At 64.3% G+C, this 230,686-nt stretch carries 189 protein-coding genes, 2 pseudogenes and 3 riboswitches (2 of these 194 only partly in view); of the genes and pseudogenes, 78 read left to right on the top strand and 113 right to left on the bottom strand.

Annotation, left to right across the window (positions count from 1 at the left end; translation table 11 throughout):
* Window positions 1-1,519, top strand: partial view of an ATP-binding protein gene (locus FB481_RS10200; protein WP_147176254.1) — the 3' portion only. 383 nt of this gene lie to the left of the window's left edge; the window shows 1,519 of its 1,902 coding nt (coding positions 384-1,902); the start codon falls outside the window, past its left edge; it ends in the stop codon at window positions 1,517-1,519.
* Window positions 1,512-2,834 carry a sigma-54 dependent transcriptional regulator gene (locus tag FB481_RS10195; protein ID WP_093500871.1) on the top strand — a complete coding sequence of 441 codons (1,323 nt, stop codon included), beginning with the start codon at window positions 1,512-1,514 and terminating at the stop codon, window positions 2,832-2,834. The genes FB481_RS10200 and FB481_RS10195 overlap by 8 nt, the downstream gene beginning before the upstream one ends.
* A gap of 52 nt (window positions 2,835-2,886) precedes the next feature.
* On the opposite strand, the gene FB481_RS10190 is transcribed toward FB481_RS10195, so the two are convergent.
* The gene (locus FB481_RS10190) at window positions 2,887-3,798 is read right to left on the bottom strand and encodes a LysR substrate-binding domain-containing protein (protein ID WP_093500873.1); all 912 of its coding nucleotides are present in this window, start codon (window positions 3,796-3,798) and stop codon (window positions 2,887-2,889) included.
* A 177-nt stretch (window positions 3,799-3,975) separates the two neighbouring features.
* Here FB481_RS10190 and aspA point away from each other — a divergent pair, with 177 nt between their 5' ends.
* The 3 genes from aspA to FB481_RS10175 all read left to right on the top strand — a co-directional run bounded on the left by aspA (window position 3,976) and on the right by FB481_RS10175 (window position 7,292).
* Window positions 3,976-5,433 carry an aspartate ammonia-lyase gene (gene aspA / locus FB481_RS10185; RefSeq protein WP_093500875.1) on the top strand — a complete coding sequence of 486 codons (1,458 nt, stop codon included), beginning with the start codon at window positions 3,976-3,978 and terminating at the stop codon, window positions 5,431-5,433.
* A gap of 166 nt (window positions 5,434-5,599) precedes the next feature.
* Window positions 5,600-6,367: an ABC transporter substrate-binding protein gene (locus tag FB481_RS10180; RefSeq protein ID WP_093500877.1), complete on the top strand. Its 768-nt coding sequence runs from the start codon at window positions 5,600-5,602 to the stop codon at window positions 6,365-6,367.
* A gap of 157 nt (window positions 6,368-6,524) precedes the next feature.
* Window positions 6,525-7,292, top strand: a complete 768-nt coding sequence (locus FB481_RS10175; protein ID WP_093500879.1) for an ABC transporter substrate-binding protein — start codon at window positions 6,525-6,527, stop codon at window positions 7,290-7,292.
* 400 nt (window positions 7,293-7,692) lie between these two features.
* Here FB481_RS10175 and FB481_RS10170 read toward each other — a convergent pair whose 3' ends face one another.
* Window positions 7,693-8,505, bottom strand: coding sequence for a helix-turn-helix transcriptional regulator (locus tag FB481_RS10170; protein ID WP_093500881.1), 813 nt, complete (start codon window positions 8,503-8,505; stop codon window positions 7,693-7,695).
* 165 nt (window positions 8,506-8,670) lie between these two features.
* Between FB481_RS10170 and FB481_RS10165 the strand changes: the two genes are divergently transcribed.
* The 3 genes from FB481_RS10165 to FB481_RS10155 all read left to right on the top strand — a co-directional run bounded on the left by FB481_RS10165 (window position 8,671) and on the right by FB481_RS10155 (window position 11,802).
* The gene (locus FB481_RS10165; protein ID WP_147176253.1) at window positions 8,671-10,119 is read left to right on the top strand and encodes a sodium:alanine symporter family protein; all 1,449 of its coding nucleotides are present in this window, start codon (window positions 8,671-8,673) and stop codon (window positions 10,117-10,119) included.
* Between the two features lie 206 nt (window positions 10,120-10,325).
* Entirely contained in the window at window positions 10,326-11,315 is a 990-nt protein-coding gene (locus FB481_RS10160; RefSeq protein ID WP_147176252.1) for an asparaginase, read from the top strand.
* A gap of 88 nt (window positions 11,316-11,403) precedes the next feature.
* Window positions 11,404-11,802 (top strand): hypothetical protein, encoded by a 399-nt coding sequence (locus FB481_RS10155; RefSeq protein WP_093500887.1) that lies wholly within the window; start codon window positions 11,404-11,406, stop codon window positions 11,800-11,802.
* Between the two features lie 66 nt (window positions 11,803-11,868).
* Here FB481_RS10155 and glsB read toward each other — a convergent pair whose 3' ends face one another.
* Window positions 11,869-12,777 carry a glutaminase B gene (glsB, locus tag FB481_RS10150; RefSeq protein ID WP_093500889.1) on the bottom strand — a complete coding sequence of 303 codons (909 nt, stop codon included), beginning with the start codon at window positions 12,775-12,777 and terminating at the stop codon, window positions 11,869-11,871.
* Window positions 12,778-12,860: 83 nt separating this feature from the next.
* Window positions 12,861-13,757 (bottom strand): homocysteine S-methyltransferase family protein, encoded by an 897-nt coding sequence (locus FB481_RS10145; RefSeq protein WP_147176251.1) that lies wholly within the window; start codon window positions 13,755-13,757, stop codon window positions 12,861-12,863.
* A gap of 111 nt (window positions 13,758-13,868) precedes the next feature.
* Here FB481_RS10145 and FB481_RS10140 point away from each other — a divergent pair, with 111 nt between their 5' ends.
* The 5 genes from FB481_RS10140 (at window position 13,869) to FB481_RS10120 (ending at window position 18,174) form a co-directional block, all read left to right on the top strand.
* Window positions 13,869-14,690: an ABC transporter substrate-binding protein gene (locus tag FB481_RS10140; protein WP_147176250.1), complete on the top strand. Its 822-nt coding sequence runs from the start codon at window positions 13,869-13,871 to the stop codon at window positions 14,688-14,690.
* Window positions 14,687-15,523, top strand: a complete 837-nt coding sequence (locus FB481_RS10135; protein ID WP_147176249.1) for an amino acid ABC transporter permease — start codon at window positions 14,687-14,689, stop codon at window positions 15,521-15,523. Before FB481_RS10140 ends, FB481_RS10135 begins: the two co-directional genes overlap by 4 nt.
* Window positions 15,524-15,525: 2 nt before the next feature.
* Window positions 15,526-15,990: a hypothetical protein gene (locus FB481_RS10130; RefSeq protein WP_093501232.1), complete on the top strand. Its 465-nt coding sequence runs from the start codon at window positions 15,526-15,528 to the stop codon at window positions 15,988-15,990.
* A 70-nt stretch (window positions 15,991-16,060) separates the two neighbouring features.
* Window positions 16,061-16,516, top strand: coding sequence for a GNAT family N-acetyltransferase (locus tag FB481_RS10125; RefSeq protein WP_177323593.1), 456 nt, complete (start codon window positions 16,061-16,063; stop codon window positions 16,514-16,516).
* A 74-nt stretch (window positions 16,517-16,590) separates the two neighbouring features.
* Entirely contained in the window at window positions 16,591-18,174 is a 1,584-nt protein-coding gene (locus FB481_RS10120) for a gamma-glutamyltransferase family protein (RefSeq protein WP_147176248.1), read from the top strand.
* Between the two features lie 139 nt (window positions 18,175-18,313).
* Here FB481_RS10120 and FB481_RS10115 read toward each other — a convergent pair whose 3' ends face one another.
* The 5 genes from FB481_RS10115 to FB481_RS10095 all read right to left on the bottom strand — a co-directional run bounded on the left by FB481_RS10115 (window position 18,314) and on the right by FB481_RS10095 (window position 25,610).
* On the bottom strand, window positions 18,314-19,687 hold the full coding sequence (locus tag FB481_RS10115; RefSeq protein ID WP_178109862.1) for a sodium:alanine symporter family protein: 1,374 nt from the start codon (window positions 19,685-19,687) through the stop codon (window positions 18,314-18,316).
* 307 nt (window positions 19,688-19,994) lie between these two features.
* Window positions 19,995-20,828 carry an alpha/beta hydrolase gene (locus tag FB481_RS10110; protein WP_147176247.1) on the bottom strand — a complete coding sequence of 278 codons (834 nt, stop codon included), beginning with the start codon at window positions 20,826-20,828 and terminating at the stop codon, window positions 19,995-19,997.
* Window positions 20,822-22,036 (bottom strand): YeeE/YedE family protein, encoded by a 1,215-nt coding sequence (locus tag FB481_RS10105; RefSeq protein WP_147176246.1) that lies wholly within the window; start codon window positions 22,034-22,036, stop codon window positions 20,822-20,824. Before FB481_RS10105 ends, FB481_RS10110 begins: the two co-directional genes overlap by 7 nt.
* A gap of 336 nt (window positions 22,037-22,372) precedes the next feature.
* A complete protein-coding gene (oadA, locus tag FB481_RS10100) occupies window positions 22,373-24,184 on the bottom strand; it encodes a sodium-extruding oxaloacetate decarboxylase subunit alpha (RefSeq protein ID WP_147176245.1) in 1,812 nt (603 codons plus the stop codon).
* Window positions 24,185-24,194: 10 nt separating this feature from the next.
* Window positions 24,195-25,610, bottom strand: a complete 1,416-nt coding sequence (locus FB481_RS10095) for an acetyl-CoA carboxylase biotin carboxylase subunit (RefSeq protein ID WP_075959423.1) — start codon at window positions 25,608-25,610, stop codon at window positions 24,195-24,197.
* Window positions 25,611-25,798: 188 nt separating this feature from the next.
* Here FB481_RS10095 and FB481_RS10090 point away from each other — a divergent pair, with 188 nt between their 5' ends.
* On the top strand, window positions 25,799-26,749 hold the full coding sequence (locus FB481_RS10090) for a LysR family transcriptional regulator (RefSeq protein ID WP_147176330.1): 951 nt from the start codon (window positions 25,799-25,801) through the stop codon (window positions 26,747-26,749).
* 62 nt (window positions 26,750-26,811) lie between these two features.
* Complete coding sequence (locus FB481_RS10085) at window positions 26,812-27,468, top strand: GntR family transcriptional regulator (protein WP_372239564.1); 657 nt, start codon at window positions 26,812-26,814, stop codon at window positions 27,466-27,468.
* A 111-nt stretch (window positions 27,469-27,579) separates the two neighbouring features.
* Here the strand turns inward: FB481_RS10085 and FB481_RS10080 are convergent, their stop codons facing one another.
* A complete protein-coding gene (locus FB481_RS10080) occupies window positions 27,580-29,193 on the bottom strand; it encodes a murein L,D-transpeptidase (protein WP_147176244.1) in 1,614 nt (537 codons plus the stop codon).
* Between the two features lie 152 nt (window positions 29,194-29,345).
* Here FB481_RS10080 and FB481_RS10075 point away from each other — a divergent pair, with 152 nt between their 5' ends.
* The 15 genes from FB481_RS10075 to FB481_RS10005 all read left to right on the top strand — a co-directional run bounded on the left by FB481_RS10075 (window position 29,346) and on the right by FB481_RS10005 (window position 45,925).
* Window positions 29,346-30,059: a murein L,D-transpeptidase catalytic domain family protein gene (locus FB481_RS10075; RefSeq protein WP_147176243.1), complete on the top strand. Its 714-nt coding sequence runs from the start codon at window positions 29,346-29,348 to the stop codon at window positions 30,057-30,059.
* Window positions 30,060-30,241: 182 nt separating this feature from the next.
* Window positions 30,242-31,174, top strand: a complete 933-nt coding sequence (locus FB481_RS10070) for a 4-hydroxyproline epimerase (RefSeq protein WP_147176242.1) — start codon at window positions 30,242-30,244, stop codon at window positions 31,172-31,174.
* The gene (locus FB481_RS10065; protein WP_147176241.1) at window positions 31,171-32,286 is read left to right on the top strand and encodes an FAD-binding oxidoreductase; all 1,116 of its coding nucleotides are present in this window, start codon (window positions 31,171-31,173) and stop codon (window positions 32,284-32,286) included. Before FB481_RS10070 ends, FB481_RS10065 begins: the two co-directional genes overlap by 4 nt.
* Complete coding sequence (locus tag FB481_RS10060) at window positions 32,279-32,515, top strand: (2Fe-2S)-binding protein (RefSeq protein ID WP_147176240.1); 237 nt, start codon at window positions 32,279-32,281, stop codon at window positions 32,513-32,515. Before FB481_RS10065 ends, FB481_RS10060 begins: the two co-directional genes overlap by 8 nt.
* Window positions 32,512-33,777 (top strand): FAD/NAD(P)-binding oxidoreductase, encoded by a 1,266-nt coding sequence (locus tag FB481_RS10055; RefSeq protein ID WP_147176239.1) that lies wholly within the window; start codon window positions 32,512-32,514, stop codon window positions 33,775-33,777. The genes FB481_RS10060 and FB481_RS10055 overlap by 4 nt, the downstream gene beginning before the upstream one ends.
* Before the next feature lie 635 nt (window positions 33,778-34,412).
* Window positions 34,413-35,162, top strand: a complete 750-nt coding sequence (locus FB481_RS10050) for an AraC family transcriptional regulator (RefSeq protein WP_147176238.1) — start codon at window positions 34,413-34,415, stop codon at window positions 35,160-35,162.
* 220 nt (window positions 35,163-35,382) lie between these two features.
* On the top strand, window positions 35,383-36,201 hold the full coding sequence (locus FB481_RS10045) for a transporter substrate-binding domain-containing protein (RefSeq protein WP_147176237.1): 819 nt from the start codon (window positions 35,383-35,385) through the stop codon (window positions 36,199-36,201).
* 97 nt (window positions 36,202-36,298) lie between these two features.
* Window positions 36,299-38,110: an aconitase X gene (locus tag FB481_RS10040; protein WP_147176236.1), complete on the top strand. Its 1,812-nt coding sequence runs from the start codon at window positions 36,299-36,301 to the stop codon at window positions 38,108-38,110.
* Window positions 38,103-38,768 carry an amino acid ABC transporter permease gene (locus FB481_RS10035; protein ID WP_093506515.1) on the top strand — a complete coding sequence of 222 codons (666 nt, stop codon included), beginning with the start codon at window positions 38,103-38,105 and terminating at the stop codon, window positions 38,766-38,768. Before FB481_RS10040 ends, FB481_RS10035 begins: the two co-directional genes overlap by 8 nt.
* Before the next feature lie 9 nt (window positions 38,769-38,777).
* Entirely contained in the window at window positions 38,778-39,428 is a 651-nt protein-coding gene (locus tag FB481_RS10030) for an amino acid ABC transporter permease (RefSeq protein ID WP_147176235.1), read from the top strand.
* Window positions 39,421-40,143 carry an amino acid ABC transporter ATP-binding protein gene (locus FB481_RS10025; protein ID WP_147176234.1) on the top strand — a complete coding sequence of 241 codons (723 nt, stop codon included), beginning with the start codon at window positions 39,421-39,423 and terminating at the stop codon, window positions 40,141-40,143. Before FB481_RS10030 ends, FB481_RS10025 begins: the two co-directional genes overlap by 8 nt.
* Window positions 40,144-40,156: 13 nt before the next feature.
* Entirely contained in the window at window positions 40,157-41,212 is a 1,056-nt protein-coding gene (locus FB481_RS10020) for a proline racemase family protein (protein WP_147176233.1), read from the top strand.
* Between the two features lie 102 nt (window positions 41,213-41,314).
* On the top strand, window positions 41,315-42,262 hold the full coding sequence (locus FB481_RS10015; RefSeq protein WP_093506508.1) for a dihydrodipicolinate synthase family protein: 948 nt from the start codon (window positions 41,315-41,317) through the stop codon (window positions 42,260-42,262).
* A gap of 318 nt (window positions 42,263-42,580) precedes the next feature.
* On the top strand, window positions 42,581-44,161 hold the full coding sequence (locus FB481_RS10010; RefSeq protein WP_147176232.1) for an aldehyde dehydrogenase (NADP(+)): 1,581 nt from the start codon (window positions 42,581-42,583) through the stop codon (window positions 44,159-44,161).
* Between the two features lie 450 nt (window positions 44,162-44,611).
* A complete protein-coding gene (locus FB481_RS10005) occupies window positions 44,612-45,925 on the top strand; it encodes an MFS transporter (protein WP_147176231.1) in 1,314 nt (437 codons plus the stop codon).
* Window positions 45,926-45,929: 4 nt separating this feature from the next.
* Here FB481_RS10005 and FB481_RS10000 read toward each other — a convergent pair whose 3' ends face one another.
* Genes FB481_RS10000 through FB481_RS09990 form a run of 3 tightly spaced genes read right to left on the bottom strand, consistent with a single transcriptional unit; the run spans window position 45,930 to window position 49,811 of the window.
* Entirely contained in the window at window positions 45,930-48,200 is a 2,271-nt protein-coding gene (locus FB481_RS10000) for a TonB-dependent receptor (RefSeq protein ID WP_178109861.1), read from the bottom strand.
* Window positions 48,201-48,220: 20 nt separating this feature from the next.
* Window positions 48,221-49,438: an MFS transporter gene (locus tag FB481_RS09995; protein WP_147176230.1), complete on the bottom strand. Its 1,218-nt coding sequence runs from the start codon at window positions 49,436-49,438 to the stop codon at window positions 48,221-48,223.
* Window positions 49,422-49,811, bottom strand: coding sequence for a hypothetical protein (locus FB481_RS09990; protein ID WP_093501157.1), 390 nt, complete (start codon window positions 49,809-49,811; stop codon window positions 49,422-49,424). Before FB481_RS09990 ends, FB481_RS09995 begins: the two co-directional genes overlap by 17 nt.
* 143 nt (window positions 49,812-49,954) lie before the next feature.
* On the opposite strand from FB481_RS09990, the gene FB481_RS09985 reads away from it, so the two are divergent.
* Together FB481_RS09985 and FB481_RS09980 are read left to right on the top strand one after the other, a co-directional pair.
* Window positions 49,955-50,908: an AraC family transcriptional regulator gene (locus FB481_RS09985; protein ID WP_147176229.1), complete on the top strand. Its 954-nt coding sequence runs from the start codon at window positions 49,955-49,957 to the stop codon at window positions 50,906-50,908.
* Between the two features lie 62 nt (window positions 50,909-50,970).
* Window positions 50,971-51,729, top strand: a complete 759-nt coding sequence (locus FB481_RS09980; protein WP_147176228.1) for a hypothetical protein — start codon at window positions 50,971-50,973, stop codon at window positions 51,727-51,729.
* Between the two features lie 10 nt (window positions 51,730-51,739).
* Here the strand turns inward: FB481_RS09980 and FB481_RS09975 are convergent, their stop codons facing one another.
* The 3 genes from FB481_RS09975 to FB481_RS09965 all read right to left on the bottom strand — a co-directional run bounded on the left by FB481_RS09975 (window position 51,740) and on the right by FB481_RS09965 (window position 54,856).
* Entirely contained in the window at window positions 51,740-53,107 is a 1,368-nt protein-coding gene (locus FB481_RS09975; protein ID WP_256662727.1) for a leucine-rich repeat-containing protein kinase family protein, read from the bottom strand.
* 67 nt (window positions 53,108-53,174) lie between these two features.
* Window positions 53,175-53,867, bottom strand: a complete 693-nt coding sequence (locus tag FB481_RS09970; protein ID WP_178109866.1) for a VWA domain-containing protein — start codon at window positions 53,865-53,867, stop codon at window positions 53,175-53,177.
* The gene (locus tag FB481_RS09965) at window positions 53,849-54,856 is read right to left on the bottom strand and encodes an ATP-binding protein (RefSeq protein ID WP_147176226.1); all 1,008 of its coding nucleotides are present in this window, start codon (window positions 54,854-54,856) and stop codon (window positions 53,849-53,851) included. Before FB481_RS09965 ends, FB481_RS09970 begins: the two co-directional genes overlap by 19 nt.
* 112 nt (window positions 54,857-54,968) lie before the next feature.
* Between FB481_RS09965 and FB481_RS09960 the strand changes: the two genes are divergently transcribed.
* The 3 genes from FB481_RS09960 (at window position 54,969) to FB481_RS09950 (ending at window position 57,493) form a co-directional block, all read left to right on the top strand.
* A complete protein-coding gene (locus tag FB481_RS09960) occupies window positions 54,969-55,547 on the top strand; it encodes a TIGR00730 family Rossman fold protein (RefSeq protein ID WP_147176225.1) in 579 nt (192 codons plus the stop codon).
* Entirely contained in the window at window positions 55,547-55,975 is a 429-nt protein-coding gene (locus FB481_RS09955; RefSeq protein WP_147176224.1) for an NUDIX domain-containing protein, read from the top strand. Before FB481_RS09960 ends, FB481_RS09955 begins: the two co-directional genes overlap by 1 nt.
* Window positions 55,976-56,404: 429 nt before the next feature.
* Entirely contained in the window at window positions 56,405-57,493 is a 1,089-nt protein-coding gene (locus tag FB481_RS09950) for a 3-deoxy-7-phosphoheptulonate synthase (RefSeq protein WP_256662726.1), read from the top strand.
* A gap of 88 nt (window positions 57,494-57,581) precedes the next feature.
* On the opposite strand, the gene FB481_RS09945 is transcribed toward FB481_RS09950, so the two are convergent.
* From FB481_RS09945 to cobW, 3 genes are all read right to left on the bottom strand, one after another.
* A complete protein-coding gene (locus FB481_RS09945; protein ID WP_147176223.1) occupies window positions 57,582-59,192 on the bottom strand; it encodes an ATP-binding cassette domain-containing protein in 1,611 nt (536 codons plus the stop codon).
* Between the two features lie 319 nt (window positions 59,193-59,511).
* Window positions 59,512-63,240: a cobaltochelatase subunit CobN gene (cobN, locus tag FB481_RS09940; protein WP_147176222.1), complete on the bottom strand. Its 3,729-nt coding sequence runs from the start codon at window positions 63,238-63,240 to the stop codon at window positions 59,512-59,514.
* A 12-nt stretch (window positions 63,241-63,252) separates the two neighbouring features.
* Complete coding sequence (cobW, locus tag FB481_RS09935; protein ID WP_093501141.1) at window positions 63,253-64,302, bottom strand: cobalamin biosynthesis protein CobW; 1,050 nt, start codon at window positions 64,300-64,302, stop codon at window positions 63,253-63,255.
* A 96-nt stretch (window positions 64,303-64,398) separates the two neighbouring features.
* A riboswitch (cobalamin riboswitch) is annotated at window positions 64,399-64,581 on the bottom strand.
* 71 nt (window positions 64,582-64,652) lie between these two features.
* A riboswitch (cobalamin riboswitch) is annotated at window positions 64,653-64,855 on the top strand.
* A gap of 94 nt (window positions 64,856-64,949) precedes the next feature.
* Here cobW and FB481_RS09930 point away from each other — a divergent pair.
* The 4 genes from FB481_RS09930 (at window position 64,950) to cobM (ending at window position 67,161) form a co-directional block, all read left to right on the top strand.
* Complete coding sequence (locus tag FB481_RS09930) at window positions 64,950-65,135, top strand: CbtB domain-containing protein (protein ID WP_013793513.1); 186 nt, start codon at window positions 64,950-64,952, stop codon at window positions 65,133-65,135.
* A 10-nt stretch (window positions 65,136-65,145) separates the two neighbouring features.
* On the top strand, window positions 65,146-65,856 hold the full coding sequence (locus FB481_RS09925; RefSeq protein WP_093501139.1) for a CbtA family protein: 711 nt from the start codon (window positions 65,146-65,148) through the stop codon (window positions 65,854-65,856).
* A complete protein-coding gene (locus FB481_RS09920; protein WP_147176221.1) occupies window positions 65,853-66,260 on the top strand; it encodes a cobalamin biosynthesis protein in 408 nt (135 codons plus the stop codon). Before FB481_RS09925 ends, FB481_RS09920 begins: the two co-directional genes overlap by 4 nt.
* A gap of 127 nt (window positions 66,261-66,387) precedes the next feature.
* On the top strand, window positions 66,388-67,161 hold the full coding sequence (cobM, locus tag FB481_RS09915; protein ID WP_093501135.1) for a precorrin-4 C(11)-methyltransferase: 774 nt from the start codon (window positions 66,388-66,390) through the stop codon (window positions 67,159-67,161).
* Here the strand turns inward: cobM and FB481_RS09910 are convergent.
* The 4 genes from FB481_RS09910 to FB481_RS09895 form a co-directional block, all read right to left on the bottom strand.
* Window positions 67,124-67,438 (bottom strand): hypothetical protein, encoded by a 315-nt coding sequence (locus FB481_RS09910; RefSeq protein ID WP_093501132.1) that lies wholly within the window; start codon window positions 67,436-67,438, stop codon window positions 67,124-67,126. The two genes, cobM and FB481_RS09910, sit on opposite strands and share 38 nt — an antisense overlap.
* A 949-nt stretch (window positions 67,439-68,387) precedes the next feature.
* Window positions 68,388-69,734: a TolC family protein gene (locus tag FB481_RS09905; RefSeq protein WP_147176220.1), complete on the bottom strand. Its 1,347-nt coding sequence runs from the start codon at window positions 69,732-69,734 to the stop codon at window positions 68,388-68,390.
* Window positions 69,731-72,817 (bottom strand): efflux RND transporter permease subunit, encoded by a 3,087-nt coding sequence (locus FB481_RS09900; RefSeq protein ID WP_256662725.1) that lies wholly within the window; start codon window positions 72,815-72,817, stop codon window positions 69,731-69,733. Before FB481_RS09900 ends, FB481_RS09905 begins: the two co-directional genes overlap by 4 nt.
* A complete protein-coding gene (locus tag FB481_RS09895) occupies window positions 72,814-73,947 on the bottom strand; it encodes an efflux RND transporter periplasmic adaptor subunit (protein ID WP_244154106.1) in 1,134 nt (377 codons plus the stop codon). The genes FB481_RS09900 and FB481_RS09895 overlap by 4 nt, the downstream gene beginning before the upstream one ends.
* Window positions 73,948-74,150: 203 nt before the next feature.
* On the opposite strand from FB481_RS09895, the gene FB481_RS09890 reads away from it, so the two are divergent.
* Complete coding sequence (locus FB481_RS09890) at window positions 74,151-76,862, top strand: DEAD/DEAH box helicase (protein ID WP_147176219.1); 2,712 nt, start codon at window positions 74,151-74,153, stop codon at window positions 76,860-76,862.
* Window positions 76,863-76,871: 9 nt separating this feature from the next.
* Here FB481_RS09890 and FB481_RS09885 read toward each other — a convergent pair whose 3' ends face one another.
* The 3 genes from FB481_RS09885 to hexR all read right to left on the bottom strand — a co-directional run bounded on the left by FB481_RS09885 (window position 76,872) and on the right by hexR (window position 80,514).
* A complete protein-coding gene (locus FB481_RS09885; protein WP_147176218.1) occupies window positions 76,872-79,055 on the bottom strand; it encodes a patatin-like phospholipase family protein in 2,184 nt (727 codons plus the stop codon).
* A gap of 86 nt (window positions 79,056-79,141) precedes the next feature.
* Window positions 79,142-79,330 carry a PA3496 family putative envelope integrity protein gene (locus tag FB481_RS09880; protein ID WP_093501123.1) on the bottom strand — a complete coding sequence of 63 codons (189 nt, stop codon included), beginning with the start codon at window positions 79,328-79,330 and terminating at the stop codon, window positions 79,142-79,144.
* Between the two features lie 311 nt (window positions 79,331-79,641).
* Complete coding sequence (hexR, locus tag FB481_RS09875; protein ID WP_093501121.1) at window positions 79,642-80,514, bottom strand: transcriptional regulator HexR; 873 nt, start codon at window positions 80,512-80,514, stop codon at window positions 79,642-79,644.
* 155 nt (window positions 80,515-80,669) lie between these two features.
* Between hexR and zwf the strand changes: the two genes are divergently transcribed.
* The 5 genes from zwf (at window position 80,670) to FB481_RS09850 (ending at window position 97,525) form a co-directional block, all read left to right on the top strand.
* Window positions 80,670-82,127: a glucose-6-phosphate dehydrogenase gene (zwf, locus tag FB481_RS09870; RefSeq protein WP_147176217.1), complete on the top strand. Its 1,458-nt coding sequence runs from the start codon at window positions 80,670-80,672 to the stop codon at window positions 82,125-82,127.
* A gap of 481 nt (window positions 82,128-82,608) precedes the next feature.
* The gene (locus FB481_RS09865; protein ID WP_147176216.1) at window positions 82,609-92,952 is read left to right on the top strand and encodes an Ig-like domain-containing protein; all 10,344 of its coding nucleotides are present in this window, start codon (window positions 82,609-82,611) and stop codon (window positions 92,950-92,952) included.
* A 20-nt stretch (window positions 92,953-92,972) separates the two neighbouring features.
* Window positions 92,973-94,223 carry a TolC family protein gene (locus tag FB481_RS09860; RefSeq protein ID WP_147176215.1) on the top strand — a complete coding sequence of 417 codons (1,251 nt, stop codon included), beginning with the start codon at window positions 92,973-92,975 and terminating at the stop codon, window positions 94,221-94,223.
* Window positions 94,213-96,369 (top strand): type I secretion system permease/ATPase, encoded by a 2,157-nt coding sequence (locus FB481_RS09855; protein ID WP_147176214.1) that lies wholly within the window; start codon window positions 94,213-94,215, stop codon window positions 96,367-96,369. The genes FB481_RS09860 and FB481_RS09855 overlap by 11 nt, the downstream gene beginning before the upstream one ends.
* Window positions 96,356-97,525 carry an HlyD family efflux transporter periplasmic adaptor subunit gene (locus tag FB481_RS09850; RefSeq protein WP_147176213.1) on the top strand — a complete coding sequence of 390 codons (1,170 nt, stop codon included), beginning with the start codon at window positions 96,356-96,358 and terminating at the stop codon, window positions 97,523-97,525. Before FB481_RS09855 ends, FB481_RS09850 begins: the two co-directional genes overlap by 14 nt.
* A gap of 402 nt (window positions 97,526-97,927) precedes the next feature.
* Here FB481_RS09850 and FB481_RS09845 read toward each other — a convergent pair whose 3' ends face one another.
* On the bottom strand, window positions 97,928-99,820 hold the full coding sequence (locus tag FB481_RS09845; protein WP_147176212.1) for a PhoX family phosphatase: 1,893 nt from the start codon (window positions 99,818-99,820) through the stop codon (window positions 97,928-97,930).
* Window positions 99,821-100,235: 415 nt separating this feature from the next.
* Here FB481_RS09845 and FB481_RS09840 point away from each other — a divergent pair, with 415 nt between their 5' ends.
* Both FB481_RS09840 and map read left to right on the top strand, forming a co-directional pair.
* A complete protein-coding gene (locus FB481_RS09840; RefSeq protein WP_147176211.1) occupies window positions 100,236-100,445 on the top strand; it encodes a ParD-like family protein in 210 nt (69 codons plus the stop codon).
* The gene (gene map, locus FB481_RS09835) at window positions 100,442-101,209 is read left to right on the top strand and encodes a type I methionyl aminopeptidase (protein ID WP_147176210.1); all 768 of its coding nucleotides are present in this window, start codon (window positions 100,442-100,444) and stop codon (window positions 101,207-101,209) included. The genes FB481_RS09840 and map overlap by 4 nt, the downstream gene beginning before the upstream one ends.
* Here map and FB481_RS09830 read toward each other — a convergent pair.
* From FB481_RS09830 to rpmH, 24 genes are all read right to left on the bottom strand, one after another.
* Window positions 101,206-101,892: a YitT family protein gene (locus FB481_RS09830; protein ID WP_147176209.1), complete on the bottom strand. Its 687-nt coding sequence runs from the start codon at window positions 101,890-101,892 to the stop codon at window positions 101,206-101,208. The two genes, map and FB481_RS09830, sit on opposite strands and share 4 nt — an antisense overlap.
* Entirely contained in the window at window positions 101,892-103,730 is a 1,839-nt protein-coding gene (gene glmS / locus FB481_RS09825; RefSeq protein ID WP_147176208.1) for a glutamine--fructose-6-phosphate transaminase (isomerizing), read from the bottom strand. The genes FB481_RS09830 and glmS overlap by 1 nt, the downstream gene beginning before the upstream one ends.
* Before the next feature lie 10 nt (window positions 103,731-103,740).
* Window positions 103,741-104,514, bottom strand: coding sequence for a DeoR/GlpR family DNA-binding transcription regulator (locus FB481_RS09820; RefSeq protein WP_013793549.1), 774 nt, complete (start codon window positions 104,512-104,514; stop codon window positions 103,741-103,743).
* Window positions 104,515-104,648: 134 nt separating this feature from the next.
* Window positions 104,649-106,013 (bottom strand): bifunctional UDP-N-acetylglucosamine diphosphorylase/glucosamine-1-phosphate N-acetyltransferase GlmU, encoded by a 1,365-nt coding sequence (gene glmU, locus FB481_RS09815; RefSeq protein ID WP_147176207.1) that lies wholly within the window; start codon window positions 106,011-106,013, stop codon window positions 104,649-104,651.
* Window positions 106,014-106,211: 198 nt separating this feature from the next.
* A complete protein-coding gene (locus tag FB481_RS09810) occupies window positions 106,212-106,640 on the bottom strand; it encodes a F0F1 ATP synthase subunit epsilon (RefSeq protein ID WP_013793551.1) in 429 nt (142 codons plus the stop codon).
* Window positions 106,641-106,682: 42 nt separating this feature from the next.
* On the bottom strand, window positions 106,683-108,059 hold the full coding sequence (gene atpD / locus FB481_RS09805; protein WP_013793552.1) for a F0F1 ATP synthase subunit beta: 1,377 nt from the start codon (window positions 108,057-108,059) through the stop codon (window positions 106,683-106,685).
* 27 nt (window positions 108,060-108,086) lie between these two features.
* Window positions 108,087-108,947, bottom strand: coding sequence for a F0F1 ATP synthase subunit gamma (gene atpG / locus FB481_RS09800; RefSeq protein ID WP_027904139.1), 861 nt, complete (start codon window positions 108,945-108,947; stop codon window positions 108,087-108,089).
* A gap of 50 nt (window positions 108,948-108,997) precedes the next feature.
* On the bottom strand, window positions 108,998-110,542 hold the full coding sequence (gene atpA, locus FB481_RS09795; RefSeq protein WP_013793554.1) for a F0F1 ATP synthase subunit alpha: 1,545 nt from the start codon (window positions 110,540-110,542) through the stop codon (window positions 108,998-109,000).
* A gap of 21 nt (window positions 110,543-110,563) precedes the next feature.
* Window positions 110,564-111,100, bottom strand: coding sequence for a F0F1 ATP synthase subunit delta (locus FB481_RS09790; protein ID WP_013793555.1), 537 nt, complete (start codon window positions 111,098-111,100; stop codon window positions 110,564-110,566).
* A 14-nt stretch (window positions 111,101-111,114) separates the two neighbouring features.
* Entirely contained in the window at window positions 111,115-111,585 is a 471-nt protein-coding gene (locus FB481_RS09785) for a F0F1 ATP synthase subunit B (protein WP_013793556.1), read from the bottom strand.
* Window positions 111,586-111,643: 58 nt separating this feature from the next.
* Window positions 111,644-111,901 (bottom strand): F0F1 ATP synthase subunit C, encoded by a 258-nt coding sequence (atpE, locus tag FB481_RS09780; RefSeq protein WP_003097235.1) that lies wholly within the window; start codon window positions 111,899-111,901, stop codon window positions 111,644-111,646.
* Between the two features lie 152 nt (window positions 111,902-112,053).
* On the bottom strand, window positions 112,054-112,923 hold the full coding sequence (atpB, locus tag FB481_RS09775; protein ID WP_013793557.1) for a F0F1 ATP synthase subunit A: 870 nt from the start codon (window positions 112,921-112,923) through the stop codon (window positions 112,054-112,056).
* A 32-nt stretch (window positions 112,924-112,955) separates the two neighbouring features.
* Complete coding sequence (locus tag FB481_RS09770) at window positions 112,956-113,348, bottom strand: F0F1 ATP synthase subunit I (RefSeq protein ID WP_013793558.1); 393 nt, start codon at window positions 113,346-113,348, stop codon at window positions 112,956-112,958.
* Between the two features lie 159 nt (window positions 113,349-113,507).
* Window positions 113,508-114,380 (bottom strand): ParB/RepB/Spo0J family partition protein, encoded by an 873-nt coding sequence (locus FB481_RS09765; RefSeq protein WP_093501097.1) that lies wholly within the window; start codon window positions 114,378-114,380, stop codon window positions 113,508-113,510.
* 11 nt (window positions 114,381-114,391) lie between these two features.
* Window positions 114,392-115,180 (bottom strand): ParA family protein, encoded by a 789-nt coding sequence (locus FB481_RS09760; protein ID WP_013793560.1) that lies wholly within the window; start codon window positions 115,178-115,180, stop codon window positions 114,392-114,394.
* A gap of 13 nt (window positions 115,181-115,193) precedes the next feature.
* Window positions 115,194-115,838 (bottom strand): 16S rRNA (guanine(527)-N(7))-methyltransferase RsmG, encoded by a 645-nt coding sequence (gene rsmG, locus FB481_RS09755; RefSeq protein ID WP_147176206.1) that lies wholly within the window; start codon window positions 115,836-115,838, stop codon window positions 115,194-115,196.
* Entirely contained in the window at window positions 115,838-117,730 is a 1,893-nt protein-coding gene (gene mnmG, locus FB481_RS09750; RefSeq protein ID WP_147176205.1) for a tRNA uridine-5-carboxymethylaminomethyl(34) synthesis enzyme MnmG, read from the bottom strand. The genes rsmG and mnmG overlap by 1 nt, the downstream gene beginning before the upstream one ends.
* 539 nt (window positions 117,731-118,269) lie before the next feature.
* Window positions 118,270-118,725, bottom strand: a complete 456-nt coding sequence (locus FB481_RS09745) for a DUF4019 domain-containing protein (RefSeq protein ID WP_167363087.1) — start codon at window positions 118,723-118,725, stop codon at window positions 118,270-118,272.
* A 2-nt stretch (window positions 118,726-118,727) separates the two neighbouring features.
* Entirely contained in the window at window positions 118,728-122,651 is a 3,924-nt protein-coding gene (locus FB481_RS09740) for an RHS repeat-associated core domain-containing protein (protein WP_147176204.1), read from the bottom strand.
* Between the two features lie 130 nt (window positions 122,652-122,781).
* Window positions 122,782-124,149 carry a tRNA uridine-5-carboxymethylaminomethyl(34) synthesis GTPase MnmE gene (mnmE, locus tag FB481_RS09735; RefSeq protein WP_147176203.1) on the bottom strand — a complete coding sequence of 456 codons (1,368 nt, stop codon included), beginning with the start codon at window positions 124,147-124,149 and terminating at the stop codon, window positions 122,782-122,784.
* 75 nt (window positions 124,150-124,224) lie between these two features.
* Entirely contained in the window at window positions 124,225-125,967 is a 1,743-nt protein-coding gene (yidC, locus tag FB481_RS09730; protein ID WP_093501085.1) for a membrane protein insertase YidC, read from the bottom strand.
* Window positions 125,968-125,969: 2 nt separating this feature from the next.
* A complete protein-coding gene (yidD, locus tag FB481_RS09725) occupies window positions 125,970-126,215 on the bottom strand; it encodes a membrane protein insertion efficiency factor YidD (RefSeq protein WP_147176202.1) in 246 nt (81 codons plus the stop codon).
* Window positions 126,208-126,609, bottom strand: coding sequence for a ribonuclease P protein component (rnpA, locus tag FB481_RS09720; protein ID WP_178109860.1), 402 nt, complete (start codon window positions 126,607-126,609; stop codon window positions 126,208-126,210). Before rnpA ends, yidD begins: the two co-directional genes overlap by 8 nt.
* Window positions 126,610-126,625: 16 nt before the next feature.
* Entirely contained in the window at window positions 126,626-126,760 is a 135-nt protein-coding gene (rpmH, locus tag FB481_RS09715; protein WP_013793569.1) for a 50S ribosomal protein L34, read from the bottom strand.
* Between the two features lie 522 nt (window positions 126,761-127,282).
* Here rpmH and dnaA point away from each other — a divergent pair.
* The 4 genes from dnaA to gyrB all read left to right on the top strand — a co-directional run bounded on the left by dnaA (window position 127,283) and on the right by gyrB (window position 133,585).
* A complete protein-coding gene (dnaA, locus tag FB481_RS09710) occupies window positions 127,283-128,785 on the top strand; it encodes a chromosomal replication initiator protein DnaA (RefSeq protein WP_093501250.1) in 1,503 nt (500 codons plus the stop codon).
* Window positions 128,786-128,820: 35 nt separating this feature from the next.
* Window positions 128,821-129,924, top strand: a complete 1,104-nt coding sequence (gene dnaN, locus FB481_RS09705) for a DNA polymerase III subunit beta (RefSeq protein ID WP_093501079.1) — start codon at window positions 128,821-128,823, stop codon at window positions 129,922-129,924.
* A 136-nt stretch (window positions 129,925-130,060) separates the two neighbouring features.
* Window positions 130,061-131,164 (top strand): DNA replication/repair protein RecF, encoded by a 1,104-nt coding sequence (gene recF, locus FB481_RS09700; protein WP_093501077.1) that lies wholly within the window; start codon window positions 130,061-130,063, stop codon window positions 131,162-131,164.
* A gap of 3 nt (window positions 131,165-131,167) precedes the next feature.
* Entirely contained in the window at window positions 131,168-133,585 is a 2,418-nt protein-coding gene (gene gyrB, locus FB481_RS09695; protein ID WP_147176201.1) for a DNA topoisomerase (ATP-hydrolyzing) subunit B, read from the top strand.
* Window positions 133,586-133,652: 67 nt separating this feature from the next.
* On the opposite strand, the gene FB481_RS09690 is transcribed toward gyrB, so the two are convergent.
* The 10 genes from FB481_RS09690 to glyQ all read right to left on the bottom strand — a co-directional run bounded on the left by FB481_RS09690 (window position 133,653) and on the right by glyQ (window position 144,056).
* Window positions 133,653-134,585 (bottom strand): phosphatidate cytidylyltransferase, encoded by a 933-nt coding sequence (locus FB481_RS09690; RefSeq protein WP_075929005.1) that lies wholly within the window; start codon window positions 134,583-134,585, stop codon window positions 133,653-133,655.
* A gap of 1 nt (window position 134,586) precedes the next feature.
* Window positions 134,587-135,207 (bottom strand): lysophospholipid acyltransferase family protein, encoded by a 621-nt coding sequence (locus FB481_RS09685; RefSeq protein WP_093501073.1) that lies wholly within the window; start codon window positions 135,205-135,207, stop codon window positions 134,587-134,589.
* Window positions 135,208-135,217: 10 nt separating this feature from the next.
* The gene (locus tag FB481_RS09680; RefSeq protein ID WP_178109859.1) at window positions 135,218-135,673 is read right to left on the bottom strand and encodes a hypothetical protein; all 456 of its coding nucleotides are present in this window, start codon (window positions 135,671-135,673) and stop codon (window positions 135,218-135,220) included.
* Window positions 135,663-137,012, bottom strand: a complete 1,350-nt coding sequence (locus tag FB481_RS09675) for a phosphatase PAP2/dual specificity phosphatase family protein (protein ID WP_147176200.1) — start codon at window positions 137,010-137,012, stop codon at window positions 135,663-135,665. Before FB481_RS09675 ends, FB481_RS09680 begins: the two co-directional genes overlap by 11 nt.
* Window positions 137,012-138,769, bottom strand: coding sequence for a bifunctional alpha/beta hydrolase/class I SAM-dependent methyltransferase (locus FB481_RS09670; RefSeq protein ID WP_147176199.1), 1,758 nt, complete (start codon window positions 138,767-138,769; stop codon window positions 137,012-137,014). The genes FB481_RS09675 and FB481_RS09670 overlap by 1 nt, the downstream gene beginning before the upstream one ends.
* Before the next feature lie 10 nt (window positions 138,770-138,779).
* Window positions 138,780-139,397, bottom strand: coding sequence for a CDP-alcohol phosphatidyltransferase family protein (locus FB481_RS09665; RefSeq protein WP_093501067.1), 618 nt, complete (start codon window positions 139,395-139,397; stop codon window positions 138,780-138,782).
* A 228-nt stretch (window positions 139,398-139,625) separates the two neighbouring features.
* Window positions 139,626-140,402: a 1-acyl-sn-glycerol-3-phosphate acyltransferase gene (locus FB481_RS09660; RefSeq protein WP_093501064.1), complete on the bottom strand. Its 777-nt coding sequence runs from the start codon at window positions 140,400-140,402 to the stop codon at window positions 139,626-139,628.
* A gap of 35 nt (window positions 140,403-140,437) precedes the next feature.
* A complete protein-coding gene (gene gmhB, locus FB481_RS09655) occupies window positions 140,438-140,971 on the bottom strand; it encodes a D-glycero-beta-D-manno-heptose 1,7-bisphosphate 7-phosphatase (RefSeq protein WP_093501061.1) in 534 nt (177 codons plus the stop codon).
* A gap of 86 nt (window positions 140,972-141,057) precedes the next feature.
* Window positions 141,058-143,112 (bottom strand): glycine--tRNA ligase subunit beta, encoded by a 2,055-nt coding sequence (glyS, locus tag FB481_RS09650; RefSeq protein WP_093501059.1) that lies wholly within the window; start codon window positions 143,110-143,112, stop codon window positions 141,058-141,060.
* Entirely contained in the window at window positions 143,109-144,056 is a 948-nt protein-coding gene (glyQ, locus tag FB481_RS09645) for a glycine--tRNA ligase subunit alpha (protein ID WP_013789144.1), read from the bottom strand. The genes glyS and glyQ overlap by 4 nt, the downstream gene beginning before the upstream one ends.
* 348 nt (window positions 144,057-144,404) lie before the next feature.
* On the opposite strand from glyQ, the gene FB481_RS09640 reads away from it, so the two are divergent.
* The 4 genes from FB481_RS09640 to FB481_RS09625 all read left to right on the top strand — a co-directional run bounded on the left by FB481_RS09640 (window position 144,405) and on the right by FB481_RS09625 (window position 146,918).
* Window positions 144,405-144,968 (top strand): DNA-3-methyladenine glycosylase I, encoded by a 564-nt coding sequence (locus FB481_RS09640; protein ID WP_093501056.1) that lies wholly within the window; start codon window positions 144,405-144,407, stop codon window positions 144,966-144,968.
* Entirely contained in the window at window positions 144,965-145,579 is a 615-nt protein-coding gene (locus tag FB481_RS09635) for a pyridoxamine 5'-phosphate oxidase family protein (RefSeq protein WP_093501055.1), read from the top strand. Before FB481_RS09640 ends, FB481_RS09635 begins: the two co-directional genes overlap by 4 nt.
* An 89-nt stretch (window positions 145,580-145,668) precedes the next feature.
* Complete coding sequence (locus tag FB481_RS09630) at window positions 145,669-146,556, top strand: lysophospholipid acyltransferase (protein WP_093501246.1); 888 nt, start codon at window positions 145,669-145,671, stop codon at window positions 146,554-146,556.
* A 95-nt stretch (window positions 146,557-146,651) separates the two neighbouring features.
* Entirely contained in the window at window positions 146,652-146,918 is a 267-nt protein-coding gene (locus FB481_RS09625; RefSeq protein ID WP_093501053.1) for a PilZ domain-containing protein, read from the top strand.
* 33 nt (window positions 146,919-146,951) lie between these two features.
* On the opposite strand, the gene choX is transcribed toward FB481_RS09625, so the two are convergent.
* Window positions 146,952-147,878 carry a choline ABC transporter substrate-binding protein gene (gene choX, locus FB481_RS09620; RefSeq protein ID WP_147176198.1) on the bottom strand — a complete coding sequence of 309 codons (927 nt, stop codon included), beginning with the start codon at window positions 147,876-147,878 and terminating at the stop codon, window positions 146,952-146,954.
* 252 nt (window positions 147,879-148,130) lie between these two features.
* Here choX and FB481_RS09615 point away from each other — a divergent pair, with 252 nt between their 5' ends.
* Together FB481_RS09615 and FB481_RS09610 are read left to right on the top strand one after the other, a co-directional pair.
* Window positions 148,131-148,673, top strand: coding sequence for a C40 family peptidase (locus FB481_RS09615; RefSeq protein WP_093501048.1), 543 nt, complete (start codon window positions 148,131-148,133; stop codon window positions 148,671-148,673).
* A gap of 308 nt (window positions 148,674-148,981) precedes the next feature.
* Window positions 148,982-149,632 carry a 7-cyano-7-deazaguanine/7-aminomethyl-7-deazaguanine transporter gene (locus FB481_RS09610; RefSeq protein ID WP_093501045.1) on the top strand — a complete coding sequence of 217 codons (651 nt, stop codon included), beginning with the start codon at window positions 148,982-148,984 and terminating at the stop codon, window positions 149,630-149,632.
* 70 nt (window positions 149,633-149,702) lie between these two features.
* Here the strand turns inward: FB481_RS09610 and FB481_RS09605 are convergent, their stop codons facing one another.
* Entirely contained in the window at window positions 149,703-150,986 is a 1,284-nt protein-coding gene (locus FB481_RS09605; protein ID WP_093501043.1) for an MFS transporter, read from the bottom strand.
* 172 nt (window positions 150,987-151,158) lie between these two features.
* On the opposite strand from FB481_RS09605, the gene FB481_RS09600 reads away from it, so the two are divergent.
* Window positions 151,159-152,058, top strand: a complete 900-nt coding sequence (locus tag FB481_RS09600) for a LysR family transcriptional regulator (RefSeq protein WP_147176197.1) — start codon at window positions 151,159-151,161, stop codon at window positions 152,056-152,058.
* Window positions 152,059-152,100: 42 nt separating this feature from the next.
* Here FB481_RS09600 and FB481_RS23560 read toward each other — a convergent pair.
* The 8 genes and pseudogenes from FB481_RS23560 to def form a co-directional block, all read right to left on the bottom strand.
* A pseudogene (locus FB481_RS23560) lies at window positions 152,101-152,597 on the bottom strand (methyl-accepting chemotaxis protein); the annotation flags it as partial.
* Between the two features lie 411 nt (window positions 152,598-153,008).
* A pseudogene (locus FB481_RS23555) lies at window positions 153,009-153,635 on the bottom strand (cache domain-containing protein); the annotation flags it as partial.
* Between the two features lie 12 nt (window positions 153,636-153,647).
* Entirely contained in the window at window positions 153,648-154,094 is a 447-nt protein-coding gene (locus tag FB481_RS23550; RefSeq protein ID WP_372239562.1) for a hypothetical protein, read from the bottom strand.
* Window positions 154,095-154,240: 146 nt separating this feature from the next.
* Window positions 154,241-154,561 carry a lipopolysaccharide assembly protein LapB gene (locus FB481_RS09590; protein WP_093501037.1) on the bottom strand — a complete coding sequence of 107 codons (321 nt, stop codon included), beginning with the start codon at window positions 154,559-154,561 and terminating at the stop codon, window positions 154,241-154,243.
* 11 nt (window positions 154,562-154,572) lie between these two features.
* Window positions 154,573-155,946 (bottom strand): Trk system potassium transporter TrkA, encoded by a 1,374-nt coding sequence (gene trkA / locus FB481_RS09585; RefSeq protein WP_147176196.1) that lies wholly within the window; start codon window positions 155,944-155,946, stop codon window positions 154,573-154,575.
* Window positions 155,943-157,259, bottom strand: coding sequence for a 16S rRNA (cytosine(967)-C(5))-methyltransferase RsmB (gene rsmB, locus FB481_RS09580; protein ID WP_147176195.1), 1,317 nt, complete (start codon window positions 157,257-157,259; stop codon window positions 155,943-155,945). Before rsmB ends, trkA begins: the two co-directional genes overlap by 4 nt.
* A complete protein-coding gene (gene fmt / locus FB481_RS09575; protein ID WP_147176194.1) occupies window positions 157,256-158,197 on the bottom strand; it encodes a methionyl-tRNA formyltransferase in 942 nt (313 codons plus the stop codon). Before fmt ends, rsmB begins: the two co-directional genes overlap by 4 nt.
* A 70-nt stretch (window positions 158,198-158,267) precedes the next feature.
* A complete protein-coding gene (gene def, locus FB481_RS09570) occupies window positions 158,268-158,774 on the bottom strand; it encodes a peptide deformylase (protein WP_013789174.1) in 507 nt (168 codons plus the stop codon).
* Between the two features lie 153 nt (window positions 158,775-158,927).
* Here def and FB481_RS09565 point away from each other — a divergent pair, with 153 nt between their 5' ends.
* The 3 genes from FB481_RS09565 (at window position 158,928) to FB481_RS09555 (ending at window position 161,731) form a co-directional block, all read left to right on the top strand.
* Window positions 158,928-159,968 (top strand): LysM peptidoglycan-binding domain-containing protein, encoded by a 1,041-nt coding sequence (locus tag FB481_RS09565; protein WP_093501028.1) that lies wholly within the window; start codon window positions 158,928-158,930, stop codon window positions 159,966-159,968.
* A 68-nt stretch (window positions 159,969-160,036) separates the two neighbouring features.
* Complete coding sequence (gene dprA / locus FB481_RS09560) at window positions 160,037-161,137, top strand: DNA-processing protein DprA (protein WP_093501026.1); 1,101 nt, start codon at window positions 160,037-160,039, stop codon at window positions 161,135-161,137.
* A gap of 36 nt (window positions 161,138-161,173) precedes the next feature.
* Window positions 161,174-161,731: an L-threonylcarbamoyladenylate synthase gene (locus tag FB481_RS09555; RefSeq protein ID WP_093501024.1), complete on the top strand. Its 558-nt coding sequence runs from the start codon at window positions 161,174-161,176 to the stop codon at window positions 161,729-161,731.
* A gap of 257 nt (window positions 161,732-161,988) precedes the next feature.
* On the opposite strand, the gene FB481_RS09550 is transcribed toward FB481_RS09555, so the two are convergent.
* Window positions 161,989-162,966, bottom strand: coding sequence for an NADPH:quinone reductase (locus FB481_RS09550; RefSeq protein ID WP_093501022.1), 978 nt, complete (start codon window positions 162,964-162,966; stop codon window positions 161,989-161,991).
* 181 nt (window positions 162,967-163,147) lie between these two features.
* Here FB481_RS09550 and hemF point away from each other — a divergent pair, with 181 nt between their 5' ends.
* From hemF to FB481_RS09535, 3 genes are all read left to right on the top strand, one after another.
* A complete protein-coding gene (gene hemF / locus FB481_RS09545; RefSeq protein ID WP_147176193.1) occupies window positions 163,148-164,068 on the top strand; it encodes an oxygen-dependent coproporphyrinogen oxidase in 921 nt (306 codons plus the stop codon).
* 58 nt (window positions 164,069-164,126) lie between these two features.
* A complete protein-coding gene (gene aroE / locus FB481_RS09540; RefSeq protein ID WP_147176192.1) occupies window positions 164,127-164,951 on the top strand; it encodes a shikimate dehydrogenase in 825 nt (274 codons plus the stop codon).
* A 130-nt stretch (window positions 164,952-165,081) separates the two neighbouring features.
* Window positions 165,082-166,086 (top strand): Ldh family oxidoreductase, encoded by a 1,005-nt coding sequence (locus FB481_RS09535; RefSeq protein WP_147176191.1) that lies wholly within the window; start codon window positions 165,082-165,084, stop codon window positions 166,084-166,086.
* Here the strand turns inward: FB481_RS09535 and FB481_RS09530 are convergent.
* The 5 genes from FB481_RS09530 to cobG all read right to left on the bottom strand — a co-directional run bounded on the left by FB481_RS09530 (window position 166,079) and on the right by cobG (window position 171,157).
* The gene (locus FB481_RS09530) at window positions 166,079-166,588 is read right to left on the bottom strand and encodes a hypothetical protein (RefSeq protein WP_093501014.1); all 510 of its coding nucleotides are present in this window, start codon (window positions 166,586-166,588) and stop codon (window positions 166,079-166,081) included. The two genes, FB481_RS09535 and FB481_RS09530, sit on opposite strands and share 8 nt — an antisense overlap.
* Window positions 166,589-166,700: 112 nt before the next feature.
* Window positions 166,701-168,359 (bottom strand): precorrin-3B C(17)-methyltransferase, encoded by a 1,659-nt coding sequence (gene cobJ, locus FB481_RS09525; protein ID WP_147176190.1) that lies wholly within the window; start codon window positions 168,357-168,359, stop codon window positions 166,701-166,703.
* A gap of 37 nt (window positions 168,360-168,396) precedes the next feature.
* A complete protein-coding gene (locus tag FB481_RS09520; protein WP_147176325.1) occupies window positions 168,397-169,149 on the bottom strand; it encodes a precorrin-2 C(20)-methyltransferase in 753 nt (250 codons plus the stop codon).
* Window positions 169,150-169,172: 23 nt separating this feature from the next.
* A complete protein-coding gene (locus FB481_RS09515; RefSeq protein ID WP_147176189.1) occupies window positions 169,173-169,805 on the bottom strand; it encodes a precorrin-8X methylmutase in 633 nt (210 codons plus the stop codon).
* Window positions 169,802-171,157, bottom strand: a complete 1,356-nt coding sequence (gene cobG, locus FB481_RS09510) for a precorrin-3B synthase (protein ID WP_147176188.1) — start codon at window positions 171,155-171,157, stop codon at window positions 169,802-169,804. Before cobG ends, FB481_RS09515 begins: the two co-directional genes overlap by 4 nt.
* Before the next feature lie 95 nt (window positions 171,158-171,252).
* A riboswitch (cobalamin riboswitch) is annotated at window positions 171,253-171,456 on the bottom strand.
* A 341-nt stretch (window positions 171,457-171,797) separates the two neighbouring features.
* On the opposite strand from cobG, the gene cbiE reads away from it, so the two are divergent.
* From cbiE to FB481_RS09470, 8 genes are all read left to right on the top strand, one after another.
* Window positions 171,798-173,003 (top strand): precorrin-6y C5,15-methyltransferase (decarboxylating) subunit CbiE, encoded by a 1,206-nt coding sequence (gene cbiE, locus FB481_RS09505; protein WP_147176187.1) that lies wholly within the window; start codon window positions 171,798-171,800, stop codon window positions 173,001-173,003.
* Window positions 173,000-173,743, top strand: a complete 744-nt coding sequence (locus tag FB481_RS09500) for a cobalt-precorrin-6A reductase (protein WP_147176186.1) — start codon at window positions 173,000-173,002, stop codon at window positions 173,741-173,743. Before cbiE ends, FB481_RS09500 begins: the two co-directional genes overlap by 4 nt.
* A gap of 109 nt (window positions 173,744-173,852) precedes the next feature.
* Window positions 173,853-174,563: a ferredoxin gene (locus tag FB481_RS09495; RefSeq protein WP_147176185.1), complete on the top strand. Its 711-nt coding sequence runs from the start codon at window positions 173,853-173,855 to the stop codon at window positions 174,561-174,563.
* A gap of 82 nt (window positions 174,564-174,645) precedes the next feature.
* Window positions 174,646-176,394, top strand: a complete 1,749-nt coding sequence (locus tag FB481_RS09490; RefSeq protein WP_147176184.1) for an ATP-binding protein — start codon at window positions 174,646-174,648, stop codon at window positions 176,392-176,394.
* An 86-nt stretch (window positions 176,395-176,480) separates the two neighbouring features.
* Window positions 176,481-177,824: a sigma-54 dependent transcriptional regulator gene (locus FB481_RS09485; protein ID WP_147176183.1), complete on the top strand. Its 1,344-nt coding sequence runs from the start codon at window positions 176,481-176,483 to the stop codon at window positions 177,822-177,824.
* A gap of 410 nt (window positions 177,825-178,234) precedes the next feature.
* Window positions 178,235-179,191, top strand: a complete 957-nt coding sequence (locus FB481_RS09480) for a TAXI family TRAP transporter solute-binding subunit (RefSeq protein WP_093500995.1) — start codon at window positions 178,235-178,237, stop codon at window positions 179,189-179,191.
* Window positions 179,192-179,306: 115 nt separating this feature from the next.
* The gene (locus FB481_RS09475) at window positions 179,307-181,370 is read left to right on the top strand and encodes a TRAP transporter permease (RefSeq protein ID WP_147176182.1); all 2,064 of its coding nucleotides are present in this window, start codon (window positions 179,307-179,309) and stop codon (window positions 181,368-181,370) included.
* On the top strand, window positions 181,367-181,759 hold the full coding sequence (locus FB481_RS09470) for a DUF1850 domain-containing protein (RefSeq protein ID WP_093500991.1): 393 nt from the start codon (window positions 181,367-181,369) through the stop codon (window positions 181,757-181,759). The genes FB481_RS09475 and FB481_RS09470 overlap by 4 nt, the downstream gene beginning before the upstream one ends.
* Window positions 181,760-181,846: 87 nt before the next feature.
* Here FB481_RS09470 and FB481_RS09465 read toward each other — a convergent pair whose 3' ends face one another.
* On the bottom strand, window positions 181,847-182,665 hold the full coding sequence (locus FB481_RS09465; RefSeq protein ID WP_093501242.1) for an ion transporter: 819 nt from the start codon (window positions 182,663-182,665) through the stop codon (window positions 181,847-181,849).
* A 236-nt stretch (window positions 182,666-182,901) separates the two neighbouring features.
* On the opposite strand from FB481_RS09465, the gene FB481_RS09460 reads away from it, so the two are divergent.
* Together FB481_RS09460 and FB481_RS09455 are read left to right on the top strand one after the other, a co-directional pair.
* A complete protein-coding gene (locus FB481_RS09460) occupies window positions 182,902-183,405 on the top strand; it encodes a GNAT family N-acetyltransferase (RefSeq protein WP_147176181.1) in 504 nt (167 codons plus the stop codon).
* Window positions 183,406-183,499: 94 nt separating this feature from the next.
* Complete coding sequence (locus tag FB481_RS09455; RefSeq protein WP_147176180.1) at window positions 183,500-184,027, top strand: DUF3617 domain-containing protein; 528 nt, start codon at window positions 183,500-183,502, stop codon at window positions 184,025-184,027.
* Window positions 184,028-184,048: 21 nt separating this feature from the next.
* On the opposite strand, the gene FB481_RS09450 is transcribed toward FB481_RS09455, so the two are convergent.
* The 21 genes from FB481_RS09450 to ribBA all read right to left on the bottom strand — a co-directional run bounded on the left by FB481_RS09450 (window position 184,049) and on the right by ribBA (window position 215,083).
* Entirely contained in the window at window positions 184,049-184,810 is a 762-nt protein-coding gene (locus FB481_RS09450) for a DeoR/GlpR family DNA-binding transcription regulator (RefSeq protein WP_093500985.1), read from the bottom strand.
* 53 nt (window positions 184,811-184,863) lie between these two features.
* Window positions 184,864-185,550, bottom strand: coding sequence for an SDR family NAD(P)-dependent oxidoreductase (locus FB481_RS09445; RefSeq protein WP_147176179.1), 687 nt, complete (start codon window positions 185,548-185,550; stop codon window positions 184,864-184,866).
* A 46-nt stretch (window positions 185,551-185,596) separates the two neighbouring features.
* A complete protein-coding gene (locus FB481_RS09440) occupies window positions 185,597-186,721 on the bottom strand; it encodes an exo-alpha-sialidase (protein WP_147176178.1) in 1,125 nt (374 codons plus the stop codon).
* On the bottom strand, window positions 186,708-188,120 hold the full coding sequence (locus FB481_RS09435) for a sodium:solute symporter family protein (protein WP_147176177.1): 1,413 nt from the start codon (window positions 188,118-188,120) through the stop codon (window positions 186,708-186,710). Before FB481_RS09435 ends, FB481_RS09440 begins: the two co-directional genes overlap by 14 nt.
* 53 nt (window positions 188,121-188,173) lie before the next feature.
* A complete protein-coding gene (pdxA, locus tag FB481_RS09430) occupies window positions 188,174-189,196 on the bottom strand; it encodes a 4-hydroxythreonine-4-phosphate dehydrogenase PdxA (RefSeq protein WP_147176176.1) in 1,023 nt (340 codons plus the stop codon).
* Window positions 189,189-190,436, bottom strand: a complete 1,248-nt coding sequence (locus FB481_RS09425; RefSeq protein ID WP_147176175.1) for a four-carbon acid sugar kinase family protein — start codon at window positions 190,434-190,436, stop codon at window positions 189,189-189,191. Before FB481_RS09425 ends, pdxA begins: the two co-directional genes overlap by 8 nt.
* The gene (locus FB481_RS09420) at window positions 190,433-191,593 is read right to left on the bottom strand and encodes an iron-containing alcohol dehydrogenase (protein WP_147176174.1); all 1,161 of its coding nucleotides are present in this window, start codon (window positions 191,591-191,593) and stop codon (window positions 190,433-190,435) included. The genes FB481_RS09425 and FB481_RS09420 overlap by 4 nt, the downstream gene beginning before the upstream one ends.
* 14 nt (window positions 191,594-191,607) lie before the next feature.
* Window positions 191,608-192,483, bottom strand: coding sequence for a 4-hydroxy-tetrahydrodipicolinate synthase (gene dapA, locus FB481_RS09415; RefSeq protein ID WP_147176173.1), 876 nt, complete (start codon window positions 192,481-192,483; stop codon window positions 191,608-191,610).
* A gap of 681 nt (window positions 192,484-193,164) precedes the next feature.
* Window positions 193,165-193,623 (bottom strand): hypothetical protein, encoded by a 459-nt coding sequence (locus tag FB481_RS09410; RefSeq protein ID WP_147176172.1) that lies wholly within the window; start codon window positions 193,621-193,623, stop codon window positions 193,165-193,167.
* Window positions 193,624-194,456: 833 nt separating this feature from the next.
* A complete protein-coding gene (locus FB481_RS09405; protein ID WP_147176171.1) occupies window positions 194,457-201,515 on the bottom strand; it encodes a hemagglutinin repeat-containing protein in 7,059 nt (2,352 codons plus the stop codon).
* Window positions 201,516-201,561: 46 nt separating this feature from the next.
* Entirely contained in the window at window positions 201,562-202,080 is a 519-nt protein-coding gene (locus tag FB481_RS09400) for a toxin-activating lysine-acyltransferase (protein WP_147176170.1), read from the bottom strand.
* A 9-nt stretch (window positions 202,081-202,089) separates the two neighbouring features.
* Window positions 202,090-203,802: a ShlB/FhaC/HecB family hemolysin secretion/activation protein gene (locus FB481_RS09395; RefSeq protein WP_147176169.1), complete on the bottom strand. Its 1,713-nt coding sequence runs from the start codon at window positions 203,800-203,802 to the stop codon at window positions 202,090-202,092.
* A 216-nt stretch (window positions 203,803-204,018) separates the two neighbouring features.
* Window positions 204,019-205,458, bottom strand: a complete 1,440-nt coding sequence (gene cls, locus FB481_RS09390) for a cardiolipin synthase (RefSeq protein ID WP_147176168.1) — start codon at window positions 205,456-205,458, stop codon at window positions 204,019-204,021.
* Between the two features lie 169 nt (window positions 205,459-205,627).
* Window positions 205,628-207,034, bottom strand: coding sequence for a cytosine permease (locus tag FB481_RS09385; protein ID WP_147176167.1), 1,407 nt, complete (start codon window positions 207,032-207,034; stop codon window positions 205,628-205,630).
* Between the two features lie 258 nt (window positions 207,035-207,292).
* Window positions 207,293-208,333: an LLM class flavin-dependent oxidoreductase gene (locus FB481_RS09380; protein WP_013789208.1), complete on the bottom strand. Its 1,041-nt coding sequence runs from the start codon at window positions 208,331-208,333 to the stop codon at window positions 207,293-207,295.
* 151 nt (window positions 208,334-208,484) lie between these two features.
* Window positions 208,485-209,495: an ABC transporter substrate-binding protein gene (locus FB481_RS09375; protein WP_093500958.1), complete on the bottom strand. Its 1,011-nt coding sequence runs from the start codon at window positions 209,493-209,495 to the stop codon at window positions 208,485-208,487.
* A 342-nt stretch (window positions 209,496-209,837) separates the two neighbouring features.
* Window positions 209,838-210,986: an ABC transporter ATP-binding protein gene (locus FB481_RS09370; protein ID WP_093500956.1), complete on the bottom strand. Its 1,149-nt coding sequence runs from the start codon at window positions 210,984-210,986 to the stop codon at window positions 209,838-209,840.
* Window positions 210,987-211,003: 17 nt separating this feature from the next.
* Entirely contained in the window at window positions 211,004-211,813 is an 810-nt protein-coding gene (locus FB481_RS09365) for an ABC transporter permease (protein ID WP_093500954.1), read from the bottom strand.
* 6 nt (window positions 211,814-211,819) lie between these two features.
* Entirely contained in the window at window positions 211,820-212,728 is a 909-nt protein-coding gene (locus tag FB481_RS09360) for an ABC transporter permease (protein ID WP_147176166.1), read from the bottom strand.
* A 1-nt stretch (window position 212,729) separates the two neighbouring features.
* A complete protein-coding gene (locus tag FB481_RS09355) occupies window positions 212,730-213,755 on the bottom strand; it encodes an ABC transporter substrate-binding protein (RefSeq protein WP_093500950.1) in 1,026 nt (341 codons plus the stop codon).
* A 221-nt stretch (window positions 213,756-213,976) separates the two neighbouring features.
* Window positions 213,977-215,083: a bifunctional 3,4-dihydroxy-2-butanone-4-phosphate synthase/GTP cyclohydrolase II gene (ribBA, locus tag FB481_RS09350; RefSeq protein ID WP_093500949.1), complete on the bottom strand. Its 1,107-nt coding sequence runs from the start codon at window positions 215,081-215,083 to the stop codon at window positions 213,977-213,979.
* 73 nt (window positions 215,084-215,156) lie between these two features.
* Between ribBA and FB481_RS09345 the strand changes: the two genes are divergently transcribed.
* A complete protein-coding gene (locus FB481_RS09345; RefSeq protein ID WP_027908448.1) occupies window positions 215,157-215,450 on the top strand; it encodes a DUF1330 domain-containing protein in 294 nt (97 codons plus the stop codon).
* A 66-nt stretch (window positions 215,451-215,516) separates the two neighbouring features.
* Here FB481_RS09345 and FB481_RS09340 read toward each other — a convergent pair whose 3' ends face one another.
* The 5 genes from FB481_RS09340 to FB481_RS09320 all read right to left on the bottom strand — a co-directional run bounded on the left by FB481_RS09340 (window position 215,517) and on the right by FB481_RS09320 (window position 220,697).
* The gene (locus FB481_RS09340; protein ID WP_093500947.1) at window positions 215,517-216,449 is read right to left on the bottom strand and encodes a PfkB family carbohydrate kinase; all 933 of its coding nucleotides are present in this window, start codon (window positions 216,447-216,449) and stop codon (window positions 215,517-215,519) included.
* Window positions 216,439-217,902: a cytosine permease gene (locus tag FB481_RS09335; RefSeq protein WP_147176165.1), complete on the bottom strand. Its 1,464-nt coding sequence runs from the start codon at window positions 217,900-217,902 to the stop codon at window positions 216,439-216,441. The genes FB481_RS09340 and FB481_RS09335 overlap by 11 nt, the downstream gene beginning before the upstream one ends.
* Window positions 217,903-217,970: 68 nt before the next feature.
* The gene (locus FB481_RS09330) at window positions 217,971-218,987 is read right to left on the bottom strand and encodes an ADP-ribosylglycohydrolase family protein (protein WP_147176164.1); all 1,017 of its coding nucleotides are present in this window, start codon (window positions 218,985-218,987) and stop codon (window positions 217,971-217,973) included.
* Window positions 218,984-219,697, bottom strand: a complete 714-nt coding sequence (locus tag FB481_RS09325) for a GntR family transcriptional regulator (protein ID WP_178109858.1) — start codon at window positions 219,695-219,697, stop codon at window positions 218,984-218,986. Before FB481_RS09325 ends, FB481_RS09330 begins: the two co-directional genes overlap by 4 nt.
* Before the next feature lie 103 nt (window positions 219,698-219,800).
* The gene (locus FB481_RS09320) at window positions 219,801-220,697 is read right to left on the bottom strand and encodes a LysR substrate-binding domain-containing protein (RefSeq protein ID WP_147176162.1); all 897 of its coding nucleotides are present in this window, start codon (window positions 220,695-220,697) and stop codon (window positions 219,801-219,803) included.
* A 102-nt stretch (window positions 220,698-220,799) separates the two neighbouring features.
* On the opposite strand from FB481_RS09320, the gene FB481_RS09315 reads away from it, so the two are divergent.
* Window positions 220,800-221,771: a DMT family transporter gene (locus FB481_RS09315; RefSeq protein WP_147176161.1), complete on the top strand. Its 972-nt coding sequence runs from the start codon at window positions 220,800-220,802 to the stop codon at window positions 221,769-221,771.
* A 106-nt stretch (window positions 221,772-221,877) separates the two neighbouring features.
* Here the strand turns inward: FB481_RS09315 and FB481_RS09310 are convergent, their stop codons facing one another.
* The 9 genes from FB481_RS09310 to folE2 form a co-directional block, all read right to left on the bottom strand.
* The gene (locus FB481_RS09310; protein ID WP_093500936.1) at window positions 221,878-222,441 is read right to left on the bottom strand and encodes an NUDIX hydrolase; all 564 of its coding nucleotides are present in this window, start codon (window positions 222,439-222,441) and stop codon (window positions 221,878-221,880) included.
* A gap of 5 nt (window positions 222,442-222,446) precedes the next feature.
* Window positions 222,447-223,196 (bottom strand): GntR family transcriptional regulator, encoded by a 750-nt coding sequence (locus FB481_RS09305; protein ID WP_093500932.1) that lies wholly within the window; start codon window positions 223,194-223,196, stop codon window positions 222,447-222,449.
* A gap of 53 nt (window positions 223,197-223,249) precedes the next feature.
* A complete protein-coding gene (locus tag FB481_RS09300) occupies window positions 223,250-223,648 on the bottom strand; it encodes a carboxymuconolactone decarboxylase family protein (protein WP_013789224.1) in 399 nt (132 codons plus the stop codon).
* 214 nt (window positions 223,649-223,862) lie between these two features.
* The gene (locus tag FB481_RS09295) at window positions 223,863-225,314 is read right to left on the bottom strand and encodes an NAD-dependent succinate-semialdehyde dehydrogenase (protein ID WP_147176160.1); all 1,452 of its coding nucleotides are present in this window, start codon (window positions 225,312-225,314) and stop codon (window positions 223,863-223,865) included.
* A 109-nt stretch (window positions 225,315-225,423) separates the two neighbouring features.
* Window positions 225,424-225,909, bottom strand: coding sequence for a flavin reductase family protein (locus FB481_RS09290; RefSeq protein WP_093500928.1), 486 nt, complete (start codon window positions 225,907-225,909; stop codon window positions 225,424-225,426).
* Window positions 225,910-225,929: 20 nt separating this feature from the next.
* Window positions 225,930-227,411, bottom strand: a complete 1,482-nt coding sequence (locus FB481_RS09285; protein WP_093500926.1) for an aldehyde dehydrogenase — start codon at window positions 227,409-227,411, stop codon at window positions 225,930-225,932.
* Entirely contained in the window at window positions 227,408-228,241 is an 834-nt protein-coding gene (locus FB481_RS09280; protein ID WP_093500924.1) for an alpha/beta fold hydrolase, read from the bottom strand. The genes FB481_RS09285 and FB481_RS09280 overlap by 4 nt, the downstream gene beginning before the upstream one ends.
* A 13-nt stretch (window positions 228,242-228,254) precedes the next feature.
* Window positions 228,255-228,845 carry an amino acid synthesis family protein gene (locus FB481_RS09275; protein ID WP_013789229.1) on the bottom strand — a complete coding sequence of 197 codons (591 nt, stop codon included), beginning with the start codon at window positions 228,843-228,845 and terminating at the stop codon, window positions 228,255-228,257.
* A gap of 232 nt (window positions 228,846-229,077) precedes the next feature.
* Window positions 229,078-229,971 carry a GTP cyclohydrolase FolE2 gene (folE2, locus tag FB481_RS09270; protein ID WP_147176159.1) on the bottom strand — a complete coding sequence of 298 codons (894 nt, stop codon included), beginning with the start codon at window positions 229,969-229,971 and terminating at the stop codon, window positions 229,078-229,080.
* Between the two features lie 79 nt (window positions 229,972-230,050).
* Here folE2 and dksA point away from each other — a divergent pair, with 79 nt between their 5' ends.
* Complete coding sequence (gene dksA / locus FB481_RS09265; protein ID WP_093506533.1) at window positions 230,051-230,455, top strand: RNA polymerase-binding protein DksA; 405 nt, start codon at window positions 230,051-230,053, stop codon at window positions 230,453-230,455.
* Between the two features lie 27 nt (window positions 230,456-230,482).
* Window positions 230,483-230,686: the 5' end (the start) of a zinc metallochaperone GTPase ZigA gene (gene zigA / locus FB481_RS09260; protein ID WP_147176158.1), read on the top strand. Its footprint extends 999 nt past the window's final position; 204 of the gene's 1,203 nt are visible here — the first part of the coding sequence; it begins with the start codon at window positions 230,483-230,485; its stop codon lies beyond the right edge, outside the window.

Raw genomic sequence — 230,686 nt, 5'->3', positions numbered from 1 at the left:
GGTGCTGGCCACCAGCAACTGGCGCCAGGCCGACAGCTACCTGGGCGAGGACCTGTCGTTTCGCGCCTATTTCCAGGATGCGCTGAAAGGCGAACAAGGCCGCTTCTACGGCATCGGCAGCACCACCGGCGAGCCAGGCTACTACCTGTCCCATGGCCTGCGTGCCAACGGCCGGATCATCGGCGTGGCTGTGGTCAAGGTGCGCCTCGACCCACTGGAGCAGCGCTGGCAGCGGGCGCGACTGGAAGCCTACGTCAGCGACGAGAACGGCATCATCATCCTTTCCAGTGATCCGGCGCGACGGCTCAAGGCCGTGCGCCCACTCAATGCCGACACCAAGGAACGCCTGGCGCGCAGCCTGCAATATCACTGGTCGTCACTCGACGAGCTGATGCCTCTGGCACGCGAGGCGCTGGCCAATGGCGTCGAGCAGGTCAGCTTCGCGGGCCATAACGCGCAGGATGCCAGCGAGGTTACCAACTATCTGGCCCAGAGCCGCCCGCTGGAAGACACACCCTGGCACCTGACCCTGCTCAGCCCGCTGCAGGACCTGCGCCGCGAAGCGGTCAGCCACGGCATGCTGGCCGCCGCCGCCTTCGCCCTGCTGGCCTTTCTGCTGATCGCCTGGAACGAGCGCCGCAAGGTGATCGCCACCCGTCTGGCCGCCCGCGAAGCCCTGCAGCGCGCCAATAGCGAGCTGGAGCGCAAGATCACCGAGCGTACCGCCGACCTGCGTGCCAGCAACGAGCGCCTCAAGGCGCAGATTCGCGAACGCCGCCAGGCCGAGCAAACCCTGCGCCTGGCCCAGGACGAGTTGGTGCAGGCCGGCAAGCTGGCGGTCATCGGGCAAATGTCCACCAGCATCGCCCACGAGCTCAACCAGCCGCTGGCGGCGCTGCGCACGTTGTCCGGCAACACTGTGCGTTTCCTGTCCCGCGGCGCCTATGACGTGGCAACCACCAACCTGCAGACCATCAACGAGCTGGTCGACCGCATGGGCAAGATCACCGGCAGCCTGCGCGCCTTCGCCCGCCGCGCCAACGATGGCGGCGAAGCCAGCCTGAGCAAGGCCGTGGACGCCGCGCTGCAGGTCGTGCAGCCGCGCCTGGAGCGCACGCCACTGACCATTCACCGCGAGTTCGCCGACGCACGCCTGGCGATCAACCAGACCCGCCTGGAGCAGATTCTGGTCAACCTGATCGCCAACGCCGCCGATGCCATGAGCGCCCAGGCAGATCGCCAGCTGTGGTTGCGGGGCAGCGCAGAGGGCGAGCGCTATCGCCTGCGCGTGATCGACAACGGTCCCGGCATCGCCCCCGAAGACCGCACCCACCTGTTCGAACCCTTCTTCACCACCAAGCCCGGCGAGCAGGGCCTGGGGCTTGGTCTCACGCTGTCCGCCAGCCTCGCCGCGGCTGCTGGCGGCAGCCTCAGCGCCGACCATCCGCCCGAGGGCGGCACCGCTTTCGAACTCAACCTGCCGCAGGTTGCCGCTGCTTTGGAGACACCCGATGAATGACGACCTCACCGTGCTGATCGTCGAAGACGACCCCCACGTGCTGCTCGGTTGCCAGCAGGCCCTGGCCCTGGAAGACATTCCCTGCGAAGGCGTGGGCAGCGCCGAAGACGCCTTGCAGCGCATCGGCGCGGACTTTCCAGGCATCGTCATCAGCGATATCCGCCTGCCCGGCATGGATGGTCTGCAGCTGCTCGGCGAGCTCAAACGCCGCGACCCGAGCCTGCCGGTGGTGCTGATCACCGGCCACGGCGACATCGGCATGGCGGTCGGCGCCATGCGCGACGGCGCCTACGATTTCATGGAAAAGCCCTTCTCGCCCGAGCGCCTGGTCGACGTCGCCCGTCGCGCCCTGGAGCAGCGCAGCCTGGCCCGCGAGGTGTCGTCGTTGCGCCGCCAGCTGGCCGGCAAGCAGGCCCTGGAGCAGCGCCTGATCGGCCGCTCGCCGGCCATGCAGCAACTGCGCGAACTGATCGCCAACGTCGCCGATACCTCGGCAAACGTGCTGATCGAAGGCGAAACCGGCACCGGCAAGGAGCTGGTCGCCCGCTGCCTGCACGATTTCAGCCGCCGGCAGAGCAAGGCCTTCGTGGCACTCAATTGCGGCGGCCTGCCGGAAAACCTGTTCGAGAGCGAAATCTTCGGCCACGAAGCCCACGCCTTCACCGGCGCCGGCAAGCGCCGTATCGGCAAGATCGAGCACGCCAACGGCGGCAGCCTGTTTCTCGACGAAATCGAAAGCATGCCGCTCAACCTGCAGATCAAACTGCTGCGCGTGCTGCAGGAACACAGCCTGGAGCGCCTGGGCTCGAACCAGCCCATCGACGTCGATTGCCGGGTGATCGCCGCCACCAAGGCCGACCTTGACGAAGCCGGCAAGGCCGGACTGTTTCGCAGTGACCTCTACTACCGCCTCAACGTGGTGACCCTGGAACTGCCGCCGCTGCGCGAACGCCGCGAAGACATCGCCGTGCTGTTTGAGCACTTCCTGCAGCTCTCGGCCCTGCGTTTCGACCGCGCCGCGCCGGAGCTGGACCGCCACACCCTGGCCGCGCTGATGGCCCACGACTGGCCCGGCAACGTGCGCGAGCTGCGCAATGTCGCCGAGCGCTTCGCCCTCGGCCTGCCGGCCTTCAAGAAAAGCGGCGCCCAGGAAGGCAACGCCGCCACCTTCGCCGAAGCCGTGGAAGCCTTCGAACGCAACCTGCTGGTCGACGCCCTCGAACAGCACGCCGGCAACCTCAGCCAGGCCGCCCAGGCCCTCGGGATGGCCAAGACCACGCTGTTCGACAAGGTGAAGAAGTACGGACTGGGGTAAAAGCCGAGCAACTATCTAAAGATCACTGTGGGAATCGCTGGTCGCGCCACTTCTAGCCCTCCTCCCGCCCCACACCCCCTTCCAGCTTGCGCCACAAAAGCCGCACCGCCGCCTTGCGCGACATGCTCCAGCGGTACAGTCGGATCTCCAGCGGGATGTGCCAATGCTCCTTGCCGCACACCACCAGTTCGCCCCGCGCCAGCTCGGCGTTCATCGACAGGCGCGGTACCCAGGCCACGCCCAGGCCTTGCAGGGCCATAGCCTTGAGGCTGTCGGCCATGGCCGTTTCGTGCACGGTGGTCGAGCGCAGGGCGCGCTGGCGCAACAGCAGGTTCACCGAACGGCCCAGGTAGGTGCCGGCGCTATAGGCCAGCAGCGGTACGCTCTGCCCGGCGTCCAGATCGAACAATGGCGTGCCCTGCTCGTCCACGGCGCATACCGGCAGCATCTCGCTGACGCCCAGGGGTAGCGACGGAAACAGATCGGGGGCCAATTGCACGGCGGCGTCCTGGTCGTGATAAGCGAGGATCAGGTCGCAGGTGCCTTCGCGCAGCGAGTGCACCGCCTCGCCGACGTTGGTCGCCACCAGTCGGGTGGTCAGCGGCAGGCCGTCCCGGCGCAGGCGGGCGATCCATTCCGGGAAAAAGCCGAACACCAGTGAGTGTGCCGCGGCGATTTGCAGCGCCTCGCCCTGCTGCCCTTCCAGGTGATGCAGGTGACGCACCACTTCGCCGAGCTGCTCGACCATGCTGCGCGCGGTGAGCAGGAACAGCTGGCCGGACTCGGTCAGCTCGATCGGCGTGCGCGAGCGGTTGACCAGGGTCAGGCCGAGCGCCGCCTCCAGGCTCTGGATGCGCCGGCTGAAGGCCGGCTGGGTCACAAAGCGCTTTTGCGCCGCGGCGGAAAAGCTGCGCGTGGCGGCCAGGGTGACGAAATCTTCCAGCCATTTGGTTTCCAGGTTCATGGGCGTCCTCGCCTCGCGCAGCGCAATGCACACGTTTGGTGCAAAGAATTGGTCACAGCTACATTATGCCGATTGCGCATAGCCCAGCAAACAACAGCATTGGCCGCCAACGCTCCACAACCCTTATTCTTTGGCCCATCGCGGTATCTTCCGCCCAATCAAGAGAATTGAGACATCATGTCCGCTGCTGCATCGTTCCGCGTCGAAAAAGACCTGCTTGGCACCCTCGAAGTCCCGGCAGAAGCCTACTACGGCATCCAGACCCTGCGTGCGCTGAACAACTTCCGCCTCTCCGGCGTGCCCCTGGCCCACTACCCGAAACTGGTCGTGGCCCTGGCGATGGTCAAGCAGGCCGCCGCCGACGCCAACCGTGAGCTGGGCCACCTGCCCGCCGAAAAACACGCGGCGATCAGCGAAGCCTGCGCACGCATCATCCGCGGCGATTTCCACGAGCAGTTCGTGGTGGACATGATTCAAGGCGGTGCCGGCACCTCGACCAACATGAACGCCAACGAGGTGATCGCCAACATCGCCCTGGAAGCCATGGGTCATGCCAAGGGTGAATACAAGCACCTGCACCCGAACAACGACGTGAACATGGCGCAGTCGACCAACGACGCCTACCCGACCGCCATTCGCCTGGGCCTGCTGCTCGGCCACGACACCCTGCTGGCCAGCCTGGACAGCCTGATCCAGTCGTTCGCCGCCAAGGGTGAGGAATTCGCCCATGTACTGAAGATGGGCCGCACCCAGCTGCAGGACGCCGTACCGATGACCCTCGGCCAGGAATTCCGCGCCTTCGCCACCACCCTGGGTGAAGACCTGGCGCGCCTGCGCAGCCTGGCACCGGAGCTGCTGACCGAAGTGAACCTGGGCGGCACCGCCATCGGTACCGGCATCAACGCCGACCCGGGCTACCAGCACCTGGCCGTGCAGCGCCTGGCGCTGATCAGCGGCCAGCCACTGGTGCCGGCCGCTGACCTGATCGAAGCCACCTCCGATATGGGCGCCTTCGTGCTGTTCTCCGGCATGCTCAAGCGCACCGCGGTCAAGCTGTCGAAGATCTGTAACGACCTGCGCCTGCTGTCCAGCGGCCCGCGCACCGGCATCAACGAGATCAACCTGCCGGCGCGTCAGCCGGGCAGTTCGATCATGCCGGGCAAGGTCAACCCGGTGATCCCGGAAGCGGTCAACCAGGTCGCCTTCGAAATCATCGGCAACGACCTGGCGCTGACCATGGCAGCCGAAGGCGGCCAACTGCAGCTCAACGTCATGGAGCCGCTGATCGCCTACAAGATCTTCGACTCGATCCGCCTGCTGCAACGCGCCATGGACATGCTGCGCGAGCACTGCATCAACGGCATCACCGCCAACGAAGCCCACTGCCGCGCCCTGATGGAGAACTCCATCGGCCTGATCACCGCGCTCAACCCCTACATCGGCTACGAGAACTCCACCCGTATCGCCAAGGAAGCGTTGATCAGCGGCCGCGGCGTGCTGGAGCTGGTGCGTGAAGAGCAACTGCTGGACGACAGCACCCTGGCCGAGATCCTGCGCCCGGAAAACATGATCGCTCCGCACCAGCTCAAGCCCCTGACCCCGCCAGCCAAGGACGCGGTCGAGCAGCAGCGCTAAGGTCTGTTGAGGTTGCAGCACAAGCCGCGCTGCAACCTTGACTGCACCACTAGACCCGAAGCCCCGTACCGTTCAGCGGTACGGGGCTTCGCTTTGTTAGGGATTGATTGCCGTTTGCCCGCGCGCAGGCTAAAAGAGCGGCAGTCCTAACAAAGAGAAGTCGCCAATGACCAGCAAATCCGCATGGCTGCTGTGCCTGCTGTCCATCTGCGGGGCATTCGCCCTGCCTGCCCATGCCGAGTTGCCGCCGGGTTATCAGGTGGTGCTGCAGACGGAAAACTTTCCGCCATTCAACATGGCGGACAACGAAAAGAACTTCGCCCGCGACGCCAATATCCAGGGTGTCAGTACCACCATCGTGCGCGAGATGTTCAAGCGCGCCGGCATCGACTACAGCCTGACCCTGCGCTTCCCCTGGAGCCGCATCTACGACGCCACCCTGGCCAACGCCAACCACGGCCTGTTCTCCACGTCGATGAACGAGGCGCGGCGCCCGCTGTTCAAGTGGGTCGGGCCTATTGCCAAGGTCGAGCGCGTATTGCTCGCTGCGCCCGGCTCCAACATTCCCAACCTGACAGGCCTGGAACAGGCACGCCAGTACCGCATCGGCAGCTACAAGGACAGCGCCGCCGCCCAGGCGCTGGAGAAGGCCGGCCTGCAGCCGAACAACACGCTGCGTGACCAGGAGAACATCAGCAAGCTCACGGGCGGCAAGATCGACCTGTGGGGCACCACCGATCCGGTGTGGCGCTACCAGGCCCGCCAGGAGGGCGTGACCGGCCTGCGCAACGTGCTGACCTTCGACCGCGCCGACCTCTATCTGGCCCTCAATCTGGATACACCGGACGAAGTGGTCACCCGCCTGCAACAGGCGCTCGATCAGATGAAGACCGAAGGCTACGGCACCTGCAACAAGCACCCGGAACTGTGCTGAGCATCGCGCCGCGGCCTCCTCACACCGCACTCTAGAACGCACACAGCACGCAAAAGCTCCAGACCGGTTCACAGTCTGGGGCTTTGCTCGTGACGACTCATTGCCGTTTGTGCAGCGGCGCGCTAAAAGGGCGGCGGCCTAACAAGGAGTCGTTCCGATGAGAGTCAACACCGCATGGTTTGCCGGCCTGCTGACCATTTCCAGCCTGTTCGCCCTGCCCGCCTACGCCGAGCTGCCAGCGGACTACAAGGTTGTGCTGCAGACCGAGAATTTCCCACCGTTCAACATGGCCGAAGGCGACAAGAACTTCGCCCGCGACGCTAAAATCCAGGGCGTCAGCACCACCATCGTGCGCGAGATGTTCAAGCGTGCCGGCATCGACTACACCATGACCCTGCGCTTCCCGTGGAGCCGCGTATACGACGATACCCTGGCGAATGCCAACTACGGGCTGTTCTCTACCGCGATGAGCGAGGCGCGCCGCCCGCTGTTCAAGTGGGTCGGGCCGATCGCCAAGGTCGAAGGCGTACTGCTCGCTGCGCCGGCTTCGAAGATCGAAAACCTGAGCAGCCTCGAGGAGGCCGCCAAGTACCGCATCGGTGCCTACAAAGACGGCGCGGTCAGCCAGAGCCTGGAGCGCGCCGGCCTGCAAGCGACCAACGCCCTGCGCGATCAGGAGAACATCGCCAAGCTCACCGGCGGCAAGATCGACCTGTGGGCCACCACTGACCCAGTATGGCGCTACCACGCCCGCCAGGCCGGCGTGACCGGCCTGCGCACCGTGCTGGTCATCGACCGCTCGGACATGTACCTGGCGCTCAACCTGGAGACGCCAGACGAAGTGGTCACCCGCCTGCAACAGGCCCTCGACCAGATGAAGAACGAAGGCTACGGCACCTGCAACAAGCATCCGGAGTTGTGCTGATAGCCACTGCAAGGGCATGCCTTCACAGATAAAGCCAATAGCGGTCGGTGAGCAGAGTTCATTTTGTAGGAGGGGCTTTAGCCCCGAGCGTTATTAGGGTGCAAAGAGCTCGCGGCTAAAGCCACTCCTATGCATTGCGCACACGGCGGCTCTCGTCTTGAAATAGATCGTAGGGTGGGTGAGCGGCGCCAAACACAAGCTGCCGATGGCAACGCTCTCGGCACGCCGCGTAACCCACCGAGCGATATATAGCGTTGTGCCCGTGGTGGGTTACGGCGCGCCAAAAACCTCAATCATGCTCAGAACGTAACAAGCGCCTCCACCCACCCTACGACGCGTGCGCAGCCGCTCGGGCTGTAGGATGGGCGCCAGCCCATCAAGGTGTACTCCCCATACCGCCTCACTCCACCTCGAACAACCCTTCACGCACCGGCGCATGGGCCAGGCGCTGGCGGATGTCTTCGTCGATACGCGGGTCGTCCGGCTGGTAGAGCATCACCTGGCGGTAGGTGCTGATGCGATTGATCTCGGTGCCGAGAAATTCCCAGACCACCCGGGTACACGCCGGCGTACGTCGGTCGCCGCTGGATACCCCGGTCTTCAGGCCGTTAAGACGGGTGATGCGGCTCTTGAAGCTGGGGATCAGGATGGTCTGGCTCATCTCGTTGACGGTCAGCGACTCGTAGTCGATGAGAAACAGCCGGTCTTGCAGCTGAAAGGCAGCGCCCAGGTAGCGGCAGCGCGCCGAGTCGTCGGCCAGCCCGCCTGTGGATAACACCTGACGCTCCTGGCGCTCGAACATGAAGTTGCCGCCCTCCTCACGCATGTGCACCAGCGACAGCAAGATGGTGCCCGGCACCGACATGCAGTTGGCGTATTCGAAGTAATAGCCGCAATAACGCGACAGGTCACCGGAGCTATCACGTAACGGCTGTAACAACGCGTGTAACGGATCCTGCTGCGCCGGTGCGCCGATCTGGGTGCCACGGGCGCCGATCAGGCGCGCGAACTGCTCACCCGGCAGGCCCAGTTCGTAGCCCTCGACACCGAAGAAATCCCCAATCCTTTTGAGGTTATAGGCCGTGGGCTGGCTCTCTCCGGAGAGGTACTTGTTGAACTGGGCGCGGTTGATGCCGACCTTGCGGCACACCTCCGCAATGGACCGGTAGTGGCTGCAGAGCAGCCGCAGATTCTCACCGAGGTGACTGGACATGATGGGCTCAGATGATGCGAGTGACGTGATTCTAGCATCAGGTCGCATCACTTAGTATCGACCCGCGAAATTGTTCGAGGGGTCACCTTGCTCAAACATTAGCCACCGCATCTCGCGTCAGCGTTCGCCTGCGAACAATCACAATAAGAATCGAGGATTCTCATCATGCTCGAAGTACTGAACGACTTCCTTTCCGGGAAAGTGTTGATCGTGCTTATCGTCGGCCTGGGTAGCTACTTCACCCTGCGTTCGCGTTTCGTCCAGTTCCGCCATTTCGCCCACATGTTCAGCGTGTTCAAGGACTCGATCCGCAGCAGCGGTGGCCAGCTCAGCTCCTTCCAGGCCCTGATGCTCAGCCTCGCCGGCCGTGTTGGCGCCGGTAACATCGCCGGTGTCGGCATCGCCGTGACCCTCGGCGGCCCAGGCGCGGTGTTCTGGATGTGGGTGACCGCGCTGGTCGGCATGTCCAGCAGCTTCTTCGAATGTACCCTGGCTCAGGTCTACAAGCGCAGCGACGGCGATGGCCTGTACCGCGGCGGCCCGGCCTACTATATCCAGCACGGCCTGAAGCTGCGCTGGATGGCGATGGTCTTCGCCGTGCTGCTGCTGGTCACCTACGGCTTCGCCTTCAATGGCCTGCAGTCGTTCACCGTGACCCACTCGCTGGAAAACGCCTTCAACATCCCGGTTCAATACAGCGGCATCGCTCTGGCCGTGCTGCTGGGCCTGGTGTTCATCGGCGGTATCAAGCGCATCGCCTCGGTGTCCGACCTGCTGGTTCCGGTCAAGACTCTGGCCTACATCGCCGTCACCGTGTACGTGATCATCAGCCAGATCGAGCTGGTGCCGGGCATGCTGGCCACCATCGTCAAGAGCGCCTTCGGCCTCGAGCCGGCCTTCGCCGGCCTGCTGGGCAGCGCCATCGTCATGGGTGTCAAGCGCGGCGTGTTCGCCAACGAAGCCGGCCTGGGCAGCGCCCCGAACGTGGCTGCCGTGGCCTCGGTCAAGCACCCGGCCGCACAGGGCGTGGTTCAGGCGTTCAGCGTGTTCCTCGACACCTTCGTGATCTGCACCTGCACCGCGCTGCTGATCCTGCTGTCGGGCTTCTACACCCCGGGTTTCGAAGGTGACGGCATCGTCCTGACCCAGAACTCCCTGGCTGCAGTGGTCGGTGACTGGGGCCGCACGTTCATCAGCGTCGCGCTGAGCCTGTTCGTGTTCACCTGCATCCTCTACAACTACTACCTCGGCGAAAACGCCCTGCAGTTCCTGGTTGGCCGCAGCAAGGTTGCCCTGCTGGCCTACCGTGGCCTGGTCCTGGCACTGATCTGCTGGGGTTCGATGCAGAACCTGGGCACCGTATTCGCCTTCGCCGACATCACCATGACCTGCCTGGCGTTCGTCAACCTGACCGCCCTGGCCATGCTGATCAAAGTGGGCCTGCGCGTCATGAAGGACTACGACGAGCAACGCAAGGCCGGTATCGACCAGCCGGTGTTCGACGGTTCCAAGTTCGCTGACCTGGACCTGGATCGCGCCTCCTGGCCGACCGCCAAGCCAGCCGTTGACGCTCAACCGCAGAGCGCACCGGAACTGCTGTCGACTCAGCGCTGAGTAGCACCGCCTGATCGGATGGCGCGCCACGCGCCATCCGGTCCTGCCGCCCGCAGGCGGCTTTCCCTTTCCTGCCGATGCCCTTGCTCGATAACGAGCGAGCCGGGATCGGCTTGGCCTGGAGATTGCCTCCCGGGTCTTTAACGAGTGGCGATCGGATGTATCCTGCCCCTTTCCATACCCATTCTTTCAATAAGGAAAAAGGCATGCCTGCCGTACAAAAACTCCTCGTGCTGTATACCGGCGGCACCATCGGCATGCAGGCCAGCGCCGGCGGCCTGGCCCCTGCCTCCGGCTTCGAGGCACGCCTGCGCGCACAGCAAGCCGAGCAGCACGAACAGGTACCGACGTGGGTATTTCGCGAGCTGCTGCCGCTGATCGACAGCGCCAACATGACCCAGGCCAACTGGCTGGCGATGGTCGCGGCGATCCGTCAGGGCGTCGAGCAGGACGGCTGCGACGGCGTGCTGGTACTGCACGGCACCGACACCCTGGCCTACAGCGCCGCGGCCCTGAGCTTTCTGCTGCTGGGCCTGCCGGTGCCGGTGGTGATGACCGGCTCGATGCTGCCGGCCGGCGCCGACAACAGCGACGCCTGGCCCAACCTGTTCGGCGCCATGCAGGCCCTGCACGATGGCGTGGCACCTGGCGTGCACCTGTACTTCAACGGTGCCCTGATGCACGGCGCGCGGGTCAGCAAGCTGAGCAGCGATGCCTTCGATGCCTTCCACGTGGTGCCGCGCCTGCGCCAGGGCGAGCGCCTGGCCGAACTGCCTGCGCATATCGACTTCCGCCAGAGCCGCCAGGCGGTCAACCTGCTCGCCCTGCCGCTGGTGCCGGGCCTGCGCGCCAGCCACCTGGGCGCCCTGCTGGACAGCGGCGTGCAGGGTTTGCTGCTGGAGTGCTATGGCAGCGGCACTGGCCCGTCGGACAACGCCGAACTGCTCGACGTACTGCGCGAGGCCCACGGCCGCGGCGTGGTGCTGGCAGCGATCAGCCAGTGCGCGCGCGGCCATGTGGAATTCGGCGTCTACGCCGCCGGCAGCCAGCTGGCCTCGGTGGGCCTGATTTCGGCGGGTGGCATGACCCGCGAAGCGGCCCTGGGCAAACTGTTCGCCCTGCTCGGTGCCGGCCTGGCACAGGACGAAGTGGAGCGACTGTTCAGCCTCGACCTGTGTGGCGAGCGTGTGGAGTAAGGCATGGATTAGGGTGCGACGAGCCGGTATAGTCGCGCCCCGCTGACAGTAAGCCAGCGTCTATTCCCCTTATTCACAAGGACGTTCCATGCCTTTGTTCCGCTCCGCCGTATTCCTCCTGCTCGCCCTGGCCATCACGGGCTGCTCGACCAAAGCCTTCTTCAAACTGCCGGAAAACAGCACCGTTGCCATCAACGAGCGCGCCGAGCAGCACCCGCAAGGCCTGGTCAAGATTCGTCCGTTCTTCTGGAACCGCGCCGGTGGCGTGCCGTACAAGCTGACCAGCACCACCACTGGCCAGCCGATCTCCGAGGGCAAACTGAGCACGCGCTTTCGCGTCGTGTCGATCTTCTGGCCGCCGTACAGCATCATCTACTGGCCGATGGGCTTCCGTCACCCATGCTATGACCTGACCGCTCCGGTGGCCGGCACCTGCAGCGACCAGGACCTGAAGATGCTGCGCAAAGCGCAACGCGACGCCGAGTAAACCGCGCGGCTGCCGCTCAGGCAGCCCACACCTGCCGGGATCGAAGTGCGCTTCGATCCGGCTTCCTCAGAATACCGACCAGCCGATCCGCTCGCTGAGCACTTCCAACGCGGCCATACCCGCCAGGGAATTGCCCGCCTTGTTGAGCCCCGGCGACCATACGCAGATGGTGTACTGCCCCGGCACGATGGCGACGATGCCGCCGCCCACGCCGCTCTTGCCCGGCAGGCCGACGCGGTAGGCGAAGTTGCCGGCTTCGTCGTAAAGCCCGCTGGTGGCCATGATCGAATTGACCTGCTGGGTCTGCCGCGCGCTGAGAATCTGCTCGCCGCTGTGTTTGCAGAAGCCGTCGCGTGCCAGGAAGCAGAACGCCTTGACCAGGTCCACACAGCTCATGCTCAGGGCGCAGTAGCTGAAGTAATTGCGCAGCACCATCTCGACGTCGTTGTGGAAATTGCCGAAGGACTGCATCAGGTAGGCCATCGCCGCATTGCGCGCGCGGTGCTGGTATTCGGATTCGGCGATATGGCGGTCGATCACCACATGGGGGTTGCCCGACAGGCGCCGTACGAAATCGCGCATCGACAGCGCCGGGGCGGCGAAGCGCGACTGGTTGATGTCGCTGATCACCAGGGCACCAGCGTTGATGAACGGGTTACGCGGCCGGCCGTTTTCCAGCTCCAGCTGCACAAGGGAGTTGAACGGCTGGCCCGAAGGCTCGTGGCCCAGACGTTCCCAGATGCTCTCGCCGGAATGCTGGATGGCCTGCACCAGGCTGAACACCTTGGAAATGCTCTGGATCGAGAACGGCGTGTGCGCATCACCGGCGGTGAACAGCTCGCCATCGTTGCCGTAGACGGCGATACCGAGCTGATCCACCGCCACATCGGCCAGGGCAGGAATGTAGGTGGCGACCTTGCCCTGGGCGATCAGAGGGCGGACCTGGTCGAGGATTTCATTCAACAACGCTTGCATGGACACGCTCGCAATCCGGCCCGGCGGCTGCCGGGCTCAATCAGCCATAGACGCCACGACTGACCCGCAAAGCACAGCGACGTTCAGAGGCGCTGCGCCAATTCGGCGATGTGCTCCGGGCCGATGCCGCAGCAACCGCCCAGGTGGCTGGCACCGCGTGCGCGCCAGTCGGCGACCCAGCGCAGGTAGCCCGGCGGGTCGAGGTCTTCGCGCAGCGGGTCGAGGCCGTCGTTGGCGGTGGCTTCCTCGGGTTGCGGTGGGAAAGCGTTGGCGTAGGCGCCGATAGCGACGTTCGCACCGAGGCTGGCGAAGACTTCGCGCGCCGCGTCGATGGCGTCACCGATCACTTCCGGTTGGCTGCAGTTGAACAGCAGCACCTCGACGCCCAGTTCGGCCGCCGCCCGCGCCGCTTCGGCCACCGGCTCGCCGGAACGCAGGCGCGGTACCTCATCCACGTCTTCATCGCGCAGGGTGAACGACAGCCAGAACGGCTTGCCGTCTTTGGGCAAGTGGGCGTGAATGGCTAGCGCCTCGGCGATGGCGCTCTGGGTTTCCGCCAGCCACAGATCGACGTGGGGGGCGAGGCCATCGAGCAGCGGGGTCAGCAACTCGGTGACGCGCTCAGGCTGGAACAGGTCCGGGCGGTACGAGCCGAACAACGGCGGCAGCGAGCCGGCGACGCGCACGCCCTTGCCAGCCTTGTCCGCTGCGCTGCGCGCCAGTTGGCCGGCACGCGCGGCCAGGGCACGGCCTTCGGCGGCGAAGCGCTGCTCACCGATATGAAAGGGCACCACGGCGTAGCTGTTGCTGGTGATTACCTGGCTGCCGCTGGCGATATAGGCGGCGTGCACCGCTTCCACCTGCTCCGGCGCCTCGGTCAGGGCCAGGGCGGACCACTCCGGCTGGCGAAACGGCGCGCCGCGGCGCTGCAGCTCGCGGCCCATGCCGCCATCCAGCAGAATCAGAGATCGCTCGCTCATATAAGCTCCAGTCATATCGATATGCATTCAATTCATTTGGATGCTTCTATTTATAACTATTTAATACGCCGAAATTGCCGCTCACAACCTTTTTCTCGCCCAAGGATTTCCGTGAAAACCACTCTGCTCGCCGCCCTCGGCCTGACCCTCGCCTCCGTCTGCAATCTGGCTCTGGCCGGCCCGACCCTCGACCGCATCGAGAAGAACGGCGAGCTGGTCAACGTGCTGATGGAAAACTACCCGCCGTTCTCCTTTCTCAATGACCAGAACCAGCTCGACGGCTTCGACGTCGATGTCGCCAAGGCCGTGGCCGATAAGCTGGGCGTCAAGCTGCGCCTGGAAACGCCGTCCTGGGACGTGATCGCCGCCGGCCGCTGGAACGGCCGTTACGACATCTGCATCTGCTCGATGACGCCCAGCCAGGCGCGCGCCCAGGTGTTCGATTTCCCGGTCACTTATTACGCATCGCCGGCAGTGATCGTAGTCAACGCCAGCGATGACCGCATCCACTCGGCCAAGGACCTCTCGGGCCTGAAGGTCGGCGTTACCAGCGCCTCCTCCTACGAGGGCTACCTGAACAAGGACCTGGTCATCGAAGGCGCCGAGGACAAGCCGCTGGTCTATCCGTTCGACGCCGTGCAGGTTGCGCCCTACGACAACGACACCGTGGCTTTCCATGACCTGGCCCTGGGTGCCGGCGTGCGCCTCGACGCGATCCTCACCAACCTGGTCACCGCCCAGCCGCGTATCGATCAGGACAAACGCTTCAAGCTGGCCGGCAGCGCGCTGTACGCCGAACCCAACGCCGTGGCCATCGAGAAGGATGACGCCGAATGGCGCGCCAAGGTCGAGAGCGTCTTCGCAGAGCTGCGCCAGGACGGTACCCTGGCAGCCATCTCCAAGAAGTGGATCGGTTCCGATATCAGCCAATGACACCCCCACCTGAATCCCCTCGCCCGCCTCCCATGGCGGGCGAGTCGTTGCTGCAACGCCTGTTCGGCTTTCGCACTCGCCTGTACCTCACCTGGGCGAGCCTGTTCGCCCTGTGCGTGGCGTTCTTCCTGAGCTTCGATCTGAAGTTCTCGATCATCCTCGACAAGCTGCCCAACCTGCTCGGTACCAGCCTGGCGCCCAACGGTTTTCTGCAAGGCGCGGCGCTGACCCTGTTCCTGTGCTTCTGCTCGATCTGGGCGTCCCTGGCGCTGGGCTTCGTCACCGCCCTGGCGCGACTTTCGAAGAGTGCCGTGGCGTTCGGCATCGCCACCTTCTACGCCTCGTTCTTTCGCGGCACACCGCTGCTGATCCAGATCCTGCTGATCTACCTGGGCCTGCCACAGCTGGGCGTGGTGCCAGGTGCGGTCACCGCCGGAATCATCGCCCTGTCGCTGAACTACGGTGCTTACCTGAGCGAAATCTTCCGCGCCGGTCTGCTCGGCGTGCCGGCCGGCCAGCGCGAAGCCTCCCTGGCGCTGGGCCTCAAGCCGGTGGTGATCTTCTGGCGGGTGACCCTGCCCCAGGCAATGCGCACCATCATCCCGCCGACCACCAGCCAGTTCATCTCCATGCTCAAGGACTCGTCGCTGATCTCGGTGATGGGCGTCTGGGAAGTGATGTTCCTGGCCCAGTCCTACGGCCGCTCGTCGTACCGCTACATCGAGATGCTGACCACCGCCGCGGTGATCTACTGGCTGCTGTCGATCGGCCTCGAGCTGATTCAAACACGCCTGGAACGGCATTACGGCAAGGCCTACCTGAACGAGCGATGAGCATGCAGATACCCGCCGCCGCCATCGAGCGCCTGCTGCGCATCGACTGGTTCGCCAACATCGGCAAGCCGGCGGCGCTTGCCGGCGTGCGCCAGATCGAGCAGAGCGAGCTGGGCTCGTCGCTGGCCGGCGACGCCTGGGAAGCCACCACGCTGGAGGCACGCAACGCCATCACCGGGCGCCTGGCGCGGCTGCATCTGGCCCAGTATCAGGCCTGGAACGAGCTGGCAGGCCAGGCCAAGACCGCCCTGCAGCCACTATGGCAAAAGCTGCCGGTCGACCTTGCTGATAACGCCGTCCTCGCCGACCTGCAGTGGATCCTGCACGCCTACCTGATGGAAGCCGCCTACCGCCAGGCGCTGGTGCCGCCACTGTTCTTCGACAGCCTGATCCAGATCTACGAGGCCGGGCATATCCCCTGCGGCTGGGACGGTGAATGGCCGAAAGGGCAGCTGGTCATCTGCTGAGCCACTGCGCTTGCGGTGAGCGCCGTCACCCCGCAGGATGGCGGTCGACCGAGTTACAGGAGACCTGCCGATGACCGTTCGCATTCCCGTGGACATCCGCGCCGTCAGCGCCGCTGATCACGCCGCCTGGCTGCCGCTGTGGCAGGGCTACCAGCGCTTCTACATGACCGAGATCGATGCGGCGACCAGCGACCTGACCTGGCAGCGCTTTCTCGACCCGAGCGAACCGATGTTCGCCGCCCTGGCCTGGCGCGACGGCGAAGCCATCGGCCTGGTGCACTGGATCTACCACCGTTCCTGCTGGACCACCGGCGACTACTGCTACCTGCAGGACCTGTTCATCGGCAAGGACGTGCGCGGCAACGGCATCGGCCGCCAGCTGATCGAACACGTCTACGCCGAGGCGGCCCAGGCCGGCTGCTCACGGGTGCACTGGCTGACCCACGAAACCAACGCCAAGGCCAAACTGCTGTACGAGCGCATCGGCGAACGCTCGGGGTTCGAGCAGTACCGCAAGTTGCTCTGAACACCGCACTAGGTACAAAGCCTGCCAGCGCCGGGCATGCGCGCCCACCTGAAAACAGCTGAGGAACACGATCCATGCTCAAGAGCACCCACGCCACCGGCGGCCTGTTCGTCGCGCCCCACCATCTCGCCGCCCAGGCCGGGCGCGACGTGCTCAAGGCTGGCGGCAGCGCCGTGGAAGCGATGGTCGCTGCGGCGGCCACCATCGCGGTGGTCTATCCGCACATGAATGCCATCGGTGGCGACGGTTTCTGGCTGATCCACGAACCAGGCAAGCAGCCCATCGCCATCGATGCCTGCGGCAGCAGCGCGGCCCTGGCCGATCGCGATTTCTACGCCGGCCACGCGCAGATTCCCAGTCGCGGCCCGCTGGCCGCGCTGACAGTGGCCGGCACCGTCGGCGGCTGGGCCGAGGCCCTGGCACGTACAGCCCATTGGCAGCCACAGCGGGCGCTGCCCGAGCTGCTCGCCGATGCCATCGGTCACGCCCGGCGCGGCATCGTGGTCAGCCGCAGCCAGGCGCACCTGACCCGCGCCAAGCTGGCCGAGCTGGAGGGCGTACCGGGCTTTGCCGAGGTCTACCTGCGCGAGGGCCAGCCACCGCGCGAAGGCGACCTGCTGCGCCAGCCGGCCCTGGCCGACACCCTGCAGCGCCTCGCCGACGCCGGCCTGGACGACTTCTACCGGGGCGAGTTGGCCGCGCGCATGGCCGCCGACCTCGAGCGCCTGGGCAGCCCGCTGCGCCTGGCCGACCTGCAGGGCTACCGGGCCCGCGTCGTCGAACCGCTGAGCGTGCGGCTGAGCGATGCCACCCTGTATAACATGCCGCCGCCGACCCAGGGCCTGGCTTCGCTGCTGATCCTTGGCATCTTCGAGAAGCTCGGCATCGAACAGGCCGAGGGGTTCGCCCATGTGCACGGGCTGGTCGAATCGACCAAGCAGGCCTTCCTGATCCGTGACCGCGTGGTGACCGACCCGCGCCGCGTGCCGGAAGACCCGCAGAGCCTGCTGACCGACGCCAACCTGCAGCGTCTGGCCGACAGGATCGATCCGCGACAGGCGCTGGCCTGGCCGCAACCGGCGCAGCCGGGCGACACCATATGGATGGGTTGCATCGATGCCGAGGGACGCGCGGTGAGTTTCATCCAGAGCGTGTACTGGGAGTTCGGCTCCGGCGTGGTGCTGCCGTCCACCGGGGTGGCCTGGCAGAACCGCGGCATCAGTTTCTCGCTCGACCCGACCGCGCTGCAGGCCCTGGAGCCGGGGCGCAAGCCGTTCCACACGCTCAACCCGGCCCTGGCGCTGTTCGACGATGGCCGCACCCTGAGCTACGGCACCATGGGCGGCGAGGGCCAGCCGCAGACCCAGGCGGCGATCTTCAGCCGCTACCGACTGGGCAGCGACCTGCAGGCCGCGGTCAGTGCGCCGCGCTGGCTGCTGGGCCGCACCTGGGGCGACGTGAGCACCACGCTGAAGCTGGAGAGCCGCTTCCCGGCCGAACTGGTCGAGCGGTTGCGCCAGGCGGGGCACGTCGTCGACGTGCTGGACGAGGTCTTCAGCGACACCATGGGTCACGCCGGCGCCCTGCTGCGCCACCCCAACGGCGTGCTGGAAGGCGCTGCCGATCCACGCAGCGACGGCAGCGTGTGCGGGTTGTGATCCTGAGCCGCAGAACGAAAACGCCCCGCTGATCAGCGGGGCGCTTGCATTGGCGAGTTCGTAGCCTCGCAGGATGGACGTCGTTTTTCACATCCAGCGCAACGCTGGATCGATGAAGCGTGATCCACCCTACGGGTCGTCAGTCCTCGGTCTTCCAGTTCTTGCGGCTCATGTAGTCGCGAGTTTCCTTGACCACGATGCCGGAGAGCAGCAACAGGCCGACCAGGTTGGGCAGCGCCATCAGGCCGTTGGCGATGTCGGAGAAGGTCCACACCACTTCCAGCGACGTCACCGCGCCAACGAACACCACCGCCGAGAAGATCAGCCGGTACGGCATTACCGCCACGCGGCCCATCAGGCGTTCCATGCAGCGCTCGCCGTAGTAGGACCAGCCAAGGATGGTGGTGAAGGCATAAACCAGCACGCCGATGGTCACCGTGTAGATGCCCCAGCCGCCGCCCAGGCCTTGCTCCAGCGCCCAGGCGGTCATCGGCGCGCCTTTCAGGCCTTCCTGGGTCCAGGCGCCGGTGACGATGATCGCCAGCGCGGTGAAGGTAACCATCACCAGGGTGTCGAGAAAGGTCTGGGTCATCGACACCATGGCCTGGCGCACCGGCTTGTCGGTCTTCGCCGCAGCCGCCGCGATCGCACCGGTACCCAGGCCCGACTCGTTGGAGAAGATGCCACGGGCCACGCCCATCTGCACCGCCAGGATGATGCTCGAACCGAGGAAACCACCGGCTGCCGCGCTACCGCTGAAGGCATCGGTGAAGATCAGCGCGATGGCGTCCGGCAGGCGATCGGCGAACACCACCAGCACGGCGACGTTGCTGATGATGTACAGCACGATCATCACCGGCACCACGCCGGCGGCGAAACGGCCGATGCTCTTGATGCCACCGATGATCACCACCGCGGTGCCGATGGCCAGCACCAGACCACTGAGCGTTGGCGAAATGCCCCAGGTGTCCTGCAGCTGATGGGCCGCCGTGTTGGCCTGCACCATGTTGCCGATGCCGAACGAGGCCACCGCACCGAAGATCGCGAAGGCGATGCCCAGGGTTCTGCCCAGGGTGCCGCCAACACCGTTGGTGAGGTAGTACATCGGCCCGCCGCTCTGCTCGCCCTTGGCGTCGGTGACCCGGTACTTCACGCCCAGCAAGGCTTCGGAGTACTTGGTGGCCATACCCACCAGGCCAGTCATCCACATCCAGAACAACGCACCGGGGCCGCCGATGCCGATGGCCGTGGCCACCCCGGCTATGTTGCCAACGCCGATGGTCGCCGCCAGCGCGGTGGCCAGGGCCTGGTAGTGGGAAACGTCACCGGGTACGTCGCCCTTTTCCGAGCGTTTGACGAAGGCCAGCCAGAAGGCGTGGCCGATTACGCGGAACTGGATGCCACGCAGGCGGATGGTCAGGTACAGGCCGGTGAGCAGCAACAGGGGGATGAGCAGAAACGGCCCCCAGATAAAGCTGCTGATGGCCGTGAGCACAGCGAGAAATTGATCCATGGCGGGTGTCCTTGTTGTTCTGTCCAGTGCGGCTCGTGGCCGGCAGGAAGGCACCGCTGGCTGGTAGAGCCGCGGTGCCGAGCGAGTGAACGCAACTGCGTCCGTGCAACATCGGATGGTCTGTCACAGGCCCGAGGGCGTAACAAAATGTTTAGGCGAATCAATCGATTGCAGCGCGGGCGATTGTTGCCAGGTCGGCAAGGCTATAACAACTTGGCCGCGAAAGGGCCGGAAAAAACAGGCAATTCAGCTGCGCGATGGGGTTCGCACAGGTGATCGGCGCGCCTCGGCGCCTGCGACCGGACAATCAGTCGTTGCACGCTATCGGCTGTGAGCGCCAGGTCGCCCAGGCCTGTTCCCAGCCCGTGTGGTGGGATACCTGCGTCAGGCTGACGGTTTGCACGCAGCGCGCTTCACCGAGCCCATCCAGGTAGTGATGCAGCACGCCAGCCGGCACCACGCTATCCGCATCGCCGGCCAGGTGCCGCTGGGTAACGGCGCGCAGCCGCTCGCGGTAGTCCAGCGGCTCCAGCGAACCCTCGAGGGGGCTCAACTGCAGCAACTGAACCCAGTAGCGTGGGCTGAGGTTGCCGGCGAGGGTCTGCACACTGACGACATCATCGCGTCGCGCGGCCAGCAAGAGCGCCAGCGCGGCGCCGCCGGAATAGCCGACCAGCTCGAACGTCTGGTTGCCGTAGCGAGCCTTGATCTGATCGAGCGCCCCGTCGAGGCTGCCCAGCACGTCACTGCCGAAACGCCGACTTGTCCACAGGCTCGTGGCGCACCCAGGCGCGGTGACGAACTGGCAGGGCCGCGCCAGGTACAGGCTGGGCGTCGGATCGGCGAACGCCAGGCGCGCCACCAGCAGATCGCGCGGCGAGGGGTCGAGGCTGGGCTGTGACAGCGTCGCCCAAGCCTGGCCATCGCCCTCCAGATAAACGCGCATACGCGCCGCCGCCGGCACCTGGGCTGGGGCACCGAGCAATAACGGAAAGGGTTTGCTGTCGAGCGTTTGTAAGCGATGGTGCTGACCGGCCAGCTCGCCAAGCCGCTCTTGCGGCAACTGGCAACCGCCCAAGGCAAAGACCAGCAGCGCGCCGAGAAGCAGCGCAGCCGGCTTTGCAGGGCGAGCTGTCAGCATCCGGTCAGCTTCGCCTCGCGGCGTTCGCCCGGGAAGAAGAATGGCCGCAGGCGCACGCCCACGCCGTTACCGACGAACGCCGCCACCAGCCACAACCAGCCGTGCAGGCTGCCGGACGCGATGCCACTGAAGTAGGCGCCGATGTTGCAACCGTAAGCCAGGCGCGAGCCGTAGCCGAGCAGCAGGCCGCCGATCACCGCCGCCACCAGCGAGCGCAGCGGGATGTTCAGGTTCGGTGCGAAGCGCCCGGCCAGACCGGCGGCCAGCAGGGCGCCGATGACGATGCCGATGTCCATCACCGTGGTGATGTCTTCCCACAGCGGCGCAGCCAGCGCCTGAGCATTGGCCGGCTGCTGCCAGAACGCCCAGCTGGAAACGTCGACACCGGTACCCTGCAGCACCTTGGCGCCCCACAGCGCGAACGCCGAGGTGATGCCCCAGGGGCGACCGGCCAGCGCCAGGGTGGCGAAATTGAGCAGCGCCAACAGCACCGCACCCCAGATCAGCGGCCAGGGGCCACGCAGGAAACGCTGCCAGCCCTGGTGCTCGCTCGGCGCCGCTCGCTCCAGGCTGCCGTGACGACGCAACTCCAGGCGCGCGCTCAATGCCGCGATGGCGGCGAACAGCGCCAGGCTGACGACCAAGGCCGGCACCAGGCCCAGGCTGGTGACGATGGAGGTCGGCGGCAGGCTCGGCAGCGCTGACCACCACTCCAGGTGATGGGTAGCGACCACGCCGCCGATGATGAAGAACAGCAGGGTCACCAGCATCCGCGCGTTGCCGCCGCCCACGGTGAACAGCGTGCCGGATGCGCAACCGCCGCCCAGCTGCATGCCGATGCCGAAGATGAAGGCGCCGACGATCACCGAGGTGCCCGCTGGCGCCACCAGCCCCTTGACCGGCGTACCGAACAAAGTGCCTGCCGACAGCGCCGGGAAGAACAGCAGCACGGCGATGGCCAGCATCACCATCTGCGCACGCAGGCCGGCGCCACGGCGCTCGTTGAGCAGCACGCGCCAGGCCGACGTGAAGCCGAACGCCGCGTGATAGAGCACCAGGCCCAGCGCACCGCCGACGATGAACAACAACGCCTGACGCCCGCTGACCGCGAAGGTGAGCGCCAGCGCGCCGGCCAGCAGCAGCGCCATGGCCACCAGCGGCGTACCCGGACGATTGGCCGGCGCCGCAGCAGGGATGGAGAGATTCATATAGACCTTCGAATAACCAATTGAAACGGTCGGCTATTCTAGCCCGTCCCGCCGGCACTGGTGAGCAGATGCTTAGAACGAATTCTGAAAAGGTTATGCCATTGAGCGATTCACGATCTTTATGCGCGAGAAGCGGCAGTTACAAGGTAAAAACGGTCGTCGCTGGTCCATTGTGGGAGGGCGCCATGCGCCCGAAAGCTTCGCGGGCATGAACTGGGCGTCCCCGCCCGCTTCCAAAGGCTCAAGGAGACTCAGCCTTCTCGACCGCTCCCAAGAAATCAGGGCCGACAGACAAAAAAAGGGGCCTCACGGCCCCCAGAGGTTAATCGGTAACGGTCAGGCTTCGACTTCGATCAGCACTTCGCCCGGGTTGACGCGGTCGCCCTTGGCCACGTGCACGGCTTTGACGGTGCCGGCGATCGGCGCCTGCACTTCGGTTTCCATCTTCATGGCTTCGGTGATCAGCACGGCCTGGCCGGCCTTGACGGTGTCGCCTTCCTTGACCAGCACGTCGACGATGTTGCCCGGCATGCTGGTGCTCACGTCGCCAGGTGCGCTGGCGCTGCGGCGTTTGCTGCCGGTGCCGCCGGCGACGTAGTCGTTGAGCGCCTCGAACACCACTTCCTCGGGCATGCCGTCGATGGACAGGTAGAAGTGGCGTTTGCCCTCGCCCTTCACGCCAACACCGGTGATGTCCACGCGGTAGCTTTCGCCGTGCACGTCGATAATGAACTCGGTCGGCACGCCTGCACCACCGGCTGCCGCCACGCCGCTGCCATCGGGAATCGGCAGCAGAGCTTCGGGTTGCAGGGTGCCGGCTTCGCGCTCTTCGAGAAACTTGCGGCCGATGTCCGGGAACATGGCGAAGGTCAGCACGTCTTCCTCGCTCTTGGCCAGCTCGCCGATCTGCCCGCGCAGCTTGTCCATTTCCGGCTTGAGCAGGTCGGCCGGGCGCACGTCGATCACCTCTTCATTGCCGATGGCCTGCTTGCGCAGCTGCTCGTTGACCTTGCCCGGCGCCTGGCCGTAGCCGCCCTGCAGGTAGAGCTTCACTTCGTTGGTAATGGTCTTGTAGCGCTCGCCGGCCAGTACGTTGAAGAACGCCTGGGTACCGACGATCTGCGAGGTCGGCGTGACCAGCGGCGGGAAGCCGAGGTCTTCGCGCACCCGCGGAATCTCCGCCAGCACTTCGTTCATGCGGTTCAGCGCGCCCTGCTCCTTGAGCTGGTTGGCCAGGTTGGAAATCATCCCGCCCGGCACCTGGTTGACCTGCACCCGGGTGTCGACGGCGGTGAACTCGCTTTCGAACTGGTGGTACTTCTTGCGCACGGCATGGAAGTACATACCGATCTCCTGAATCAGCGACAGATCCAGGCCGGTGTCGTATTCGCTGCCCTTGAGCGCGGCGACCATCGACTCGGTGCCGGGGTGGCTGGTGCCCCAGGCGAAGCTGGAGATCGCCGTGTCGATGTGGTCGGCGCCGGCCTCGACGGCCTTGAGCTGGCACATCGAGCCCAAGCCCGCGGTGTCGTGGCTGTGGATAAATACCGGCAGGTCGATCTCGGCCTTCAGGGCCTTGACCAGTTCGGCCGTGGCATAAGGCGTGAGCAGGCCGGCCATGTCCTTGATGGCGATGGAGTCGATGCCCATGGCCTGCATGGCCTTGCCTTGGGCGACGAAGGCCGCGACGGTGTGCACCGGGCTGGTGGTGTAGGCGATGGTGCCCTGGGCGTGCTTGCCGGCGGTCTTCACCGCTTCGATGGCAACGCGCAGGTTACGCACGTCGTTCATCGCATCGAATATGCGGAACACGTCGATGCCGTTCTCCGCCGCCTTGGCAACGAAGGCGCTGACCACGTCATCGCTGTAATGGCGATAACCGAGCAGGTTCTGCCCGCGCAGGAGCATCTGCAGGCGGGTATTGGGCAATGCCGCGCGCAACTCGCGCAGACGCTCCCACGGGTCTTCCTTGAGGAAGCGCACGCAGGCGTCGAACGTCGCACCGCCCCAGACTTCCAGCGACCAGTAGCCAACCTTGTCGAGCTTGTCGCAGATCGGCAGCATGTCTTCAGTGCGCATGCGGGTGGCCAGCAGGGACTGGTGGGCGTCGCGCAGGATGGTGTCGGTAACCGTGATCTTTCTTGTCATGGTGCGTTCCTCACAGGCCGGCATGGGCGGCAATGGCGGCGGCAATGGCCAGGGCCAGTTCGCCCGGCTTGCGTTTGATCGAGTAGTTCAAGAGCTCGGGGTGGTTGTCGACGAAGCTGGTATTGAAGCGCCCACTACGAAATTCATCATTGGCGAGAATCTGCTGGTAATAGGTGGCGGTGGTCTTCACGCCCTGCACGCGCATGTCGTCCAGCGCCCGGGAGCCGCGAGCCAGGGCTTCTTCCCAGGTCAGCGCCCAGACGATCAGCTTCAGGCACATGGAGTCGTAGTACGGCGGAATGGTGTAGCCGGTGTAGATCGCCGTGTCAGTGCGCACACCGGGGCCGCCCGGGGCGTAGTAACGGGTGATCTTGCCGAACGAGGGCAGGAAGTTGTTGCGCGGATCCTCGGCGTTGATGCGGAACTGCAGGGCGAAGCCGCGGTACTGGATGTCTTCCTGCTTGATCGACAGCGCCAGGCCCGAGGCGATGCGGATCTGCTCGCGGACGATGTCGATGCCGGTGATTTCCTCGGTGATGGTGTGCTCCACCTGCACCCGGGTATTCATCTCCATGAAGTACACCTCGCCCTCGGCGAGCAGGAACTCCACGGTGCCGGCGTTCTCGTAGCCCACGGCCTGGGCGGCGCGCACGGCCAGGTCGCCGATATAGGCGCGCTGCTCCGGGGTAAGCTGCGGGCTCGGGGCGATCTCGATGAGTTTCTGGTTGCGGCGCTGGATCGAGCAGTCACGCTCGTACAGGTGCACGGTGTTACCGAAGCTGTCGGCGAGGATCTGCGCCTCGATGTGCTTGGGGTTGACGATGCATTTTTCCAGGAACACTTCCGCACTGCCGAAGGCCTTGGTGGCCTCGGAAATTACCCGCGGGAATGCCTGTTCTAGCTCGGAGCGCGAGTTGCAGCGGCGAATGCCGCGGCCGCCACCGCCGGAGGTGGCCTTGAGCATGACCGGGTAGCCGATGCGGTCACCTTCGCGCAGCGCCTCGGCGATATCCGCGACGTTGCCCTCGGTGCCCGGCGTCACCGGCACGCCGGCCTTGATCATGCTGCGTCGCGCTTCAGTCTTGTCGCCCATGCGGCGGATGACTTCGGCGCTCGGGCCAATGAACTTGATGCCGCGCTCGGCGCAGATTTCCGCCAGCTCGGCATTTTCGGAAAGAAAGCCATAGCCGGGGTGCAAGGCATCACAGCCGGTTTCCACGGCCAGGTTCACCAGCTTGCGCGGGTTGAGGTAGCCGGCCAGTGGGTCGTCGCCGATGCCGTAGGCCTCGTCGGCACGTTTGACGTGCAGCGCCTGACGGTCGGCATCCGAATAGATGGCCACCGAACGAATGTTCATTTCGGCGCAGGCCCGCACGATGCGCACCGCAATCTCGCCACGGTTGGCGATCAGGATTTTCTTGATCACGAGCCAACATCCTCGATCACGTGAACAGGCAACCCTTGGAGGGTCGATATATGACCGAATGATTGCAGACCGGTCTTTGGTCAAACCCTACGCCGCTGTAACAATTAACCAAAATCAATATTTGTTGGGTTCTGCATAAGTAAAAACTTATGCTCTGCGAACAAGAAACCACCCGAGCGGTGAATAAAATTCGCAAGTCATTGTTACGCATGACCTTTCGGCAGCTTCAGGTATTTCGCTCGGTGTGCGATCACCGCTCCTACAGCCGCGCCGCCGAAGAAATGGCTCTCACTCAGCCGGCCGTGAGCCTGCAGATTCGTCAGCTCGAGGAGCTGCTCGACCAGCCTCTGTTCGACTACGTGGGCAAGAAGCTCTACCTGACCGAGGCCGCCGACGCGCTGCAGCGGGCCAGCGAGGATATCTTCGGCCGTCTGGAGAGCCTCGACATGCAGCTCGCCGACCTCAAAGGCTCGCTGCAGGGGCAACTGAGCCTGGCCATCGAATCCAGCGCCAAGTACTTCGTTCCCCATCTGTTCGCCGCTTTTCGTCGCGAACATCCGGAAGTCAGCCTGCAGCTCACGGTGGTCAACCACACCCAGGCGGTGCGGCGACTAAGCGCCAATCGCGACGACCTGTTGATCATGTCCCAGGTGCCATCGGACATGGCCTTGGAGTTTCTGCCCTTTCTCAACAACCCGATCATCGCCGTGGCGCCGGCGGACCATCCACTGAATCAGGCCAAAACGTTGCAGTTGCAGGACCTGTGCGACTGGCCGCTGCTGGTACGCGAGCCGGGGTCAGGTACGCGCCGCGCCTGCGAGGAGTACTGCCACCAGAAGCGCGCCCACTTCGCGCAGATCCAGGAGGTCGGCTCCATGGAGGGTCAGCGTGAAGGCGTACTGGCCGGCCTGGGCCTGGCGCTGATTCCGCGCCACGCCGTGCGTCGCGAGCTGCAGCTGGGCCTGCTGCGCGAGCTGCCAGTGGCAGAGCTGCCACTGCTGCGCAGCTGGTGCGTGCTGCACCCGCGCGGCAAGCACCTGTCGCCGGTGGCCCAGGCGTTCTTCAACTTCGTACGTGACCGACGCAAGCAGATCGGCGCACTGGCCGAGCAGTTCAGTGGCGCAAGCAATTCACTGTAATGGTTTCGTATATCATATCCAAAAGCCTCTTCCAGCAGGTGCACCACGTGCCATTACCTCCCCTGAATGCCCCGAACCTGGGCATTACCCCGTCTGCCTCCGAGGTGATTACCAAGCACCTGCGTGACGCCATCGTCGCCGGGCATTTTGCCGAAGACGAGCCGGTGCGCCAGGACGATATCGCCAAGCTGTTCAACGTCAGCAAGATCCCCGTGCGCGAAGCGCTCAAACGCCTGGAAGCCGAGGGGCTGGTGGTGTTCCAGCGCAACAAGGGCGCGGTGGTCACGCGCATCTCCGAGCCGGACCTGGCGCAGATGTTCGAGGTGCGCATCCTGCTCGAAGACAAGGTGCTTCGCCTGGCGATTCCCAATATGAACGAAGCCACCTTTGCCCGCGCCGAGCGCATCTGCGAGGAGTTCATCGGCGAAGACGATGTCGGCCGCTGGGCCGAGCTCAACTGGGAGCTGCATGCCTGCCTGTACGAGCCGGCACAGCGGCCATTTCTGGTCAGCTTGATCCGCTCCATCCACGACAAACTGGAACGCTACCTGCGCATGCAGATGAGCCTGTCAGAGGGCAAGGATCTCGCCGATCACGAGCACCGCGAAATCCTCGCAGCCTGCCGCGCCCGCGACATCGAGCGCGCCGCCACATTACTCGAAGAGCACATCACGGGGGTCTGCCGCAGCCTGTTCGAGCAGTTGCCTGGGCATCGCTGAATCCAAGAAAAAAGCTACCGCTGCGCGCTCCTGGTAGGAGCGGCCATGCGCGCGACAACCACGGGTATGGCCTTATCTCACAGGGGAAACACCAAAGCGGACTCATCCATCCTAGATGCGGTTCGACGCCTCCAGCGCTTTCAGCAAACGAGCGTCATGACCGTAGATATCGGGGCGGAACTGTACCTGGCCGTCCGCGCCAACCTGCGCCGTCCAGTACGCCATCAGGATCGGTACCGGCTGCGGCAAGTCGGCGCGTAAGGTGTTCCCGCTTTCCCATTGCTTGGCGATACGTGCGCGCTCGCCTGGGCTGGCGCCAGCAAGCAGTTGGTCGACCAGTTCGGTGACCCGCTCGATGCGCACGCAGCCCGAGCTGAACAGCCGCGGCAGGTTGTCGAACAGGCGCTGGCTCGGCGTGTCGTGCAGGTACACCGAGAACGGATTCGGGAAGCGGATCGCCACTTTGCCCAGCGGGCTGTGCGCACCAGCCGACTGGCGCACCATCACCCGCCCGGGGCGCTCCCAGTCTACGCCGCGCGGGTCTACCGGATTGCCTTCGTAGTCGATCACCTGCATGTGGTTGGCGGCCAGGTAGCCGGCCGCGTCACGGCGCAGCTCGGGCAGCTTGTCTTCTTTCAGGATGGTCGGCGGAATGGTCCAGGTCGGGTTGAGCGTCAGGTGGGTGATGCGCGATCGCAGCAGCGGTGTCGGCCGGGCCGGGCGACCGACCTGGGTACGCGCCTGCCAGGTGACGGCGTGGTCACGCAGGAACATCACTTCGGCGCCCGCCACGTCGATCAGCACGCTGGTCGGCTCGATTTCGTGGGACAGCCAGCGCAGGCGCTCCAGATTGATGCGGATCTGATCCATGCGCTCGCTGGCGGAACGGTTCAACTCGGCCAGTGTGCCGGGGCCGACCACGCCGTCGGGCTTGAGCAGGTGGTTGCGCTGGAAGACCTTGACCGCCTCGACCAGCGCCGTGGAATACACCGAGGTTTCCTCGGCGACCAGCGCCGGCGCGCCTTGGGACAGATCACCGTGCAGCTGCAGCCGTTGCTCCAGCAAGGGCACCCGGCCATCAACGGCGCCGGGCTTGAGCAGCGAGCCGCCAGGAATCGCCAGCCACTGTGGCAATTCCTGGCGGCGCAATTCGGCGTAGCGCTGGCGCAGCTGCTGATAAGGGCCGAAATCAGGCCGTGCCTGGGCGAAGGCCTGCGCCGGGTCGGCCAGCCCCGCCTGGGCGATGGCCAGCAGCGGCGCCTGACTCTGCTGCACCGCCATGCTCTCGGGCTGCCACAGCGGCTCGACCTTGGCCTGCTCGAGGCGCCCGTAGGACAGATCCCGCAGGGCCTGCAGATAAGCGGTGGTGGCGAGCACGTCGACACAGGCCGAAAGGCGCGGCGAAGGGTCATCGACTGCCGCCAGTTGGCGCAGTGGTTCCAGGTGATAGGCGCGCGGCTCCAGACCATCGTCAGCCAATGACTCCAGCTGAGCGAACAACACCGGCAGGTTTTCCTTGTTCCACGCCGCTTGTGCGCCGCGCAGCAGATAGAACGGCTCCAGCCACTCACGATCCTTGACAGACAGCTCTAGCACGGGCGTTACGCAGCTCAGCGCGGGTTCGGCGAGCTGCTCCTGCAGCGGGCTGGGTGGCGGGGTATCGGCCAGCGCCAGGGGTGCCACCAGGACCAAGGCCCAGGCAGCGGATACAGAAGGAGAAAACAAGGCGCCGCTCCAATTTACGACAGAGTGAATGACAGCCCGTCGGAATCGCCCGCGGGACAAGGGAACTCGGCTGCTAGAATTCCGAGCTTTGTTGTGCCCGTATCGCCTGGCGAAGGCGCGCCCCATCGAAGGCCAAAGCTCAGAGACTTGAAATGATGACCACGATTCAGCGCATTTGCTTAGCTTTTATTTGCCTGGCGTTGCCGGTTCCGTCCGTAATAGCCGCCACCCTGGCGCCGGATCCGCTGCTCGAAGTCTTGTCTGCACAAGCGCCAGCGCTCGATCGCCAGGTGCTCAATCACGCCCTCGACGCGATGCGCTGCGCCATTAACAATGGTGCCGTACCTGCCCAGCGCCTGGCCGTGATCGACTTCTCCAAACCCTCCAGTGATCGCCGCCTGTGGATCTTCGACCTGACCAAGAAGCGCCTGCTGCTGCACGACCTGGTCGCCCATGGCCAGCAATCCGGCGACAACTTCGCCAGGCGCTTCTCCAACCGCGAAGGCAGCCATCAATCGAGCATCGGCCTGTTTCGTACCAGTGAAAGCTACACCGGCAAACACGGCTATTCACTGCGCATGGATGGCCTGGAGCCCGGTTTCAACGACCTGGCACGCCAGCGCGCCATCGTCATCCACCCCGCCGACTACGTGAATCCGGCCTGGATCAAGACCCAGGGCCGCATCGGCCGCAGCCAAGGCTGCCCGGCGGTACGCCCGGAAGTCGCACGCATGGTGGTAGACAGCCTCAAGGGTGGCCAATTCATGTTTTCGTACTATCCCGACAAGCGCTGGCTGAAGGGCTCGGCGTTCATCAATTGCAAGCCGGCCCTGGTCGCCGGGATCGTCAGCGCCAAAGAGGGCTAAGGCGCGGCGCGGTAACCCGGCCAGTTGGCAGGCTTCAGCCTATCAAGCCTGGCTAGATGACCCCACCCAAGACCTTAGGCACTATGCCGATTTCGTCATCGTGCCCGCGCAAATCCTTCAAGCCGTCTGGCTTGCCTCGCGTCACCCTGTCGCCATTCAATCGGCATACAGGCGCAGCGCCAATGAAACGCATCGAAGTAATCGACTCTCATACCGGCGGCGAGCCGACCCGGCTGGTGGTCAGCGGCTTTCCCGATCTCGGCACGGGCAGCATGGCCGAGCGCAAACAGCTGCTGGCCAGTGAGCACGATGCCTGGCGCGCCGCCTGCATTCTCGAACCGCGCGGCAATGATGTGCTGGTGGGCGCCCTGCTCTGCGAGCCGGTCGACCCCAGCGCCTGTGCCGGTGTGATCTTCTTCAACAACTCCGGCTACCTCGGTATGTGCGGGCACGGCACCATCGGCCTGGTTGTATCGCTGGCCCATATGGGCCGCATCGGCGCTGGCGTGCACAAGATCGAAACGCCGGTGGGCACGGTCGAGGCGACCTTGCATGAGGATCGCTCGGTCAGCGTGCGCAACGTGCCGTCCTACCGCTTTCGCCAGGCCGTCGAGCTACAGGTGCCGGGCTACGACCTGGTGCGCGGCGATATCGCCTGGGGCGGCAACTGGTTCTTCCTGATCGCCGACCACGGCCAGCGCATCGCCGGCGACAATGTCGAGGCGCTGACCGCCTACACCTATGCAGTGCAGAAAGCGCTTGAAGATCAGGGCATTCGCGGCGAGGACGGCGGCCTGATCGATCATATCGAGCTGTTTGCGGATGACGATAAGGCGGACAGCCGTAATTTTGTCCTTTGCCCAGGCAAAGCCTACGACCGCTCGCCCTGCGGCACCGGCACAAGCGCCAAGCTGGCCTGCCTGGCTGCCGATGGCAAGCTGCAGCCCGGCGAGACCTGGCGCCAGGCCAGCGTGATCGGCAGCCTGTTCGAGGGCTCGTACCAGTGGCAGGGCGACAAGGTGATTCCAACCATCCGCGGCCGCGCCCATATCAGCGCCGAAGCGACCCTGCTGCTCGATGCGGACGACCCGTTCGCCTGGGGCATCCGTCCGTGACGCCAACGCGGGTCGCCGATGTGATCGTTATCGGCGCCGGCATCATCGGCGCGGCCTGCGCCCGCGAGCTGGCGCGCCGCGGCCAGCAGGTGCTGGTGATCGATGCCGGCCTGCACGGCGCTACCGCAGCCGGCATGGGTCATTTGCTAGTTCTCGATGACAACCAGGCCGAACTCGATATCAGCCGCTACTCGGTGAACCGCTGGCGTGAGCTGGGCCCGCAATTGCCGGACGACTGCGCGTATCGCAACAACGGCACCCTGTGGTTGGCCGCCAACGAAGAAGAGCTGGCGGCGGCAGAAGCCAAGAGCGGCAACCTGCGCGCCGAGGGAATACGCTGCGAGATGGTGCCCGGCCACGCGCTGCAGGCCATGGAGCCGATCCTGCGCGACGGCTTGCACGGCGCCCTGCGCCTGCCCGACGACGGCATTCTCTACGCACCGAACACTGCACGCTGGATGCTCGACAACCCGCGCATCACCCGGCGGCGCGCCAAGGTCACGGTACTGGACGGCAACCGCGTGCGCCTCGAAGACGGCAGTTGGCTAGGCGCCGATGCCGTGGTGCTCGCCAACGGTATTCAAGCCGTGGAGCTCTGCCCGGAGTTGCCCATCGCGCCGAAGAAAGGCCACCTGCTGATCACCGACCGTTACCCGCACCCGGTCACCCACACCATCACCGAGCTGAGCTACCTGACCAGCGTGCACAACAGCAGCGGCGCCTCGGTGGCCTGCAACATCCAGCCACGGCCGACCGGACAGCTGTTCATCGGCACCTCGCGGCAATTCGACACCCTCGACCCCGAGGTCGACGGCTGGTTGCTGGCGCGCATGCTCAAGCACGCCGCGAGCTATGCGCCGGGCCTGGCGCAACTCAATGGCATCCGCGCCTGGGCCGGCTTTCGCGCCGCCACACCGGACGGCATGCCGCTGATTGGCGAACACCCTGCGCAGCCTGGCCTGTGGCTGGCGGTCGGCCATGAGGGGCTGGGTGTTACCGCGGCGCCGGCTACCGCCGACCTGCTCGCAGCGCTGCTATGGAGCGAGGCCGAGCCCATTCCGGCTGCCGCCTATGCGCCCCGACGTTACCTTGGAGAAACCGTCCATGCCTGACCTGCACCTCGATGGGCGCCCGCTCAGCGTCGCGCCGGGCACCACGGTCGCTGCCGCACTTGCCCTGGGCGGCGACGGCAGCGCACGTACCTCGGTAATCGGACAGCGCCGGGCACCGCTATGCGGCATGGGCACCTGCCAGGAGTGCCGGGTAACCGTCGACGGCATGCGCCGCCTGGCCTGCCAGACCCTGTGCCGCGATGGCATGCAGGTGGAGACACGGCCATGAGCGAACAGGCTGACGTACTGATCATCGGCGCCGGCCCGGCCGGTCTGTCGGCCGCCCTGGCCGCCGCCAACGACGGCGCGCGGGTGGTGTTGGTCGACGACAACCCGCTGTCCGGCGGGCAAATCTGGCGCGATGGTGCGCAGGCCAGGGTGCCGGCCCAGGCTCGCCAGTTGCGCGACGCTGTGGATAACCACGCCACCATCCAGCGCCATGCTGCGACGCGGGTGGCGGCCAGGGCCGGCAGCACTGGCCTGCTGGTCGAAAATGCCGAGCGCGGCTGGGTAATCGACTATCACCGGCTGATCCTGTGCACGGGGGCACGCGAGTTGTTACTGCCGTTTCCCGGCTGGACGTTGCCCGGAGTAACCGGTGCCGGCGGCCTGCAGGCACTGATCAAGGGCGGCTTGCCGGTGGCCGGTGAGCGCACCGTGATTGCCGGCAGCGGCCCGCTGCTGCTGGCCAGCGCCAGCACCGCGAAACAGGCCGGCGCTCAGGTGCTGCGCATTGCCGAGCAGGCATCGACAAGCGCAGTCGCAGCCTTCGCCGTGCAACTGCCGCGCTGGCCGCACAAGCTGCTGCAGTCCTTCGGCCTGTTCGATGGCGGTTATCGCCCTGGTACACGCATCGTCGCCGCGCTGGGGCAGGATCGTCTGGAAGGCGTGCGCCTGCAGCGCGGCGACAAGCTCGAAGAGCTGGAGTGCGAGCGCCTTGCCTGCGGTTTCGGCCTGATTCCCAACGTGCAGCTGGGGCAGGCGCTCGGCTGTGCGCTGGGCAGCGCCGCCATCAAGGTGGACGCCTGGCAGGCGACCGATATGGCCGGCATCTACGCGGCGGGCGAATGTACCGGTTTCGGCGGCAGCGAACTGGCACTGGTCGAAGGTCGCATTGCCGGCCACGCCGCTGCCGGCAACCGCGAGGCCGCGCGGCGGATGTGGCCAGCCCGTGCCCGCTGGCAGCACTTTGCCGATGCGCTGAACAAACACTTCGCGCTGGACCCCGCACTCAAACGCCTGGCGCAACCAGACACCCTGCTATGCCGCTGCGAAGACGTTCCCTACGCCGCCGTAGCAGCCCACGACAACTGGCGCGAAGCGAAACTGGCGACCCGCTGCGGCATGGGCGCCTGCCAGGGGCGAATCTGCGGCGGCGCCACGCAATACCTGTTCGATTGGCAGCCTGCCGCGCCGCGCCCGCCATTCACACCAACGCGAATCGACACCCTCACACTGCTGGAAGAATCGGCCCAGAGCAGCTCACCGTGAGCGTGGCGCTTATTTTAATCGCGGGCCAGCCGCACACCTCAAACGGTAACAAAGCGGGTAGCGCGGTAACGCTTTTGTGCTCCACTGCACAGTCAGAAAAATACCGAAAATATTAAGTCATTGATAAATAACGATATTTAAAAATTGGCACAGGTTATGCTCTATCTCCCGCACAACAAAAATAACAAGACACATCTGATAACAAGAACAAGACAACGGCTCTAGCATAAGAAAGACAAAAACGCAGAGACGCAGCTAACTGATTTCTTTGGAGAGGACCGCCCTCGGGCTTGTACCGCAACCGGGTCGAGAACAATAAAACTGCTTTGCAAGGCAGCGACAGACGGGTTGGATCTACGGATCACGGCAACATCAGCGTCCAAACAAATCCGTTCGCTCTTGGCCTCCTTTAGGGGCCTCGGCTAAAACAAGAACAATAGGCCGTTAGCACTAACAAGAACGATGATTCGAACAAGATTTAGGGGAGCCTCGGCTCCCCTTTCTGCTTTCTGGCGCTCTCGCCGGCCGCCTCGCCTTCGCACCACAAATCCTTGCAGACCCACAGGCTCAATTAGCTGCCCGTCTTGCAATAACGCGCTAGGCTCTGCACCTATTCAAACTGTCTGCAGCCAGCCATGCACAGCCTGCTCCCGAATTCGCCTCATCCCGACCTGCCGACATTGATCAGCACCCTCATGCAGATCGAGCCGTTGCTCGATGCCATGCCCGAGGTAGTGTTCTTCATCAAGGACACGCAGACCCGCTACGCCTTGGTCAACCAGACTCTAGCCCAGCGGCTGGGCTTCAAGAGCAAAGACAAGCTGGTGGGGATGACCGCCGAACAGGTGTTCCCGGCCAGCTTCGGGCCCTCCTACACCGCGCAGGATCGGCGCGTGCTGGATGACGGTAGCCAGCTCGACGACCAGCTGGAGCTGCACCTTTATTACGGCAACCAGCCGGTCTGGTGCCTGACCCACAAGCTGGCGCTGCGCAATCGGTATGGAGACATCATCGGCCTGGCCGGCATCTCCCGGGATGTACAGCTGCCACAATCGGGCCACCCCGCCTACCCGAAGCTGGCTGCAGTGGATGCCTATATCCGCGAGCACTTCGCGCGGCCAATCAGCCTGGCCGAGCTCACCGAGCTGGCCGGATTGTCAGTGGCGCAACTGGAGCGTCACTGCAAGCGCATCTTCCAGCTCACCCCGCGACAGATGATCCACAAGGCGCGCCTTGGCGAGGCAAGTCGCCTGCTGCAGCACGACCTGCCAATCACCGAAATCGCCCTGCGTTGCGGTTACACCGACCACAGCGCCTTTAGCCGCCAGTTCCGTGCGCTTACCGGGCTGACGCCCAGCCAGTTCCGCGAATCGCACACCGACTGATACCACCGGGTGTTCCGAAACAGGGCGACAGCGCTTGGCTTCGCTCCCATCTGTAACACCCAGCCTGCGCTCCCGACTCCCCGTTTGCCCCTTATTCCCTCTCGACCCGCCACAGCGCGCGGCCCGCAGCACCAAACTGCAGAACAGGCACAGCGGTTGCATATTAAATATCGTATACGAAATTTCCTATAACGATTGTCTGCACCGTTTCGAGGCTCCTATGAAAAACCCCGCTTTTGCCGTAGCCCTCAGCGCAGTACTCAGCACCACCCTGATCGGCACCGCTCACGCCGACAAACTCGACTCGATCATTGAATCCGGCAAACTGCGCTGCGCGGTAACCCTGGACTTCCCGCCCATGGGCTCGCGTGACGACAAGAACCAGCCGGTCGGCTTCGACGTCGATTACTGCAATGACCTGGCGAAAGTCCTCGGTGTCGAGGCCGAGGTGGTGGAAACACCCTTCCCGGATCGTATCCCGGCGCTGGTTTCCGGCCGTGCCGACGTGATCGTCGCCTCCACCTCCGACACCCTGGAGCGCGCCAAGACCGTGGGCCTGACCGTGCCCTACTTCGCCTTCCAGATGGTCGTGCTGACCCGCGACGACACCGGGATCAGCAAATACGAAGACCTCAAAGGCAAAGCCGTGGGTAACACCAGCGGCACCTACGAGGCCATCGCCCTGGAGAAGGACGTGAAAACCTGGGGCGGCGGCAGCTTCCGTGCCTATCAGTCGCAGAACGACACCATCCTCGCCGTTGCTCAAGGCCACATCGCCGCCACCGTGGTCACCAACACCGTGGCCGCGGCCACCCTCAAGTCCGGCAAGTACAAGGGCCTGAAAGTGGTCGGTGATGCGCCTTACGTTGTCGATTACGTGTCCCTGGCGGCCAAGCGCGACGAGTACGGCCTGATCAATTACCTCAACCTGTTCGTCAACCAGCAGGTTCGCAGCGGCCGCTATGACGAGCTGTGGAAGAAGTGGGTCGGCGACGAAATCAAACCGGCCAACCTGACCGTACCGGGCGTGTACTACTGATCAATGCACCACTGCGCCGCCAGTGGCGGCGCATTCCACCCATTTTTCGCTCGCGTGCCCCGGTGGCGCCGAGCTTTTTCCCACGGCGGAGCCCTTGATGACAGCAGTCGCGGATCACACCTCGCCCGCCCCTGAAGCGTGCGCGCTCCAGGGCCGTAGCCTGGTTGCCGGGCGTGCCGAGGGCGAGCTGCTGTTCGCCGAGATGGGCCTGAGTTTCTGGGGCGGCGTCGACCCGTTCACGGGCGAGGTGATCGACCGTCATCACCCGCTCAGTGGCCAGAACCTGGCGGGCCGCGTACTGGCGATTCCCAGTGGTCGCGGCTCCTGCACCGGTAGCAGCGTGATGATGGAGCTGCTCAGTGGCGAGTATGCCCCTACCGCGCTGGTGCTGGCCGAGGCCGACGAGATCCTCACCCTCGGCGTGCTGGTGGCCGAGCTTCTGTTCCAGCGCTCCATCGCCGTGCTGTGCATCGGTCATGCAGCCTTCACCCGCCTGCGCGGCCAGGCTTACGCCCGCCTCGACGGCGAGCGGCTGCAGCTTTATCCACAGCGCCCCGCCGATGCCCGGCCGACAGGTGTGGCTTCGATACATCAGCAGCCGCTGTTCGCCAGCGCCCTGCATCTGAGCGAAAGCGACCGCGCCCTGCTCGATGGTCGCCAGGGCAAGGCGGCACAGGTGGCCATGCAGCTGGTGCTCCGCATGGCAGACCTGCAGGGCGCCAGCGAATTGCTGGATGTGACCCAGGCGCATATCGACGGCTGCATCTACACCGGCCCGGCCAGCCTGCGCTTCGCCGAGCAGCTGGTGGCCTGGGGCGCCAGGGTGCGGGTGCCGACCACGCTCAACTCGATTTCCGTGGACCAGCGCCGCTGGCGCGCCCTGGGCATCGATGCCGCCTTCGGCGAACCGGCCAGTGCACTCGGCGATGCCTACATGGCCATGGGCGCACAGCTCAGTTTCACCTGCGCGCCCTACCTGCTGGACAGCGCGCCGGCCGAGGGCGAGCAGATCGTCTGGGCAGAATCCAATGCGGTGGTGTACGCCAACAGCGTGCTTGCTGCACGCACTCTGAAGTACCCGGATTACCTGGATATCTGCATCGCCCTCACCGGCCGTGCGCCCAAGGTGGGTTGCCACCTCGACGAGCAGCGCATGGCCAGCCTGCAGATCGAGCTGCCCGAGCTAGCTGAACTCGACGATGCCTTCTACCCACTGCTCGGTTACCACGTCGGTCTGCTCTGCGGCAGCCATATTCCACTGGTACACGGCCTGGAAAACGCCGGGCCGAGCCTGGACGATCTCAAGGCCTTTGGTGCCGCCTTCGCCACCAGTTCGGCGGCGCCACTGTTCCATATCGCCGGTGTTACCCCGGAAGCCCGTGATCCACAGCAGGTTATCCACAACGGTAGAGAGCTTCCGATCAAACGGATCAGCCTCGCCGATCTGCGCCGCAGCTGGAATGAACTCAACAGCGCTGATGACGCCGAGGTAGGGCTGATCGCCCTCGGCAATCCGCACTTCTCGCTCAGCGAATTCGCCCACCTCGCGCACCTGTGCGCGGGCCGCAGCAAGAGTGCTCAGGTAAGCCTAGTGATCACCTGCGGTCGGGCGATTCACGAGCAGGCCCGTGTGGCTGGCTACCTCACCGTACTGGAGGCCTTCGGAGCGGCGCTGCTGACCGACACCTGCTGGTGCATGCTCGGCGAGCCGGTGGTGCCCACGGGCTGCCGCACCCTGATGACCAATTCGGGCAAGTACGCCCATTACGCGCCAGGGCTGGTCGGCCGTGCGGTGCACTTCGCCAGCCTGGCCGAGTGCGTCGACGCCGCCTGTTCGGGCCAGGCCAGCGGCCGTGTGCCGCGCTGGCTGCAACCGGCTTCCCCTGTGGAGAACCCCACGCATGTTTGACTACACCTTCCATTGGCGCCAGGCCTTCAAGGCGCTGCCCGACATGCTCGCGGGCGCCTGGGTGACCTTCGAGACGGCTGCCCTGTCGATGATCTTCGGGGTGCTCATCGCCCTCGCCCTGACGGTCATGCGTGAGCTGAAAAACCCCGTGGCCCGCGGCTTCGCCAACACCTGGGTATCCATCGCGCGTAACACGCCATCGTTGTTCCAGATTTACATCCTGTACTTCGGCCTGGGCTCGATGGGCTGGCACGTCAGCTCCTGGGTCGCCCTGCTGGCCGGCATCACCTTCAACAATGCAGGCTACCTGGCAGAAAACTTCCGTGGCGGCCTCAAGGCCGTGCCCGGCACCCAGGTGCGTGCCGCCCGCTCGCTGGGCATGAGCGCCTTTCAGGCCTACCGCATGATCGTCGTGCCGCAGCTGCTGCGCATCGTCTTCTACCCGCTGACCAACCAGATGGTCTGGGCCGTGCTGATGACCTCGCTGGGGGTGATCGTCGGCCTCAACAACGACCTCACCGGCGTTACCCAGGACTACAACGTCAAGACCTTCCGCACCTTCGAGTTCTTCGCCATCGCGGCGGTGCTGTATTACCTGATCGCCAAGGCGATCGTAGCGGTTGCCCGGCTGCTAGCCTGGCGCCTGTTCCGTTACTGAGGATCGCTCATGTTCGATACCAGCTTCACCTGGAACGATTTCCTCTACCTGCTCGACGGTGCCTGGGTCACCCTGCAACTGACCTTCTGGGCCATCCTGCTGGGCTCTTTCGCCGGCCTGCTGTTCGGCCTGCTGCGCGCCCTGCTGCCGCGCGCCACCCTGCCGCTGGCCTGGGTGCTCGACGTGTTTCGCAGCGTGCCACTGCTCATCCAGTTCGTGCTGTTCAACTCGTTCAAGAGCATCGCCGGCATCGACATCAGCGCCTTCGCGGTGGGCTGCATCGTGCTGGGCACCTACGCCGCCGCCTACTTCACCGAGATCGTGCGCAGCGGCGTGCTGTCGGTGCCATTCACCTTGCGGCGCGCCAGCCGTTCCCTGGGCCTGAGCTATGTGCAGGACCTGCGCTACATCGTGCTGCCGATGGCCACGCGGGTGGCCTTCCCCGGCTGGCTGAACCTGGTGCTCAGCGTGATGAAGGACACCGCGCTGGTGATGTGGATCGGCATTGTCGAGCTACTGCGCGCCTCGCAAACCATCGTCACGCGCATTCAAGAGCCGCTGCTGGTGCTGTGCATCGCCGGCCTCATCTACTACGTCATGAGCCTGGTAGTCGCCCAACTGGGCGCACGGCTGGAAAAAAGGTGGCAGGAAAATGATTGAGATCGATAACGTACACAAATCCTTCGGCAGCCTGGATGTGATCAAGGGCGTCAGCCTGACCGTCAACAAGGGCGAGGTGGTGTCGATCATCGGCGGCTCCGGCTCCGGCAAGTCGACCCTGCTGATGTGCATCAACGGCCTGGAGTCGATCAAGAGCGGCAGCATCCGCGTCGACGGTACCGAAGTTCACGCGCCGGGCACCGACATCAACAAGCTGCGGCAGAAGATCGGCATCGTATTCCAGCAGTGGAACGCCTTCCCGCACCTGACGGTGCTGGAAAACGTCATGCTGGCGCCGCGCAAGGTGCTTGGCCTGAGCAAGCAGGAAGCCGAGGCCATCGCCGTGCAGCAGCTTACCCACGTGGGCCTGGCCGACAAGCTCAAGGTGTTTCCCGGCAAGCTCTCCGGCGGCCAGCAGCAGCGCATGGCGATTGCCCGCGCCCTGGCGATGAGCCCCGATTACATGCTGTTCGACGAGGCCACCAGCGCCCTCGACCCGCAACTGGTCGGCGAGGTGCTCGACACCATGCGCATGCTCGCCGAAGACGGCATGACCATGGTGCTGGTGACCCACGAGATTCGCTTTGCCCGTGATGTGTCCGACCGTGTGGCGTTCTTTCGCAACGGCCTGGTGCACGAGCTCGGCGCGCCCGAGCAGGTGCTCGGCAACCCGCAACGACCGGAAACCGCCGACTTCCTCAAGTCGGTTCACTAAAGAGGACGGCCCCGTGCGCTCCAGCAAAGTCATTCATGTGGTCAGCTGCCATGCCGAAGGCGAGGTTGGCGACGTCATCGTCGGCGGCGTCGCGCCACCGCCTGGCGAGACCCTGTGGCAACAGTCGCGCTGGATCGAGCAGGACGACTTCCTGCGCAATTTCGTGCTCAACGAACCGCGCGGTGGCGTATTCCGTCACGTCAACCTGCTGGTGCCGGCGAAGAATCCCAAGGCGCAGATGGGCTGGATCATCATGGAGCCGGCCGATGTGCCGCCGATGTCCGGTTCCAATTCGCTGTGCGTGGCCACCGTGCTGCTCGACAGCGGCATCCTGCCGATGACCGAGCCGCAGACCTTCCTGACCCTGGAAGCGCCCGGTGGCCTGGTGGAAGTGATCGCCGACTGCAAGGGCGGCAAGGCCGAGCGCGTCGAGGTGAAGAACGTGCCCTCGTTCGCCGACAAGCTCGACGCCTGGATCGAGGTCGAAGGACTGGGTTCGCTACAGGTCGATACCGCCTACGGTGGCGACAGTTTCGTGATCGCCGATGCACACCACCTGGGCTTCGCCATACAGGCCGATGAAGCGGCCGATCTGGTCGCTGTGGGCCTGCGCATCACTCAGGCCGCCAATGAACAGCTCGGTTTCCAGCATCCGCTGAACCCGGACTGGAGCCATATATCCTTCTGCCAGATCGCCGCGCCGGTGGTGCATGAGAACGGCATCGCCACGGGCGCCAACGCGGTGATCATTCGCCCCGGCAAGATCGACCGCTCGCCCTGCGGCACCGGCTGCTCGGCGCGCATGGCGGTGCTGCATGCCAAAGGCCAGCTGGCGGTAGGCGAACGCTTTATCGGCCGTTCGATCATCGGCTCCGAATTTCACTGCCGCATCGACTCGCTGACCGACGTGGCCGGTCGCCCGGCGATCTACCCCTGCCTATCCGGCCGCGCGTGGATCACTGGTACTCACCAGCACCTGCTCGACCCGAGCGACCCCTGGCCAACGGGCTATCGCGTGTCGGATACATGGCCGGTGGAGCTGAAGCTGCAAGACTTGCTGAAGATTTGAAACTGCCGGTTCGCCGGCGCAACTAACGGGCATAACGCCTACCAACTACGACATTTTTCTTTCGTATACGAAATACTTTGAATGCGCCCAGGAGGCAATATCATGAATAGCAGCATCTTCACCGGCACCATTCCCGCGCTAATGACCCCCTGCACCGCCGAGCGCACGCCGGACTTCGACGCCTTGGTGCGCAAGGGCAAAGAGCTGATCGAGGCCGGCATGAGCGCGGTGGTCTACTGCGGTTCCATGGGCGACTGGCCGTTACTCACCGAAGCCCAACGCCAGGAAGGGGTGGCGCGCCTGGTCGCTGCCGGCATTCCGACCATCGTCGGCACCGGTGCGGTGAACAGCCGCGAAGCAGTTTCCCATGCTGCCCACGCCGCCAAGGTTGGCGCCCATGGCCTGATGGTCATCCCGCGCGTGTTGTCCCGAGGTGCTTCGCCAGCCGCTCAGGAAGCCCACTTCGCTGCAATTCTCGAAGCAGCTCCGAAACTGCCGGCAGTGATCTATAACAGCCCGTACTACGGCTTCGCCACCCGCGCCGAGCTGTTCTTCAAGCTGCGCCGCAAGTATCCCAACCTGATCGGCTTCAAGGAATTTGGTGGCGCCGCCGACATGCGTTACGCCGCCGAGCACATCACCTCCCAGGATGAGAACGTGATTCTCATGGCCGGCGTCGACACCCAGGTGGTGCATGGCTTCGTCAATTGCGGCGCGACTGGTGCCATCACCGGGATTGGTAACGCTCTGCCGCGCGAAGTGCTGCAACTGGTCGAGCTGAGCAAGCAGGCCGCCAAAGGCGACGCCGTCGCCCGCCGCCGCGCCCTGGAGTTGTCCGAGGCGCTGAACGTACTGTCTTCCTTCGACGAAGGCACCGACCTGGTTCTCTACTACAAGCACCTCATGGTGCTGGGCGGCGACCAGGAATACGCCCTGCACTTCTATGAAACCGATGCCCTCAGCGACGCCCAGCGCAACTACGCCGAGACCCAGTACACCCTGTTCCGCCAGTGGTACGCCAACTGGTCAGTCGAAAACAACATCGCCTGATCGCTGTACGTCGGCCGGATGCGTCCAGCGCATCCGGCCGAGCGGGCTCGCAGTGGTCGGCAACCTGCGAAGTTCAGCGGGTAGATCACCTTGCCTGCCCACATCTGCCGAGATGATCATCCAGATACTCATATCGGCCGCTGATCAAGCCTGGCGCTGCGCCTTTCCGCTCGGCCTACCCAAGCCCTGCTCATTGGAATATGGCGGCTAAAGCGTTCAGTACGCCGCAAGAAAAATAGCAGACTTGCGCAACTGATCAGACATCGTACAATCAAAGCCTTTTCGTACGTGTTCATTCGTCCCCAACAGGAGCTAACAATGCCCGCTACCATCGGCCACAACATCATCGGCGGCGCGTACAGCGCAGCCGGCTCCGTAGTCCACAAGAGTCACGACGCCACTACTGGCGAAGCCCTTTCCTACGATTTCATCCAGGCCACCCCTGAAGAAGTCGATGCTGCTGCCAAAGCTGCCGCTGCTGCCTATCCCGCTTACCGCAGCCTGTCGGCCGAGAAGCGCGCCGCGTTCCTCGACGCCGTCGCCGACGAGCTGGACGCCCTGGGCGACGACTTCGTCGCCACCGTAACCCGCGAAACCGCCCTGCCAACCGCCCGTATCCAGGGCGAGCGCGGCCGTACCAGCGGCCAGATGCGCCTGTTCGCCAAAGTGTTGCGCCGCGGCGACTTCTACGGCGCTCGTATCGACCGCGCCCTGCCGGATCGCCAGCCGCTGCCGCGCCCGGATCTGCGTCAGTACCGCATCGGCCTGGGCCCGGTTGCCGTATTCGGTGCCAGCAACTTCCCGCTGGCCTTCTCCACCGCCGGCGGCGACACCGCCGCCGCGCTGGCCGCCGGTTGTCCGGTGGTCTTCAAAGCCCACAGCGGCCACATGACCACTGCCGCCCACGTGGGTGAAGCCATCCTGCGCGCCGCCGAGAAAACCGGCATGCCCAAAGGTGTGTTCAACATGATCTACGGTTCGGGCGTCGGCGAGGCGCTGGTCAAGCACCCGGCCATCCAGGCCGTCGGCTTCACCGGCTCGCTCAAAGGCGGTCGCGCCCTGTGCGACATGGCCGCGGCACGCCCGCAGCCGATCCCGGTGTTCGCCGAGATGAGCAGCATCAACCCGGTCATCCTCCTGCCGGAAGCCGCCAAGGCGCGTGGCGAGAAGATCGCTGGCGAGTTGGCCGGTTCGGTGGTCATGGGCTGTGGTCAGTTCTGCACCAACCCGGGCCTGGTGATCGGTATTCGTTCGCCGGAGTTCAGCGCCTTCCTGGAAACCTTCACCGCCAAGATGGCCGAGCAGCAGCCGCAAACCATGCTCAACGCCGGCACCCTGAAGAGCTACGTGAAAGGCCTGGAAGCGCTCAACGCACATTCGGGCATCACCCACCTGACCGGCGCCAAGCAGGAAGGCAGCCAGGCTCGCCCGCAACTGTTCAAAGCCGATGTTAGCCTGCTGCTGAACGGCGACGAACTGCTGCAGGAAGAAGTCTTCGGCCCGACCACCATCGTCGTCGAAGTAGCTGACAAGGCCGAACTGCTCAAGGCAATCAACGGCCTGCACGGCCAGTTGACCGCCACCCTGCTCACCGAGCCGGGCGACCTGGCCGGCAGCGAAGAGCTGTTCGCGCTGCTCGAGCAGAAAGTCGGCCGTGTGCTGTTCAACGGTTACCCGACCGGCGTGGAAGTCTGCGACTCCATGGTGCACGGCGGCCCGTACCCGGCGACGTCCGATGCTCGCGGCACCTCGGTCGGCACCCTGGCCATCGACCGCTTCCTGCGCCCGGTGTGCTACCAGAACTGCCCGGACGCGCTGCTGCCCGACGCCCTGAAGAACGCCAACCCGCTGGGCATCGCCCGTCTGGTCGATGGCGCCAGCAGCCGCGACGCGCTGTAAGAAACGGCTCGGCGCTCCGGCGCCGGCCCGCTCTGCGCCGTAAAGAGAAAGCCGACCTCAGGGTCGGCTTTTTTATGGGCGGTGGATCGGCGGTGGTTTTTCCAGGTGTCGCTGCGCTCGACCCGGGCTACGAGGTTCAAGATCATGCACGTGGCCTTATGTGGGAGCGCGCCATGCGCGCGAATCGCGGGCATGGCCCGCTCCCACGAACGTGCGATGCGCACCGATCAACTCGTAGGGGGGATAACGCGAAGCTTATCCACCAGCGTCACACCGCAAGATCGATGATTTGCCAACAGCAAGGCGCTCAAAGTCCCGCTGTCGCTCACGACTACTCTCAGGTCGCACTCGAACCCCGTCAGGGCCACCGAGCCACGTAAGTTATCCACAGAGGGACGCCAAGGCCCGAGCCAGACGCGTCCAATATTCGGATAACTGCGGGAGGCAGCCATGGGCGTAACCACTTATCCACAATCGGCTACGCACGTCGATCTCGGCACCCTGCGCAAGGTGATCGCCGCCTCGGCCATCGGCAACTTCGTCGAGTGGTTCGATTTCGCGGCCTACGGCTTTCTTGCCGTGACCATCGCCTCGCTGTTCTTTCCGCCGGGAGACCCGACCCTGGCTCTGCTGCAGACCTTCGCGGTGTTCGCCGTATCGTTCGCACTGCGCCCGCTGGGCGGCATCGTCTTCGGTATTCTCGGCGACCGCATCGGCCGCAAGCGCGTGCTGTCGATCACCGTGCTGCTGATGGCCGGCGCCACCACCCTGATCGGTCTGCTACCCACCTACGCCAGCATCGGCCTGGTCGCCCCGCTGCTGCTGGCCCTGGCCCGCTGCCTGCAGGGATTCTCCGCCGGCGGTGAATACGCTGGTGCCTGCGCTTTCGTCATGGAGCACGCACCCACCGAGCAGAAGGCGCGCTATGGCAGCTTCGTGCCGGTCTCGACCTTCGCGGCTTTCGCCTGTGCGGCCGGATTGGTTTTCGGCATGGGCATCTGGCTGGACGAAGCGCAAATGCAGGCCTGGGGCTGGCGCGTGCCCTTCCTGATCGCCGCGCCCCTGGGTCTGGTCGGCCTGTACATGCGCCTGCGTCTGGACGAGTCGCCGGCCTTCCAGGCCCTGGCAGCGCAAGCCCACCCCGAACACTCGCCGCTGCGCGAAACCCTGCGCGAGCATGGCGGCACCGTGCTGTGCCTGTCGGCGTTCATCTCCGCCACAGCGCTGTCGTTCTACATGTTCACCACTTACCTGACCACCTACATGCAGGTGGTCGGCGGCGCGGCGCGGCCGACTGCCCTGCTCGCCAGCCTGGTGGCGCTGTTCTTCGCCGCCCTGCTGTGCCCGTTGGTGGGCCGCTACTCGGATCGCGTCGGCCGGCGGCGCACCATCCTCACCGCCGGCATCGCGCTGATCGTCGCGGTGTATCCAGCCTTCACCCTGGCCGCCTCCGGCACCCTGTGGGCCTCGGCGGTGGGCGCGATGCTGCTGGCCGTGGGCGCGGTAATCTGCGGCGTGGTGACGGCCGTGCTGCTGTCCGAGCAGTTCCCCACCCGCGTGCGCTACACCGCGTCGGCGTTCACCTACAACCTGGCCTACACGGTGTTCGGCGGCACCGCGCCGCTGGTCGCCACCTGGCTGATCGAGGTGACCGGCAACCGCATGTCGCCGGCCTTCTACCTGATCGCCATCGCCCTGCTGGCGCTGGCTGGTGGCCTGGCGCTGCCGGAGTCGTCGAAGCGTTCGCTGGATTACCGCACCTGAGCGATCAGTACGCCACCGAGTAGCTGAGGCCAAAGGTACGGCCCTGCGCCGGCAGGCTGGAGATCGCCCCGTAGGTGGCTGCCGCCTGCTGGCCGTAGACGGTCTTGTAGTCGCGATCGGCCAGGTTGTAGACGCCAAAGCCAACCTCGCCGCCAAGCCAGGGCGCGTGGGCGATCAGGTCGACCACAGTATAGCCCTGGATCTTGGTCGCCGGCGTGGCGCGAATAGTCGGGCTGACCGCCGCGGACTGGGCGTCGTCATAGGCGCGATCGCTACCGCCCACGGTGAGCGCCTGCAGGCGTACGCCGTAGCCGTCAGCGAAACGCCAGTCACTGTAGAGGGTGGCCTTGAGCGGCGAGACGCGAAAGGCATTCAGCTCGCGCCAGTTGCCTGCGGCGTCCTTGTACTGGCCACGGGTGTAGGCCAGGGTGCCGCCCACCATCCAGCCCTCGGTCACCGGCACCTGAAGATTGCCTTCGGCGCCCCACACGCGCTCGTCGGTGTCGGCCACCGACACGCTGAAATCACGGTTGAACTGCACCACCTTGTCGGAGGTGTTGTAGAACGCGGTCACCCCGGCATTCAGGCCGCCGGCCTCGCCGAGGCGCCAGCCCAGTTCGTAGTTGTTCACCTTGATCGAATCGATGCTGCTGCTATCGATCACGAAGTTGGCCGGCACGTCACGCAACATGCGCTGCGTGTCGGGCAGGCTGAAGCCTTGGGAGAAGTTGGCGAACAACTGCTGGGCATCGGTCAGCGCGTACACGGCGCCGAGGTTGAACAGGGTTTCGCTGTGGCGCACGTTGCCGCCCTCGAGGGTGCGCGCTTGGTAGCCGGTCACGCTGGCAGCAGTGACCGCCTCGCCATAGGGGATGGAATCGTCCACCTCGTTGCGGATGGTTTCGCGACGCACCCCGGCTTGCAGGCTGAGGCGCTCGGTAAGCGGGTAGTCGCCCTGTAGGAATGCGCCGGTCTTGCTCACTTGCACGTCTGGGCCCATGGAGGAACTGAAGGTCTCGCGGTAATTCAGGCCATTGCTGGCGAAGAAGTTGTTGAAGTCATAGAACTGGCCGTCCTGACGATCCTGCTCACGCTCGTGATCGAGGCCGTAGGTCAGTTGCAGGTCGCGTCCGCCCAGGGTGAAGCCTTTCTGCAACGCGGTGCGCAGGCCCCACACATCGATATCGGTGCTCGATTGCAGCACCACGTTGGCCACGCCACCGGGCAACGCGGCATTCGCTGCGCGACTGGCGAACGGGAACCAGCGCGATTTCTCCTTGCGGTAGTAAACCTCGGCCGTCAACTGTTGGCCGCCGAACAGGTCGCGGTTGAGGTACTGCACGTTGGCACCGTAGTGGCGTGTACGCGGCTGATCGTCGAGCTGCAGGCCATCCACGGCCTCGTGGCTGGGCTGGTAGTTTGGCACCAGTAACGCCGACAGGTTGGGCCCGTAATCCGGGCCGTAGTCGCTGTCCTGTTCGTCGTCGTAGTAGCGCACGCCGCCGCTCAGTTGCTGGTCGTCGTCCAGGTTCCAAGTCAGGCGGCCGTTGAAGTCGAAGCTGGTGGTGTCCTGGCGGTCGGTCTGGGAGATTTCCGGACCGATGCGATCACCGTCGGCATCGCGAATCTCGCCCTGCTTGGTGAAGCTCAGGCCGGCGAAACCGCTGAGCGCGCCCTGGTGGAAGGCGGCGGTCTGCGAGGCCTCGTAGGCCATGGCGTCACGGGCGGCGCGACCTGGGGTGCGCAGGCCGATGCGGCTGCTGAAATCACTGGTCTCTTCGTCGGCATTGCGGGTGATGATGTTGATCAGGCCACCGGTGGCTCCGGCACCATAGATGCTGGTAGCGCCGGAAATCACTTCGATGCGCTCGATCATCGCTGGGCTGATGCTGTTGAGCTGGCGCGAACCGTCGCGCGAGCCGGTCAGCGGCACGCCGTCGATCATCACCTGCACGGCGCGACCGCGCATGGTCATGCCGTAGTTGCTGGTCGTGCCGCTGCCAGGCGCCAGCGAGGGCACCAGTTGGCCGAGGATATCGGCAGTGGAACGGCCAGCGGCGGCCTGCTCGACGATCTGCTCACGCTCGATGCCATAAACCGTGCCGGCGATCTCGGCGATGCTCTTGGCCGAACGGGTGGCCGTCACCACCATTGGCCCCAGTTCCCGGACCTGGCTGCTGCCGGCTGCCGCGCGCTCCTCACTCTGGGCGAACACCTGGGCACTGATCGTCAGACTCAGAAGCGTGACCTGCATGGATGCCGAAAGATGCCGCATGATGTTCCCCTGTGGATAAGTTACGAAGCGAAGCCGGAAGAGAGTTTCTTGATGAGCGGTTTGCAGACCAGCACGCTGAGCACCGACAGCCCCCCCAGCAGCAGGTAGTAGGTTTCATAGCCCAGCCCCTTGGCCAGGAAGCCGGACAGCGAGCCGCCGATGAAGAACACCAGCAACTCGAAACACACCAAAACGGTGAAATCGGTACCGGCCTGCTGGCGCGAACACAGGCGCATGAATAGGGCATAGAGGCTGGTCATCGCCATGTAGCGCAGCGCCAGAATGGCCAGTACCACCAGGCCGAGCCAGGCCGTCGAGGTGGCAGCCAGGCCGCTGGCCAGCAACGCGGCGAGCAGCAGGTAGATGCCGCTGCGCCACCAGCCGGCGCGGATCAGCAACCCCTCCGCCGCTTGGGTCTTCAGGGCTTTGGCAGTCAGTACTGCCGCCAACAGACCGAGGCTGGCACCGGCCACTGACATCAGCACACCGATCTGCGCCAGCGACCACTGCTGGTCCACCAGTAGCGGCGTGAGCATGGCCATCGCCGGCGCTTCAACCGCGCGATAGAGCAGAATCAGCAATAGCGCCCAGCGCATTTCAGGCCGTCGCAACGTGTGGATGAAGCTGGGTCGCTCAGCGGACGGCGAACGCTCTTCGACGCGTGTCACTGCCAACATGGGCAGTGCAGCCATCAGTGCCAGTGCCAGCAAGGCGGTCTGCCAGCCAGTGGCCTGGTACAGCCAGAGCACGCCGGCACCGCCGAAGAGGCTGCCCAGTGCCACGCCCATGCTCTGCGCCATGCTGCCCAGGCGGTGATCCTCGCTTGCCAGCGACTCGACCGTATAGCCGTCGATAGCGATGTCCTGAGTCGCGGCGAAGGTGGATATCCACAGGCCGATCAGCACGAACAACAGCAGGCCATGCTCGAGCCCACTCACGGCGAGGGCCACCAGGCCGGCCACCAACGCGGCCTGGGTCAGCCACAACCAGGTGCGGCGCCGACCGAGCGCATGCAGGTAATGGCGATCGACCAGCGGCGCCCAGATGAACTTGAACGCCCAGGGGATGTACAGCAGGGCGAGCATGCCGATCCAGCGCAGATCGACGCCCTGGCTGCGCAGGATGGCTGGCAGCGCCACGTTGAAGAAATACAGCGGTAATGCGTGAGCCAGGTAGAGCACGACGATGACCGTCAGGCCCAGCCGCGTTACCGGCGTGAAGTCATTGGACTGTTGCATCGCTCACCATGCGCTCGGCGATCCACTGAAAACCCTGCTCACGCTCCAGGGTCACGAAATAAGGCACGCCCCAGGCGGCGTGCAGGGCCGGCGCATCGAGACGCTCACACTCCTCGGCGTCCATGGCGATACGTACCAGGCCACGGCAGCAGCTCCGGAAATCCGCCTTGTGGCGTTTGTACCAGGCCCCCTGCACGGCGCGATAACCCTCGGCCAGGCTGGCGCCGACCTGGGTACTCGAGATGAAGTAGAACGCCTGGCGACGGGTGATAAGGCGCTCGATGTGCGCCAGCCAGTCGCGGATGTCGTCAAGGCTGACGTCGTCGGCGAATACGGCCTCGACCACGGCCGTTTCCGTGATGAACAAACCCATGGCGACACGATTCCCCTGAGCGATTCGACGCAACCCCACCGGCTGCGATTGCATTGCACATGAGAATAATTCTGAACAAGCTTGCCCGCTTAGGCGAAAAAAAGGAAAAATTAGCCGCAAGCAAACTTCCCGAGAGACCCGCCATGACGGTCTTCACCTGTGGCCAGCTCAGCGACGTCGCCCATAACCTGGGCGGCAACCTGCATTTCCAGCGCGAGATGCCGGGCGAACTGCCGGTGCTGGATGGCGAGCAGCAGGTGCAGATACTCGGCGACGGCCTGGTGCTGTACTTCAGCCAGAGCCGCGATCTGGTCGATGCCAGCAGCCAAAATCGTCTGGCTCCGGGAATCACCGCCGCCTTCCTGCTGAGCGGCGAGGCGGAGGTCAGCCTGCCGCACCAGCGCCTGCACTTCGATGCGCGCCCAGGCGGCCAGCGCGCCATGCTGGTCAACCTCACCGATGCGGACCAGTTTCAGCGTCATTGGCAATGCGAGCGCCAGGAAACCAAGGTGTGCCTGAGCATCACCCCAGGCTGGCTGCAGCATTTCGCCTTCGCCAGCCAGTTGTGCAGCGACAACCTGCTGCGCTTCAGCCGCAACCACTGGCAAAACCTGCCCTGGCAGCCGTCAGCGGAAATCCTCCAGCGCGCTCACCAGCTGCTGGCGCGCGATGCCGGCCTACCTCCGCTGCTGCAGCGCCTGCAACGGGAAAGCTTCGCCCTCGACCTGGCCAGCGACATCCTGCGCGGCATCGATGCGCCGCCGGAGAAACGCCTCGGCAACCACCTCGAACGCTGCCTGCTGCGCCTCAGGGATTGGCTCGACAGTGGCGAAGCGAACGACCTCAGCATCGCCGAGATGGCCCGCCAGCTGGGTACCAACCCGGTCGATCTGCAGAACGCCTTCCGCAGCCGCAACGGCATCACCATTGCCGCTTATCTGCGCAAACGCCGTCTGGAACAGGCTTATCACGCCATCTGCCAGCAATCACTGTCGATCGAAGACGCTGCCAGCCTGGCCGGTTATGAACACCTGAGCAGCTTCAGCGCCGCCTTCAAGCGCCAGTACGGGTTTCCCCCCTCGCAAGCCAGGCACTGAGCGGGTGCCGGGCGGCAAGAGGACGTTATGATGGAGCCCCCTCGTTCCAATGGGTGCCCCCAATGCGACTCGATCCCGTACATGAACCCGACAGCCACCTGCTCGGCCAATGCTTCCGGCTACACCAGCCGACCTCGCTGCAAGAGCTGCTGAGCGCCTATGACGATGTGCCCGACGGGCATCGCCATCTGTTCACGCTGGACGATCTGGGCCAAGCACTCTACACCGCGATGCATGCGAGCCACCGCCATGATCTGGACAGCGGCGACTGGCTGCAGGAAGCGGGGATCGCCGCGAGCTGGCTGGAAGATGGCTATCCACGCGACGACCTGTCGCTGCAGCAGCGCCTGCATATTCGCCGCATCGGCTTCGAACGGGCCCTGGAGGGAGTCTCCTTCGACGACCTGTTCGCCAAGGATCTGCGTCTGGACGACGACAGCCTCGCCGATCTGGTGGCTGCCAATACCGATCTGCTCGCCGTGCTCGACGATGAATGCTATCTGCTGCGCCTTCCAGTACAGCGCGCCTGCGAAGCGATTTATGGCTTCGCCAATGGCTACTTTTCCAGCGACCTGTCGCCTCAGGAGAACTTCCGCCTGGCCGAGCATCTGGAACACTACTACGGCTACGCCCTGTTCGGCATCGGCGCCAGCCTCATCGCCTTCCGTCGCTCACGAGCGCTTGATGGGCACCAGACCGCCAGCCTGCTCGACCTGTTGAACCGCCTGTATGCCCGCGAGGATAACGGGGCTCAGGTTCGGGCACTGTTCGCGGACAGCATCGCAAACCGCGAGCTGCTGGTGCTGCGCTATACCGAATGAGCGGGTGAAATCAGCTCGGCGGCAGATCCATCCCGGCATCTGCGCTTGGCTCATCACGGTTGCCCGACTGCATGGCCAGCAAGCGCGCCAGCGTCGTATCGACCTCCACGAAGTCCGGACGAGCGCCGACCTGCGGCTGCTGGCAGCGCCGCACCAGCTCGGCCAACCGAGCCGTATGCTCAGCCGGCACGTCGCAGCGCTGCAGCAGTTCTTCGAGCAGAATGCCGAACGCACGCACCTCGATGCGCTGCAGCAAGGCCCGTTGCGCCGGTGCGGCGGCAGGCAGCAAAGACGCCGCGCCGAAGTCACCGAGCAGCGCGTTGCCGGCCTCGTCGATCAGGATGTTATGGCCGTAGAGGTCGCCATGGGTAACGCCGCGCTCGTGCAGGTGACGCAGCGCCGAGGCAATGCCACCCGCAGTTCGCAGCGCCTTCGCGAAAGGCGCGCGGCAGTCGCTCGGATAGACATCGCGGCTGCAACTTTCCAGGCTCGGCGGCCCGGCGAGGATGCTGAAACGCGGCTCGACCAGGCTCAGCAACAAACCCTGCTCGCCTTGCGGATGGTCGACGACGCGGCCAATCGCGCCGATCAGATTGGCATGCTGGCCGACCGCGAGGCACGCGGCCATTTCGCTCTGCGGCGTACCATCGCTGGTCATCTGCCCCTTGAACAGTTTCAGGGCAACAGCTTCGCGCTGGCTGTCGGCCCGCTGCCAGTCGGCGCGGTGGATGATGCCCGATGCGCCCTGGCCCAGTACCTCGCCCAGTTGCAAGTCGGCCCAACGCACATCGGGCGCGCGGGACCCGACGGCGCCCGCTTGCTCGAAGGGGTTTGCGGCATGGGCCAGCCAGGCCAGGCTGGGCATTTGCAGCAGGAAATCCGGCAAGGCGGGCAGTTGGTTGGCGGCGATGCGCAGCAGCTCCAGCTTGTGCAGCCGCGCCAAACTCGCTGGGATCTCACGCAGGCGGTTACCAGACAACATCAGCTTCTGCAGCTCGCTGCAGTCGCCCAGCTCGGCAGGCAGGGTTTCCAGGCAGTTGTCGGTAAGAATCAGCCAGCGCAAACGCGGCGGCAGCGCCCTGGCGGACAGCTGGCGAATACGGTTGGACTTGAAGCCGACCATACGCAGCGACGGGCAGCGGCCCACGGATTCGGGCACATGCTCGAAGCGGTTGTTCGAGCAGAACAGCACCTGCATACGATGCAGCCGGTGCAGATCCTCGGGCAGATCGCTGAGCTGGTTATCGCTCAGGTTGAGCACTTCCAGGCTGTCGGCCAGGGTGAATATTTCCTCGGGAAAGTGCGTGAGCGACGCGCACAGATCGAGGCGGCTGATGCCCTTGAGCTGGCCGGAACGCAATTGGTCGAGGGTGTGCATCGAAAAGTGGCCTGGTTGCGAAGTTGGCGCGACAGTCTACGGCAACGCCAGGTGGCCAAGGAAACGCTCAGAGCCGTGGCAGCTGGGGCAGCGACTCGATATGGCAGTAATCCGCACCCAGCTCACTCGCCAGTTGCACGGCGCGCCCGAGGCGAATCGGCGCACACTCGATATCCACCAGGGTCGCCGGGCACGGGCTGGGCGGCAGCGCCGGCCACTCGCGCAAACGCCCGTCGGTCACCACCAGCAGGCGTTGCGCCTCGCCGGGCTTGAGCCGTTGGCGGCGCTGCAGCCAGTCGTGGGCCTGCTGCAGGGCCGGGATCAGCGGGCTGCCACCGCCTGCGCCGAGGTCACCCAACCAGCCTTGCAGGGCGCCGGAGGCTTTCTGGCCCTGCCAGTGCCATTGCGGCTGCGCGCCGTGGGCGTCGAGCACGGCGATGCGGGAACGCTCCCGGTAGGCCCGCTCGAACAGCTCGGCGAGCAGGCCCTTGGCCTTGCTCAGGGCGCCGTGGCGGCGGGTGGAGGCCGAGGCATCGACGACGATCAGCCACAGCGGCGTGGGGGCGTTGCTGCGCGGGCGGCATTGCAGGTCGGCACGACGCCTGGGCTTGCCTTGCAGCAAGGTGGCGAGCCAGTCGATGGCGCCGCTGTCGCCGCGCCGCTTGGCACCGCTGCGCCCGCCTGCCTGTCTGCCTGGTGTCGGTCTGGCATCCGTCCCCGCCTTGGCACGCGGGGGAATGCCTAGGGCTTTTTTACCCAGCGCGGCGGCTCGCGGCGTTCGCCGGTGGGTTGCGCCTGCGCGGGCAGCTCACCCCACTGCCCTTCGCCTGCAGTGGGTTGCTCGCTTGGCGCCTGGGGTGGCGGGCTGGCTGGCGGTTGTGCCTGCTGTTGCGGCGGCGTGTGGCGACGACGGTGGCGCAACACGAAATCGGCCACGGCCTCGATATCCTCCTCGCTGATGGCGTCGGCACCGCGCCAGGCCGCATGGGCGCGGGCGGCGCGCAGCCAGACCAGGTCGGCACGCAGGCCATCGACGCCAGCGGCGAAGCAGCGCTGGGTGATGGCGTCGAGCGCATTGTCATCGAGGGCGATGCTCGCTACGCGCGCGCGCGCTTGCCCGCAGCGCGCGGCCAGGGCCTGCTGCTGCTCGGCCCACCTGGCAACGAACGCCCGGGGGTCGGCATCGAAGGCCAGGCGGCGGCGTACGATCTCGGCGCGCGCTCCCGGCTGCGGCTGGCCATCCAGGGCCAGGTTGAGGCCGAAGCGGTCGAGCAGTTGCGGTCGCAGCTCGCCTTCTTCGGCGTTCATGGTGCCGATCAGGACGAAGCGCGCAGCGTGGCGGTGGGAAATGCCGTCACGCTCGACATGATTGACGCCGCTGGCCGCCGCATCGAGCAGCAGGTCGACCAGATGATCGGGCAGCAGGTTGACCTCATCGACGTACAGTACCCCGCCATGGGCCTTGCTCAGCAGGCCCGGCGAGAACTGCGCGCGGCCTTCGCCCAGGGCCGCGTCCAGGTCGAGGGTGCCGACGATGCGCTCTTCGCTGGCGCCCAGCGGCAGGGTGACGAACACGCCGCTTTCCAACAGCGCTGCCAGGCCACGGGCCAGGGTCGACTTGGCCATGCCCCGCGGGCCTTCGATCAGCACGCCGCCGATGGCAGGATCGACCGCCACCAGGCACAGCGCCAATTTCAGGGAGTCGGCGCCGACCACGGCGGCGAGGGGGAAATGGACGGTGTCGGTCATGGGGCGATCCGGGCTGGGCAAAGGCGGCATTGTACCAGCGAGCAGTCGTGCGCTGCCCCGCTCGTCTGCTAAGGTCGCTGGTTTGGCATGCCGAACCATCAGGGAGATTTCGATGCGCCTGTGCATTTTCTGTGGCTCCAACGCGGGCTCCAATCCCGTTTACCTCGAGGCCGCCACGCGCCTCGGCAAAACCCTCGCCGAGGCCGGCATCGGACTGGTGTACGGCGGCGCGTCCGTCGGCCTGATGGGCGCCGTGGCCAACGCCGCGCTCGAAGCCGGTGGCGAAGTGATCGGGGTGATCCCGCGTTCGCTGTGGGAGAAGGAAGTCGCCCACACCGGCCTCGACGATCTGCGCATCGTCGACTCCATGCACCAGCGCAAGGCGCTGATGGCCGAGCTGTCGGATGGCTTCATCGCCCTGCCCGGCGGGGTCGGCACCCTGGAAGAACTCTTCGAGGTATGGACCTGGGCGCAACTGGGCCATCACCAGAAGCCCTGCGCGCTGCTCAATATCAACGGTTACTACGACCGCCTCACGGCATTCCTCGATCACATGGTCGACGAAGCCTTCGTCAAGGCGCCGCACCGCGAGATGCTGATCGTCGAACAGGATATCGACGCGCTGCTGGCGGCAATCGATGGCTATGAAGCGCCGCAGGTGGGCAAGTGGATCGGTCGCAAGGAGACCTGATGAACGCTCAACCACGACTGGGCTGCGGCGCCGCCATCATGCAGGACGGCCGTCTGCTGCTGGTACGCCGCCTGCGTGAGCCGGAAGCCGGCTGCTGGGGGCTGCCCGGCGGCAAGGTGGACTGGCTGGAGCCGGTCGAGCAGGCGGTGCGCCGCGAAATCGAGGAAGAGCTGGCCATCCGCCTGACGTCGCTGAGCCTGCTCTGCGTGGTCGATCAGATCGACGCGCAGCGCGGCGAACACTGGCTGGCACCGGTCTACCTGGCCGATACCTTCGACGGCGAAGTGCGCAACGTCGAGCCCGAGAAACACAGCGATATCGGCTGGTTCACCCTCGATGGCCTGCCAGAGCCGCTGACCGTGGCGACGCGCAAGGCAGCGTGCGCGCTCAACAAACGGCGCTTGCAATCGACCACCACGATGAATTAACGTCGAGCCCATTCAACGGAGCCGCACATGTCCACATCCCCGATTCTGAACGCCACTCGCCTCGATGCAGCCTGCATCGTGATCGCGCGTGCCCAGGCATCTGTGGTCGTCGCCGCCTCGTATTTTTATGGGTATTGGTTTAGCCACAGGCGCGCCTGATACCCCACAGGCGCCCTAGCAACTCAGGGTCGCCACCAGACAGTTTCTCGAAACCCCCGGTCGGCCTCCCGACCGGGGGTTTTGTTTTTCCGGCACATCGATCGTTCACAGAGGATTTCACCATGACCGCATACACCGCCTACCAAACCTATTACCGCTACAGCTGGCGATTTACCGGCGCTCACGCCGCTCAACCACTCAATCGAACATCCCATCGAGCCCGATAGTGCGCCGCGCGCGGTAACGTCCGCGCCGGCCGAGGAAATCACCATGTCCGTAGCCGTCAATTCCCGCTCCACCGCCAAAGCCGCCGACCTGCATCTGGTCGCCGCCCCGAGCCGTCGCCACACCTCGCCTCTGCCCAGCGCCGCCCAGTTGCGCGAAGAGCTGCCACTGTCCGCCGCCCTCGCCCGCCAGGTGCAGCAGCAACGCCAGTCGATCCGCGCCATTCTCGATGGCCATGACCCGCGCCTGCTGGTGGTGGTCGGCCCCTGCTCCCTGCACGACGATGCCGCCGTACTCGAATACGCCGAGCGTCTGGCCGCACTGAGCCAGCGCGTGGGCGATCGCCTGCTGCTGGTGATGCGCGCCTACGTCGAGAAGCCGCGCACCACGGTGGGCTGGAAGGGCCTGGTCTACGATCCGGCGCTGGATGGCAGTGGCGACATGGCCGAAGGCCTGCGTCGTTCGCGCAAATTGATGCTCAAGTTGCTGGAGCTGGGCCTGCCGTTGGCCAGCGAGATCCTCCAGCCGCTGGTGGCCGGCTACTTAGACGACCTGCTCGGCTGGGCGGCCATCGGCGCACGCACCAGCGAGTCCCAGGTGCATCGCGAGCTGGTCAGCGGCCTGGAGATGCCGGTGGGCTTCAAGAACGGTACCGACGGCAGCCTTGGCATCGCCTGCGACGCCATGCGCTCGGCGGCCCACGCTCACCAGCACTTCGGCGTCGATCCGCAGGGTCGCCCGGCCCTGGTGCAAACCCACGGCAACCCGGACACCCACCTGGTGCTGCGCGGCGGCCATGGCGCGCCGAACTACGATGCCGCCAGCGTCGCCACCGCGCGGGCCGAGCTGGAGCGCCAGGGGATCGCGCCACGGATCATGGTCGACTGCAGCCACGCCAACAGCGGCAAGAACCCGCTGCGCCAGCCCGAAGTACTCAGCGACGTGCTCGACCAGCGCCTGGCCGGCGATGGCGCGCTGCGCGCGGTGATGATCGAGAGCCACCTGCTCGACGGCGCCCAGAGCCTGGGCGGCGAGCTGCGCTACGGCGTGTCGATCACCGACGGCTGCCTCGGCTGGGCCGGCACCGAACGCATGCTGATCGACGCCGCCATCCGCATGCGCCACCTGGTCTGACCTCGTAGCCTGGCGTTGAGCGCAACGATACCCAGGGCATGCATCCCGGGTGTCGCTACGCTCGACCCGAACTACGCCAGTTCACGGATCATGCCCGCTCGTACCGCCAGCCCTGGGCCGTCCATTCCAGGCGGTCGGTGATTGCCAGGGCGTCGACGAAGGCGGCGTCATGGGACACCAGAATCAGCGCCCCGCGGTAGTCGCGCAGCAGGGTTTCGACGGCCAGCAGCGAGTCGAGGTCAATGTGGTTGTCGGGCTCGTCGAGCAGCAGCAGGGGCGCTGCCGATTCCCCGTCTATCACCCCGGCAAGCGCCAGCTTGAGGCGCTCACCGCCGCTGAGCTGGCGGCACGGCAGCACGGTACGCCGGGCATCGAGCCCCAGGTGAACCAGTCGCGTACGGGCGAGCGCCTCGGGCAGCCCAGGGCTGCAGCGACGCAGGTGATCCAGCGCCGTTTCATCGCCCGGCAGGCAGGAAAGCTGCTGATCCAGATAGGCCAGCGGCACCTCGACCCGACACTCGCCGGCAACGGCGGTCAGCCGCCCGGCAAGCATCGCCAGCAGGCTCGACTTGCCACAACCGTTGGGCCCGCTGATGGCCAACCGGCGCGGGCCGAACATCTCGATGTCCGGCAAGACGGCCCCCGAGTAGGGCGCCCGCACGCCCCGCAGGCTGAGCACCCGCTTGCCTTCGGCCAGGCCGCCAGCCTTGCCGTGCAGCTGGATGGCCTGGCCTTCGTGCACCCGCTGCGCCGCATCGCGCACGGCACTGTCGAGGTCGCGGCTGGCCGCTTGCAGGCGCTGCTGCAACCGGCCGGCGCTGGCCTCGCTGCGGCCCTTCTGCCGATCCAGCAGAATCTGCGCCTGGTTGGCATGCCGTGCATCTCGGCTTGCGCTGGCGGTGCGACGCTGCTGGCGTTGCTGCTGAGCCTGCAGTTCACGCTCGCCGCGTTTGCGTTCGCTACGAGCATGCGCCAGTGCCTGCTGGGCGGCGTGCTCCTCGCGTTGTCGCGCCTCGCGGTAAAAACCGTAGTTGCCGCCATACGCGCGCAGCCCCAGAGGCGACAGCTCGACGATGCGCTGCATGCCCTCCAGCAGTTCGCGATCATGGCTGATCACCACCAGCCCACCCGGCCACTGCTGCAGGCGCCGATAGAGGCGCAGCCGGCTGGCGCGATCCAGGTGGTTGCTGGGTTCGTCGAGAACCAGCAGGTCGGCATCGCCCAGAAACGCGCCGAGAAGTGCCACCCGAGTACGCTCACCACCGCTGAGCTGGGCGGCCGGGCCATGCAGCGCGAGATGCGCCAAGCCGTCGTCCTGCAGCGCCAGATGCAAGCGCTCGGCGATGTCCCAGCGGCCTTCGAGCAGCTCGATGTTGTTGTCTCCCATGCGCCCGTCGGTCACCCGACACAGCGCATCGTAAGGTGCCGCGAAGCCCATCAGGTCGACGACGCGAGTGGTGTCGTCCACGTCGATAGCCTGGGGTAGATAGGCAACCCGAGCCGGCCGCACGATGCGCCCGGCGCTTGGCTGCAAGAGGCCAGCTAGCAGCCGGCCGAGCACGCTCTTGCCGGCACCGTTGCGCCCCACCAGGCCGGTGTGGCGGGCATCGAAGGTTTCGCTCAGCTCATCGAACAATGGCTGGCCATCGGGGAAATGAAAGGACACACGCTCGAGCGCGATAACAGGCGAGTTCGTCATGAATGACTCCAGGCAATGCCGTGAAAACGCGCGGCACAGGGCCACGGCGGACGATCACAGGTCGTGCGTACACGACGGCATTACTGGCGCATTGGACGAAACTCCGGCGGGGAATGAGCGGCCAGGGTAAACCTGGGTCAGGCTGAGGGCAACCCGGCAAACTAATGGGCTAACTGCAGGCAGTAGGATGGGTGCAACCCATCGGCAATTGATGGGTTTTCACCCATCCTACAGACTGCAAACCAAATCGGTTGAGCGCAGCGACACCCAGAAGATCGCCCTGGGTATCGCTGCGCTCAACGCCAGGCTACGAGCGTTGTCAGCTTTCTTCGCTATCGAGCAGCAGGTTTTCCAGGGCCTCGCGGTACTCGCCTGGCTCCTGCCAAAGGCCGCGCTGCTGGGCTTCGAGCAGGCGTTCGATGATGTCCTGCAGGGCGCCGGGGTTGTGCTGCTGGATGAAGTCGCGGGTGTCTCTGTCCATCAGGTAGGCGTCGGTGAGCAGGGCGTACTGGTGGTCGTCGACCAGCTCGCTGGTGGCGTCGAAGGCGAACAGGTAGTCGATGGTCGCGGCCAGTTCAAAGGCGCCCTTGTAGCCATGGCGTTTCATGCCCTCGATCCACTTCGGGTTGGCCGCACGGGCGCGTACCACGCGGGCCAGTTCCTGCTTGAGGGTGCGGATCCGTGGCGTGTCGGGCTGGCTGTTGTCGCCGAAGTAGCTGGCCGCCTTGCCACCGCGCAAGGTTTCCACCGCCGCCAGCATGCCGCCCTGGAACTGGTAGTAATCATTGGAATCGAGGATGTCGTGCTCGCGGTTGTCCTGGTTTTGCAGCACCGCCTGCATGCGCTCCAGGCGCTCGGCGAACTGCTCGCGGGCCGGTGCGCCCTCGACGCCCTTGCCGTAGGCATATCCGCCCCAGTTCAGGTACACCTCGGCAAGATCCGCACGGCTTTCCCACAGGCGCTCTTCGATGGCGTTCTGCACGCCGGCCCCATAGGCACCCGGCTTGGAGCCGAAAATCCGCCAGCCAGCCTGGCGCCGTGCCTGGTGTTCGTCCAGCCCGCCGTCCTGCAGTGCCAGGGCTTCTTCCCAGACCCGGGTGGACAACGGGTTCATGTCCGGTGCTTCGTCGAGGTCGGCAACCGCCTGCACGGCGTCATCGAACAGACGGATCAGATTGGCGAAGGCATCGCGGAAGAAGCCGGACACCCGCAGGGTCACGTCCACCCGCGGGCGACCGAGCTGCTCCAGCGGCAGCACCTCGAAACGCTCGACCCGCTGGCTACCGGCCTGCCACACCGGGCGCACGCCCATCAGCGCCATGGCCTGGGCGATATCGTCGCCGCCGGTGCGCATGGTCGCGGTGCCCCACACCGACAGGCCGAGCTGGCGCAGGTGGTCGCCTTCGTCCTGCAGGTGGCGTTCGAGCAGGCGATCAGCGGCCTGCACACCGAGGCGCCAGGCGGTGGGCGTGGGCAGGTTGCGCACGTCCACGGAGTAGAAGTTGCGCCCGGTCGGCAACACGTCGAGCCGCCCCCGGCTTGGCGCGCCACTGGGGCCGGACGGCACGAAACGGCCTTCGAGCGCGCTGAGCAGGCCATGCATCTCGGCGTCACCACAGGCGTCCAGCAGCGGAGCGATATGGCCGTGCAGACCGTGCAGCACGAGTTCGCTGAGCGGGCCGACCGACCCGGCCCCTTCGATCAACCGCAACCCGAGCAGCTCAAGGCGCTCGCGGGTATCGCCCACCGTGCGCCAGGGCTCGTCGCCCAGGCTCACCAGCACTTCCGGCCGTGGGCCGGCCCAGGGCGCCGCCATATCGCAATCGAGCGGATCGAAATCGAGTGCTAGGTCATGAGCCAGGGCGCGTAGCAGGCTGGCATTGCCGCCCTGCCCGTCGCCACGCGGAATGCGCAGCAGCGCCAGCAGCGTGTCGCGGCGCAACTGCCCGGCCGGCGACTCGCCGAACACGTGAAGGCCATCGCGGATCTGTGATTCCTTGAGGTCGCACAGGTAGGCATCGAGCTGCGGCAGCCAGCTGGCGGGGTCATCGTTCAGCTGCAGGCCCAGTTCGCGATCCAGGCTGGCCTCGCGCACCTTCTGCAGGATCTCGCCACGCAGCTCGCTGGCGCGGCGCAGGTCGAGCTGGCTGGCGTCGTAATATTCGTCGGCCAGGCGCTCCAGATCGCGCAGCGGGCCGTAGCTTTCGGCGCGGGTCAGCGGCGGCATCAGGTGGTCGATGATCACCGCCTGGGTGCGGCGCTTGGCCTGGGCACCTTCGCCGGGGTCGTTGACGATGAACGGGTAGATGTTCGGCAGCGCGCCGAGAATCGCCGTCGGCCAGCAGCTTTCGGAAAGCCCGACGCTCTTGCCCGGCAGCCACTCCAGGTTGCCGTGCTTGCCGACGTGGATCACCGCATTGGCCCCGTATACGTGGCGCATCCAGAAATAGAAGGCCAGGTAACCGTGGGGCGGCACCAGGTCCGGGTCGTGGTAGACCGCCGCGGCATCGACCTGATAACCCCGTGCCGGCTGGATGCCGACGAAGGTCAGGCCGAAGCGCAGGCCGGCGATCATCAGCCGACCCTCGCGGAACATCGGGTCGCTTTCCGGCGAGCCCCAGCGCTCCAGCACCGCCTGGCGATTGACCTCGGGCAGTGCCGCGAAGCAGCGCTGGTAGTCGTCCAGTGCCAGGCTCTGGGCGCAGGGCCGCAGGTCGAGATTGTCGAGGTCGTTGGTCACGCCGCCGAGCAGTTGGTGGATCAGCGCGGTGCCGCTGTCCGGCAGGCCCTCGACCGGATAGCCCTGGGCTTGCAGGGCGCACAGGATATTCAGCGCCGCGGCTGGCGTATCCAGGCCGACCCCGTTGCCGATGCGGCCATCGCGGGTCGGGTAGTTGGCGAGTACCAGAGCAACGCGCTTATCCACAGCCGGCAGGCGCTGCAGGTCGGCCTGACGACGCGCCAGTTCAGCGACGAAATCCATCCCGGGCAGGTGCGCGCGGTAACAGACCACGTCGCTCTGGCTGCGCTCGCTGCGAAAGGCCAGGCCCTTGAAGCTGATGGGCCGGGTGATCAGCCGGCCATCCAGCTCCGGCAGCGCGATATGCATGGCCAAGTCGCGAGGGCCGAGGCCCTGGGCGTTGCCTTGCCACTGTTCTTCGCTGTCCAGGGCGCAAAGCGCCTGCAGCACCGGCACGTCGCGGCGGAACGGACGCGCCTGGGGCGACTCCGGGTTGGACTGGGCGAAACCGGTGGTGTTGAGAATCACACTGGCGCCCGCTTCATCGAGCCAATCCTCCACCTGCGCCAGGCAGGCCGCCTCCTTGAGGCTGGCCACGGCGATGGGTAAAGGGTTGAGGCCCTGGGCCTGCAGCCGCTGGCAGAAGGTGTCGACGAAGGCCGTGTTGGCCGCCTGCACATGGGTGCGATAGAACAGCAAGGCGGCAACCGGTGCATCCGCTTTCCAGTCGCCGCGCCAGTCCTGCAGCGAGGCATTGCCGATACGCGGGTGATAGAGGCCGACCCGCGGCAGCGGTTGCGGCGTCTGCCAGCCATAGTCACGGCCCAGGTAACGGTCGGCAATGCAGTTGAAGAACTGCCGGGCGTTATCCACACCGCCCTGGCGCAGGTACTGCCAGAGCCGCTCGGCATCTTCGGTGGTCACGTTGCCCAGCGCCGTGAGCTCGGGGTCGGGGTTGTCACAACCCGGAACAAGAATCAGCGTCTTGCCCTGCCCCGCCAACTCCAACAGCCGCTCGATGCCGTAGCGCCAGTAGCTGACGCCGCCGTGCACGGAAATCATGATCACCTTGGCGTGCCTGAGCACCTGCTCGACGTAGAAATCCACCGAGGCGTTGTTGCTCAGCTGCGCCGGGCTGGCCAGGCGCAGGCTGGGGTAATCCTCGGGCAGATGGCGGGCGACTTCGGCCAACAGCGACAGGTGCGAATCGCCGGTGCACAGCACCACCAGTTCGGCGGGTGTCTGGCCGAGGTCGGCGATGCTGTCGGCCGGCAGCGATTGGCCGGGCTGAGTACGCAGCAGGTGCATGATGGGCGCCGGTTACGCCAGCGCCGCTTTCAGCTCGGCGGCGATGGCGGTGTGATCCAACTCCTGGCCGATCACGATGAGGCGGGTCACTCGGGCTTCGTCTGTTTTCCAGGCGCGGTCGAAGTGCTTGTCGAAGCGCTGGCCAACGCCTTGCAGCAGCAGGCGCATGGGTTTGTTCGGCACCGCGACGAAGCCTTTCACGCGCAGAATGCCGTGTTTGCCGACCACATCCTTCAGCGCAGCGAGCAGGCGCGCCTCTTCCGCTTCCGGTAGTTCCACGTGGAACGAGTCGAATTCATCATGATCGTGATCGTCGTCTTCATCGTCGTGGTGGGTGCGGCGGCCCTCGATGTGCAACTCGGTCTCGCTGTTCAGGCCCAGCAGCACATTGAGCGGCAGCGAGCCGCCATGAGCCTCGACCACCTTGACCGCCGACGGCAGTTCCTCGGCCACTTCGGCGCGCACGGCAGCCAGCGCGCCGGCATCGAGCAGGTCGGCCTTGTTGAGAATCACCAGGTCGGCGCTGGCCAGTTGGTCGGCGAACAGCTCATGCAGCGGCGACTCGTGGTCGAGGTTGGGGTCGAGCTTGCGCTGGGCATCGACCTGATCGGGGAAGGCGGCGAAGGTGCCGGCAGCCACCGCCGGGCTGTCTACCACGGTGATCACCGCATCGACGGTGCAGGCGTTGCGGATTTCCGGCCAGTTGAAGGCCTGCACCAGTGGCTTGGGCAGGGCCAGGCCGCTGGTTTCGATGAGGATATGGTCGAGGTCGCCGCGACGCTCCACCAACTCGCGCATCACCGGGAAGAACTCTTCCTGCACGGTGCAGCACAGGCAGCCGTTGGCCAGCTCGAACACCCGGCCATTGGCTTCTTCCTCGGTGCAGCCGATGGAGCACTGCTTGAGGATTTCGCCATCGATACCCAGCTCGCCGAATTCGTTGACGATCACCGCGATGCGCCGGCCCTCGGCGTTTTCCAGCATGTGGCGCAGCAAGGTGGTCTTACCGGCACCGAGAAAGCCGGTGACGATGGTGACGGGAAGTTTGGCGAGCGTTTTCATGGAAGCCCCTGGCAGTCTGCAGAAACGGCGAGCGGGCGATAGGATGGCAGGCACGGGCGAACCCATGCCGAGCATCACCGGATCACCCCGCCCGGTTGTCGAAAGCGTTATCGAGGCAGGTCTCCTGGCTGGCAGGTCATGGCGCGCGGCCGGCCTTCCCGGTTGCCCAGTGGCGATTGGCGACGCACTCGCTGCTTACAGTTGCGGGGGCAGCCACGGCGATCCGTGTTCCCTCTTAGCTGCTTGATGACAAGCAGCACCTCGAAGAATGCAAGGCTACGCAGCCCCCGCGACACGGTCAATCGCGGCGCGACCTGCAGCATATTGACGCCCTGATTGCTTCGTGGTGTTCTTGGCTGGTTGTTTCAGGTGTCTCACGCCGCCGTGCGTGAGGTGAAACGGGAAGCCGGTTCGAGTCCGGCGCTGCCCCCGCAACGGTAAGCGAATGCCAGGATCGTTTTGGCCACTGTGCGTATGCATGGGAAGGCCGATCCCCATCGCCGCAAGGTGATCATCGCAAGCCCGGAGACCGGCCTGGATCGTCTGTTTGGCAACCCGCGGTGGGCGGGCACGCGCCGATCGCTGCCTGCCTGTGCGGGCTGTCTCGCCGTGTCCTGCTGTGCCGTCTACCCCTGAGGTCTACGATCATGTCCAGCAGCGTCATTTCCACCTCCAGCGTTTCCACATTGCCCCTGTCACAGCGCATCCTGCTTGCTTTTGGCAGCTGCGTGCTGGGCGCAGTGCTGATTTTCTTCGCCGGCTTCTCCCACGTCGAAGCCCTGCACAACGCCGCCCACGACACCCGGCACAGCGCCGCGTTTCCGTGCCACTGAGGGCTTGCTGATGATCAAGCGTATCGCCCAGACCGCCGGCTTCGCCGGCCTGCTCGCCGCCATCGTGCTGACGGTGCTGCAGAGCCTGTGGGTCACCCCACTGATCCTGCAGGCGGAAGGCTTCGAAGTCGCGGAGCCTGCCGCCATCGAACACAGCCATGACGCCACCGCTGCCCACGACCATGGCGCGAGCGGCCACAGCCACGACGGCGAAGCCTGGGCGCCCGAAGACGGCTGGCAGCGGTTGTTATCCACAGGCCTGAGCAATCTGGTGGTCGCCGTCGGCTTCGCGTTGATGCTCGCTGGCCTGTTCACCCTGCGCGCCCCGGAAAAAACCTGGCAGGGCCTGCTCTGGGGCCTGGCCGGATTCGCCACCTTCGTCCTGGCGCCCGCCAGCGGCTTGCCGCCGGAGCTGCCGGGCACTGCCGCAGCGGAACTAGTGCTGCGCCAGTACTGGTGGACCGGCGCGGCCGCGTCGACCGCGGCGGGCCTGGCGCTGCTGGCATTCGGCGGCAATTGGATGCTGCGCATTCTCGGTGTGGCGATTCTCGCCTTGCCCCACCTGCTCGGCGCGCCGCAGCCCGAGGTGCATGAAAGCCTGGCGCCCGAGGCGCTGGAACATGAGTTCATCCTCGCCTCACTGCTGACCAACGCTGCGTTCTGGGCGGCGCTGGGCCTGGCTGCCGCCTGGTTCCACGGCCGTGGGCGCCAGCAACAGTGAGTGAGCGGCCTGTTCTCGTCGCCGGCCTGGGTTGCCGGCGCGAGTGCTCGCTCGAAGAGCTGCTGAGCTTGCTCGACGACACCCTGGCTGAACATGGCTCGAGCACTGCCGAGCTGACAGCCCTGGCCAGCAGCGAGCACAAGGTCGATGAGCCAGGCTTGCAGCAACTGGCAGCGCACCTGAACCTGCCGATCCACTTCCTGCCCGCCGAAGTGCTGGCGGGTTACCATGGGCGCTTGAGCCAGACCTCGGCCATCGCCCAGCGTGTCACCGGCAGCCCGGGCGTTGCCGAAGCCAGCGCCCTGGCGCTGGCCGAACGCTCGAGCAATCGACCGGCTCGCCTGTGGATAACCAAGCGCAAGAGCCCCAACGCGACAATGGCCGTTGCTCGCAGCGATCCGTAGGGTGGATCGGGGCGCGTAGCCCACGCTTTCTCGATCCAAGGGAAGGCGATCCCCCACCTGGCGACCGCATAAGCCGAACACCACGGTGGAAGAGAAAAGCATCTTCCACCCTACACCCAGGAATCCAATGACCGTCTACTTTATCGGCGCCGGCCCCGGCGACCCCGAGCTGATCACCGTCAAGGGCCAGCGCCTGATCCACAGCTGCCCGGTAATCCTCTACGCCGGCTCGCTGGTGCCCGAAGCGGTGCTAGCCGGCCACCGCGCCCGTCAGGTGGTGAACACCGCCGAGCTGCATCTGGATGAGATCGTCGCCCTGCTGCGCGCCGCTCATGAGCGCGGAGAAGACGTAGCGCGGGTGCACTCCGGCGACCCGTCGCTGTATGGCGCCATCGGCGAGCAGATTCGTCACCTGCGTGCGCTGGGCATCCCCTTCGAGATCATTCCCGGCGTGACCGCCACAGCCGCCTGCGCCGCGCTGCTGGAGAGCGAACTGACGCTGCCGGCGGTGTCGCAAACGGTGATCCTCACCCGCTACGCCAGCAAGTCGCCGATGCCGACGGGTGAGCAGCTGCATGATCTCGCCCGCCACGGCGCGACCATGGCCATCCACCTGGGCGTGCAGCACCTGCCAGAGATCGTCGCCGAGCTGCTGCCGCATTACGGCGCCAGTTGCCCGATCGCGGTGGTGCATCGCGCCAGTTGGCCGGACCAGGACTGGGCGGTCGGTACCCTGGCGGATATCGAGGCCAAGGTCAGCGCCAAGGGTTTCCGGCGTACCGCGCTGATTCTCGTCGGCCAGGTATTGGGGGCGGAAGACTTCGCCGATTCGGCGCTCTACAACGAAGGCCACCGCCACCTGTTCAGGACAGGCGCTGCAGACGATACAGACTCTCGCTGACCTGGCCACGGTTGTCGGCGATGACGATCTGGGCGCCTTGGCGGGCGAGGCGCTCGTTGAAGTCGCTGGCGTACAACTGCTTGAGAAAGGCCGGGTAATCAAGTGGGGCCTGGGTAGGCGTCAGGTTAGCCAGCCAGACATGCAGCGCCGGCAGGAAAAAGCTCCATTGTCCTGCGCTGCAGTCGAAGCCAGCGGCGCGCAATTGCGCGATAGACGCCGAGTCGCCGCTCAGCACCTCGCCACAATAGCGATACAGGATGTCCAGCCACTCGTTCATTTCAGCCCGCAACCACCGGCACTCCCACAGCGGTGCAGTTGCCAGCGCACCTGTCGCTCGCACGCCTGCCCCTGAGCTGAAGATGCGCAAATGCCGGCAGCCCCAGGCCCGCATCGCTTGCCTGGGCTTGCAGGCTCAATTGGCACTGATTGACATCGATGCAGCGTCTGACGCCTCGCTGATCGGCTCTACCCGTATAAAACCGCCATCATCCGGAACGATCAAACGCCCAGGGCGCATCTCGATCATTGGATTGGCAGGACGCGGGGGCTCAGCCACCACAGTAGTTTTGGCAGGCGGCGGCAGCGTAGCCAAAGCGTTCGCAGGTGGGGGCGCGGCCGGTTTGACAGGCGGCGCGACCACAGCAGGTGCGGCGGCCACCGCGGGTACCGCGGCCTGAGCGACATCGGCAGTCTGGCGCCCCGTAGGAGCGGCCGCCGTGCGCACCGCAGGCACTGCCGGATCTACGCCAGCAGCCGCGCGAGCGGGCGGCAACGATGTTGGCGGCGCCGTGCTTGCAGAACGGGCAAGGGCCAGCGGCACAACCGGCGTTGGCCGGAAATTGGACAGCTGTGGAGCCGGCACGCCCTGCGGACGCGCTACTACGCTAGGTGCCGTTGCCGGTGCCTGCGCCGCTACAGGAGCCAAACTCGGCTGGTCGGGGGTGCTTACACACCCCCCCAACAGCGCCAGCAGCACAACTACAGTCGTTACACCCTTCATTTCCCCCCCAAAGCCCCCGCCAAACGTGATAAATCCGGATATTCGTCAATAGCCGGGAGCAAGACTATCACCACGATGATAGCGAACAGATTGCCGGGTGATTTGCCAAGTCATAGGTCGACAGCGATGCGGAACGTCTCCAAACGATAAGCCGTTCGAGCAATGCGATGCAATCGGCTGCATCCCGGGCCTGCGAGCGGCTCACTAAACGCTGCAGCCCAGCGCCTTATCCACCCGAATCCCGCTGTTTCTCCACGGGTGCCAAGCCCAGGGTGCGATAGATCTCAACCCAGCGCAGCGCAACGTCACTGGCGGCCCTTTGCTGTTCGAGGTGCGTATCGAACTGGGTGCGCTGGGCATCCAGCACCTCGATCATCGATAAGGTACCGGCGTCGTACTGCCGTTGCGCCAGCGCGGTGGCACTGGCTGCCGAATGGCTTGCCGTGTCCAGCAACCGCTGCCGATCAAGCCCTTCGACGTAGGCGCTGATGGCGCTGCGGGTTTCCCTGAGCGCCTGTACCAGGCTGGCCTGATAGCCAAGCCAGGCTTGCTCACGGCGTGCATCGCCGGCTTCGATGCCCGCGCGGATGCGGCCAAAATCGAACAGTGGCTGCAGGGCCTGTGCGCTCAGCGTCCAGGCCGGAACGCTCGCGCCCTGCTCGAAGCCCACCAGGGCACCGAGGGTCAGCTGTGGATAACGCAGTGCCTTGGCCGCATCCAGGCTATCGTCGGCCGCCAGCAGACGCAGCTCGGCGGCGCGTACGTCAGCTCGGGCACGCAGGCTGCTGGCGGGCAGCTGCAACAGCGGTAGCAGGCGCTCGTCACGGGGTGCCAGCGGTTGCGCCGGCTCAGCCAGCAACCCGTCAATTCGCGATTGCTGCGCATTGAGCAGATAGGCCAGCGCGTAACGCGCCGCCTCACCGCGTTGACGTGCCTGCGGGATGACCGCGCGGGTGATCGCCACCTGGGTATCGAGGCGCTCGACGTCGAAACCACTGGCGGTGCCCTGGTCGAAACGTACCCGGGTGATTCGGGCGATCTGCGCCTGACTGTCGGCAGCACGGCCTGCAATATCGACCTCATGCTGGGCCAGGCGATAGTTCAGGTAGGTGCTGGCCACCTCGGCGATCAGGCTGACGCGTAGCGCCTGGTAGTCGGCATCCGCCGCCTGCAGGTTGGCTTCGGCGGCGCGTTGCAGCGCACCCAGGCGCCCGAACAGATCGGCCTCCCAGCTCAGGTCCAGCCCGTAGAAGTAGTCTTCGTCGCGGCCATCGCGGGCGCTACGACCCTTTTCGTGGCTGCCGGTCATGTTCAGGGTCGGATACCGGTTGCCCGCAGCCTGCCGGCGTAGCGCGCGCTGCTCGCGAATACGCTGGGTCGCTGTCGCCAGGTCGAGGTTGTCACGCAGCGCCAGCGCTACCAGTTGATCCAGCACCGGATCCTGCAGGCTTTGCCACCAGGCCTGCGGCAGCGCGGCCACCGCCTGGGCTGGCAAGGGCGCTGGCGGCAGAGGCTCGCGGCTGCTGCAGGCCAGCAGCGGCAGACAAGCCAGCGCCAGTAACACGGCCCTCATCTCACACCCGCCGGGTGCGCTAAATCAGACGCGCGCCGCCTGCCCAGATGACGATCCATCATCAGGTAGACCACCGGCGTGGTCAGCAGCGTCAGCACCTGGCTGAACAACAGGCCGCCGACCACGGCGACGCCCAGCGGCTCACGCAGCTCGGCGCCGGTTCCGAAGGCGAGCATCAGCGGCACCGCACCGAACATCGCGGCCAGCGTGGTCATCAGGATCGGCCGAAAGCGAGCCATGCAGGCCTGGTGGATGGCCTCACGAGGTGCCATGCCATGGCGCTGGGCCTGCAGGGCGAAATCGACCAACAGGATGCCGTTCTTCTTGACGATGCCAATCAACAGAATCAGGCCGATCAGCGCCATGATGGAAAAATCCAGCCCCCACAACCAGAGCAGCAGCAAGGCGCCGATACCGGCCGACGGAATGGTCGAGAGAATGGTCAGCGGGTGCACCAGGCTCTCATAGAGCACACCCAGAATGATGTATACGGCGACCAGCGCGGCCAGGATCAGCCAGGGTTGCGAGGCCAGAGTCTGCTGGAAAGCCTGAGCGGCGCCGCTGAAGCGCCCGCCGATGCTGGCCGGCATGCCGATCTCCTGCTCGAGCTGACGCAACACCGCCACCGCGTCGCCAAGCGCTACGCCGGGTGCCAGGTTGAACGACAGGTTGGCCGACGGCAGCATGCCGCTGTGGTTGATGCTGACCGGCGCCGGCTTGGCCGGCTGCACCTGAACGAAGGTACTCAGTGGCACCAGCTGCCCGGTGATCGGTGAGCGCAGCTGGAACAGCTCAAGGCTCTGCACCCGCTGGCGCTGGTTGCTGCTCAGCTCGAGCACCACCTGATACTGATTGGACGCGGTCTGGATCTCGTTGATCCGCCGTTGCCCGAAGGCGTCGTACAGCGCTTCGTCTACATCCGCCGCCGAGAAGCCATAGCGCGCGGCAGCCTCGCGATCGATCTGCACCGGGGTTATCGAGGCGTCGAACTGCAGGTCGTTGTTCACGTCGCGAAACATCGCCTGCCCCTGCAGTCGTTCGGTCAGACGCGGCGTCCAGACGGCCAGCTCCTCCAGCGAGCGACTGCGCAGGATGTACTGGTACTGCGCACGCGATGCCCGGGAGCCGAGGTTGATGTCCTGCCCTGCCCGTAGGGTCACGCGCAGGTCGGGAATGACGGCGAACTGTGGACGAAGTCGGTCGATGATCTGCTCGACGCTGACCGAACGATCATCCGGGTCGGTCAGCACCACGGCCAGGCCGCCGACGCTGTAGCTGCCGTCATTGCCGATATCGGCGTTGAAGGCCACGACATCCGGGTCGTTGCGCAGGATATCCACAACCTGCCGGCTCTTGGTGCGCATCGCCTCGTAGGAAATATCCGCCGAGGCCTGCACCGTGCCATTCATGAAACCCGTGTCCTGTAGCGGGAAAAAGCCCTTGGGCATCAGCGCGAAACCACTCACGCTGATGGCGATGCAGGCGAAGAACACCGCCAGGATGCTGCGCGGGTGATCCAGCGCCCACACCAGCGCGCCCTCGTAGCCACGCAGTACGCGGCGCATGGTCGGGCCTGGCCCGTGATGGTTGTCCAGCGGGCGCATGCACAGGGCGGCCAGCGCCGGCGCCAGGGTCAGGCAGATGACCACGGAAATCATGATCGCCGAGGTGGCCGCCAGGGCGAACTCGCGAAACAGACGGCCCACATAGCCGCTCATGAAAAACAGCGGTATGAACACCGCCACCAGCGACAGGCTGATGGACACCACCGTGAAGCCGATCTCGCGAACCCCGTCGAGGGCCGCCTGGACCCGGCCGACACCCCGCTCCAGATGCCGGTGAATGTTTTCCACGACGACGATGGCATCGTCGACGATGAACCCCACAGCAACGATGATCGCCACCAGCGTCAGGTTGTTGAGCGACAAGCCGAACGCCAGCATGGCCGCGCAGGAGCCGATCACCGAAGTCGCCAGAACGGCGAACACCACCAGGGTCGCCGACCACTGGCGCAGGAACAGCGCCATGATGCCGATCACCAGCGCCACGGCAATCAGCAGGGTCAGCTCGGCCTCGTGCAGCGAGGCGCGAATGGTCCGGGTGCGATCGTTGAGCACCTTGACCTCGAGATCGGCCGGCAGGCCGGCTGTCAGCTCGGGCAGCGCCGCCGTGACCGCATCGGCGGTAGCGACGATGTTGGCACCCGGCTGACGACGGATAACCACCGCCACGCCGGGTTTTCCATCGGGTGTGGCCTGGGTGTAGGCGTTTTCCGCACCGGGCACCACGCTTGCCACGTCTCCCAGGCGAATGGCTGCGCCGTTCCGGTAGGCGACGATCAGGTCGGCGTACTCGCTGGCCTCGAACAGCTGGCCATTGCTGTCCAGGGTGGACAGTCGATGCTGGCCGACCAGTGCGCCGGTGGGCCGGTTGCCGCTGGCTCGCTGCACGGCGCTGCGGATGTCCGCCAGGGTGACGCCGGCAGCCACCAGCCGCTCTGGCCGTGCCTGGATGCGAATCGCCGGGCGTTGCAGACCGTTGAGGCGAATCATGCCGACGCCTTCGATCTGGCTCAGCTGGCGGGCGATGGCCGACTCGGCCAGGTCGCTGACCTCATACGGCGAGAGGGTGCCGGAGGTAACCGAGAGGATCAGGATCGGGGTATCGGCGGGGTTGATCTTGCGCCACACCGGCAACTCGGGAAGTTGGCTGGGCAGGCGCGAGGAGGCGGCGTTGATCGCGGCCTGGACCTCCTGAGCGGCGGCGTCGATGTTCTTGTCGAGGCTGAACTGCAGGATCAGTTCGACCCGGCCCAGCGAGCTGGCCGAGGTCATGTCGTCCACGCCGGGAATGGCGCTGAGCTGCACCTCCAGAGGCGTGGCGACCGACGAGGCCATGGTTTCGGCGCTGGCGCCGGGCATCTGCGCGGAAATCTCGATGGTCGGCGCATCCACTTCCGGCAGCGGCGCCAGCGGCAGGCGTGCGAAGGCAATGACGCCGCCCAGGATCAGCGCCAAGGCGAGCAGAATCATGCCGATCGGATGGGCGATGCACAGCGCGTAGAAGCCGCGTGGCCGCCTCAAGGCTGATTTCCGCCAACGGATACCGGCTCGACACGCCTGACGGTAACCCCAGGGCGCAACCGCGACTGGCCATCGGTGACGATCCGATCACCGGCCGCCAAGCCGGAAACCACCGCGCGCTGCTCGTCCTCGTGCAGTACCTTCACCGCCACCGGCTGTACCTGCTCACCTTCAACGCGCCACACGAAGGTGCCCTCGGTGCGCTGGCGGAGGGCCTCGAGGGGTACCGCCAGCGCCTGCTCGAGCAGCCCGGTCTGCAGGGTGACCACCACCGACTGATCCGGCCACAGCTGCTGCTGGGCGTTCGCGAAACGCGCCTTGAAGCGCAGCGTGCCCGTGTCCAGCGCGACGCGGTTATCGATCAGCGCCAGGGTACCGGTGCCGAGCAACGCGCCACCGTCTTCGGCAAACGCCTGCACTGGCGTTTCCTGAACCGCACCCAGCAAACGCTGCAGCTCGGGCAGGCGGCGCTGGGGCAAGGTGGCTTCCACATCGATAGGGTCGATCTGCACCACCGAGAACAGGCTGGCGCTGTCATTGCTCCTGAGCAGGCTGCCGACATCGACATTGCGAATACCCAGGCGGCCCTCGATGGGCGATTCGATTCGCGTGTAGGAGAGTTGCACGCGAGCGGCATTCACCGCCGCATCGCGGGTCGCCAGCGTAGCCTGCAGGCGGGCCACCAGGGCCTTCTGCTGGTCGAGGGTCTGCGCGGGCGAGGCGCGCTCGCGCACCAGGTTCTGGTAACGCTGCAAGTCGATGCGGGCGATATCCAGTTCCGCACGGGTCACATCGCGCTCGGCCTGGGCCTGCTGCAGTGCGGCGCGCAGGCTGCGGTCATCGAGGCGTGCCAACAACTGCCCCTTGCGTACCTGCTGCCCTTCGGCAACCGGCAGCTCGACCAGCGTGGCATCGACCTGGGCGCGGATTTCGACGCTGCTCTGCGCCCGCACCCGCCCCAACGTGCGCAATAGCACCGGGACATTGGCAGGCACCACCTCGTGCACCACCACCGGCACCGCAGCGGGAGCCTGAGCTACGGCCGTGGGCGACGGGCGTAGCCACCAGGCCAGCCCGACACCGACCAGCACGATGCACATCACGAGCGGGAGTATTCGGGACGGAGCCATGCAGGTTCTTCGCAGTGAGGGAAAGAAAATCGGCACGAGCCCTGTTGCCGGAGTCGAACGTTTTAACGGATTTCGCGGGTTATTGCCCTACCGTTTGCCGTATTTACATGACAATGCGTTACAGCAGCTGCCGACCGTCCGATGACAGCATGGTGCTGCAGCGGTAGAGTCGCCGCCTGACCTCAGGCCGCCACGGACACATGATGCAGGGACACGACGCAAGGATCGCCCGCCTATTGGCCTTCTACCGCAGTGCCTACCTGGCCGATAGCCGCGACCTGAACCTCGACAACCTCTCCACGCTGCAGGCTGGCCGCCTGGCTTGGCTCGATGGCCGCGAAGAGCTGGCCAACGGCGCTCTGCCATTGCTGGCGCTGCCACCAAGTATTGGCGCCGAACTGGAGCGCCAGCAAAGCCTCTACCAACGTGAATTGCAGCTGGTCTACGGCGTACTGCCGGTGTGCGGGCGACTCAGCACCGAAAGTGGTCCCTCCACGGCGTTCTGCGCGCCACTGGTGTACTACGAAGCCACCTTGAACAACGGTAGCGAAGGCGACGCCCACCTGCTGGCCATCGACCCCAGCCAGCCATTGGCGAACTGGCGTCTGCTGCGCCAACTGATCGACGATCACAACGCTTCACTCGACGATCTGCCGCTGCCCGACGCGCCCATCGACGCCCATGTGCTGGGCGATCTGCTGGGCTGGATCAGCCAGCGTACGCGGGTGACCGACGTACTCGCCGCCAGCGGTTTCCCAGCCCTGGAAGATCAGGATGCGGTGGCCAAGGCACTGCGACGCCGCAGCCTGTCGCTACGCGCCGCGGCCGTCGTCGCGCTGGTGCCACGTGGCAGCGGCAGCCGCGGCATCGTCCATGAATTGCAGCAATTGCAGGAAACCCACGAATGGTCGGCGCCCTTGCGCCAGCTACTCGGCGAGCTGCAGCCGGCCGCACGCCAGGGTGAAAGCTCGCCCGAGGCCCTGCCGGCCCAGCTCAGCAATGCCCAGAGCCTGGCGCTGGCCAATGCCGCGCGCTATCCGCTGAGCCAGATTTCCGGCCCGCCCGGTACCGGTAAGAGTTACACCCTGGCGGCCCTGGCGCTGGACCGCTACCTGCACGGCGAGTCGGTACTGCTGGTCAGCCGCAGCGCCCAGGCAGTGCGAGTCATCGGCCAGAAACTGCGCGAGGACTTCGGCTTGCGCGACGCGGTGCTGGAGAGCGACGGCGGTAGCCTGCAGCAAACCCTGCGCGACCGCCTGGCCAGCCTGCTGCAGGGCCAGGTGCCGAACACGCCGGCGGATGTAGAGCAGGGCCTGCAGCGCGAGTTGCGCCACCTGATCAAGCTAGAACGGCGCCAGGCCAAGGACTTGGCGACCCGCTGCGGGCAAGCGCTGCGCTGGAGCCGGCTGATCCTCAAGGCCGAGCGCGGCACCCTGGATGTCATCAGGCGCCTCCTGCTGCTGCCCTGGGTGCGCTGGCGTGTACGTGACAGCGTGCGCCCCTGGGCGCTGCTCGATGAACTGCGCGACTGCCAGCAGCACCGTGAGCGCCTGAGCCGTGACTACATCAACGCACGTCGCGCCTCAAGCCTGAGCGGTCTGCTGGCCGGCAACCGGCAGCTATTCGTGCAGTACAACCAGGCGATTCGCGCGCGCCAGTCGCAACGGCAGCTGGCGCTGTTCGAGGACATCGATCCACAGCTACTGCTGACCGCTTTTCCGATCTGGGTGGTGACACTGGATGAGCTGCATCGCCTGCTGCCACTCAAGGCCGGCCTGTTCGACGTGATGGTCATGGACGAAGCCACCCAGTGCGACATCGCCTCGGCCCTGCCGGCCTTCCAACGCTGCCGGCGCGCGGTGATCACTGGTGACGCCAGACAGCTGCGCCATCTGTCGTTCCTGTCGCGCAACCGTGAGGTTCAATTGCTGCAGCGCAGCGGCCTGCCAGGCGACGAGCGTGAGCGCTGGAGCTATCGCGACAACAGTGTGCTCGACCTGGTGGGCCTGCACCTGCCGGAGCAGAGCGCGCTGACCTTTCTCGACGAGCATTTTCGCAGCCGTCCGGCGTTGATCCGCTTCAGCAACCAGTGGTTCTACGCCAACCGCCTGCGGGTGATGAAGGAGCGTCCAAGCCTGGCGCACTGCGACAGCCTGCAGGTGCAACGCCTGGACGGCGAGCGTGCGCGCAATGGCGTCAACCAGGTTGAGCTCGAACACGTGTTGCAGCTGATCGACGAACACATCACCCGCTACGCCGACAGCCCGGTGAAGCCAAGCATCGGTGTAGTGTCACCGTTTCGCGATCAGGTCGAAGCGATCCGCCAGCGCATCGCCGGCCTCGACCTGCAGCGCCTGCGCGATTTTCGTGTGCTGGTGGATACGCCCTACGGTTTTCAGGGCGAGGAGCGCGACCTGATGATCATCAGCTTCGCACTCGACGCCAATGCCAGCCAGGCGGCGGTGTACCTGAACCGCCCCGACATGTTCAACGTGGCGATCACCCGGGCCCGCGAACGTCAGGTGGTGTTATTCAGCGGCGACGAACGCCAGCTGCCCACCGACCACCTGCTGCGCCGCTACCTGGAAAGCGCCGGCGAAGCGCCGAGGCCCACTCACCAGCAACCCGAGCAGGACGCTTTCGAACGCGCCCTGTGTGCGGCGCTACAGACGCACGGCGTGGCCACCTGGACCCGTTACCCGCTGGCCGGTCTGCTGCTGGACGTGTTCTGCCAACGCGGCGACAAGTGCATGGCCATCGACCTGATCGGCTTTCCCGGTGAAGGCGAAGGCTTTCTCGAACTGGAGCGCTACCGGGTGCTGGCCCGCGCCGGTCTGGAAGTGGTGCCACTGAGCTACGGGCTGTGGAGCCAGGAGCCGGAGCGCGCGCTGCAGGCATTGCTGCAGCGCCTGTAGCCGCACCCCTCAGAAGCTGTGGCCGAGGTTCAGATACAGGGCCTTCTCGTTCTCGTCATTGAGGCCGTAGCTGAAATTCAGCGGTCCCAGCGGCGTCTCGTAACCGAGGAACACGCTCGCCGCATTGATGTAACCGCTGTCGAAGGCGTTGTCGTTGTTCCACACCCGGCCGCGCTCCAGGGAGGCGCCGAGGTAGAGCGGAAAATCCAGTGGCAGGAATGAACGTGGCGTCATGCGCCGGTAGTAAACCAGCCGCCCAAGGCTGACGTTCTGCCCGGCCAGGGCGTCCTGGCGGAAGCCCGAGAGTTGTCGCGCGCCGCCCAGTTGGAAGCTGGAGGTGACGATTTCGGCATCATCGAGCGTGCGCCCGTAGCGCCCACCGATGACCAGGCTGTGCGGCCCCTGACTGAATGCCTTGTCGAGGTTGATCTGCCATTGTCGGTAACGATCGTCGGCGCCGAGGCTGGCATCGTACTGGCGCAGCTTCAACTCGATCTGCTCGCCCTCGTGGGGAAAGTCGACGTTATCCAGGGTGTCGAAGGCGTACTGCATCTCGTAGTAGCCCTCGGTAAAGCTGAACTCGGGCTGATCGCGCTCGCCGATACGCACCTTGGCATCGCCCCAGGCCTGGCCAATACCGAAACGCAGCTCGCCATTGTTGGCGATCTGGCGGCCGATGTCGAAGCCGTAGCCATAGCGCTGCACCCGGTATTCGGCAATGGGGTCATTGTCCAACACCGACTCGACGTTCCAGGCATCGACCCGCACGCTGGGCGCCACGAACCAGCGCGAGCCAACGTCCAGAGGCTGGTAGAACTCGCTGAACAGCTCTTGCCGGTCGCCCAGCTGCACCCTGGTGAGCCACTCGGCACCCAGACGGTTGATGCCATTCTTGCGAAAGCTCGCACCCAGGTTGAAGACGCTGTCGCCGTTGAAATCGTCGGAGAGATTCAGGCCCAGACGCAGGTAGTCGGTGCCGGTGCGTTTTTCCCGCGCATCGATCACCAGGGTGTTGCGCTCGTCATGGCTGACCACCCGGTACTGTACGCGCTCGAAGTAATCCAGGCCGTACAGGGTGCCCATATCGCGCTGCAGCGTGGCCATGTCCAGCGGCTCGCCGATGGGCTGGCGGATGTAATTGCGGATCACCTCGTCGCCGACCTTGGAATCGTTGTCCACCTGAATGGCGTGGATCACCGGGGCGCGCTGCTGGGCGCTACGCGCCAGGGTCAGTGCAGGATTACCACCGCCGCGACGCACCAGCTGCGCAAGGCGCGGCTGCAGCGCCTTGGCGGCCCGGTAGCCGGCTTCGATCAGTTCCTCGCCACGGCCGAAGTCGGTGACCTCGAAGCCCGTCATATTCGGCTGCACCAGCACGTCGCTGTCGCGTAGCGTCGCCAGCTGCTGCTCGGAGTTTCGGCGGGTCATCATGGTGATCGACTGGTTGAGCACGTCGACCACGGTGAGCAGTTCCTTGCGCGGTTTCAGCGGCGTGCCGATATCGACGACGATGACCCGGTCGACGCCCATGCCGCGCGCCACATCGACGGGAATATTGTCGACCATGCCGCCGTCGACCAGCAGACGACCGTCCAGCTCGACCGGCGCGAACACCGCGGGGATCGACATGCTGGCACGGATCACTTGCGGCAGGTGACCACTGCGAAACACCACTTTCTGATCATTGGCGATATCGGTGGCCACGGCGCGGAACGGAATCGGCAGGCGGTCGAAATCGCGCACGTCGCTGCTGCGCACCAGCAGGCGTTCGAGCAGCAGCGCCAGATTCTGGCCCTGGATCACACCCAGTGGCAGGCCGAGGCTGCCGTCGTCGCGAAAGCTCAGACGCTGCTTGATGAGGAAATCGCGGTCATCCTGCTTGCGACGAAACGGCACATCGGTACGCGGCGGATCATCGGAAAGTACCTCGCGCCAATCCATGGTCAGCGCCACTTGCTCGAGCTCGGCGACGCTGTAGCCCGAGGCATACAGGCCACCGATCACCGCGCCCATGCTGGTGCCGGCGATGGCGTCGATGCGCACGCCCTGCTCCTCCAGCGCCTTGATCACACCGATATGCGCCAGCCCCCGCGCCGCGCCGCCGGAAAGCACCAGGCCGACCCTGGGCTGGGGTTCCTGGGCGATAGCGAGCAGAGGGGTGAGCAGGAGCAGCAGAACGAGCAGACGACGCATGGCACATCCCTGGTATTGGGCGAAAAAGCGCCATTATAGGAGCCTCGCCGTCAGGGATGCGCACCGCGAAAATGTTTGGTCTGGAATCAGTGCAGGCGGCGCGATTCGCCCGCGAAAGGATCATGAAAACTGCTGATTTCCGATTGCAGGCGGCGATTCTCGCCATAGGCCTCGATGGCGCGGCGATAGCGCATACGCTGCTCGTCGAGCAGCTTGCGGCGGGCTTTCACCACGCTCTGTTCCGGGTGCAACGCTTCGTCCACATGGCGAGCCATGGCAGGTCTCCAGGTTGATTACGGGAGACTAGCTTCCGCGAATGCGATGACAGTTTGAGGAACAAGGCGTGACGCCTGGGTGACGAGCTCGCGGCTGTTCACGATCTAGACGCTATAAAAGCGGCTGCTACAAGGCAGAAGCAGACATCCAGCGAACTCGTGGGAGGGGCTTTAGCCGCGAGTTTTTTATCAGCGCAAGCAAAGAGCTCGCGGCTAAAGCCCCTCCTACAAAAGCCACGCCTTCACCGGCCGCTCTCACCACTTAGCTGTCGAAATCGACGAACCTGGGCTGAAAGACTTTGAACAGATTCTTAGGCGCCGTCTTCGTGGGCCCTGATCGACTTGGCCGACAGGCGCAGACTGCGCAGGCTGCGTTTGACGCTCTTGAGGTGGTTGACCAGGCTCGGGCCGCGGGCCATGGCCACGCCCATGGCGAGCACGTCGATCACCACCAGGTGAGCGATACGCGAGGCCAGCGGCGTATAGATCTCGGTGTCTTCCTGCACATCGATGGCCAGGTTCACCGTGGCCAGCTCGGCCAGCGGCGTCTGGCCCGGGCACAGGGCGATCAGCGAAGCGCCGGCCTCGCGTACCACGTTGGCGGTGATCAGCAGGTCCTTGGAACGCCCGGACTGGGAAATGCACACGGCCACGTCGGTCGGCTTGAGGGTGATGGCCGACATTGCCTGCATGTGCGGGTCGGAATAGGCCGCGGCATTGAGCAGCAGGCGGAAGAACTTGTGCTGGGCGTCGGCGGCCACCGCGCCCGAGGCGCCGAAGCCGTAGAACTCGATGCGCTGCGCATGGGAGCAGACGGCGATGGCCTTCTCCAGCGCCACCGGATCGAGCTTCTCGCGTACTTCCATCAGCGTGTGCAGGGTGGTGTCGAAGATCTTCATGCTGAAGTCAGCGACCGAATCGTCCTCGTGGATCGCGAACTGGCCGAAGCTGGCACCGGCGGCCAGGCTCTGCGCCAGCTTGAGCTTGAGATCCTGAAAGCCGCTGCAGCCGATGGCGCGGCAAAAGCGCACGATGGTGGGCTCGCTGATCCCCACCGAATGGGCCAGCTCGGCCATGGAGCTGTGCATGACTGCCGCCGGGTCGAGGAGCACATGATCGGCCACCTTGAGTTCCGACTTGCGCAGGAGGTGACGTGACTGGGCGATGTGCTGCAACAAATTCACGGGCTGGGACTCGACTGGCAAAGGATGGTTACGCCGGCTGGACGTTGAAGCGTCACGACTCGGTTATGATCGAGGGACTCCGCCGGGCTGTAGTGATCTTGTAGTTATACTACAAGCCTGGCGACCTCGCACGAACAAACCGAATCGGAGTTCCCATGCAGAGCAATTGCTGCGACATGCTGGTATTCGGCGGCACGGGCGACCTCGCCCTGCACAAGCTGCTTCCAGCCCTCTATTACCTGCATCGCGGCGGCCGCCTGCATCGCGACACGCGCATCCTCGCCCTGGCGCGCAGCAGCCACACACGGGCCGCCTACCAGGCCCTCGCCGAGCGCCACTGCCGTGCCCAGGTGGCCCGCGCCGATTTCGACGATGACACCTGGAAGAGCTTCGCCGAGCGTCTGGACTACTTCCCCATGGACGCTTCGCAGAGCGCCGACTTCGGTCGCCTGGCCAAGGCACTGGGTAATGATCGAGAGCGCGTCAGGGTCTACTACCTGGCTACTGCACCGGATCTGTTCGAAGCCATCGCCTCGCACCTCAAGGTTGCCGGTCTGGCTGGTGCAGGCGCGCGCATCGTGCTGGAAAAACCCATCGGCCATTCGCTGGAATCGGCCCAGGCGATCAATGCCGGCATCGGTGCGATGTTCGATGAGTCTCAGGTATTTCGCATCGACCATTACCTGGGCAAGGAAACCGTGCAGAACCTGATGGCGCTGCGTTTTGCCAACGCGCTGTTCGAGCCGGTGTGGCGCGCCGGGCACATCGACCATGTGCAGATCAGCGTGTGCGAGACCCTGGGTGTGGAAAACCGCGGTGCCTACTACGACAACGCCGGCGCCATGCGCGACATGATCCAGAACCACCTGCTGCAGCTGCTCTGCCTGGTGGCCATGGAAGCGCCGGTGCGCTTCGATGCCGAGTCGGTGCGCAACGAGAAGGTGAAGATTCTCGAAGCCCTCAAACCCATCACCGGTCAGGACATACGCGACAAGACCGTGCGCGGCCAGTACACCGCCGGCAAGATCGGCGGCCAGGAAGTGCCCGCCTACTACTTCGAGAAGAACGTCGACAACGACAGCGATACCGAAACCTTCGTCGCCGTGCAGGCCGAGATCAACAACTGGCGCTGGGCCGGCGTGCCGTTCTACCTGCGCACCGGCAAGCGCCTGGCTCGCAAGACCTCGGAAATCCTCATTCAATTCAAGCCCGTACCGCACCAGCTGTTCGGCAACGGCCAGGCCAACCAGTTGCTCATCCGCCTGCAACCCGAAGAGCGTATCAGCCTGCAGTTGATGGCCAAGAACCCGGGCAAGGGCATGCGCCTGCAGCCGGTGGAACTGGATCTGAACCTGGCTGATGCTTTCAACAAACAGCGGCGCTGGGATGCCTATGAACGGTTACTGCTGGATGTGATAGAGGGCGACTCGACGCTGTTCATGCGCCGCGATGAGGTCGAAGCAGCCTGGCAATGGGTCGACCCGATTATCAAGGGCTGGCAGCAGCACTACCAAAGTCCGCGCCCTTACGCTGCAGGCAGCAACGGGCCGGAACAACTTCAGCGCCTGCTGGAGCGACACGGGCGGCAATGGATCGAAGAATCCGACTTGTGATCAATATACTAACGGGCTGCCACCAACAGCCCGCCTTTGCTGTCAGTCAGCAATAAACGTGTATTGCTGTAAGCCTTTTGCTATTAAAAGTGCGATATAAAAGCGCATTCCGATTAAATGATTTGAACTTTATTCCTGCGTAGTCACTGAAATAATTTCACAACTTTTCATTCGGCGAAGATCATTTTTTATCGAGCAGATCTGTCGGCAAACGACAATTCCATTGATTATAAATTTATATATAAAACAATAAGTTATGACCTAAAAAATAGAAAATCTCAAGTAATCAGGTTATTTTAAATGTCAAAAATCACATGAGCTTTTGATTTTTATACATAAACGGCATTAAAACTACCTTTTAAAAAAGTGCTCGCCCGCTACGTTTAAAACTTGTCGAGTTCTATCCAGTGCAACGCCGAATTGGATTTGCCTGTGCAACGCAACTCGCCAAGTTTGAAATCACGTAATTGGGAGATGCTTCATGGCAGTACAGGCGAAAGTCGCGCCTATTGGCCAGCAGGTCAGTCAGGCCAATACACAAGTGGTCAGCAACACGCTGCCACTTTCCGAAAGCAGCCATGTCGCCCTCAACATTCCTCCCGAAGCGGTAGCCCGTTATACCCGTGATGGATCCGACCTGATCGTCCAGATGCAGGACGGTGAGGTGCTACGCATCAGCAATTTCTACGAGGCGGCCGAGCAACCCAGCCAGCTCTATCTGGTCGGCGAGGAAGAGCAGTTGATGGCCGTGGATCTTTCCCAGGCCGCGGCTTCCGATGGCGTTCTGGCCGCCTCCTATGCTTCGGAGGGTACTCTCTCCGGCTTTACCTCACTGACTTCGATAGCAGGCGCTGCTGGCAGTACCTTGGGTCTGGGCACTGCTGCGATGATTGGCGGTGTAGCGGTTGCAGGCGGAGTGGTAGTGGCCGATGAGGTCAGCCGGCGCAACAATAGCACTAACAACAACGGGGGCAGCAGCGCACAACCGCCTGTGGATAATCAGCCCCCGGCGGCGGCGACCAACCTGCAGCTCAGCCAGGACAGCCGCTTCCTGACCGGTTTTGCAGAGCCCAACGCCACTGTCAGAGTGGATGTTAACGGCACGCTGTTCACGGTGGCTGCCGATGCCAACGGTCAGTTCCAGGTGCAATTTCCAGCACCGCTTACAGGCGGGCAGACCATCAGCGTGGTGGTGATAGATGCTGCAGGAAATGTCGGCCCATCGGCGTCGCTAAACGCTCCACTGGTGATACAGCCTTCGACGGTGGAGCCCAGTGATGGCAGCCAGCTCAACGGCTCGGCAACTCCCAACGCCACTATCATCCTGATGCATCCTGACGGCCAGGAGCTGCATAGAACCACTGCCGACACGAATGGGGAATGGCGCTGGGAAGGGCCACCCGTATTGCCCCATGGAACGATTGTGGACGTGCATACCATCGCCCCTAACGGCGTGCCTCATCCGGTGATACGGGTGGTTATCGACAGCACGCCGCCAGCCCCACCGACGGTGGAAGCCAGCAATGGAACATTGCTGGTTGGCACGGCAGAGCCGGGCAGTACCGTCGCACTTACGATCGACGGGAATGCACCCGTTACAGTTACCGCAGCTGCAGACGGCACCTGGTCTTACCAACCTTCCCCCGCGCTGGCCGACAACACTTCAGTCATAGTTACGGCTACCGACCGCGCTGGTAACAAGAGCGAACCCAGCGAGCTCCGGATCGACGCACAGGCTCCTGATCAGCCCACCATCAACAACAGCAATGGCACGGTGTTCAGCGGCACCGCAGAACCAGGCAGTACCGTCATTCTGAGCAACGCCAGTGGGGTTTTCGGCCAGGCACTGGTCGATGGCAATGGCAACTGGCATTTCACTGCCAGCCCGGCGATCGCCAATGGTGGCGAGGTGAGCGTGGTGGCCCGTGACCCGGCTGGCAACACCAGCCCGCCGCAAACAGTGGTTGTGGATAACGCATTGCCCAACGCGCCGGTGATCGCCACAAGCAACGGTACGGTGATTTCCGGCACGGCGGACGCCGGTAGCCTGGTCATCGTCAGCGCGAACGGTGCCGAGATTGGTCGCGCCACAGCCGGCCCCAATGGCGCCTGGTCGATCACCCCGTCTCCCGCACTGACCAACGCGACGGTCGTCACCGCCGTCGCCAGCACAGCCGCAGGCACCAGCGCTGCCACCACGCTGATCATCGATGCCGCGCAACCCCTGCCCCCCGTCGTGCAGCCGAGCAACGGCAGTGAGCTAAGCGGTACCGCCGAGCCCGGCGGCAAGATCATTCTGATCTACAGCAATGGCGACCTCATCGGCCAGACCGTGGCCGATGCCGATGGCAACTGGAATTTCATTCCCACCACACCGCTCGCCGATGGCGTCAACCTCGAAGTCGTGGTTCGCGATGCCGCTGGCAACAACAGCGACCCTGCTGCGGTGCAGATCGACCGGACACCACCTGCCGCTCCTCAGGTCGAACCCAGCAACGGCATCACGCTGAACGGCAAAGCTGAAGCAAACAGCACCGTGGTCATCACAGGTCCCGGCGGAATCCTCATTGCCGAGGTGATAGCCGACGGTAACGGTGACTGGAGCTTCACGCCCGATGCGCCTCTCGCCGATGGCACACCGCTGACAGTCATCGCGCGTGATCCGGCCGGCAACGTCAGCCCACCCAGCAATCTGGTGATAGATACCGAGGCGCCCGCAGCGCCGATACTGAACCCTACCAATGGTGTCCTGCTGAGCGGTACTGCCGAGCCGGGCAGTACGGTGATCATTCGTATCGGCACTTCACCTGCGACCGAGGTCGAGGTGCTCGCCGATAGCAATGGAACCTGGAGCCACTCCCCCGGCGCACCGATTGCCCATGGCATCACCATCGAGGTTAGTGCCCGAGACGCCAGCGGCAATGTAAGCGATTCTACGATTGGTAGCATCGATGCCGAGGCGCCCAACACACCGGTGATCAACCCCAGCAATGGCGGCCTGCTTAGTGGCACCGCCGAGCCTGGCAGCACCATCACGATCAGGGTGCCGGGCGAAGCCGACCAGACCACCATCACCAATGCCGATGGCATCTGGAGCTTTACTCCGGCCACGCCTCTGGCCAACAGCACAATCGTATCGGTGACCGCGACCGACACGGCCGGCAACCAGAGCACTGCCGCCAGCCAGGCCGTCGATGCCAGCTTGCCAGCCAGCCCGACCATCGAGCCGAGCAACGGCAGCCAGTTCAGCGGTACGGCCACGGCAGGCGCGCTGGTGGTGCTGACCGGCCCGGGCGGCGTTGCGCTGGGCCAGGCCACCGCCGACAGCAATGGCAACTGGGCGATCACACCGCTCAGCCCGCAGCCAAACGGCACCATCGTCAGCGCAACCGTGGTCGCCAATGGCGCCAGCAGCGCACCAGCCACTATAGTGACCGATAACGTCGCGCCAACCGTTCCAACAATCGAACCTAGCAACGGCAGCCTGCTCAGCGGAACAGCCGAGGCAGGTAGTACGGTGATTCTGACCGGCCCAGGCGGCGCGTCTATTGGCCAGGTGATTGCCGACGCCCAGGGTAACTGGAGCTTCCAGCCGGCCACACCGCTGGCCAACGGCACGGTGGTCTCGGCCGTTGCCCGCGATGCCGCCGGCAACCAGAGCGCGGCAACCAGCACCACAGTGGATCGCGTCGCGCCTCAGGCGCCGGTCGTCGAGCAGAGCGATGGTACGCTCCTAGCGGGCACCGCCGAAGCCGGCAGCACGGTAATCGTCAGCGACAGCGGCGGACGAGTGCTCGGCCAAACCACCGCTGATGCCGACGGCAACTGGTCACTTACCCCATCACCCGCACTGGCTGACAATGCCGCCATTACGGTGGTGGCGCGTGACGCCGCCGGTAATACCAGCGCACCGGCCAGTCTTGTCATCGATGCCGCGCCGCCCTCGACGCCCATCATCGAACCCAGCAACGGCATCGTCCTGCACGGTTTTGCCGAGCCGGGCAGCACCGTCACCCTGCGCGATGGCGCCGGCAACCTGATCGCCGAAACCACCGCAGCCGCCAACGGCACTTGGAGCACCACCCTTACCGCGCAGCTGCCGGACGGCAGCCGTGTCACGGCAACTGCGACGGATGCCACGGGCAATGTCAGCCCTGCCGCGTCCCTGACCATCGATGGTGTACCGCCGCCGGCTCCGGCGATCAACTTCAGCACCGGTGCGCAACTGAGCGGCAGTGCAGAACCTGGCAGCACGGTGATTCTGACCGGCGCCAACGGCGCGCTGATCGGCCGGGTAACAGCAGACGCAGGCGGCAACTGGTCGTTCACCCCGGCTAGCCCCTTGCTAAACGGCACCCAGGTCAACGCCGTAGCCCGCGATGCCGCCGGCAACACTAGCGCCTCCAGTAGCGTAATCACCGACAATGTCGCGCCTGCAGCGCCTACCATCACGCCAAGTAATGGCGAGCAACTCAGCGGTACCGGCGAGGCCGGCAGCCTGGTGATCATCAGCGTCGGCGGTGTGGTGGTCGGCCAGGTGCAGGTCAACGCTCAGGGCAACTGGAGCTTCACACCCGACACTCCGCTGGCCAATGGCGCCGCGGTTAGCATCGTCGCCCGTGACCCGACCGGTAACCAGAGCGCCCCGGTGGCCATAACGGTAGATGCCGTGGCGCCCAGCACGCCCACCATCGCCCCCAGCAACGGCGGCCAGCTAAGTGGCACCGCCGAGGCTGGCAGCACCGTCACTCTTACCGGGCCTGGGGGCGTCGCCATTGGCCAGACGACGGCCGACGCCAGTGGCAACTGGTCCTTCACGCCGCCGAGCCCGCTGCTCGATGGAACCCAGGTCGATGTGGTGGCACGCGACGCCGCCGGCAATACCAGCCAGCCCGGTAGCACCGTGGTAGATGCTCAGCCGCCCGCTACGCCTACCATCTCGCCGAGCAGCGGGTCGGGCATGTTGAGCGGCACTGCCGACCCCGACAGCACACTATTGCTGACCATCGGCAATGCCGCGCCGGTAACCGTTCAGGTCAACGCCAACGGCACCTGGAGCTACCCCATCAGCGGCCAGCTGGCCAATGGCACCCAGGTTTCCGTAATCGCCCGCGATGCGGTCGGCAACACCAGCCCGGCGGCGACCACCACCATCGACGCCCAGGCTCCCGCCGCGCCGGTAATCGACCCCAGCAACGGCACGCAGGTGACCGGCACTGCCGAAGCCGGCAGCCTGATCACCATCACCGGCCCCAATGGCTTCAGCCAGACCACAACCGCCGACGCCAATGGCAACTGGTCGATCACCCCGGCAAGTGCGCTGCCCAATGGCGCCCGGCTGACGGTGACGGCTACCGACGCCGTGGGTAATCAGAGCGCGCCGGCCAGCGTGATAGTCGATGCGACCCTGCCACCACGCCCGACCATCGAGCCCAGCAACGGTAGCGAACTCAGCGGTACCGCCCTGGCAGGCGCTACCGTGCAGCTGACCGACGGGACAGGCACCGTCATCGGGCAGGCCGTCGCCGACGGTCAGGGCAACTGGACCTTCACCCCGCAAACGCCACTGGCCAACGGCACCACGATCAACGCCACGATCACGGTGTCCGGCCTGAGCAGCGCACCGGCCTCCACGGTGATCGACAACGTTGCCCCCAGCGCGCCGACCATCGCCGCCAGCAATGGCACGCAACTCAGCGGCACCGCCGAAGTGGGTGCCACGGTGATTCTTACCGGCTCGGGCGGCGTCAGCATCGGCCAGGCGACCGCGGACGCCAATGGCAACTGGACCTTCACGCCCACACCCGCCCTGGCCGATGGCCTGGTGGTGACCGTAGTGGCGCGGGACGCCGCCGGCAACAGCAGTAGCTCGGCCACCACGACCATCGATGCACAGCCGCCGGCCACCCCGACGATCGAAGCCAGCAATGGCGTGCGGGTCACCGGCACCGCCGAAGCGGGCATTACCGTGGTCGTCACTGATGGCAGCGGCCGGGTGATCGGCCAGACCACTGCGGCGGCTGATGGAACCTGGACGCTGTCGCCCTCGCCGGCCTTGCCCAATGGCACGGTGGTCAATGCAATCGCTCGGGACACCCTCGGCAATACCAGTGCCTCGGTCAGCACCACCGTCGACACCGTGGCGCCGGTTACGCCAACCATTTCTCCCAGCAATGGCGTCGAGCTCAGCGGTACGGCAGAAGCCGGCAGCACCGTGCTGATCACCGGCCCCGGCGGTGCAACCATTGGCCAGGTAACCGCCAACGCGGCGGGGAACTGGAGCTTCAAACCCTCGCAGGCCCTCACTGACGGCACCGAGGTCACGGTGGTATCACGCGATGCCGCCGGCAACACCAGCCCATCCGCCAGCACCGTGATCGATGCCCAGGTGCCGGAACATCCGACCATCAATCCGAGCAATGGCGTCTCGCTGAGCGGTACGGCGGAAGCCGGGGCCACCATCGTCCTCACCGGAGCCGGAGGTGTGCCGATCAACACCGGTACCATTACGGCCGATGCCGACGGAAAATGGAGTGTCACCTTGAACCCGGCCTTGCCTGACGGCAGCCTGGTCACCGTGATCGCCCGCGATAATCTGGGCAACGAAAGCGCCCCGGCGAGCATCCTGATCGACGCTATCGCGCCACCCGCACCGGTGATCGCGCCGAGCAACGGCCTGGTCATCACCGGTACCGCCGAAGCAGGCAGCATGGTAACCGTCAGTGCAGACGGCACTGTCATCGGCACGGCGCAGGCCGGTACTAATGGCAGCTGGACGCTCACCCCGAACACGCCAGTAGCCAACGGTGTCAGCCTTACCGCGACGGCAACCGATGCCGCGAATAACGTGAGCACGCCATCTTCAGCGATCATCGTCGATAACCAGGCGCCGCCACGGCCAACCATCGAGCCCAGCAATGGCATCGTTCTCGGCGGCACTGCCGAAGCGGGGAGCACGGTCATCATCACCGGTACAGGCGGCGTCGCCATTGGTCAGGCAGTGGCCGACGGCGATGGCAACTGGTCTTTCGTGCCGCCCGTGGCACTCACCAACAATACCCAGATCAGCGTGGTGGCCCGGGATGCGGCCGGCAACACCAGCCCGGCGGCAAGCCTGGTGATCGACACCGTACCGCCTGCCGCCCCAACTGTTCAGCCGAGCAATGGCGTGCTGCTCGGCGGCACGGCCGAAGCGGGCAGCACGGTGATCATCACCGGTCCGGGCGGCGTGGTCGTTGGTGAGGCAGCAGTGAACGCGGGGGGAGCCTGGACCTTCCCTGTAGATATACCCTTGCAGCATGGCGCCGTGATCAGCGTCAGCGCCCGCGATGCGGCCGGCAATACCGGCCCGGCCACCGCCATCACTATCGATGCAGTCGCCCCCGCCATACCAACCATCGAGGCCACCAACGGTTCAGCTTTGCGCGGTACCGCCGAGGCGGGCAGCACGGTAACGCTAACCGTCAATGGTAACACCATCGCCACCCTGACCGCTGACAGCAGCGGTGATTGGAGCTTCACGCCGGGCACCAGCCTGGCCGATGGCGTATTGGTCACTGTGCAGGCACGGGATGCGGCCGGCAACCAGAGCCCCATTGCCAGCACGAGGGTGGATAACCTCGCTCCACCTGCGCCGGTGATCGCGGCCAGCAACGGCAGCGAGCTGAGCGGTACTGCCGAAGCCGGTAGCACTATACGGTTGAGTGTGGCGGGCGTGCTGATCGCCACGGTGGCCGTGGACGCCAATGGCAACTGGCATTACAAGCCGGCGCTGCCGCTGGCAGACGACACCCTCGTCACGGTGGTTGCCGTGGATGCGGCCGGCAACGTGAGCAATCCGGCCAGCGTGACCGTGGACGACAGGGTGCCGAATCTGCCCGAGGTGCTACCCAGCAATGGCAGCCTGCTCAGTGGTACGGCTGAACCGGGCAGTACCGTGACCATCCGCATTGCGGGTCAGGCAGACGTACAGGTTAACGCCGATGCCACCACTGGCGCCTGGTCACAGACCTTTTCACCCGCCATCCCCAACGGCACCTCGGTCAGCATCACCGCTACCGATGCCACCAATAACGTCAGCGCGCCGGCCATCGTGGTGATCGACGGCCTGGCACCTGCGCTCCCCACCATCGCGCCCAGCAACGGCACTGTGCTGAGCGGCACGGCCGAAGCGGGCAGCACGGTGATTCTTACCGGAGCGGGCGGCGCCACTATCGGCCAGACGATCGCCGATGCTCAGGGCAACTGGAGCCATACGCCTCCGACCCCGCTGACCAATGGCACGCAGGTAAGCGTGGTAGCACGCGATGCTGCCGGTAATATCAGCCCATCCACCAATACGATCATCGATAACGTGGCCCCTGCCGCCCCAACTATCCAGGCCAGCAGCGGCGTGGTGCTGACGGGTACGGCCGAAGCCAACAGCACGGTAATTCTTACCGGCCCTGGCGGCATCCGCATCGGTACGGCGACCACTGACAGCGCCGGCAACTGGACCTACACACCGAGCCCCGCCCTGGCCAATGGCGTGGTGGTGACCGCAGTCGCCCGCGATGCGGCCGGCAATACCAGCACCTCGGTCAGCACCACGGTCGATGCCATTGCGCCCAGCGCGCCCACCATTCAACCAAGCAACGGCACCGCGCTAAGCGGTACCGCCGAGGTCGGCAGCACGGTTACCGTTACCGGCCCCGGCGGCAATGTGATAGGCCAAACGACCACCACTGCCAACGGCAACTGGACCATTACGCCAACAGAAACGCTGACCAACGGCGCCGTTGTCACCGCCGTTGCCCGCGATGCAGCCGGCAATATCAGCACTTCGACCAGCACCACCATCGATACCGTGGCGCCCAACGCGCCCACCATCCAGCCCAGCCGGGGTACGGTGCTCACGGGTACGGCCGAGGCTGGCAGCACGATCATCCTTACTGATGGTAATGGCGCGCAGATCGGCACCACCACCGCTGCCGCCAATGGCACCTGGAGCTTCACACCCGCGGCGCAACTGGCTAACGGCACCGTGGTAAATGCCGTGGCGCGTGACGCGGCAGGTAATACCAGTGGTTCGACCAGCACCTTGGTCGACAGCCAGGCGCCGAGCGCCCCCAGCAATCTGTTCGTCAGCGCTGACGGCACCCTGCTCACCGGGAACGCCGAAGCGGGCAGCCAGGTGCGTATCGTGGTCAATGGCAACGTAGCCAGCCCGATCACCGTGACCGCCACTGCAGCAGGCACCTTCGCAGCGGTGCTGATTCCAGCCTTGGTGGCGGGCCAGCCGATCAGCGTGACGGCCACCGATGTGGCCGGCAACGTCAGCATCTCGGCAGGCACCAACGCGCCCAACCTGTCGGCACCGATCATCAACGTGCCGGAGGCGCTCGACACATACATCAACGCGGCCGAGGCCGCCGACGGCATCCAGGTGCGCGTCGGGTTGGCCACCGGGGTGCGCGCTGGCGACACGGTCACGCTGACCTACACCGGCACCGGCGGCTACACCTTCAACCAGAGCCACACCGTAACAGCGGCCGAGGCCACTGCAGGTGCCGCTGTGGTTTCCGTACTGCCACCAGGCGGCAGTTTTCCACAGGGTGCTGCGTCGGTTACCGCGCATATCAACAACGGCGCCAATTCCCAGGCCGCGAATTTCACGGTCGACACCATCGCCCCTACCTCACCGGTGCTGAGCTTGACTGGCAACCTACTTACCATCTCCAGCGAGCCGAATAGCCAACTGACCGTGCGTATCGACCTGGGCGGCACCGTCGCCACCGCCACGGTCACGGCCAACAATGCCGGGCTGGCCTCAGTGAACCTGCTCAGCGGGCTGAATATCGGCCTGACCTGGGACCAGTTGCTTAGCGCCCAGGTGACAGTGTCTGCCCGGGATCAGGCCGGCAACCAGAGTAACCTGGCCTCTCTGGGCCTGGGCGCCAGCCTGCTGCAGCAACCGATCACCCTCGGCAACCTCGCCGTGGATGCCAACCTGAGCGTACTCAACCTGTCAGCCGCGCGGCTCGGCATCAGCGGCAAGACCGTTGCCGGCGCCGCCCTGGCAGTCGAAGTGCTGACCCCGGCGGGCTATATCGGCCTTGCGCCCTTGGCGGCCGACGCCAACGGCAACTTTTCCATCAACCTGCTCAGCCCCAGTGTGCTTAGCCAGCTCGGTCTGTCGGTCAGCCAGGTTCTCAATCTGGGGGCCGACCTCGCACTGCGTATCACCGCGACATCGGGCAGCAAGACCAGCGGCCAGTACACCGTGGATCTGGATCCATCGGGCCTGCTCGGCCTGGCCATCGGTACCGTGCGCGTCGATGGCACGGCTGCCGACGACGTTCTTTCCGGAAGTGCCACCATCGCCAACGAGCAGATCTTCGCCGGTAACGGCAATGACCTGATCCTCAACGTGGGCGCCGGTGATCGCGTGGATGCTGGAGCCGGTAACGACACCATCCAGATTCGCGCCACCAATTTCGGCAGCGTCAACGGTGGTGCAGGCTTCGACACCGTACTGTTCGACGGCGGTATCGACATCAACTACGGCGCTGCCGGCATCGGCACGCTGAGCAATATCGAGCGCATCGACCTCGGCACCGGTGACTCGGGCAGCACCCTGACGCTGACCGCCGCAGCGGTGGCGTCCATCACCGATGCCAACAACATCCTGCAGATTACCGGGGAGAGCAACGACACCCTGCGGGTCAGCAGCAGTGCCTTGAAGACAGGCACGCAGGCGATTGATGGCATCGTCTACGACGTCTATACCTACGGGAACACCACGCTGCTGGTGGAAGAAAACACGGTACAGGTTGTGGTCAGTTGATAGGGAATTCGTCGTACCGCATGCACATGTCTCATTGTCGATGGGCCGCGCGCCTGGCATTCACACTCTGTCTGCCCGCCTCGGCCCTGGCCATGCCGCTGGATCAGGCCGTACGCAACGGCCTGGCAATTCACCCCCAAGTACGCGCCGCGGTCGCCGAGGCGGCCCGCGCCGAGACCGAGGTAAAGATCGCCAAGGGCGGTTACTACCCGTCGCTGTCGCTGTCCGGAGGCCCCCAGGAATTCGATATCGGCGAGACCGTCTACGACGTCACCGTCTCGCAGATGCTCTACGACTGGGGCCGCGTAGACAGCCAGGTGGACAGCGCCAAGGCGACCCAGCGCCAGCTGTCGGCCAGCGCCGAAGTGGCCCGCGAAGATGCCGCCCTGGATATCGTCGAAACCTACCTGGACGTGCTGGTCGCGCAGCGCCGTATCGATGCCGTACGCCGGCATATCCGCCTGCTCGACGACATCCGTGGAATGACCGAAGCACGCGGCGCCGACGGTTATTCTGATCGCAGTGAACAGGACCGTGCCGGCCTGGAAATCGCCCGCGCCCAGGAGCAGTTGGCCCTGGAAAAAGGCGCCCTGCTCGATGCCGGCAACCAGTTCACGCTGCTCGTCGGGGCGCCGCCGGAGGGCCTGGCCGAACCGCGCCCACAGTCCATGCAGCGCTACCTGGCGACCCGTGATTTGCCAGGGCTGATCACCGGCTCGCCGCTCTACCAGCGCGCCCTGGAAGACACCAACCTGGCCCAGGCCGAGCTGCGCGGCACCAAGGCCGCGCTGCTGCCGCAACTGAATCTGGAAGCCTCAGCCACACGCAGAGAGATCGGCGGGCGCCTGCAGAACGATTCGATGGTCAACCTGCGCCTGCGCATGGACACCATCCAGGGCTTGTCCAACTTCCAGCGTCCCACCGCTGCTGCGCAGCGCCTGGAGTCCGCGAGCTGGGGCCAGGACGCCATCCAGCGCGACATTCGCCGGCAGCTGCAGAGCCTGTTCGACATCGGCGATTCGCTGCTCTGGCGCGAACATGCGCTGGCCGTGCAGGTGCGTGATTCCGAGCAGGTCGGCGGCCTGTACCGCGAGCAGTTCGAAGTGGGCCGCCGCGACGTGATCGACCTGCTCACGGTGCAGCGCGAGCGTTTCGAAGCCGAGCGCCAGTTGATCGTCCTGCAGGTCGAGCGCTTGCGCCTGGAATACCGCGCTGCGGCGCAGATCGGCCTGCTCGGCCCCTTGCTGGAGAACGGCCTGAATGGATCCTGACACGCTGACCACGCCGGGCAAGAACCAGGACCCGCTGCGCCAGGGCCTGGTGCTGCTGTGCCGGCAGCTCGGCCGCCCGGTGACCGACGCCGAGCTGGCCGACGGTATCGCCCTCGAACAGGGCCGCCTGCCGCTGCGCATGGTGCCGCGCGCCCTGCGCCGCGCCGATATCGTCGCCCAGGTCAGCGAAGAAAAACTGCAGCGCATCGACGACTACCTGTTGCCGGCTCTACTGTTGCTCAAGGACGGACGCTGCGTGGTGCTGGTCGGCCAGCACGGCGAGCAGGCGGAGATCCTCGTGCCGCACAGCGACGGCGGTATGCAGCGATTGCCGATTGCCGACCTGGAGCCGCTGTACAGCGGCATGGCGGTTTTCGCCAAGTGCCGCTATCGGCCGGACGGCCGCGCCGAAGAGTTCGCCAGCCCGACGCGCGAGCACTGGTTCTACGGGGCGCTCAAGCGCCTGCGGCGCTCCTATGTGGAAGTGGCCGTCGCGGCCTTCATCGCCAACCTGCTGGCCATCGCCGCCGCCCTGTTCGCCATGCAGGTCTATGACCGCGTGGTGCCCAACGCGGCCTTCGACACGCTGTGGGTGCTGGCCAGCGGCGTGGCCCTGGCCATCGTGCTGGAAAGCCTGCTGCGCGGGTTGCGCGCGCACCTGCTCACCACCCTGGGTAAGCGCCTGGATCTGCAGCTGTCATCATTGCTGTTCGAGCGCGTACTCAACACCCGCCTGGGCGCCAAGCCGGCGTCGGTCGGCGCTTTCAGCACGCAGATTCGCGAGTTCGAGTCGGTGCGCGAATTCTTCACCTCATCGAGCGCGGCGGTGATCAGCGACCTGCCTTTCGTGTTCATCTTTCTGCTGATCATCGCCCTGATCGGCGGCCATGTGGTCTGGGTGCCGGTGGTCGCCGCCGTGCTGATGATCCTCCCAGGCCTGCTCGCCCAGGGCCGCCTGGCACGGCTGTCGCGCCAGAACCTACGCGAAGGTTCGGTGAAGAACGGCATCCTGCTCGAATCCATCGAGCACCTGGAAACGGTCAAGGCCAGCCGCGCCGAAGGCCGCTGCATGCACCTGTGGGAAACCCTCACCGCGCAGCTCGCCGGCAGCGCCATGAAAACCCAGAGCCTGACCTCGGCGCTCAGCTACGGGGTCAGCACCGTGCAGCAGCTGTGCTACGTGGGCGTGGTGGTGTTCGGCGTGTACCGCATCAGCGACGGCTACCTGAGCATGGGCGCATTGGTGGCCTGCTCGATCCTGGCGGCACGGACCATCGCACCGCTGTCGCAGATCGCCGGCATTCTCGGTCGCTGGCAGCACACCAAGGTCGCCCTCGAAGGCCTGGACCAATTGATGACCGGCCCGGTCGAGCGCCCGGCCGGGCAGCGTTTCGTGCGCAAGGAACAGCTGGCCGGCGACTACCGCCTCGAGCAACTGCGTCTCGCCCATGACGATGCGCCGCCCATCGTCGACATCAACGCCCTGAGCATCCGCGCCGGCGAACGGGTCGCCCTGCTCGGCGGTAACGGCGCCGGCAAATCCACCCTGCTGCGCCTGCTCGCCGGGTTGCTCGACCCGAGCGCCGGGCGGGTGATGGTCGACGACATCAGCCTGACCCAGATCGACCCCGCCGACCGCCGTCGGCATATCGGCTATCTGCCCCAGGACATCGCCCTGTTCTACGGCACCCTGCGCGACAACCTTAACCTGGAAGGCGCGGCGGTCAGCGACGAGGAGCTGTTCGAAGCCCTCGACGGCGTCGGCCTCGGCGCCTGGGTGCGCAGCCATCCGCTGGGCCTGGACATGCCCATCCAGGGCAATGCCAGCCTGTCCGGCGGCCAGCGCCAGGCGGTCGGCTTGGTGCGCGTGCTGGTGCAGGATCCGCCCATCGTGCTGCTCGACGAACCGACGTCGTCCTTCGACCAGACCAGCGAAAAGAACGTGGTCGAGTATCTGCAGCACTGGGTCAGCGGGCGCACCCTGATCCTGGTGACCCACAAGAAGGTCATGCTTTCGCTGGTCGAGCGCGCGGTGGTGATGCGCCAGGGCCGGGTGATCATGGACGGCGCCCTGGATCAGGTGGTGCAGGACAACGTGGTGAACGCACCGCAGGAGCCGCGGGGAGGCAACCATGCCGTCCAATGACCGCCTGCGCCGGCAGCTCGACGATCCGCTGCTGAGCGCCACCCACCCGCTGTTCCGGCCCTTGCTGTGGACGGTACTGGCCACCGTGCTGCTGTTCATCGGTTGGGCAGCCTGGGCCGAGCTCGATGAGGTGACTCGGGGCGACGGCCGCGTGGTGCCCTTTACCCGCATCCAGAGCCTGGAGGGCGGCATCCTCGACCGCCTGCTGGTCGGCGAAGGCGATCTGGTCGAAGTCGGCCAACCTCTGGTGCGCCTCGACGAAACGCGCTTTCGTACCTCGTTTCAGGAATCAGCCAACCAGTCGGCGGCCCTGCGCGCCACCATCGCACGCCTGGATGCCGAAGTGCTGGGCAAGGACCGTATCGACTTTCCCGAGGATATCGACTCGGCCAGCCCCCTCGCCCGCTCCGAGCAGGAGCTGTTCAAGTCCCGGCGCGACAAGCTGCAGGACGGTATCAGCGCCATCAACCGGCAGATCCGCCTGGCGCAGCAGCAGCTCAACCTGGTCGAGCCGCTTGTGGCCAAGCGCGCCGTGAGCCAGATGGAAGCGCTCAAGCTCAGCCAGGAGATCGCCACGCTCAACGGCAAGCTGACCGAACTGCGCAGCACCTACTTTCAGGATGCCTACACGGAGCGGCAGAGCAAGAAAAGCGAGCTCAGCGCCCTGGAGCCCATCGTCGCGCAGCGCCAGGATCAGCTGCGCCGTACCGAGATCCTGTCGCCGGTACGCGGCCGGGTGAACACCGTGCTGATCAATACCCGCGGCGGGGTGATCCAGCCCGGCGAGCCGATCATGGAAGTGATTCCCGTCGAGGATCAGTTGCTCATCGAAGCGCGCATCAAACCGCGCGACGTCGCCTTTCTGGTACCGGGCATGCCAACCAAGGTGAAGATCACCGCCTACGACTACAGCATCTATGGCTACCTGACCGGCACCCTCGAACAGATCAGCGCGGACACCATTTTCGAGGAAACGGCCCAGGGCAAAGAGTTCTACTATGAGGTACTGATCAAGACCGACGGCAGCCAGCTCAAGCGCCGCGACGAAATTCTGCCGATCATCCCTGGCATGGTCGCCGAAGTGGACATTCTCAGCGGCAAGCGCACGGTGATGAACTACCTGCTCAGGCCGTTGCTCAAGGCACAGCTTTATTAAGCTTTGATCAACGCCCCGGATTAATGAGCGATGGAGAGTCGCCGGCGCATGCATTAAAGCCACTGACACATGCATCAAGCTGGGTATTTGGCTAGCGCGGATTTATCCACAGGACTGTCACACTTACCCCCGGCGCCTTCGCTGGGTACCAGCTTCGCCGACACTTATATAGTTGAGGAGTCCGTTGCCAGTCCAAGGCAACCAGCCGTCATACAACAACGCAATTTCATCGCACGCACCATGGGCTGCACATTTGCCCGCGACACGGCCGCAAACATGTGGATGCCAGCGAGTAGTGGACCATCGTGCGGTTGCTGTGGATAACCATCCCCAGCCTGCCGAGGATAACGGCATGGTGGTCATCCGTGGTGCCACCACCGTCACCCTCTGAGCAGCTTCAGGTCAGGCGCCGATCACACCGCCGTCATCGCGGCTGATGACCACCACCGTCGAGCGGGGATGAACGCCGGCCTGGTGATCCGGGAAGCTCGAACCGCCCTCTTCACCTGGGTGTTGAATGCCTACGAACATGCTCTTGTAGTCCGGCGAGAAGGCCAGGCCGGTTACCTCGCAGCTCACCGGGCCGACCATGAAACGCCGGATCTCGCCGGATTGCGGGTCGGCGCAGAGCATCTGGTTGTTGCCCATGCCGGCGTAGTCGCCCTTGTTGCTGTACTTGCCGTCGGTCAGGATCCACAAGCGGCCACCCTCGTCGAAGCCGACGCCATCTGGGCTGTTGAACATGTTGTCGGCGTTGACCGCGTGGCTGCCCGCCTGGGGCGTGCCGGCATGCACCACCGGGTTACCGGCGACCACGAACAAGTCCCACTGGAAATCCAGGGCGGCGGCATCGTCGCCATGCTCGCGCCAACGCAGAATCTGCCCGTACAGGTTGTTGGTACGCGGGTTCGGACCGCCTACTGGTTGGCCAGGCTCGCCGCGCTTGCTGTTGTTGGTGAGGGTGCAATAGACCTGGCCATCCTTCGGGCTGACGGTAATCCACTCGGGACGATCCATGCGCGTGGCACCGACCTGCGTACCAGCCTGGCGCGCACGAATCACCACCTCGGCCTGATTGGCAAAGCCTTTGTCGGCAGTCAGCCCATTTTTCCCTGCGGTCAGCTCGATCCACAGACCACGGCCTTTGGGATGATCGGCATCGCCGTTGCCCTCGTCGAAACGCGCCACATACAGCGTGCCCTGATCGAGGATATGGCGGTTGGCCTTGGGGTTATCGCGGTCCAGGCGGTCGCGGGTGATGAACTTGTAGATGAACTCGCCGCGTTCGTCGTCGCCCATGTACACCACCACGCGGCCATCGCGGGTGGTAGTCAGCGCAGCGTTCTCGTGCTTGAAACGGCCCAGGGCAGTACGCTTGATCGGCTTGGCTTGCGGGTCGAACGGGTCGATCTCGACGATCCAGCCGTGGCGGTTCAGTTCGTTGGGGTTCTTGGCAATGTCGAACCGCGGGTCGAAGCGGTGCCACTCGTTCTCGGCACTGGCATGCAGCACGCTGAAACGCTTCTGATCCGGGGTGAACTGCAGGTTGGCGTCGCTGCTACCAAAGCAGTCGCTGAAGTTCTCTTCGCAGGTCAGGTAAGTGCCCCAGGGTGTCTGGCCGCTGGAGCAGTTCTGGAAGGTGCCCAGCACCTCGACACCGAGCGGGTCGGCTTTGGTCTTGAGCAGGTCATGGCCGCGAGCCGGGCCGCTCACCTCTATCGGTAGGTTGCCATGCACCCGACGGTTGTACGGCGAGCCTTGCACAAAGGCCCAACCGCTCGCACCACGGCGTACTTCGATCACCGTCACGCCCTCGGCGTTCTGCGCCTTGCGCACGTCCTCGGCGGATTTCGGCAGGCCTCCATGGGCCAGCAGGTAGCGATAATTCACGTACTCATTATTGATAGCCATCAGCGCGCGATCGGGGTCGCCCGGCCACGGGAAGAAGCTCATGCCATCGTTGTTGTCGCCGAACTGCAGCAGTTGCTCGGCCGCGGTGTTGCTGCCATCCCCCTTGAAGGTTGGCCCGCCATTTTGCAAAGGCTGACCCCAGCTGATTAGCGGGCGGAACGAATAACCGGCCGGCAGGGTGATGGTATCGGCGGTGGATGCTGGCAGGTTGCTGAAACCCAGCAGCGGGCTGGCAACGGTGGCGCCTATCGAATCAGCCAGCACGCTGCGACTCAGCAACCCGCCACCCAAAAACAGCGCCGCGCCGGTCAACGCCCCGGCGCCGATGAAGCGGCGGCGAGAAAGGGTCAGGCGTTCGAGGTCAGTCAATTGATCGTCATGCATCACGGCGCTCCTGCGTTCTTCTGATGCGCAGGCACGCTAGGCAAATAAGATGACGATTGGATGACGAACATGCCTAGCCTGGCTTCAAGCGAGGTTGTGCACTAAATAGCGACTATTCACAATTCTCGGGGTCGAGTCTGTGGATAAGCTGGTAGCGGGCTTTTAAATCCTTAGTGCCACGGCCATTACGGAGGGATGTTCATTATTTGAACAGCTTCAGTTCCTTATGCACAGATACCTTGGATAAAAACCTTTATCACCTGTGGATAGAACGCTGTAAGCCAGTAAAAATAATGCCTTCGCTGATTCTGGTTATTTCTTGAACAGCACCGTTAGATCATCACACCGAAAAACCTTCTGGCAATGCAGAGCAAAATATATATGATCCATATACGAATCATATAGAGATCTACCCATGGGTATCGTTAATATCGAAGATGAGTTGCACGACCAGATCCGTCGGGCGAGCAGCGTTTCGCATCGTTCCATCAATGCCCAGGCCAGCTTCTGGATCCGTATCGGCATGCTCTGCGAGATGAACCCGACCCTGAGCTTCAACGAGGTGATGGCTGCCGAGCTCCGTGCCGCAGGCGTAGCCGTGCCCGGGCTGGCCAACGCCTCATGATCAAGACAGCCGATGAAATCGCCCTGATGGCCGAAGCCGGCAGGCTACTGGCTTCGGTATTCGGCCATCTCGACGGGCTGCAGTTGTGTGGCATGTCGACCATGCAGGTTAACGATATTGTGGATAACTACATTGTCCACAAGCTGAGCGCGCGACCGGCGAGCAAGGGCCAATACGGATACGCCTACGCCCTGAACGCTTCACGCAACCAGGTGGTATGTCACGGCGTGCCCAGCAAGGGGGAGATTCTGCAGAACGGCGATCTGGTGAATTTCGATATCACTCTGGAGAAGAACGGCTATATCGCCGACTCCAGCAAGACCTACCTGATCGGCGAGGGGTCGCCCGAGGCACAGCGCCTAACCCGCGTGACCTACGAAGCACTGTGGAAAGGTATCGCTGCCGTGCGCCCCGGTGGTCGACTGGGCGACATCGGCCACGCCATCGAACGCCACGCCCGCGCCCACAGCTATTCGGTGGTACTCGAGTACTGTGGCCACGGCATCGGCAAGCAGATGCACGAGGCACCGGAAGTGCTGCACTGGGGAAAGGCCGGAACCGGGCTTACCCTGCGCGAAGGCATGACCTTCACCATCGAGCCGATGCTCAACCAGGGCAAAGCAGGCACCCGAACCCTGGGTGATGGCTGGACGGTGGTAACCACCGATGGTTTGTTGTCCGCCCAGTTCGAGCACACCGTGGCGGTCACCGCTGATGGCGTGCGGGTGCTGACCCTGCGACCGGACGAAACACCGCCGGGCTAACGCGCCTCGGGGGTGATGGCAGCGTTTTCGCTCACGGGCGCCTGCAACCTGACCAGCACCCACGGCAGCATCAGCTGGGTCAGCGGGCCGATGCCGAAGGCGAACAGCAGGGTGCCGAGGCCCAGCACCTTGTAGCCGGCGAGCAAGGTGCCGACCAGCAGCACGGCCAGTTCGATGGCGGTGCGCATGGAGCGCAGCGAGTAACCAGTGACCCGGTGCAGACCGGTCATCAGCCCATCACGCGGCCCGCGGCCCAGCTGGGCACCGATATACAACGCTGAGCCGAAACCACAGAGCAGCACGCCGCCCAGGGTCAGCAGCAGGCGCCAGATAAAACCCTCCGGCGCCACCAGCTGCTGCAGGGTGAGGTCGGCCACCAGGCCGATCACTACGGCGTTGGCGATAGTGCCCAGGCCGGGGATTTCCCGCAGCGGAATCCACAGCAGCAGCACCGTGAAGGACACACCCACCACGATCCAGCCAAAGCTCAGCGGCAGCATCTTGGCCAGGCCGACATGCAACGCATCCCAGGGCGACAGCCCCAGGTTGCCGCGGATCATCATCGCCATGGAAATGCCGAAGAACGCCAGGCCGACGAACAGCTGCAGCAGACGCCGCGGCAGTTGGCCGGCGCGTAATTGCGCCAGTGGCCCCAACTGAACCAGCACAGCCCTTTCGCCCATCATTCCACCGTGACTGACTTGGCCAGATTGCGTGGCTGATCCACATCGGTGCCGCGCAGTACGGCCACATGGTACGACAGCAGCTGCAGCGGCAGGGTATAGAGGATCGGTGCCAAGGCATCATGGATATGCGGCATGTTCACCACATGGGTGCCTTCGCCATTGCTCATGGCCGCACTGGCATCGGCGAACACGATCAGCTCGCCGCCACGGGCGCGAACCACCTGCAGGTTGGACTTGAGCTTGTCGAGCAGGTCGTTGTTGGGCGCCACGGTGACTACCGGCATGTCGGCGTCGACCAGGGCCAGCGGGCCGTGCTTGAGCTCACCAGCCGGGTAGGCCTCGGCGTGGATATAGGAAATTTCCTTGAGCTTGAGGGCGCCTTCCATCGCCACCGGGTACTGGGCACCACGACCAAGGAACAGGGTGTGGTGCTTTTCGGCGAACAGCTCGGAAACCTTCTCGACGATCTTGTCCATGGCCAGAGCTTCGTCCAGGCGCGCCGGCAGACGGCGCAGCTCATCGACGAGTTCGGCGGCTACACCCGCTTGCAGCGTGCCCTTGACCTGGCCGAGGGCCAGGGTCAGCAGCATGAGGCCGACCAACTGAGTGGTGAAGGCCTTGGTCGAAGCCACGCCGATCTCGGGGCCGGCATGGGTCAGCAGGGTCAGGTCGGACTCGCGTACCAGCGAGCTTATGCCGACGTTGCAGATCGCCAAGCTGGCCAGGTAGCCGCCATCGGCCTTGGCGTTGCGCAGCGCGGCCAGGGTGTCAGCCGTCTCGCCGGACTGGGAGATGCTGACGAACAAGGTGTCCGGCTGCACCGCGACGCGGCGATAGCGAAACTCGCTGGCCACTTCGACCTGGCAGGGGATGCCGGCCAGCTCTTCAAGCCAGTAACGGGCAACCATGCCGGCGTGGTAGCTGGTACCACAGGCGACGATCTGCACGTTGCGCACCTTGGCGAACAGTTCGGCGGCCTGGGGGCCAAAGGCCTGCACCAGCACATGGTCGCTGCCGAGGCGGCCTTCCAGGGTGCGTTGCACGACCTTGGGCTGCTCGTGGATCTCCTTGAGCATGAAGTGACGGAACACGCCCTTGTCGGCCGCATCGGCACCTTCGTGGTACTGCACCGCTTCGCGCTGCACAACGTTGCCGTTGGCATCCCAAATCTGCACGCTGTCGCGCTGGATTTCGGCGATATCGCCTTCTTCCAGATACATGAAACGGTCAGTGACCTGGCGCAGGGCAAGCTGGTCGGAGGCGAGGAAGTTCTCGCCCAGGCCCAAACCGATCACCAGCGGGCTGCCACTGCGGGCGGCGAGCAGACGATTCGGGTTGGCCGCGCTGATCACCGCCAGGCCGTAGGCGCCGCGCAATTGCTTGACCACCGCCTTGAGGGCGTCGGCCAGGTCGCTATGGCTCTTCAGGGTGTGGTCGAGCAGGTGGACGATGACTTCGGTGTCGGTATCCGAGCTGAAGTGGTAACCCAGGCCCTGCAACTGCTCGCGCAACGGACCATGGTTTTCGATGATGCCGTTATGCACCACCGCCAGTTGGTCACCGGAAAAGTGTGGGTGGGCATTGTTTTCGGTCGGCACGCCGTGGGTGGCCCAGCGGGTGTGGGCGATACCCAGACGGCCCGGCAGCGGCTCGCTGTCCAGCGCCGCCTCCAACTCGCTGACCTTGCCAACGCGACGACGGCGCTGCAGGCTGCCGATGTCATCGAGCAGCGCCACGCCGGCACTGTCATAGCCGCGGTATTCGAGGCGCTTCAGGCCCTCGACCAGCACGGCGGTGATGTTGCGTTCGGCAATGGCGCCTACGATGCCACACATAGCGTTCTCCTCAGGATGCGTCAGTGGCCGCGCAGATCAGCTGGATCCCGCGGGCCAAGAGTTGTTCGCGCGCCTCGCTGTCGAGGCGCTCGTCGGTAATCAGGGTGTGCACGCTGCCCCAGGGCAGCTCGAGATTGGGAATGCGCCGGCCGATCTTGTCGCTCTCGACCATCACGATCACCTCACGGGCCACCTCGGCCATCACCCGCGAAAGGCCCAGCAGCTCGTTGAAGGTGGTGGTGCCGCGCTGCAGATCGATGCCGTCGGCGCCGATGAATAGCTGGTCGAAATCATAGGAGCGCAGCACCTGCTCGGCGACCTGGCCCTGGAAGGATTCCGAATGCGGATCCCAGGTGCCGCCGGTCATCAGCAGCACCGGCTCGTGCTCGATATCGCGCAGCGCATTGGCCACGTTCAGGGAATTGGTCATCACCACCAGCCCGGGCTTGTGGCCCAGCTCGGGGATCATCGCCGCCGTGGTGGTGCCGCTGTCGATGATGATCCGCGCGTGCTCACGGATGCGCGCCACGCCGGCCCTGGCGATCGCCTGCTTGTAGCGAGACACTGGCTGGCTGCTCTCGACCATCATTTCCTGGGGCAGCGGCACTGCACCGCCATAACGGCGCAACAGCAGGCCATTGGCTTCCAGCGCAGCAAGATCCTTGCGAATGGTTACTTCGGAGGTGGCGAAACGCTTAGCCAAGGCGTCGACGCTCACCTCGCCCTGCTCGGCGAGCAAGGCAAGAATGGTGTGTCGACGTTGCGGTGTGTTGCGTTTCGACATGCTTAAGTTTCGATTCGAAAGATAATGACGCAAATCAAAACTCAACACGCTTTTTGCGTCAAGAGGAACATTGCTGTGGATAACCCTAATGGCTACTGCGGTGCGCTGGCTACCAGGTTATCCACAGCGTGCGACTACGGCTTTTTCTTGGTGGGACGCTGCCAGCCTTCAATATTTCGCTGCCGGCCCCGCGCGACGGCCAGGTTGTTGGCCGGCACATCCGAGGTAACGACCGAACCGGCAGCGGTGGTGACGCCATCGCCCAGTGTTACGGGCGCCACCAAGGCGCTGTTAGAGCCGACGAATACATCCTCGCCCATTACGGTGCGGTGCTTGTTGGCACCGTCGTAATTGCAGGTGATGGTACCGGCGCCGATGTTGCTGCGCGCACCGATCTCGGCATCGCCCAGGTAGCTCAGATGGCCGGCCTTGGCACCCTCGCCCAGCACGGCGTTCTTCAACTCCACAAAGTTACCCACATGGGCCTTGGCACCCAGTACGCTGCCCGGCCGCAGACGGGCAAAGGGACCGCAATCGGCACCTTCACCCACTTCGGCGCCTTCCAGATGGCTGTTGGCCTTGACGATGGCGCCCTTGCGCAGGGTGCTGTCCTTGATCACGCAGTTCGGGCCGATCTGTACGTCGTCTTCGATGACTACCTGGCCTTCGAGGATCACGTTGATGTCGATGGTCACGTCACGGCCTAGGATCACCTCACCACGTACGTCGAAACGGTGCGGATCGCGCAGGGTTACGCCCTGGGCCATCAGCCGGCGAGCCATGCGCTGCTGGTAATGGCACTCGAGCTGGGCGAGCTGTATACGGTCGTTGGCGCCGAGCACTTCCATTTCGTCGGCAGCGGTAGCGGTGGCCACTATCAGGCCGTCAGCGACCGCCATGGCGATCACGTCGGTCAGGTAGTACTCGCCCTGAGCGTTGCTGTTCGAGAGGCGCCCCAGCCAGTCGCCCAGGCGCTTGCCGGGCACGGCGAGAATGCCAGTGTTGCCTTCACGGATCTGCCGCTGTGCCTCGCTGGCATCTTTGTGTTCGACGATGGCCTGCACGGCGCCCTGCTCGTCACGCACGATGCGGCCGTAGCCGGTCGGGTCGGCCAGCTCGACGGTGAGCAGGCCCAGCTGGTTGTCGTTGACCAGCTCCAGCAGGCGTTGCAGGGTCGCCGGCTCGATTAGCGGCACGTCCCCGTACAGGATCAAGACCGTATCGGCACTCAAGGCCGGCTGGGCCTGGGCCACAGCGTGGCCGGTACCCAACTGCTCGGCCTGGATGACGAAATTCAGGTCGTCGGCCGCCAGGCGCTCGCGTACCCTCTCGGCGCCATGGCCGATCACCACCTGGATGCTCTGCGGCTGCAGACTGCGGGCAGTGTCGATGACGTGGCCAAGCATGGGCTTGTGAGCGACCGGATGCAGCACCTTGGGCAGCGCCGAACGCATGCGGGTGCCCTGGCCAGCGGCGAGAATGACGATATCGAGGGACATGGCAGATCCAGATAAACGAGAGCGGAAAGAAAGAGGGTTCACAGCAATCCGTTGCGCGAGTGTCGATCAGAAAAGGGTTCATCGCGGCTGAAGCCGCTCCCACATGATCGGGTTATCCACAACCTTGGTTAAATCGCAGGCAAGAAAAAGGGTAGCCAAGGCTACCCCTTTTCCAAGCAACGATGAAGAGCGTCGGTATCAGCTACCGCCGAACTTCTTGCGCATTTGCTGGACGGTGCGCAGCTGGGCTGCGGCCTCGGCCAGACGAGCAGCGGCGGAACCGTAGTCGAACTCGGCCCCCTGCTCGCTCAGCGCTTTCTCGGCAGCCTTGACGGCTTCCTGAGCGGAGGCTTCGTCCAGGTCAGCAGCACGCTGCACGGTATCGGCAAGAACCTTGACCATGCTTGGCTGCACTTCCAGGAAGCCACCGGAGATGTAGAACACCTCGATATCGCCACCCTGCTTGACCAGACGAATCGGGCCCGGCTTGAGGTCGGTGATCAGCGGCGCGTGGCCCGGGGTGATACCCAGATCACCCAGGTTGCCATGCGCGATCACCATCTCGACCAGACCGGAGAAGATCTCGCCTTCTGCGCTGACGATGTCGCAATGGACTGTCATAGCCATATCTAGCCTCACGTAAGCGCCCGTTGCCGGGCGCACGGGTGATTACAGTTTCTTCGCTTTCTCGATGGCTTCTTCGATGCCACCGACCATGTAGAACGCCTGCTCCGGCAGGTGATCGTACTCACCTTTGAGGATGCCGCTGAAACCAGCGATGGTGTCCTTCAGGGAAACGTACTTGCCTGGCGAACCGGTGAACACTTCAGCAACGAAGAACGGCTGGGACAGGAAGCGCTGGATCTTACGAGCCCGGGATACCAGCTGCTTGTCTTCTTCCGACAGTTCGTCCATGCCGAGGATCGCGATGATGTCCTTCAGCTCTTTGTAGCGCTGCAGCACGTACTGAACGCCGCGAGCGGTGTCGTAGTGCTCCTGGCCAATCACGTTCGGGTCCAGCTGACGCGAAGTCGAGTCCAGTGGGTCGACCGCCGGGTAGATACCCAGGGAGGCGATGTCACGGGACAGTACGACGGTGGCGTCCAAGTGGGCGAAGGTGGTCGCCGGGCTCGGGTCGGTCAGGTCGTCCGCAGGTACGTAAACGGCCTGGATCGAGGTGATCGAACCGGTCTTGGTGGAGGTGATGCGCTCTTGCAGAACACCCATCTCTTCAGCCAGGGTCGGCTGGTAACCTACTGCCGACGGCATACGGCCGAGCAGTGCGGATACTTCGGTACCGGCCAGGGTGTAGCGGTAGATGTTGTCCACGAAGAACAGAACGTCACGGCCTTCGTCACGGAACTTCTCGGCCATGGTCAGGCCAGTCAGGGCGACGCGCAGACGGTTGCCTGGTGGCTCGTTCATCTGACCGTAGACCAGGGCTACCTTGTCGAGAACGTTGGAGTCCTTCATCTCGTGGTAGAAGTCGTTACCCTCACGAGTACGCTCACCCACACCGGCGAACACGGAATAACCGCTGTGCTCGATGGCAATGTTACGGATCAGCTCCATCATGTTTACGGTCTTGCCGACACCGGCACCACCGAACAGACCGACTTTACCGCCCTTGGCGAACGGGCAGACCAGGTCGATAACCTTGATGCCGGTTTCCAGCAGCTCGTTGGAGCCCGATTGCTCGGCGTAGGTCGGTGCGGCACGGTGAATGCCCCAGCGCTCTTCTTCGCCAATCGGACCGGCTTCGTCGATCGGGTTGCCCAGCACGTCCATGATACGGCCCAGGGTCTTGACCCCGACCGGCACCTGGATGCCAGCGCCAGTGCTGTCGACGTTCAGGCCACGCTTGAGGCCTTCGGTCGAACCCATCGCAATGGTACGCACCACGCCGTCGCCCAGCTGCTGCTGAACTTCCAGAGTGGTTTCGGCGCCGACTACTTTCAGCGCTTCATAAACACTCGGCACCTTGTCACGCGGGAATTCCACGTCGATGACGGCGCCGATGATTTGAACGATACGTCCGCTACTCATCTTTGGTTCCTCTGAATATTTGAACCGTTAAACCGCGGCAGCGCCGCCGACGATTTCCGAAATTTCCTGGGTGATCGCTGCCTGACGTGCCTTGTTGTAGATCAACTGCAGGTCTTTGATGAGGTCGCCAGCGTTATCGGTGGCGTTCTTCATCGCGATCATCCGTGCGGCCTGTTCGGCTGCATTGTTCTCGACCACTGCCTGGTACACCTGCGACTCCACGTAGCGCACCATCAGCCCGTCAAGCAGCTGCTTGGCGTCGGGTTCGTACAGGTAGTCCCAGTGGTGTTTCAGCTCCTGATCCGGATCGGCCACCAGTGGAATCAACTGCTCCACGGTCGGCTTCTGGGTCATGGTGTTGATGAACTTGTTGGAAACCACGGACAAACGGTCGATGCGCCCTTCCAGGTAAGCATCGAGCATCACCTTGACGCTGCCGATCAGATCGTTGATCGACGGCTCTTCGCCGAGGTGGCTGATTGCAGCGACCACGTTGCCACCAAAGTTGCGGAAGAATGCCGCACCCTTGCTGCCAACTACGCAGAGATCGATCTCCACGCCGCGCTCGCGGTTTGCCGACATGTCCTTGACCAGGGCCTTGAACAGGTTGGTATTCAAGCCACCGCACAGACCACGGTCCGAACTCACCACCACGTAACCGACGCGCTTTACTTCGCGTTCGATCATGAAGGGATGACGGTATTCCGGGTTGGCGTTGGCCAGATGACCAATTACCTGGCGGATACGCTCCGCGTAGGGGCGGCTAGCTGCCATGCGCTGTTGTGCCTTGCGCATCTTGCTGACCGCCACCTTTTCCATGGCGCTGGTGATCTTCTGCGTGCTTTTGATGCTCGCAATCTTGCTGCGAATCTCTTTTGCGCCTGCCATTTCACACCTATCGGGTTAGCAGGCGGGCGTCTCTCGACGCCCGCTGCGGCTTACCAGGTTTGGGTGGCTTTGAACTTCTCGATACCGGCTTTGAGCTGGCCATCGATGTCGTCGTTGAAGTCACCCTTCTCGTTGATCTTCGCCATCAGGTCGGCGTGATCACGGTTGAAGAAGGCGATCAGAGCCTGCTCGAAGCTGATGATCTTGGCGACTTCGATGTCGGTCAGGAAACCACGCTCGGCGGCATACAGCGACAGCGCCATGTCCGCGATGGACATCGGAGCGTATTGCTTCTGCTTCATCAGCTCGGTAACGCGCTGACCATGCTCGAGCTGCTTGCGGGTGGCTTCGTCCAGGTCAGAAGCGAACTGGGCGAATGCCGCCAGTTCACGGTACTGAGCCAGAGCGGTACGAATACCACCGGAGAGCTTCTTGATGATCTTGGTCTGCGCAGCACCACCCACACGGGATACCGAGATACCGGCGTTGACGGCCGGACGGATACCCGAGTTGAACATGGCCGATTCCAGGAAGATCTGACCGTCGGTGATGGAAATCACGTTGGTCGGAACGAACGCGGAAACGTCGCCAGCCTGGGTTTCGATGATCGGCAGAGCGGTCAGGGAACCGGTCTTGCCAGTCACGGCGCCGTTGGTGAACTTCTCGACGTACTCTTCGGAAACGCGCGAAGCACGCTCCAGCAGACGGCTGTGGAGATAGAACACGTCGCCCGGGTAGGCTTCACGGCCTGGCGGACGGCGCAGCAGCAGGGAGATCTGACGGTAGGCAACGGCCTGCTTGGACAGGTCATCGTAGACGATCAGTGCATCTTCACCGCGGTCGCGGAAGTATTCGCCCATGGTGCAGCCGGCGTAAGGAGCCAGGAACTGCAGCGCAGCGGATTCGGAAGCCGAAGCAGCGACGACGATGGTGTTGGCCAGAGCGCCGGACTCTTCGAGTTTGCGAACCACGTTGGCGATGGTCGATTGCTTCTGACCAACAGCTACGTAGACGCAGAAGATACCGCTGTTCTTCTGGTTGATGATGGCATCGACGGCCAGGGCAGTCTTACCGATCTGACGGTCACCGATGATCAGCTCGCGCTGGCCACGGCCTACCGGGATCATGGCATCGACCGACTTGTAGCCAGTCTGTACCGGCTGGTCGACCGACTTACGCCAGATCACACCTGGAGCCACTTTCTCGACAGCGTCGGTAGCGGCGGTGTTGATCGGGCCTTTGCCATCGATCGGGTTGCCCAGTGCGTCGACGACGCGGCCCAGCAGCTCCGGACCAACCGGGACTTCCAGGATGCGACCGGTGCACTTGGCGCTCATGCCTTCGGCCAGGGTGGTGTACGCACCCAGGACAACGGCACCGACGGAGTCCTGCTCCAGGTTCAGTGCCATACCGTAGACGCTGCCCGGGAACTCGATCATTTCGCCGTACATGACGTCGGCGAGACCGTGAATGCGCACGATACCGTCGGATACGCTGACGATGGTGCCTTCGTTACGGGCTTGGGAAGAGACGTCGAGTTTCTCGATACGTCCCTTGATGATTTCACTAATTTCGGAAGGATTGAGTTGCTGCATAGCTCTGCTGCCCCTTCAAACTCAAGATTTCAATGCTTCGGCCAGCTTCGCGATCTTGCCGCGAACTGAGCCATCGATAACCAGGTCGCCGGCGCGGATCACGACACCACCAATCAAGGCGGCGTCCTCCGCAGCGTGCAGGCGCACTTCCCGGCCGAGCCGTGCACTGAGAACCTTGGCGAGTTTGTCTTGCTGTTCATCGCTCAATGCGAAGGCACTGGTAACGTCCACGTCGATCGACTTCTCCTGCTCGGCCTTGTACAGCTCGAACAGTGCGAAGATTTCCGGCAACAGGGCCAGACGATCATTCTCTGCGACAACGTGGATGAAATTGCGTACCTGGGCGTCGAACTTGTCACCACACACCTCGACGAAGGTGGTGGCCTTGTCTGTACTCGTCAAACGCGGGGCCTTGAACACGCTCTGCAGGGTGGCGTCCTGAGACACCGCCGCTGCCAGGCCGAGCATGGCTGACCAAGAGGCCAGCTGCTGGTGGGCCTGGGCGTATTCGAAAGCCGCCTTGGCATAAGGTCGGGCCAACGTGGTCAGTTCTGCCATGATCGCGCCCTCGCTTAAATTTCGGCGGCCAGTTTGGAAACCAGCTCCGCATGCGCGTTTTGGTCGATGGATGCGCCCAGGATCTTCTCGGCACCGCCGACGGCCAGGGCACCCACTTGGGCACGCAGGGCGTCTTTGACGCTGTTGATTTCCTGTTCGATCTCGGCCTGAGCCTGAGCCTTCACGCGATCCGCCTCGACGCGAGCCTGATCACGGGCTTCATCGACGATCTGGTTCGCGCGCTTCTTGGCTTGCTCAATGATTTCAGCAGCCTGTGTCTTGGCTTCGCGCAGTTGCTGACCCGCTTTCTCTTGGGCCAACTCCAGGTCACGAGCCGCACGACTGGCAGCGTCCAGACCTTCAGCAATCTTCTTCTGACGCTCTTGCAAAGCCGCAATGACCGGAGGCCATACGAACTTCATGCAGAACAGCACGAAGATGAAGAAGGCAACGGACTGGCCAATCAGGGTTGCATTAATGTTCACGCCAACACCTCGCTCGTTCGTTGTCCATCACACCAATCAACTCGAAAAATTCGAGTGATTAGCCAGCGATTTGACCAACGAAGGGGTTCGCGAAGGTGAAGAACAGTGCGATACCAACACCGATCATGGTCACGGCGTCCAGCAGGCCGGCGACGATGAACATTTTGACTTGCAGCATCGGAACCATTTCCGGCTGACGCGCAGCGCCTTCCAGGAACTTGCCGCCCAGCAGGCCGAAGCCGATAGCGGTACCCAGAGCGCCCAGGCCAATCAGCAGAGCAACAGCGATCGCGGTCAGACCAACTACAGTTTCCATCTTTCCTCCCGACTTTTTACGTCGTATTGGTTAAGGTTTTTCTAAGGGTAAAGCGGTAAAGCAAAACCGTTACTTCCAGTGCCCTTGCGGGCGTTCCAGCCGAGGCCGGATCCATCGACAACGCCGCGCATCAAGGATGCGCGATACGTTCATCAATGGCTGTCTTCGTGCGCCATCGACAGGTAGACGATGGTCAGCATCATGAAGATGAAGGCCTGCAGCGTGATGATGATCAGGTGGAAGACTGCCCAGGCCCACTGCAGAACGCCTGCCAGTGCTGCCAACAGAATGCCGCCGCCGAACATGACCGCGATGAGGATGAAGATCAGCTCGCCAGCGTACAGGTTGCCGAACAGTCGCAGGGCCAGAGACACCGGCTTGGCGATCAGGGTCACGAATTCCAGCAGGAAGTTGACCGGAATCAGCAGGATCTTGACGAAGATGTTCTTGGCGCTGAACGGGTGCAGGGTCAGCTCGCCCAGGAAGCCGCCAATTCCCTTGACCTTGATGCTGTAGAAGATGATCAGCGCGAATACCGAGAGGGCCATGCCCAGAGTGGCGTTCGGGTCGGTAGTCGGTACGGCGCGGAAGAACAGGTGCTCGTCACCGGCGATCTTGGCGGCAGCCACCGGGATCCAGTCTACCGGCACCAGGTCCATCAGGTTCATCAGGAAGATCCAGACGAAGATGGTCAGGGCCAGCGGGGCGATCAGGGCGTTACGGCCGTGGAAGGTGTCCTTCACGCTGCCGTCGACGAACTCGACCAGCACTTCGACGAAGTTCTGCAGGCCGCCGGGCTGACCGGAGGTGGCGCGCTTGGCAGCTGCCTTGAACAGGAAGATGAAGATCAGACCCAGCACCACGGAGATACCCAGGGTATCCAGGTGGAAAGCCCAGAAACCCATTTCTTTGGCTTCCTGGGCGTTGTGGGCGAACCCCCAGCCGTTGACCGGGTGCTGACCATAGGTCAGGTTCTGCAAGTGATGCTGGATATAACCCGAAGCGGTTTCTGCAGCTGCCATAAATCCCTCAAACGCTCTAAGGCTTTAAAAAATCATCTCTTCATCAGCAAGGGTGCGAACCAGTTGACCAATTGGGTCAGCAGGAATACGCCGAACAAGGCCGCCGCATCCAATGGCTTCACACCTGCAAACACCAGCGCGAAAAGCACTGCTGTCAAAACCAGTTTCCCTGCTTCGCCGGCGTAGAACGACCGGACGATGGCCTGGGCCGCCCGCGCTCCGGAAAACCGGAATGCCTTGTGGGCGAAATACAGATTCGGCAGCCAGGCGATCAGCCCGCCGCACAATCCGGAATAGCCGGCGGTTGTGCCCTTCCATTGCCAGCAGGCAGCGGCGAGAACCAACAGCACCAGCAGTTGCACCACGAGAATCGGAAACACCGGCAGACGATGGAGCGGCAGGCGTTTGGGCGTGCGGGTATCCATCATTTTTCCCGGGGTAACAGCTCTCAGATATCGTTGCCAAGCTAATCAATAACTTGGCACATTTTGTGCCGCCGAAATGCGCGCAGAGTATAGGGGTGGTTCCCACCCCGTTCAACTGCCCGAAAGTCTTTTCGCCGTAGTGCTCCGGGAGCAATTGTTTCAGCGGATGTGGGCTAGAACGCCCTGGAGTTCGTCGAGGGAATTGTAGCGAATGACCAGTTGGCCCTTGCCCTTCTGGCCGTGCTTGATCTGCACGGGAGAGCCCAGCCGCTCAGCCAGGCGCTGTTCGAGCCGGCTGATATCCGGATCGACCTTGGTAGTGGCAGTTGGCCGCTCCTGAGTATTGAGCCACTGGCGTACCAGTGCCTCGGTCTGGCGCACGGTGAGGCCGCGTGCGACAACGTGTCGCGCACCTTCGGTCTGCTGTTCGACCGGCAGGCCTAGCAGCGCGCGGGCGTGGCCCATCTCCAGGTCGCCATGGGAGAGCAGGGTTTTCACTTCCTCGGGCAAGGCGATCAGGCGCAACAGGTTGGTGATGGTCACCCGCGACTTTCCGACCGCTTCGGCGACCTGTTGCTGAGTCAGCTGGAATTCCTGCTGCAGGCGCTGCAGGGCCATGGCTTCCTCGATGGGGTTGAGGTCTTCGCGCTGGATGTTCTCGATCAGCGCCATGGCGATGGCAGCTTCGTCCGGCAGCTCGCGCACCAGCGCCGGGATGCGATCCAGGCCCGCCTGCTGGGTGGCTCGCCAGCGACGCTCACCGGCAACGATCTCGAAGCGGCCGTCGCCCACCGGACGCACCACGATGGGCTGCATCACGCCGTGGGTCTTGATCGACTGGCTCAGTTCCTCGAGCGCGGTGGCGTCCATATCGCGACGCGGCTGGTACTTGCCGCGCTGAATCAGATCCAGAGGCAGGTGCTGCAGCTCACGGGTATCGGCCTTGACCGCTTCCTGCTCGAGCGTATCGACGCTGGTGCCTCCCAGCAGGGCGTCCAGGCCTCGTCCGAGCCCACGTTTCTTGGCAGCCATGCACAGTTTCCTTATACGGTTGCGGTGTGGGCGTTCGCGCGCTGGCGGCGAACCAGCTCGCCAGCCAGCGCCAGATAGGCGATCGCACCACGGGATTGCTTGTCGTAGACCAGCGCCGGCATGCCGAAGCTAGGGGCTTCGGCCAGTCGCACGTTGCGCGGGATCACGGTTTGATAGAGCGTGTCGGGGAAATGTTCCTTGAGCTGGGCAGACACGTCGCTGGTCAGGCTGATGCGCGGGTCGTACATGGTGCGCAGCAGGCCTTCGATCTTCAGCGACGGGTTGAGCAGCTTGCCGATGCGCTGGATGCTGTTGACCAGATCGCTCAGCCCCTCAAGCGCGTAGTACTCGCACTGCATGGGGATGATCACCCCATCGGAGGCGACCAGGGCGTTGATCGTCAGCATCGACAGCGCCGGCGGGCAGTCGATGAGGATGTAGTCGTAGTTCTCGCGGATCGGCGCCAAGGCATAACGCAGGCGGCTTTCCTTCATCTTCATTTCCAGCAGGGACACTTCCGCAGCGGTCAGGTCGCGGTTGGCCGGCAGCAACTGGTAGCCACCGTGCTCGGAGAACTGCATGGCCTCGACCAGATTGCAGTCGCCGACCAGCACATCGTAGATGGAGTGTTCCAGGGTCTGCTTGTCGATACCGCTGCCCGTGGTGGCGTTGCCTTGCGGGTCGAGGTCGATGAGCAGCACACGGCGTTTGGTCGCAACCAGAGACGCCGCCAGGTTGATGCAGGTCGTGGTCTTGCCCACGCCGCCTTTCTGGTTGGCGATTGCGAATACTTTAGCCATGTTGCCGTTCCCCCTAAACCGAGCGACGCAGTATCAACAGATGGCGCTGACCTTGGCAACCGGGAACCTTGAGCACATGGGTGGCGGTGAGACTGAAGTCCGCCGGCAGCGCCTGCAGCTCGTCATCCGGATGCACGCCTTTCATCGCCAGCCACTGGGTATGGTCATCACCGAGGTGACGCGTCCAGTTGGAGAAGTCCTGCAGCGAACTGAACGCCCGCGAGCAGATGCCGTTGAACGGCTGCTCGGGCGTAAAGGCTTCCACCCGACTGTGGATAACTTCCAGGTTGGCGAGCTTGAGCTCCAGCTTCACCTGGGTGAGGAAGCGCGTCTTCTTGCCATTGGAATCGAGCAGCGTGAAGCGCCGCTCTGGAAACAGGATGGCCAGCGGAATACCCGGCATACCGCCGCCGCTGCCGACATCCAGCCAGTTATCCCCAGCCTCGGCCACGAAGGGCACCACGCTGAGGCTGTCGAGCAGGTGGCGCGAAACCATCTCGTCCGGATCGCGCACGGCGGTCAGGTTGTAGGCCTTGTTCCACTTGATCAGCAGCGCCAGGTAACCCAGCAGCTGCGCCTGCTGCCGCTCGGTCAGATCGACGCCCAGTTCGCGGGCGCCTTGTTGCAGTTCTTCGGCGTGGCGAGCGGTAACGGACATCAGGCGCTCTGCTCCAACTGGCGGCCCGCGCCGCGTTTTTTCAGATGGATCAGCAGCAGGGAGATGGCTGCCGGGGTGACACCCGGAATCCGCGAGGCCTGACCGAGGGTCTGCGGCCGAGCGTTGCCGAGTTTGTGCTGGATCTCCTTGGACAGCCCGGAAATGGTCGCGTAGTCGATATCCACAGGCAGCTCGGTTTCCTCACTGGCGCGCAGGCGGGCGATCTCGTCCTGCTGACGCTCGATGTAGCCGGCGTACTTGGTCTTGATCTCGACCTGCTCGGCAACCTGCGGATCCTCGGCGCCTTCACCAGTCACCTCGACCAGGCCGGCGTAATCGATTTCCGGGCGCGACAGCAGGTTGAGCAGGTTGTACTCGTGGGTCAGCGGCGTGCCGAAGCGCTCGACGATGGCCTCGCCCTGGGGCGTGTTCGGGCGCACCCAGGTACTTTTCAGGCGCTGCTCTTCCCGGGCGATGCCTTCGCGCTTGGCTTCGAACGCCGCCCAGCGCTGATCGTCGACCAGGCCCAGCTCGCGGCCTTTCTCGGTCAGGCGCAGATCGGCGTTGTCTTCGCGCAGGATCAACCGGTATTCGGCCCGCGAAGTGAACATGCGGTACGGCTCCTGGGTACCCAGGGTGATCAGGTCGTCGACCAGCACACCGATGTAGGCTTCGTCACGGCGTGGGCACCAAGCCTCTTTGCCCTTGGCGCGCAGCGCGGCGTTGGCACCGGCGAGCAGGCCTTGGGCACCGGCTTCTTCGTAACCGGTGGTGCCGTTGATCTGGCCAGCGAAGAACAGACCACCGATGACCTTGGTCTCTAGGCTGTACTTGAGGTCGCGCGGGTCGAAGTAGTCGTATTCGATGGCGTAGCCCGGGCGCACGACATGGGCGTTTTCCATGCCGCGAATGCTCTGCACGATCTGCAGCTGCACATCGAACGGCAGGGACGTGGAAATCCCGTTGGGGTACAGCTCATGGGTGGTCAGGCCTTCCGGCTCGATGAACACCTGGTGGCTGTCCTTCTCGGCGAAGCGATGGATCTTGTCCTCGATCGACGGGCAATACCGAGGGCCCACACCTTCGATCACCCCGGAGTACATCGGTGAGCGGTCGAGGTTCGCAGCGATGATCTCGTGGGTGCGCGCATTGGTGTGGGTGATCCAGCAACTCACCTGGCGTGGGTGCTGCTCCTTGTTACCCATGAACGACATCACCGGAATCGGTGTATCGCCTGGCTGTTCGGTCATCTGGGTGAAGTCCACCGAACGACCGTCGATACGTGGCGGCGTGCCGGTCTTCAGGCGACCGACGCGCAGCGGCAATTCACGCAGGCGCTTGGCCAGGGCGATCGAGGGTGGATCCCCTGCACGGCCGCCGGAATAGTTCTGCAGACCGATGTGGATAAGTCCGCCGAGAAAGGTGCCGGTGGTCAGCACTACGGAGTCGGCGAAGAAACGCAGCCCCATCTGGGTGACCACGCCTTTGACTTCATCCTGCTCGACGATCAGGTCATCGGCGGCTTGCTGGAATATCCACAGGTTGGGCTGGTTTTCCAGAATTTCGCGTACTGCCGCCTTGTAGAGAATGCGGTCAGCCTGGGCGCGAGTCGCACGCACTGCCGGACCCTTGCGGCTATTGAGTACGCGGAACTGGATGCCACCCAGATCGGTAGCGGTCGCCATGGCGCCGCCGAGGGCGTCGATTTCCTTGACCAGGTGGCTCTTGCCGATCCCGCCAATGGCGGGGTTGCAGCTCATCTGCCCGAGAGTTTCCACGTTATGGGTCAGCAGCAGGGTTTTAACGCCCATGCGCGCCGCTGCAAGCGCAGCCTCGGTACCGGCATGACCGCCGCCGATGACGATCACTTGAAAACGGGAAGGGAAATCCACCACGCACCTCGTGCCTGTTGAGAAAGGGAGCTTTTAGGAAAGGGCGGCAAGTATAGGGATTTAGCAGGGCTGAAAGAAGCCTTTTGCACAAAAAATAGCCAACTGATCCTGTTCCAAGGGTGAGCGTTTGCCAGTAGGTGGTCTCTCACCGAGACGCTGTGCAGAACTCAGAGGTAAATAAAGAAAAAAGAATGATTTTTTTAAAAGGCTTGTTTTTATGTTTATAAATGGTGCTCAGGATATCTGTGGATAGATTGCTACAGGCCTTTATTTATCTAATGTACAGCGATGTATGAAAGCGGGATTATCCTGCGCGGCTCATGTGCGGCAGCGGTGATCACCCTGTGTGTAAAAGCTATGGTTATTCACAGCCCGGTTTATCCATGGCTTAGTCACCGGGTTATCGGCAAGGCTCAGGCGAGCTTTTCCACAGGGCTTATCTTCCCTGTGAATGCTTTTCAAGATGGATAAATTTGCTGAAAGATTCGCACGAACCCCTTCGTACTGCGCGGCCAAGGGGTGTGGATAAAGGCAGGGGATTACTGGGAGGCGCGGGCGCCTTGCTCGATCATCTTCTTCACGAGCGTGTCGGAGTTGACGTCATAGCGAAACAGCAGGGGCTTGCCGTTCGCATTTTCCAGGTAGAAGGACTCGGTGCCCTCACCCTTGGCAAAGCGGGTGTTGTACAGCAACAGGGTAAGCGCCTGCCCCGTATCGGCCTTCACGGAAGCCTGGCTTACCAGCCGGGTTTCCTGCACAGCTCCCAAGCCACGATTGACCACCGTTAGCAGGTCGACGAACTCCTGCTCACTACCATTTGCCTTGAGTCCTGATGATGCAGCCTGATAAATGGCGGCGTACTTGCCTTGCTTGACCTCGCTATGAAATTGATCGACGAACTGTGAACCCTTTTCCAGGAACTCTTTGTCATCATTCGAGCAGGCCAATATCAGACTGCAGCTTAAGGTGATTGCTAGTATTTTTATCCAATTCACGCTCAATCTCTCAAGCAAATCTGTTTTTGCTCACACATCATTCCACCTGCCGCTCCCACACCTGGACCTACACCCCAGCCACCGCTGACTGAGTAACTTTCAGGATTTGCGAGGTCCTGTTGAACGCTGCCACTGAAATTGCCCAAAGGGCCACCGGAGGCAAAGAATCCCTTGGTTCTAGAGACACCACTGGTAGGAGCTGTATTGCTATAGCTTCCAGTGATACCTGGCCCCAAGGCTGCACCTAAACCCAGCGTTTCACATGTTGATTGGTAGTAACAGATGTTCCAAGACTCTCCCTTTTTCTTCCCTAAGGCAACGCCAGCCGCACTGGACGTACCTTCCGTTCCGATATGAGATGAATAGCCCAAATCGGCAGAAAAAGTGCCTTCAAAACCGCGAGTCGGATATAGCGCATCCGTGACCTCCTTTGCCGATGCACCATTCGACAACATGTGTGATGCCAGCGAAGACTGGGATACGACGGCCGGATCATTCACATAGGGAAAATTGTTGAATGAATCAAATAGCCCAAGCGGATCGATACCTAGCGTAGGCAACTCTGTGTAGCGATAGGTATTCATCCCGGCCAGGAGTCCCAGAGGATCCTGAGTCAGATAGCGTCCGGCTTGCGGGTCGTAGTAGCGAAAGCGGTTGTAATGCAATCCGCTCTCCGTATCCAGATACTGGCCCTGGAATCGTATCGGTTGATCCGTGCTGCCCTGCTCGTCGCCGATGGCAGTCCAATCACTCGACTCCCCGCTCCAAAGCAGGTTGCCGTGGGTATCGCTGAGGCGCAGGGGCGTCCCCAGATGATCGGTGTGGAAGAAAGCCAGGCGCAAATTCTCGGTCTGCGGCCGCATGGCATCTGGTAAAGCCTGTCCCTCGCTGCCCAGTTGGCGGCGGATTTCCAGAACTTCAGCGCTCTCCTGCTGGCGTGCCTGCTCCATGCGCAGCAGTGGGGTAAAGCCGATCGGCTCATGCACGGTGGTGCGTAATCGGTTGGCCTGCGCCTCGGCACACTGGCGGTGGTTGTCCCAACCATAATAGGTACGGTGCCATTGGCCATCGCGCAAAACATCCTTGGCAATACGCCGTGACAAGCCGTCGTAGTGGTAGCGAACATCCCATGCCTGGCCGTCTGCGCCGGTTCGTTGCAGGTGCACAAGACGGTTCGCACCGTCATAGCCCATGGTCATCAGGGTGCCGTCGGGATCGATACGCTCGATCAGATTACCAACCCTGTCATAGCGAAACTGGTGACCGTTGAGACGAGCGATGCGATTGTCCAGGCAACTCTGGGAGGAGTTATCCACACGGTTGCCAGCCGGGTCGAAATCGTAGCGCCTCGCTAAATGGCCGTCATGCTGGCTCTCGATCAACCGACCGCCCAGGTCATACCGATACTTGATGGAAGCAGCGCCACTGCTGTGGATAGAAACAAGGTTATGCACCTCGTCATACCCATAGTGCCTATGCCAGCAAACGCCGCCTGACGTTTGCAGATTGCATTCGATCAGCCGGTCGGCCAAGTCGTATTGACGCGCTTCACTGAATAGCACTCTGCCATCTGCACGTCGGCGGGCATCGCGATGTATTTCGCGGTGACTGGCGTCTCGTTCGAAGGCCAGCTCAATTGCATCGACCATCACGCCGTGCAGATGACCCGCCCCATAAAGCAGCCAGTTGACGCGAGGAGCATCTCCATAGCGGCTACTTTCCCTGTTACCCAGTGGATCAAGCTGATGTTCTACGCTATATGCCCACTGCTCACCGAGTATTTGTAGCTCGTGGATGATTCGACCAGCGGCGTCATAAGTGAACCGCACCTCGCTGTCCTGGCACTTCACGCCCAGCAATCGGCCGCCCCGGCTCCATGCATAGGTTTCACTGAATGCTTCCGTATGCTCGGTAGCCGGCAGGTGGCGATGCAGCAGCCTGCCTTGGATATCGTATTCAAACCGAATCAGGCGACCCTCATCGTCACGCTCCTCCAATAGTTGGCTGCCTGCATCGTAGCGAAACTGCCTGACACGCCCGTCTAGATCCTGTTGTTGAATCAAGCGGTTTACTTCGTCATAGGCGAAGCGGATTTGTGCGCCGTTCTCGTTATGCAAGGCGATCAGGCGACCTGCCAGGTCATAGGCGTATTGCTGAATACCGCCGTTAGGGTTGGTGACGCTGGTAAGTCTGCTGAACCGATCCCACGTCAGGTTGACCTGCTGATTCGCGGCATTGACCTGACGTACGCGGCCAAGGTGATCGTGGAGGTAGTCGATTTGCGTGCCATCTGCCGATACACGGCGGGTTATCCGACCCACGTTATCGCGCAGATAGCGGGTAGTCTGACCGAGCGGGCCGGTTCTCGCGATCAGCCAGCCATTGCTGTCGTATTCGCAAGTGGTGGTATGCCCCGAGCAATCGGTGTAGCTCTCCAGGGCACCGAAGCGATTCCAGGCCAGTTGTCGCGTTCCTCCTTTGGCATCGGTTATCCGCGTAGGGCGATCAGGTAGGCGCGAATCCTGATATGTCTGCTGCGTTTGCGCGCCCAGCGGGTCGATCAGGCTGATCGTATTGCCACGTTCATCACGTAACATCTGCCATTCATGGCCGTCAGGGTTCCGCATACCGGTGACGAAGCCGTTGTCGTCGTCGAGAAAGTAGCGGGTTCCGGTTTTGCCCGGCTCTTCCAGCTCGGCACGCATACCTTCGCCATTGAAGCGCGCCTGTAGCACGCGTTGCAGCGGATCCTTGATGGTGGCCAGGCGGCCGTAGGCGTCGTAGGTGAATTCGATCCGGCTGCCATCAGCGCGCTCGTGGGCAATCCACTGCCGCTCGGCACCTTCACCTTCGAACAGGTACCGCTCGCGGCGACCGAGGTTATCGACCACGTCGGTATGGCTTGATTCGTAGCGGTAGTCGCGGGTAAGCCCATCGAGTTCGGTCTGCCGGATGACCTTACCGGTGGGGTCATAGGTGCTCCACTCGTAGCGAACCTCGAGCCCCTCGGGCTGCGCGTGAGCCACCAGCATATGGTTCTGCCATTCGAAGCGGCGCGTCACCTGCCCCATACGGTTGCGCACTTCGACGAGATCGCCACTGTCGTTGAAGCCGTAGGTCACCAGCCAGTCGAGACCCGGTTGTGTCGGGTCGAGGCCTGCTGGTAGCGGGCCGTCCGGGTTGCCGAGAATGATCCCGTACAGGCGCAATCCCGAGTCGCCAGGCATCGGCTCGCCAACCTGTTGATAGATGAAGGCATAGCTGCGACCCGCACTGTCCCTTACGCAGGATAGGCTGCCCGAGGCGTTCCAGCTGAATTCGGTGCGATAGCCATTGCGATCGAAGCTGGCATGCAGCAGCCAGTGGCCTTCACCGTTGCGCAGAAAATGCAGGAACATCCGCTCGCGAAGGACCACGACCGAGCCCTCGTGCTGCTGCACGGACAGCGGCACGCCGATCCACTTGCTGCCCAAGGCCTCGAACGGCTGATCCGCGTCGTGGCCACCGCGTCGAATCCACAGCAGCTCGCTACCGGAATAGAAGGCAGCGCCTGGCGCCAATGCCGGGAAACCGATACGCCGGCCCTGGGAATCGATCAGGACAGTGTGCTCGTCGCTGACTTCCAGCCCCAGACCTTCAGCGGGCAATGCCCAGCCCTGGCCCAGGCTGCCGATGCGCTCATTACTGGAGACGTACATCCGCATAAAGGCGAAAGGGATGGGCGCCGGTAGCGAGAAATCCACTTCCCCCGGAAGGATCTTCACGCCGAGCATCGGGTTGACCGGCTGCCCGGTTACGGGTCCACACGCCGATGGACGGTCCGCCTTGCCGACGGCAGTGCTGCCCACGAAGACGTTGGGCGAGCCAGAAACAATCACGGAACCGGCCACCTTGTGACCGATATGAGAAACCGGGAGGCCACTCATGCGGTAGTCCTTTACTGAGGCTATCTGAAGGCGACGATTGTAGCTGCCGCACGTTCAGACTATCCCGGTCAGGCAGCGTTCCCGTTACCGCGAGGTTTTGCCGACTTATCCACAGCGCGCTTTACAGCAGTTACTTACCGATGCAGAAGCTGGAGAAGATCCGTCCTAGCAGGTCATCGGAGCTGAAGGCACCAGTGATTTCGCCCAGAGCCTGTTGAGCCTGGCGCAGGTCTTCGGCAAGCAGTTCGCCGGCGCCGGCTAGAGTGAGTTGGGCGTGGCCATGATCCAGGTGGCGTTGCGCCTGATGCAGGGCATCCAGGTGGCGACGGCGGGCGCTGAAACCGCTTTCCGCGGTCTGCTGGAACCCCATGCAGGCCTTCAGGTGTTCGCGCAGCAGTTCCAGGCCTTCGCTGGATTTGGCCGAGAGCGCCAGGCTGGCCTGGCCATCCTCGGCGTTGTGCAGAGCCACCGGCTCGCCGGACAGGTCCGCCTTGTTGCGAATCAGCGTGACGCGTGCCATGTCCGGCCGCTGCTGCAGGAACTCGGGCCACAGGGCGAAGGGATCAGCCGCTTCCGGCGCCGTCGAGTCGACGACCAGCAGCACACGATCTGCCTCACCGATGGCCTTGAGCGCCCGCTCGACACCGATGCGCTCGACCTGATCTTCGGTATCGCGCAGACCGGCGGTATCGACCACATGCAGCGGCATTCCGTCGATGTGGATATGTTCACGCAGCACATCACGGGTGGTACCGGCGATATCGGTGACGATAGCGGCCTCACGCCCGGCCAGGGCATTGAGCAGGCTGGACTTGCCGGCATTCGGCCGGCCGGCGATGACCACCGTCATGCCGTCGCGTAGTAGGGCGCCCTGCCCGGCTTCGCGCAGCACTGTGGATAACTGTTCGCGCACGCCTTCGAGCTGACTGAGCACGTGGCCATCGGCGAGGAAGTCGATTTCCTCCTCAGGGAAGTCGATGGCCGCCTCGACATAGATGCGCAGGGCGATCAGACGCTCGGTCAGCTCATGTACGCGCCGGGAAAATTCACCCTGCAACGAGCGCACGGCATTACGCGCCGCCTCGGCCGAGCTGGCCTCGATCAGATCGGCGATAGCTTCGGCCTGGGCCAGGTCGAGCTTGTCGTTGAGGAATGCCCGTTCGCTGAATTCTCCCGGGCGTGCCTGGCGAGCGCCGAGCTCCAGGCAGCGCTGCAGGAGCATATCGAGAACCACCGGACCGCCATGGCCCTGTAGTTCGAGCACGTCTTCGCCGGTGAACGAATGGGGCCCAGGGAAGAACAGCAGCAGGCCTTCATCGATCACCTCGCCGGCATCGTCATGCCAGGCGCCATGATGAGCATGCCGCGGTTTGGGCTCGATGCCGCTCAGGGTGATGGCGATCATCCGGGCCCGCGGGCCGGAGACTCTGACGATACCCACGCCGCCACGACCCTGGGCGGTGGCGACGGCGGCGATGGTTTCACGGGGGGCGGACATAACATTCTCCAGACGCTGGATAGCAGAACGCCCCACTAGGGGGCGTCTGTCATGTAGCGGGTGAAGCGCGAGCGCTTAGGCCTCGGAAGGCTTGTTCGCGGCTTCGATCTTGCGGGTAATGTACCACTGCTGGGCGATGGACAGGACGTTGTTGACCACCCAGTACAGCACCAGACCAGCCGGGAACCACAGGAAGAAGAAGGTGAAAATGATCGGCATCATTTTCATCACGCGGGCCTGCATGGGGTCCGGGGGCGTCGGGTTCAGCTGCTGCTGGATGAACATGGTGGCGCCCATGATGATCGGCAGGATGAAGAACGGATCCTTGATCGACAGGTCGGTGATCCACAGGATCCACGGTGCCTGACGCATCTCGACGGATTCCAGCAGGGTCCAGTACAGGGCCAGGAACACCGGCATCTGTACCAGGATCGGCAGGCAGCCGCCCAGCGGGTTGATCTTCTCTTTCTTGTACAGCTCCATCATCGCCTGGGACATCTTCTGGCGATCATCACCGAACTGTTCCTTCAATGCCTGCAGGCGTGGCGATACGGCACGCATGCGCGCCATGGAGCGATAGCTGGCAGCCGACAACGGGAAGAACGCGAGCTTGATGATCAGCGTCAGCACGATGATCGAGAAGCCCCAGTTACCCAGCAGGTTGTGGATATGTTCCAGCAGCCAGAAGATCGGCTCGGCGAGGAACCACAGGATGCCGTAGTCGACGGTCTTGTCCAGGCCAGGCGACAGCGCGGCCAGATCCTTCTGGATCTTCGGACCGGCGTACAGCGTGGTGCTGGCCTGGCCTTCGGCACCAGCCGGCACGGTCAGCGCTGGGCCGGTGTAGCCGATGATGTAGTTGCCCTGGCTGTCCTTACGGGTTTGTACCAGGTTGGTGTCGTCCTTGGCCGGAATCCACGCAGTCACGAAGTAGTGCTGCAGCCAGGCAACCCAGCCACCCTGCACGGTTTCCTTGAGGTTCTGCTTGTCGATGTCCTTCATGGACACCTTGGTGTATGGCTTCTCAGGCGTCCACAGCGCGGCACCCAGGTAGGTGGCGGTGCCGGTGGCGGTGCTGGAGGATGGGTCACCGCTGTTATCACGCTTGAGCTGGGCGAACAGGTTACCGGTCCAGGCATTGGCGCTCTGGTTGTTAATCAGGTAGGTAACACCGATCTCGTAACCATTGCCGGTGATGCAACCGGTTTTCTTCTGCTCAACTTCCTTGGCCGAGCAGCTGGTGTCCAGGCCGCGGTGGAAGGTGAAACGCTTGGTGTAGTTGACGCCAGCATCGCTGAAGGTCAGGTCGACCACCAGTTGCTCCTGGCCGTCAGCCAGTTGGTAGACGCGCTGGTCGCTGTTGTACAGCGGGCGGCCACCGGCACGGGCGTCCGGGCCGTTGGCACCGGTCAGGCCGCTCTGTGCGAGGTACAGGTGCTCGTTGCCGTTGTCGAACAGCTGGAAGGGCACGTCCGGACGGTCCTGGCGGCGCGGGTAGTGCGGCAGGCTCAGGCGAACCACATCACCACCACGCGGATCGATGGCCAGATCCAGTACGTCGGTCTTGACCTGAATCAGCTCGTCGCTGACCGCAACGGTTTCCACCGGGCTTGGCTCGGTGTTGCCAGCATTGGCGGTCGGCACGTCGTCATTGCTGGCCGCCGTCGAAGCGGTTTCCGGCAGACTCGGTGCGGGTTTGCTGGTCGAAGCGGTCTGATTCGGCAGAGCGGCCTGGCCGTAGTCCTGGTTCCATTGAAGAACCATCATGTAGGACACGACTGCCAGGGCGACGATCAGGATCGAACGTTTGATATCCATGATTATTCGGCCATCGAAGAGGAACGGGAGTTTTTCGCGAGGGGCACCGGATCGTAGCCTCCGGGATGCCAGGGGTGGCAGTGTCCCAGACGACGAACGGTCAGCCAGCCACCACGCAGGACGCCATGGGTTTCGATGGCTTCAAGCGCGTAGCAGGAACAAGTGGGGTAGAAACGACAATGACTGGCCATCATCGGACTGATGGCGTACTGGTAAAACCGGATTGGAGCTTGAACCAGTTTACGCATGGGGATTGTCGTTCACCCCGGTCTGGGCATTGGCCTGTTGGGCAGGTTTGCTGCGAGCCAGGCGCTTCCACAATTTGCTGAACTGTTGAGCCAGCTCGGCGTTCTGCAGATCACCCAGGCCTTTACGCGCAACGACCACGATGTCCCAGCCCACCAGATTGTCCTGGTTGAGGCGGAACGATTCGCGGATCTGGCGTTTCAGGCGGTTGCGCTCAACGGAGAGCTTGACGCTCTTCTTGCCGATCACCAGCCCAAGGCGTGGATGATCGAGCTCATTGTTGCGCGCCAGCAGCAGGACACTCTTGCCCGGCGCTTTGCCGCTTGGAGAGTCGAAGACTGCCTTGAATTGCCGGGGAGTGAGCAGGCGCTTCTCCCGGCCGAAGCCTCGACTCACCACAAGACTGGAAAAATCAGACAGTCAGGCGAGCACGGCCCTTGGCGCGACGACGCGACAGGACGGCACGGCCGTTCTTGGTAGCCATGCGAGCACGGAAGCCGTGGGTACGAGCGCGTTTGATGGTGCTGGGTTGGAAAGTGCGTTTCATGATGCGGTTACCTGGTTATCGACAACGGACCGGAATGGTCCCCGTTTTAAGAGACCGGCGATTCTAGAGAAAGCCGCAGGCCAGGTCAATTTCCAACCAGTTGTTTTGCAGATAGAGAAATATAAAGGAAAGAATCTTTTTAGAAAGGCTTGTTTTAGTGTTTATAGCTTAGCTCGACCCCTTCTGTGGATAAGTTCATACAGGCCAGAACATTTAAGGGTTGCGGCGATTCAAAAGTCTGTCAGAAAACCGTGCTGCGCATGTTCGCGTTCTGGGTATCGCCTGGGGACGAAATGCGTTTTTACCCACAGGTCGAATATCCAGAGAGTTTTCCACCCGCTTTTAAACGGTGCTTATGCCGCTTTATCCACAGAGTACAATCAGGTCTTTTCCGACATGTGGCAAATTGCCTAACACCTTGATTTAGCGTGTACTGATTGGCTTTCCTATGTGGATAACTCCACCTCTTGAAGCTACAATAAGCGCTGTTTTTGCCTCAGCGCTTTCAATCAGGGGATGTCCGTGTCCGTGGAACTTTGGCAGCAGTGCGTGGAACTCCTGCGCGATGAACTGCCTGCCCAGCAATTCAACACCTGGATCCGTCCACTACAAGTAGAAGCCGAAGGCGATGAGTTGCGTGTCTACGCACCGAATCGTTTCGTTCTCGACTGGGTCAACGAAAAGTACATGGGCCGCATGCTCGAGTTGCTCGGTGAGCGAGCGACTGGTCTGGTGCCGGCTATTTCGCTATTGATCGGCAGCCGTCGCAGTTCGGCGCCGCGGGCGGTACTGACACCTTCGCCGTCTGCTTCCAGCTACAACAGTCCGGCGCCCTCCGCACCTGCACCCGCAGCCCCGGTACCTCAGGTCAGCGCACCGCCGCCCAAGCCGCCGGCGCAGACCGAGCCTTCGCGGGCCAGCTTCGACTCCATGGCCGGTGCAACGCCCAGCGTTGCACCGACGCGTACCGAGCGTAACGTGCAGGTAGAAGGTGGCCTCAAGCACACCAGCTACCTGAACCGCACCTTCACCTTCGATAATTTTGTCGAGGGCAAGTCGAACCAGTTGGCCCGCGCCGCTGCCTGGCAGGTGGCGGACAATCCCAAGCACGGTTACAACCCGCTGTTCCTTTATGGCGGCGTCGGCCTGGGTAAAACGCACTTGATGCACGCGGTGGGTAACCACCTGTTGGCCAAGAACCCGAACGCCAAGGTCGTGTACCTGCACTCCGAGCGATTCGTGGCTGACATGGTCAAGGCGTTGCAACTCAATGCCATCAACGAATTCAAGCGCTTCTACCGCTCGGTGGATGCGCTGCTGATCGATGACATTCAGTTCTTCGCCAAGAAGGAGCGCTCTCAGGAAGAGTTTTTCCACACCTTCAACGCACTGCTCGAGGGCGGCCAGCAGGTGATTCTCACCAGCGACCGCTACCCGAAGGAAATCGAAGGGCTGGAAGAGCGTCTGAAGTCGCGCTTCGGCTGGGGCCTGACCGTGGCGGTCGAACCGCCCGAGCTGGAAACCCGTGTGGCGATCCTGATGAAGAAGGCCGACCAAGCCAGGGTCGAGCTGCCCCACGATGCGGCGTTCTTCATTGCCCAGCGTATCCGCTCCAATGTGCGTGAGCTTGAAGGTGCGCTGAAACGCGTCATCGCCCACTCGCACTTCATGGGCCGCGACATCACCATCGAGCTGATCCGTGAATCGCTGAAGGACCTGTTGGCCCTGCAGGACAAGCTGGTGAGCATCGACAATATCCAGCGCACCACGGCCGAGTACTACAAGATCAAGATCACCGATCTGTTGTCCAAACGTCGTTCGCGTTCCATCGCCAGGCCGCGTCAGGTCGCCATGGCGTTGTCCAAGGAATTGACCAACCACAGCCTGCCGGAGATCGGCGTGGCGTTCGGCGGTCGTGATCACACCACTGTGTTGCACGCCTGTCGTAAGATTGCTGAACTTAGGGGATCCGACGCGGACATCCGCGAGGATTACAAGAACCTGCTGCGTACACTGACCACTTGATACGCAACTCCATGCACGAGGCAAGGGACTAGACCATGCACTTCACCATTCAACGCGAAGCCCTGTTGAAACCCCTGCAACTGGTCGCCGGCGTCGTGGAACGCCGCCAGACCTTGCCGGTTCTGTCCAACGTTCTGCTGGTCGTCGAAGGCCAGCAACTGTCGCTGACCGGTACCGACCTGGAGGTCGAGCTGGTTGGTCGCGTGGCCCTGGAAGATGCCGCCGAGCCCGGCGAGATCACCGTGCCAGCCCGCAAGCTGATGGACATCTGCAAGAGCCTGCCTGCCGATGCACTGATCGACATCCGCGTCGACGAGCAGAAGCTGCTGGTCAAGGCCGGTCGTAGCCGTTTCACCTTGTCCACGCTGCCGGCCAATGATTTCCCCACCGTCGAGGAAGGCCCGGGTTCGCTGACCTTCAACCTGGTACAGAGCAAACTGCGCCGTCTGATCGAGCGCACTAGCTTCGCCATGGCTCAGCAGGACGTGCGCTACTACCTCAACGGCATGCTGATTGAAGTGCAGACCGGCATCCTGCGCGCCGTTGCCACTGACGGTCACCGCCTGGCGATGTGCTCCATGGAAGCGACCATCCAGCAGGACGGCAAGCACCAGGTCATCGTGCCGCGCAAGGGTATTCTCGAGCTGGCTCGCCTGCTGACTGAGCAGGACGGCGAAGTGTCCATCGTCCTGGGCCAGCATCACATCCGTGCGACTACCGGTGAGTTCACCTTCACCTCCAAGCTGGTCGACGGCAAGTTCCCGGATTACGAGCGCGTTCTGCCCCGTGGTGGCGACAAGCTGGTGGTCGCCGATCGTCAGGGTCTGCGCGAAGCCTTCAGCCGTACCGCAATTCTGTCCAACGAAAAGTACCGCGGTATTCGTCTGCAACTGGCCGCTGGCCTGCTGAAAATCCAGGCCAACAACCCGGAGCAGGAAGAGGCGGAAGAAGAAATCGCCGTCGATTACAACGGCAGCTCGCTGGAAATCGGTTTCAACGTCAGCTACCTGCTGGACGTACTCGGCGTGATGACCACCGAGCAGGTGCGTCTGATTCTCTCCGATTCCAACAGCAGCGCACTGGTACAGGAAGCCGACAATGACGACTCCGCTTACGTCGTCATGCCGATGCGTTTGTAATTCCAGCTGCTGAAAGGCAGCTACCCAGCGTCAGATAATCAGCCTTGGTATGTTCGGATGCAGTTTAGATCCGTAACATCCAAGGCTGATTTCGTTTCAGGCGGCGTGATCGCTGCCCTTCTCTTTCGGCCTGTTCATGTCCCTGACCCGCATCAATTTCACCGCCGTTCGTAATCTCGAGCCGTCGACCCTGCTGCCCTCGCCGCGTATCAACATTCTTTACGGCTATAACGGCAGCGGCAAGACCAGTGTGCTCGAGGGTATTCACCTGCTCGGCCTGGCGCGTTCCTTTCGCAGTGCTCGCCTGTTGCCGGTGATTCAGTACGAGCAGCAGGTCTGTACCCTGTTTGGGCAGGTGCAGTTGAATGATGGCCGGCTTAGCAACCTCGGCGTATCACGAGATCGTCAGGGCGAATTCCAGATTCGCATTGACGGGCAGAACGCGCGCAGCGCTGCGCAGCTTGCCGAAACGTTACCTTTGCAACTGATCAATCCGGACAGTTTCCGGTTGCTGGAGGGCTCACCGAAGATCCGTCGGCAGTTCCTCGATTGGGGAGTGTTCCACGTGGAACAGCGATTTTTGCCCGCCTGGCAGCGCCTGCAGAAGGCCCTCAAGCAGCGTAATTCCTGGCTTCGCCGTGGTACACTTGACGCCGTTTCTCAAGCGGCCTGGGATCGCGAGTTGTGCCTGGCCAGCGATGAAATCGACAGTTATCGGCGATCCTACATACAGCAATTGAAGCCCGTCTTCGAGCGTACCCTCAGTGAACTGGTCGATCTGCAGGGGCTCACATTGAGCTATTACCGGGGATGGGATAAAGAGCGTCCTCTGAGTGAAGTGCTGACGTCGTCGTTATTGCGTGACCAGCAGATTGGGCACACCCAATCCGGACCGCAACGCGCCGATCTCAGGTTAAGGCTGGGTGCGCACAATGCGGCAGATATTCTCTCCCGTGGCCAGCAGAAGCTGGTGGTGTGCGCCTTGCGAATCGCTCAGGGGCATTTGGTTGATCAGGCCAAGCGCGGCCAATGTATCTATCTGGTGGATGACCTGCCGTCAGAACTGGATGAGCAGCATCGCCGCGCTTTGTGTCGTTTGTTGGAAGATTTGAACTGCCAGGTATTCATCACCTGTGTAGACCATGAATTGTTGAGCGATGGCTGGCAAACGGATACGCCGGTTTCCATGTTCCACGTGGAACATGGGCGTATCACCCAGACCCACGACCACCGGGAGTAAGGCATGAGCGAAAACCAAACGTACGACTCCAACAGTATCAAGGTACTGAAAGGCCTGGATGCCGTACGCAAGCGGCCAGGCATGTACATCGGTGACACCGACGATGGCAGCGGCCTGCACCACATGGTCTTCGAGGTGGTCGACAACTCCATCGACGAAGCCTTGGCTGGTCATTGCAGCGAGATCACCATCACCATCCATCCGGATGAGTCGATCAGTGTGCGCGACAACGGCCGTGGTATTCCGGTCGACATGCACAAGGAAGAAGGCGTTTCGGCAGCCGAGGTCATCATGACCGTGCTGCACGCCGGCGGTAAATTCGATGACAACAGCTACAAGGTATCCGGCGGCCTGCACGGCGTGGGCGTATCCGTGGTGAACGCCCTCTCCAAGGAGCTGGTGCTGACCATTCGCCGTAGCGGCAAGATCTGGGAGCAGACCTACGTCCACGGCGTGCCCCAGGCACCTCTGGCGGCGGTTGGTGATACCGATGGAACGGGTACCCAGATCCACTTCAAACCGTCCGAAGACACCTTCGCCAACATCCACTTCAGCTGGGACATCCTCGCTAAGCGCCTGCGTGAACTGTCGTTCCTGAACTCCGGTGTCGGCATCCTGCTCAAGGACGAACGCACCGCCAAGGAAGAGCTGTTCAAGTACGAGGGCGGCCTGCGGGCGTTCGTCGAGTACCTGAACGTCAACAAGACCGCGGTGAACCAGGTGTTCCACTTCAACGTCCAGCGTGACGACGGCGTGGGTGTGGAAGTCGCTCTGCAGTGGAACGACAGCTTCAACGAGAACCTGCTGTGCTTCACCAACAACATTCCGCAGCGTGACGGCGGTACGCACCTGGCTGGCTTCCGCTCGGCGCTGACCCGTAACCTGAACAACTACATCGAGCAGGAAGGCCTGGCCAAGAAGCACAAGGTCTCGACCACCGGTGACGATGCCCGTGAAGGCCTGACCGCGATCATCTCGGTGAAGGTGCCGGATCCGAAGTTCAGCTCCCAGACCAAGGACAAGCTGGTCTCCTCCGAGGTGAAAACCGCGGTGGAACAGGAGATGGGTAAATACTTCGCCGACTTCCTGCTTGAGCACCCGAACGAAGCCAAGGCCGTTGTCGGCAAGATGATCGACGCTGCCCGGGCCCGTGAAGCGGCGCGCAAGGCCCGTGAAATGACCCGTCGCAAGGGCGCGCTGGATATCGCCGGCCTGCCAGGCAAATTGGCCGACTGCCAGGAGAAGGACCCTGCCCTCTCCGAACTGTACATAGTGGAGGGTGACTCCGCGGGCGGTTCTGCCAAGCAGGGCCGTAACCGCAAGACTCAGGCGATCCTGCCGCTCAAGGGCAAGATCCTCAACGTCGAAAAGGCGCGCTTCGACAAGATGATTTCCTCCCAGGAGGTCGGTACGCTGATCACCGCGCTGGGCTGTGGCATCGGCCGCGAGGAATACAACATCGACAAGCTGCGTTACCACAACATCATCATCATGACCGATGCTGACGTCGACGGTTCGCACATCCGTACCCTGCTGCTGACTTTCTTCTTCCGTCAGCTGCCGGAGCTGGTCGAGCGTGGTTACATCTACATCGCCCAGCCGCCGCTGTACAAGGTCAAGAAGGGCAAGCAGGAGCAATACATCAAGGACGACGAGGCCATGGAGGAATACATGACCCAGTCGGCTCTGGAAGACGCCAGCCTGCATGTCAACGAAGCGGCCCCTGGCCTTTCCGGCGAATCTTTGCAGCGCCTGGTCGGCGACTACCGCACGGTGATGAAGACCCTCAAGCGTCTGTCGCGTCTGTACCCGGAAGAGATCACCGAGCACTTCGTCTACCTCGAAGGTGTGACTCAGGACATGCTCGCCAACCGCGACGTCATGGAAGCCTGGCGCCTGAAGTTCGATGCCCGCTTGAAGACCATGGATCGCTCCGGCCTGGCCTACAAGACCAGCCTGCGCGAAGACACCGAGCGCCACCTATGGCTGCCCGAGGTCGAGATGATCTCCCACGGCAACTCCAGCTACATCACCTTCAACCGTGACTTCTTCACCAGCAACGATTACAAGACCGTCACCAGCCTGGGCGACCAGCTGAACAGTCTGCTGGAAGAAGGTGCCTACGTGCAGCGTGGTGAGCGCAAGAAGCCGGTCACCACCTTCAAGGAAGCCCTGAACTGGCTGATGACCGAGAGCACCAAGCGCCACAGCATCCAGCGCTACAAAGGTCTTGGCGAGATGAACCCGGACCAGCTGTGGGAAACCACCATGGACCCGGAAGTGCGCCGCATGCTCAAGGTGCGCATCGAAGACGCCATTGCCGCGGACCAGATCTTCAACACCCTGATGGGCGACGAAGTGGAACCGCGCCGCGACTTCATCGAGACCAACGCCCTGGCGGTGTCGAACCTCGACGTCTAACCGCGCGTACCCATAAAAAACCCGGCCTTGCGCCGGGTTTTTTATTGCCTATCAATTGCTTATGGCGTCAGCCCCACCAGTAACGCACCATATGGAAGAACACCGGTGCGGCGAAGCATACCGAGTCGAGGCGGTCGAGCATGCCGCCGTGGCCTTCGATCATGTGGCCCCAGTCCTTCACGCCGCGGTCGCGTTTGATCGCCGACATCACCAGGCCGCCGGCGAAGCCAAGCAGGCACACCAGCAGGGCGAACAGGGCGGCCTGCCAGAAGGCGAACGGGGTAATCCAGTACAGCGAGGCGCCGACCAGGGTGGCCAGGGCCACACCGCCAAAGAAGCCTTCCACGGTCTTGGATGGGGAGAGGTTGGGGGCGATCTTGCGTTTGCCGGCCAGCTTGCCGCACACGTACTGCAGAACGTCGGAGATCTGCACCACGATCACCAGCCAGGCAATCAGCAGCAGGTTGCGGCCTTCATAGCCGGCGATCTCCAAGGTCAGCAGCGCCGGTACGGTGGAGATGCAGTACACCGCGATCATCAGGCCCCACTGCACCTTGGACGTACGTTCGAGAAAGCGTGTGGTGTCGCCGCCCAAGGACGAGAGGATCGGCAGCAGCAGAAACACGTAGACCGGAATGAAGATGGCGAACAGGCCATACCAGCCGATACCGATCAGCAGGTACTGCATCGGCAGCGCGAAGTAGAAGGCGGCAACCAGTGCCGGGTAGTCACTGCGCCGGGTGGGGGTGAGCGTCATGAATTCGCGCAGGGCGTAGAACGACACGCAGTAGAACAGCACCACCACGCCGATATTGCCGAACAGGAAAGCGAAGCCGATCACCGCCACCATCGCCCACCAGGCGTTGATGCGGGCGTTGAGGTTGTCGATGACCGAATGGGGCCCCGGGCCGGCACGTAGTTTCAGCAACCAGCCGATCAGGCTGGCGAGCAACAGCAGACCACCGATACCGGCGAACAACAGCAAGGTATTACGATCCATCTCAAGCCTCCTCGGGAGCCAAGGCCAACAGGCTGCTGCGGGCACGTTCGAGGTAGGCGTCTTTGCCCTCCTCCTCACCCATGCCCAGTGGCGCGCCGAAATTCAGGGTGCATAGCAACGGCAGCGGCAAGGCACGGCCCTTGGGCATCACCCGGTTGAGGTTGGCGATCCACACCGGAATCACCTCGACATCCGGGCGTGCCTTGGCCAGGTGATAGAGGCCGCTCTTGAACGGCAGCAGGCCGTCTTCCAGATTGCGGGTGCCTTCGGGGAAGACGATCAGCGAATCACCCTCGCCCAGCGCATCGAGCATCGCCTGCAGTGGGTTGGCACTGGGATCGCTGCGCTGGCGATCGACCAGTACGCCGTTGAACACCCGCTGGATCACGAAGCTGCGCAACGCGCCCTTCATCCAGTAGTCGGAGCCGGCCACCGGGCGGGTGCGCTTGCGCAGCTCGGCGGGCAGCGATGCCCATAGCAGCACGAAGTCGCCGTGGCTGCTGTGGTTGGCGTAGTAGATGCGTTGCACTGGCTGCGCGGTGCTGCCGAGCCATAGGGCGCGCGCACCGGTGAGCAGTCGCGCACCAGAGGTGATGAGAAAGGCGACCAGCGAGGCGAGCATGACAGAGTCCTTATCCGAATCGAATGTGTGAAAGCCACGGCATCAGCACGATGGCTGCCAGTGCGACCAACAGTTGCAGAGCCAGCCATAGCGCCTGCAAACGCAGCAGGCGCACGGCACCCTGGCTGCGTTGTTCCCAGCTGCGCGCGGGCTCGCCCTGGCGGCCCAGCGACGCCAGTGCCTGATCGAGCTCTGCGGTACGGCGATCCAGCTGCTCGGGCGCCGCGGCCAGGCCGGCGAACAGCTCTGCATCGAGGGCGACGCGCAGGGCGTAATACTTCTGGATCAGCCCGCACACTAGCAGTGCGATGCATACCGCCGCGCCTGTGCTCAGTGCCATGAAGCCGAGCAACGGGCCCAGACCGACGACCAGCGCCAACAGGCTCAGGGCGCTGGATGCGCGGTCGAGGGCTTTACCGCGGCGCAGCATGGCGGCGATCAGCCTGAGGTGCATCTCACTGGCCATGCAGCACGCCTCCGTCTGTGGATAAGTATGGCGCTGGAATGCCTTCCAGCGCCTGCAGATGCACGCTTCCCAGTACGACCTGTGGGCGAGCCTGGCGCAGCGTCGAAACGGCCTCTGCGACGCTCCTGCAGCGACCGCTGTGCAGTAACCAGGCGGCGATGGCGGTGGCGCTGCGTGAGTAGCCCAGGGCGCAACACACCAGCACCGGCCCGTGACGACGCAGATTCTCGATGGCCAGGGCCGCCTGCAGGCAGTGTTCGCTGCTGGGGGCGATCAGGTCGAGGTTGCCCAGTTCGCGGTAGGCCTTGCCGTCGACCCGGCACGGCAGCTCGGCGCAGAGATCGGCGATGGCGGCGAAGTTCTGCGCTTCCTCCCTGCCGGGAATACGCCCCAGCCATACGCCATCGGCCACTTCATCGGGCTGCGGATGCTTACGGGTCCAGGCGCGGGAATTGATCCAGGCAGCGGCCAGATAAGGTGCTAGTAGCCAGGTGCCGGCGGCGCTGAGACGGCCATCGGCACGCTTCTGGAAACCCGCGGCGCCGAACAGCGCGTAATTGAGCGCCACGATCAGCAGCGACAACGCCGGCCACATCAACCACAGAGCCGCGCCGCCGAAATGGATCGCCAGCGCGCTGCACGAAGCCCCGCCAAAGGCATAGCGCAGGGCCAGCCGCCAGCGCTTCGGATCACGGGCCAGGCGCCAGGCAAACAGCGGGCTGCGTCCTTCGCTGGGCCACAGCCACAGACACAGGAAGCCGGCGAGCAGGCCGGTCGGTACATCGATGAAATGGTGTTGCCAGGTGGTCAGCACCGACAGGCCGATCAAGAAAAACCAGATATGCACGACCACGCGCCACAGGCCACTGGCGTGCTGGGCGAAGCACGCCCAAAGCACCACCAGCAGGGTGATATGCAGCGACGGGGCCTGGTTGAACGGTTTGTCGAAGCCCATCAGCAGGTCGAACATCATCCCGAACAGCCCATCCAGCGCCGGTCGGTCGAAGGTAAAACGCAGTGGCCAAAGCAGGAAGCAGGTAATGCAGATTACCTGCGCGTTGAGCAGTCGCAGACCGAGGCGATCCACCGCAGCACGGGTAGGCGGTAACAGGAAGGCCAGGCCGTAGAGCAGGTCGATCGACCAGTAGGGAATGATCGTCCACGGCCACAAGGGAATCTGTCGCTCCCAGCCGAACACCAGGCTGCCGACGTCGTCACGTTGCGCGGTGTAACCGTTGGCGAAGCCGTAGGTGCCGAAGAACAGCGGCGCGAGCAGCAGCAGCCAGAGTACGCCGCGCTTCCATAGCCCGGTTTCCGGGGCGACCGCGGCGGGCGTCATCAGGACACCCGCTGCGCCAGGGACACGCTGAAGATGCCCCACTCGTCGATGCGCTGGGTGATCTTGCGAAAGCCTGCCGCTTCGACCAGTTGATCCATCTCTGCCTGGCTGCGCCGGCGCATCACCCAGGCTTCTCCGCCGCGGTGGCTGGTCAGGGCGCGGGCGATCAGTTCCAGCTGCGGGTGCCAGGGTTGGCCGGTGTAGATCAGGTAACCGCCCTCTTCCACGGCTGCCGCGAGGCCTGCCAGGGAGTCGCCGACCATGGCGTTGCTGGCGAACAATTCATACAGGCCGGAGACCACTGCCAGGGTCGGTTTGGGATCCAGCGCTGCCAGGTCGGCCTTGTCGAAAGCGTCGCCTTTGACGAACCGGGCGATGCTGCCCAAGCCTTTCTGCTCGATCAATGCCGAGCCGTCACGCACGTTGATGTCGCTGTAGTCGCGCAGCAGGATCGAATCCGGTTTATCGCTGCCCTGCTCCAACGACTCAAGGATGTAGCGGCCATGCCCGGCAGCGATGTCGACGATGCGCACTGAGCGGTCTTGCTCGCGCAACTTGCCCATGGCCAGGCGCAGCAGCTCTTCGGCATGCACCTTGCGCTGGCGAATGCCCCGCCAGCCGATGGAGTTCAGGTAGTTGCGGTCGATCAGCCGGCCAATAGGCGAGTTGCCGGTTGGCGTGTTGCGATACACGTAATCCAGGGTGCTGCCCGAATCGAAGCCGGTCTCGAAGCCCAGTTTCACGCCGGCGGAAAGGTTGCTGCCGAGGCGCATGCTGGCTCGGGTAGCGCGCCAGTAAAGATCGCGCGGGGAGTTTTTGGGTAGCGGCGCCGCCAGCTCTTCGGCCTCGGCGCAGCTCCAGCCGAGGCGGTCGGCGTGGAGCAGCGACGGGCGCTGCAGCGGCTGTTCGAACGCCTTCACCACGAAACGTCGAATTCGGCTGAGGGCATGGGCACGATCGCGCTCGCCCAGGGTGTCGTGAAAGAACCCGGGCAGGATGTGAATTTCCTTGTCCAGGCTGCCCAGGCGCGCGAAGAACTGCTCCTGGGGTTTGCGATGTACCACGAAGTCGCTGCCGGAGATCAGCAACTGGGTAGGAATCTGAATGGCCTGGGCATCGGCCACCACCCGTTCGGCAGCGTCGTAGAGACCCAGCAGCATGTTCACCGAAATAGGCCGGCTGATCAGCGGGTCGGCCTCGAACGAGGCGATGCGCTGCGGATCGTGGCTGAGAAACTTGGCTTTCACGTAGCTGTTGACGAAGAAGTTGCCGCGCCAGGCGCGCATCAGCTTAAGGCCCGGGCGAGCGAAAGGTACGTACAGCTTGACCTTGAAGGCTGGTGAAGCGAGCACCAGGGCGCGGATCTTCGGTGCGTAGTCGTGGACCCAGGTGGAGATCACCACGGCGCCGACGCTCTGGGCCAGCACCACCATGTCCGTGGTGTCGATGCCGTAGGTGGCCGCGATATGGTCGATGAAAGTCTGCACGTCGCGCACGCTGGTAGCGAAGCTCGGGCTGTCGCCCCGCTCCCCCGGCGATTCGCCATGGCCTCGGGCGTCCAAGGCGAAGAAATCGAAGCCTTCTAGCCCAAGTTCTTCGACCAGGTGGGCCATGCGCCCGCCGTGCTCATGGCCGCGGTGAAACATCACGATGGCGCGGCGGGCTGCCTGCGGCTGCATAGCGTCGGCGGCCCAGTGCCGGTAGAACAGGCTTACGCCGTCGTGGGTCGTGAAGGTATTGCAGCGAACTTCAGTCATCGAGGCATTCCTATTGCGCAGAAGAAGACGCTTGCGCCAGGCCCTGGCGTACGCGGTTGAACAGCGTGTACAGCAGCAGCGCGGTGATTACCGCGAGAATCGGGTTGATCCAGCTCAGCGGCAAGAGCGCGGTGGCCACGCCAGCGCCCAGCACGCCAAAGCAGAAGGCGCGATCGCTCTTGCCCATCGGGCCGTCATAGCGGCGCGAGGCGCCGACCATCGGCCCCATCACCCCGGCGTATTCGCTGATCAGCGCGAACAGCACCAGGATCACCACCAGAGTCGGTGACACGCCAGGCAGCAAGGCGAAAGGCAGGAACAAGGCGGCATCGGCGATCACGTCGCACAGCTCGTTAAGGTAGGCCCCTAGAGTAGATTGCTGGCTGAACTCGCGGGCCAGCATGCCGTCCACGGCGTTGAGCGCCATACGCAGAATCATCCACAGCGGGATCAGTGCGAACAGCCAGAGGCGGTCGGGAAAGATCGCCAGCAGCAGGCCGATGAGCACCGACACCACGGCAGCGGCCAGCGTCACCTGGTTGGCAGTGACGTCGCGGTCGTACAGGCGTTGCACCAGGGGGCGCAGAAGATTCTGAAAGCGGGGTTTCAGCTGATAGATCGAAAGCATGCTACGAACTCCGTTTCGCCATGTTTCTAGGTTTTGCAGTTCGCCAGCTTAGCCGTTTAAGCCCCCGTCAGGCGAGATACCAACGTGAACATCGTCATGTGTCGCGCAAAAACTTATGCCCACTTTATCGACAGAATGGGTACCAATAAAAATCCTTATTTATCAGTACCATGGGAGTGTAAATTCAATTAAATGGAAAATTGCTCAACAGGTTATCCACAGATCGCGTCAGGCGAGATCGTTGGACGTTTCCACTGCGGCGGCTTGCGGACTCAAGGCACCGATTTCACATTGCGCTTGGCTGACCCACTCGAAAGCGCGGTCGTTGAGGTTGGCAATCGCCCGTGGGCCCTCGCCTTCGGCATACATCGCCGGGCCGATCACCACCTGCACCACGCCTGGTTTCTTGCTCCAGCCGTCTTTCGGCCAGAACTGCCCGGCATTGTGGGCAATCGGCAGCACCGGCAGGTTGCTGTTCACCGCCAAGGCGGTGCCGCCGCGGGAGAACTTGCCGATCTGGCCGTCCGGGATGCGCGTGCCTTCCGGGAACACCAGTACCCAGGCGCCTTGTTCCAGGCGCGTGCGGCCCTGTTGGGCGAGTTGCTTGAGCGCGGCCTTGGGGTTGCTGCGATCGATGGCGATGGGCTTGAGCATGGACAGCGCCCAGCCGAAGAACGGCACGTACATCAGCTCGCGCTTGATGACCTGGCTCAGCGGCTCGAAGTAGGCGCACAGGAAGAAGGTCTCCCAGGTGCTCTGGTGCTTGGCGAGGATCACACAGGGGCGCTCGGGAATATTTTCTGCGCCCGTAACCTCGTACTTGATGCCGGCAATCACCTTGGCCAGCCAGACGGCACTGCGGCACCAGGCCTGCACCACGAAACGGTAGCGGGCACGGAACGGCAGGAAGGGCGCGACGAACACGCTGATGATGCACCAGACGAACGAGCTGGAAGACAGCAGCAGGTAGAAGAGTACGGTTCTGAGGGACTGCACTGGCGACATGGGAGCGATTACCGTGGCAGGGCGTGCCTGCGCTATCAAGTGAGAAGCCGGGCAGCCACGGCCGCCAGGTCGTCGAATATCAGGGTGCCGGTTGGCAGAGCGGCTTTGGCCAGGGTGCGTTCGCCCTTGCCGGTTTTCACCAGCACGGGCTGACAGTCGACGGCGAGCGCCGTTTCCAGGTCACTGGCGCTGTCACCCACGAACCACACGCCGGCGAGCGACACATCGTAGTGCGCGCCGATCTGGCGCAGCATGCCGGGCTTGGGCTTGCGGCAATCGCAGCCATCGTCCGGGCCATGGGGGCACTGCACGATCAGGCCGACTTCACCGCCCTGCTCCGCCACCCGCTCACGCAACCGCGCGTGCATGGCTTCCAGCACGCTCAGTGGATAATAGCCGCGAGCGATGCCGGACTGGTTGGTGGCCACGGCCACGGTCCAGCCCGCCTTGCTCAGCGCGGCGATGGCCTCGATGGAGCCGGGGATCGGAATCCACTCCTCGAGGCTTTTGATATAGGCGTCGGAATCCTGGTTGATGACCCCGTCGCGGTCGAGAATGATCAGCTTCATAAAACTGGCTCCAGGCCTCAGGCTTCAGGCTTCAGGTCCGGCTATTGAGCCTGCGGCCTGTAGCTTGAAGCCTTGCGCCTTGGGCGTTAGCCCAGTACCGAGATATCGGCGACGCCCAGGAACAGGCCACGCAGACGCGCCAGCAGCGCATAGCGGTTGGCGCGAACCTTGGGGTCTTCGGCGTTGACCAGCACCGCTTCGAAGAAGGCGTCCACCGGCGTACGCAGCGAGGCCAGTTGGGCCAGCGCTTCGCGGTACTGACGCGACTGCGCCAGCGGTTGCACGGCATTGTCGGCCTTCTGGATCGCGGCGTTGAGGGTGAACTCGGCCGGCGTATCGAAGTAGTGGGCTTCGATGCTGCTCGCCACTTGCCCGTCGGCCTTGCTCAGCAGGTTGGACACACGCTTGTTGGCGGCGGCCAGTGCTTCGGCTTCAGGCAGCTTGCGGAAGGCCTGCACGGCCTGCACACGCTGGTCGAAGTCCAGCGGCGACAGCGGGTTCACGGCACGCACGGCCTGGTAGACCGATACGTCCACGCCTTCGTCTTCATAGCGCGCACGCAGGCGGTCGAAGATGAATTCCAGCACCTGCGGGGCCAGGCCGGCGGCCTTGACCTTGTTGCCGTACTGGCGCACGGCGAACTCGACGGTGGCGCCCAGGTCCAGCTCCAGACCCTTCTCGATGAGGATGCGCAGCACGCCCAGGGCAGCACGGCGCAGTGCGTACGGGTCCTTGCTGCCGGTGGGCAGCATGCCGATACCGAAGATGCCGACCAGGGTGTCGAGCTTGTCGGCCAGGGCCACTGCCGCACCGGTCAGGGTGCTCGGCAGCTCGGCGCCCGCGCCACGTGGCATGTACTGCTCGTTCAGGGCCAGGGCGACGTCTTCCGGCTCACCATCGTTCAGCGCGTAGTAGTAGCCGGCGATGCCCTGCATTTCCGGGAATTCACCGACCATTTCACTGGCCAAGTCGCACTTGCTCAGCAGGCCGGCGCGAGCGCCACGCTTGGCGTCGCCGCCGATGCGTCCGGCGATGAATCCGGCCAGGGCCGAGACGCGCTGGGCCTTGTCGTAGACGGTGCCGAGCTGGGCCTGGAACACTACGTTGGCCAGGCGCTGATTGAACGCTTCCAGCGGCTGCTTCTTGTCCTGTTTGAAGAAGAACTCGGCGTCGGTGAGACGCGGGCGCACGACCTTCTCGTTACCGGAGATGATCTGCGTCGGATCCTTGCTCTCGACGTTGGCCACGGTGATGAAGCGCGGCAGCAGTTTGCCGTCGGCATCGAGCAGGCAGAAGTACTTCTGGTTGTCCTGCATGGTGGTGATCAACGCTTCCTGGGGCACTTCCAGGAAGCGCTCCTCGAAAGAGCAGACCAGCGGCACCGGCCATTCGACCAGGGCGCTGACTTCGTCGAGCAGCGCCGGTGGCACGATGGCGCTGCCCTGCTGCTCGGTGGCCAGCTGTTCGATGCGCTTGGCGATCTGCTCGCGGCGCTCGGCGACGTCCGCGATCACGTAGGCGGCGCGTAGCTCCTGGGCGTACATGGCGGGCGCAGAGATGCGCACTTCATGGTTGGCGTGGAAGCGGTGGCCACGGGAGAAGCGGTTGGCCTTCTGGGCGAGGATTTCGCAGTCGACGATCTGATCGCCGAACAGCATCACCAGCCACTGGCTCGGGCGGACGAATTCGGTCTTGCGGGCACCCCAGCGCATGCGCTTGGGAATCGGCAGCTCGTTCAGCGAGTTTTCCACGATGCCGGGCAGCAGCGTGTAGGCGCGTTGGCCGGGGATGTGCTGGCTGAATTTCAGCTTCGGCCCGCTCTGGTCGATGGCCGACAGTTCCACGCCGCACTTCTTGGCGAAGCCCAGTGCAGCCTGCGTCGGATTGCCTTCGGCGTCGAAGGCGGCCTGCACGGGCGGGCCGTCGAGGTTGACGGTGCGGTCCGGCTGTTCGGTGGCCAGTTGCTCGACCAGCACGGCCAGGCGGCGTGGCGCGGCGTAGTAGCGCGCGCCACGGTAGCTCAGGCCGGCGGCCTTGAGGCCTTTCTCGATACCGGCGAGGAAGGATTCGCCCAGGGTTTTCAGGGCTTTGGGTGGCAGCTCTTCGGTGCCCAGTTCAACCAGAAAATCGAGCGCACTCATTCTGCTGCCTCCAGCTTGGCCAGTACTTCATCACGCAGATCGGGGGCGGCGAGCGGGAAGCCCAGGCGGCGACGGGCCTGCAGATAACTCTGCGCCACGGCGCGGGCCAGGGTGCGCACGCGCAGGATGTACTGCTGGCGCGCGGTCACCGAAATGGCGCGGCGGGCATCCAGCAGGTTGAAGGTGTGCGAAGCCTTGAGGACCATCTCGTAGGTCGGCAGCGGCAGCTCCAGTTCGATCAGGCGGTTGGCTTCGCTTTCGTAGAAGTCGAACAGCTCGAACAGTTTCTCGACGTTGGCGTGCTCGAAGTTGTAGGTCGACTGCTCCACTTCGTTCTGGTGGAACACGTCGCCGTAGGTCACCTTGCCGAACTGGCCGTCGGTCCACACCAGGTCATAGACCGAATCGACGCCCTGCAGGTACATGGCCAGGCGCTCGAGACCGTAGGTGATCTCGCCGGTGACCGGGTAGCACTCGATGCCGCCGACCTGCTGGAAGTACGTGAACTGGGTGACTTCCATGCCGTTGAGCCAGATTTCCCAGCCCAGACCCCAGGCGCCCAGGGTCGGCGATTCCCAGTTGTCTTCGACGAAACGGATGTCGTGCACCAGCGGATCGATGCCGATGGCCTTCAGCGAGCCCAGGTAAAGCTCCTGGAAGTTTTCCGGGTTGGGCTTCAGGACCACCTGGAACTGGTAGTAGTGCTGCAGGCGGTTGGGGTTCTCGCCGTAGCGGCCGTCGGTGGGGCGACGCGATGGCTGCACGTAAGCGGCGTTCCAGGTTTCCGGGCCGATGGCGCGCAGAAACGTGGCGGTGTGGAAGGTACCGGCGCCCACTTCCATGTCATAGGGTTGCAGTACCACACAGCCTTGCTCGGCCCAGTATTGTTGCAGGGCGAGGATCAAGTCCTGGAAGGTGCGCACGGCAGGCGTTGTCTGGCTCACGAAAAATTCACCTGTTGGGGCTGCGACAGAAAGCCGGAGAGTATACCCGAAGCAAGGCGCAGCCCGCATGCTGCGCCGTCTTGCCTGATAGAACGGCCGCGGCGCAGGGCATGTCCTGTGGATAGTGTTGTGGCCGCCTCGATGAATTTGAAGCTGGCGAGAGGTGAGCCCTCTGGCGGCGACTCGCCCCGGCGTTTATTGGAGCGCGCCATGCGCGCGAAACGGTCATCAGCGTTTCGGCGGGAAGCCTGTTGGTCGAGCTCGATATGGCCCCGGGTTTCACCCAGGCTACAGCAGCCTTTAGTCCGCGGTTATAGTCTGCCCTCGCCCCTCACCGAGCCGACTGCCATGCCCCGCTGTTTCTGGTGTAACGACGACCCCCTGTATCAGGCCTATCACGACGAGGAATGGGGTGTGCCGTCGCGCGATCCCCAGCATCTGTTCGAGATGCTGCTGCTCGAAGGCGCCCAGGCCGGGTTGTCGTGGATCACCGTGCTGAAGAAACGTGAGCGTTATCGTGAAGTGCTGTTCGGCTTCGATGCCGAGCGCCTGGCCGCAATGAGCGACGATTACATCGAAACCCTGATGCAGGACTCGGGCATCATCCGCAATCGCCTCAAGCTGCAGGCTGCGCGCAAGAATGCCCAGGCCTGGCTGCGCCTGGACGATCCGGTGGCGCTGCTCTGGTCGTTCGTCGGCGGCCAGCCGAAGATCAACCATTTCGAGGGCCGTGGCGACGTACCGGCGGTCACGCCCGAAGCCGAGGCCATGAGCAAGGCGTTGAAGAAGGCCGGCTTCACCTTCGTCGGTCCGACCATCTGCTACGCCTTCATGCAGGCCACCGGCATGGTCATGGACCACACCCGCGACTGCGATCGCTACGCCCAACTGCAACAGGAGGCCCGCCCATGAGCGCCACCATCGACACCCTCGAGCAGCTGCAGGCGCTGTACGGCATGCCTCATGAGCGCTCGCTGCGCAAGGAAATGCCCTGCCTGAGCGCGCCCTATCAGGCGCTGGTGGCCGCATCGCCTTTCGTGGTGCTGGGCACTCACGGCCCGGACGGGCTGGACTGCTCGCCGCGGGGCGACGCACCGGGGTTCGTACGAGTTCTCGATGAGCGCACCCTGCTGCTGCCGGATCGCCCCGGCAACAACCGCATCGACTCCTTGCGCAACATCATCCACGACCCCCAGGTGGCGCTGCTGTTTCTGATCCCTGGGGTCGGCGAGAGCTTCCGGGTCAACGGCCGCGCGAGCATCTCGCTGGACCCTGAATTGCTGGCGCTGTGCGAAGCGCAAGGTAAGCTGCCGCGCAGCGTGCTGCGCATCAGCGTCGACACCTGCTACTTCCAGTGTTCCAAGGCGGCGGTGCGCTCGGGCCTGTGGAATGCCGAGCGCCAAGTTGAGCGGGCCAGCCTGCCGTCGGCGGGCGACCTGCTCAAAGCGGTGATGGACGAGAGTTTCGACGTCGAAGCCTACGAACAGCAGCTTCAGGAGCGCCTGAAAACCCAGCTTTACTGAAGGTTTGCGCGTTTCTGTTCGTGTATGTAACGGCCACATCGGCTCTTCGGGCGGTTACAATGAGCGCCTTTTCTCAATCGGAGCTGTTCGTGGAAAAGCTCAAAGGCGCGCTGGTGGTCGGTTCCCTGCGCTTGTTTGCCCTCCTGCCCTGGCGCGCTGTGCAGTCGCTCGGTGCGATCATCGGCTGGCTGATGTGGAGGCTGCCCAACGGCTCTCGTGACGTGGTGCGCATCAACCTCGCCAAATGCTTCCCCGAATTGAATGCTGCCGAGCACGACAAGCTGGTAGGCCGCAGCCTCATGGACATTGGCCGCACCCTGACCGAAAGTGCTTGCGCCTGGGTTTGGCCCGCGCACAAGTCGCTGGCGCGCGTGCGTGAAGTCGAAGGCCTGGAAGTGCTGGAAGCGGCGCTGGCTTCTGGCAAGGGCGTGGTCGGCATTACCAGCCACCTGGGCAACTGGGAAGTGCTCAACCACTTCTACTGCTCGCAGTGCAAACCGATCATTTTCTACCGCCCGCCCAAGCTCAAGGCGGTCGATGACCTGCTGCGCGAGCAGCGCGTGCAGCTGGGCAACCGCGTGGCACCGTCGACCAAGGAAGGCATCCTCAGCGTCATCAAGGAAGTGCGCAAGGGCGGCGCGGTGGGCATTCCCGCCGACCCGGAGCCAAGCCTGTCGTCCGGGATGTTCGTGCCCTTCTGCGGCACCGTGGCGCTGACCAGCAAGTTCGTGCCGGGCATGCTTGCCGGCGGCAAGGCGGTGGGCGTGTTCCTGCATGCGCTGCGCCTTGAAGATGGCTCCGGCTACAAGGTCATCCTCGAAGCCGCGCCGGAAGCGATGTACAGCGAAGACACCTACACCGCTGTGGCGGCCATGAGCAGCGTGGTCGAGAAGTACGTGCGCGCCTACCCCAGCCAGTACATGTGGAGCATGAAGCGTTTCAAGAAACGCCCCGAGGGCGAAGCGCGCTGGTACTGAAATTTGTGGCGCCTCGCAATGAGGCGCCGTTTCGCTAGGCTTGTTCGGTGTTTTGAGCTATTTAACGGGGCACACCTTCTCGAGGCTGCCAGGACATGTCTGCCAACCAGCGTCAGCATCCCCGTACACCGATGAAATGCCGCATCAAGATTTGCCACCCGAGCTTCGGCGAGCTGGTCGCTCAGACCCGCGACCTGTCCGACGGGGGCGTGTACGTCAAGCACGATGACCTGGCCGCTCTGGAACTCGGCACCCGGGTGACCGGCCAGGTGCAGGATTTGCCCATCGCGGCGCCCATCCTGGAAATGGAAGTCATGCGCGTTACCCCCGAGGGCGTGGGGCTGCGCTTTATTCGCGAGTGAATTCGACAGGCCGGCGCTCCGCTGGCCTCGTGCTTACAGCTTGGCCTTCACTGCCGCCAGTCCGTCACCGCCATCACGGGTTTTCACACCCTCCAGCCAGCCGTCTAGCACCTGCGGGTTGGCCTTGATCCAGTTTTTGATGGCGGTGCCGTTGGCCTCCTTGCGGTTGAGCACGTCGTCCATGATGGTGTTTTCCATCTCCTGGGTGAATTTCAGGTTGGTCAGCAGCTTGCCCACGTTCGGGCATTCGGCAACAAAGCCTTTGCGGGCCAGGGTGTTGACCGAACCGGTGCTGCCGAAGAATTTCTCGCCGCCCTTGAGGTACTGCATGTTGAACTGCACGTTCATCGGGTGCGGCGTCCAGCCCAGGAACACCACGAACTCGTCGCGTTTCACCGCGCGGCCGACCTGTACCAGCATGGCCTGCTCGCTTGACTCGACCAGCTGCCAGTCGCCCAGGCCAAACTCGTTACCGGCGATCATCTGGCGAATATAGTCATTGGCCGGCGAGCCCGAGCCGATGCCATAGATCTTCTTGCCGAACTTGTCGGCGAATTTGGCGAGGTCGTTGAAATCCTTCACGCCAGCTTCGTGGGCGTAGGTCGGCACGGCCAGGGTGTATTCGGTGCCGCCGAGGTTTTCCACCACCTTGTCGATCTGCCCGCTGGCTACGTAGCGGTCGTAGTCGTGCTGGCCGGCCGGCATCCAGTTGCCGAGGAACACGTCGACCTGCCCTTTCTGCAACCCGGCGAAGATGATCGGCACGGCCAGGGTGCGCGTCTGCGCTTTGTAGCCCAGGCCATCGAGCAGCAGGCTGGCGATTCCGTTGGTGACCGCGATATCGCTCCAGCCCGGGTCGGCAAGGCTGACGCTGGCGCACTTGGCGTCTTCGGCGTGGGCATGGAGGCTGACGCTGAGGGCCAGCAACCCGGCGGTGATCACGGTCTTCAGAGGCTTCATCGGCGGTGTCCTTATGCATGAGGAAGCCTTAACCCTAGCAGATGAAGGTGCTGATCTTATTGCCGTTGGAGATCGTTAACGGCATATACCGTTCGTCGCCAAAGGTGAACAGAATTGAACCGATTGTGGTCTTGGGCTGTCCGTCCATGGGATGTGCGGAGCACTCTTTTATTTCATTATTTAGGTTGCAAGTGGCTGATTCAGGAAGGGATTCGCGGCGCTTGGCTTGAGTCTTCTTTCTAGGTCATCACATTGAATAAACTGATTATCTCTCTGATTTTAGGTAGCACCCTCTTATGTGCTGCGGCTGGCAACGCATCCGCCAGCTTCCGGGTTCACATGCAGGACGGCAGCAGCCGTGTCGTCGCCCCCGCCAAACTCGATCCTAACTCCTCCCAAGCCGTTGTTCGTCGCGCATTGAGCGCGTTGGGCACGCCCTATCGCTGGGGTGGCACCAGCCCCGAGCACGGTTTCGACTGCAGCGGCTTGGTCAAATACGCCTTCAAGCAGGTCGATGACCTCGATCTGCCGCGTACTTCCCGCGACCTCTCCCGCGTCGACGGCCCCAAGGTGGCCAAGGGCGATCTGGAGCCGGGCGATCTGCTGTTCTTCCGCATCCGCGGGCGCAACGTCGACCACGTGGCCATTTACCTGGGCAACGACCGCTTCATTCACGCGCCGCGTCGCGGCACCAACGTGCGTATCGACAAGCTCAGCGACGGCTACTGGAAGAAGCACTTCCAGCTGGCGCGTCGGGTGATGCCGGACGGTGCGCAGCTGGCGAGTAACAACTGACAGGATCGGCGGAACGACATGTTGTGTGGCGGGAGTGGCCGTTCGCGTGAATTGTAGGAGGGGCCGGGCGGCGATCCGCTTTAGCCCCGAGTTCTTTGCGCCTGGTAAAGCTCGTGGCTGAAGCCCCTCCCACAAAAGCAGCTGCGCAACGTCTGCTTCTTCCTTCGACGCATCACTATTGAAGAAGCCCGCCATCCGCCAGGCGGGCTGTCGCCAGCGCGGTCCAGGCAGTACACTGCGCGCCGCTCGCTGCCATGTCGGTGGCAGCAATGGGTTCCCTAACCCCATTTCACGAAAAAGGACATCCCATGACCCTGCTTCCCGCCTCGGTCAGCCGCTCCGTATTGGCAGCGCTGATCGCGTTTCACATCCTCATCATCATCGCCAGCAACTACCTGGTGCAGCTGCCGATCACCCTGTTCGGCTGGCACACCACCTGGGGTGCGTTCAGCTTTCCGTTCATCTTTCTGGCCACCGACCTTACCGTACGCCTGATCGGCAAGCACGCTGCCCGCGTGGTGATCGCCCGAGTGATGGTGCCGGCACTGATCGCTTCCTACATCGTCTCGGTGCTGTTCCATGACGGCGCCTTTGGCGGCCTGGCGGCCATCGGCGAATTCAACCTGTTCGTGTTCCGCATCGCGCTGGCCAGCTTCCTGGCATACGTGCTTGGCCAACTGCTCGACATTCAGGTGTTCGACCGCCTGCGCAAGTTGCCGCAGTGGTGGATTGCGCCGACTGCCTCGAGCGTGTTCGGCCAGGCCATGGATACCCTGGCGTTCTTCTCCATCGCCTTCTGGCAGAGCAGCGACCCTTTCATGGCTGCCAACTGGGTGGAAATCGCCATGGTGGATTACGTGATCAAGCTGGCCGTCAGCCTGGCGCTGTTCGTGCCGCTGTACGGCATGCTGCTTGGCGCCATCGTACGGCGCCTGCCGCAACGCAGCGTGCTGAACTGAGTCAGCCGCACACGAAAACGCCGGATCCCCTCACGGGCATCCGGCGTTTTTGTTTACGCGTGTGATCGGCTCAGCGCGACGCCACCGCTATGGGCAACGCCTGCAGGCGCGACAGGTGCAGGGCTACGGCCAGGGAGATCAACAGCAGCGAGCCGATGAACAGGCCCAGGCCGTCCCAGCCGCCGGCCTGCCAGAACACGCCGCCCAAGGTGCCGGCGACGCTGGAGCCCAGGTAGTAGCAGAACAGGTACAGCGACGATGCCTGGCCCTTTGCTTGCTTGGCGCGGCGGCCGATCCAGCTGCTCGATACCGAGTGGGCGCCGAAGAAACCGAAGGTGAACAGCAGCATGCCAACCAGGATCACCGGCAGCACGTTGAACAGGGTCAGCACCAGGCCGCCTAGCATCAGGCCGATCACCGCCCACAGCACCTTGCGCCGGCCCAGCTTGTCGGCCAGGGCGCCGACCTGCGCGGAGCTGTAGATGCCGGACAGATAGACGATCGACAGCAGGCCGATGCTGGTCTGGTCGAGCTTGAACGGCGCTTCGATCAGCCGGTAGCCAATGTAATTGAACAGGGTCACGAAGGCGCCCATCAGCAGGAAGCCCTGCAGGAACAACCACGGCAGGCCCGCATCACGAAATTGCAGGGTGTAGCCCTGCAGCAGGCTGCGCGGGCGCAGCGAGCGGGCGCGGAAGTTGCGCGACTCGGGCAGCAGGCGCCAGAACGCCAGACCGGCCAGCAAGCCCAGGCCACCCAGGGTGCCGAGTACCGCGTGCCAGGACATGAAGTCGACCAACACGCCGCTGAGCAGGCGCCCGCTCATGCCACCGATGGCGTTGCCGCCGATGTACACGCCCATGGCCAGGCCCAGGTGCAGCGGGTCGATTTCCTCGCTGAGGTAACTCATGGCTACGGCGGCCAGACCGCTGAGCGCAAGGCCGACCAGTGCGCGCATCACCAGCACGCCTTCCCAGGTTGGCATCAGCGCACTGCCGACGGTGAACACGGCGGCGGCGAGCAGCGACACGACCATTACCGGTTTACGGCCCAGTGCATCGGACAGCGGCCCGGTTATCAACAGGCCGAGGGCCAGGGTGATGGTAGAGACGGAAAGGATCAGGCTGCTCTGCGCGGCGCTCAAATCGAACTGGCGCGCCAGCATCGGCATCATCGGTTGCACGCAGTAGAGCAGCGCGAAGGTGGCGAAACCGCCGCTGCACATGGCGAGAATGGTGCGCAGAAAGGCATGGGTGCCCTTCTGGATGTAAATGGGCTCCAGAGGCGCGCTGCCGGGCGCAGGTTTCTCATTCTGGGGGCTGATGCACGCGTCGGGTGTAACGGGCTGACTCATTGCTTCCTCGTGAATTTACTTTCCCCAGGCAAAACGCCGCCGTATGCGCTGGCACCGGCCAGCACGGGTGGTTGTTGTTATTGGGAATGGCGTCAGGATAAGTAGGCTGGCAAGTTCTTTCCAATATAATATTCGACCCAATCGATACGTATAGCGACCTATTGGGGCGAACATGGAACTGCGCCATTTGCGTTACTTCGTGGCGGTGGCCGAAGAGCTGCACTTCGGCCGAGCCGCCGATCTATTGGGTATCTCTCAACCACCGCTGAGCCAGCAGATCCAGGCACTGGAGCAGGAACTCGGCGTGCGCCTGTTCGAGCGCAGTAACCGGCATGTTGCGCTCACCGATGCCGGGCGGCTGTTTCTCGAGGAAACGCGGCAGACCCTCGCACAGGTCAGCAAGTCGGTGGACGTGGTGCGCCGCGCCGAGCAAGGCGAAATCGGCGAGCTGCAGATCGGCTTTACCGCTTCGGCACCGTTTGTGTCGATCATTCCGCGGGCGGTATTCGCCTTTCGCCAGGCGTTCCCGGCGGTGCACCTCAATCTGCAGGAAATGACCAGCCGCCAGGTCAGCCAGGCGCTGCAGGAAAAGAAGCTGCAGATCGGCATGATTCGACCACTTGAACTGCCCGCCGAACTGGACGCGGTTGAGCTGCTGCGCGAGCCGCTGGTGGCGCTGCTGCATGCCGGACACCCATTGGCCGGTGAGCACGATCGAGGGCTGGCGCTCGCCGAACTGGCAAACGAGCCGTTTGTGTTCTTTCCGCGTAGCTATGGCAGCGGCCTGTACGGACAGCTGTTCAACCTGGCGCGCCAAGCCGGGTTCAGCCCGCGCATTACCCAGGAGGCCCACGAGGCGTTGACCATCATCGGTCTGGTGGCCGCGGGGCTTGGGGTGTCGGTGTTGCCGGCGTCGTTTCGGCGCATTCGCATCGATGGCGTGGTGTTTCGCACCCTGACCGATACCGACGCCACCACCGCGGTGTGGCTGGTCAAACGCCGTCAGGAGCGCTCGCCCCTGGCCCAGGCCTTTATCGACCTGCTGACCCGTGAGGTGCAGGCGCTCAAGTAGCGAGTGCCGACTCCCACATCAGGCGTGGGAGCCGGCCGTCGATCAACGTACCTTGAAGCGGTTCATCAGGCTGATCACCCGGCCGTTGGCTTCCAGCAGGCTGCGGGTGTTGTCTTCGCTGGCGTGGCCGCTCTGCACAAGATCGTCGACCATGTGGCGGATCTGCACCATGCTGTGGTTGATCTCCTCGGTCACTGCGCTCTGCTGCTTGGCGGCGGTGGCGATCTGGGTACTGAGCGTGTTGATCTGGTTGACCGAGCTGGCCATCTCGTCGAGCCCGGCATTGACCCGCGCCGTGGCGTCCGCCGCCGACTGGCAACTGGCCTGGGTATTTTCCATGGCGGTCACCGAGGAGCTCACCCCGCTGGTCAGGCGGGCGAGCATCTCGTTGATCTGCGAGGTGCTGGCCTGGGTGCGCGCCGCCAGGGCTCGTACTTCGTCGGCGACCACCGCGAAGCCGCGACCCTGCTCACCTGCTCGCGCCGCTTCGATGGCGGCGTTGAGGCCAGCAGGTTGGTTTGCCCGGCAATGGCACCGATTACGTCGAGGGTTTCGGTGATGCGCGCGGCGTCCTGGCGCATGTTCTCCACGGTGCTGGTGGCACTGGCTACCTCGCCGATCAGCGCAGTCACGCTGTTCGAGGCTTCGCCCACTACCACGCGAGAGCGGTCGGCATGCTCGTTGGCGCGCTGGGTGAAGGCGGCCGTCTCCGCGGCGTTCTGCGCCACGCTGTCGGCGGTGGCGCTCATTTCGGTGATGGCGGTGACGGTCTGGTCGGTTTCCGAGGCGTGACGCACCAGAATCTGGTTGGTTTGTGCTGAAGTCTGCTGCAGGCGCTCGAGCCCTGAGGACATGGCCGCGGTGGCCTGGGTCACTTCGCCGATCATATCCTGCAGGTAGACGATGAAGCGGTTGATCGAGTGGCCGATGGCGCCCAGTTCGTCTTCGGCACGGATGGTGATGCGTCGGGTGAGGTCGGCATCGCCGGTGGACAGTGCATCGATGTTGGCTTTCAGGGTCTTCATGCGCTGCACCAGCTGGCGGATCGCATACACGGCCATTGCCACGAGCAGCAACACCATGGGGATCTGTAGCAGCGCCAGGGTGCCCCGCACGTCATCGCGCTGGGCGGTGATCTGCGAGGTGGGCAGCGCGGTGGCGAGGAACCACGGGGTGCCGTCGATCGCGCGCATATAGAGGGTGCTGGCGACGCCGTCGTTATCGAATTCGCTGCGTTGCACCGGCTGGTTGCGTTGGGAGAGCGCCTTGCTGACCTGCACTGCGAACGCCGAGGTGGCAGTCAGCTCGCTGATGTTCTTGAGCACCACCGGGCTACTCAAGTGGGTGCTGTTGCTGATGATCTTGCCGTCGCCTTCAACGATCAGCATCTGCCCGCCGATGTCCTTCTCCTTGTCGGCGACCAGGTCGTTGAAGAAGCCCAAGGTCACGTCGATGGTGGCCACGCCGTAATCCACGCCGTTGCGCTGGATGGCCATGGCGCAGTTGGTTCGCGGCTCCTGGCTGGCATCGTCCTTGTAAGCAGCGGCCCAGGCGCACTGGCCACGGGGGGAGGCCAGGCCGCCCTTGTATTAGCTCTGGTCGTAGTAGTTGGGCGCCGGGTCGCTGTTCCAGAAGGTATTGACCACCAGCTTGCCGGAGCCGTCGCGGTGCCAGAAAGTGCTGTGCTTGTTACGCCCTGGGGTGCGCTGGTTGGGCAACGGCCAGATTCCGCCGCCGAAGACCTTCAGCTCGCCGTACTGGTCGACCAGGCCAGGCAGCACCTTGTCGATGGCGTCGCTTTCCAACAGGGGAATGGTCTGGGTGATGTTGCGTTGCTGGGCCTGAACCTTGTTCAGCTCGTCCTCGATGTCTTCCGCCACTTCGTCGATGCGGTTGAGCACCACCTGTTCTTCGGTATGGCGCAATGTTGGAGCAACCAGCTGACCGATGCCGACTACGGTCAGCACCATAAGGACCAGGACGAACAACACCAGAAACAGGGTATAGCGGCCTTGAATGGAGCGCAGTGCGGACATGGCGGTCGTCCCCGGAGAGCGGTTTTATTGTTGGTTTTATTGGAGCTTCCTAGGGCTATCGGCTTGCCGACGAACGGCTTAAGATCGGCGACGAGATAAATTTCGCCGCGGCCGTTCAGGATAATTTGCTGGTGCTGAACCGCCGCTCAGACGCTGGTGTTCTTGTCCAGCTTGCGCAGGAAGACGGTCATTTCCTTTTCCGCCTGCTTGTCGCCCTTGGCCTGGGCGGCTTCAATACCCTGCTGCCATGCACTGCGCGCGCTGTCGAGGTTGCCGGCAGACTGCTGAGCCTTGCCGAGCAGCTTCCACGCCGCCGAATACTGCGGGTCGTGTTCGACGCAGCGTTGCAGGTGTTCCGCAGCCTTGCTGGCATCGCCGGCATCCAGGTAACCCTTGCCCAAGCCGAAGCGCAGCAGTGAGTTATCCACACCCTTGGCGAGCATCTTTTCCAGTGCATCAGTGCTCATGAAAGGCTCCCTTAGAAGAATGTCAGGCCGACCTGGAACAGCCGCTCCACATCGCGTATGTGCTTCTTGTCCATCACGAACAGGATCACGTGGTCGCCGGACTCGATCACCGTCACGTCGTGGGCGATCAGCACTTCTTCGTCGCGGATGATCGCGCCGATGGTAGTGCCCGGCGGCAGCGAGATGTCCTTGATCGCCTTGTCGACCACCTTGCTCGAGCGCGCGTCGCCGTGGGCGATGGCCTCGATGGCTTCGGCGGCGCCCCGGCGCAGCGAGTGCACGCTCTCGATATCGCCGCGGCGCACGTGGGTCAGCAGGCTACCGATGGTGGCCAGCTGCGGGCTGATGGCGATGTCGATCTCGCCGCCCTGGATCAGGTCAACGTAGGCCGGGTTGTTGATCAGTGTCATCACCTTGCGCGCGCCCAGGCGCTTGGCCAGCAGCGACGACATGATGTTGGCTTCGTCGTCGTTGGTCAGGGCCAGGAAGATGTCGGCGTCCTTGATGTTCTCTTCCACCAGCAGGTCGCGGTCCGACGAGCTGCCCTGCAACACGATGGTGCTTTCCAGGTTCTCGGAGAGGTAGCGGCAGCGCGCCGGGTTCATCTCGATGATCTTCACCTGGTAGCGGCTCTCGATGGCTTCGGCCAGGCGTTCTCCGATATGCCCGCCGCCGGCGATCACCACCCGCTTGTATTCGTTCTCGACGCGGCGCATCTCGCTCATCACCGCGCGGATATCCGCCTTGGCGGCAATGAAGAACACCTCGTCGTCGGCTTCGATCACCGTATCGCCCTGGGGCATGATCGCCCGGTCACGGCGGAAGATCGCCGCCACCCGGGTGTCGACCTTGGGCATGTGCTGGCGGATCTGCTTGAGCTGCTGGCCGACCAGCGGGCCGCCGTAGTACGCCTTGACGCCGACCAGCTGGGCCTTGCCCTCGGCGAAGTCGATCACCTGCAGGGCGCCGGGGTATTCGATCAGGCGCTTGATGTAATTGGTCACCACCTGCTCGGGGCTGATCAGCACGTCGACCGGAATGGCTTCGTTGTCGAACAGTGCTTCGCGGGTCAGGTAGGCCGCTTCGCGCACCCGGGCGATGCGCGTCGGGGTATGGAACAGGGTGTAGGCGACCTGGCAGGCGATCATGTTGACTTCGTCGCTGTTGGTCACCGCCACCAGCATGTCGGCATCGTCGGCGCCGGCCTGGCGCAGCACGGTCGGGAACGAACCCTTGCCCTGCACGGTGCGGATGTCGAGGCGGTCCCCGAGGGCACGCAGGCGATCACCGTCGGTGTCCACCACGGTGATGTCGTTGGCTTCGCTGGCCAGGTGCTCGGCCAGGGTGCCGCCGACCTGGCCGGCGCCGAGGATGATGATCTTCATCGGGTTGCTCCAGCGGCTGCGATCTTGATCAGCTTGGCATAGTAGAAACCATCATGGCCGTCCTGCTCGGCGAGCAGCTGCCGGCCATGGGGCTGCTTGAGGCCGAACGGGCCGGCGATATCCAGCTCGCGGGCGCCGGGCGTACGCGCCAGGAAGGCGTCGATGACCTCGGTGTTTTCCGTTGGCAGCGTCGAGCAGGTGGCGTACAGCAGGATGCCGCCGACCTCCAGGGTCGGCCACATGGCGTCGAGCAGTTCGCCCTGCAGCGTGGCCAGCGCCGGAATGTCATCGGCCTTGCGGGTCAGCTTGATGTCCGGGTGGCGGCGAATCACGCCGGTGGCCGAGCAGGGCGCATCGAGCAGGATGCGCTGGAACGGCTTGCCGTCCCACCAGGCGGCCGTGTCGCGGCCATCGGCGGCGATCAGGGTGGCCTCGAGCCCGAGACGATCGAGGTTCTCGCGTACCCGCGCCAGGCGCTTGGCTTCCAGGTCCACGGCGACCACTTCGCTTAGCGCCGGTTCGGCTTCCAGCAAATGGCAGGTCTTGCCACCGGGCGCTGCGCAGGCATCCAGCACGCGCTGGCCGGGCGCCAGTTGCAGCAGGTCGGCGGCCAGTTGCGCGGCTTCGTCCTGCACGCTCACGTGGCCCTCGGCGAAGCCGGGCAGCAGGGTGACGTCGCAGGCTTGCAAGAGGCGGATGCCGTCGCGGCTGAACTCACAGGGTTCGGCCTCGAAACCGACCTGGCGCAGCCGCGCCAGGTAGTCATCGCGGCTGCCGTGGCGGCGGTTGACCCGCAGGATCAACGGCGGATGGGCGTTGTTGGCGGCGCAGATGGCCTGCCAATGCTCGGGCCAGAAGGCCTTGAGCTGCTTCTGCAACCAGCGCGGATGGGCGGTGTGCAGTACCGGGTCGCGATCCAGCTCCTGAATCAGGCTGTCGCCCTCGCGCTGGGCGTTGCGCAGTACGGCGTTGAGCAGGCCCTTGGCTGAGGTCTTCTTCAGCTTGTCGACGCAGCCGACCGTCTCGCCAATTGCCGCGTGGGCGGGGATGCGCGTGTAGAACAACTGGTAGAGGCCGACCAGCAGCAGGGCTTCGAGGTCGCGGTCGCCATCCTTGAAAGGCTTACGCAACAGCTTGGCGGCGATCAATTCGAGGCGTGGCTGCCAGCGTGCGGCGCCAAAGGCCAGATCCTGGGCGAGGCCGCGGTCGCGGGCCTCGACCTTGTCGAGCAGCGGCGGCAGGCTGGTGCCCAGCGACGCCTTGCCGTCGAGCACCGCGGCCAGGGCGCGGGCCGCGGCCAGCCTGGGGTTCATGCCAGCACCGTGCCGACGGCGAACTGCTCGCGGCGGCTGTTGTACAGATCGCTGAAGTTCAGCGCCTTGCCGCCGGGCAATTGCAGGCGGGTGAGCAGCAGGGCGCCGCTGCCGCAGGCGACGGTCAGGCCGTCCTTGCTGGCGGCGAGAATTTCCCCGGGCTGGCCCTGGCCTTCGCCGATACGCCCGGCCAGCACCTTGAGCGGCGCCTCGTTTAGCGTGCTGTGGCAGATTGGCCAGGGATTGAAGGCGCGGATCAATCGTTCCAACTCATCGGCCGGGCAGCTCCAGTCGATGCGCGCCTCATCCTTGTTGAGCTTGTGGGCGTAGTTGGCCTGGGCGTCGTCCTGCGCTTCACCCATCAGGGTGCCGCTGGCGAGACCCGCGATGGCCTCGATCACCGCCGGCGGGCCCAGTTCGGCCAGGCGATCGTGCAGGCTGCCGCCGGTGTCTTCGGCGGTGATCGGCGTGCGCACCTTGAGCAGCATCGGCCCGGTGTCCAGGCCGGCTTCCATCTGCATCACGGTCACGCCGCTTTCGGCATCGCCAGCCTGCACGGCGCGCTGGATCGGCGCCGCCCCGCGCCAGCGCGGCAGCAGCGAGGCATGGCTGTTGATGCAGCCGAAGCGCGGGATATCCAGCACCGCCTGGGGCAGGATCAGGCCGTAGGCGACCACTACCAGCAGGTCCGGTTTCAAAGCCGCCAGTTCGGCCTGGGCGGCGGCATCCTTGAGACTAGGCGGCTGCAATACGGGAATCGAGTTTTCCACAGCGAGCTGTTTGACCGGGCTGGGCATCAGCTTCTGGCCACGGCCGGCCGGGCGATCCGGCTGGGTGTACACGGCGACGATCTGGTGGTCGGTGCCGAGCAGCGCCTTGAGGTGGGCGGCGGCGAATTCCGGGGTGCCGGCGAATACGATACGCAGAGCTTCGGTCATGGGGTCTCGCTTTGACTGGGTGCTGAAAAAACAAAAGGCTTGCCGCGGCAAGCCTTTGTTGGAGGCCCGATCAGGCCTGCTGGCGGTGCTGCTTTTCCAGCTTCTTCTTGATGCGGTCGCGCTTGAGCGTGGACAGGTAGTCGACGAAAAGCTTGCCGTTGAGGTGGTCGCACTCGTGCTGGATGCACACGGCGAGCAGGCCCTCGGCGATCATCTCGAACGGCTTGCCGTCGCGATCCAGGGCGTTGATCTTCACTTTCTGCGGGCGGTCTACGTTCTCGTAGAAACCGGGTACCGACAGGCAGCCTTCCTGGTACTGGTCCATCTCGTCGGTCAGCGACTCGAACTCGGGGTTGATGAAGACCAGCGGCTCGCTCTTGTCTTCGGACAGATCCATCACCACCACGCGCTTGTGCACATTCACCTGGGTGGCGGCGAGGCCGATCCCGGGGGCGTCGTACATGGTTTCGAACATGTCGTCGATCAGCTGACGCAGGGCGTCATCGACCACGTCCACCGGCTTGGCGATGGTGCGCAGGCGCGGATCGGGAAATTCGAGAATGTTTAAAATCGCCATAATGCGTTTGTGATGCACTTGTGGAATAAATTCAAAATCCGCTGCTAAGATGACGCAAGCATTCAAAAAACGGCGTCAAGCCGCGGATTTACTGGGCTCTGTCGCAGCGCTAGGGCGCTTCACGCGAAGGCACATCATAAAGGGATTCACCGCATGAGGAAATCACTACTCGCCCTGCTGCTGGTTGGCGCGAGCAGCCTGGCGCAGACCGGGCTCGCCCTGGCCGATGTGCAGCTCAAGGAAGGTCATCCCGACCGCTACACGGTCGTGAAGGGCGACACCCTCTGGGATATCTCGGGCAAGTTCCTCAGCCAGCCCTGGAAGTGGCCGGAAATCTGGCACGCCAATCCCCAGGTGCAGAACCCTCATCTGATTTATCCCGGTGATGTGCTCAGCCTCGTCTATATCGACGGCAAGCCGCGCCTGGTGCTGGGTCGCGGTGATTCGCGCGGCACCATCAAGCTGTCGCCGAAGGTACGCAGCACGCCTATGGCTGAAGCCATTCCGACCATTCCGTTGGAGGCGATCAACAGCTTCCTGCTCAAGAATCGCATCGTCGACTCGCCGGAGCAGTTCCAGAGTGCGCCTTATATCGTTGCTGGCAACGCCGAGCGGGTGGTCAGTGGCGCGGGCGACCGCGTTTACGCCCGCGGTAGCTTCGACCCGACCGCGCCGGTGTACGGCATCTTCCGCCAGGGCAAGACCTACACCGACCCTGAGACCAAGGAATTTCTCGGCATCAACGCCGATGACATCGGCGGTGGCGAAATCGTTGCCGAAGAAGACAAGATCGGCACCCTCAACCTGACCCGCACCACCCAGGAAGTGCGCAACGGTGACCGCCTGTTCCCCACCGAGGAGCGCGCGATCAATTCGACCTTCATGCCCAGCGAGCCGAAGAGCGAGATCAAGGGCCTGATCCTCGACGTGCCGCGTGGTGTGAGCCAGATCGGCCAGTTCGACGTGGTCACCCTGAGCAAGGGCGCCCGCGACGGTCTCGAGGTCGGCAATGTGCTGGCCGTCTACAAGACCGGCGAAACCGTACGCGACCGGGTTACCGGCGAGTCGGTGAAGATTCCTGACGAGCGCGCTGGCCTGCTGATGGTCTTCCGCACCTATGAGAAACTCAGCTACGGCATGATCCTCAACGCCTCCCGGCAGTTGGCGGTGATGGACAAGGTACGCAATCCGTAACACCTGCAAGCCCCGCCGATGCGGGGCTTGTGCTATTCGATAAGGCTCACGATCAAGGATGATCCGCCATGTCGATATCCCATTCCCCCGCCGAACTCGAAGCCCGTCTGCGCCTGCATTGCTTGCCGGAGTTGGGGCCTAAACGCTTCCGTAAATTGCTCAGCGCTTTCGATAGCGCTTCGGCCGCCCTCAGCGCGCCGGCCAGCGCCTGGCGCTCGCTCGGCTTGCCGCTGGCCTGCAGCGACGCGCGGCGTAGCCCCGAAATCCGTGAGCGTGCACGCCTGGCGCTGGACTGGTTGCAGGTGCCCGGCCAGCACCTGGTGATGTGGGACGAGCCGCGTTATCCCGCCTTGCTGGCCGAGATTCCCGACGCGCCGCCGCTGCTGTTTGTGGCCGGTGACCCGATGCTTCTGGAGCAGCCGCAATTGGCCATGGTCGGCAGTCGCCGGGCCTCCAGACCGGGGTTGGACACCGCCCACAGCTTTGCCCGCAGCCTGGCGCGTGGTGGCTTCGTGATTACCAGCGGGTTGGCCCTCGGTATCGACGGGGCCGCCCATCAAGGCGCGCTGGATGCCGATGGGCACACCGTGGCGGTACTCGGTACCGGGTTGCAGTGCCTGTACCCGGCACGGCACAAGCGTCTGGCCCAGGACATCATCGAGCGCGGCGGGGCGCTGGTCTCCGAGCTGCCGCTGGATAGCCCGCCCCAGGCCGCAAACTTTCCCCGGCGTAATCGAATCATTTCGGGTTTGTCGTTAGGCGTGCTGGTGGTCGAAGCCAGCCCGTCCAGTGGTTCGCTGATCACCGCGCGCCTGGCCGCCGAGCAGGGCCGCGAGGTGTACGCGATTCCCGGCTCCATCCATCACCCGGGAGCCAAGGGCTGCCATCAGATGATCCGCGAAGGCGCCACCCTGGTGGAAAGCATCGAGCATATTCTCGAAGCGCTGCGCGGTTGGCAGCAGACATCGGCTGCCGAGCAGGCTGGCGCTACGCCGTCGGCTACTGTGCATCCTTTGTTGGACTTGTTGTACGCCGCGCCCCACAGCAGCGAAGCCCTGGCCCACGCCGCCGGCTGGGCACTACCCGAGGTGCTGGCGGCGCTGACCGAGCTGGAGCTGGACGGCCTAGTCGCCTGCGAGGCCGGGCTATGGGTAGGGCGCAAGCCGTAATACACTGCGCCGATGGTTCTTCGGCGGAGGCAGCGAATGGTCACCAGTTGGCAGGTTCAGCAGGCAGCGCGGGTGGTCCGCGCCGGTGGCGTGATCGCCTACCCGACCGAGGCGGTTTGGGGGCTGGGATGCGACCCATGGGACGAGATGGCCGTGGATCGTTTGCTGGCTCTCAAGGAGCGGCCCGTTCACAAGGGTCTGATCCTGGTCGCTGACACCATCCGTCAGTTCGACTTCCTGCTCGAAGACCTGCCCGAACGCTGGCAGGACCGTCTGGCCAGCACCTGGCCCGGGCCCAATACCTGGCTGGTGCCGCATCAGGATCTTCTACCGCCCTGGATTACCGGCGAGCACGACAGCGTGGCGCTGCGGGTCAGTGATCATCCGCGGGTGCGTGAGCTTTGTGCGTTGACGGGGCCGTTGGTGTCGACCTCGGCCAATCCCGCCGGCCGCCCGGCGGCGCGCTCACGGTTGCGGGTCGAGCAGTATTTTCCTCGGCAGCTGGATGCGGTGCTGGGTGGCGCACTGGGCGGGCGGCGTCATCCGAGCGTGATACGTGATCTGGTGACCGGCGACGTGCGCCGACCGGCTTGATACGCAGAAGCGGACATCCAGCGATCTCGTAGGAGGGGCCGGGCGGCGCTCCGCTTCAGCCCGGAGCTTTATCAAGGCAAATAAAGAGCTCGGGGCTGAAGCCCCTCCCACAAGTATTCCGTTTTTTTATCGTTCCCACGCTCAGCGTAGCAACGCACTGGCAAGACGCTCTGCGTCCTTTGATTGCGCTGTGCAGCCGTCAATCGTGGCGCGGAGCGCCACAGGCTGAGTGCCCACGCAGAGCGTGGGCACTATCCTTACGGCACCAGAATCGTCGACCCCGTGGTCTTGCGGTCACTGAGCAGGGTCTGGGCGGTGGCGGCTTCGCTGAGTGGGTAGCGGCCGGTGATTTCCACGTCCAATTTGCCCTTGGCGATCATGCCGAACAGCTCGTCGGCCATCTTCTGCAGATTTTCCGGGGTGTTAGCGTAACCCGCCAGGGTCGGGCGGGTGACGTACAGCGAGCCCTTTTGGGACAGGACGCCGAGGTTGACGCCGGTGACCGCGCCCGAGGCGTTGCCGAAGCTGACCATAAGGCCGCGCGGCGCCACGCAGTCCAGCGAGGTTTCCCAGGTGTCCTTGCCGACGCCGTCGTAGACCACCGGGCATTTCTTGCCGTCGGTCAGTTCCAGCACGCGCTGGGCGACGTTCTCGTGGCTGTAGTCGATGGTCGCCCAGGCGCCTTTTTGCTTGGCGTACTCGGCCTTTTTCGCCGAGCTGACGGTGCCTATCAGCTTGACGCCCAGGGCCTTGGCCCACTGGCAGGCGAAGGAGCCGACACCACCGGCGGCGGCATGGAACAGGATGATGTCGCCGCTCTTCAGGTCGGCGGTCTGGCGCAGCAGGTACTGCACGGTCAGGCCCTTGAGCATCACCGCGGCGGCCTGCTCGAAACTGATGGCGTCGGGCAGCTTGACCAGTTTTTCCGCCGGTAGCACGTGCAGCTCACTGTAGCCGCCCAGCGGGCCGGTGGCGTAGGCCACGCGGTCACCGACCTGCAAGCCCTTGACCTCAGAGCCGATGGCGTCGACGAAGCCGGCGCCTTCGGTGCCCAGGCTGGAGGGCAGCGAGGGCGGCGCGTACAGGCCGCTGCGGAAGTAGGTGTCGATGAAGTTGAGGCCGATGGCCTGGTTGTGCACACGCACCTCGTGCGGGCCGGGAGCGGCAGGTTGGTAGTCGACGTATTCGAGTACCTCGGGGCCACCGTGGCGGCTGAACTGGATGCGTTTGGCCATCGTCTTGCTCCTGCTTGAAGAGTGAGTGTAATAGACCCCGAGTTCCCCACGGGGTTGAAGCGATTTTGCTCAGCGGCTGAACGTCGCACCTCTGGTTGACCGGCGTCAACTGCGGAGCGCGGATGGCCGGTGCTATGCTAGCTGCCGATTTCAGCTGTCGCTCGCCACACAAGGTGCCCCCGTGAGTAATCAAGCCGAGGCCGTGAAGGCCTACCTGCTCGACCTGCAAGACCGTATCTGCGCCGCCCTGCAAAACGAGGATGGCCAGGCCAGCTTCGTCGAAGACGCCTGGCAACGGCCGGGTGGCGGTGGCGGACGTACGCGGGTGATCGGCGACGGCGCGGTGATCGAAAAGGGCGGCGTCAATTTCTCCCACGTGTTCGGCGACAACCTGCCGCCGTCGGCCAGCGCCCATCGCCCCGAGTTGGCCGGTCGCGGCTTCCAGGCCTTGGGGGTGTCGCTGGTCATCCACCCGCACAACCCGCACGTGCCCACGTCCCACGCCAACGTGCGCTTCTTCAGCGCCGAGAAGGAAGGCGAGGAGCCGGTGTGGTGGTTCGGTGGCGGCTTCGACCTGACCCCTTACTACGGCAACGAAGAGGACTGCGTGCACTGGCACCGCGTCGCCGAGCAGGCCTGTGCGCCGTTCGGTGCCGACGTCTACCCGCGCTACAAGGCCTGGTGCGACCGTTACTTCCACCTCAAGCACCGCGGCGAGCCACGGGGTATCGGCGGGTTGTTCTTCGACGACCTCAACGAATGGGGTTTCGACACCTGCTTCGCCTTTATCCGCGCCATCGGCGACGCCTATATCGACGCCTACCTGCCCATCGTGCAGCGCCGCAAGGCCACGCCCTACACGCCGGCGCAGCGCGAATTCCAGGAATATCGCCGCGGCCGCTACGTGGAGTTCAACCTGGTGTTCGACCGCGGCACGCTGTTCGGCCTGCAGTCGGGCGGGCGCACCGAGTCGATCCTCATGTCGCTGCCGCCGCAGGTGCGCTGGGGCTATGACTGGAAGCCCGAGCCGGGCAGCGAGGAAGCGCGCCTGACCGAGTACTTCCTGACCGACCGCGACTGGCTCGGCCTGCAGCAGGCTTGAAGCGCGCCGCCAAAAGCTGCAGGCTTGCCGCTTTTGGCTTTTACCGGCGGAAACTTCAATGGATCGCTACGGTGTATTCGGCAACCCCATCGGCCACAGCAAGTCGCCGCTGATCCACCGGCTGTTCGCCGAACAGACCGGTCAGCAGCTCAGCTACGAGGCGCTGCTGGCGCCGCTGGAGGATTTCGAGGGCTATGCCCGCGCTTTCTTCGCTCAGGGCCTGGGCGGCAACGTCACGGTGCCGTTCAAGGAGCAGGCGTTCGCCCTGGCCGATAGCCTGACCGAGCGCGCCCGCCGCGCCGGTGCGGTCAATACCCTGAAGAAGCTCGACGACGGCAGCCTGCTCGGTGACAACACCGACGGCGCTGGCCTGGTGCGCGACCTGACCGTGAACGCCGGCATCGAGTTGCGCGGCAAGCGCATCCTGCTGCTTGGCGCCGGTGGCGCGGTGCGCGGCATTCTCGAACCCTTCCTGGCGCAGCAGCCGCAAACCCTGGTGATCGCCAATCGCACGGTGGAAAAGGCCGAGCAACTGGTCCGTCAGTTCGCCGATCTCGGCCCGGTGGTGGCCAGCGGTTTCGACTGGATCGACGCGCCGGTGGACCTGATCGTCAACGGCACTTCGGCCAGCCTGGCCGGCGAGCTGCCGCCGATCTCCGCCAGCCTGATCCAGCCTGGCCATACCTGCTGCTACGACATGATGTACGGCGCCGGCCCCACGGCGTTCAATCGCTGGGCCGCGGAGCAGGGCGCCGAACGTACCCTCGACGGCCTCGGCATGCTGGTCGAGCAGGCCGTGGAAGCCTTCCACCTGTGGCGCGGCGTGCGCCCGGACAGCGCCCCGGTGCTCGCCGAGCTGCGCCGGCAACTGACGGGCGGCTGATCGCGGCCGCGCGGCTGTGCCGAAATCGGCAACGCCGTGGGGCAAAGCGATCAAGCCAGTGGGCGGCCACGACGCCAGTGTATAAGGTCGGCATATGCCGCTGACCGCCTACCTGCCCAAGGAGCCCACGATGATTCGACTGACCCTGGACGAAGCCCGCACGCTATCGCTGTCCATCCTGCGCCATGCCGGTTTCAGCGAGGCCCAGGCCCAGGCGGTGACCGCCACCGTGGTGGCCGGTGAGCGCGATGGCTGTGCGTCCCATGGCTTGTACCGGGTGCTGGGCTGCGTCAGTTCGCTGAAGGCCGGCAAGGTTGTCGCCGATGCCGAGCCGGAGGTGATCGACCAGGCGCCGTCGATCGTGCGCGTCGATGCCCGCGGTGGCTTCTCGCAACTGGCCTTCCAGGCCGGGCTGCCAGTGCTGGCCGACAAGGCCAGGACCAATGGCATCGCCGCCTTGGCGATCAACCGCTGCGTGCATTTCTCCGCGCTGTGGGTGGAGATCGAACAGCTCACCGAGCTCGGTCTCGTCGCCCTGGCCTGCAACCCCAGTCACGCCTGGGTCGCGCCGGCGGGCGGCAGCAAGCCGATCTTCGGCACCAACCCCATCGCGTTCGGCTGGCCGCGTGCCGGCAAGCACCCGTTCATCTTCGACTTCGCCACCAGCGCCATCGCCCGTGGTGACATCGAGCTGCACCGCCGCGCCGGCAAGCCGATTCCCGAAGGCTGGGGCATCGATGCCAGCGGCCAGCCCAGCACCAGTGCCGAAGCGGTGATGAACGGCGCCATGCTGACCTTCGGCGGCCACAAGGGCTCGGCGCTGGCGGCTATGGTGGAGCTGATCGCCGGGCCGCTGATCGGCGACCTGACCAGTGCCGAGTCGCTGGCCTACGACGCTGGCAGCAAGTCGTCGCCTTACCATGGCGAGCTGATCATCGCCCTCGATCCGCAGCGCTTTCTCGGCGCTGCGGCCGACGCGCACCTGGCCCGGGCCGAGGCACTGTTCGATGGTATCGAAGGGCAGGGCGCGCGACTGCCATCGCAGCGCCGCTACGATGCTCGCGCCGGCAGCCTCGTCGATGGCGTGCAGATTCCCCAGGCGCTCTACGACGATCTCAACGCACTGCTCAATTGATGCTGTAGCCGCGCCCGCTCAGGCAGGCGCCCAGGGCGCGCCGGTAAGTGTCGCTGGCGTTGACCGGCGGCGCGCTGTACGCAGTGGCCGGGTCGAAGCCGCTCTGGCTGACCGCCCAGCTGTGGCACTCGTAGCGGTCGCGCGCCTGCAGGTCGGCGTTCTGGCCACGGGCCGGGTAGGCGATCACGTCGTAGTTGGCGGTAGGCGCCGCGCGGATCACCGGCGGCGCCTCGACCACGATGTACTGGCGGCGGTCGGCGTTCCACATGTAGTAGGTGCCGGCCGCGACGAAGTACAGCGCACTGCCTATCCACAGCTCGCGAGCATGGTCCGGCAGGCCGTGACCATGCCGGGGGCCGGGGCCGCCCCAACCTGGTCCCGGGCCGCCGCGCCAGCCAGGGCCGCCACCCGGTCCGCCTGGACCTCCGGGGCCGGCCAATGCATTGACGGAAAGCGAGAGCAGCAGGGCAGCAACCGCGAGGCGAGGGAGTCGGGCGTTCATCATGGGCTCCGGAGAAGACGATGACCCCGCAGGGAGCGGGGCAGCGTCGATTATCCAGAGGTCTGTGCAAGGCGCTGTCAGGGCGATGTAAAGGTGATGTAAAGGCCTGAGGCTACGGCTGTGGGTAACTGCGTGGCGTGTACACCCACTCGCCGCCGTCGCCACGGGGCAAGCGCCGGGTCTGGCTGGAGCCGATGATCACTAGGGTACGCATGTCGACCATCTCCGGCGTCAGCTCGCCAAGGCTGATCACCCGCAGTGCTTCGGCAGGGCGGCCGATATCGCGGCCGAGGACCACCACGGTGTCTGGCGTGCGATGGGTACGGACGATTTCCAGGGCCCGGCCCAGCTGCCAGGGGCGCGCTTTGGAGATCGGGTTGTAGAAGGCCATGGCCAAGTCGGCGGCGCCGGCGTGGTCGAGACGGCTCTCGATCACCGTCCAGGGTTTGAGGTTATCCGACAGGGAGATCAGGCAGAAATCGTGGCCCAGCGGCGCCCCGGCCTTGGCTGCGGTGGCCAGGGCCGCGGAGACGCCGGGCAGCACTTGCAGCTCGACGGTCTGCCAACTGGCCGGCGCCTCGGCCTCTTCGAGGGCTTCCAGGACCGCCGCGGCCATGGCGAACACGCCGGGGTCGCCCGAGGAAATCACCACCACACGGCGGCCGCTGGCAGCCAGCTCGAAGGCGTGGCGGGCGCGTTGCAGCTCTTCGCGATTGTCACTGCAATGGCGCACCTGATCGTCGCGTAGCGGCTCGGCCATGCGCACGTAGGTCTCGTAACCGAGCAGGTCCTGAGCTTCATCCAAGGCGCGGCGTACGGCGGGTGTCATGTGCTCCGCCGCGCCCGGGCCGAGGCCGATCACGCTCAGGCGGCCACGCGGCCGGCCGATGGTTTGCGCGGCGTCGGGCGATTCGGCCTTCAGCAGCTGCAGGCCGTCTTGCTGCGCGATAGCCGCGGGCAGTGCGCTATGCGTCGTGACAAAGCGCAGCGGCATGCCCAGTTCACTGGCGGCCTGAGCTAGCGCCTTATCGGCCATCAGGGCTGCTGGTGCGAGCAGGGCGGCCAGGGCTTTCTGCGCAAGGCCTGATTGTTCGAACGCCTGGCCGATTCGCGCGGCAAGGTTGTCCGCACTGTCGACCAGAGCGAGCAGCGTGCGTGGATGAATCAGCAGCTCATCCGCCTGAGCCGTGCGCTGCTCTGTGGTGATATGCAGGGTACGCCCTGCATCCTCGGCCATCGGCAGTTTGCTCTGATCCAGCCAGGGTGCATCACCGTCGATGCGCAGCTTTTCCCCGCCGAGCAGGTCGGAAACGAAGCGCTTGCCCTGTTCCATATCCGCCAGGACGTAGCCGCTCGGCGGGTCGAGCAGGCAGGTGCCGAAGCGCAGTTCGCCGCTGGTGGTGATCGCCGCGCTGACCTGCAGGCTTGCCGCGATCTCCCGGGCCATGCGGTTGACGCCACCCAGGCCGCCCAGCAGCGGCACCACGGCGCTGCCGTCTTCGGCCACCGCCAGCACCGGCGGCTCGGCGCCCTTGCTGGCGAGCAGCGGCGCCAGGCTGCGAATGATGATACCGGCGGCGCACAGGGCGATGATCGGCGTGCCGCTGCGATACAGGCTGCGCAGGGTATCGCCGAAGTCGTCATAGGCCGCATCGGCTTCGACTCGCCCATTCAGGCCGTGGATAACCGCCTGTGGATAAAGCGCCTGTATGCGCCGCGCGGTGGCCAGCGCGGAGGGGCCGAGAATGACGATGGCAGGGGAAAGGGTCATGGGGATTCCAGATTCAATTTGCAGGAGAGGGCGCGGCTCAACCGCGCCACTTCTCGCCCGGCACCACGATCATCGAAAAATACGGCGAGGCCATCGGCTCGACTTCATCGAGCGGCACGATGCGCTGGTTGGCCATGGTCGCGCGCTCCACGTAATGGGCGCGGTCTTGCAGGCCGAGATCCTGCAGCACACGGCGCACCTTCTCGAAGTTACGCCCCAGCTTCATCACCACGGCGGCTTCGGCGCTACGCAGGCGCTCGCGCAGCTCGTCCTCGGGCAGCACACCGGAGAGCACCGACAGGCTCTGGTTGCGGTACACCAGCGGCACACCGAGCACCGCGGCGCTGCCGAGCATCGAGCACACACCGGGGATCACCTCGGCCTCGTAGCGCTCGGCCAGGCGGTCGTGCAGGTACATGTAGGAACCGTAGAAAAACGGGTCCCCCTCGCAGATCACCGCCACGTCGCGGCCGGCGTCCAGATGCTCGGCGATCTGCAGCGCGCAGGTGTCGTAGAAGTCGCTGATCACACCTTCGTAGGTCAGTGGCGGCTCGAGCTTTTCGGTGGTCACCGGGTAGACCAGCGGCAGGCGTTGCTGGCTGTCTTCCAGGTGTGCCTCGATGATGCCGAAGGCATTGCCGCCCTGGCCGACGTTAGCCTTGGCCTTGGCCACGAAATAGCCGACCACCGGCGCCGACTTGAGCAGCCGCAGGGCCTTGAGGGTGATCAGTTCCGGGTCGCCGGGGCCTACGCCCAGGCCAAGCAGGCGGCCTTTGCCGAGGCGTTCCATACCCGGGCTATCCATACCGTTCATCACTCGACCTCCGTGGCCAGGGCGTTGATCGCCGCGGCGGCCATGGCGCTGCCGCCGCGGCGGCCCTGGACTATCACGTAGGGCACGCCGTGCTCGGCGTAGGTGGCGGCGAGCAGGTCCTTGGATTCGGCGGCGCCGACGAAGCCGACCGGGAAGCCGAGGATCAGCGCCGGCTTGGGCGCGCCGGCGGCGAGCATGTCGAGCAGGTAGAACAGCGCGGTCGGCGCATTGCCGATCACCACCACGGAGCCTTCCAGGTGCTCGCGCCAGTGCTCGAGGGCCACCGCCGAGCGGGTATTGCCGAGCTGTTTGGCCAGCTCCGGTACGCCGGTATCGTTGAGGGTGCAGATCACCGGGTTGGCGGCCTGCAGCCGTGCACGGGTGACGCCCTCGGCGACCATGCGCGCATCGCAGAGAATCGCCGCGCCTCCGGCCAGTGCCTCACGCCCGGCTTTGCCGGCACCCGGCGAGAAGCGCAGATCCTGCACCACGTCGACCATGCCGCAGGCGTGGATGACCCGCACCGCTAGCTTCTCCAGATCCGCCGGAATGGCGCTCAGGTCGGCCTCGGCACGGATGATGGCGAAGGAGTTGCGATAGATCTTCTGACCATCGCGGATGTAATCGGTCATCGGGTGAAACTCCGGGTAGCGGTGAGCGAGGCGAGCAAGGCGGCGGCTTCGTCAGGTGTCAGGTGATGGCCCAGCAACTGGCCGAAGCCGCTGCCGAGGGGCTGGCGGGCGAACAGGTCGTAGCGACCTTCGGCCACGGCCAGCAACGTAAAGGGCGCGCGATGGGCGGCAGCGCAGGAGCGGCTGCAGCCCGAGAGGTGAATGCCTGGCTGCTCGCTGCCTGCGGGCAGCCGTTCGGCCAGACGCAGGGCATCGGCCTTGGTGTCGGCCAACCCCTTGGCGCAGCCGCTGGCGCCGGTGCAGGCGATGATGCGAGTCAGCGGCGCGCTGGCATCGGTCAGCAGGCCCAGCGCATGCACGCTGTGGATAACTGCATCGGCAGCGGCTTCGGGAATATTGGGCAACAGCACGCTCTGCCAGGGCGTCAGGCGCAGGCTGCCGTCGCCGTAGCGGCGGGCGAGTGCTGTCAGGCTGAGCAGCTGTTCGGCCGCCAGTCGGCCAAGGGCAGGGCTGGCGCCGATATGTACGAGACCCGGCTGGTGCTGTTCATGGATGCCGAGATGGGCATTGGCGTGCGCCGGTATCCGGCGCCAATCGTTCATCGGCAGCAGCGCATTGCCCAACCGAGCCTGAAGACGCTGTAGCAGCTCGGCAGGCGCATGGGTTTCCAGCAGATGGCGCATGCGCGTCTGCTCGGGGGCGGCCAGCTCGAGAAACAGGTCGAGCAGGATGATGATCAGCGTATGAGCTTCGGCTTGCGGCACGATAGCCAATGCGGGCGCATCATCTGCCGAAACGGGCGGGCAGCCAGCCAGGCCGAAGGCATAGCCGATCCCGTCATCGAGGGGCAGGGCGCTGAGCCAGATATCGTGGGGGTGTTCGAGCATCGCCAGGCGTTCGCCGCCGTCCAGCAGCAGGGCGAACTTCGGGGACAGGGCATGGAGGCGCGGCGTGTTCTCCAGCGTCGCCAGCAGCTCCGTGGCCAGTGGTGAGATATCCACAAGAGCCTGCGGATCGAGTCCAGCGGCTGGGCTGACCATCAGATTGCGCACGTCATCGGCGCCGGGCTTGCTGGGGCCCAGGCCGGCGTCCAGCAGCTCGCCGATCAGCGCGTCCTCACGTCCTGCGTGGATGCCACGAATCTGCAGATTGCCGCGGTTGGTTGCCTCGATCACCCCGCCGGCATGCTGCTGCGAGGCATGGGCAATGCGTTCGGCCTGCTCGGCTGCGAGGCGGCCGCAGGGCAGCTTGATGCGACAGATGCCACCATCCTTCGCCTGCACGATACGCAGCAACCCCGGGCAGGCCGAGGGGCGAACAGGTGGGGATGATGTGCGAGCAGGCTGTTTCAACGGATCACCAATGTCGGGTCACATGGGCATCCGTTCGAGGATAGGCCAGAGAAGGTTTCGTTTCTCTCACCGGGACACCCCGCCCGGTGTGGGCTCATGCGACTGAATCGGTCGGCAGGTCTCCTGGCTCGCAGGTCATGGCGCCTGGCCGGCCTTCCCGGTTTCCCAGTGGCGATTGGCAAGGCGCTCGCTGCAACAGTTGCGGGGGCAGCCACGCTGCAGAACGATCTGCTCGTGTTCCCTCTTAGGCCGCATTGGCTCACATGTAGCCGCTGGGCACCGACAGAGGCGCTATTATGCCCGCTTTGCTCGCCGGGATGAAAAGCCGCGTCGTCGGATCGCGAAGTGGCGTGGCTGAGATGTGATGACGCTGCAACAGTTGCGGGGGCAGCCACGCTGCAGAACGATCTGCTCGTGTTCCCTCTTAGGCCGCATTGGCTCACATGTAGCCGCTGGGCACCGACAGAGGCGCTATTATGCCCGCTTTGCTCGCCGGGATGAAAAGCCGCGTCGTCGGATCGCGAAGTGGCGTGGCTGAGATGTGATGATGGCAGTCGCTGTAGAGAAGGCCATTGCTACAGATCGTGCGAATGGCCACTTCACCAATCCACTGCTGGCTGCCAATGATGAGGACTGAGAAATGACACCCTGGCTGACCGTCGTGGGCATTGGTGAAGATGGCTACGCCGGCCTCGGCAAGACGGCGCGGCATGCATTGCTGGCGGCCGAGCTGGTGGTCGGCAGCGAGCGCCAGCTGGCGCTTCTGCCCCATTGCATCCGCGCTGTACGGTTGCCCTGGCCGAAGCCGTTTTCCCTGACGCCAGTGCTCGAGCGCCGCGGCACGCCGGTCTGCGTGCTGGCCAGCGGTGACCCGATGTTCTTCGGCGTCGGCGCCAGCCTGGCCCGCGAGCTGGCGCCGGACGAGCTGCGTATCCTGCCAGCGCCATCGTCGGTGTCCCTGGCCGCGGCCCGTCTGGGCTGGCCGCTGCAGAGCACCGCCGTCGTATCGCTGGTCGCCCGCCCGTTGGCGGCGTTGCAGGCGCAGATCCACCCCGGCGTGCGTCTGCTGGTGCTGAGCAACGATGGCGACAGCCCGGCCGCTATCGCCGAGTTGCTGCGTGAGCGGGGTTTCGGCGCTAGCCGGCTAAGCGTCTTCGAGCATCTGGGTGGCGAACACGAGCGGCGTATCGATGGGTTGGCCGATGGCTGGTCCCTCGAGCGCGCCGCGGATCTCAACCTGGTGGCCATCGAGTGCCTGGCCGGTGAGGGCGCCCGCTGCCTGCCGCTGACCCCCGGCCTGCCTGATGACGCCTATCGTCATGACGGCCAGCTGACCAAGCGTGATGTGCGGGCTATTACCCTGTCGCGGCTGGCGCCGTCACCGGGTGAGCTGCTCTGGGATGTCGGCGCCGGCTGCGGCTCCATTGGCATCGAATGGCTGCGCGCCCACCCCAGCTGCCGCGCCATCGCCATCGAGGCGGACGAAGGGCGTCAGGCACATATCGTCCACAACCGTGACGCCCTTGGCGTGCCCAGCCTGCAACTGGTGGCCGGGCGGGCGCCCGAGGCGCTGGAAGGGTTGGCCGCGCCGGATGCGGTCTTCATCGGTGGCGGCGTGACCGTGCCCGGTGTGCTGCAGCACTGCTGGCAAGCACTCAAGCCCGGCGGCCGGCTGGTGGCCAATGCCGTGACCTTGCAGAGCGAGGCAGCACTGATCGCCTTTCGCGGCGAACACGGCGGCGAGCTGACCCGCATCGAGGTGGCCCAGGCCAAGCCATTGGGCGGCTTCGACACCTGGCGCGGCGCGCTGCCGATCACCCTGCTCGACGTCAGCAAGCCGCGATGAGCCGCATCCTCTTGCTTGGCGGGATCGGTGAAGCGCTGAGTCTCGCCCGCCGCCTTGGCCACGAACATATCTACAGCCTCGCCGGGTTGGGCAAGGTGCCCGAGGATCTAGCCTGCCAGGTGTGTGTCGGCGGCTTCGGCGGTGCCGAGGGGCTGGCCGAATTTATCCACAGGGAAGGCATCACGCTTCTGGTCGACGCCACGCATCCCTATGCCGCGCAGATCAGCCATAACGCGGCACGCGCTGCCCAGCAGGCCGGTGTGCCCTGCTGGGCGCTGCGGCGTCCGGGCTGGACGGCATCGCCGGGTGATGACTGGCGCGAGGTGTTCGATTGGTCCTCACTGATCGCCGCCCTGGCGCCATTCCGGCGCCCGCTGTTCACCCTGGGGCGCGAGCCGCTGGAGCATCTGCACGAGATTCCCGCCCATCAGCACTGGACGGTACGTTGCCTGCAAGGCCAGCCGGCGGGCGAGCAGGCCGAGGTGATCGGTGCCCGCGGGCCGTTCAGCCTGGAAGACGAGCGCGCGCTGCTCGCGCGGCTGAACTGCGATGTGCTGGTCAGCAAGAACAGCGGCAGCGCGGCCACCGAGCACAAGCTGCAGGTCGCCCGCGAACGTGGCGTGCCGGTGCTGGTGTTGCAGCGACCGGCGTTGCCGGCGGTGGACCGTGAGTTCGCCGAGCCTGAGGCCCTGTGGCGGGCGTTGCTGGATAGTGGCGTAACCGACTCAACCAATCCATAGCCTGGGTAGAGCGAAGCGATACCCAGGCTACGAAACCGCGCTCAATGCGGCTACGAAACCTGTCCGCGCCAGCGCTGTTAAACTGCCGCACTTTTTGCGGAGCCCGACCATGACTGTCACGCCTTATGCCCAGGTATTGTTCGCCGGCCCCGATCTGCTCGCCGGTTCCTTCGCCGAGCTGTTTCGTGCTCGGCTGGTCGAGCTGCGGGGCGAGGCGGCGCTGGCCGATATCGTCGACACCGGCGCGGGCTACGACGGCCTCTGGCATCGCGTGAGCGATGGCAGCGGCACCTGCCTGGTGATCGACCTGGAGCCACAGAGCAGCAGCCAGCATGTCGACTGGCTGCGCACTGAGCTGGCGGCCAAGACCGATGCACAGCGCATCTTCGTCACCAGCCTGTTCGGCCAGCTCGATGCCGACGCGGCTGGCGTTGCCTGCGCGCTGATCGAACGGACGGAATTGCACCTCGGCTGCGTCGACGTACCAGAACTGCCGGGCAGCCACGCTTGGTCGAAAATTCCCGCCCACCAGTACCGCGTGCTGCTCTGCAACGGCCCGCGCTGCACCCGGCGCGGCGCGTTGCCGCTGTGGAAAAAGCTGCGCGAGCAGGTCAAGGCCGCCGGCAAGCTGGAGTGCGAAGGCGGTGTGCACATCACCCGCACCCAGTGCCAGTTCCCCTGTGATCAGGGCCCGACCCTGACGGTTTATCCACAGGGCCATTGGTATCAGGTGCGCAGCGAGGCGGACGTGGTGCGCCTGGTTGACGAGCAACTGGTCGCTGGCCGCGCGGTGCCCGAGTTGATGATGGCGCGACCCTAGCCCAGGCTCGCGCCGGCGGCATCTTCCCGGCGCGTGCATGTTTCGGGCTAACATGCCGGCACCATAAGAATTCGAGTCATGCATGACCGCCCTGTTTCTGCGTTATCGCACCGTCGCCATCGTGCTGTTGGTCATCTTCGGGCTGGCCGTCAGCCTGTGGCTGGCCAGCCGCTACGCCGAGCAGCGCGCCTGGGAAGATCGCAGCAACGAAGCCCACGGCCAGCTGCAGCTCTACGCGCAATCGATCCAGACCCTGGTCGACCGCTTCCGTTCGGTGCCGCAGCTGCTGTCGATGGACAGCGACATTCAGGCGCTGCTGCAAGCGCCTAACGACCCCACGTTGCGTGACAAGCTCAATCGCCGTTTCGAAATGCTCAACACCGCCGCTGGCGCCAGCGTGCTCTACCTGATCGACCGCAATGGCCATACCCTGGCGGCCAGCAATTGGAACGAGTGGAGCAGTTTCGTCGGCAGCAACTACGGCTTTCGCCCCTATTTCCAGGACGCCCTGCATCGCACCGCCGGCCGCTATTTCGCGGTCGGGGTGACCACCGGTGTGCCCGGCTACTTCCTCTCCCATGCGGTGTACGACGACAACGGCGCGGTGATCGGCGTGCTGGTGGTCAAGCTCGAGCTCGAAGAACTGCAGCGCGAATGGGTCGGCCAGCCCGGTGTGCTGCTGGTCGCCGACAGCTACGGCGTGGTGATTCTCAGCAGCCGGCCGGCCTGGCGTTTCCTGGCGCTGGAGGAACTCGACGAGCTGGATCACGCCGAGCTGGTAGAGGTGCGCAAGTACGCCGAGCGCCCGCTGGAAGTGCTATCCAGCGAGCCCGGCCCATACTTTGAAGGCAATGCCGACTGGATGAACATCGACGGCCCCGATGGTCGGCAGACCTACCTGTGGCAGCGCCAGGAGCTGGCTAGCGAGGCCTGGACGCTGCACCTGCTGATTGAGGAAAGCAGCCTCGGTGACACCGCGCGCAGCTATCGCCTGGCCGCTGCTGGCGTGTGGCTGACTCTGGTGTTCCTGGTGCTGTTTCTGGTTCAACGCCACAAGAACCAGCGCTTGCAGGCGAGCATCCGCGAGAACCTCGAGCGCGAGGTGACCCTGCGCACCGCCGAGCTGCGCGAAGCCCAGGAGGGGCTTGTGCATGCGGCGAAAATGGCGGCGCTGGGGCAGATGTCGGCGGCCATGGCCCACGAGATCAACCAGCCGCTGACCGCCATCCAGATGCATCTGGGCAGCCTCGGTCTGCTGCTCGACAACGGCCGCGAAGCCGACGTGCGCGCCGGCCTGACGCGTATCGACGGCCTGCTGCAGCGTATGGCCATTCTCACTGGGCACCTGAAAACCTTTGCCCGCAAGAGCCCGGCCGGGCTCAACGAACGCCTGTTGCTCAGCGATGTGCTGGAGCAGGCGCTGTTGCTGCTGGCGCCTCGGCTGCGCAGCGAGCAGGTCGAGCTGCGCCGCGAAGTGCGCAGCGAGGCACGGGTCTCCGGCGACGCGATCCGCCTCGAACAGGTGGTGCTCAATCTGCTCAATAACGCGCTGGACGCCATGGTCGACAGCCCGCAGCGAACCCTCGGCGTTTTGATCGAGTTACAGGGTGACGGCTGCGTGCTGCAGGTCAGCGACACCGGTGGCGGCATTGCCGAGGAACATCTGAGTAGCGTTTTCGAGCCGTTCTTCACCACCAAACCGGTGGGCGAAGGGCTGGGGTTGGGGTTGGCGATTTCCTACGGCATCGTGCGCGATCTGGGCGGCAGCCTGGAGGCACGCAATGGCCCGGATGGCGCGATCTTCATCCTGCGCCTGCCGTGCGCCGGGTGAGCCTGGCATTTTGTGTAACACCCGTTGGGCGTTGCGCTTGCGCTGCAGGGATACACTGCGCCCTCGAATAAGAAAAAGGAGGTTTCATGGCAGGTCAGGTAATCGTCGTCGACGACGAAGCAGCGATTCGCGAGGCGGCGCAGCAGTGGCTGGAGCTGTCCGGCTTCAGCGTGCAGACCTGCGCCACGGCGGCCCAGGCGCTGGCGCTGCTCGACGCCGACTTTCCCGGCGTGCTGATCAGTGATGTGCGCATGCCCGGCACCGATGGCCTGCAACTGCTGGAGCGGGTAGTCGAACTCGACCGCGATCTGCCGGTGATCATGATCACCGGCCACGGCGATGTGCCGATGGCCGTGCAGGCGCTCAAGCAGGGTGCCTATGACTTCATCGAGAAACCCTTCACCCCGGACCGCCTGCTCGACACCGTGCGCCGCGCCCTGGAAAAACGCAGGCTGATCTGCGAGAACCGTGCACTGCGTCAGCAGTTCGCCCTCAAGGATGGCATCGCCGCGCAACTGCTCGGCGTGTCGCGACCCATGGAGCGGCTGCGTCGGCAGATTCTCGATCTGGCCGGCACTTCGGTGAACGTGCTGATCCGCGGCGAGACCGGTTCCGGCAAGGAGCGCGTGGCGCGTTGCCTGCACGATTTCAGCGAGCGCGCCGACAAGCCGTTCGTGGCGCTCAACTGCGCGGCGATTCCCGAGCACCTGTTCGAGAGTGAGCTGTTCGGCCATGAGAGCGGCGCTTTCACCGGCGCCCAGAACAAGCGCGTCGGTCGTATCGAACACGCCCATGGCGGCACGCTGTTTCTCGATGAGGTGGAAAGTCTGCCGCTGGCCCAGCAGGTCAAACTGCTGCGCGTGCTGCAGGAAAAGACCCTGGAACGGCTGGGCTCCAACCGCAGCATTCAGGTCGACCTGCGGGTGATCAGCGCGGTGAAGCCGGACCTGCTCGATGAGGTCAAGGCCGGGCGTTTCCGTGAGGATCTGTTCTACCGGCTGAATGTCGCCACGCTGCAGATACCGGCACTGCGCGAGCGGCGCGAGGATATTTCGCTGCTGTTCGAACACTTTGCCGAAGAAGCCGCCCATCGCCACAGCCGCACCCTTGAGCCGCTGACACCTGCCGAACTGGCGGCACTGCTCGGCCACGAATGGCCGGGCAATGTGCGCGAGCTGATCAACGCCGCCGAACGCCATGCCCTGGGGCTTGGCGATAACGATGTGCAGGAAGGCAACCAGTCCCTGGCCGGGCAGATGGAAGCCTTCGAGGCGCAATGCCTGCACAACGCGCTGCTGCGCTGCCGCGGTAGCATCCTGCAGACCATGGAGCTGCTGCAGTTGCCACGCCGAACCCTCAACGAAAAGATGCAGCGTCATGGCTTGCAGCGCAGTGCCTACCGGCCGGCGGGGAGCAGTGACGAGGATTGAGTCACGGCTCTGAGGGCGGTCAAACCCTAGGGTGGGCTGAAGCCCACCCTAGGGTTTGCTTTATCAGCGGAAGAGGCGTCGTAAGAGGTGCTATCCGCAATCCCCAATCTGATGTGGGAGCGGGTGGGGACGCCTAGTCCATGCCCGCGATTTTTCGCGCGCATGGCGCGCTCCCACAGTTATTCCTCTGGTAGTGCGCCTGCAAATCACCTCTGGGCGGCTCACATAAGCGGAATCCTGCCGATTGCCACCTGGCCTATAGGCGACCTTTCGCTGCTTTCTCTCTAGTGATCTTCCAGAAACCGCTCTGGCTCGCGGCTTTTCATCGCTGGCACGGCGCCTGCTATGGCTACTGGTAACCGGGCATTTTCAAACCGGCTCTCTGACAAGAATAATCACGGAGACACACCATGCGATTGACCAAGCGCGTCACTCTGTTCGCGGCTGCCGCGGCCTTCACTGCCAGCACCGCGGTACTTGCTGCCCCAACCTTCATCAACGTGCTTACCGGCGGCACCAGCGGGGTGTATTACCCGATTGGCGTGGCCATGTCGCAGCTGTATGGCAGCGGCATTGAGGGCGCGAAAACCTCGGTACAGGCCACCAAGGCCTCTGTGGAAAACCTCAACCTGCTGCAGTCCGGCCGTGGCGAGATCGCCTTTGCCCTGGGCGACTCGGTGGAAGATGCCTGGAAGGGTGTCGAGGATGCCGGTTTCAAGGCGCCGCTGACGCGCATCCGCGCCATCGCCGCGACCTACCCGAACTATATCCAGATCGTTGCGAGCAAAGAGTCCGGCATCAAGACCCTGGAAGACCTCAAAGGCAAGCGCATCTCCGTGGGCGCGCCGAAATCCGGCACCGAGCTGAATGCCCGGGCCATCTTCAAGGCCGCCGGCCTGAGCTACAAGGACATGGGCCGCGTCGAGTTCATGCCGTACGCCGAGTCGGTCGAGCTGATCAAGAACCGCCAGCTGGACGCCACCCTGCAGTCCTCCGGTCTGGGCATGGCGGCCATCCGCGACCTGGCGTCGATGGTGCCGATCACCTTCGTCGCCATTCCTGAAGACGTGGTGGCGAAGATCGACAGCCAGGCTTACCAGGCCAAGGTCATCCCGGCCGGCACCTACGACGGTCAGGATCAGGACGTACCGACAGCGGCCATCGTCAACCTGCTGGTCAGCCACGAGAAGGTCTCCGATGAGGTGGCTTATCAGATGACCAAGCTGCTGTTCGACAACCTGCCCCGTCTGCGTACCGCCCACTCCGCGGCCAACGACATCAAGCTGGAGCACGCCACCGAGGGCCTGCCAATCCCGCTGCACCCGGGCGCCGAGCGCTTCTACAAGGAAGCCGGCGTACTCAAGTAACACGCAGGGCAGCGCGGGCAGCCGTACACGCTGCCCGCTCGCCTGTCGGGTCGGCGCTTGGCCATGCTCCTAGGCAATGGCCCGCCGTTATTGCAGCTGCATCGAGAATCTATCCATGAGCGATCATCCAGGTCTGGCCGGCAACCCCGGTCAGTGGCCCAAGGCCGTGTTCTACGTCGCGATCCTGTTTTCCGCCTACCAGATCATCGGGGCCGCCTTCCATCCGTTCTCCAGCCAGGTGCTGCGCGCCGGCCACGTCGGCTTCGTGTTGCTGATGGTGTACCTGTGCTTCCCGATGCGTGGCCAGGGTCGGCCATGGACGGCGCTCGCCTGGGTGCTGGGCCTGGCGGGATTGGGCACGGCGCTTTACCAGTGGTACTTCGAGGCAGACCTGGTCCAGCGTTCGGGTGATCTCACCCCCTCTGACATGGTGGTCGGGGTGACCTTGCTGGTGCTGGTGTTCGAGGCGGCGCGGCGGGTCATGGGCCTGGCCCTGCCGCTCATCTGCGGTTGCTTCCTGGCCTACGGCCTGTTCGGCGAACACCTGCCGGGCGACCTGGCGCACCGTGGTTATGATTTCGACCAGATCATCAACCAGTTGTCGTTCGGCACCGAAGGGTTCTACGGCACGCCGACCTATGTGTCGGGTACCTACATTTTCCTGTTCATCCTGTTTGGTGCGTTTCTCGAGCAGGCAGGGATGATCCGCCTGTTCACCGATTTCGCCATGGGCATGTTCGGCCACAAGACCGGCGGCCCGGCCAAGGTGTCGGTAGTGACCTCGGCGCTGATGGGTACCATCACCGGTTCTGGCGTGGCCAACGTGGTCACCACCGGCCAGTTCACCATCCCGCTGATGAAGCGCTTCGGCTACCGGGGCACCTTCGCCGCGGCGGTGGAGGCCTCGGCCAGCATGGGTAGCCAGATCATGCCGCCGATCATGGGCGCCGTTGCGTTCATCATGGCCGAGACCATCAACGTGCCCTACGTGGAGATCGCCAAGGCGGCGCTGATCCCGGCGCTGCTGTGGTTCGGCTCGATCTTCTGGACCGTGCACCTGGAGGCCCAGCGCCTGAAGCTGACCGGCCTGCCGAAAGAGGAATGTCCGGATCCGTTCGCGGCCATCAAGCAACGCTGGTACCTGCTGATTCCACTGGGTGTGCTGGTGTATCTGCTGTTCGCCGGCTTCACGCCGATGTTCTCCGGCACCGTGGGCCTGGCCCTGACCGCCATCGTGATTCTCGGTACGGCGATCGTCATGCGCGCCAGCAACCTGTGGCTGAAGATCGCCTTCTGGATCGCCCTGGGGCTGGTCAGCTCCGGCTTCCTCAAGTTCGGCATCGGCGTGGTATTCGGCGTGATCGCCCTGCTGGTCGCCGGCTGCTTCTACGTCAAGGGCGGGCGGGAAACCCTGCGTGCCTGCGTATGGGCGCTGGCCGACGGTGCGCGCCATGCGATCCCGGTCGCGGTGGCGTGCATTCTGGTGGGGGTGATCATCGGCGTGGTGTCGCTGACCGGCATCGCCACCACCTTCGCCGGTTACATCATGGCCATCGGCAAGGACAACCTGTTCCTGTCGCTGGTGCTGACCATGCTCACCTGCCTGGTTCTCGGCATGGGCATTCCGACCATTCCCAACTACATCATCACCAGCGCCATCGCCGCGCCGGCGTTGTTGGAGTTGGGCGTGCCGTTGATCGTGTCGCACATGTTCGTCTTCTACTTCGGCCTGATGGCTGATCTGACGCCGCCGGTGGCGCTGGCCTGTTTCGCCGCTGGTTCGATCGCCAAGGAGAACGGCCTGCGGATCAGCCTATGGTCGGTGCGCATCGCCGCGTGCGGCTTCGTGGTGCCGTTCATGGCGGTGTATGACCCGGCGCTGCTGATGCAGGGCGACGACTGGGGGGCGATCCTCTACATGTTGATCAAATCGGTGTTTGCCGTCGGTTTGTGGGGCATGGCAGTGGTCGGCTATTTCTCGGCGCCGATGCGTGCGTGGGAGCGGCTGTTGGTGTTCGCCGCCGGTGCTTCGCTGGTGATTCCGGCGTCGGTATTCAGCTACGACCTGCTCGGGCTGTACAGCGTCACCACCGATGAAATCGGCTTCCTGGTTGCTGCAGTGGTGATCGCCTTGCATGTGCTACGCGCTCGCCGCCAGCCGGCCATGGCGGCCGCTTGATCGGGCTTTGCCTGGGCCTGGCGGGAGCGGTGTGGGCGACGCTGCCTGCGCCGTCCTTCACCCTGGCCTGGGATCACACGATCGAGAAGATCCGCTGGGAAGAGGACTACCGCGTCACGCCGGGCGGGCTGCTGCTCGGCGAGGCGCGGGTACGTGGTAGCGGCGCCGGTATGGAGATCCCGGATGGTGCCGTGTTGCGCGAGGGGGCCTGGCATTACCAACGCCAGGTGCCGCCCCTGCAACCGCTGCGCCTTGGCCGTACGCCCGAGGCGGGCGACTACCAGCTGTGCGATGCCGAGGGCTGCAAGCCGTTCAGCGAGTGGCTCGGGCCGCCGAAGGCGAGTCAGCCGGTGGTGGAGCTTTGGAGTTGTGAGATGAAGGGAGACTGAATTTGCAGAAGCGTTCACTGGCTTGCTTTTGTGGGAGCGCGCCATGCGCGCGAAAAATCGCGGGCATGGCCCGCTCCCACAGACTGCCTACTTGATTTGCCTCCGCATCTCCCCCAACTCTGCCCGCAACGCCTTCAATTCCTCAAGAATCATCTCCTCGCGCCGTATTCGCGCCGCGACTTCAGGATCAGGCTCCTGGGCATCCTGCATAGCGTTGACGATCACTGCGATAAACAGGTTGAGCATCATGAACGTGGCGATCAGCACGTAGGGGATGAAGAACAGCCAAGCGTGCGGGTACACCTCCATGATCGGTCGCACCGTGCCGCTCGACCAGCTGTCCAGGGTCATCATCTGGAACAGCGAATACAGGCTGGCGGTCAGCGAGCCGAACCATTCGGGAAAGCGCTCACCGAACAGCTGCGTGGCCATTACCGCCGAGACATAGAAGATCAGCCCCATCAGCATGATGATGCTGCCCATACCGGGCAGTGAGGCGAGCAGCGCCTGCACCACCTTGCGCATGCTCGGGTTGATCGACACCAGACGCAGCACCCGCAACACGCGCAATGCGCGCAGCACGCTGAACGGCCCGCTGGCCGGCACCAAGGCGATGCCCACCACGATGCAGTCGAACACCGCCCACGGATCGCGCAACAGGCCAATGCCCCGGGCGGCGAAGCGCAGCGCCAGCTCGATCACGAACACCGCCAGGATGAACATATCCATAGGCAACAGCAGCCAGCCCCATTCGGCGACGATCTCTTTGGAGGTCAGCATGCCGAGGATGGCGGCGTTGATCAGGATCAGCACGGTGATCAGGCGTTGCACGGGCTTGCCGTCCATGACCTGAGCCAGTTGCTGGCGCCAGGTTTCTGGAACGTTCGGTGTGATGAGATCGGTCATCGTGGTGTCGGCGGGCTGCAATCGGGCTGCCGAGGGTAAATAAGCGGCGGGATGGAAGAAAGCGCGGCTACCAGCTGGATTTTCGCTAAATGTGTAGCCGTCATGGGGTGACGAGCGCTATGTGTAAATTCCTCCTCGCCCAATGAGAGAACGCCGGGATTGCCGAATCTACCTGCGCTCATTAGCCTGCCCCATTCGCCACGAGGCCCAGACCTCTCAACACGACGGATCACGGTATGAGCGAGCACGGCGGCAACATCACCTATTACCTGGAAATGCACAGCGCCGAGCAGGTGCGCGGCAAGCCCATGCCCGATGACCTGCAGGTGGTCGAGTGCCGCATCAAGCAGTTCCAGTTCAACCGTTTTCTCTATCAACTGGTCGGCGAGCCCTGGGAGTGGACGGACAAGCTGGCCTGGTCGGATGCGCAGTGGCGTGAGGTGATCGAAAGCGATGATCACCGCACCTGGGTGGCCTATCATCAGGGCGCGATCGCCGGTTACTACGAGCTGCAGCGCGACGCCGACGGCGCGGTGGAAATCCTTTATTTCGGCCTGGCAGAAGCCTTCTTTGGCCAGGGCTTCGGCGGCCCGCTGCTGACTCACGCGCTGCAGTCCGCCTGGGCCTGGCCGGGTACCCGCCGGGTGTGGGTACACACCTGCAGCCTCGACCATCCCAGTGCGCTGGCCAACTATCAGGCGCGGGGGCTCAGGTTGTATCGTCAGGAGCACGAGGATTAAAGGTGTCCTGATAGCGCATTGCGTCGAGACTTACCGGCCGCTGCGCTGTCGGATATCTGGCGAGCCGTGTCGCGGTCACAGAACGGAGTTCCGTATGCCAAAGCTTAGTGTGAAGTTACTGCCTCTCTGCCTGCTGGCGCTGCCCTTCATGGCATCTGCCCAGCAACCGATCCAGCCCGGTCTCTGGGAGATCACCTCGAACAACATGCAGCTGGGCGGCAAGACCCTGCCAAGCAGCGACGTGATGCTGCAGCAGTTCAAGAACCTGCCCCAGGCGCAGCGCGAGATGATGGAACGGGCCATGGCCCAGCAGGGCATCCAGCTCGGCGACAAGGGCGTGCAGTACTGCATCAGCCAGGCCCAGGTCGATGCGCAGAACATCCCCCTGCAGGACCCCAACTGCAGTCAGCAGATCACTTCCCGTGACAACGACCGCTGGGTCTTCAACTTCACCTGCCCGCAGGGTCGCGGCCAGGGCGAGGCGCATTTCCTCGACGACAAGAACTTCACCACCAAGGTCAACGGCGAGTTCGACAGCGGCGCGGGCCGTCAGCAGGGCAGCATGGAGTCCGAGGCACGCTGGGTGTCGGCTGACTGCGGCGCGTTGCGCCCGCGGCAGTAATTCGATGGCTGCAGCAGTGGTCTAGAGCCGCTGCTGGATCACCCGCGGATCACCGTCGAAATCGGCCAGCTGTTCGGCGCTGCCGGTGGTGATCAGCGTCCAGCGGGTGTTCAGGGGCGTCCAGTATTGCTGCTGATCGCGGCCCAGCTTGCTGGCATCGGCCAGCACGAACACCTCCGCCGCCTGGCGGATCATCAAATCCTTCAGATAGGCCTGGCTGGCGCTCGCTTCGCACAGGCCGCGCCCGGCAACCACGCCATCGGCGCTGACGAACACCTTGTCGGCACTCAGCCGTTCGAGCATCGCCATGGCCGCGGGGCCGAAGGTGGCCATGCTGCCGGGGCGCAGGTCGCCGCCCAGCACCGTCACCCGCCCTTGCGGCAATTCATGTAGCGATTCCAGGGCCAGCAGGTTGTTGGTGATCACGTGCAGGCCGGTGCGCTCGCGCAACAGCCGGGCCAGGCTCGCGGTCGAGGTGCCGCCGTCGAGCAGCACGGTATCGTTGTCCTGCACATGGGCCAGTGCGGCGCGGGCGATGCGCTCCTTCTCCAGGCTGGAATGGCTGCTGCGCTCTTCCAGCGAAGCTTCCGGGGCATGCTTGCCGATGTGCGCGGCGCCGCCGTAGGTGCGCATGATCATGCCCTGCTCGGCGAGCGAGGACAGGTCGCGGCGCACCGTGGCTTCGGACACGCCGAGCGAGCTGCACAGCGTCTCGACGTTGACGTTGCCGTTGTTGGAGAGCACCAGTTCGAGAATGGCCTGGCGGCGTTTGGCGACTTTCATGGCGATCCTTCAGGGAGAGGCGGCTGCACTGTACCACTTAGCGCCCGGCCTGCTCACAACGAGGCACCACCACAGATCACCAACTGCTGGCCGGTGATGGCGCCGGCGTCGCCGCCAAGTAGAAAGGCGGTCATCGCCGCCACTTCACCCGGCTGGATGAAGCGCCCGATGGGTGGCTGGCGCGGCGGCGTGCCCTGGCGGGCCGGGTCGATCAGCATCGGCGTTTCGGTGGCGCCCGGGGCGACCAGGTTGACGGTGATGCCCTTTGGCGCCAGCTCGATGGCCCAGGAGCGCACCAGGCCGATCAGCGCGGCCTTGGTGGCGGCGTACTGGCTGCGACCGGCCGCACCGTTCATGGTGCGGCTGCCGACCAGCACGATACGCCCCGGCGCACGCAGGCGCCCGATCAGGCCGTTGACCAGCTGGGTGGCGGCGCTGACGTGCACCTGCCACATGGCCGCGCCGTCTTCGTCGCTCAGTTCGCCCAGAGGCGCGGTGCGCATGAAACCGGCGGCATGGACGATGGCGTCCAGTGCCGGGATATCGACCAGGGCGCCGGCCAGCGAGGCGTTGTCGGCCAGGTCGGCGGCGACGAAACTCAGGCTCGGGTGTTGCAGGCTCGGCGCGCGTCGGCTCATGCCGATCACCAGCCAGCCGTCTTCCAGCAGGCGCCGGGCGATGGCTTCGCCGATGCCCGAGCTGACCCCGGTGACCAGGGCGCAGCGGCGGTCTTCACTCATCTGGATTCTCCACGCAAAAGGGGCGCCGCCAGGGCGCCCGTTGGCTCTAGCGGATGGCCGCCAGGGGAATATGCACGTGTTTGATCTTCTGCCGGAAGTAGGTGAAGGCCACGTGCAGGCTGCCGTCACGAGCCTGAATGATGCTCGGGTAGGAGAACTCGCGGTTGAGTTTCTCCTGGGAGTTGTTGGTCATGCAGAAGCCATCGCCGAGCTCGATATCCAGACGCAGCGGCCAACTGCGTCCTTCATCGGCTGAAATCGCCAGGCTCATGGGCGCCCGTGGGATGCCCCACACGGCGCCGCGACCGTCGGCATTGACGGTCGGCGTGACGCGCTCGTCGCCCTCGTCCTCGATCTCGTCGTACAGCGAAGCGCGGCGCTGCTCGATACCCTCGGCGTTGATCGGGTTGTAGACCAGCGCCAGTTCGCCGCTGGCCATACGGATGTACTGGATCGACGAGTTGTTGTTCGGCAGCTCCGTTGGCGTCGGTACGCTCCAGGTGCGGCCTAGATCGGTCGAGCGGCTGGCGTAGATGTGATCGGCCCAGCGGCTGCGGAACAGGCCCAGCAGCGTGCCATCGGCCAGCTGATGGACGTTCATGTGCACGGCGCCGGTGCTCTGCGGCACGTCGTGGCGGCTCCAGGTACGGCCCTGGTCGCAGCTGATCATCACCGCGCTGACATCGTGGTTGCCGATCCATTTCTCGCCCGGCTGGGTGATGCAGTACCACACCGGGAACACCCAGTCGCCGTTGCTCAGCACCGCCGGCGGGTGGCGCACGAAGGTGCCCACTTCATCGAACAGCGTCTCGATCGGACCCCAGGTCAGGCCGCCGTCCTCGGAGAGGCGACGGCGCACGATGGCGGTTTCCTGGTTGCCGGAAATCTGCGCGGTCCAGATCAACCACAGCGGGCCATTCGGCGCCTGGAACAGGATGGGATTCTGCTCCGAGCGGCTGGCGTCTTCGGACATCTTCTGCGGCTCGCTCCACACGCCGGTGGCCGGGTTGCGGCGCGACAGCAGCACGAAGATGTCGGCCATGCCTTCCTGGGTGCCGGCGAACCAGGTGCACAGCAGGGTGCCGTCGGCCAGTTCATGCAGGTTAGCGGCATGGTTCTGGGCATAGGGCGTGGGCAGGTAGGCGTCGTGGCGCTGTTCAAGAGTTGGCATTGGTAACCTCCGAAGCGTTGGCGGCCTTGTTGCTGCGCGGCAGCAGGCGCTCGATGCAGATCACCACGGCGGGGGTGATCAGGGCGATGTACATGTTGTCGATGCCGTACGGGTTGCCCATCAGGTACCACACGCTGGTGGTGACGGTGGCGGCGCCCAGGCCCCAGGTCGCGCCGCGGCCGGTGGCGAACAGCGGCAGGTAGATGGCCACCAGGGCGATGACGGTGATCGACAGGCGCAGGGCGCGGGTGAAGAACGACAGGTTGAGAATTTCCGGTGCGGCGAACACGAATACCAGCGGTGCGAAGCCGACGACCAGGCTGATCACCTTGGTCATGCGGAATTCTCGCTCGGCGTTGGGCTTGCGCAGCGGCACGTAGAAGTCGCGCACCACCAGCGAGGTGATGGCCAGGGCCACGGCGCTGACGCCGACGAACACCGAGGCGACCAGGGAGATGGTGACCACGCCGGCCAGCCATGGGCTCATCGACTGCAGGAATACCGGCAGGGCGTAGAGGCTGTCCATGTCCGGGTGCAGGTACTTGGACACCACGCCGATCACGCCCAGGGCGATGGAGATCGGCAGGCACATCAGGCCGGCCCACAGCGCGGCATTACGTGCCGATTTGGCGCTCTTGGTGGTGCTGATCGCCTGCATGATGTACTGGGTGGAGAAGATCGCGCCCACGGTGCCGATGATCCAGGCCATTACCTTGGAGCCACCGATGGCACCATCCCAGGTGAAGTAGTGCGCTGGCAGGCTCTGGTGAACTTGTTCGAAACCGCCGGCGAGCTTGAGGGCGATCCACAGCACGATCATCACCCCGGCGTATTTGACGACGGTGTGCAGCACGCTGATGTAGGCCACGCTCTTCATGCCGCCGAAGGCGTAGTAGAGGGTGCTGACGATGGCGGTGATGAAGGCGGCGGTGGGCAGGTTGATATGCATCACCGTGGCGATGGCCGCCGCGCCGCTGACGTAGTTGCCGACGTTCACCAGCAGCAGGGCGTAGATCATGATCACCGAGACCATCATCTTGGCGCCGTAACCGTAGCGGCGCTCGATGAAGCCGGAGATGGTGTATTCGCCCGAGCTGTACAGTTTCCTGGCCATCAGGATGGCGAATAGCGGGAAGCCGATGGCGGCGGCGACGACCGCCCAGGCCGCGGCCATGCCGCTCTCGAACGCCGCCTGGGCGGTGCCGATGGTGGATTTGGCGCCGATGTATTCGGACATCATCAGCATGCCGACGATGAAGGCCGGCATGCTGCGTGAGGCGACCATGTACTGTTCGGTGTTCTTGCTGCGAATGCGCATCGTCAGCCAGGAGGTGAACAGGATGTAGACGACCACCATGCTGATGATGATCAACGTGCCTTGGGTGTTGAAGGTTTCCATCATTCGCTCCGATTGTTCTTGTCTAGGGCTTGCGTGAGGAAGTTCGGGGTGACTCAGGCGTGTGCGGGAGTCGGCTGCCTGCGTTTGCGGGTGGCCAGTTCCACGGCCTGGCGAAGCGCTTCGATGAGGCTGCGTTCGTCGGCGATGCCCTTGCCGGCGATGTCGAAAGCGGTGCCGTGATCGACCGAGGTGCGGATCACTGGCAGGCCGATGGTGACGTTGACCCCGGCCTCCAGGCCCATGACCTTCACCGGGCCATGGCCCTGGTCGTGGTACATGGCGACTACCGCGTCGAAATCGCCACGGCCGGCGCGGAAGAACAGGGTGTCGGCCGGCAGCGGGCCTTCCACGCGCCAGCCGCGGGCGCGCAACTCGTCGATGGCCGGCTGGATCTTGGTGGCTTCCTCGCCGTAGCCGAACAGGCCGTTTTCGCCGGCGTGGGGGTTGATGCCGCACACCGCGATCAGCGGGTTGTCGATACCGGCGCGCACCAGGGTCTCGTGGGCGCGCTCGATGGTGCGGCGTACCAGGCCCGGCTCGATGCGCGCGATGGCGTCGATGATGCCGATGTGGGTGGTGACATGGATGACGCGCAGGGTCGGCGTCATCAACATCATCGACACTTCCTCGATGCCGGTCAGGTGCGCCAGCATCTCGGTGTGGCCGGGGAAGATATGCCCACCGGCGTGCAGGGCTTCCTTGTTCAGCGGCGCGGTGCAGATGGCGTCCAGTTCACCGGCTTCGGTGAGCTGCACGGTGCGTTCGATGTAACGGAAGGCAGCGTCGCCGGCGATCGCCGAGAGCTGGCCGTAGGGCAGGTCGTCGGGAATCAGGTCGAGGTCGATGCAGTCCACCACGCCCGGCTGGAAGCGGGCCTGGCGCGGGTGTTCGATGGCGTTGACCTGCAGGCTGCCGCCGACGATGCGGTTGGCATCGGCCAGTCGCCGGGCGTCGCCGATGACCAGCGGTCGGCACATGGCGTAGACGCTGTCATGGGCCAGGGACTTCATGATGATTTCCGGGCCGACGCCGGCAGCATCACCCAGGGTGATGCCGATTACGGGGCGTTCAGACATGGTGGGCTTCCTTCTCGGAGAGGGGCTGGGAATGGCTGGCGCCGTGCAGGCGAGCCCAGGCCTGGTAAAGGGTGTTCGGCTGGCCGAAGCCACCGGCCTTGGTGACGATGGCCAGCTCGCGGCCCTGCCTGCGGGCGCTGGACAGCACCACGCCGGGGGCCAGCTCGCCGTGCAGTTGCAGGCTGTCGATGGCGGCAGCGGCAAGGAGGGCGCGGGCGGTTTCGCCGCCGGTGGCGATAAGTGCGCCGGCCTTGGCGATGGCCGGCAGCAGCAACTGCGCCAGGGGCGCGCCCAGCAACGTCGCTTGAGCTGGGTCGCGGTCGCGCTGTTCGAGGCTGATCAGCAGATCCTTGCCGCTCGCCATCTGCGCGGCCAAGCGAGCGCTCAACGCGTCGCGCTGATCGGCTGCATCAGTTGCCAGCAGCAGCTGTGGTTCGATGCGCTGCCACTGCTGGCCGCTGCGCTCGGCGAGCAGCGCGGCCTGAGCCTGGGAATGCCGCGACATGCTGCCGACCACGGTGAGCACCGGCTTTGCGGCCTCGGGCAGCGCCGGCGCGATGCGCGGTGCGAGCCCCAGAGCGGCGGGCAATTGCTGGGCGAGGCCGGCCGAGCCGACCCAGAACAGTTGATCGGCGTGCTCGACCGAGGCCTGGGCCAGCGCCTGCAGGTCGGCATCGCGTTCTGCGTCGCAGACCAGCACCTGGGTACCAGCCCGCAGATGGCGGGCCAGCGATCCAGCCAGCTCGGCGCCGCGTACTTGTTCGAGGTCGAGCGCGGCGCAGCGCAGGCCCTCGTTGCCGAACAGTTTGAGCAGATCGCTCGTGCCGCTCAGGCCTTCGTTGCGCCAGACATCGCTCTGATCGACGGCCACGCCATCGACGTACTGCACCCCGCCCAAGGTAGTACGGCCCATGGCCGGAAAGGCGGGGGCGACCAGCGCCATGCCCTTGCCCAGCAGTGCTGAGACTTCGCTGAGCAGATTGCCACGCAGGGTCGAGTCGACCTTCTTGTACAGCCCGTGGCCGGTGAAGGTGCGGGTTTCCAGCAGGGCGCGATGGCGCTGCGCGGCCTGGTCCGGCGGCAGGCGACGGGTGTCCAGATCGATGGCGGTCACCGGCTGGGCGCGGTGCTCGGCCCGCGGGTCCAGCAGCACCTCGGTAGCCACGTGGCGCGCGAAGCCGGCCGCACAATCGGCGGCGCCGGACAGGTCGTCGGCGATCACCAGCAGCGGGCGTTTCATGGCAGCAGGCGCCGGTACAGCTGCTGGATGTCGTCCAGGCTTAGTGCTTTGGGATTGTTGACCATCAGGCGGGTGACCTTGGAGGCCGCCACGGCCATGTCCGCCAGGTGCTCCTCGGCCACGCCGAAGTCACGCAGGTTCTGGGGAATCTCCAGGGTGGCGGTCCAGGCGCTGATCTGCTCGATCAGTTTGCGTGCGGCCACTTCGTCACTGTCCGTTTCTCGCGCCAGGCCGCAGACGCAGGCAGCGCGCTTGAGGCGTGGCGCGCAGGCATCCATGTTGAAGGCCATCACGTGGGGCAGCAGCATGGCGTTGGCCACCCCGTGGGTGACGTGGAACTTGCCGCCCAGCGGGTAGGCCAGGGCGTGCACGGCGGCAGTGCCGGCGGCAGTCAGCGCCAGGCCGCCGTACATCGAGCCGAGCAGCATGTCACTGCGCGCCTGCACCGAGCCGGGCTGCTGATAGGCCTCGACGATGCTGCCGGCGATCAGTCGCATCGACTCCAGAGCGAAGGTGTCGCTGATCGGGTTGGCCTTGGTGGAAATGAACGACTCCAGCGAGTGGGTGAAGGCGTCCATACCGGTGGCGGCAGTGATCGGCTTGGGCAGGCCAAGGGTCAGGGTGGCGTCGAGGATCACTAGGGTCGGCAGCAGGTGGCGGCTGACCACACCGATCTTCAGTTCCTCGTCCGGCAGGGTGACGATGGCGTTGGGGGTGACCTCCGAGCCGGTGCCCGAGGTGGTCGGCACCAGCACCATGGGCGCGCCGGTATTGGGTACCTTGTCGATGCCAAGCATGCCGCGCAGCGGCATGTCGTTGGTGAGCAACACGGCGAACAGCTTGGCGGCGTCCAGCACGCTGCCGCCGCCGATGGCGATCAGCGCATCTGGCGCGGCAGGGGCCACGGCGCGGCGGAATACGCCTTCGATATTCTCCAGGGTCGGCTCTATCTCGACGTCATCGACCACGGTGACGGCGATGGACTTGGCCTGCAGCTGAGCGACCACGCGCTCGGTGACGCCCAACTGATGCATGGCGTTCTGGGTGACCAGCACCACGCGCTGCAGTGGTTTGTCGAGCAGCGCCAGTTTGTCGCCCAGGCTATTGAGGCTGTCGGGGCCGTGAACGACGTGTTTGACGGTCTGGAAGTGATACATGGTGGTCCTCCGGCTCAGCGTTGGTAGACGGCCAGCAAGCCTTCGAGCTTGTGCACGGTCTGTTCATCGAGGGCGGCAACGGGGGCGCGGCAGGGGCCGACCGGCACGTTGAGCAGGTCGGTGGCCTTCTTCAGCACGGACGGCATGGTGCCCAGGGCAAAGGCGTCGCGCAGCGGGCGCAGGGCTTCCTGGGCGGCGCGGGCGGCTTCGTGGTTGCCGGCCTGGAACTGATTCCAGATCTCCATCACCACATGGGGCACGGCGTTGGCAGTGGCCGCCACCGCGCCGTCACCGCCAGCCAGCAGGTTCCAGTAGATGAGCGAGTCGGTGCCGGCGAACACCGCGAAGTCGTCACTGCGGTAGCGCATCATCTGTACCAGGGCGTCGAAGTTGCCGGCGCTGTCCTTGATGCCCTTGATCTGCGGGTGCTGGGAAAGCGCTGCAACCGCGCCGATGCCGATCGACATACCGGTCTTGGCGGGGATGTTGTAGAGCATGATCGGCAGGTCGGAGGCGTCGCCGATACGCTGGTAGTGATTGATCAGTTCGCTCTGGCTGACGGCATTGAAGAACGGCGTGATGACCGACAGGGCCTGAACGCCCACATCGCTCATCTTCTTGTTCAGTTCGATCACATCGCGGGTGGCGAAGGCGCCGGTGCCGGCGATCACCGGCACGCGGCCGGCGGCGAGCTCGACGGTCAGTTTGGCGATGCGCACTTTCTCGGCGTCGGAGAGCGCGAAGAACTCGCCATTGGTGCCCAGCACGAACAAGCCGTGCACGCCGGAAGAGACGAGGCTCTCGATAAGCGCGGCAAGCGCCGGTTCATCGACCTCCTGGGCCGCATTGAACGGCGTGACGAGGGCAGGGACGATACCGTGGAATTTCATGGCTTATCCTGTTTATGATTTTTTTGGTCATTATGAATAGCATCTATGATTGAATCGATCAAATATTTCTGGATGAGCTCAGCTCTCTCCGCGTTTATTTGAGCGAATCGTTCGTTTTGAGTAAATTTTTTTTGATCGAATTGATCGGGATTTGAAGGGCGTGCCTAGCGGAATCGAACCGCGAGGTGGATTGGATGGTTTCCCTGGCGCGTTACTGGTGCCGGGCGCCTACTCAGAGCCTGGGCACGATCCTGGGTTCACGGCAGGCATTCCGGCTCGACCGGGCCAGGCGTGCAGGCGGAAGGATTGCTGACCGTGCGGCGGCAAAATTCCAAATCCCGTCTGGCTCGGCAGTAGTCGCTGTTAAGTCGACGCTCTGCGCTGAGTGTCGGTACTGAGGCGCCGGGTTGGCAGGCTGGGAGCTCCGGCTGCAAATTACACCAGCTGGAGTACTCATTGGGCTTGCGATAGCCCGCCGCCAGTAAGCAGTTTTCCGTTTCGGCCTGCTCATTGGCGGTGCGCATAGGTTTGGGCGGTGATGACTCGCCTTGCGGATGTGGCTTGCCGCACTCCAGCAAGGCTTTCTTTATCTGCAGGGGCGAAGCGCCTGGCTTGTACCAGACCTGGAACGAAGCGAGCGGCGGCTGGAAGGGCTGCCGCCCCCAGCAGGCGGTCAGAGCGCTAGCTAGCACGATCAGAAAGACGGTTCGCAGGGGCACGGTCATAAGGTCCTAAGCTGCCTGGCTTCTGTCTCGGCAGCGCATAGAGGGCCATCAGCAACGACGTCACTGCGCCCAGGCAGAAGTTGCCGACATGATGAGTTTCCATCGGCAGCACCTCACCCCACACGAGTGCGCCCGTACCTCCAGCCAGGCAAACGATCAGCATGTGCAGAACACACCGACGAAGCTGGAAGTATGCGTAAAACATTGCCAGGCCGAACGCTGGGATGCCATAGAAAACCAGACTCGTCACGGCCGACAGAATGCCGAACCAGAACGTACCTATCACGGTTTCCAAGACGCTCATGCTGGTGGTTCGGGCCATCAGCTCAAGCGTGCAGAAATACCCAAATGTGAACACGCCCACCAGCGCCGGGCAGAGGGTGAAGGATGCCACTATGCGTTTGAAGGGATACATCGCAACCTGCTCCTTGGTTGTCCCTTGCAGCCATTTCTGAGGCTGAACGTTGCTTTTATTGGCGTTAAACCCAGACTCGTGCCCCGCGAGAGGATCTTCAAAAAGAAGACGATTTATTTTTATTGCGCATGTGTTGGCAGCTCTCTTTAGGGCAGGGCTGTTGCTATGGAAGAGGACGTACCAGTTGCGTGCTCGTCGGTTAGACGAACTGGGATTTCTCAGTAACTACTTCTAGGTTCAAGGCAGGCATTCAGGGACCACCGGGCCTTCTTCGCATGCAGAGGGGTTACTTGCCGTGCGGCGGCAGAACTCAACGTCCTTCTTGGCCTGGCAATAATTACTACTCAGGCGCCGCTCGACGCTTCGCGAGGAGGGAGCCGCATCGGCTTGGCAAGTAGCCAGATGAGGTTGTGCTGCGCACATACGATGGCTTGGCTGGGGGGCCTTGAAGCCTGCTGCCTGCATGCAATTCTCTGCTGCTGCTAATTGATCGGGTGTGCGCGGATCCAGCGGTGGTCGTGCCGGTGAGCTGGGGCTGGCCATGCCGCACTCCAGCAGGGCTTTCTTCACCTCGAGTTGGGAGGCGCCCGGCTTTGCCCAGAGCAGATAAGAGTCCGGTACAGGTTGGAAAGGTAGAGTACTGCCGCAGGCTGTCAGGCTGAGGGCGCAGAATAGGCCTGCAAATAGAAGTCGCATAACGAGCCTCTCGCTGAGGATGGTCATATTGGTTTTGTGGATGGATACCTTTTATCCATGGCGAAACGTAGTTCTTTAGTCGGTAGCGATAGTTCTGGGATGCTGCTCGCCGTATACGGCGAGCAGCATCTACTATCTTATGGTCGTGTTTTGGCCTTAATGTCCAACGTATTCGGTGTGCCATAGGCACCGCAGCCGTTGCGGGTCGACGAGGCTCCGTAGCAGTTGTGTACGGTAGCCGTGCCGCCGAACATGTTGAGCCATTCCTTGACCTTGGTGCTGCCAGCGCCGACTTGGTCATGCGTGGCTGGGTTTCCACCAATGATTGAGCCGACAAAGTCGTCGCGATGGTTCTGCAGGCTGACAGTGTCCTGAGCACCGCCACTGAGCTGGTAGAGCAGGCTGGCAGCTTTTTCAGCGTTGTAAGCAGGCCCGAAGAACTTCAAGTATGTCTCGCTCAATGTGCCCGCCGCGGCATTGCCATTCTTGAGAGCTTCCAATGCGTTTCCGACTGTCATCGAACCACGGCTGTGGGCGTCCAGCTCCAAGCCTTGCGTGCCATAGTGCCTGAGCAAATCCGTAATCTCCGCGGTGGATCTGCTCAGGCCCCAGAACTCGTTCTCCAGGTGTTTTTGATAGCCTGCCACCATCAGCTCGGCCACAGCATTAGAGGCTTGGGGGAAGGACACGATATAGAGCGGTGCGGCACGACCCTCATTATGTTGAGCTGCGTAGCCGGCGGCGGCATTCTCGTCATTGAAGATGCCGTTGACACCAATGCGAATCCGTCCGTCCGGACCAGCTTTGAGCGCGAGTTTCTCCTCATTGCTAAGCAGGCGTAGTACGGGCTTTTCATTCTCCATCTTGACGCTGCCGTCTTCATTCAGCATCACCTCGTACATCGGGTGTTCCTTGACGAACATGGTGCGGTAGGCGTCGTCGCTGAACTTGAAGGCTTCCACTGCCACGGCATTTTTGATGATGCGTTCGGCCTCGGCCTGCTTTTCCAGCTCCTTGGGATCGAGGCGCTCTACACCAATGTGGCTACCCGCGACGTCACGGTTGAGGGTGGCGATGGTCTCTTCGGTGCTCTTCCCGGTCTTGTCGAGCTGCCCCTGTTCGTCGCGAATCTCGATTGCGCCCCCACTGACTGCCGCGAGCGTGCGTCCGCTGTCGCTTTCACGAGCGTCGCCCTTGTTCAGTGCTGTGCCGATGACCGCTTTGCTCAAGCCATATTTGCCTTGGGTGAGCATGTCGCTGCTGAGGTCGACGCCGCTGCTGCGGGCGCTGGCGCTGGCACGGTTGTCCAGGTCGCTGGTGGTCAGTGTGCCTGTCGTCAGGCGATTGGCATCGGCATCAATAGCGGCTTGGGTGCTGGCGATGACTGCGCCCCTGAGGTCGGTATTGCCTTGTACTGCAAGCTCGAAGCCGCCATCGCCAGTACGGATGCCGCTCTGTTCGACCACGCTGGCGTAATCGCCATTGGCTTTGGATTTGGCCAGGCTCAGATTACCGCTTACGGGGGTACCGACACAGAATGGCGGGATGCACAGGCTAAGGCCCGCTCCTGTGTTCTTCTGCTGGCTTGCATAGGTGCTGGTATCCTGCAGGCTCTCGACCAGCAGATCACCGCCCACTTGGGCTTTGACACTCTTACCGTCGACCTGGGCGCCTCGAATGCTGGTGTCGCCGCCACTGATCAGCAGAGCCGTATCTCCAGCGCTGACCAAACTATTGGTGTGGGTCAGATCCTCGCCATCTGCCTGACCACGGCCCCGTGATACCGAGGCATTGAAGCTCAGGCCGTTCTGCTGGCCGCCGAAGTTCAGGCCCACGCCGAGGCTGGCCGAGCGGCTGCTCTCGGTGCTGTGCTGGGTCAGCTGATTCTGTGCGGCGATGAGGTCGATGCGATTATCGGCGATCAGCGTGGCATCTCGGCCGGCAGCGATTTCGCTGCCGCGCACCAGGATGTTGCTGTCCTCGCTCGCACCGGTAGCCACCAGGGTGACGTCACCACCGGCCTTGATGCTGGAGCCTGCCGCACTGTCAGCGGTGTAGGTGGTGTTGCTCTGACTGCTGCTACTGCCGATGGAGATGTTGATGCCGAAACCGCCGGCCTTGCTCGGGTCGCCCTCTTTGACTGCGGCTGAAATACCCGAGCCGGTATTGTAGGCGGTGAGCGCCGCCATGGCACCGCCAAGGGCTTTCATACGGTCATCCTGTACCTCCGAGGTGGCCTTGACCAAGCGATGGGTCGACTGCAGCGCGTTGATCACCGGCACGTTCAGGCCAACCGTCAAACCGCTCTGCTTGAACTTGGTTTCCTGCTCCTGGCGACCGATCTCCCGAGCCTCTGTGATCGCGATCTGTTCGGCCAGTACGTTGACGTCGCCGGTTGGCGTCATCACGTGGCTACCGGACTGACGATAGCTGTTGCCAGCCTCGACAATCACATTGCCAGCCGTACTGCCGAGCGTGCTGGCCCGGGTGCTCTGGCCGTCGCTGCGGTCGCTGACGCTCTGCCGTTGGGTACCGATGGTCAGCGACAGGCCGCCGCCACTGAACAGCCCACTCTTCTTCACCGACTGATCATGGCGTTCCTGGTTGTATTCACTGGCTGCTGCCAGGTCGACGTCGCGCCCGGCCTGCAACTGAGTCTGGCGGCTGGAAACCAGGTCGCTGCCACGTACGCCGATGTCACGGTCGGCATTGAGGTAGAGCTGATCGGCGCTAAATGTGCTGCCTTGCGCCTGAGTGCGATCAACCGTGTCGCGCAGGGTCGTGGTCTTGCTGGAGAACATGCCGCTGCGCCCTTTGAAGCGATGTGCCTCGTCGGCGAACTGCTGTTGCTCGGACGCGTCGATACGGATGTCGCGACCTGCTTCGGCCAGCAGCATGCCCTGTTCGCTGCGCACAGTGGCACCTCGGGCATTGATATCCTGGCCGGCGCTCAGGAGCAGGTTGCCAGTGCCTTGTATCGTGCTGCCCACCTCCGTTTGGCTGGATTCGTCGCGCCAGTTGCTGTCGTTCCAGCGAACCGTTTGCTGGTGGCTTTGGTTGGCGGTGCCCAGGCTGATATCGCGCCCAGCCTCCAGCCGGGTGACTCCGTCCTGGCCGGCGTTGAGCAACTGTGCAGCGTTCAGGTTGATATCATTGCCAGCGCTCACCTGCAGGGTGCCAGCGTCACCAGTGACAAACAGCCCAGCGACACGCGAGAGGCTGGTACGGGCGCCTTGCTCGCTACTGCTGTCCTGGGTCACGGCGTTCAGGTTGACGTCGTTACCGGCCCGAACCAGCAAGCTTTCACGCGCTCCGATAACGCCGCCGGTGTTATTAAGATCGTCACGTGCGATCAGTGCCGCGCGGTCTGCCTGAATCCGCCCACCCAGGTTGTCGATGTTCTGCGCATTGATCGCCATGATGCTGCGCCCGCCGATGCTACCGCTGTTGAGCAGGTCGCCGGAGAGGTCGAGCTTGAGCTGCTGGCCGGCAATCAGCGCACCGTTGCCGTTGAGGTCGCCGTCGCGCACCCGCACGTAGACCTGGGGTACCAAGACCTTGCGTGATTCGCCATTGGCCAGGGTCACCGAGCGTTCCACCAGCCACACCACGTCGCTGGTCAACTGCGCCATCTGTTCGGCGGTCAGGGCCACGCCGGGTACCAGGTTCCATTCGCTGGCCAGGGTGACGGCGTTGTCGATCAAGGCGCGGTATTGCGCTTCGTCGTCGGCATAACCATCGAGGAAGCGCCGCCCGGTGAGTTGGGCGATCTGCTCGCGAATCAGCTTCTGCTCGTAGAAACCATCGCCCAGGCGCTGCTGGGTCAGGGCCGGATCCACGCTCAAGCGCTGCAGCATGTAGTCCGATGACAACCACTGGCGGTAGCTGGCGAAGCGCGGGTCGGTTTCGATCAGGTAGCCGCGGGTGCCCTCCGGGTTGGTCTGGAACAGGTTGTTGCTCGGCAGATTAAGGTTGAGGCCGCCGCTGCGTACCAGGTCGGCGATACCCTGGCCGTCGTTGAGCAGCACCTCGACGCCTGGGTCGACCTGGGCGCTCTGGTGGGCAGCCAGTTGGGTATTGCTGCCGCTTACTGCCGTTTGGCCGCGGAACTCGGTGGGCGAGATGTCGATGTCCTGGATCAGTGGCGCCGGGGTATAGGCGGTGACGTTGGTGCCCTGGCGATCGCGGCCTTTTCGCTGGATGCGGTAGAAGTTGGTGGCGGTGCCGGCGTCGCTGGTAACGCGTTGGCCGTCCGCCTCGACGTTGGTCACCTGGGTGGCGCCAACCTGCAGCAAGCCACCGGCGATGATGCGGCTCTTGTCGTTGAGCACGCTGTCGCCGCTGAACGAAAGGTTGCCGCCAGCCAGGATCTGACCGGGGGCTGAGCTGAGCACACGGGTTTCGGTGACGGTCCGTTCGTAGTCATAGCGGTTGAAGTTGTCGCGTCGGCCATCGGGTGTGGTGAGGTGGTCGACCTCGTCGTTGTGCACGGAAACCTGGTCGGGACGGTAGCGATTTGGCGAGCCGCTGATCTGGTATTCCTGCAGTTGCTCGCGGCTGACCTCCACCTGTGCAGTGCTGAAATGCTCGTTGGTGTTGCGCAGCTCGCGCGCGGCCAGGTCGAGGTGGCCGAGTGACTCGATGGTGGCGCTGGCATTGCTCAGCAGGTCGGCGCGGCCGCTGGCGCGGTCGTTCGCATCCAGCGCACCGCCGATGGCCAGGTCGCCAGCGCTGAAGATCAGTGCCTGTTCGCGGTTCTCCAGGGTCTGGACGCCGATGTCCAGGCGTTCGCGGGCGGCCAGGGTGGCAGCGCGGTCTCCTTCGTCGCGGTTGGACAGCAGGCGGCTGGTGATGGCCAGGCGATCGCCGTAGAGCTGGCCGGTGCCGAGGTTGTGCACTTCATCAGCCTGCACGCGTACCTGCTGGCCATCGACCAGGCCGCGGTTGAGCAACTGCCCGGTGACGCGCAGATCCACCTGGTTGGCGCTCAGCTCGGCAGCGCTGGCATTGTTCAGTGCAGCGCTGCGTAGCAGCAGGGATTGACCAGCCTGCAGTTGGCCGGTGTTGTTCAGGGTACCGCCGGCCTCGGTGTCCAGCTTGCCGTTGGCCTGCAGTTGGCCGGCGAGGCTGATGTCGCCCTGCTGGCGCAGCAGCAGATCGCCCAGGCTCAGTGCGCGACCGTTGCCGCGCAGGTAGGCGGTATTGAGCGAGAGCAGGCGCCCGGCGAGCAGCTCGCCGCCGTCGTTGAGCAGCTCCTGGGCCGTCAGCCTGACCTCCCCGTTGCTGGCGATGCTGCCGCCGCTGTTGTCGAGGCGCTGGGCACCGCGCACCTCCAGCAAACCACCATCAGTGGCGAGGAGGGTGCCGTTACGGTTATCCAGCTCACGGCTGTCGACCAGTATCTGGCGACCCTGGGTATGGCCGTTATCGAGTACCGCCTGCTGTGCGGTCATATGCAGCTCGCCATTGCTCAGCAGCGTGCCGCTCGTGCTGTCGACGCGTTGCGCGTTCAGCTCCAGGCGGCCATTGCCGGCATGCTCGACCTTGCCGCTCCGGTTGTTCAGGGTCTGCGCTTCGAGGCTGAGCGCCTGGGCGTTGCTGGCGATGCGCCCGGCGCTGTTGTCGAGGCTGTCGGTGGCCTTCAGCATGCTGGCCGTGGTGCCGGTCTGCAGCAGCTCGCCGCCGACGTTGGACAGGTGCCTGGCGCTCAGCGTCAGGTGCTCGGCGCTGACCTTGGCGGCATCGCTGCTCAGGGTGCCGCTGGCACTGGCCTGGAGGCTGCCGGCGATGTCGACCTGGCTGGCGCTCAGGTCGATGTCGCCATTGCGGGCCTTCAAGCTGAGGTCTGCGGAGCGAGTGCGACTGTGGCTCAGGTCGAGGCCATCGGCCTCGATCTCGAGCTTGCCGCTGGCATGGTTCTGGCCGTTGGCGGCAACTTGACGGGCCTTGATTTGCAGATCGGCGGCGGCGCCGGAGTTGCCCTGGGCGTCGATGCCTGCGGCCAGTAGGGAGTCGCCCGTGCTACGCACACGGTCTGCCTCCAGGCTGGTCTTGCCCTGAGCGGCCACCACGCCAGTGTTGTCGATAGTGCTTTGGCTGCTCAGGCGCATGTCGCCCTTGGCGTACAGGCTGCCGCTATTGTCGATCGCCTGGTTGCTGGCCACCTGAGTATCACCGCTGCTGCTGATGGCGCCCAGGTTCTGCAGCTTGCCGTCTGCGCCGATCACCACGTCGCCAGCCATGGCACCGATCTGCCCGGCGTTACGCACGCCGACCCCCGCCTCGGTGCCCACCAGCTTGATCTTGCCGGCGTACATGCCGCCCAGCTGGGCGACATCGATGGCCACCTCTGGCTTGTCGCTGCCATCCTCGGCAAGGGCGCTGGCCTGGGTGTTGTCGGCGTTGACTTGGTTGCGCCCGGCAGTGACCTTGAGGTCCTTGGCCCAGATACCGGCATTGACCTCCACGCTGCGCGCGATCAGGTCGGTGTAGTCGCTGTCGCGGCTATCCAGGCCCCGACCGGTGATGTTCAGGGTGCCGCCCTCGACCTTGTAGCCGGTGATGCGGCCATCCTCCATCTGCACGCGGCCAGTGGTCAGGGTGGAACGGTCGGCGTTGATGAAGCCGCAGCCATCGCAGGTGATCCCGGCAGGGTTGGCGATGACCACCTCCGCGCGGCCGCCCGCCACCTCAACGTAGCCGCGCAGCTGGCTTGGGTTGCTGGCATTGACCTCGTTGAGGATCACCCGGGCGCTACCGCTGAGGTTGGGGTTGCCCTCGATCCAGCCACCGAGCTGGGTCTGGCTGTTGGTGGGGGAGTTGTTGAGGATCGCGCCGCGGCCATCCACGTCGAACTGACTGTAGTTGTTGCGTGAAACCCCTGCGGCGCTGGGGGTGGCGATGTTCACCTGTGGGGTGCCGTTGGCACTCTCCATCACGTTCGGCCGTTGGCCACCAGGCGCATTGGGGTCGGCGACGATACCGTTGGCCCAGGCCGGCATGGCCGCGAGGCTGACCAGACCCAGTGCGCCCATTAGGGCGAAACGCAGGGGCGCCAGGGTAGCCACGCAGCTGCCACTGGCGCCGCTCGCTTCACGTGTACCGGGCGCCTTGCCCCGGCTACTGACGTTTTCGGCCACCACCATGAGCAGGCCGCGTGCCTTGTTGAAGATGACTCGGTGCAGATGCTTGTTCATGTGCAATTCCCTTTGCGGTACCGGACCGCAGGTAACGTTTGGAGAATCAGGCCTCAGTGGCGATTGGATGAGCGGCGAACCAGGCCTTGGCCTGCTCCGGTATCACGCCGATGCCGTGAAAGGTCTTGACCTTCAGGCCACGTGTCTCACCGCGGTGGTAAAGCGCGCGAGCGCAGCTGTTGGGAAACACGCGGCTAAGCAGCAGGCGGCTGAGTACGGCGGTATGGCCGAAGGGGGCGACCCAGTCGTTGACCCACAGGCGCTCGCCGCTGCACCAGTCGGCCTCGTCCATTTCCAAGGGCGAGTGGCTCAGATAACGCCGTTCGGTAGCCTCGTCCAGACTCAGCCAGGCCAGGTAGAACACCGGCTTGCCGTTTTCGCTGCCAAGCACGAATTGGCGATGCTTGAGCGCTGGCAACAGCAGGCGCGACAGACTATGCAGGGGCGCGTCGCGGTGGGCCTCGGAGTTCATCCACAACCAGGTGGCTGCGCCCAGAACATTGGCCTCGTTCCATGGCTCGTCGAAGACGGCCGGGGCGGTGATGTCGAAAGTATCGAAGCGCATGGGCGATCCTCAGAACGACAGGACGATGGTAAAGGCACTGGTGAAATTGGCGGTTTCAAAACCATCCGGTTTCTTCAGCGGAGTGCCCCATGACCAGTCATAGGACAGGTTCCGATAGCCGCCACGCAGGCCGACCACGGCGCCGGCCAGGCGGCGGCCGATCAGGTAGTCGGCGGAGTTGCCGCCCACCTCGCCATAGTCCACGCCGGCATACAGTTCTTGCCCGCTGGTGCCCAGCGCCAGGCCCAGCTCATTGCTCAGGGTCCAGCCACGGTCGGCCGAGAGGATGTTTTCACCGTCGAAGCCCCGTACCGTGTAGCGCCCGCCTATGCTGAAGCGGTCCTGCGGTACCAGGTTGGTGCGATTCCACTGCGCGCGCCAGGCGCCGATATAGCGCAGGCGCTGGTCGTAGGCATCGAAAGGGATTTGCCATTGCGCGTCGGCCTGGATGATTTTCGAGCGTGAGGTGCCATCGTCGAAGTTCTCCTCGATCGCTTTCAGGGCATCGTGCGCACCGGTGCCCCGGCGGTAGCTCAAACCCAGGTCGAGCGTGGCCGGGCCGATGAACTCGCGATGACCGATACCCGCCTGCCAGCCGGCCATGCGCCGACGCTGTTGCTCGATTTCGGCATCGTCGATGAAGTTGTCCGAGCTACGCGTCCACAGGCTGCCCCAGAGCGTGGTCTTGCGCACCGCGTCGCGATAAACCAGGCGCGAGAGACGCATCTCGTTGTTGCGGCTTTCGCCGCGATACAGGAAATTCTCGTTCACACCCGCAACGGTCTGGTGGTAGTCGTATTCGCTGCTGGTAAGCGCCAGTTGCCAGTAGCCATAAGGCACCGAGTAATGCAGCGTATGGCCCTTGGAACCGCGATCGCCATCTTCGCCGCCACCCAGGTCATGGTTGAAGCTGGCATAGAACAGGTCGTTCAGTGTCAGTGGGTTGTCCAGCGACAGCGCTACGCTGCCCTGATACTTGCCAGTGCTTTTACTGCCGCCGTTGTCCACCGACAGGCTCACGCGTGCCGGGAAGCGCTGGCGCCAAGCGATCACCACATCGCTTTCGCCCGGGCTGGCGTTGCTGGCAGCGGCCGGCACGATACGGATATCGGCTTCCACGGTCGGAACGCGCTTGAAGTTCTCCAGCGCCTGTTCGATGTCACGCAGGTTGAGCAGGTCGCCGGGACTGGCTGGCAGTGCATTGAAGGCATTGGCGCGGCGGCTGGTTTGCTCGTCGAAGCGGATGTCGCTGATGCGGCCGGGCAGCAGCGTCAATGTCAGCACGCCGCTATTGAGATCCTGAGCACCAGCCAGTACGCGAGTGGTGACATAGCCTTTGGCGATGATTGCGTTCTGGATGCGCTTCATCGTCAGGTTGATGCCCTGCGAGCCCAGGCAGCGGCCAGCGGCGGGATCCTCCTCTGGATTGGCCGCCTGCAGGGCCCATTGAAATCGCTCAGCCAGCTCGCCCACCAGCTCGATTCTATCGATGCGGAAGCAGGGCGTTTCCTCGCGTGGCAGGTTTGCCGGCCCTTCTTCCTGGGGTTGGGCCTCGAGACGTACGTCTGGTCGTGCTTCCAATTGGTCGCGCAGCACACGATCACGCTCACGCTGGCGTAATAGCTCTTCTTCGGGGGTGGCTGCGTTGGCGATTTGCACCGTTGCAACAGCGGCTAGCAAGAGCGAAGAGAGAGTAAGACGAACGCTGGCGAGTGACTGCATGGCACATCCTTGTGGGCCGACAAAGGGGCAATGAGATAGACAAACTGGCGTCGTGGCGAATTAGCCGCTTCGCTTGGCTCGACGTTTGCTGAGATAGACCGAGAAAAGAAAAGTTGCGCGCTTGCCGTGCAGTTCGTCGGGTAAGGGGAACCATCCTGTGAGCCAACTCACTTTTTCAGATGACTTTCCTGATGACACTGAGTGCCGTTGCAGCTCTCAGAGAATAGGCGAAATCAGCCGTGCCACGCGCATGCCCAACTGCTGCAGGCGATGCACCTCGCGGCGGTCGGCGCCAATCAGTTCGCGGGACTGGCTGAAGTCTTCCAGCAGCATCGCCTCGACCTGGCGGGCGAATTCGCTGTCGACGGTGACCAGGGTGATTTCGAAGTTGAGACGGAACGAGCGGTTGTCCAGGTTGGCGCTGCCGACCACGCCGATGTCGCCATCGATCAGCGCGACCTTCTGGTGCAGGAAGCCCGGCAGGTAGCGGAATATCCGCACGCCGGCGCGCAGGGCTTCCAGGGCGAACAGATTGGAAGCGGCATAGACGATGCGGTGGTCGGGGCGCGAGGGCAGCAGGATGCGCACGTCCACGCCGCGCAGCACGGCCAGGCGCAGGGCGGCGAACAGCGCTTCGTCGGGGATGAAGTAGGGGCTGGTCAGCCAGATGCGCTCGCGGGCGGCATTGAGCATTTCCACGAACAACAGCGAACAGGTTTCCTGGGCATCGGCCGGGCCGCTGCTGATCACCTGGCAGAGCATGCCTTCGTCCGGGTAGCGCTCGGGCAGCAGCAGCGGTGGCAGTTTGCGGGTCGCCCAGAACCAGTCCTCGGCGAAGGATTCCTGCAAACACGCTACCGCCGGGCCGTGCACTTCGACGTGGGTATCGCGCCACGGCGACAGGCGCGGCTTTTCGCCCAGGTATTCGTCGCCGACGTTGTGCCCGCCGAGATAGCCGCGCTCGCCATCGACCACCACGATCTTGCGGTGGTTGCGGAAATTCAGCTGGAAGCGATTGAGCACGCCGCCGCCGGTGGGGAAGGCGTGCATGTGCACGCCGCCGTCGCGCAGCCGCTTGATATAGCGGCGCGGCAGTGCGTGGCTACCCACCGCGTCATAGAGAAAGTAGACCTGCACGCCAGCGGCGGCGCGCTCGAGCAGGGCCTCCTGCAAACGGCGGCCAAGTTTGTCGTCGTGAACGATGAAGAACTGGATCAGGATCACCTGATGTGCGTCGGCAATCGCCTGGAGGATCGCCTCAAAGGTCGCCTTGCCGTCGACCAGGAGACTGACCTGGTTGCCGGCCAGGCAGGGCATGCGCCCGAGGCGCGGTAATGCGCGCAACTGGCCGTAAGCTTCGGACTCGCCGGCAGCGATGGCCTCCTGCACCCAGGGCCGCCAGTCCAGGGAGGCCATTGCCTTGTGCATTTGCTTGTCGACCACTCGGCGCGCTTCGATATAGGCGTAGAAGCGGCTGCGCCCGAAAATCACGTAGGGCAGCAGCGTCAGGTAGGGCATAAAGAACAGCGACAGTGCCCAGGCGATGGCACCCTGGGCGGTGCGTACGGTGAGAATCGCATGCACCGCGGCAAGCGTCCCGAGCACGTGGATCGCTGCAATCAGATAGCCGAAGAAATGCTGGATGCCGAATTCCATGGTCGTTCGCTTGATAGCTGCCGTGCCAGCATAGACCACGCTATCGATAGGTCGTCACCGATAGAAATCAGCGTTCCACGTGAAACTTCCTGCTGCTGTCGCTCCATTTCATTTTGCGATTGAGCGAAAGCCCCGCATGGCGGGCGCGGAGCTTTTTCGCCGATGACCGTTAGGCCCGCGCCAGCGCCGAGATCTGCTTGCGGCGATACACCGTGTCGCGGCTCGACAGCAGCAGGTACAGCGGCAGGGTGACGATGATCGCCACCAGCCACGACAGGTCGGCGCCGTCGAGTTTGCTGGCGATGGGGCCGGTGTAGATCGGCGTGACCGCGAACGGCAGTTGCACCAGGATGCCGATGGCGTAGGCGCTGACCGCGTTGGGGTTGAAGCGCCCATAGATGCCGCCCGTGGCGTCGAACAGCGAGGGGATGTGATAGCGCTGCTTCTGCACCAGGTAGAAGTCGGCGAGGTTGATCACCGCCCATGGCACCAGCACGATCATCATCGCCAGGATCAGCTGCATGAAGCGTGCAATGAAGTCCGCGGGTGCCGTCACCGCGACCACGCAGCAGGCCACCAGCAGGATCGCCGAGAGCGCCACGCGGGCCTGGCGGCTCGGTGCCCAGTCGGCGGCGAAGGTCTGCACCGAGGTGATCAGCGCCAGCACCGCGCCGTACAGGTTCAGGGCGTTGTGGCTGATGATGCTGAGGATGAACAGCACCATCAGCACGGGCCCGAACACGCCGGTGCTCTGCTTCACCGCTTCCATGGTGCCCGTCTCGGCACTCACCGCCAGCGCCACCAGGGTGCCGAAGATGAAGCACAGCGAAGTGCCCAGCACGGCGCCGCAGTAGGTGGCGATGAAGGGCTTCCAGATGCCCACGTTGCGCGGCAGGTAGCGCGAGTAATCCGAGGTGTAGGGCGCGAAGGAGATCTGCCAGATGGCGCCCAGCGAGGCCATGGCCAGCCAGCCGGCCAGGTTGAAACCGCCGCGGCTGGCGAAGTCCGCCGGCAGGCCGTTGGCGAACAGGGCGATGAAGCCCGCCAGCAGGCCGATGCCCATCACCCAGGTGCCGATGCGGTTGAGGGTGTGGATGAAGTTGTAGCCCAGGATGCCGATCAGCGTCGCGGCGCAGGCGCCGATCAGCACGGCGGCCGGCAGCGGCAGATCCGGCGCCACGGTGTGGATGGATTTGCCGGCCAGCACGCAGTTGGAGATGAAGAAGCCGATGTACAGCACGGCGGCGATCACCACCACCAGCAGCGCCCCGTAGCGACCGAACTGGCCGCGGCTCTGCAGCATCTGCGGCAGGCCCATCTGCGGGCCCTGGGCTGACGCCAGGCCAAGCACGATACCGCCGAGCAGGTGGCCGACCAAGATGGCGCAGATCGCCCAGCCGATGCTCAGGTGGAACACCTGCACGGCCATGGCGCCGGTGACGATCGGCAGCGGTGCGATGTTGGTGCTGAACCAGAGGGTGAACAGGTCACGGACGCGGCCGTGACGATCAGCATCGGCCACCTGGCCGACGCTGTTGCTTTCGACGAGTTCTTGGGGAGCGTTGTTATGGGACATGTCGGGTTCTCCTGCGCAAGGCGGTAGCGGCACGCTGCGCGCAAGGCGGGCAGTGCCGGGTGGATGCGTGGGGTGTCGTGGCTGAGGTCAGCCGCGCTCGCTGCGGGCCGGGCCGCGGGCGAGGGAGAACGGGCAGGGGTGACGCGATGGGAAGGCACGCAACAACATGGGAAAAACCTACTTCTTGTCTTTATTCGGATAGCAGCGTTTTCGATCGTTGCAGCAGCCCGGCGCGGGCCGGGCTGTGCGGGGTGATGCTCAGCGGAAGGCCGGCACCACGTGCTGGATGAACAGCTCCAGGGACTTTTTCTTCTCAGCGTAGGGCAGGCTGTTGTCGGCCCAGAAGCTGAATTCGTCGACGCCCAGTTCCTGGTAGTGACGAATGCGCGCGATGATTTCCTCGGGCGTGCCGATCATGGTGTTCTTGCGGATGTTCTCCAGCTGGAACGCCGGCACTTCAGCGAACTTGGACTCCGGGCTCGGCTCCAGGAAACCGTTGACCGGCGTGGTCTTGTTGCCGAACCAGGCATCGAAGGTGCGGTAGAAGCGCGAGATGGCGGCTGCGCCGAGCTTCCAGCCCTCGGGGTCATCGGCCAGGTGCACGTGGGTGTGACGCAGCACCATCAGTTGCGGGCGCGGCACGCCCGGGTTGTTGGCCAGGGCGGCGTTGAACTTGTTGTTCAGGTCGACCACTTCCTCGTCGCCCTTCATCAGCGGCGTGACCATCACGTTGCAGCCGTTGGCCACGGCGAAGTTGTGCGAGTCCGGGTCGCGGGCGGCGATCCACATCGGCGGCTGGGCGTTGTACGGCTTCGGCACGCTGGTGGAGGTGGGGAATTTGTACACCTCACCGTCATGGGCGTAATCGCCTTCCCACAGCTTGCGCACCACCGGGACCATCTCGCGCAGCGCCTTGCCGCCGTCGGTGGCCGGCATGCCACCGGCCATGCGGTCGAATTCGAACTGGTAGGCGCCGCGGGCCAGGCCCACTTCCATACGACCGTTGCTGATCACGTCGAGCAGGGCGCATTCACCGGCCACGCGAATCGGGTTCCAGAACGGCGCGATGATGGTACCGGCGCCCAGGCGGATGGTGCTGGTACGCGCGGCCAAGTACGACAGAATCGGCATCGGGCTCGGCGAGATGGTGTATTCCATGGCGTGGTGTTCGCCAACCCACACGGTGCTGAAACCGCCGGCCTCGGCCAGCAGGGTGAGCTCGGTCAGCTGCTCAAAGAGCTCACGGTGGCTGACGTCCTGGTCGTAGCGTTCCATGTGGACGAACAAAGAGAATTTCATGTCGCTTTCCTCGATTTTTGTAAGGCCCAGACGCCAGGCGCGAGCCGCCGTCGGGACTGGCCACCTGCAGGATCAGGTAGCTCATGGTCTATGGTATACCATAATATAAAATACTTTGGCGAGTACCCGAGACCCCTCTTGTCGAAAAGCGTCAGTTCTTGGCGGCCTGCCAGGCGTACCAGCGCTCGGCGATGCGCTCGCCGTTCAGGCTCCAATATTTGAAATCCAGGGTGATCTGCCCGGCCTTGTGAGCGCTCGGCTGGCTCTCCGCCAGCTTGGGATCGACCAGTGCCGAAGCACTCAGGTTGACGGGCGCGTAGCCGGTCAGCGAGGAGAAATCCGCCTGCGCCTTGGGGCTGGTGGCGTGGGCGATGAAGGCGCGCGCCGCGTCGGCGTTCGGTGCACCGCGGGGAATCACCAGGAAATCACCGGTCACCAGGTTCTGCTGCCAGTTGATGCCCACCGGCGCCCCCTGATCGCGCAGGGCGTTGACCCGGCCATTCCAGAACATGCCCAGTCCGGCCGTGCCGCTCGACAGCAACTGCTGGGACTCGTCGCCGCTGCCCCACCAGGCGATGTCGCCCTTGATGCTGTCGAGCTTGCGGAAGGCGCGGTCCAGGTCCAGCGGGTACAGCTTGTCGGCGGCCACGCCGTCGGCGAGCAGGGCGATCTCCAGTACGCCGGGGCTCGGCCACTTGTACAAGGCGCGCTTGCCCGGATAGGCGCGGGTGTCGAACAGCGCCGCCCAATCCTGCGGCGCGCTGGTGAGCACCTTGGTGTTGTAGCCGAGGATGAAGGAGAAGTAGAACGAACCGGCGCCGTAGATGGTGACGAAGCGCGGGTCGATGGTGCGTTTGGCGATCTGCTTGAAGTCCAGCGGCTCGAGCAGGCCTTCACGGCCGGCACGCAGGGCGAAGTCCGCCTCCACGTCGACCACGTCCCAGGTGACCTTGCCGCTTTCCACCATGGCCTTGAAGGCCGCGTAATCGGTGGGGCCGGCCTGCTCGACGCGAATGCCGGTCTGCTGGGTGAAGGGCTCGCTCCAGGCCCGGGTCTGCGCGGCCTGGGTGCTGCCGCCCCAACTGACGAAGGTGAGGCTCTGCTCGGCGTGAGCGGTGGAAAACAGCTGCAGCCCCAGCAGCATGGCCAGCACTATGCGCATGGAAATCCCTCCCGAACGATTGAAGATGCCCTTGGCTGTCGACCTGGCGAAGCTGCCGCGATCGCGCACTGTACTGGCACATTGCAAGATGCGCTCCAGATTGCCCAAAGCGCTGCGGCGGGCGGCGGCGGTGCCAGCCGCCGGGCGCGCGGGTTTTATGTGGGAAAAGCAGTACCACTTCTTAAGGGAGGGAGTAACGGTTGAGGGGCTTTCAGCGATCCAGTGTGGGAGCGAGCGGGGACACCTAGTCCATGTCCGCGATTTTTCGCGCGCATGGCGGGCTCCCACAGGTACAGCGCCGATTTATGCCGACTGCTTTACAAAGATAGACCGCACAAGCACTCAGTGCGCCCCGGCGCCCTTGCTCAGGTCGCTCTCGTTCCAGCTGTCGTACAGGCAGGCCTCGCTGGCTGCCCAGCGTACCTTCGCATGGGCACCGGGTTGCAGGGGTTGCAGGCCGCTGCCCATGGCTTTCAGGGTCAGGTGGCAGCCGCCCGGCGTGACAACGTGGCAGGTCAGGCTTTCACCGAGGAACACCACTTCGGCGACCTGCACGGCGATCTCGTTCCAGCCGGCCGGCAGCGGGCTTTGCGCAGCGACCTCCAGGGGCAGCACCTGGGCCTTTTCCGGGCGCAGCATCAGCAACACGTCCTGGTCGTTCTTCAGGTTGGCGGTCGGAGTGATCGCCAGGCTCTGCTGCTCGAACTGCACGGCAGCCTGGCCGCTGACCTTGGCCCGCAGGAAGTTGGAGTTGCCCAGGAACGAGGCGACGAAGGCGTTCGGCGGGTTCTGGTACAGGTCATAGCCGGTACCCAGGCCGACGATCTTGCCGTGGCTGAAGATGGCGATGCGTTGGGACAGGCGCATGGCTTCTTCCTGGTCGTGGGTCACGTAGACGATGGTGATGCCCAGGCGACGGTGCAGGTGACGCAGCTCGTCCTGCAGGTCCTCGCGCAGTTTCTTGTCCAGGGCACCGAGGGGTTCGTCCATCAGCAGGATGCGCGGCTCGTAGACCAGCGCCCGGGCGATGGCCACGCGCTGCTGCTGGCCGCCGGACATCTGCGACGGGCGACGGTGGGCGAAGGCTTCGAGCTGCACAAGCTTGAGCATGGCGTCGACCTTGCGCTTCTGCTCATCGGCGCTGAGTTTGCGAATGCCCAGGGGGAAGGCGATGTTGTCGCGCACGTTGAGGTGCGGGAACAGCGAATAGCGCTGGAACACCATGCCGATATCGCGCTTGTGCGGCGGCACGTTGACCAGTGATTTGCCCTCCACGAGGATTTCCCCGGAGCTGGGCGTTTCGAAGCCGGCGAGCATCGACAGCGTGGTGCTCTTGCCCGAGCCACTGGAGCCGAGGAAGGTGAGGAACTCGCCGTCCTGGATATCCAGGGAAATGTTGTCCACAGCGGTGAAATCGCCGTAGTGCTTGTTCAGGTTGCGCAGGCTGACCAAGGTCTGGGGCGCCTGTTGTTGTTTGATGACGGCACTCATGGGGTTCTCCTCGGCGCTCAGCCTTTGGCTTCGGCGCGCCGGCGTGCAATGGCGGCGATGAACATGACCAGCAGGGAAAGGGCGATCAGCAGCGTCGAGGCGACGGCGATCACCGGGGTGAGATCCTGGCGCAGCGTCGTCCACATCTTCACCGGCAGCGTCTGCAGGCCGGGGCTGGCCATCATCACGCTGAGCACCACCTCGTCCCACGACACCAGGAAGGCGAACAGCCCACCCGATACCAGGCCCGGGCGAATCGCCGGGAAGGTCACCTTGACGATGGCCTGCAGGCGGGTGGCGCCGCAGATCACCGCGGCATCCTCGATGGACTGATCGAACAGCTTCAGCGAGTTGATGATCGAGATGATGGTGAACGGCAGCGCGACGATCACGTGGCTGACCACGAAGGCGAATAGCGTGCCGGTGTAGCCGAGCTTGAGAAACAGTGCGTACACCGCCACGGCGATGATCACCAGCGGCACGATCATCGGCAGGGTGAACAGTGCGTACAGCAGTTCACGACCCGGGAACTTGCCGCGCACCAGGGCGAAGGCGCTGGGCAGGCCGATGGCCAGGGCGCACACGGTGGTCAGCAGCGCCACCTTGAGGCTGACCAGCGCCGAATCCATCCACTGGGCGTTGGAGAAGAACTGCCCGTACCACTTCAGCGTCCAGCCCGGTGGCGGAAACACCAGCCACTGCGAGGAGCCGAACGACAGCAGCACGATGAACAGGATCGGCAGCAGCAGGAACACGGCGATCAGCGCGGTGGTCGCGTTCAGGCCGTAGCGCAGGCCACGACCCATGGCATTGGGTGACAGCAGCATGGCGGCTTACCTCGCAGTGCTGGAAGCGACCGGCGATTCCGGTTGCAGCTTCAGGTAGACGTAGAACAGCACCAGGGTGATGAGGATCAGCAAGGCTGCTGCCGCACTGGCGATGCCCCAGTTGAGGAACGATTGCACCTGCTGGATGATGAATTCGGGGAGCATCATGTTCTGCGCGCCGCCGAGCAGCGCCGGGGTCACGTAGTAACCCAGGGACATCACGAAGACCATCAGGCCGCCGCTGAAGATGCCCGGTCGGCACAGCGGAATGAACACCTTGAAGAAGTTGCGCCATGGGCTGGCACCGCAGATCGAGCCGGCCTGCAACACCATCGGGTCGATGGCGCTCATGGTCGCCTGCAGCGGCAGCACGATGAACGGGATCATGATGTAGCTCATGCCGATCACCACGCCGGTCAGGTTGTGCACCATCTCCAGCGGCTGATCGATGATGCCCAGGCCCATCAGGAATTTGTTGACCACCCCCGAGGACTGCAGCAGCACCAGCCACGAGTAGGTGCGCGCCAGCAGGCTGGTCCACATCGACAGCAGCACGATGCTCAACAGCCAGCGGCCCCAGCCACTTGGCATCAGGGTGATCGCCCAGGCCAGAGGGAAACCCAGCAATAGGCTGATCAGGGTTACCAGCCCGGCCACCGCGAAGGTGTTGAACAGCACCTTGGAGTACGCCGAGTTGGCGAATAGTTGGGCGTAGTTGCCCAGGCCTGGTTCCGGCTCCAGCACGCCACGCAGCAGCAGGCTGACCAGCGGCACCAGGAAGAAGAGGCCAAGAAACAGCAGGGCAGGCAGCAGGTACGAGGCACCGCGCCAACGCGCTGCCCGTTCCGGGTTACCGTCAGCGCCATTGCGCTGACGGCTTGCTGCACCGACCTCAGGGGTACGGAGCGCGGTCATTTCACTTCACCAGCCATTCGTTCCAGCGGGTGGCGATCTCCGCGCCGTTCTTGGCCCAGTAGGCGTAGTCCAGGGTGATCTGGTCGGCCTCGTGGGCGGTCGGCAGGTTCTCTGCCAGTACCGAATCCAGGCGTGCCACGCTGTCCAGGTTGACCGGCGCGTAGGCGGTCAGGTTGGAGAAGTCGGCCTGGCCCTTGGCGCTGCTGGAGTTAGCCAGGAACTTCATGGCCGCTTCCTTGTTCTTGGCGCCCTTGGGCACGACCAGCATGTCGGCCATGACCAGGTTCTGCTTCCAGCTCGCCGCGACCGGCGCGCCATCTTCCTGCAGGGCGTGGATACGGCCGTTCCAGAACTGGCCCATGCTCGCCTCGCCGGAGGCCAGCAGCTGCTGCGACTGCGCGCCGCCGCCCCACCAGACGATGTCCTTCTTGATGGTGTCGAGTTTCTTGAAGGCGCGGTCCAGATCCAGCGGGTACAGCTTGTCCTTTGCTACGCCGTCGGCCAGCAGGGCCAGTTCCAGCACACCGGGGCTCGGCCATTTGTACAGGGCGCGCTTGCCGGGGTAGGTAGCGGTGTCGAACAGCGCGCTCCAGTCCTCGGGCTTCTTGCCGCCGACCGCGCCTTCGTTGTAGCCGAGCACGAAGGAGAAGAAGAACGAACCGACGCCGTGGTCGTTGACGAAGCGTGGGTCGATGCGATCGCGCTTGATGACGTTGAAGTCCAGCGGTTCGAGCAGGCCTTCGGCCGCGGCGCGCAGGGCGAAGTCGGCTTCCACGTCGACCACGTCCCACTGCACGTTGCCGCTCTCGACCATGGCCTTGAGCTTGCCGTAGTCGGTGGGGCCGTCCTGCACGACGGTGATCTTGGTGTCGCGGGTGAAGGGGTCGGCCCAGGCGGCTTTCTGCGCATCCTGGGTGGTACCGCCCCAGCTGACGAAGTTGACCGTTTCCGCCGAGGCGGTGGTCGTGATTGCAGCACTCAGGATGCTCGCGGCGAGCACCGAGGTAACACCTTTGATAAACACCATCTTGCTTGCCCTCTTTGTTGTGTTTGTGCGCAAGCGGGCGTTTGCCCGCTTAACCGGAGCAGTGGATCTTCAATGGCGGCCATCATCGGTGTTTCAGTCGGGGTGACCCGTGCGGACACGCGATAAATTGGCTGGCATTAGGGATATCATATTATGGTATTCCAAACTTTGCGCAAGCGATTTGCCATACATCTTTTGGCGCTCGTACGACCGGCTGTCCGTCACTCGAACGGCACGGTCTCCACCACTTCCAGCTCGTAACCGGCCAGACCCGCGTATTTGAGCGGCGGGCCGAGGTGACGCAGCTTGCCGACGCCGAGATCCTGCAAGATCTGCGCACCGGTACCGACCTCGGAATACACCCGCGGCTGGCCCCGGTTGAAGGGCCGTTGCGGCTGGGTCAGCTGCGGTACGCGTTCGAGCAGGGCTTGCGACGACTCATGGTTGGCGAGCACCACGACGACACCCTTGCCGTCGGCAGCGATGCGTTCCAGGGCGGCCCACAGCGTCCAGCTGCGCGGCCCGGAATACTCGGCGCCGACCAGATCGCGCAGTGGATCGATGGCATGTACGCGCGCCAGGGTCGGTTCGTCATGGCGGATGTCGCCCATCACCATGGCCATGTGTACGCCGCCGGCGATGCGGTCTTCATAAGTGATCAGACGGAACTCGCCGTGCACCGTGGGCAGTGCGCGCTCGCCGATGCGGGTGATGGTGTGCTCGGTGCTCAAGCGGTACTGGATGAGGTCGGCGATGGTGCCGATCTTGATGCCGTGCAGCGCGGCGAAGGCTTCCAGGTCGGGGCGGCGGGCCATGCTGCCGTCCTCGTTCATCACCTCGACGATCACCGCGGCAGGCGTCACGCCGGCCAGTCGGGCCAGGTCGCAGCCGGCTTCGGTGTGCCCGGCGCGGGTCAGCACGCCGCCTTCCTTGGCGCGCAGCGGAAAGATATGGCCCGGCTGCACAAGGTCGCTGGGCTTGGCATCGTCGGCCACGGCGGTCAGCACCGTGTGGGCCCGGTCGGCAGCGGAAATGCCGGTGGTGATGCCGCTGGCGGCTTCGATGGAAACGGTGAAAGCGGTGGAAAATACGCTACCGTTGCTGGGCACCATCTGCTCCAGGCCGAGACGCTGGCAGTGCTCGTCGGTCAGGGTCAGGCAGATCAGGCCGCGGGCTTCGCGGGCCATGAAGTTGATTGCCTGGGGTGTGCAGAATTCGGCGGCGAGCAGCAGGTCGCCCTCGTTCTCGCGGTCTTCGTCGTCCACCAGCAGGACCATCTTGCCCTGGCGAAAGTCATCGATGAGTTCACGGATGGGATGGAAGGGCATGGCGGTTCTCGCAGGTCGGATTATTTTGAATTATGGTATACCGTAATACGCAGTCAAATTAAAGGAGTCAGCTATGAAGGGTTACTGGATCGCGCACGTGGACGTCACCGACCCCGAGCGCTACAGCGAGTACACCAAACGCGCGCCGGCCGTGTTCGCCGAATTCGGCGGCAAGTTCCTGGCCCGCGGCGGCCGCTCCGAGGCGCAGGAGGGTCGTGATACGCCTCAGCGTAGCGTGGTAATCGAGTTCGAGTCGTACGAACAGGCGGTGGCCTGCTACCGCTCCGCGGCCTACCAGGAGGCGAGCAGCTACCGGGCCGGCGCAGCGCGTTCGGAAGTGATCATCGTCGAGGGCATGGCGCCCTGACCCGGCAGGGCTGAGCCAGCGAGGCCCGCCCTCGATCAGGTGAATGCCGATCGAGGCGGGCTGGGGTCAGCGGATGGCCTGTTCGGTCAGAAAGGCGTCGAGCTCGCTGGCCTGCGGGCAGGTTGCCGGGCCGTGACGGGTGACCGCGATGGCTGCCGCGGCATTGGCGCGCGCGGCGGCGGTTGGCTCGGGTAATCCGGCGGCCAGGCTGGCCAGGAATACGCCGATATGGGCATCGCCGGCGCCGTTGGTGTCCACCGCTTCTACGGCAAAGCCCGGTACCTGCAGGCGCCAGTCGCCGCGCGCCAGCCAGCAGCCCTGCGGGCCGTCGCGCAGAATCACCAGGGCACCTTCCGGCAGCCGCGCCGTGAGGCGCTGCAGGGCCTGCTCCAGGCTGTCGGTAGCGGTGAACTGCAGGGCTTCCTCTCGATTACTGCTCCAGATCGCCAGGCGCTCCAGCAACTGCTCGGCGCCCGGGATATCCGGGTTGCAGGCCAGCGGGCCGGGATCGAACACCAGTGCACCGGCCGCGCCGCCCTGCTGCAGCCAGGCCAGCAGCGGGGCCGCCTTGCAGGCATGCAGCAGGCTGTAGCCGCTGACCATCACCCAGTCCGTGGCCGTGGCGGTTTCGTGCTGCAGGTCCTCGGTGTGCAGCACGCCTTCGGCGCCCACATGGGTGACGAACGAGCGCTCGGCGCTGGCGTCGGTCAGGGCGACGCACAGCCCGGTATCGCCTTCGGTACTCGGCGGCAGGCGGCACTCGATGCCTTGCGCCTGCAAGGCCTGGCGCGCCATGTCGCCGAAGCGGCCAACTCCATGGCGGCCCAGGTAACAGGTTCTCAGGCCGTTGCGCGCGGCAGCGGCCATGACGTTGAAGCCGCCGCCCACTGCGAAGGCCGCACTGCTGGCCAGCACGTCCTGGCCGGCGGCGGGCAGGGCGCTGACGTTCATCACCAAGTCGACGACCACCTGGCCGGTGTACAGCAGCCTAGCGGCCATGGGCGGCCTCGTGGGTCATGGCGGCGCGGCGGTCACGGCAGCCACCGAGCAGCGCATACAGGCCACCGGCGACCACGAAGGTGACGATCCAGCCCAGGCCGTTCTGGCCGAACCAGGAGTCGGCCAGCCAGCCGTGGAACAGCACGTTGCCCGCGCCGATCTTCACCGTGGTGAAGCTGAAGCCCAGCACGATTGCCACCGCCCAGGCGCCCAGGGCACGCCACTCCACGCCGCCGGCGTACCAGTAGGCACTGCTCGGGCTGACGTTCATCAGGTCGGCCGCCTCGTAACGCTGACGGTGGCGCAGGTCGACCAGGAAGATGCCCACCCAGGCGGTGATCGGCACGGCCAGCATGGAGATGAAGGTGATGAACGGGCCGTAGAAGCTCTCGGCGATCAGCATGAAGTAGATCGAGCCGATGAAGATCGCCACGATGTCGACCACCACGGCGTAGACCCGCTTGACCCTGAGGCCGAGGGTGAGGGTGGTCAGGCCCGCGGAATACACCGACAGGTTGTTGGACAGCAGCAGGCCGCCGAACGCGGTGATCAGGTAGGGCACGGCCATCCAGGTCGGCAGCAGTTCGCGAATCGCCACGATGGGGTCGGTCGCCGAGGCCAGGTGATCGTTGCCCACCGAAATCAGGCCGCCCAGGGTGATCAGCAGCACCAGCGGAATGCCCGCACCGAAGGCGGCGGAAGCCACCAGCCCGGCCGCCCGCACGCTCTTGTGCTGGTAGCGCGACATGTCGGCGCCGGCATTGGCCCAGCCGATACCGGTACCGGCCGCCATGGTGCCGATGCCGATCAGCACGGCGGACATTGGCGCTGGCGTGGCCGCCCACACCAGGGCCCAGTCGATGTGCAGGGCGAGAAAGCCGCCGACCACCAGGTTCAGCGCGCCGAACACCCAGGTGGCCCATTTCTGGATCACCAGCAGGGTGGCATGGCCGAGGCCGGAGACGCACAGGGTCAGCAGCACGAACAGGCCGATGAACAGCAGGGTCAGCAAGGGCGCCGACTTGGCCTCCACCGGTGTGCCCTGGACGATCGACACCAGCGACAGCAACACGAAGGCCGCCGTGGTGGTGTTGACCGTCTCCCAGCCCAGTCGCGAGCCGAGCGACACCAGGGTCGGGCCGATATTGCCGCGCATGCCGAAGATCGCCCGCGACAGCGTCAGGCTTGGCGCGCGACCCCGGCGGCCAGCGATCGACAACAGGCCGACGATGGCGAACGAGCCACCGGCACCGAGGATGGCGACCACCAGCGCCTGCCAGATCGACAGGCCCTGAAAGGCGATCAGGGTGGCGCCCAGCGGAAGGCCGAGGATGCTGATGTTGGCCGCGAACCAGACCCAGAACAGCTGCAGCGGGTGACCGTTGCATTCATGTTCAGGGACGGGCTCGATGCCGCGGGTTTCCAACTGGCCCACCTGTTCGGATGCACGCATGACGCAACTCCTGCAGTAATTGTTGTTGGCAGGGCTGGGTGACCGCACGGGCTGCCACCCCATAGGATTCAGGTTGTTCGCAGGGCCAGCAGCTGGTCGGTCAGGGGCGCCAGGTCAATCTGGCTGACCGCGCAGACCTGCGCCACTGCTTCGCTTGGCCAGGCGCTCAGGCCATGGGTCGCGCCGAGCATGGCGCCGAGTACGGCGGCGATGGTGTCGGTGTCGCCACCCAGGCTGGCGGCCATGCACAGCGCCTCATAGGGCGTCAGTTGCCCGTTGGCGACGGCGCGCGCCAAGGCGAACGCGGCGACCACGGATTCCTGGGACGCCACCGAGGTGCCGATCACCTCGTAGATCAGGTCGGCCAAGGCGTCGGGGCTGGCGGAGTCGCAGAGCCGCGCGGTCCACTCGATGCGTGCCGCGATGTCGCCGCCAGCCACCCAATGGCCGAGTCGCTGGCCTTGCCGGGCCGCCGCGACTCCACTGTCCAGGGCGCTGGCCAGGCCGTCGCCATTGATGCCTGCCGACACGACCGCCGCCACCGCAGCGGCGCTGGCGATACCCAGGCCGGTGTTGTGGGTCACCTGGCAGGCCTGCAGCACCTGCGCCATGAAACGCTCGGGGTCACGCACGTCGGCGGCGATGCCTACCGGGGTAATGCGCATCGCCGCGCCGTTGGTGGTGCCGAAGCGCCCGGCCTGTTCCGGGCTGGCACCGGCGAGAATCATCTCGATGGCGCGCTTGGTCGACGGGCCGAGCAAGTCCTGCGAACCCTTGGCGCGCATGGCCGCTTCCCAGTCGATCAGGCGCTGCGCCAGGTCGGTCGGTGCGATGCGGCCTTGGCCTTCGACCAGCAGCTCGCCAACCAGGATCGCCTGCTCGGTATCGTCGGTGATCGCGCCAGCGGGCATGTTCGGGGCGATCGGCTGGTCGGCGTCGGCATCGAGCAAGCCGTCGATGCGGCCATAGCGTGCGCGGATCTGTTCGCGGGACAGCGACTGGGTCGGCATGCCGAGCGCATCGCCCAGTGCCAAGCCGTGGAAGGCGCCGAGGGCGCGGTCTCGCGCGGTGGAAAGCTGGCTCACTGGGCGTCCCCGAATTCGAGATGAAGTTGAAAGTGCAGCGGGTCGAGGTAGCTCTCGACGCGCTCCATGAAGCGCCCGCGACTGTCGAAGGTTTCCCTGACCACCCTGAGGAACACGCTGCCCGGCGCGCGTTGCAGCTGGTTGGCCGCATCGATATCGAGCGGCGCCGCACCGATCCACTGCTTGCCCTGCCCGGCGCGGTAACCGTGGGTGGCCAGCGTGGCGGTCAGCGAATCCTCGAGCAGGCCCTCTTCGGCGAGGTTTTCCAGGCCATCGCAGGCTGGAATCAGCGCGCGCTCGAGCGACACCAGGCTGCCATCGGCAGCGCGTCGGCGACGCTCGACGAGCATGAAGCGGGCGCGGCCGAAGCGTTCGGCGAATTCCTCGCGCTCCACGCAACTGATGCCCAGCAGCTCGGTCTGGATCTGCACACCACCGGCGGCAAGGGCCTGCGCCCAGCCCCCGCTCTGGTGCAGGGGCACCCCGTCATAGGTGACCACGGAGCCGACGCCTGGCTGGGTACCGATGTAATTACGCCGCTTGAGCTCGGAGAGTGCCTCGCGCAACGTGCCGCGGCTGACGTCGAAGGCTGCCGCCAGCTCATGTTCACCGGGTAGTCGCTCGCCTGCGCCGAGCACGCCTTGCTCAATGCGTTCGGCCAGGGCGCGAACCACACGGGTTTTCTTGTCGAATCGAACCTGTCTAATCATGTACAAATTAGTACCGCCAGATCGCATCGCTCGCAAGTGCTTTTCGGCAGACGGTGCGTTTCGAGGTGCAATGGAGGCCGTCATCGGCACCGTGTTCAGGCGGTCAGCCGGGGTGGGCTACGCCGGAGAGGTGGCTGACCAACTGCCGGGCATGGGGCGGCAGGCTCTCCCAATCGCGGATGCACAGGCGCAGTTCGCGGTTGGCCCAGCTGTCAGCGATGTCGATCAGGGTCAGCGGCAGCTCCTGGGCCATCCGTGAGGCGGCCGCCTCGGGTAGCATGGCCAGGCCCGCGCCCTGTGCAACCAGTTGGGCGATGGCGTCGAAGCTCGGCGCCCGTACCCGTACGCGCAGGGCGATGCCGGCGGCAATGGCCTTGTCCTCGATGAAACGCTGCATCGCCCGTTCCGCCGGCAGACCGATATAGGGAAAGCTCAGCGCCTCGACCAGCTTGGCCTGCCGCCGATCCGCCAGGGCATGGCCTTGAGGCACGAGCAGCACCAGGCGGTCGTGGCGAAACGGCAGGGACAGCAGCCCGCCGGTTGGCTGGTTGCCGTCGTAGACGCCCAGGTCGAATTCGCCAGCCTGCACGTCTCGCAGGATCGAGCGACTGCTGCCTTCGGTCAGCTGCAGATCCACCTCCGGGTAATCGGCCAGAAAGGGGCCCAGCGCCGCCGGCAGAAAGGTGCTGTTGGCCACGGTGGAGGCGCATAGCCTGAGCACCACGCGGCGCTGGCCGGACAGCTCCTGTAGGTTGTCCTTAAGGCGCTGCGCTTCGTTGAGGATCCGCTGGCAGGCTTCGAGCACCAGGCGCCCGGCCGGGGTCGGCGTCATGCCGTTGGCATTGCGGGCGAACAGGGTGACCTGACAGCGGTCCTCAAACTGCCGCAGCCGTGTGCTGGCCGCCGACACCGCTACCGGAAAAGTCGCCGCTGCCTTGCTGAGGCTGCCGGTCGAGGCGGTGGCGACCAGCAGGCGTACGTCCACGAGATCGAAATGCACGGGGGTTCTCCAAAACAGAAGGCAGCCTTAGGAAAATAGCGATTCTAGGCTATCGCCATTCGGATCAGAATAACCGTTCCCTGCCCCCGGATTCAGATTGCCATGAACCTTTCTGCCTTCTTCAAGCGCTGCGCCACTAATGGCAGCCTGTTCGCTATCCTTTCCGCTGCCGGTTTCAGCATGAAGGCGATCTTCGTCAAAATGGCGTACATCGCCGCGCCGGTGGAGGCGATTACCCTGCTGGCGATGCGCATGACCCTCGCCTTGCCACTGTTCCTGTGGCTGGTCTGGTTAAGCCGCAGTGGTACTGGCACCGGTGGGCGCTTCTCACTGGGCGACGGCGCCCGTGTGGTGGTGCTGGCGCTGTTCGGCTATTACCTGTCGAGCCTGTTCGACTTCTACGGTTTGCAATACATCAGCGCCGGCCTGGAGCGGTTGATCCTGTTCACCTACCCGACCCTGGTGCTGGTGTTCCAGATGATCGCCTTTCGCGAACGCCCCAGCCGTCGCATGCTGCTGGCCATGGCTGTCTGTTACCTGGGCCTCGGCGTGGCGCTGATGCACGACATCGGCGCCACCGACATGCGAAGCCAGGTGATCATCGGCTCGCTCTGGGTATTCGCCAGTGCCGTGACCTACGCGCTGTACTACCTGGGCACCGGGGTGATGGTGAAGCGCCTGGGTTCGATGCGCCTGGCCGGCCTGGCGGGCAGCGCGTCGTCGTTGATGGTGCTGGCACACTTCTTCATCAGCGAACCGGCCGGCAGCATGCTCGCGCAACCGGCCCACGTGTGGCTGTGCGCCGCGCTGATGGCGATGATTTCCACCGTGCTGCCGGTGTACTGGATGGCCCTGGCGATCCAGCGCATCGGCGCCACCAACACCGCAGCCGTCGGCAACCTCGGCCCGGTGCTGACCATCTTCGCTGCCTGGGCGCTGCTCGGCGAAGCCATCACGCCCTACCAGATGGCCGGGCTGGCGCTGGTGATGTTCGGTATCTGGAAGCTCAAGGCGGGCGCTGCGAAGAAGGTCGTGGTTGCAGATGTGGCCGGGGGCAAGCCGAGTTCGGTCTAGGCAGAGCTGAAGATGGATGCGCGCTTTTTGTGGGAGAGGCTTTAGCCTCGATTGTCTGTAGCTGACTTAAAGGCTGGGGGCTAAAGCCCCTCCCACAGAGGCTGCTTTAGCGGATGAAATGCACCTTGCCGGTATCGTCGCTGCCCATGTAGATGCCGTAGCTGCCCGTCTCGCGCTCGGCGATATAGCGTTCCAGGATCTGCCGGATGGCCGGGTAATAGATCTGCTCCCAGGGAATGTCTTCGGGGGCGAAGAAGCGGCGTGCCAAGGTTTCGCTGCCGAAGTAGCCGATGTCATGTAGCAGCTTGGCACGGAAGATCAGGTACACCTCGCTGATCGCCGGCACGCTGAACACCGAATAGGGGCAGGTGATTTCCGCCACCACGCCGGCTTCCTCGCGCACTTCGCGCAGTGCCGCTTCCTCGGTGGTTTCGCCGTTTTCCATGAAGCCGGCCGGCAGCGTCCAGGTGCCGATGCGCGGCTTGATGGCGCGCTGGCACAGCAGGTAGCGGCCGTCCTGCTCGATGATGCAGCCGGTGATGATCTTCGGGTTTTCGTAGTGGATGTGCCCGCAGCCGGCGCACACCAGGCGGTGGTGGTCGTCGCCTGCCGGGCGACGCCGTTCCAGCGTCGCGCTGCCGCATTGATTACAGAAGCGCGGGCTGGGCATGGCGGTCAGCTTCCGATACGCGGGTCTTGCAGGCCGATGGGTGCGACAATGTCGCGAGCCTTGGCACCTTCCTGCTTGGCCTCCAGGTATTCCAGAGCGACCTTGGCCGCCGCGCGTACATGGTCCACCGAGGCCTGGTGGGCGGCGATCGGGTCGCCGCTCTTGATCGCCTCGACCATGCGCTCCATTTCCTGGTTACTGGTGCTGCGGCGGTTGCTCTGCGACACCGAAGTGGCGCGCAGGTAGCTGATGCGTGCCTGCAGCTGGCGCAGCTGGGTGGCCGCTGCTTCGTTGCCGCAGCCTTCGAGCAGCACGTCGTAGAACTCCTGCACCGACTCCAGCACGTCCGGCAGCTCGCCTTTCTCAAGGGTCTGGCGGTTGTTCTCCAGGGCGCGTTCCAGGGCGCGGATGTCCTTGGCGCGGGCACGCAGGGTGAACAGCTGGACGATCATGCCTTCCAGCGCGCAGCGTAGCTCGTAGAGGTCGCAGGCATCTTCCAGGGTGATGATCGCCACGCGCGGGCCCTTGGCGTCGGCGAATTCGACCAGGCCTTCGGATTCCAGGTGGCGCAGTGCCTCGCGTACCGAGGTGCGGCTGACGCCCAGGCGATCGCAGAGGTCGCGCTCCACCAGGCGATCACCGGGCAGCAACTGGAAGTTCATGATGGCGCTGCGCAGCTTGTCCAGAACGATTTCCCGCAGGGTCACGGGATTGCGGTTGACCTTGAAGCTGTCGTCGATCGGCTGGCGTTTCATGGTTAGTGCTCGCGTTATAGGTATGGGCGCACTCATCGCATTGCCTTGGCCGGTTATGCCTCGGGTTGCTGCTGCTCGGCATCCGCTTCGGCGAAGGCTTCGCGAGCGATGCGGAAGCTGTCGACCGCGGCAGGCACACCACAGTAGATACCGACCTGCAGCAGGATCTCGCGGATCTGCTCACGGCTGAGACCGTTACGCAGGGCGCCGCGAATGTGCAGCTTCAGTTCGTGCGGGCGATTGAGCGCGGAAATCATGGCCAAGTTTATCATGCTGCGTTCCTGCATCGATAAGCCTTCCCGGCCCCACACGTGCCCCCAGCAGTATTCGGTGACCAGCTCCTGCAGCGGGCGGTTGAAGTCGTCGGCGTTCTCCACCGAGCGCTTCACGTAGGCCTCGCCCAGCACCTGGGTGCGAATCTTCAGGCCCTTTTCGTACTTGTCGTTGCTCATGTCGGTTCTACCGTTTTGATCGATTGCGGTGGAGACGTAGGATGGGTGAAACCCATCGCTTATTGATGGGTTTCACCCATCCTACGCGGCCCGATCCATCCTATGGGGCTCAGCGATCCGTAGTGGGAACGGGCCATGCCCGTGATTTCGCGCGCATGGCGCGCTCCCACAGTGTTATGCCGAACGGTCACCTACGAGGTAACCAGCTCCAGCCTCACAACCCACCCATCAGGGTGTATTTGATTTCCAGGTAATCGTCGATGCCGTAGTGCGAGCCCTCGCGGCCCAGGCCGGAGGACTTGATGCCGCCGAAGGGCGCCACTTCCGTGGAGATCAGCCCTTCGTTGATGCCGACCATGCCATATTCCAGCGCCTCGCTCATCCGCCAGGCGCGGCCCAGGTCGCGGGTGTAGCAGTAGGCGGCCAGGCCGAATTCGGTGTCGTTGGCCATGCGGATCGCCTGGGCCTCGTCGCTGAAGCGGAACACCGCGGCCAGCGGGCCGAAGGTTTCGTCGCGGGCGACCTTCATCTCGGTGGTCACCTCGCTCAGCACGGTGGGCTGGTAGAAACCGTGGCCGAGGGCGTGGCGCTCGCCGCCGCAGACCAGCCGGGCACCTTTGCCCAGGGCATCGGCGACGTGATCGGCGACCTTGTCCACGGCCCGGTCGTTGATCAGCGGGCCTTGCTGGGCGCCATCGGTAAAGCCATCGGCGACTTTCAGTTCGGCCACGCGCTCGGCCAGGCGAGCCACGAAGGCATCGTGGATGCCGTCCTGCACCAGGAAGCGGTTCACGCACACGCAGGTCTGCCCGGCATTGCGGTATTTGGCGACCATGGCACCGTCGACGGCGCGCTCTAGGTCGGCGTCATCGAAGACGATGAACGGCGCGTTGCCACCCAGTTCCAGGGAAACCTTCTTCAGGGTGCTGGCGCACTGCTGCATGAGCAGCTTGCCGATCGGCGTGGAGCCGGTGAACGACAGCTTGCGCACCTCGGCGCTGGCGCACAGCTCGTTGCCGATGGCCACCGCATCACCGGTGATCACGTTGAGCAGGCCGGCGGGCAGCCCGGCTTCTTCGGCGAGCGCGGCTAGGGCCAGGGCCGAGAACGGCGTTTCCGGTGCCGGCTTGACGATGCACGGGCAGCCGGCTGCCAGCGCCGGGCCGACCTTGCGGGTGATCATCGCCGCCGGGAAATTCCACGGCGTGATCGCGGCTACCACGCCAATCGGCTCCTTGGTCACCACGATGCGCGCATCGGGCTTGTGGCTGGGAATGGTGTCGCCGTAGATGCGTTTGGCTTCCTCGGCGAACCACTCGATGAAGCTGGCGGCGTAGAGAATCTCGCCACGGGCCTCGGCCAACGGCTTGCCCTGCTCGAGGGTGAGAATCTCGGCCAGCGCGTCGGCGTTTTCCAGCATCAGGGCGTGCCAGCGCTTGAGGATGGCGCTGCGTTCCTTGGCGGTGCGTGCCCGCCAGGCTGGCCAGGCGGCGTTGGCGGCGGCGATGGCGCGGCGGGTTTCGGCGCTGCCCATGTCGGGCACCCGGCCGATCTCTTCGCCATTGGCGGGGTTGAAGATGGCTTGGGTGCCGCCTTCATCGGCGGTCAGCCACTGGCCGTCGAGGTAGGCGTGCTGGCGGAACAGGCGCGAAGCTTCGGGCGTCATGGCAGCTCCAGAATAAAACAGGCCATGCTCGAGGGTGAGTGAGCATGGCCAAAGAAAGGATGTGCAGCGTGTCGGCCATCAGCCCGGGGCAGGCCGATGGTCAGCACGCTCAGGCAAATGCCGGCAGGGCGCCGAGCTTGCCGCGGTGGTAGATCATCGGCACCGGGGCGTTCTCGGGCAGGATCAGGTTCTTCACCGCGCCGACCATGATCGCGTGGTCGCCACCGTCATACTCGCGCCACAGTTCGCACTCGATGATCGCCGCGGCGTTGTTCAGCAGCGGGTTGCCCAGCTCGCTGAGCGTCCACTCGATACCGGCGGCCTTGTCCTTGCCCTTGCCGGCGAAAGCGTAGGCTTCCTTCTGCTGCTCGGCGGACAGTAGGTGGATGGCGAAGCGCTTGCTGTCGCGCAGCACCGGATAGGAGTCCGAGGCGTAGTTGGGGCAGAACAGCACCAGCGCCGGGTCGATGGACAGCGCACTGAAGGCGCTGGCAGTGATGCCGACGATGCCGCCATCGGGCCCCTGGGTAGTGACGATGGTTACGCCGGAGGGGAAGGCGGCCATGACGGATTTGTACAGTCCGGGTTCGATCATTTTGCTTTTCCTCGATGCGCTCAGCGCATCACGAACGGGTCGGGCATCGGCGCTTGCGACAGGTTGATCCACACCGTTTTCAGCTCGGTGTAGGCCAGCACCGAATCGATGCCGCTTTCACGGCCGTAGCCGCTGTTCTTGAAACCGCCGATCGGTGCCATGGCCGATACGGCGCGGTAGGTGTTGACCCAGATGATGCCCGAGCGCACGCCTTTGGCCATGCGGTGGGCGCGACCCAGGTCGCGGGTCCAGATGCCGGCGGCGAGGCCGAACTGCGAGTCGTTGGCCATGGCCAGGGCGTCGGCTTCGTCCTTGAAACGAATCACCGAGGCGACCGGGCCGAAGACCTCTTCCTGCATGATGGTCATCGAGTGGCTGTCGCATTCGAACAGGGTCGGCTCGTAGTACCAGCCTTCGCCGTCGACCTGCGGACGTTTGCCACCCAGGCGCAGTTTCGCACCTTCGGCCACGGCTGTGGCGACCAGGCCTTCGACTACCGCCAGTTGCTGGGCGGTGGCCATGGGGCCCATTTCGCTGGCGTCGTCCTGCGGGTTGCCGATGCGGATGCGCTTGGCACGCTCGACCAGGCGCTCGACGAATTCGTCGTAGATGCTGTCCTGCACCAGCAGGCGCGAGCCGGCCACGCAGCTCTGCCCGGAGGCGGCGTAGATGCCGGCGACCACGCCGTTGATGGCGCTGTCCAGGTCGGCATCGGCGAAGATGATGTTCGGCGATTTGCCACCCAGCTCCAGCGACAGCTTGGCGAAGTTCTCGGCACTGGCGCGCACCACATGGCGGGCAGTGGCAGCGCCGCCGGTGAAGGCGATCTTGCGCACCAGCGGGTGGCTGGTCAGCGCCGCGCCGGTGGTTGGCCCGTAGCCGGTGACCACGTTGACCACCCCGGCTGGGAAGCCGGCTTCGAGGGCCAGGCGGGCCAGTTCGAGAATGGTCGCCGAGGCGTGTTCCGAGGGCTTGAGCACGATGGTGTTGCCGGCGGCCAGGGCCGGGGCGAGCTTGATCGCGGTCAGGTACAGCGGGCTATTCCAGGGGATGATCCCAGCCACCACGCCAATCGGTTCGTGGGTGGTGTAGGCGAACATGTCCGGCTTGTCGAGGGGCAGGGTGCCGCCTTCGAGCTTGTCGGCCAGGCCCGCGGTGTAGTGGAAGAACTCCGGCAGGTAGCCGACCTGGCCGCGGGTTTCGCGAATCAGCTTGCCGTTGTCGCGGCTTTCCAACTGGGCCAGGGCTTCCTTGTTTTCGGCGATCAGGTCACCGAGGCGGCGCAGCAGCTTGCCCCGGGCGGTGGCACTGAGGCCACGCCAGGCCGGGTTCTCGAAGGCTGCCTGGGCGGCCTGCACGGCGCGCTCGACGTCTTCGCCGGCGGCGTCGGGCAGCACGGCCCAGGCCTGGGCGCGGGCCGGGTCGAAGCTCTCGAAGGTCTTGCCCGATTGCGCGTCGACCCACTGGCCGTCAATGCACATCTGATAGCGTGCGAGTGTCATGCGACGATCCCCTTGGCGGTGTCTTGCAGCTGGCAGGCCTCTTCCAGGAATTCCAGCAGCATCTGGTTGACCAGGCGCGGCGATTCCACCGGCATCATATGCCGTTGCTCGGCCAGCACCACGGCGCGCGCGCCGGGAATGCACTGCGCCAGCTGTTCGGCCATCTGCGGCGTGGAGCCCGGGTCGAGCTCGCCGGTGGCGATCAGCGTCGGCACCTGGATTTCGGCCAGGTCGTCGGCGCGGTACATGTCCTGGGTGGCGAACAGCGTATAGGTGGTCAGGTAACCCTGGGCGTCGTTGCCGGCCAGGGTCTGGCGAATGGCGGCGATCTGCGCCGGGTTGGCGGCCTGGTACTCACGGCTGAACCAGCGCGACAGCGCCGCTTCGGCGTTGGCGTCCGGGCCATGTTCGGCAGCCTGGGCGGTGCGCGCGATGACGCCGGCGCGCTGCTCTGGGCTGCGGTTGAACACGCTGTTGAGCACCACCAGGGCGCCGATGCGCTGCGGGTAGTGCAGCGCGAAGGCGCGGGCTACCAAGCCGCCCATGGAGAAGCCGATCACCATGGCCTGCGGCAGGCCGAGGTGGTCGAGCAATTCACGCAACTGGTCGGCGTAACCGGCCAGGTCGGTGTCTACCGCGGGGCGCGGGCTGTCGCCGTGGCCGAGCATGTCGTAGACGATGACCTGGAAATGCTGGGCCAGGCCGACGACCTGGCCGCCCCACATGTCTTTGTTCAGGCCCACACCGTGGATCAATACCACGGGTTGGCCCTGGCCGATCACCCGGTAACTGGTGCCGGCGGGGGTACGTTCAGCGAGTTGCCGAATCATGGCCTGCTCCCGATTACTGCGCCTTCTCGGCCGCCAGTTCTTCCAGATCGATATAACGGTTGCCGATGCGCGGGTGCAGGCGACCACCGTCGGCGGCACCCAGCACCACGACGATCTCGTCGGCGCGCGGGGCGTCTTCGATCTGCATTTCCAGGGTGATGTAGTGCGAGCGCAGGCCTTCGTCGTCCTTGTGCATCATCGGAATCTGGATCGAGGTACCCGGGCCGCCACGCTTGTTGGTGAACGACAGGTAGCTCTTGGCCTTCACCGCCTCGCGGTAGTGGTTGCCGAAACGCAGGGTGTGGATGACGGCGGAGGCGTGTTCGATTTCACCGTCGGCGCCGACCACGGCGGCCTTGCCGTAGGCTTCGATCTTGTCAGCGCCGCCGATGGCAGCGGTCAGGCGCGCGACCATCAGTTCACCGAGGGCGGAGCAGTTGGCCTTGATCTGCGGCTTGAGGTCTTCGACGAAGCCATTGCCAACCCACGGGTTCTTGATCACGACGGCCAGGCCGACCATGGTGACCGGCTTGTCGGTCGCCTTGCCACCTTCGATCAGGGTTTCCTCTGTGTAGCTGACGATCTTGCGAATCTCGAAACTCATGGCAGTTCCTCGGCTGGTTGGTGTTGGGTATTATGGTATACCAGAATACACAATATGCAAGCATTGCCGAATCCCAGGCGTGACGGTGCCTTGGCGCTTTAGCTGCGAGGTTGCGCCGCTCGAAAAATGGTCGTTATCGGTGGTTTAGGTAGGGGGAGGGCGTGTGGTACGGCTCAGGGCGCCGCCATCAGAAATGAGCGCCCCCTTTTGGTGATCAGCAGTGCTGCTGAGCTCAGCACCAGCCGTGGCTGGCTGATGCCACCGCATCATGGGCGTGCAGGCTTTCGGCGTGGGTCACCTGGATATGGAACGCGTCGATGCCCGGCATCTTCAACAACGCTTGGTACAGCCGGCGGGCGGCGTCCTCGCAGAACATCAGATTCTGGCCGTTGGCCAGAGCAAAGGCCTGTTCGTCCGCGCGTTTGACGGCGGTTTGTACGGCGGTGCCCAGGGTGGCTTCGGCACTATCGAGCAGGGCCAGAAAAGGCAGGTCGTTGGCCTCGTCAGGTAAGCGCACGCGGATGTTCGCGTCGCTGCGCTGGCTGTGGGGCGTGGCAACGATACCGGTGCTGCCCAGCCAGGCGTGCAGGGCGTCGAAATCCAGCGGCCGGTTCGCGAAGTCGGCGGCGAAGCGCTGCTGGATCAATTGCCTGGCCAGGGCGGCGGAGCAGGGGCAGGTCGATGAATAGGCTACGCGCAGGCCCAGCTCCAAATGAAAGCCTGCAGGATCGAGGCGTGCATTGATGGTCAGCGGATAGGCCTTGTAGCCGGCCAGCGGGCTGACCAGCGCCGGGCGCGAGAGCAGCCAGTCGCCGCGCAGTTCCAGGTAGGCGCAGTGCGACAGGCCGTAGTGGCTGACCAGAAAGTTTTCCAGCACATAGCGCAGCAGGGCTGGCGACAGCGGTTCGCCCTGCAGCGCGGCCAGGGCCAGGTACAGGCGCGACATATGGATGCCACGGCTCTGGCCGTCATCCAGGCTGACGCCAGCGTCCACCTGGGCATTGATTGGTTGCTCGCCCAGCAGCACCGGTAGGGCGATGCCGCCCATACCTACCCAATCGAGTGGCACGTTGGCGTGAGCGCTGCGTTGTGCGGCGACATCGGGCAGCGTGGTCGAGTTGTTCATCGGCTTCCTCTGAATGTTCGGCATGACAATATTTGATTTAATGTTATGTTATAACAATTAAATCGAGTTCGAACCCACCATGACTGCCGATGAATTGCTGGCCCAGCCCGCCGAGGCCTACCTGAACGACGCTCAGCAGGCGTTTTTCCGTGACCTGCTCACCCACCAACGCAAGGAACTGCAGCAGCGCATCGACGACGAGTTCGGCGAGCTGCGCGAGCAGGAGCGCCCCGCCGACGAGGCCGATATCGCCAGCCGCGAAGAACAGCGCCAATGGCAACTGCGCCTGCTGGAGCGGGAAAAGAAGCTGCTCGACAAGATCGACCAGGCCCTCGAGCGCCTGGCTCGGGGCGAGTACGGCTGGTGTCGGGAAACCGGCGAGCCGATCGGCCTGCGGCGCCTGCTGCTGCGGCCTACCGCCACCCTGTGTATCGAAGCGAAAGAGCGCGAAGAACAGCGCGAACGCCACCAACGTGACCTGTGAACCCTGATGCCGATGAGGACCCCCGCCATGCCCGACCGCCTTCCCGTTACCGTGCTTTCCGGCTTTCTCGGGGCCGGCAAGAGCACCCTGCTCAACCATGTGCTGAAGAACCGCGATGGCCTGCGCGTCGCGGTGATCGTCAACGACATGAGTGAAATCAACATCGATGGCAGTGAGGTGCAGAAGGGTGTCAGCCTCAACCGCGCCGAAGAGAAGCTGGTCGAGATGAGC

The sequence above is a fragment of the Pseudomonas sp. AG1028 genome, from assembly GCF_007993955.1.
GTDB classification, from domain to species: Bacteria; Pseudomonadota; Gammaproteobacteria; order Pseudomonadales; family Pseudomonadaceae; genus Aquipseudomonas; species Aquipseudomonas straminea.
This window is presented reverse-complemented; position numbering and strand designations above follow the sequence as displayed.

Coding starts and splice junctions, on each gene's coding strand:
- FB481_RS09840 (WP_147176211.1), top strand. CDS start 100,236: ATGGGTATCGTTAATATCGAAGATGAGTTGCACGACCAGATCCGTCGG.
- FB481_RS10110 (WP_147176247.1), bottom strand. CDS start 20,828: ATGCTGACAGCTCGCCCTGCAAAGCCGGCTGCGCTGCTTCTCGGCGCG.
- FB481_RS09635 (WP_093501055.1), top strand. CDS start 144,965: ATGAGCGCCACCATCGACACCCTCGAGCAGCTGCAGGCGCTGTACGGC.
- FB481_RS09680 (WP_178109859.1), bottom strand. CDS start 135,673: ATGGCCAGTGAGATGCACCTCAGGCTGATCGCCGCCATGCTGCGCCGC.
- FB481_RS09945 (WP_147176223.1), bottom strand. CDS start 59,192: ATGACGAACTCGCCTGTTATCGCGCTCGAGCGTGTGTCCTTTCATTTC.
- glmS (WP_147176208.1), bottom strand. CDS start 103,730: ATGTGTGGCATCGTAGGCGCCATTGCCGAACGCAACATCACCGCCGTG.
- FB481_RS09985 (WP_147176229.1), top strand. CDS start 49,955: ATGACGGTCTTCACCTGTGGCCAGCTCAGCGACGTCGCCCATAACCTG.
- FB481_RS09410 (WP_147176172.1), bottom strand. CDS start 193,623: ATGTATCCCTTCAAACGCATAGTGGCATCCTTCACCCTCTGCCCGGCG.
- atpB (WP_013793557.1), bottom strand. CDS start 112,923: ATGGCAGCTGCAGAAACCGCTTCGGGTTATATCCAGCATCACTTGCAG.
- FB481_RS09820 (WP_013793549.1), bottom strand. CDS start 104,514: ATGTCGAAACGCAACACACCGCAACGTCGACACACCATTCTTGCCTTG.
- FB481_RS09880 (WP_093501123.1), bottom strand. CDS start 79,330: ATGGCTCGCCATGTGGACGAAGCGTTGCACCCGGAACAGAGCGTGGTG.
- FB481_RS09480 (WP_093500995.1), top strand. CDS start 178,235: ATGCGATTGACCAAGCGCGTCACTCTGTTCGCGGCTGCCGCGGCCTTC.
- mnmE (WP_147176203.1), bottom strand. CDS start 124,149: ATGTCCGCCCCCCGTGAAACCATCGCCGCCGTCGCCACCGCCCAGGGT.
- FB481_RS09600 (WP_147176197.1), top strand. CDS start 151,159: ATGGAACTGCGCCATTTGCGTTACTTCGTGGCGGTGGCCGAAGAGCTG.
- FB481_RS09665 (WP_093501067.1), bottom strand. CDS start 139,397: ATGCTTTCGATCTATCAGCTGAAACCCCGCTTTCAGAATCTTCTGCGC.
- cobN (WP_147176222.1), bottom strand. CDS start 63,240: ATGCACCTGCTGCGTACTCAGCCCGGCCAATCGCTGCCGGCCGACAGC.
- FB481_RS09400 (WP_147176170.1), bottom strand. CDS start 202,080: ATGCGCTTCGATACTTTCGACATCACCGCCCCGGCCGTCTTCGACGAG.
- FB481_RS10195 (WP_093500871.1), top strand. CDS start 1,512: ATGAATGACGACCTCACCGTGCTGATCGTCGAAGACGACCCCCACGTG.
- dnaN (WP_093501079.1), top strand. CDS start 128,821: ATGCACTTCACCATTCAACGCGAAGCCCTGTTGAAACCCCTGCAACTG.
- yidD (WP_147176202.1), bottom strand. CDS start 126,215: ATGCGTAAACTGGTTCAAGCTCCAATCCGGTTTTACCAGTACGCCATC.
- FB481_RS09300 (WP_013789224.1), bottom strand. CDS start 223,648: ATGAGCAACGACAAGTACGAAAAGGGCCTGAAGATTCGCACCCAGGTG.
- FB481_RS09565 (WP_093501028.1), top strand. CDS start 158,928: ATGAGGAAATCACTACTCGCCCTGCTGCTGGTTGGCGCGAGCAGCCTG.
- FB481_RS09660 (WP_093501064.1), bottom strand. CDS start 140,402: ATGTCGCCAGTGCAGTCCCTCAGAACCGTACTCTTCTACCTGCTGCTG.
- FB481_RS09960 (WP_147176225.1), top strand. CDS start 54,969: ATGCGCCTGTGCATTTTCTGTGGCTCCAACGCGGGCTCCAATCCCGTT.
- FB481_RS09955 (WP_147176224.1), top strand. CDS start 55,547: ATGAACGCTCAACCACGACTGGGCTGCGGCGCCGCCATCATGCAGGAC.
- FB481_RS10000 (WP_178109861.1), bottom strand. CDS start 48,200: ATGCGGCATCTTTCGGCATCCATGCAGGTCACGCTTCTGAGTCTGACG.
- FB481_RS10105 (WP_147176246.1), bottom strand. CDS start 22,036: ATGAATCTCTCCATCCCTGCTGCGGCGCCGGCCAATCGTCCGGGTACG.
- glsB (WP_093500889.1), bottom strand. CDS start 12,777: ATGCAAGCGTTGTTGAATGAAATCCTCGACCAGGTCCGCCCTCTGATC.
- FB481_RS09335 (WP_147176165.1), bottom strand. CDS start 217,902: ATGCGTGCATCCGAACAGGTGGGCCAGTTGGAAACCCGCGGCATCGAG.
- FB481_RS09365 (WP_093500954.1), bottom strand. CDS start 211,813: ATGCTGCTGTCACCCAATGCCATGGGTCGTGGCCTGCGCTACGGCCTG.
- FB481_RS10010 (WP_147176232.1), top strand. CDS start 42,581: ATGCCCGCTACCATCGGCCACAACATCATCGGCGGCGCGTACAGCGCA.
- FB481_RS09670 (WP_147176199.1), bottom strand. CDS start 138,769: ATGACTGAAGTTCGCTGCAATACCTTCACGACCCACGACGGCGTAAGC.
- FB481_RS09280 (WP_093500924.1), bottom strand. CDS start 228,241: ATGATTCGGCAACTCGCTGAACGTACCCCCGCCGGCACCAGTTACCGG.
- FB481_RS09405 (WP_147176171.1), bottom strand. CDS start 201,515: ATGAACAAGCATCTGCACCGAGTCATCTTCAACAAGGCACGCGGCCTG.
- cbiE (WP_147176187.1), top strand. CDS start 171,798: ATGACACCCTGGCTGACCGTCGTGGGCATTGGTGAAGATGGCTACGCC.
- FB481_RS09640 (WP_093501056.1), top strand. CDS start 144,405: ATGCCCCGCTGTTTCTGGTGTAACGACGACCCCCTGTATCAGGCCTAT.
- FB481_RS10165 (WP_147176253.1), top strand. CDS start 8,671: ATGCTCGAAGTACTGAACGACTTCCTTTCCGGGAAAGTGTTGATCGTG.
- FB481_RS09460 (WP_147176181.1), top strand. CDS start 182,902: ATGAGCGAGCACGGCGGCAACATCACCTATTACCTGGAAATGCACAGC.
- FB481_RS09425 (WP_147176175.1), bottom strand. CDS start 190,436: ATGAAACGCCCGCTGCTGGTGATCGCCGACGACCTGTCCGGCGCCGCC.
- FB481_RS10050 (WP_147176238.1), top strand. CDS start 34,413: ATGCACAGCCTGCTCCCGAATTCGCCTCATCCCGACCTGCCGACATTG.
- FB481_RS09950 (WP_256662726.1), top strand. CDS start 56,405: ATGTCCGTAGCCGTCAATTCCCGCTCCACCGCCAAAGCCGCCGACCTG.
- FB481_RS09550 (WP_093501022.1), bottom strand. CDS start 162,966: ATGGCCAAACGCATCCAGTTCAGCCGCCACGGTGGCCCCGAGGTACTC.
- FB481_RS10175 (WP_093500879.1), top strand. CDS start 6,525: ATGAGAGTCAACACCGCATGGTTTGCCGGCCTGCTGACCATTTCCAGC.
- FB481_RS09885 (WP_147176218.1), bottom strand. CDS start 79,055: ATGCGTCGTCTGCTCGTTCTGCTGCTCCTGCTCACCCCTCTGCTCGCT.
- aroE (WP_147176192.1), top strand. CDS start 164,127: ATGGATCGCTACGGTGTATTCGGCAACCCCATCGGCCACAGCAAGTCG.
- FB481_RS09295 (WP_147176160.1), bottom strand. CDS start 225,314: ATGACGCCCGAAGCTTCGCGCCTGTTCCGCCAGCACGCCTACCTCGAC.
- fmt (WP_147176194.1), bottom strand. CDS start 158,197: ATGACCGAAGCTCTGCGTATCGTATTCGCCGGCACCCCGGAATTCGCC.
- FB481_RS09355 (WP_093500950.1), bottom strand. CDS start 213,755: ATGGTGTTTATCAAAGGTGTTACCTCGGTGCTCGCCGCGAGCATCCTG.
- glyS (WP_093501059.1), bottom strand. CDS start 143,112: ATGAGTGCGCTCGATTTTCTGGTTGAACTGGGCACCGAAGAGCTGCCA.
- choX (WP_147176198.1), bottom strand. CDS start 147,878: ATGAAGCCTCTGAAGACCGTGATCACCGCCGGGTTGCTGGCCCTCAGC.
- cobM (WP_093501135.1), top strand. CDS start 66,388: ATGACCGTCTACTTTATCGGCGCCGGCCCCGGCGACCCCGAGCTGATC.
- FB481_RS09905 (WP_147176220.1), bottom strand. CDS start 69,734: ATGAGGGCCGTGTTACTGGCGCTGGCTTGTCTGCCGCTGCTGGCCTGC.
- FB481_RS10030 (WP_147176235.1), top strand. CDS start 38,778: ATGTTCGATACCAGCTTCACCTGGAACGATTTCCTCTACCTGCTCGAC.
- FB481_RS09285 (WP_093500926.1), bottom strand. CDS start 227,411: ATGACACTCGCACGCTATCAGATGTGCATTGACGGCCAGTGGGTCGAC.
- FB481_RS10155 (WP_093500887.1), top strand. CDS start 11,404: ATGCCTTTGTTCCGCTCCGCCGTATTCCTCCTGCTCGCCCTGGCCATC.
- FB481_RS09445 (WP_147176179.1), bottom strand. CDS start 185,550: ATGAGTGAAGACCGCCGCTGCGCCCTGGTCACCGGGGTCAGCTCGGGC.
- recF (WP_093501077.1), top strand. CDS start 130,061: ATGTCCCTGACCCGCATCAATTTCACCGCCGTTCGTAATCTCGAGCCG.
- folE2 (WP_147176159.1), bottom strand. CDS start 229,971: ATGAACAACTCGACCACGCTGCCCGATGTCGCCGCACAACGCAGCGCT.
- FB481_RS09465 (WP_093501242.1), bottom strand. CDS start 182,665: ATGACCGATCTCATCACACCGAACGTTCCAGAAACCTGGCGCCAGCAA.
- FB481_RS09475 (WP_147176182.1), top strand. CDS start 179,307: ATGAGCGATCATCCAGGTCTGGCCGGCAACCCCGGTCAGTGGCCCAAG.
- aspA (WP_093500875.1), top strand. CDS start 3,976: ATGTCCGCTGCTGCATCGTTCCGCGTCGAAAAAGACCTGCTTGGCACC.
- ribBA (WP_093500949.1), bottom strand. CDS start 215,083: ATGCCCTTCCATCCCATCCGTGAACTCATCGATGACTTTCGCCAGGGC.
- FB481_RS10160 (WP_147176252.1), top strand. CDS start 10,326: ATGCCTGCCGTACAAAAACTCCTCGTGCTGTATACCGGCGGCACCATC.
- FB481_RS10075 (WP_147176243.1), top strand. CDS start 29,346: ATGATGACCACGATTCAGCGCATTTGCTTAGCTTTTATTTGCCTGGCG.
- FB481_RS09315 (WP_147176161.1), top strand. CDS start 220,800: ATGAACCTTTCTGCCTTCTTCAAGCGCTGCGCCACTAATGGCAGCCTG.
- map (WP_147176210.1), top strand. CDS start 100,442: ATGATCAAGACAGCCGATGAAATCGCCCTGATGGCCGAAGCCGGCAGG.
- FB481_RS09515 (WP_147176189.1), bottom strand. CDS start 169,805: ATGACCGATTACATCCGCGATGGTCAGAAGATCTATCGCAACTCCTTC.
- FB481_RS10040 (WP_147176236.1), top strand. CDS start 36,299: ATGACAGCAGTCGCGGATCACACCTCGCCCGCCCCTGAAGCGTGCGCG.
- dprA (WP_093501026.1), top strand. CDS start 160,037: ATGTCGATATCCCATTCCCCCGCCGAACTCGAAGCCCGTCTGCGCCTG.
- atpA (WP_013793554.1), bottom strand. CDS start 110,542: ATGCAGCAACTCAATCCTTCCGAAATTAGTGAAATCATCAAGGGACGT.
- FB481_RS09395 (WP_147176169.1), bottom strand. CDS start 203,802: ATGCAGTCACTCGCCAGCGTTCGTCTTACTCTCTCTTCGCTCTTGCTA.
- pdxA (WP_147176176.1), bottom strand. CDS start 189,196: ATGTCTGAACGCCCCGTAATCGGCATCACCCTGGGTGATGCTGCCGGC.
- FB481_RS09765 (WP_093501097.1), bottom strand. CDS start 114,380: ATGGCTGCCAAGAAACGTGGGCTCGGACGAGGCCTGGACGCCCTGCTG.
- FB481_RS09895 (WP_244154106.1), bottom strand. CDS start 73,947: ATGGCTCCGTCCCGAATACTCCCGCTCGTGATGTGCATCGTGCTGGTC.
- FB481_RS09530 (WP_093501014.1), bottom strand. CDS start 166,588: ATGAACGCCCGACTCCCTCGCCTCGCGGTTGCTGCCCTGCTGCTCTCG.
- FB481_RS09995 (WP_147176230.1), bottom strand. CDS start 49,438: ATGCAACAGTCCAATGACTTCACGCCGGTAACGCGGCTGGGCCTGACG.
- trkA (WP_147176196.1), bottom strand. CDS start 155,946: ATGAAGATCATCATCCTCGGCGCCGGCCAGGTCGGCGGCACCCTGGCC.
- FB481_RS10145 (WP_147176251.1), bottom strand. CDS start 13,757: ATGAGCGAGCGATCTCTGATTCTGCTGGATGGCGGCATGGGCCGCGAG.
- FB481_RS09310 (WP_093500936.1), bottom strand. CDS start 222,441: ATGCCCAGCCCGCGCTTCTGTAATCAATGCGGCAGCGCGACGCTGGAA.
- FB481_RS09625 (WP_093501053.1), top strand. CDS start 146,652: ATGTCTGCCAACCAGCGTCAGCATCCCCGTACACCGATGAAATGCCGC.
- FB481_RS09275 (WP_013789229.1), bottom strand. CDS start 228,845: ATGAGTTTCGAGATTCGCAAGATCGTCAGCTACACAGAGGAAACCCTG.
- FB481_RS09605 (WP_093501043.1), bottom strand. CDS start 150,986: ATGAGTCAGCCCGTTACACCCGACGCGTGCATCAGCCCCCAGAATGAG.
- FB481_RS09435 (WP_147176177.1), bottom strand. CDS start 188,120: ATGGAAACCTTCAACACCCAAGGCACGTTGATCATCATCAGCATGGTG.
- FB481_RS09590 (WP_093501037.1), bottom strand. CDS start 154,561: ATGAGCACTGATGCACTGGAAAAGATGCTCGCCAAGGGTGTGGATAAC.
- zwf (WP_147176217.1), top strand. CDS start 80,670: ATGCAGAGCAATTGCTGCGACATGCTGGTATTCGGCGGCACGGGCGAC.
- rpmH (WP_013793569.1), bottom strand. CDS start 126,760: ATGAAACGCACTTTCCAACCCAGCACCATCAAACGCGCTCGTACCCAC.
- atpE (WP_003097235.1), bottom strand. CDS start 111,901: ATGGAAACTGTAGTTGGTCTGACCGCGATCGCTGTTGCTCTGCTGATT.
- atpG (WP_027904139.1), bottom strand. CDS start 108,947: ATGGCAGGCGCAAAAGAGATTCGCAGCAAGATTGCGAGCATCAAAAGC.
- FB481_RS10130 (WP_093501232.1), top strand. CDS start 15,526: ATGCAGATACCCGCCGCCGCCATCGAGCGCCTGCTGCGCATCGACTGG.
- FB481_RS10170 (WP_093500881.1), bottom strand. CDS start 8,505: ATGTCCAGTCACCTCGGTGAGAATCTGCGGCTGCTCTGCAGCCACTAC.
- FB481_RS10070 (WP_147176242.1), top strand. CDS start 30,242: ATGAAACGCATCGAAGTAATCGACTCTCATACCGGCGGCGAGCCGACC.
- FB481_RS09420 (WP_147176174.1), bottom strand. CDS start 191,593: ATGTATCACTTCCAGACCGTCAAACACGTCGTTCACGGCCCCGACAGC.
- FB481_RS10045 (WP_147176237.1), top strand. CDS start 35,383: ATGAAAAACCCCGCTTTTGCCGTAGCCCTCAGCGCAGTACTCAGCACC.
- FB481_RS10190 (WP_093500873.1), bottom strand. CDS start 3,798: ATGAACCTGGAAACCAAATGGCTGGAAGATTTCGTCACCCTGGCCGCC.
- FB481_RS09340 (WP_093500947.1), bottom strand. CDS start 216,449: ATGGCCGCTAGGCTGCTGTACACCGGCCAGGTGGTCGTCGACTTGGTG.
- FB481_RS10060 (WP_147176240.1), top strand. CDS start 32,279: ATGCCTGACCTGCACCTCGATGGGCGCCCGCTCAGCGTCGCGCCGGGC.
- FB481_RS09980 (WP_147176228.1), top strand. CDS start 50,971: ATGCGACTCGATCCCGTACATGAACCCGACAGCCACCTGCTCGGCCAA.
- FB481_RS09345 (WP_027908448.1), top strand. CDS start 215,157: ATGAAGGGTTACTGGATCGCGCACGTGGACGTCACCGACCCCGAGCGC.
- FB481_RS09385 (WP_147176167.1), bottom strand. CDS start 207,034: ATGTCCCATAACAACGCTCCCCAAGAACTCGTCGAAAGCAACAGCGTC.
- FB481_RS09495 (WP_147176185.1), top strand. CDS start 173,853: ATGACTGTCACGCCTTATGCCCAGGTATTGTTCGCCGGCCCCGATCTG.
- FB481_RS09865 (WP_147176216.1), top strand. CDS start 82,609: ATGGCAGTACAGGCGAAAGTCGCGCCTATTGGCCAGCAGGTCAGTCAG.
- FB481_RS10115 (WP_178109862.1), bottom strand. CDS start 19,687: ATGGATCAATTTCTCGCTGTGCTCACGGCCATCAGCAGCTTTATCTGG.
- FB481_RS10120 (WP_147176248.1), top strand. CDS start 16,591: ATGCTCAAGAGCACCCACGCCACCGGCGGCCTGTTCGTCGCGCCCCAC.
- FB481_RS09485 (WP_147176183.1), top strand. CDS start 176,481: ATGGCAGGTCAGGTAATCGTCGTCGACGACGAAGCAGCGATTCGCGAG.
- FB481_RS09450 (WP_093500985.1), bottom strand. CDS start 184,810: ATGAAAGTCGCCAAACGCCGCCAGGCCATTCTCGAACTGGTGCTCTCC.
- FB481_RS09490 (WP_147176184.1), top strand. CDS start 174,646: ATGACCGCCCTGTTTCTGCGTTATCGCACCGTCGCCATCGTGCTGTTG.
- FB481_RS09855 (WP_147176214.1), top strand. CDS start 94,213: ATGGATCCTGACACGCTGACCACGCCGGGCAAGAACCAGGACCCGCTG.
- FB481_RS09305 (WP_093500932.1), bottom strand. CDS start 223,196: ATGAAACGCCAGCCGATCGACGACAGCTTCAAGGTCAACCGCAATCCC.
- FB481_RS09975 (WP_256662727.1), bottom strand. CDS start 53,107: ATGCACACCCTCGACCAATTGCGTTCCGGCCAGCTCAAGGGCATCAGC.
- FB481_RS09845 (WP_147176212.1), bottom strand. CDS start 99,820: ATGCATGACGATCAATTGACTGACCTCGAACGCCTGACCCTTTCTCGC.
- cobW (WP_093501141.1), bottom strand. CDS start 64,302: ATGAAAACGCTCGCCAAACTTCCCGTCACCATCGTCACCGGCTTTCTC.
- dapA (WP_147176173.1), bottom strand. CDS start 192,483: ATGAAATTCCACGGTATCGTCCCTGCCCTCGTCACGCCGTTCAATGCG.
- cls (WP_147176168.1), bottom strand. CDS start 205,458: ATGGAATTCGGCATCCAGCATTTCTTCGGCTATCTGATTGCAGCGATC.
- FB481_RS09990 (WP_093501157.1), bottom strand. CDS start 49,811: ATGGGTTTGTTCATCACGGAAACGGCCGTGGTCGAGGCCGTATTCGCC.
- FB481_RS09860 (WP_147176215.1), top strand. CDS start 92,973: ATGCACATGTCTCATTGTCGATGGGCCGCGCGCCTGGCATTCACACTC.
- rsmB (WP_147176195.1), bottom strand. CDS start 157,259: ATGAACCCCAGGCTGGCCGCGGCCCGCGCCCTGGCCGCGGTGCTCGAC.
- FB481_RS23550 (WP_372239562.1), bottom strand. CDS start 154,094: ATGTCCGCACTGCGCTCCATTCAAGGCCGCTATACCCTGTTTCTGGTG.
- FB481_RS09760 (WP_013793560.1), bottom strand. CDS start 115,180: ATGGCTAAAGTATTCGCAATCGCCAACCAGAAAGGCGGCGTGGGCAAG.
- FB481_RS10035 (WP_093506515.1), top strand. CDS start 38,103: ATGTTTGACTACACCTTCCATTGGCGCCAGGCCTTCAAGGCGCTGCCC.
- FB481_RS09685 (WP_093501073.1), bottom strand. CDS start 135,207: ATGCTCGCCTCGCTGGTCGCCTTTCTCATCACCTCTGGTGCGCGACTG.
- gyrB (WP_147176201.1), top strand. CDS start 131,168: ATGAGCGAAAACCAAACGTACGACTCCAACAGTATCAAGGTACTGAAA.
- cobJ (WP_147176190.1), bottom strand. CDS start 168,359: ATGACCCTTTCCCCTGCCATCGTCATTCTCGGCCCCTCCGCGCTGGCC.
- atpD (WP_013793552.1), bottom strand. CDS start 108,059: ATGAGTAGCGGACGTATCGTTCAAATCATCGGCGCCGTCATCGACGTG.
- FB481_RS09535 (WP_147176191.1), top strand. CDS start 165,082: ATGATTCGACTGACCCTGGACGAAGCCCGCACGCTATCGCTGTCCATC.
- FB481_RS09610 (WP_093501045.1), top strand. CDS start 148,982: ATGACCCTGCTTCCCGCCTCGGTCAGCCGCTCCGTATTGGCAGCGCTG.
- FB481_RS09375 (WP_093500958.1), bottom strand. CDS start 209,495: ATGCGCATAGTGCTGGCCATGCTGCTGGGGCTGCAGCTGTTTTCCACC.
- def (WP_013789174.1), bottom strand. CDS start 158,774: ATGGCGATTTTAAACATTCTCGAATTTCCCGATCCGCGCCTGCGCACC.
- FB481_RS09925 (WP_093501139.1), top strand. CDS start 65,146: ATGATCAAGCGTATCGCCCAGACCGCCGGCTTCGCCGGCCTGCTCGCC.
- FB481_RS09360 (WP_147176166.1), bottom strand. CDS start 212,728: ATGACCGCGCTCCGTACCCCTGAGGTCGGTGCAGCAAGCCGTCAGCGC.
- FB481_RS10125 (WP_177323593.1), top strand. CDS start 16,061: ATGACCGTTCGCATTCCCGTGGACATCCGCGCCGTCAGCGCCGCTGAT.
- FB481_RS09690 (WP_075929005.1), bottom strand. CDS start 134,585: ATGGATCGTAATACCTTGCTGTTGTTCGCCGGTATCGGTGGTCTGCTG.
- oadA (WP_147176245.1), bottom strand. CDS start 24,184: ATGACAAGAAAGATCACGGTTACCGACACCATCCTGCGCGACGCCCAC.
- FB481_RS09290 (WP_093500928.1), bottom strand. CDS start 225,909: ATGATCGAACCCGGACTGTACAAATCCGTCATGGCCGCCTTCCCCTCC.
- glmU (WP_147176207.1), bottom strand. CDS start 106,013: ATGTCCCTCGATATCGTCATTCTCGCCGCTGGCCAGGGCACCCGCATG.
- FB481_RS10025 (WP_147176234.1), top strand. CDS start 39,421: ATGATTGAGATCGATAACGTACACAAATCCTTCGGCAGCCTGGATGTG.
- gmhB (WP_093501061.1), bottom strand. CDS start 140,971: ATGAAGCTGATCATTCTCGACCGCGACGGGGTCATCAACCAGGATTCC.
- FB481_RS09850 (WP_147176213.1), top strand. CDS start 96,356: ATGCCGTCCAATGACCGCCTGCGCCGGCAGCTCGACGATCCGCTGCTG.
- FB481_RS09965 (WP_147176226.1), bottom strand. CDS start 54,856: ATGACCGACACCGTCCATTTCCCCCTCGCCGCCGTGGTCGGCGCCGAC.
- FB481_RS10180 (WP_093500877.1), top strand. CDS start 5,600: ATGACCAGCAAATCCGCATGGCTGCTGTGCCTGCTGTCCATCTGCGGG.
- FB481_RS09740 (WP_147176204.1), bottom strand. CDS start 122,651: ATGAGTGGCCTCCCGGTTTCTCATATCGGTCACAAGGTGGCCGGTTCC.
- FB481_RS09520 (WP_147176325.1), bottom strand. CDS start 169,149: ATGGAACGCCTCGGCAAAGGCCGCCTGCTTGGCCTGGGCGTAGGCCCC.
- rsmG (WP_147176206.1), bottom strand. CDS start 115,838: ATGTCCGTTACCGCTCGCCACGCCGAAGAACTGCAACAAGGCGCCCGC.
- yidC (WP_093501085.1), bottom strand. CDS start 125,967: ATGGATATCAAACGTTCGATCCTGATCGTCGCCCTGGCAGTCGTGTCC.
- FB481_RS09455 (WP_147176180.1), top strand. CDS start 183,500: ATGCCAAAGCTTAGTGTGAAGTTACTGCCTCTCTGCCTGCTGGCGCTG.
- FB481_RS09890 (WP_147176219.1), top strand. CDS start 74,151: ATGCAGGGACACGACGCAAGGATCGCCCGCCTATTGGCCTTCTACCGC.
- FB481_RS09910 (WP_093501132.1), bottom strand. CDS start 67,438: ATGAACGAGTGGCTGGACATCCTGTATCGCTATTGTGGCGAGGTGCTG.
- FB481_RS10005 (WP_147176231.1), top strand. CDS start 44,612: ATGGGCGTAACCACTTATCCACAATCGGCTACGCACGTCGATCTCGGC.
- FB481_RS10055 (WP_147176239.1), top strand. CDS start 32,512: ATGAGCGAACAGGCTGACGTACTGATCATCGGCGCCGGCCCGGCCGGT.
- FB481_RS09325 (WP_178109858.1), bottom strand. CDS start 219,697: ATGATTAGACAGGTTCGATTCGACAAGAAAACCCGTGTGGTTCGCGCC.
- FB481_RS09790 (WP_013793555.1), bottom strand. CDS start 111,100: ATGGCAGAACTGACCACGTTGGCCCGACCTTATGCCAAGGCGGCTTTC.
- FB481_RS09830 (WP_147176209.1), bottom strand. CDS start 101,892: ATGGGCGAAAGGGCTGTGCTGGTTCAGTTGGGGCCACTGGCGCAATTA.
- FB481_RS09930 (WP_013793513.1), top strand. CDS start 64,950: ATGTCCAGCAGCGTCATTTCCACCTCCAGCGTTTCCACATTGCCCCTG.
- FB481_RS09770 (WP_013793558.1), bottom strand. CDS start 113,348: ATGGATACCCGCACGCCCAAACGCCTGCCGCTCCATCGTCTGCCGGTG.
- FB481_RS09810 (WP_013793551.1), bottom strand. CDS start 106,640: ATGGCTATGACAGTCCATTGCGACATCGTCAGCGCAGAAGGCGAGATC.
- FB481_RS10015 (WP_093506508.1), top strand. CDS start 41,315: ATGAATAGCAGCATCTTCACCGGCACCATTCCCGCGCTAATGACCCCC.
- FB481_RS09675 (WP_147176200.1), bottom strand. CDS start 137,012: ATGACGCCCGCCGCGGTCGCCCCGGAAACCGGGCTATGGAAGCGCGGC.
- FB481_RS09555 (WP_093501024.1), top strand. CDS start 161,174: ATGGTCACCAGTTGGCAGGTTCAGCAGGCAGCGCGGGTGGTCCGCGCC.
- dksA (WP_093506533.1), top strand. CDS start 230,051: ATGACTGCCGATGAATTGCTGGCCCAGCCCGCCGAGGCCTACCTGAAC.
- FB481_RS09500 (WP_147176186.1), top strand. CDS start 173,000: ATGAGCCGCATCCTCTTGCTTGGCGGGATCGGTGAAGCGCTGAGTCTC.
- FB481_RS10135 (WP_147176249.1), top strand. CDS start 14,687: ATGACACCCCCACCTGAATCCCCTCGCCCGCCTCCCATGGCGGGCGAG.
- FB481_RS09380 (WP_013789208.1), bottom strand. CDS start 208,333: ATGAAATTCTCTTTGTTCGTCCACATGGAACGCTACGACCAGGACGTC.
- FB481_RS09370 (WP_093500956.1), bottom strand. CDS start 210,986: ATGAGTGCCGTCATCAAACAACAACAGGCGCCCCAGACCTTGGTCAGC.
- FB481_RS09440 (WP_147176178.1), bottom strand. CDS start 186,721: ATGCCAACTCTTGAACAGCGCCACGACGCCTACCTGCCCACGCCCTAT.